Here is a 230686-nt window from a genome sequence, read left to right on the forward strand (position 1 = left end):
TTCGGCAAGGTCCGGGCTGGCGTTCACCGTCCAGATAGGCGACAGCGTAGGCCGTTGCCTGCGGCGGGGGCGGCGGCCAGCGCAAGGTGGCCCAGTGTCCCGACGTCGACCCCCAGCAGGCGGGCGAAGGTGTCCGGTGACCTTGGTGGAGTTGAGCGTGCACACCAGCGGCAGGTAGCCTCCCCGTCGCGTCCGCGACGCCGTCCACCCAGCCGGTGGAGTCGAAGACGGGGTCGGCACTCACCGACAGCACCACCCCGGAGGTGCCGAGGCTGTAGGCGACGTCGCCGGTCCTCAGGCCGAGACCGACGGCGCCGAGATGCTGGTCGCCGCCGCCCGGGCCGACCAGCACGCCGGGCCGCAGCCCGAGCTCGGCCGCGACCTCGGGCAGCACGCGGCCCGCGGGTTCGGCGGGGCCGAGCACCGGGGGAAACCCGCCGCGTCCCAGTCGACGTCCGGCGACACCAGCTCGGTGAGCAGGTCGGTGCGCCACCGATTCTCGAACGCCGCGTAGTACCGGTCCCGGAGGCGTCGGACCGGTCCGTGACACGCTCGCCGGTCAGCCGGTACGTCAGCCAGTCCGTGCGGTACCAGCACGGTGGTGAGGCGCCCGCAGGTTGCCGGGCTCGTGCTCGGCCAGCCAGGCCAGCTTGGTGACGGTCAGCGCGGCGGTCGGGGTCAGGCCGGTCGCGCGCACCCAGTTCCGGGCCCCGTAGCGCGCCACCAGGCCGGCCGCCTGCGGCTGCGGACGTCGTGTCGTTCCACAGTTTGGCAGGCCGCAGGACCTGGCCGGCGGCGTCGAGGGCGACCAGGCCGTGACACTGGGCGGTCCACGCTCACGGCTGTCGATGGAGCCCGGCCGTACGCCCGCGTCCCGGCAGGCCAGGGCGAGCGCGGTGGCCAGGGCGTGCCACCAGGCCGCGGGATCCTGCTCGCTGAGCGGCGGGTGCGTCACCGGATGCGGGGCGCGGCCGGTCCCGAGCAGCGCACCGTCATCGGCGTCGCGGAGCTCCACGGTGCAGGACTGCGTCGAACTGTCGATGCCTGCGACGAGGGGCATGGTCAGACCGTGCCCCTCGACACGCCCGCCGCCTCGGTGCCGGTGTCGAAGGTTCAGCGCGGGCAGGGGCTTCCGGGGCGTCGTCGATCTGCCCGACGGCCCCCCGACGGGTGACTGTGCAGCACCTGCTCCCATCCGTAGCCGCCGCAGCCTCATCAGGACGTACGCGAGCGCGGTCGCCCCACACCGCGGTGACGAGCGTCGAACCCATGGCGATCACCTCGCCCGGATCCACGCGCGGCGGGCTCTCCAGCTTGACCACCAGGTCCGCGCGGTTCCCCAGTTCGGACTCGGTGACCGCCGTCAGGGCGATCACCCGGGCACCGCGTTTCCCGTACGCGCTCGGTCAAGTCGTTGATCTCCCGGGACCCGCCGCCCCGCGAGATCGCGATCAGGATGTCGCCCTCCGTGACGGCTCCCATCGTGCCGTGCAGGGCGTCGGCCGCCTGGATGAACAGCGCCGGCGTGCCGCAGACGACAGCAGATGAGCCATGCGCCGGGCCACCGCCCCGGAGGTCCCGGCCCCGGTGACGAACACCTTGCCCTCGCAGTCGTAGAGGCAGGCGGGCCGCCTCCACGAAGCTGTCGTCCAGCTGGTCGGCGACGGGACAGCACGCCGTCCGCTTCCCGGCGTACGATTTCGCGGCCCTCGGACAGCACATCATTCGCAGCAGCGGCCATCACTGTTCTCTGTTGCCTTTCTTGGGGAGCGGGCCCGAGGCGGGGGATCATGCCGCCCCCCCACGCGACCTGCCGGAGTTTGACCAGCGAGAGCTCGGAGGCGAGCTGGGTGACGCCGTCGCATCGCCCGTGCGAGGAACGTCACGACGTCGTCGGACACGTCGAGGATCTCCTCCTCCTCGCTCGACACGACCACGACGGTCATGGCCCTGCCCGGAGGCGAGGCGGCGGAGCAGGCGATGGATCTCGGTCTTCACGCCGATGTCCACGCCCTTGGTGGGCTCGTCCAGAAGCAGTAGCCGGGGGCTCTTGCGCCAGCGCTCGCGCCAGGAGGACCTTCTGCTGGTTGCCGCCGGACAGGCTGACGACCGGGGCGTCCCTGTCGCCGCGCACGTGGAGCTGGTCCCATGAACCGGGTGGCGCTCCTTGCCATGGCACGGCGGTCCAGCACTCCGTACCTGGAGAACCCGTGCAGCACGGGCAGGACGATGTTCGTGGCGGAGTCGAGCCCGGGCACGATCCCGTTCGATCTTGCGTTCCTCGGTGAGGTAGACGACGCCGGCTCGCCGCGCGTGGGAGGGGTTGCGCGGCCGATAAGGCTCTCCGAACAGCTCCAGCCGCCCGGCGTCGATCCTGTCCAGCCCGACCAGCGCGCGCAGGAACTCCGTGCGCCCCGACCCGACAAGGCCGTAGACGCCGAGAACCCGTCCCGGATGGGGCGTCGAGGGACACGTCGGTGAGGCCGGGGGCCCGCAGGCCGCGCACCCGGAGGCTCGGCCGGGCCCCGGCCGGCAGCGCCGAGACGGGACGCCGTCCCTGGGGCCCGCCCTGACGCCAGGTCGCCCAGTTTCCTCCACCGGGAGCTGGTCGTACTGGCCCGGTCTCGGCCAGGTGCACGGCGGCTTCCTCACCCGCGATCGCGCGGATGACGTCCGCCCGGTCGGTCTCCTCGACCGGCCCGGCGATTCGGACCTCGCCGTCGACCAGGGCCACGACCGAGTCGGCCACGGCGTACAGCTCGTCGAGCTTGTGGTCGACGGAGCAGTACGCCGAGTCCCGACTCCCTGGTCAAGGACCTGATCAGTTCGAGCAGCCTGTCGACCTGCTCACCTCCAGGCTCGTCGTCGGCTCGTCCAGGAGCAGGAAACGGGTCTCGCGCTCGGTGGCGATCGCGATCTCCAGGAGCTGCCGGGTGGCCACCGGATAGTGGCCCAGCGGCCGGTCCACGTCGACCCGCAGGCCGAAGCGATCGACCAGGTCCCGGGCCGCCCGGCGCATGCCTTCGCCGTCGAGCGTCCGCGTGCCGCGCCGCCGCTCGCGGCCCAGGAAACACATTCTGGGTGATCGTGAGGTTCGGCAGGAGCGACAGCTCCTGGTAGACGGTGGAGATGCCGGCCTTCAGGGCGACCGCGGGGCCGGTCAGCTGCATCCGGCCGCCGTTCACGCTGATCGTCCCCTCGTCCGGCCTGATCGCCCCGGAGAGCGTCCTGAGCAGGGTGGACTTGCCCGCGCCGTTGTGCCCGACCAGTCCGACGACCTCGCCGGGCCGGACGGTGACGGTTCACGCCGGAGAGCACGGGGACACCGGCGTATCGCTTGACGATCCCCTCGGCCCGGAGACCCTCCGCCGGTCCGGGGTGCGCTCCTCCGGCCGACGTGGCCGTCGCCGTCGGCCCGGTCATTCAGCCCACCTCGCCCGGTGCGGGCGTCTGGCCCTTGGTGTAAAGCTTGAGCGGACGCAGGATCTGGGCCTCGGGCTTGGCGCCGCCCAGCCAGGCGGAGATCTGCTCGATCACGCGCTTGCCGTAGTCCTCGGGCTCCTGTGCCACGCACGCCGGGTACTGGTCGGTCAGTGGCTCGTCGGCCGCGCAGAAGCCGTAGACCTTGACCTTCTTGCCGCCGCTCTGGATGGCTTGGAGCGCTCCATAGGAGGCGGGGCCTGTGCTGGTGAACAGGACGTTCACGTCCGGGTTGCCCTGGAGTATCTCGGTGGTCGCGGCAAGGCTGTCGTCGGGCTTGACGTTGCCGTCCACCTTGGCCACGACCTTGGCCTTGGCGTCGGCGGCGATGGTGTCCTCGAAGCCCTTGTCCCGGGCGACGACCGGGCCCTCGTCGGGCTCGGTGATGAAACCGACCTTGAGGTCGGCGTCGGCGCCGAGATCCTTGAGCACCTGCTCGGCCACCTGCTTCCCGCCTGCGGCGTTGTCGGCGCCGAGGTACTGCACGATGCTCGCGCCCTGGGCCTTGAGCGCGGCGTCGTCCACGGTGACGTTCACGGTGAACACGGGCACGCCCGCGTCGTTGGCCAGTTTCACGATCGCCGCGGCGGGCTCGGACTTCACGGGGTTGAGCGCGAGCGCGCACGGCTTCTTCTGGAGCATCGCCTGGACCTGGGCGAGCTGTGCCGCGTCGTCGTCGTTGGCGATCTGGACCTCGGTCTTGAAGCCCGCCGCCTGGCCCGCCGTCTCGAAGCCCTTCTTCATGGCCACGTAGTAGGGGTTGGTCAGGTTGGGGAGCGCGACCGCCACGTACTTGGAGTCGGCGGCGCACGCCTCGGGCCGGGGAATGCCGCCCTCGGGCTTGCCGGCGCCGGCCTGGGCGCCGGTGTCGACCCCTGTGCTGCATCCGGCGAGGGTCAGCGCGGCGAGCGCCGCGCCGGTGGCCAGGGAAAAACGTCGCTTCATGGGAGCTACCTCTTGTTTTCGATGGAAACAGCGCCTTCGCCCGGCGCGAGGGAATCGAGCGGTTCACGAGCTGTCGGGCCCGGGGGACCGGAACGGCTGAACAGCCGGGAGAAGTCGGACAGTGAGAGCCTGCGGCGGTAGGTGTCGAGGCTGACGCCGAGCAGGATGATGACGCCGATGACGAGCGGCTGCCAGAAGCTGTCGACGCCGATGACGTTCATGCCGTTGGACACGGTCGCGATCAGCACCGCGCCGAGGAAGGCGCCGGGGACGGAGCCGATGCCGCCGAACAGGCTGACGCCGCCGACGACGGCCGCCGCGATGGAGAAGAACAGCTCGTTGCCCGAACCGGCGGTGGGGTAGCCGACCATGAGCCGGCTGGTGGTGATGAGCCCGCCGAACGCCGCGCACAGGCCGCTCACCGCGTAGACCAGCATGGTGGTGCGCCCGATCCCGATCCCGGCAAGGCGGCTGGTCTCGGCGTTGCCGCCGACGGCGTAGATGTGCACGCCCGTCGCGGTCCTGCGCAGGAAGAAGGCCAGGACGCAGGCGGCGACGATGACCAGGACGACCGGCATCGGGACGCCCAGCAAGGCGCCGCGGCCGATGACGGCGAACATCGGGTCGGTGACCGACACCGACTTCGCGCCGGTCATGATCTGGGGAATGCTCGCGGCGATGCCGAAGGTGGAGAAGGTCACGATGAACGGCGGAAGCTTCAGGTAATGGATGATCGCGCCGTTGAACAGGCCGACTGCGATTCCTGCGAGAATGGCCACCAGCGCGGCGATCGGCCACCCGACCCCTGCCTTCATGACGACCGCCGCCAGCATCCCCGTCAGGGCGACGTTCGACCCCGTGGACAGGTCGATGCCTCCTGTCAGGAGCACGAAGGTCTGCCCCAGGGCGAGGAAGGCGATGACCGCGCCGTTGAGCAGCAAGATCTGTAGGTTGTCGACGGTCCGGAAGTTCTCGGACAGCAGGCTCATGACGAGGGCGACCAGGATCAGAATCCCGAAGATCCCGATCTCGTCCGGCATACGGCGTGTTCTCACAACTCCCCCTCCCGAGCCTCGCTCATATGAGCGCAAAGGGTGCTCGTTTGTGTACTATAAGGTCCATCAGAGTCTGCTAACAAGACATACGGGTCGCAGTGAGGTAACGAATGAGCAATACCGGCGCTCATATGAGCGATATTGCGAAGATGACGGCCGCCGAACGAAGGCTCATGGCAACCGTCGCGAGACGCTTCTACATTGATGACGTCTCGAAAGTGGAGATCGCCAAGGAGCTCGGGCTCTCGCGATTCAAGATCGCCCGACTGCTCGAGCAGGCGAAGAGCACCGGTGTCGTGACCATCACTCTAAGGGACGCCGGGTATGTCGACGACGTCATGTCCGCCCAGCTCAGCGCGCATATGCGGCTCCGCGAGGCGATCGTTGTCGAAACGCTCGGAACCGACGCGCAGGTGCGCAGCCAGGTCGGGGCCGCCGCCGCGACCTTGCTCACCGAGACGCTCCACCCCGGCGACGTCCTCGGCCTGGCATGGGGCAGAACCCTCACCGCGATGACCGAGCACCTCACCTCCCTGCCACCCGTCTCGGTCGTGCAGCTCACCGGCGCCGTCGGCTCCGACCTTGCCGAGTCCCCCGTCGAGGTCGTGCGCAAGGCCTCGCTGAGCGCGGGAGGCAAGGCGCACGCCATCTTCGCGCCACTGGTCGTGGAGGACGCGGCGACCGCGGCAGCCCTCCGACGGCAGACCGACGTCGCCGCGGCCATGCGGCTGTTCACCCAGGTGACCGTCGCCGTCGTCGCCGTCGGCTCATGGGATCCGCCGATCTCGCAGTTCCGCGAGGTCATGTCCGACGCCGACCGCGCGGAACTCGCGGCCAGGGGGGTGCAGGCCGAGGTCGCCGGGATCCTCATCGACCGCCACGGACGCCTCGTCGGAGAGGACTTCGCCGAGCGGTGCCTGTCCATCAGCGCCCAGGAGCTCGGACGGGTGCCGCGCGTCATCGCGGTCGCCGCAGGCGCCGACAAGGCTGAGGCCGTGCTCGCCGTGGCTCGCTCCGGGCTGCTGTCCTCCCTGGTCACCGACCGAGCCCTCGCCGAGGTCGTGCTCCACGAGCCTTTCGACCACCCCGCCGGTGGCTGAGCGCATGCGGATCGCGGGCTCCCTGTGGTCGGTCCCCCCCGGCCGCGCAGGCAAGTGAGGCGCACCGGCTTCGCGACGCCGGGCTCGACGTGCTCCACTGGGACACCACCGACGGCGTCTTCGCCCGTGAGGGCGGGTTCTCGGCCGAGACGGCCGCCGTGATGACCGGGGAGAGCGGGATGCGCGCCGAGGCCCACCTCATGGTCACCGACCCGCTCGCCCGCCTCGACGCATGGACCGGCTTCTGCGAGCTCGTCGTCGTCCACGCCGAGGCCGAGGGGTGGCGGGCGGCGCTCGACCGTATCGAACGACGCGGTTCCCGGCCGGCCCTGGCCCTGTCCCGGGGCACCCCGGCGACGTTCGTGCCCTCGGACGAGCTGGCCGTTCTCACCATGTCGGTCGTCCCGGGAGAGGCCGGCGCCACGTTCGACGAGTCGGCCCTCGCGACCGTGCGGGCACTCCGGGAGGCCGCCTCCGGAGCCTCCCGCCTGCTGGGGCTCGACGGCGGCGTGACCCGCGAGATCGGCCGTCGCGCCACGGCCGGCGGCGCCGATTGGCTGGTCAGCGGCACCGACCTGTTCGGCTCGTCCACGCCCCGAGCATGGCTCTCCGACGTACGAGGCGCCCAGGCGCCGTCTCACGACTGATCCTGTCCGACGCCTGGAGTCGCCCCGGTCCGGCAGACACATCAGGGCTTGCGGCTGCGCGGCGGCATGGTCGTCTTCGCGGATGGGCTCGAGGACGCGGCGTCGGAGGAAGGCGTGGCAGGCCTCGAGTTCGGGCCGCTGGGCGTTCTTGCCGGATTTGGTGTCGGTGAAGATGCGGCGGCAGCCATAGGCGGTCAGCGCGTCGATTCGCCGTTCCAGCTTCTGGCCTTTGGTCGAGACGCGGGCGTAGCCGATGTGGATCTCGGTGCGGGCGGCGGGGAAGGCGTCGAGCAGGTGGCCGGAGGCCTCCAGGGGCGCGGGCACGCCGTCATCGTCTCGGCAAAGGGCTACGTGAGATTGTTGAACGGCTCAGGTTGTTGAAGGACTTTTTGAAGGGTTGGGGGCCTTTCCCCGACCCTGAGCGCGTGATCTTCAAGAAACGAAGGCGCGCTCAAAGGATCAATGCATCACCGCTGTTCAGGATCTCAGCGTAGATCTCTGCCGGAGTACGGTAGCCGTGGATCTTGCGGGGACGGTTGTTGAGCTCGGCAGCGATGGCGCCCGCCAGGCCGCCCTCGAAGACGTAAAGACCGATTCTCATCCGCCGCGATGAGTTCCGACCCCACCGCCGGTATGTACTCACGAGCTCGCCGGAGTACCCCGAGCGAACCGATCACAAGGGAGAATCCAATGTCGAACAGTCGTGCGGCAGACGAGGCCGCCATCCAGGCCGTGCTGGTTGACTCCTACAAGGCGTGGGAGGCAGGCGACGCCGACGGCATGGTCGCCGACTACACCGCGGACGCGACCGCCATCATGCCCGGCTCGCTCCGCGACAGCCGTGACGTGGTCCGTCAGAACATGGCCCTGGCCTTCGAGGGGCCGCTCAAGGGCAGCTCGACCTACAACAAGCAGCTCAGCATCCGCTTCGTCGGCAGGGACGGCGCGATCGTCATCAGCGAATCCGCCATCCTGTTCCCCGGCGAGACCGAGGTCCCGGACGACATGCGTAAGGTGAACGCGACCTGGGTCTTCGAGAAGCGGGACGGCCAGTGGCTGATCGCCGCCTATCACAACAGCCCGGTGCTGGCGTCTGCGCAGTGAACCCTTCCCTGCAACCAGCAGCGACCGTGTGCAGGGCCATGACGAATATCGGACCGAAAAGCCCTGCATCGCTCTGAGCTGTGGGAACCTCACTCCCCGAGGGCCAGATGCGCTCGCATGGGCGCCTCGGACCTTGCACCACATGCAACCCGGAGGACCCAAGAGACGCATTCGAACGAAAGGTCACGCCAAGGACCTGTTCCCAGACCCCTTGGCGTGATCTTCGTACCGACGCCCGTACCTACGAGCGACGTTCAGGAACAGCGCTGTTCATCCAAAATCTGGGATGTATGCCATGGCCGGCCTGTTGATGACCACGCGGGTGATCTATCGGCCCATAGCGGATGCTCACTGCAGTCGCCAAATATTGTGGCTGCGACGGCAGTGGAGATGGAGCGTGGCGTGATGACGGGCAAGGAAGGCTTCGATCGCCGGATCGAACCGTTCCGGACGGAGCTGCTGGCGTACTGCTACCGGATGCTCGGCTCGGCTCACGACGCAGAGGACTTGGTCCAGGAAACGTACCTAGGGCGTGGCGGGCACGGGAGCAGTACGACGATACCCGCAGCTCACTGCGCACCTGGCTCTACCGGATCGTAACCAACGCCTGCCTGACCGCCCTGGAGGTCCACGGTCGCCGACCGCTGCCGTCAGGGCTGGTGGCCGCGTCGGATCCGCTCGGGCCGCTCGTCCAGGGAGAGCACGCCGCCTGGCTCCAGCCCTTACCGGACTCGCTGCTGGACGCGGGCGATCCGGCTGGGGCCGTGATCGACCGCAGCAGCCTGCGCTTGGCGTTCGCCGCCGCCCTGCAGCACCTGTCGGCGCGTCAGCGCGGTGCGCTGATCCTGCGTGACGTGCTCAGCTTCTCCGCGTCCGAAACGGCGGAAATCCTCGGCACCACCGTCGTGTCGGTGAACAGTTCCCTGCAGCGGGCGCGTACCCGCGTCAAGGAGGTCGGGGTCCGGCAGGAACGGGTCAGCGAGCCGTCCGCGGCCGAGCAGCGCGCCTGGGTCGAACGCTACATGAAGGCATTCGAGCTGGCCGACGTCGAGGGCCTCAAACGGCTGCTCACGGAGGATGTGATCATGGAGATGCCGCCGATGCTCAACTGGTTCTCCGGCCGCGGCAACTACGGCCTGTTCATGGAATGGGTCTTCGGAGCGGCCGGGAAGGACTGGCTCCTCAAGGAGGTCGCGGCCAACGGCGGCCAGCCCGGATTCGCCGCCTATCAGAGCGTCGGCAACGGGTACAATTTGCACACGCTCCAGATCTTCACCGTCACCGACGAGGGCATCACCCGAAACTCGGTCTTCCAGGACCCCGGCATCTACGCGACTTTCGGCCTGGCGGCCAGGCTCGACGACCAGGGACTTGCCATGGCCGAGGCCTAGTGCGGTGGCCGCTCGCTTTCGAGTGTCATGCCGCCGGGGCTGGCCGGCCCCAGCGGTGTCCGCCTTCGCTGATGCCGAAGACCATGTCCGAAGTCGTCGAGCGCGTCTTCATGTAACCGGCCCCGGCACGCCCCCGCCAACTCCCCGAGTACAGGCTTTTCTGAATTCAGGAAATTCTGTACTTTGGGGGTATGTTGACGATCGCCTCCGAGATCGAGGTCCTGACGCGTTTCGGCCGCGCGCTGGCCGACCCGATCCGCTGCCGGATCCTGCTCGCATTGCGCGAGGCCCCCGCCCACCCGGCCGACCTGGCCGACCTCCTGGGTGTCTCCCGCACCCGGTTGAGCAACCACCTGGCCTGCCTGCGCGACTGCGGTCTGGTCGTCGCCGTCCCGGTCGGCCGCCGCACCCGTTATGAGCTGGCCGACCCCCGGCTCGGCCACGCCCTGGCCGACCTGAGCGGCGCCGTCATCGCGGTCGCGGCCGATGCCGAGCACACCTGCGCTGATGCGAAGGAGAAGGGCTGCTGCCGATGACCGCCCTCACGCTCGGTCCCACCCCGGCCCGCCGCGCCGCGCTGGCGCGCCGCATCCGGCTGCTGGTGGCCGCGACCATCACCTACAACGTCGTCGAAGCCGCCGTGGCCATCACCGCCGGCACCCTCGCCTCCTCGGCCGCCCTGATCGGGTTCGGCCTGGACTCCGTCGTCGAGGTCGCCTCCGCCGCCGCGGTCGCCTGGCAGTTCTCCGCCACCGACCACGAGACACGGGAGAAGACCGCGCTGCGCGTCATCGCCTTCTCCTTCTTCGCGCTGGCCGCCTACGTCACCGTCGACGCAGTGCGCGCGCTACTGGGCACCGGCGAGGCCGAACACTCCACCCCCGGCCTGATCCTGGCCGCCCTGAGCCTGGTCATCATGCCGTTCCTGTCGGCCGCCCAACGCCGCGCAGGCCGTGAACTCGGTTCGGCCTCCGCGGTCGCCGACTCCAAGCAGACCTTGTTGTGCACCTACCTGTCGGCCGTGCTGCTGGTCGGACTGGCACTCAACAGCGCCTTCGGCTGGTCCTGGGCCGACCCGATCGCCGCCCTGGTCATTGCCGCCGTCGCGGTCAAGGAAGGCCGCGAGGCCTGGCGCGGGGACGCCTGCTGCGCCGTCCCGGCAGCCTCACTGTCGGCCGGCACCGTCTCCGGCACTACGGCGGACGAGGCCGGCGGCTGCGCGGACGGCTGCTGCTCACCCGTCCAGGACACGCCGAAGGACACGTGATGATCGGAGAAGGCGAGACGGCCGCCATGGACGAAAGCACGCCGAGCCTGCTGCGGCACCTGCGCTCGGTCTTGTCCGGCCCCGGGATCGTGACGATCGCCATCCCGGCACTGCTGCCGGCCTGGACCGGCACGAGCCCGCTCGCCCCGTCCGGCCGGCACGCCGTGGCCGCGGAACTGGAGCTCATGGCCCAGGAGGCGGAGCAGGCGATCGCCCGCGAAGCAGAGCAGCGGCACGAAGCGCACGCAGAAGTGAACGCACCCCCTGAGCGCGCCCGGGGCCGTCGTTACCGCCCCCGGAGATGAACCCGGAGTCATCGCCCCGGGGAAAGTCGGTCAGGGGGGTGTCGAAGCCCAGGGTGCAGGCGCCCGAGCCGGCCGGCGCCGAGCGGACGGACTGATCTGGATACCGCCGACGACCGGCGAGAGATCACCTGCATGCCTGACGCAACATGTCGACTACGGAGAGTAGCGTCCGTTGTGAAGTTGATCTATGAGGGCATCCCTCACGACGGAATGAGAGTTCAGTGGTGTCATCACAACGATTCAGATCCGCGCTCACCGCGTTCACCGCGCTGGCCTGCCTGCTGTCGGCGCCGGCCGTGTCGGGGACGCCGGTGGCGGCCGATGCCGATGCGCGGGCCGCGGGCGGTGTGCGGCAGGCCGTCACGCGAGCCACCGCAGCGCCTTGTGTGCGGCAAGGCCAGGCGACCTACCCCGTGGACTACTACTGGAAGAACGCGTTCGGCATGAGGCTGGGCAGCGGCTCGATCTCGGTCACCACCTCGCCGTCCCTGTGGGGCGGGCAGATCGCACCGGGCGGCACCTTCACCCTTACGCTGGCCCACCGCACGAATCAGTGGCCGTTCCTGGTCAGGAGCTACACCACCACCTGGGACGTGTCGTCACTGCTGGCCCACGCCGACGTCGTCGGCCAGTCCGGGGCCGGCGCCATCTCCGGTAGCACCTTGACGATCCCCTCCTCGGGCAGCAAGACCGATCCGCCGGCGAAGGTCATCACCTTCCAGGTCAGGCAGGGCACCGCCGGGGGCGCCATGACCATCCGGCCGACCGGGATCAGCAGCGTCCTGGCCGCCCCGGGTCAGCTCGGGAACAACACCGCCGCCCCGCCGATCCAGATCGCCGGAGGGCAGTCCATCTCCCCCACCCGGGCCGCCGACGACAGCGCCACCACCAGGCAGGCCACGGCCGTCAGCGTGCCCGTCCTGGCCAACGACACCGCCACCGCACCGACGATCACCGGCCTCACCCAGCCCGCGAACGGCACCGCGGCGATCTCCGGCAACACCGTGATCTACACACCCGCCGCGGGTCTGGGCGGCATCGACACCTTCACCTACACCATCACCACCGCCTGCGGCACCAGTACCGCCACGGTCACCGTCGCCGTTCCGTGCGATTATGCGCCCGTCAACCTGGTCAACGGCAGCTTCGAGGGACCGCCCGTGGCCGGGGTCGACTACTCCATCTCCGACGCCTCGATCAACCCCGGCGTCGGCTGGCGAACCACCGCCACCGACAACAAGCTGGAATTCTGGCAAGGCGGCGCGAGCGGGGTCCCATCAGCCGACGGCGGGCAGTTCGCCGAGCTCAACGCCACCCAGGTCTCCACCCTCTACCAGGACGTGCCCACCGTGCCGGGCACGCCGATGACCTGGTCGCTGTATCACCGAGGCCGCCTCGGTACCGACGTGATGCACGTGCTCATCGGCGCACCCGGCGCGACCGTGGCCCAGATCCCCTCCGGAGCCTCCTCCCCGGACATCTCCGATGACGACACCGCCTGGCGTCAGTACACCGGGGTCTACGTCGTCCCGCCGGGACAGACCACCACACGATTCGCCTTCCAGTCGGTGTCAGCCGCGGGAGGCTCCCCGACGGCCGGCAACTTCCTGGACGGCGTGGTCTTCCAGACACCGCCCTGCCGGCCCATGACCAAGACCACGATGAAGACGAGCTGAACCATGGGGCCGGCCGGCATCGGTTCAGCACTGCCGGTCGGCCCGCCAGCTGCTGCGCTTCGGGGTCGGGGAGCCTGCGGACAGCCGTTGGCTCCCCACCCCCGGGCTCCCCGGGAGAAGCGCGGCCCGGTCACGGCCCGGCTGTTTCGGGAACGCCCTACCGCGGCCGGCCTGGTCCTGGCCCTGCGCGAACTCGAGTAGGCTGGCCTGGCGCGGACGTGGCATCCCTGCCCGTGGGCCGCCCGTTCCGGTACGCCGCGAGCCGGGCCCACCGGACCGCTCGGCGTGCGAGAGGAACCGTTCCGGCGGCCGGCCGGGATTCGACGACATCGGCCCGCGCCGCAAAGTGGTGATGGCCTACCCGGACGAGAGCCGGCACGGATACCGTGTCGTCCGGGTTCACGGTGAAGTGACCTGACGTGAGGTTCTAGCGTGCGTATGGCACGAACCCCCACGAAGATCGCGCGTTTCCTCAGACGCCCCCGGGTCTTCGACACGACGCTGGTGATCGTGCTCTGCGTCCCGGTGCTCCTTGGCGTGGTCTCTGTGCTCCCGGACACGGCCGCCGCGACCGTCCCGGGCGACACCCGGGTGGTGCCGGCCGCCGGGCTCCATCTGGCGAGTTCCCTGTGCCTGCTCATGAGGCGTGGCCGGCCGGTCCTCACCACCGGGCTGGTGGCCACGCTGAGCGCGGTGGGCATCGCGACGCACTCGCTGTCCTTCCTCGGCCTGCCCTCGTGCGTCGCGTACTACAGCCTGGGCCGTTACACCACCGGCCGCCCGATGCTGATCACCTCGGTGACGGTCTTCGCCGTCTACGCGGTTGATATGCGGTTGTTCCTCCCCATGCCGGGCGGTTGGCTGGCGTCCCTGCTCAGCGTCCTCGCGCCCGTGGGCATCGGCCAGTTCGTCCGGCTCAGGGCCGAGCTCAACGAGCGCAGCAGGCAGGAGGCCGCCGGCGCCGCCGTGGGCGCCGAGCGACGGCGCATCGCCAGGGAACTGCACGACGTGGTCGCCCACCACATCACCGTGATCAACGCCCTGGTCGGCGGCGCGCGAGCCACGCTCCCACCCGGGCAGGACGTCGCCAGGAACGCTCTGGAGAGCGCCGAGCGGACGGCCCGCGAGGCGATGTCGGAGATGCGGCAGCTGCTCGACGTCCTCAGGGCCGGCGGCAACGAAGGAGCGGACGCCGCGACGGGGTTGACCGCGAAGCGGCTGCCCGTACTGATCGAGGAGGCCAGATCGTCGGGACTGCCCGTCAGCCTGTCGGTGACCGGCGAGCCCGTCGAGCTGACCGCCGCCGTGGACCACGCCGTCTACCGGATCGTCCAGGAGGCGCTGACCAACACGCGCAAGCACGCCATCGGCGCCAGGGCCGACGTGCGGCTGGCCTACGAGCCGGCCGCGGTGGAGGTCGAGGTGGTCGACGACGGCCTGGCCGAAGAGGCCGGCGTAGCCGGGTTCGGGCTCAGCGGCATGGCCGAGCGGGTGGCGTTGTGCGGCGGCCGGCTGTCCACGGGCCCGCGCCCAGAAGGCGGTTTCCGGGTACACGCCCGCATACCCCTGGAGAGATCATGATCAGAGTTCTGCTGGCCGACGACCACGCGCTGGTACGCATGGGCTTCAGGCTGATGCTGAACGCCCAGCCCGACCTGAGCGTGGTCGGCGAGGCCGCCGACGGCGCGCAGGCGGTGGAGCTGAGCAGGAGGCTGCGGCCGGACGTGGTGCTCATGGACCTGCACATGCCCGGCCTGGACGGCGTGCGCGCCACCGAGCTGATCACCGCGGAGCTGCCGGGCGTCCGGGTGCTCGCGCTGAGCACGTTCGACCTGGACGAGAACGTGGTCGCGGCGCTGAGAGCGGGCGCCGACGGATTCCTGCCCAAGGACATCTCCGCCGAGGAGCTGATCGAGGGCGTACGCGTGGTGCACTGCGGCGAGTCGGCCGTCGCGCCGCGCCTGCTGACCAGGCTCATCGGCACGTTCGTCCGCGCCTCGCGCCCGAAGGCGGTGCCCGCCGAGCTGGCCGGGCTGACCAGCAGGGAGCGGGAGATCCTCGTACTGATCGCCCGTGGCCGCTCGAACCCGGAGATCGCCGTCGACCTGTCCGTCTCCCCGTCGACCGTCAAGAACCACGTGACGAGCCTGTTCGCCAAGATCGGCGTCAGGGACCGGGCACAGGCCGTGATCGTCGCCTACGAGGCGGCCCTGGTCCACCCTGGAGAGTAGGAGCAGAATCCCAGAATCCTTCCCCCAGGACCGTTCCCCGGCAGGAAGAAACCGGCCGCCCGCGACGGCACGCTGGGATCATGACCGTGATTCGTGCAATGAACCTGAGTAAGCGTTATGGCGGCACCACCGCGGTGGCGGACCTGTCGTTCGACGTCAAACCCGGTCTGGTGACCGGATTCCTGGGCCCCAACGGGGCCGGTAAGCCGACTATCAAGCTAGGGCATATCTTTGCAGCCTTATCGTTACCCATCTCCCTAGGTCAAGGCATGAACAGGTAGGGCGCGCTGACCCGCGCATACTCCGCCTAGCCTGATCATCCCGTCTGCCTCGACCCATCGCGTAGCGACAGCGGGCCGGGGACGGAGGGTCAAGGTCGTCTTTGCGTGTCCATTCGCCGGTCGCCGTTCCTCGATCATGGGATGTCATCGGTCACAGACGGGCTTGACTCGTAGGAGTCGGGCTGCTGGGCTCTGCCTGGGTCGTGGCAGGCGGGATGATCAGGCGTCTACTTCAGCCACTCCGCTACCCGCGTGCCGCGTTTCTCCTCATCCCGGAGCGGAGACCCCCGCCGGAGGCGCCTTCTTAACAGACTGCTTCCGTTCTTGGGGGACAGCCGGAATACGGCTGAAAGACACCACGCGGGCTGATGGTTGATCGTTTTGGTCAGCTCATAGACGGCTCCCTGGGGTCGGCCTTGAAGGCCAGCCGATTCACATTCCCGGCAACGTCCTGGAGGTGATGACCGGAGCCGGGACGTCGTTCTCGGTGTGTCGTGGAGCTTTCGGGGTGTTGAGCGGCAATGGCCTGGTTAAGGTGGTATTCGCTGGTGTACCGGATCAATCGGTGCCGTACGGCGATCTCCCCTCACGCTCAACGCAGCCGAGGTCGAGGAGATCATGATGTTCCGTACCTGTGCCGCCGCCGCCGTGGGATGTTGCCTGGCCATCACCGTCCTTGCCCCGATGACGGCCCCGGCCGTCGCCGCCCCTGCGGCTCAGGCGGTGCCTGCCGTTTCTGGGGTGAAGGCCGCAGGGCGGGGCCTGTCGGCTCTGTCGGCGCGCAAGCCCCCGATGGGCATGCTGGCGGCCATCCAGCGGGATCTGGGGCTCAACGCCAACCAGGCCCAAAGCCGCCTGCTCAATGAATCCCGGCTAAGCCCGATCGCGACGCAGCTGCACGAAAGGCTCGGTGATCGTTTCGCCGGCTCCTGGCTGCAGGGACCCATCGGGCAGACGCTGGTGGTGGCCACCACCAGCCGCGCCGATGCCGCCCAGATCACCGCCGCGGGCGCCGAGCCCCTCATCGTCGCCCGATCCCTGGCGAAACTGCAGGCGGTCAAGGACAAGCTCACCGCTGCCCGGCCCGCCCTCTCAGCAGTGAGCAGCACGCGCTACATCGACCTCAAGACCAACAAGGTCGTCATCTCCTCGAGCACGCCCAAGGCGACCGCGAACTCGATCAAGGCCGCCGACGTCGCCCCCGCCGCGGTGCGGGTGGCCCTTTCGGCCGAGCGGCCCCGGCTCCTGCAGGCCAGCGTGCCCGTCATCCCGCAGGGCTACCCGCCCAGTGTCCCGCCCACCGATCTGGTGGGCGGCCAGGCCTACTACGCCGGCACCGCGACCCGCTGCTCGGTCGGTTTCGCCGTGACCAAGGGAACCCAGAAAGGCTTCGTCAGCGCGGGCCACTGCGGCGCCCCGGGCACCGCCACCGTCGGCTTCAACCGGCTCACCCAAGGCAGCGTGCGAGCCTCGACCTTCCCCGGCGACGGCGACCACTCCTGGGTGGCGCTCAACGACGCCTGGACCCCTCGGCCGGAGGTGGGCAACGACAGCGGCGGCATCATGCACGTCTACGGCTCCAAAGAGGCCATCGAGGGCAGCTCGGTCTGCCTGGCCGGCTCCTCCCTGGCCGGCCTGGACTGGCACTGCGGCACCATCACCCAGCGCGAGGCCGACGTCACCTACCCCGAAGGGGTCGTCGAGGACGTGATGCGCACCAGCGCCTGCGCCCACCTCGGCAACGCGGGCGCCGCCATGCTCTCGATCGGCCAGGCCCAGGGCATCGTCTCGGGCGGCTCCAGCGACTGCGAAAACGGCGGCGTCACCTACGTCCAGCCGATCAACGACATCCTCACCGCCTACGGCCTGACCCTGGTGACCTTCACGAAGAACGAGGCGAGCACCGGTTCCTGCAACGGCTACCCCAATTCCACCACCGGCGCGCTGAAGAGCGGCCAGACCATCTACCAGCCCGCGGGCCTGTCCTACCGCACGAGTGTCACCGGCACCCACTACGGCTGCCTTGAGGCCAACATCAGCGGTGACTTCGACCTGTACCTGCAAAAACAAAACGGCCTCACCTGGAGCACCGTCGCGATCTCCCAGACTCCCAGCCCGTTCGAGGAACTGGGCTACCTGGGCCCGCCCGGCGTCTACCGCTACCTGCTGATCTCCTTCAAAGGCGCCGGCCCCTACCTGCTGGGCTACACGACACCGCAACCACCATCTGACCTGCGGGTCAGGGGGCACTGAAGCCCAGGGTGTAGGCGCCAGAACCGGCCGTGGCACTCACCTTGTAGCGGTAGCGGCCCGGTGTGCCGGTGTAGGCGATGTTCTCATCCGGGCCGGCGCCGTCGGCGGTGGCCACGGTCGTCCAGGTCGTGCCGGCCAGCTTTTGCAGGTACAGGTCGAGGTCGGCGCCCTGGGGGCCGTCCAGGCAGCCGAGATGGGAGCCCGCGACCTTCGTCGTGTAGTAGATCCCTCTCGGCTGGTAGGCGGACTCCCCGGCCTTCAGGTCGCCGTCGTAGGTGCTGGAGTAGCCGGTGCAGGTGCCGGTGCTCGCCGGTGGGGGGTTGCCCCTGGTCGTTCGCAGCTCCAGGCCGTAGGCGGACAGGACCTCCAGCAGGGGCTGGAAGTAGGTGACCCCGCCCAGGTTGCAGTCGCCCGACCCGCCCGAGGTGATGCCCTGGGCCTGGTTGGCGGAGATGAACGCCCCGCCCGAGTCGCCGCCCTCGGCGCAGACGGTGGTGCGCGTCAGCCCGAAGACGGTGCCCTGGGGGTAGGTGACGCTGGCGTCGCGCTGCTGGATCAGACCGCAGCGCCAGTCGGTGGTGGCACCGGCCCGGCAGACCGAGGAGCCCTCGATGGCGGGCTTGGCCCCGGCGACCGGGACGGTGCCGCCCTGGCCGTTGTCCACCGCGGGCGTGGCCGTCCAGGCGGGGTTGACCGCGACCCAGGCATAGTCGTCGACGGGGAATGTCGACGCCTGGAAGACCCCCTGCGGGACGCGGTTGAAGCCGGTGGTGGCCGAGCCCTTCACACCGCAGTGGCCGGCGGTGACGAACCCGGCCTGGGTGTCTTTGAGGACGGAGAAGGCGATCGAACAGCGCCGGGTCACACCGATGTAGAAGGCGTTGCCGCCGACCAGGTCGAACAGCGGCAGCGGGGCTTCGCTGGAGGGCAGCACGATCACTGCCGGGCCACTGACCCCAGCTGCTTGGATGAGGGTTTCGGCCTGGATGGGCTGTGGGGTCAGCACGACCACCCTGTTGTTCCTGACGTCGACATAGCGCACGGTGGAGACCAGCCGGTCGACCGGCAAAGAGGCCTCGATCTTCTGCTTGAAAGTGTTGAGGAGCGTCAGCGGTCTGGTGACCACGTCGGCTTGGGCGCCTGAGGCGAGGATCAGCGGGATATCGGCGGCGCTGGTGGTGGCCACCACCAGCGTGTGCGCGGTGTTCCCGCGCAGCCACGCGCCGGCGAACCGGGGACCGAGCACCTTGCCCAGCCGTTCCGCGATCGGGGTGAGGCGAGCCTCGTTGAGCAACCGGTCCTGAGCTTGGGCCGCGTTCAGGCTCAGATCGCGCTGCAGGGCCTCCAGCATGCCCGGCGGCGGCGCGACCCGCGCGGCTCGCACAGGCCGAGCGGCCGGTGTCTGGGGTGCCCCCACCCTCCGCACCGTCTTCAGCGAGATCGATGTTCTCACGGCGCCAGCCCGACCGGCCGAAGCGCTCCCTTGATGGTCGGCGACCGCCGGAACGGCGGACATGGCGAGTGCGACGATCGCCAGGACGCATCCCGCCGTGGTGGCGTGGCTGCCAGACATGGGCCTTCTCCTCGACCTCTGCGTGCGGAGTCTTCGAGGGGATACGCCCCATGCCACCGGCGGACCATATGGCACGGACACCCCCACTCTAGATCACCGGACGGGGACCGGCCGATGAATGCGGCACGCCACGCGGACGCCAGTATCAACTCTTGGTTACAAGGCGGTTTTAGCCTCGGTGAGGGTCTTGTGGACGACGCCGACCGATACCCCCACGCCGATGGCGATGGTGCGGATGGACTCGCCGCGCTCGCGGCGGGCGAGGATGGCGGCGCGCTTGTCGTCATCGACCACGGGCCTTCGGCCGCCGATGCAGTCGCGAGCGCGGAACTCCCAATCGCCTGCGCCAAGCTGCCCGTGGTGTCTTTCTTCCGTATTCCGGCCCCCCTTCTTCGATGGACGAACCCACACAACAGAGCAGGACCGGCTCCCCTTATGGAAAGCCGGTCCTGCTCTGTTGTGGAGATCTACGCGTGGCCCTTCAGACCTGCGACGAAGTCCAGCCAGACGCTACGGGTGAAAGTGAGCCTAGGTCCGTCAGGGTCTTTAGAGTCCCGGACAGCCACGGAATCGCCTATCTGTGCGACTTCAACGCAGTTTTGCTGTCCGCCGCTTAGGCTACTTTTTCGCCAAACTAGGTCCCTATTCATAGCTCCCTGCCACCTGCGAGATAAGGTCTCTTGATTCTTGCTCGTTTAGCGCAGCGCTCCAGATGCCATCAAAAGCGAGACCGTAACGCTGAACCTCGGTCTCCTTGTCCAAGTAGAGCGCTCCTGTGAAGCCTTCTACATATACGGTGGTCGGCTCCGTCTCCTTGCCATCGCCGTTGATGGGAAACCGCAGCGTGACGAATGGCCCCGACATGATGCCGGGGTGCAGCCCACGGTTGAACGACATCACCTTGATCGCGACGTTGGGCAGCTCACCAACATCTAGCAGGTGGGCAAGCTGACGCGCCATCGATTTTTCGCCTCCGATGGGGCGGCGGAGAACAGCCTCGTTCAGGACGACGCGCAGTGCTGGCGGGGCTGTAACCCTGGTAAGCAACGTCTGCCGAGCGATGCGTAGATGTACGCGACGTTCGATCTCGGCATCATCTACGCCCGGATTATCGGCGCTGATCACCGCGCTCGCATAGTCAGCAGTTTGCAGCAAGCCGGGAACTAGCTCTGACTCGTACCAAGCGATCTCGGAAGCGGCTTCTTCTAATCCGATGTATAGATCAAAGCCTTCCGGGATCACATCACCGTACGCATGCCACCATCCGCGAGCTTTGGTCTCTTTAGCTAGACCCATTAGCCCTTGCGTGAGATCGGAATCTGCGCCGTAGATCCTGCACATTGCTTCGACATCCAAGGATCGAAGCGATGTCTGACCTGTCTCAATTCGCCAGATCTTCGCCTCGCTCCACTCCAACCTGGACGCGGCGGCCTTGACCGTCAGGCGTGCTTGCGAGCGTAGATCACGGAGATACCGCCCTAACTGTCTGCGCGGCACCGTTGAGCCTGTGACGCCCTCTGGCATCGCCCACCTCCCCCTCGCTACCCCTCGCTATGAAGGCATCCGTACACCCGGAATGAAAGCACCCGAAGGTTCGTCCTGCAATGTCCGACTCTCATTTCGAAGCCTCGAAATGAAAGCTTGCATATCGGGGCCTCGTGATGCTTGACTCTAGCAACACCGAGACAGCGTCACCAAACGCTCTGTGAGTGTTGGTGCGGTAACGCTATGCGGTCATTTCGTCACCGAATTCACCATCCGGAAGGGTGAGCTATGGCAGCGCGACATCCGCAAGAGCACCGGGAAGAACAGCAGTTCATCCACCTCGTACGGCTTGCGTGGGACCTGCACGAACGTGGCATGAGGGCGTCTGTGGAGCTGCCGGTAGGAGGAGAGCCGGTGCTGCTGGTCTCTCCCTCCCTTCCCCTCTTCTCGACGCGGGTCATGGCAGTGCGGCGCGGTAGGGATTGGTGGTTCACCTGGGGGCGGGACGCTAAGCAGTCGGTACCGGCGCTCGCGCCTCACGCGGCGGACCTGATTCGTGAGGTGGCACAGTGAGCCGGGAGGACGTCTACAGCGCGGTAGAAGCGATGGTCCGGCGCTGGGACGGGTTACGCATCGTGGGGACTCGCAACTTCCGATGCGGCGACGCACAAGTGCCGGGGCAGGCGCGTCGGTGGGTGGTGGATGTGCTGTGCGTGCATGACGTCCCGGGGGAGCTGCTGGAGACGGTCGAACTGTTGGTCAGTGAGGTCGTTACGAACAGCTTCCTCTACAGCGACTCCGGCAGTGATCCCGATGGGTTGATCACGGTGGGCGTTGGTATCGGTCGCGGCATGATCTACATCGAGGTGATCGACCCTGGGTCACTGGTCAACGTTCCCGCCATGCGCCCGGCGGAGGATGAGGACCTTGGCGGGCGGGGTCTGGCCTGGGTGAATCAGCTCTCGGACGGCTGGGGTACCGACTATGACCCGGAGATAGGCCGTGCGCTCTGGTTCCATCTCGCCTGGAATCACGCTCCCCACTGATCTTTAGAGCTGGTGCGGCGGTGCGCCATCCCCGCGTGTAGGCCGTCGCACCTCGCCGGGGAGATCCGCACGATGGAGCGCACGTGTGGATCTCTCCGGCCCACCATCGGAAGCGTTCATGAGGTGGACATGAGATGTATCTGCTGATCAATGACAGCGCCAGAAAGCGCGCCATCATTGGTGGTCTCGCCTCCGGGCTGAGCTTCAAGGAAGCTTGCGCCAGGGCGGAGGTCAAAGAGCTGACGGCCTTGGTCTGCCGCCATAAGGATCAAGAGTTTGACCGTGCCGTCGTGGAGGCGGCCAGTCGGCACGGGAAGGTTCTACGGTCGCTGCATGTCGGGATGCCGCCGTACAAGGACAGGGAGTTACAGGCTCGCATCCTCCAAGACATCGCAACGACCGGGGCTCGGGCGGATGCGCTGGCGAAGGTGGCACAGAGGTACGGGTTCAGGGTGAGGCATTTTTGGATCTGGGGAAGGATGGATGATCTTTGGCGTGGCCGGATCAATCGGCTGTTAATGAGCGTCCGAGATCCGAACCTGCCCCACGGGACGTCCCCCGCGTACCGCAAGCACAAGTGCCGGTGTCCTCCGTGCCGGTCACTGACGCTTACCAAAGAGAAGCGGCGGCAGGTGCTTGCCGAGTACCAGGCGTAGGACGTAGCAAAGCCGGGCTCTCCATAGGGAGGGTCCGGCTTTGTCGTGTCATGAGCAGCGATCAAGATCAACTAGGTGAGTCCGCGGTGCCTTTCAAGATCACGGAGCGGAGCGGGCCGGCGCCAATCCAAAGGACCCCGAAGGGGCCGCGTAGCGGTTGGGGCCTGCCAGTCGAAGCGGCCTCACGTCGGGTGTTGGCATGACGGAGTCGGTACGTCTTATGGATGACGTACCGCGCGGGTGTACGTCATCGCGGAGTCCTGGGTCTGGGGCGGCTGCGCGTCCCCGGTCGGCGGGTGCGGTCGGTGCGGCGGGTGGCTGGTGCGGCGGGCGGCGGGGTCTGACCGTTCCCGCTGGGCGGGCGCGGGGCGGGACCGGCGGCCACGCCGCATGCCCGGTCCCGATGTCTGCCCGGCGGGGGCGGTCACGCCCCGCCGGGCGGCGGCGCGGAGCGCTGCCGCCCCGCTTGATACTGATAAGAACAATTCGGCAATGTAGGGGCGCATCCCCAACCAACACGTATTTCCATGTGCTGGTGTAGGTATGGAGTACATCCCCTGTCCTGTGAGAGCTAGAACTTCGTGGTGGAGTCAGTGATCGCCACTTCCCGAATCTTGTCTGGGGTTATCCCTCTGACTCTGGCCAAGTTTGCGCCGATCAGGTTCGCACCGGTCAAGTTTGCGCCGGTCAAGTTGGCATCGGTTAGGTTCGCATCGGTCAACTGCGCTCCGCGCAGGTTGGCAGCAGCCAGGTTTGCGTAGCGCAAAGACGCTTTCTTCAAGTTCGCTTCTATCAGATTAACTTTGGTCAGATTTGCGTAGTTCAGGTACGCAGAGGTTAAGTCCGCACCGGCTAGGTATGCGCCGGTAAGATTAACGTCGATCAGATCAGCGCCACTCAGGTTTGTATAGATCATGTATGCTCCGCTCAAATTCGCGCGGCGCAGGTACGCGTTAGTTAAGTTAGCCTCCGTCAAACTCACACCGGACAGATTCACGCGAGACAGGAGAGCTTTGGGTAAGCGCACTTGAGAAAAGTCGGATGGTATGTCGTAGATAGTCGTGAGCATGGGCACGCTGGCGAGGGCTGCGTAGACGTCGGTAGCTAACCGCACTGAAGACGTTCTACTAAGGTCTTCAATCAACTTTTCTTTGCACTGCTTTGGCGGTTTCTTGATTGAACAAAGGTCATGGTTTCGGACAAACGCAACAAGGACATCGCGGATGGTGACGCGGTCGCGAGGGGAGTCGATGGCGATGCGCCGAAGCGCGTAAATAGCACCAAGTCGTACATCGACGGCAGGCGAGCCGAGTTGTTCAACGGCTTTGGTGTACCGGTCAGTGATCTGTCCTTCTTGGGTCGCTCTGAGGGTTTGAGAGGTATAGCTGAATCCATAAGCGGTGAGTACGATGCTCAGTAGGACACCAGCTGAGGTAACGAATGTGGTCAGTGTTTGAAGGGGGCGTTGATGACGGGCATCTAAGAGTTCTTGGCGTTCCTTGGGGGAGAGAGCATCGAGCTCGGCCTGACTGGGCGGGGTGATAGGTGAGTGGCGGCCCAAAATGCGGTCGAACCACGGGGTTGCGGGTGGCTGGGGTGATAGCGCGGGCGGCTCGTTGCCCTTTGGGACAGAAGGGCGGCGCGACAGGTTGGTGAAGGTGCGGGTGACCCGCCGTTGAGGGTGTGAAGTGGGCACGGTTCAACGGTAGGGACCAAACGGCCAGTAGTCATAAGAACCGATTAACTGACCGTGTCTGCTTTATTCTCATATAAGTGCAGTTCAATAATGCGGTGCTCAAAACGTGGTGTTGGCATCGGTGACGGCCTGGTCCCTGATCTGATCCGCTGTGATGCCTTTGGCGCCGGTGAGGTCCGTGCCGGCCAGGATCGTTCCGCCTAGGTCTGCGCCAGTGAGGTTGGCGCCGCTGAGATGTGCGCGGTCTAGGCTTACGCCGGTCAGGTCGGCTCGGGTCAGGTTCGCGTCGATCATGCTGGACCTTAATAAAAAATTAATTCGGCAGTACACATCACTTCTGGATGTCGTGACCGATGGGTGTCAACAACAGATTTCTGCCTCGTTAATCAGGCCGGCCTGTCGCAGCGTTCAATGCGTACACCTTGCCGTTGTTACTGCCGATGTAGACGGTGTCACCAATCACCGCCGGGCTAGAGTTAACGTCGTCGCTGGCGGTGTGGGTCCAGCGTTTGGTGCCGTTGACGGTGTTCAGCGCGTATACGTTGCCGTCGCTGCTGCCGACGTAGACGGTGTTATCGACCACCGCCGGACTGGAGACGACGGCGCTGCCGGTGGTGTGGGTCCAGCGTTTGGTGCCGTCGGTGGTGTTCAGCGCGTACACCTTGCCATCGCGGCTGCCGACGTAGACGGCGTTACCGACCACTATCGGACTGGAGTCAACGGCGCTGCCGGTGGTGTGGGTCCAGCGTTTGGTGCCGTCGGTGGTGTTCAGCGCGTACACCTTGCCATCGCGGCTGCCGACGTAGACGGCGTTATCGACCACCGCCGGACTGGAGAAAACCTCGGCGCCGGTGGTGTGGGTCCAGCGTTTGGTGCCGTCGGTGGTGTTTAGCGCGTATACGTTGCCGTCGCTGCTGCCGACGTAGACGGTGTTATCGACCACCGCCGGGCTGGATTCGACGGCGCTGCCGGTGGTGTGGGTCCAGCGTTTGATGCCATTGACGGCATTTAGCGCGTACACGTTGCCATCGCGGCTGCCGACGTAGACGGTGTTATCGACCACCGCCGGACTGGAGACAACGGCGCTGCCGGTGGTGTGGGTCCAGCGTTTGGTGCCGTCAGCGGTGTTCAGCGCGTACACCTTGCCATCGCGGCTGCCGACGTAGACGGCGTTACCGACCACTATCGGACTGGAGTCAACGTCACTGCCGGTGGTGTGGGTCCAGCGTTTGGTGCCGTCGGTGGTGTTCAGCGCGTACACGTTGCCGTCGCTGCTGCCGACGTAGACGGTGTTATCGACCACCGCCGGACTGGAGAAGACCCCGGCGCGGGTGGTGTAGATCCACCCGGTGTGGCGGGATGGTGTGCTGGCTGGCTTGTGTGACTGCTCAGGGTGTTGGGAGGCGTGTGGTTGGTCTGTGCGCTGGAAGATTTGCGGCAGCAAGCTCGCGAGGAGTAAAGCACCGATGGCGACCACGGCCGCGCTGGCGATCAGCATCCTTGGTGGACGGCTTGTCGACGGCTGAGGCGGGAGGATGGTCATATCGAGTTGGTCGATGGTGACTGCGCTCTTGGCGAGGTCATCGTGGGCTCGATCTAGAGTGCTGGTCTCTTGTTGAAGCATCTGGTCGACATGGCGCAAAATCTGGTCAGCGACCCGTTGGTCAGTTTCTCCCATGAGTGGTTGGGGACCGGTGATTGGTTCGGGGCTGGTAGGAGCCATAGGTGTGGGGACTGAGATGGCTGTTAGGTTGGCGAGGCGACGGGCGAGATCTTCGGCTTGCGCACGCGCCTGTTGATGAAGCTGTTCGGCTTGGGTGCATCGGCCTTTAGCTTCCGCTAGCCGTTGCTCTACCCTGGCACGCAATCGTTCGGCTTTTTCCAAACGTTGTTGCGTGTCGGTCAGCTCGTTACGTAGTCGGGCGTTTTCAATTTTGAGTTGCTCCCGTTCGGCGGCGCCCATGCTTGCCAGCCTGGGGGGCGGCGACTGGTGGTCGGCGAGTTGCTGGCGGAGGACTTGGCGTTGACTGCCCAGTCTGCTTGCGGCTTGTGTGAGTCGGTTGCGCATCTCGGTGAGGCCGTCGGCTAGAGATCTTTGCCGGTCGATGGAGTGTTGGACACGGTCCATGGTTTCGGTGATGGTTTCCAGCAGCTCCGCCACCGTCGCCGGAGTGGTGTGCTCGACCTGTGGGCTTATGACCTGGTTCCGAGAGCGCACCCACCCGACCACGCTTGCCGTCACAGTCCCCATCAGGGATATCAGTCCGGCGATATTGGCTGCGGTCTCCAAGCCTAAGGCGCGCAGGAAAAACCACAGCCCTAGCGCCAACACGCAAAGCGCTAGTCCAGCGACTATCCATGGCTGCCTGTGCCACCATCGCCGGTTGTGTTCCTGCTGCCCACCCATGGTTCTTATTGTGGTGCCGCCTCATGGTGAGGCATACGTTGCACGTCAAGGTCGTAACCGGATCTCCACAAGCGTTGCCCGACATATACCGCCTTGAGAGCAATGTCCATTCTCTATAGCTTTGGCCGCAATTAGGTAGTATGACAAATGATTAGAACTTGGTATCGGCATCGGTGAATGCCTGGTTCCTGACCTGATCCGCCGTGATGCCTTTGACTCCAGTCAGGATCGCGCCGGTGAGATCCGCATCGGTCAGGATCGCCCCGCCTAGGTCTGCACCGGTTAGGTTGGCGCCGGTGAGATTCGCATGGTCCAGGCTTACGCCGGTCAGGTCCGCGCCGGTCAGATTCGCATCGCTGAGGTTTGTCCTGGGCAGGACTGCGCGGGTGAGGTCTGCGTCTTTCAGGTCCGCGCCGGTGAGGTCTGCGCCGGTGAGATCGGCGTGGGCTAGGTCGGCGTGGTTTAGGTCCGCGTGGATCAGTTTTGCGCCGGTGAGGGTGGCGCCGCCGAAATTCGCGTGGGCGCAGTGCGCTTTGATGAGGGTCGCATTGGTCAGATTCGCATCGATCATGCTCGCGCGCGTTAGTGTCGCCTGCCCTAGCTTCGCGTTGATCGCAGTCGCACCGAACAGGTTCGTATTGCTCAGGTCCGCATAGCTCAGGTGTGTGTTCGTCAGGTTCGCGCGGAACATGCTCGTTCCGGTCAGCTTCGCGTTTTCCATCCATGATCGGCTGAGGTTCGCGCCGCTGAGATCGGCGCCGTTGAAGTTAGCGCCGTTGAAGTTGGCGTCACTGAGGTTCGCTTCAGCCAGGATCGCGGTGGGGAACCGCACCTGGGACAAGTCAGCCGGTGCTGTGTCACCGGGCGGTTTGAGGGCTGGTGCGATGGTAAGGGCTGCGCGGACATCGGCGGCCAGTGGTGTTGTGTGCGGTGTCGCCGATAGCTTGACCGGCTTGTTGTCGCACTCTTTCGGCGGCTGCGCTGAGCAAAGGTCGTGGTTGCGGACGAACGCGGTAAGGACGTTGCGGATGGCAAGGCGGTCGCGTGGAGAGTCGTCGGCGACGCGCTGTAAGGCGTAGATGGCGCCGAGTCGAACTTCACTGACAGGTGAGCCGAGTTGTTCGACGCCCTTGGTGTAGCGGTCGGCGGTCTGCTGCTCCCGGGTGGTTTTGAGGTTGTGGACGACGCCCAACAGCACACCGGCCGAAGCAAGGACAATGACCGCTGTGCGAAACCGGCGGTGGCGGCGGGCGTCGATCAGGTCTTGGCGTTCCTTGGCGGTGAGGGCATCGAGATCATGAACAGGCGGGCGGCGGCGCAGAATGCGGTTCACCCATGGCGCTAATCGGGCGGGTGTTTTGTTGTCATGTGGGGGCGAAGTGGACATGCTCCAAAGATAGATCAAACGACCGTTTCGGATGTGGTGTGACGTGCATCACATGACAATCCCATACTAGTAGGGGATTGTGTGCGTCGCTGGTGAGGGCGACACCTTTTGTTACTGATGAGTTGCATATCGGCCATGAGGACGGCTACGGCACTTATGGGTGTCCGTAATCGTAGTCGGTACGCCGTGGGAGGAACCGGCGATAAGGCGCGGCCGTTGGATCATTCACACGTCACCGAACAAGGGAGTTGCAATTGGCACTACAGGGAGGACGTATCCCTGTACGGTTCGAAGATCTTTTCCCGTATGGCTGTTTCGCCTCGGGGGAAGTGACAGCGGTTGCGGACTTTGAGGCGTCTACGCCTACTCGGAAGGTCCAGCAACGCGACAAGGAGACGGGGCTGCCGATGTGGGCGGTCTCGGTGCTGGATGCGGACCCTGCCGCGCGGGCCGCGAACAAGTCCATGCAGTTCAAGATCGCTGCGGCGGACATGCCGGTACTGCCTGAGCTGCCTGCGGAGCTGGCGGCGGTCGGTGTCCCGTTCGTGCCCCTGGTGCTGGAGGGGCTGACGATCACGCCATGGCTTGACGGCGCCAAAATCGCACTGTCGTATCGTGCGACGGGTATCCGCCCGGTCCCGATGCCGGTAAAGGCTCCAAAGGGACGCGACCCCATTACCCCCTAAGCGGGTAAGGCGGGGGCCGCCGCGATGAATGGGCGTCCCCCGCCCTATCGGCTCTTTCGTTCTGCGGCCTGTCCGCATTTCTCAACGACGATAGGAGGGGTTGTTTTGCTGCGCCGATTACCGGGCTCGGAAGAGGTGGGGTTGGTCTCGACCACGCCTGAGACGGCGGTGGTGTTCGCGCCGACCGTGGTCCGCACTCCGGCCATTGTGACGCTGTTGATCATGCTGTGGCGTCTGGTGGTGGGGGTGGTGCATCTGGTGGTGCGTCACCCGGTGGCCTGCTCGCTGGTGGCGCTGGTCTCGGGGATGGTCTACGCACTCGGGGTGCGGCTGGCGTCGATCATCGTGGTGGCGCTGCTCTGCGCGGTCAGCACGTGGGCGGGGTTGTGGCCCGTGCCGGGCATGCGGGTGATCGGCTGGCCGCTGGTGGCCTGGTGGCGGTGGATGTGGGTGTACCGGCGCCGGTGGGGTTCGGTGCTGGCGGTGACGGGGCTGCGCCGGTCGATCAACGGACGCACCTACACGCCGGACCTGCTGCGGGTGACCTGCTCATCGTGGGCCGATGTGGTGACGGTGCGGATGCTGGCGGGCCAGTCGGATGAGGACTGGGCGGCGCGGGCGCCCAACCTCGCTCACGGCTTCGGCTCGCCCTGGTGCCGGATCTCGTCGCCTCGCCCGGGATGGCTGATGCTGACCTTCCCCCGGTATGACCCGTTGGCCAAGGTGTTGCGGGCGCGGCCGATCCCGAACCGGCCGGTGGTGGGCACGGTGAACATCGGCTTGTGTGAGGACGGCACGCCCTACCGTCTCAAGGTGCACGGCACGCACGTGTTGATCGCGGGGGCAACGGGCGCGGGTAAGGGCTCATGGCTGTGGGGCACGGTGCGGGGGCTGCTGCCCGCGATGGATGTGGGGCTGGCTCAGGTGTGGGGGCTGGACCCCAAACGCATGGAACTGTCCTTCGGCAAGGACCTGTTCAACGAGTACGCCGCAACTCCACTGGAGTGTGCGGAGCTGCTGGAGCGCGCCGTAGAGGTGATGCAGGAACGGGCGGACCGCTACGCCGGGGTGCGGCGCTCGCACGTGCCGACCATCGAAGATCCGTTCATTCTCGTCATGGTCGATGAGGTGGCGTTCCTGACCGCCTATCAGCCGGACAAGGGTCTGAAGCTGCGGATCATGGCGGCGTTGGCGACGCTGACCACGCAAGGCCGGGCGGTCGGCGTCGGGGTGATGGCCGCGTTGCAGGACCCGCGCAAAGAGGTCATGAATATCCGCAACCTGTTCCCCGACAAGATCGCGCTTCGCCTGGATGAGGCCGAACAGGTGGACATGGTGCTTGGCGACGGCGCGCGGGACCGGGGAGCACTGGCCGACCAGATCCCCCGTGATCGGGACGACCCAAGCGTCGGTGCGGGGGTGGCGTTCGTGCGGTTGGAGACCTCGCCGGAGCCGTTGCGGGTGCGGGCGGCCTACGTCAGTGACGACGACATCAAGAACATGATCATGCGGTACTCGGACGTACGGGAGGCGTGGCGCTGATGGGGCTGAGTGGATACCTGGCTGAGATGGGCTGCATGACCTGCGGGGCGGTCGGTTACATCTTCGTGGATGTGCTGCGCGGGCTGGCCGAGTGCGGGGCGTGCGGACATCAAGCGATCTTCTACCCGATGGAGGTTGAGCGTCCGACGCCGGACGGGGCGGAGATGGCGGGCGAGTACGACCCGTACGAGGGGTGGGCGCTCTGACGGAGGTCGGACAGTCCACGGGGATGGTGTCGCGGGCGCTACGGATGGCGCAGACGCTCGCGACAGAGGTCGTCGAACAGATCGCGGTTGAGAACGGGGTGTGTCTGTACCCGATCCCGATGCGGGTGACCGACACGCGCAGCAGTGCGGCAGAGATCGTGCACCTGCCGTGCGGGGCGACGCTGGAGAGCAAGTGTCCGCCCTGTGCTCGGCGGGCGCGGGCTCTGCGGGCGGTTCAGTGCCGTCAGGGCTGGCACCTGGAGTCTGAGCCGGTGCGGGATCCGGCGGCGGCCACCGACGAACAGCGGCACCTGGTGATGGTGCGGGCGCAGTGGGAGGGCTGGCGCGCTGAGGCGGCGGCGCTGGGTGAGTCAACCGATGCGATCGACCAGGCGATTGCTGACCTGGATGCGGCTATCGAAGCGACGGGGCTTCGGGGTGATGTGCGGGGGCGCGCGGGGGCGGTCTCTCGTAAGCGCTCGACGCGGCGGCGTCAGGATGCGCCGGATCTGCCTCGGCGGGTGATGCGGCGTACGACGCTGGGGCAGACCTTCACCGGGTCAGATGGGCGGGCGTTTCGACCAAGCATGTTCATCACGCTGACGCTGCCGTCCTACGGGCGGGTGCGTAACGGGGTGCCGGTCGATCCGGCGGTGTATGACTACCGGCGGGCCGCGCGGGATGCGATCCACTTCGGCCGGTTGGTCGATCGGTTCGTGCAGAACCTTCGCCGGGTCGCGGGCTTCGACGCACAGTACTTCGCGAGTGTGGAGCCGCAACGGCGCTTGGCGGTGCATCTGCACATGGCGGTGCGAGGCACGGTCTCACGGGCGGACCTACGGCAGATCGTCGCAGCGACCTACCACCAAGTGTGGTGGCCCTCATGCGATGAGGTGCGCTTCTCCGGTGATCGCCTGCCGGCGTGGGTGGCCAGTAACGGCGATGCCCTGGATGGTGATCTGGAAGGCGCCGGGGCGTATGTGGATCCCTCCACGGGTGAGGTGCTGCCTTCGTGGGGTGAGGCGTTGGATCGCCTGGATGCCGATGAGGAAGCCGTCCCGCTGCACGTGGTCCGGTTCGGTGACCAGATGGACATGCAAGGCGTCTTGGCCGGAACCTCGGATGCCGATCAGCGGATTCGCTACCTGGCCAAGTATCTGACCAAGAGTCTGGGCGGGGGTATCGGGCCGGAGGATCACGATCGGGCGGCGCATGCGGCGCGGCTGGTGGAAGCGCTGCGTTATGAGCCGTGCTCGCCTCGGTGCGCGAACTGGCTGCGCTATGGGGTGCAGCCGAAGGACGCAAAGCCGGGCATGGTCCCGGGCCGGTGTCGGGGCAAGGCGCACAAGCCCGAACACCTGGGCTATGGCGGGCGGCGGGTGCTGGCCTCGCGCAAGTGGTCGGGCAAGTCCTTGCGTGAGCACCGCCACGAGCGGCGGGCCTGGGTGCTGGAAGTGCTGGGCCTGGCCGAGAGAGGCGACGCAGAGCGGGAGGCGGGCCGCTACCTGTGGCGCCCCATCCGGGCCGGGGATACCTCGCTGCCGACACGGCGGGGGCGGTTGCTGCGGGAGGTGGCGCGGGCGCAAGCCTGGCGGGCGCATCTGGCCGACCTACAAGCGCGGGCGAAGATCGACCCGCCTCCTGAGGCTGAGGAATGCCTCTCTAAACAGGAAATGGTGATGTCCTGTTAGGCGGGTGAAATAAGCGCGCTAAAGCGATAGACAGGAACACACGGACTTCGGAAGGAAGGTTAGCGAATGGGATTCGACTTCGACGGGTTCATAGGTAGCTTTTCGTGGTTTCACTGGGGCATGTTCATCCTGTGTGGGCTGATCATGATCGTCAGCGTGATCAGGGAAGGCATAGAGCGCTGGCGTGACTGGAAGTGGCGCAAGCGGAAGGGATTGTCGAAGCTGTCGAACTCGGACGTGCGGGAGCTGCTGGAGGAACAGCAGGCCAGGCGGGCGTGGGATGACAGGCACAGTCGCTATGACCGTCCGACCAGCTACTAGAGGGGGCGGGAAGAAAAAAGGGGGGCGAGAGTAGATGGCCGGTCATGGCGTAGGGGCTGGGGTGGTCGTTATCGGCCTGGTCGTGACCTGGGTCTTTTTCCTGGCGTTCTTGTGTACGCCGGGCGCATGGAGAAGCCCTGATGAAAATCGCCGGATCGCTCAAGCCGAGAAAGAGCGGGAGCGGGCGCGGTGGTTGGAGCGTCGCAGACCGTTGGGCGGGTCGGTCCAGCGGTACACGATCGGCGTTCACTGCGTTACCGGGGTGACGTCGGAGGTGTTTCACGGGACCTGGGATGAGGTCAGTGCGCATGCGGCGCGGCGGTCGGAGCCTTCGGGGGCGGAGGTGTACGTGATCGCGCGGGGGCCAACCGGGCGGAGGTGACGTGGACCTGGCGGGGCGGCGTGCGGGTGGGCGGACCGGTGGGCGATACCCCTCGGCGTACTTACCGGCGATAGCGGCGACCCATTGCGGCGGGCGCACATCGATGTCAGGCAGAAGGGACGGGGTTCATGGCGGGTGATTGGGGTGTGGCGGTGATCATCGCAGTGTCGGCGCTGGTGGTGTGGACGCTGTTGATGTGGTGGAGGCATCGGCGTGTGCGGGATGAGCGGATCCGGCGTATGCAGCAACGGCGTCCGGGGCCGGTCTTGCCGTTGGCGGATCATCGTCTGCCGTCGCAGACCGGGACGGCGTGGCCGGTGCGGACGTACCTCGTCGGGGTGATCAACGCTGAGGAGGAACCGCAAGAGGTTCAAGAGTGGCGGGTGTCGTGGCCGCAAGCGCGTGACTGGGCGGTGGAGAAGTCCAAGCGGGCCGACGTCCGTGAAGCGTGGGTGATCTTCGATGATGAGGCCGGGCGGTCTTCGACGGTGTGGGCCTGGCAGGACGGGCGCGGGGTGAGTAGGCAGGCGTACCCGTGGCGGTGGAAGTCGCGGATCGAGTCATAGCCAACGGCAGGTATCTGATCACGACAGCGGTGGCTGCGCCTGATAGATCGGGGGGCAAGTGGTCATGCGCGCCAAGCGGGCGGGCGAAGCACCGATAACGCCTGGGTGGGTGGGCGGGTTGGCGCGGAAAGTGGGCACACCAAACTCCCCGGCTACAGAAAGTAGTCAGGGGTGCATTAGGTACATACGGCGAGTAGCGACAGGGAGGGGTCTGCGGCGGGTAGGGCGCGGTCAACGACACGCGGAGGTAAGAGGACCGACGGTGAAGACGGCGAGTACGCGGAGTTCATCAGGGCCATGGTGGATGGCTGGCCTCCGCTGACCGATAGGCAGCGTGATCGCCTGGCGCTGCTGCTGAGAACAACGCGATAGCGTAGAACGCAAGGGGCCACCCCCGCTGAGCATCAATCAGCGGGGGCGGCCTCGTCGTTCGTCACCTATTCGGAACGATCTTCACACGTTCGTGAACGGGCGGCCGGTTTCCCTTGCCGGCGGGCAGCAAGGTGATTGTCACCAACAGTCGGATGATCTCACGCTTGCGGCCTAGTGTGAGCTGCTTCCAAGTGCTTTCCGCGTCATCAGAGGTCACGAACTCCTGTAGCGGGTGCTCCGCCGTGCCGTCTTTGATCTCAGCGTTGATCTCGGTGCGCCGCTTATCGATCTCCGCCTGTGCGACTTCCGCCAGGGTAAGACTGATCTTCTTCCTCGCCAGCGACAGGCCGATCTCTTTCTCTTGAATGTCCAACAGAGTGAGTTCTTCGCGTAGGGCGGTCACATCCACGCTGATCCGCTGTGGCAACAGGCCGGCGATATCTTCACGTGACAGTCGTGCGATCATGACGCGCTCCACGTAGGCGTCCACCCCCTCCGCCGGGTGCAAACAATGCCCCTTGTCCCTGCACTGATAGATGTGCGTGCCGTAAGAGTTCTTGCGTACGGTCTCAGTGACCGGGCTACCGTCTGGGTTGCGACGCTCGGCCTTCTTGCAGCTACCGCACCGGTAGATCAGCGAACCTAGCCATTTGGGCGTGTTACCGGGGCTGGTCTTGCGCGTCGGGTCGGCGAACATCGTGATTAATGCCTGTCGCTCATCCTCGGTGATGATCGGCGGGTAGGCGTTGCGCTTCACGATCTCCCCTTGGTAGACCGAATGTCCGGCCGTACGGGGGTTGGTCACGATCTGTTGAATGGTCCGGGAACCCCATCCCTTGTGTTTGACCTCCAGGCCGTCCCTGCGCAACGTCCGTTCATCCTTCTGAGCCACCGTGAGTACCCCCCGCGCGGCAAGGTCGGCTAGGACCTGCCTCGTAGAAATCCCGGCTAGAAGATCCGTTTTCCATCGCCGGATCTCCTCGGCCTCCTCGGTGTTGTGCTGGCTCATGTCCAGTACCGGCACGTCTCGGTACTCGCGCGTCTCGGGTGAGTCCTTAGGGTTCAGGCAGACACGGCGGGTTCGGCCGGTGTCCACCCCCCATCCGTAGGGGCGTACTCCTCCGCCGTAGGCGCCGGTGCGGGCCTGCCTCTTGCGGGCGAGTACCACGCGTTCCCCCCGGTGCTCGCTCTCTTCTTGCGCGGTTACGGTGTCGCGCAACAGGTCGGCTCGCCCGGACGCTCGGGTCAACATGTACTCTCCGCCGCGCTTCACGGAGAACAAGCGGACCTTGTACTCAAGGGCAAGTTTGATGAATCGGGTGACCTCCTCGACGTTGCGGTGTAGCCGGTTGGCGTGCCAAATGATGATCACACCGACAGTGCCCGCATAGATGTCTTCGATTAGCCGTTCGTAGTCAGGGCGCGGGGCGAACGTGCCGTCAGGGCGCGCTTTGGCTGATCGGTCGTTGTCGGTGTATCTGGCCTCGATCGGAAAACCGATCTCCTCGCCGAACTCCTCGTTCTCGATGTGCTGGCTCTCGGCTCCGACTCCGGCGCCGCTCTTGTCGCTGCTGATTCGGGCATAATCGGCGTTGATCTTCAATTTTCCTGCCACTTCGGTTGATTACTGGATATATTCCCCAATCTATTAGTCGGCAAGTCCACGACCATGCGCATGATCCTCGGGCTCGACCGGCCGTCCGGCGGCTCGGCGCTCGTGGACGGGCGGCCCTACCACGAGCTGCGGCACCCGCTGCGCAAGGTCGGCGTGCTGCTGGACGCCAAGGCCGTGCAGGGTGGACGCAGCGCGCGCGACCACCTGCTGGCCATCGCCCAGAGCAACGGCATCCCCGCGACCCGGGTGAACGAGGCGCTGGAGACCACGGGCCTGCAGGAGGTGGCCAGGCGCAGGGTCGGCGGCTTCTCGCTGGGCATGTCGCAGCGGCTCGGCATCGCCGCGGCGCTGCTCGGCGACCCGGAGATCCTGATCTTCGATGAGCCGGTCAACGGCCTCGACCCCGACGGCATCCTGTGGATCCGCACGCTCATGCGCGATCTGGCCGCCGAGGGGCGCACGGTGTTCGTCTCCAGCCACCTCATGAGCGAGATGGCCCAGACCGCCGACCACCTGATCGTGATCGGCAAGGGCAGGCTCATCGCCGACACGAGCGTGGCGGAGTTCATCGGGCGCAGCTCACAGGGGTATGTACGGGTGCGCTCGCCCCGGCTGGCCGAGGTGGCCGAGCTGATCAGGGTGGGCGAACCGCACCCGGGTCACCTGCGGGTGACCGCGATGAGCCCGCTCGAGATCGGCACGCTCACCGCGAGGGCCGCCATCCCGCTGGAGGAGCTGACGTTCGTGCAGCCCTCGCTGGAATCGGCCTACATGGAGCTCACCAAGGACAGTCTGGAGTTCACGTCATGATCGACATTTTCAGGTCCGAATGGACCAAGATCCGCTCGGTCCGCTCGACGGTGTGGACCCTGCTCGTCACCGTCGTGCTGATGACGGGCCTGTCCGCCCTCATCAACGCCGCGGCCGAGAGCGCGGCCAAGGGGCCGGTCCCGGCCGACCAGGCGATCGCGATGAGCCTGGCCGGTACGATGCTCGCCTCGCTGGCCATGGCCACCCTGGGCGTTCTGGTGATCTCCAGCGAATACCGCACCGGGGGCATCCGCACCTCGCTCATCGCCGTGCCCAGGCGCATGAGGCTGCTGACCGCCAAGATCGTGGTGTTCGCCGCGATCTCGCTGGTCGTCTGCGCGGTCGCGTCGGCCGGGGCGGTCGGCGTCGGCCTGGCGATCTCCCAGCCGCCGTCGATCGAGATGGGCGAGGTGGTGCGCTCCTCGCTCGGGGCCGCTCTCTACCTGACCGCGTGCGGGCTGCTCGGGCTGGGACTGGGCACGCTGGTCAGGCACACGCCGGGCGCGATCATGTCGGCCATCGCCCTGATCCTGGTGCTGCCCACGATGGCGAACCAGCTCCCGGGCGGGTGGGGCAGGACCGTGGCCGAGTACTTCACCACGAACGCCGGCTTGCTGATCGTGTCCGGCCTCGACAACGGCTCCCTGGGCCCGTGGAGCGGGTTCGCGGTCTACCTGGTCTGGGTGGCCGTCGTCGTGATCGCGGGCGCCGTGCTGATGCAGCGCCGCGACGCGTAGCCACCAGCCGGCCCGCCGCGTCGGCCGGCCAGGCTCCTCGGCCGCGTTCGAGCGCACCCCGGTGAGCTTCTGCCAGGCTGCCGGCCGCATCGGAGCGCACCGCGTGTGTGCGCTTCGGCGCGCCTGCAGGGGGGCGAGGTGAGTTCCCGTTCGTGTCGCGGCGACGGTTTCGCCGGTCACCTCGCACCTCGGAGCGGCGCTTGCGGTGGTCGCGTGTCGTCGGCAACGCCTGCTCTCCGACAGGTCACGGCCCTCTGGCGACCACTGAGCCCCGCGTTCCGACCGTTCGCGTCCGTGTCGTTCCCGGCGTGCGGCCGCCCTTCGTATGGTCGTGCCCACGGCAACGGGAGGGCATGGGCATGCGCAAGGGCACTCGAACAACACTCTGGATCGCTGCGGGGACGGTAGCGGTGCTCGTGGCCGGAGTGGGCACGCTTGCCGTCCTCAACCGACCACTGTCCCGCGCCGAGGTCGACGAGGCGATCCAGCGGCGCCTGCAGGACGTCGTGGCCGAGCACGAGTCCGTTTCGAGCGCGCTGTTCGCGACCTACTCGGGGCGGACGGGTCGGTTGCATCGCTATGCCGCCGGCACGGTGTCGGCCGGGTCTGACGAGCCGGTGCACGTGGACAGCCGGTTCCACTCGGCGAGCGTCGGGAAGACCATGCTCGCCGCGGTCTACGGTCAGCTCGTCGACGAAGGGCGTGTCACCTTCGACGACCCCGTGAGCAGGTGGCTCGACGCGCCGGTGCTCGACGGACTCTTCGTCGCCGGTCGAAGCCCGGACGTGACCCTCGGCCGGCTTCTCAGCCACACGTCCGGCGCAGCCGACTACTTCGAAGGGCCCGTGGTCTCGGGTTCGCCGATGATCGAGCTCATCACCTCGACCCCGGACCGGCTCTTCACCCCGGCGGACCTGCTCGCCTTCTCCCGCGACCACCAAAAGCCCACCGCCGCGCCGGGCACGGCCTTCGCCTGCTCCGACACCGGCTACGTGCTGCTCGGCCTCGCACTCGAGGCGATCGAGGGACGATCGTACGCAGACATCCTCGAACGCCGGGTGTTCGAGCCGCTGGGCATGCACGACAGCGATCTGCTGACCGAGTACGGGGCGGACGCCGACATCCTGGCGGTGACCGCACGCGGCGTGGACCTGAGCACCGGCAACGCGATGTCGGTCGACTGGGCCGGCGGGGGCGTCGTGACGACGACGGCCGATCTGGTCACGTTCATGCGTGCGTTCACGTCGGCCGGGCTGGTCTCCTCGGACACGCTCGCGCGGCTGACCGCCTTCGAGCACGAATTCGAGCCGGGCATCCGGTACGGCATGGGGGTCATGCGGTTCCGCTTCAGCGAGCTGTCGCCACTGCTGTTCACCATGTCGGACGCGTACGGCGGGGTCGGCGCGACGGGCACGTACGCTCTCTACGATCCGGCCGGTGACACGTTCTTCGTCGCCAACTACGGATCGCTGGAGTTCGGCGAGAAGGCGATCGAGGAACTTGTCGATCTCCGGCTGATCATCGATCGTCTCGCGGACTGACCCGGAGGTCTGACGCGATGGTGCAGCTGGTGTGTTCGCCGGACCTGCGTGCGCGGCTGGAACGCGAGCTCGCGGCGCACGACGTCGAGCTGGGCACCGGGAACCGATGGGTGCTCGTCGAGCGCGGGTACGAGGTGCCGGTGGGATGCCCGGCGATCGTGTTCGACGCACTCGACTTCATGGACGTGGTCCGCCTGCTGGTCGCGGGTGTGCGTGAACAGCACGGCGCCGTCCGCTCCGTGGTCGGCCAGCGGGGCAGCGCTTTCGTCGTGCTCACGGCACGCGAGGTGGTGTATCTCGAGGCGGCCGCCGAGGGGATCGTCGCCCGTACCGCGTCCGGCCGGGACCGTGTGCGGGGCACCCTGCAGCACTACGAGGTGAGCTGGGCAGGGCTCGGATTCGTACGGATCAACCGGTCGCAGCTGGTCAACCTGGCGCATGTGCGGGAGATCGTGCCGTGGTTCAACTCGCGCTACGTGCTGCGCCTCGCCGGCGGCGAGGAACTCGAAGTCTCCAAGACGTACGCGAAGCGCCTGCGTAGCGCGCTGAAGATATGAGGCGGCGATCGTGACGGACACGACAGCGATACTGAAGTCTTTCGCCCTCGGATCGGCGGTCGGCGTCGCGTTGCAGGTGTCGGCTGCGGCGAACGTCCACTTCTCCGACCGCGCTCTGACTGTCCTGGCCTGTGGTGCCGTGGGCCTGGTGATCGGCGCGGTGACGGAGTGGCTGACGTCCCTGCTGCCGATCCGCATCGCGCGTACGGCGGTGTACTTCCTCATCAACAACCTGATCGCGGTCGTCGTCTCGGCTGTCGTGACGGCGGTTCTTGTCGCATCGGCCTCGGCGAATGTCCTTGACCGCAGCGGGTTGATGTCGGTCCTACTGGTCATCGCGATCATTTGCGTGGCGAATCTGGGCGACTTCCTGCTGTATCGCCGCGCTCAGCGTCGCCTGCACGCGGTGCAGGCGACGCTGGCCGTCGCGACGGCCGGCGACCCGGAGCAGAACGGAGGCCTTCCTGGTGGATGACGGCCCGATCCACCGAGGGAGCGGTCGATTCCACCCGCCAGGTGACCGTCTCGATGCGACCCTGCCGGGTGTGTTCGGCGTGACGGGAGTTGAGGCGGCGGAGCCGCTGCCGTAGGAGCCGCCGCCACCACCACCTGCACCCCAGGCCTCCACCAGCACCGTCGAGCCCTGCGGGACACCGGCCGTGGAGGTACCCGGCGTGCCGACCTCTTGCACAGTCGTCGCGACGTCCCGTTCCTGCTGTCCCTCGCCGTCTGGGCAGGCACCCCGCCCCTGTCGGAGCTCAAGAACGTTTCACCGCGCTGTCCTCCCTCTCAGCAGGCACCGCATCCACCCCCGCCGACCCGCATGTTTTCCCCTTTTGCCACTTGTGCTGGGGTGCCATTGAGAATCGTGCCAGGAGCCGCGAACCCCGATGATCTGTGCGGAGCGAGTGGAGAAGCAGCGGATCGGCGGGGGTGCGCGTTCATAGGTCATGGACGGTGAAATTTTGAGGCTGGAGGTGCCGGCTCCTTCAGCCTCCTACCCCGGCGCCGAGTTGGTCGCCTTCTACCGCGACCACCGGCTCAGCCTGGTCCGGCTCGCGGTGCTGCTCGTCGGAGATCCGGAGACGGCCGAGGACGTGGTGCAGGACGTGTTCGCCCGGCTGCACGGCACGTGGCGGCCGGGAGTCACGACGCTCGCCTATGTCAGGACCTGCGTACTCAACGGCTCCCGGTCGATTCTGCGCCGCCGGGCGGTGGCGCTGCGGTGGAGAGAGCGGGTCACCGACCTGGTCGACTCGGCGGAGACCGCCGCGCTGATCGGCGAGTCGCGGCGGGAGGTGTTGCTCGCGCTGGCCCGGCTGCCGCGCCGCCAGCGAGAGGCCCTGGTCTTGCGCTACTACCTCGACCTGCCCGACGCCGAGATCGCCGAGATCATGCGCGTCAGGCAGAGCACTGTCAGGTCCACGACCGCCCGCGCCCTGGCCAGGCTCCTTCGCGAACTGGGAGACAACGCATGAACAGCATCGAAGACCGGCTCCGTGACGCCATGACGGCCCGTGCGGACATCGTGGAAGATGATTACCGCCCCCTGCCCGCGCCGCAGTCCCGCCGCGCCTCCAGGAGCAGCCCGGTCAAGATCGCCGCCGTCGCCCTGGCCGTCGCCGTGACGACCTTCGGAGTGATACGGCTCCTCGCCCCCTCCGGGCCGCGGGGAGAGAGCACCGTCGCCATGTCCATGAGCGACATGGCGCCATCCGGGACACCCGAGGTCGCGGTCTTCCTCTGCAGGGACGACGATCCCTTTCCCGGCTGCGAGGGCGGCGCGATCACCAGGACCGAACGGGAAGACCTCCGGCGTGCGCTGGAGGCCCGGCCCGAAACAGAGAGCGTTGCCTTTCAGGACCGTCGGCAGGCTTGGGAGAACTTCCGGCGGACGAACAAGGACGACCACCGGCTCCTGCAGGCGATAGGCCCCGAAGACATGCCCGAGTCCTTTCGCGCCCGGATCAGGGCGGGCGCGGACTTCTCAGCCGTGGCCCGGGCCGCGAGCGAACTACCCGGCGTGTCCAACAGCGTCGACCAGGCCTGCCTCCTCGACGGGATGTCCCCGTGGGGGGTGGTCAAGCGTTTCCTGGGGGTGGGCGAGCGCGAGCGGTGCTCCTTCCCGGGCAAGGGGCGGTGATCCGCACCGGCTGCGGAACGGGTTTCTGCGTGGCCGGCCGGGTGGGACGCGCCTGAGGATCCCGCCATGAGGGACCACTGATCGCGGTTTCATAACGGACTGCGCACACGAGCGACCGCTCGTCAACGATCTGGTTCGTCGAGAACCCGATCACCGACGAGCGGCCGTGGGGTCGATCGTGCCGCCTTCGCCGGCGGGCGACGATGCCTGCTGCCTCTGCCGGCGTACGTCCTCGGCCCGGGCGGTGCCGCCCGGGCGATACGGACCTGCCCGACCGTGTGGCCCGGCGCCGCGGGTGGCCGGGTCAGTCGCGTGCGGAGCCGCCCCCGGCCGACGTGTTCAGCTGCGCGCTCGTGCGGCCGGTGAGCTCCTCGAGGGAGACGCCCTGCCGTGACCCGTCCTGGAGGATCACCGTGACGCTCCTGACGCCGCCGCGGGGCGAGGCGTTCTCGCGCTCCTCCGTCGTCGGCGCGTCCGGCCACCAGGCCGTGAAGTAGCCGCCGGTGACGGTCGCGGTCACGCTGCCTTTCGCCTCCGTGGAGAGCTCCAGGCCCGCCACGCCGGCACCCACCCTGCCGGTCACGATGCGCACGCTCTGCTCACTCGTGCTCATGACCGCGCCGAGGACGGCCCGCGCCGACCCCGCGGGAACCGGCGGGAGCGGTCGTGCGCCGGGTCCCGGCGTGCTGCCCTGCGATCCGACGAGGTCGCCGTCGCGGAGCAGGCAGGTGATCTCGGCCAGGTGGTCGCTGCCGTCGTTGACGTAGACGAGCGTCCAGGGCCCCCGGCCCTCGGTCACCACGGGCCGGAAGCCGAATTCGCGCCCGGTCGTGTTCTTGGCGGTGTCCCGGGCGCTGTCGAGGCACGTCTGCTGGGCGTCGGTGGCCCGGTCACCGCTCACCGCGTGCGGCGTCGCCGTCCACGCCGCCATCGCCGAGCCCCCGCCGAACACGCCGGGCAGCAGCAACGCCGCCGCGATGCCGGCGGCCACTCCTGCGCCGACAGCGGTCAGACGCCCGGGGGTGAGCAGGCGAGGGCCGCTGGTCGCCGGGGCGGGCGCCTTCGCCGGGTCGGTGGCCACCACCCGGGCCAGCAGGGCCCGGGCCCTGGGGTCGGCGCCGACCTCCAGGCCGGAGGGGGTGACGGCCGGGTCGAGGTCGCGCAGGGCCTGGTCGAGGGCGTCGTTCATCGCGCGCTCCGGGAGTTCGTGGTGGCGGTCGCCACGGGCTGGGTCGTGGTGGCGGGGGCCGCGTCGGCGTGCAGGCGCAGGGCGCGCCGGGCCCGGGTGAGCCTGAGCCGGAACGCGACGGGGGAAATGCCGAGCACCCGCGCGGCCTGCGGAGCCGTGAGGCCGTCCCACACGGCCAAGGCGAGCGTCTCCTGGTGGCGCGGGCTGAGCCGCCGCCACGCCTGGACGAGGTCGAGCCGGCGTGCCACCGATTCGGGGTCCAGCCCGGCCGCCGCGGCGCCGGTCAGCCGGTCGTCGGCGATGCGGATGGTGAGCGCCTGCCGCCGCTGGTCGGCCCGCAGTCCGTTGCGCAGGGTGCGGTGCGCCACGCCGAACAGCCAGGCCCGCGCCTCGTCCGCCGCCGGCGGCACGTCGTCCAGGCGCCGCCAGGCGACGAGGAACACGTCGGCGACCACGTCCTCGGCGTGGGAGGGGGGGACGCGACGCTCGACGAACCGCAGCAACGCGGCGTACGTCTGCTCGTAGAGCTGGGCGAAGCGCTGGGTGCGCGGCGGCCCGGTATCGGTGACGTTCATGCTCAGGTCATGTCCGGCAGGCCCGCAGGTGTATCGCGAACCGTCCGTCCTGTTCGTGTGGGGTTCCAGGGAGCGGTCGCAGTGGCGATGTTCCCGTGGTCCGTACCGATCCCCTGCGACAGCGCTGAGCCACGGCGGCGCGGACGGCCGGGTGAACCGCGCCGGGGTACATCAAAGCCTCCATCGATCCCGGCGCGGTTCAGATGTGACCGGCTCGTCCCAGACGATCTCGTAGCGCTGCGCCGGACCGATGGTCTTCGCGGAGCCATGACCGTCCTCATCATGATCGGCATCACCAGGGGCATCGCGGCCCTTCCGCCGCCGGGATGGGTGCGGTAGAGGTAGTAGCCGCGTTTGCCGAAGACGTAGACCATGGTGCCGGGATCTTCGGGCACGTCGAGGTCGGCGATGGCTTCGAAACCGAGCAGGCCGGTGGGGCGGGGGCCGGGCGCGGCCGGATCGATCAGCGTCCGGACGGTGGAGCGGATGCCGTCGGCTCCGATGAGGATGTCGGCGTCGGCCGCGGTGCCGTCGGCGAAGTGCGCGCTGACGCCGGAGGCGGACTCGCTCACGTTCACCGGGCGCTTGCCGTACTCGATGCGCACGCCGCAGGCGGCTGCGCGCTCGTGCAGCACCCGGTGCAGGTCGAAGCGCCACACCAGCTGCAGCGGCGGCAGGTCAGACAGGACGGGCATCGATCCGAGCCGCTTGCGGTCCACGGCCATGACCGCGCCCGGCATCGGCCGGGCGATGGCGCGTACCGCGCTTTCGGCGTCGATGGCGCGCAGTGCCGACAGCCCGTTCGGTGCGATGGCCAGCGAGCCGCCGACGCCGTCGGCGGTGCTGGGGTGGGCCTCGTAGACGGTGGCGGTGATGCCGGCTTTGCGCAGTGCCATCCCGGCCGCGGGTCCGGCGATGCCACCGCCGATGACCAGTGCTGTCCTTGCTCTGGTCATGTCGGTCCTTCCATGAACTGCCGCCAGGTCCGCTCGTAGTCCGGGTCGGCGAGGGAGGTGATCAGGGTGGTGACGAAACGGTGTTCGGCCTCCAGGACGGCGAGCCGGTACTCCTCCTCGGCAAGGAACACCCACAAGACGCCGTCGTCGGCGGCTCTGCCCAGCAGGGCCCGCACCTCTTGGGCCTGCGCGGCCAGGGCCGCAAGGCGCTGGGTGAGCAGCTCGGCCGCCTCGGCCGGGGACAGAACGGCCAGCAGGGACAGGGCGACCCCGAAGTGCGGGTACTCCTCGCGTGGCCGGGCGACCAGTTCGCGCATCCAGTCGTACAGCTCGGTGCGGCCGTCCCCGGTGATGGCGTAGATGGTGCGCTCCGGGCGCTGGGTGTCGCGCACGGTCTGCTGTTCGGCGACGAACCCGGCGGGATTCACCGTGACGGCGGCGTCTCCGGTTCCCCCTCGTGGCCGAGGGCGGCGACCTCACGTACGGTCTCGGCGATGGCGCGATAGTCCTTACGCAGGATCGAACCGTGGTTGCTGGCGACTTTCGCGCTGATGTGGATGTTCGGATTGCGGGCGGTCACCGCGGGGAGGCCGGCGCGTATCCGTTCGTGCCCGCCCTGACTTCCGAAGGACTCCCCGGAGGCGACCACGTAGCGCGCCGGGACGGTGATGCTGTCCAGCACGGGGCCCAGGTCACGCTCGCGGGCGATCTTGCCGACCTCGATGTTGCTGTCCGCCAGCTGGTCGCCGGTCATCCGCGGAGCCATGCCGAACGGGCGCAGCAGCTGCATGGGCCACCAGATCCGCTTCCATATCCTGCGCATCCCCGGTTCCATGGACTCGTCGAACCAGTCGTAGGGCTGCGCGCCCTCCACCAGGACCGCACCCACGGTACGGGCCGGATTCCGGCTGGCCCAGTGCGCCGCGACAAACGCTCCATAGGACCAGCCCACCACCACCGCCCGGGCCACACCCCGGGCTGCGAGAACGGCATCGACATCTCGGATGTTCGTCTCGAACGAGTAATCCGCCGAACGCTTCGACCTACCACGCCCCCGCATGTCGTAGGTGATATGCCGCCACTGCGTCCCCAGCTCGGCAAGGACCCGCCGCCATTGCCGCTGAACGGCGGCGTGGCCGTTGAGGTAGATCACGGGGACACCGTCGGTGTCGGTGTCGGTGACGGCCAGGGCCGTGTCGTCCACCGGGACCATGCCGGTCCAGGGGGATCGCTTGATGGTCATGAGCTTCCTTTCTCAGAGGTGGATCGGGAACGGTGGCCGGTGCCGGTGGCCGGGTCCCGGACGGCGCGCTCGTCGTATCCAGGTGGTCGCCGGCTGGTCACGGGCCGTCATCCTGCTGTCCCGGGACGACGCCGGCCCTGTACCGCGCTCCATCAGCCTGGTCCTGCACCTCGCCGACCGCCGGCGTGAGCAGTGGACGGCCAGGTGTGAAACGACGTCCGCAGGTCAGTCGGGGGGCTCCGCCAGCCGCTCCATCCGGTGCCAACCGGCCCAGCCGCGCTCGCGCATCAGGTCCAGCAGCCGCTCCACCCGCGGGTCGGACTCGACGGCAAGCGCGTCCAGAAGGGCAACCGGCAGGTCGTCGTGCGCGACCTCGCCGGGGTCGATCTCACCGCAGGTGTATGCCTGCTCGGCCAGGCCGGCCATGATGTCGGCGGCTTCTGCCAGACGCGGGTCGTCGTCGCCCGCGTCGTCGTCTTCGATGATCTCCGACAGGATCCGGTAGAGCCGAACGAGGTGCGGGTCATCGAGCTGCGCGAATTTCGCGGCCATGACCGCGGGGATGTCCTCGGGCCAGGAGGCGGCAACGACCAGGATCCACCCGTCCCGCTCCGCCTCCACCATCCGCTCCCCCACCCCGATCTCCCGAAGCAGATCGAGGTAGGAGACCACCTCCGGCGGGAGCGCCAGGCTGTCCCCGGCGGCGAGCTGCGCGATCTGCTTGCGGCTGGTCTCAAGCCGTTCGATCTCGTCGTGCAGGCGACCGTCGATCCGCTGGACCGCTTCGGCAAAGGCCGACGCGTCGGCGTGGAGCATCTGACCGATCTGGGACAGCGGCACGCCGGCGTCGGCGAGGGTCCGGATCTTGATGAGCGACACGACCGCCTTTGCGCTGTAGCGCCGATAACCCGAGGCGTCCCGGTCCGCTTCGGGCAGGAGCCCGATCTGGTGATAGTGCCGCACCGCCCGCACCGTGACGCCGGCGTACGCCGCCAATTGACCGATGGTCAGCATGCTCTGATCCCGCTCTCAACTTCGCCTGGACCCGGCCGGCGCCGGCTCGGGAGATCCTGCGACGGCAGGAAAGGGTGGCGAACAGGTGGGCGACGACGACCCACCCCATCGGCAGAGGTACGCCCCCTCCACACGGCGGGGCCGTACACCTGCCGTCAAGGGATCATGTCTGGCCACGTAGCTCCGGAGATTCCCGGCCGTTTTCCGCCGGAACGTATCTGCGGTCTCCTGGACCTGATCGGTTGTTGCCGGGATGCTCATGACAGCCAGCATGCAGGGTTGACGCAGCGTCAGGGTCAAGTCCCCCGGCGGATTCGTGTGTCCGGCGGCGACAACGGGCGGACACGAACCGGCGCGGACATCGTGCTGGTCTCCGAATCGCCCGGGCACGCCTCGCCGAACTCGATCCGGATCCACACCCTGCCCACCGCTGCCCACCGCTGCCCACCGCTGCCCACCGCTGCCCACCGCTGCGGCCGGGCCCGCGCCGTCGAGCTGCCGCGTACGGACCACCGACCGGCGTCGGCAAGATCGAAAATGGCGGGCCGGGTCGGCCACCCGAGCACCGGGCCGGTTCCGACCACACCATCACCTGCATCGCCATCGCCCGCCTCGCCCCCGCGGGCTGACCCGGCAGTCCGGCCTGCCGGGATGATCCGTACGGTTGCGATCAGCCCCGCCGGCGACGCAGGTCGATCAGGCACGCCTGTGCCGTGGGTGCGAACTCCGGGTGCCGTGTCGCGATGACCCGCTCGAACGCCGCCTCGGCGTCGGCGACGCGACCCGCGCTGAACCAGAGGGCGCCGAGCTGGGTCAGTGCTCCCGGGGACTCGTCGGGATGACCTGAGTCCACCGCGCGCTGCAACGCGACCATCGCCTCTTCGGTACGCCCCTGGCTGACCAGCAGGCCCCCCAGATTGAAAGCCCCCTTCGGCGCGGCCTGCTCGTGCCCCGACTCCATGGCCAGGGTCATGAGGTTGCGCGCCTGCTCGATGTCACCCGCGTAGAACAGGATGAGCCCCAGGTTCAGCGCGGCCATCGCCGCCGCGTCGGGATTGGGAGAGTCCACGGCCATCCGGTACGCGTTCCGGGCGCCGCGCACGTCACCGCGCAGTTCCAGCATCACGCCCAGGTTGAAGGCCGCCGTCCCGGCGGGCGACGGGCTGCCCGTGGTCGCGATCCGGCGCAGCGTCTCCTCCGCCGCGGCGACGTCACCCTTCTCATAGTTGATCTTCGCCATCGCGATCGCGAGGTCCTCGGCCTGGGAGGCGCTCACCCGCACGGTGGGGATGCCCCGTTCCCGTGCCGCCGCCAGCAGGGGGTCGGCGGAAGAACCGGACTCGGCCGGACGTCGCCGCCAGCGTTCGGGCCACCACCGCATTCCCTGTCACCCTTTCAGCCAAGGGCTTTGCCTCATCCTTCATTCACTCTCCTCGCCGGTCAACCGGCAAGTACGTCACCAACGGCGAGTTCATCGCCGCCGCGCTCATCGCCGGTCGCACCTTCACGTACGTTCAGCCGAACGTGTTGTTCGACATGGGCGCCCGGGACGTGCAACGACTGCGCCAGGTCCTGTTTCGTGGATCATCTGAGCCGGAGCAGCAGACAGGCGATGGTCACGGCCGATCGATGGTGGGCGGCGAGTTTGTCGTAGCGGGTGGCGATGCCTTTGAAGTGTTTGAGCCGGTTGAAGCAGCGTCCGACGACGTTGCGCCGCTTGTAGCGGATCGGGGCGAAAGTGTGACGGCGGTGTCCGCGGCGGGCTCGTGCGGCCGGTTGGCCGGCGCGCCCGGGAATGGTCGCGCCGATTCCGCGTCGGCGAAGGCAGGTGCGGACGGTGCGGGAGCTGCAGCCCTTGCCGACGATCACATGTGCGTATCCGGTCGGGTCGCTGTGACATCGCCGGCGCCTGCCCAATCCCCAGGCCGAGCACCACGCAGGCCCCGCCCCCGCGGGTATCACCGGTCCTCGCCAACGATTCCCGGGCGACCGCGACACCGCTCCCCTTCGGTGACGAGCCGCCCTTCCAGGCCGGGCGGGTGGCCGCTTCGTGAGCCTGTCCCTGCTCCGGCCAGGCGACGACCTCCGAAGCCGTTACCCGGCCGACGGCGGAGAGGTCTGTGCGTTCCGCGCCAGCCGGGCGGCCCGGCCGTGGAGGTAGCGCTGCTGCGGGATGCCGGTGCTCCGCCGGGCGGCCTCGGCGTACGCGGTCCGGGCGGCCTCGACGTCCCCGGCCATCTCCAGCAGGTGGGCCGACACGGCGTGAAACCGCGGGTGGTCGGCGATCCGCCGGTCGGCGGCGACCTCGGTCAGCCGTGCCCTGGCCACGTCGGCGCCGTCGGCCATGGCCATGGCCATGGCGACGACATGGTTCAGCGCGACCACCGGATTGTCCGACACCCGCAGCAGCGCCTCGTACAGCGCCCGGATCTGGGGCCAGTCGGTGGCCTCGGCCGTCGGGGCCTCGTCGTGCAGGGCCGCGATGGCGGCCTGGATCTGGTACGGCCCGGGGTTGTGGTGGGCCACGGCGGCGGTGAGCAGGGCGACGCCCTCGCGGATGTACGCGGCGTTCCACCGGCCGCGGTCCTGTTCGTGCATCGGCACCAGGTCGCCGTGCTCGTCGGTACGGGCCGGCCGGCGCGCGTCGGTCAGCAGCATCAGCGCCAGCAGGCCCGTGACCTCGTCGTCGTCCGGCAGGCTCCGGTGCACCGTCCGGGTCAGCCGGATGGCCTCCGCGGTCAGGTCGCCGCGCTGCAGGTTCTCCCCGGCGGTGGTCGCGTAGCCCTCGTTGAAGATCAGGTAGAGCACCTGCAGGACGACCCCCAGGCGCTGGGCGTAGGCGTCGCCACCGGGCATCGAGAAGCGCGCGCCGCTGTCCCGGACGGCCTTCTTCGCCCGGGTGATCCGGCGGGTCATCGTCGCCTCGGACACCAGGAAGGCCCGGGCGATCTCGGCGGTGGTCAGCCCGCCGACCGCTCGGAGGGTGAGGGCGATCTGGGCCGCCGGGTCCAGCGCGGGGTGGCAGCACAGGAAGAGCAGGACCAGGCTGTCGTCCTTGTCCGCCGGGACGGCCCCGTCGGCCGCGGACGTCTCCAGGGGGTAGGTCCACGCGGCCGCGGTCTCCTCCCGCCGCCGCCGGGCCAATTCGGCCCGTAGCAGGTCGGTCATCCGGCGCGAGGCGACCGTGGTCAGCCAGGCGCGCGGGTTGTCCGGTACGCCGGAGCGGCTCCACTCCGCGGCGGCCTGCACCAGCGCCTCCTGGGTGGCGTCCTCGGCCACCGCGAACTGCCCGTACCTCCGGACGAGCGTGCCGAGGACCTGCGGCGCCAGCCGGCGCCACAGGTCCTCGGTCACTTCGGTGCCGGTCATCGCCTCAGACGTCGTCGGCGACGTACTCGTCGATCGGGCGGACGTCGGCGAACGCCGCGGCCCGGACGTGCTCCGGTACCGGGCAGTTGGCGAACTCGGCCGCGATCTCGGTGGCCCGGTCGAAGCTGTCGCACTGAACGATCCAGTAGCCGGCCAGCACCTCCTGGGTCTCGGCGTACGGGCCGTCGGTGACGATCGGCGTACCGGCGGAGCCGTTCTGCACCCGGCGGGTGTGCACCGGCGCGGCCAGGGCCCGGGTCTCCACCAGTTCGCCGGACTCGGTGAGCCGCCGGTTGAGTTCGCCCATGAAGGCGCCCATGGCGGCGAAGTCCTCCGGGGTCCACGCGGGGAGGTCCGTGTCCTGGCCGGCCATGCCGTCGTAGTCCTGCTGCGAACCGTAGGTCAAGATCATGTACTTCACCGTCCGTGGTCCTCTCGTGTCGTCGCGGTGGTCAGCGGGTCGGGGTGGGGCGGCCGAGCCGCCGGGCCGCCAGCCCGACGAAGCCGAGCTGGAGCACCGACGCCACGACGATGCGGATCGGGAACGAGTCGAGATGGGGGAAAGCCACCAGGGCGATGACGATCGGCACCGCCGCCACGCAGGCCCGGGCCCAGCCCCGGTCGGCCCGGCGGGCGAACCGCGTGCGCAGCACGAAGCATAGGGCGATCCAGGCCGTGACCACCACCAGGTGGCCGGCCTCGTGCAGGACGCCGTGCCAGCTCAGCACCGGCGCCCCCTGCGGCGCCCCGGCCGGGAAGCCGGCTCCGGGGTCGGTCGTGAACACACCGGCCGCGATCAGGCCCGCGCCGATCACGGCGGTCAGCCGGGGGATCCAGCGGGCACCCGGGCCGTCGTCCATGGTGCGGTGAAGACCCGCGGCGCAGCCGATCATCAGGGCGCCGGTGACGCAGAAGCCGGCGATCTGGACCCAGCCGCCCTCGCCCAGGGCGAGCAGGCTCACAGGATGGCGGGTGAAGTCGTAGCCGTCCCTGACCAGGCCCTGAACCAGCCAGGTCAGGCCGAACACGGGCCCGGCGAGGAGGCCGGCGGTCAGCAGCCGGTCGGTTCGGGTGCCGTCCGCGGTGGACGGAGTGGTGAAAGTGGTCATGCCTCGACTCCTCGGACGATGGACGCCGGGTGCGTCCGGTCATGGAGTAGTCGAGGCCGGATCCGGGAATCGGACAGCCACGTCGTCAAAACCGGAGATCCAGGCCGGAATCGCCGAACCGGTCCTGGAGGAACCTGCCATGGTCGCGCAGGGCCTGCTCGTCGCCCCGGTGGACCGACTCGGCCACCTTGCGCATCTGGGTGTCCAGCAGGTCGAGCTGGGCGAGCAGTTCCTCGTGCGCGCTGTGCTCCCGCTCGCCGCGCCGCGTGAGCGCGTAGGAGCGGGGCAGGTTCGCGTACGCCTCCAGGCTGGAGGGCAGGTAGTCCCTGATCGTCTGCGACACGACGTGCAGGTGGTCGGGTGAGGCGGTGAGCGTGTCCGCCCGCCGCAGGATGTCGCGCACCACGTCGGCGAGCGCGCCGACCCTCGTCACCACGTCGGCGGGGAACCGGTTCCCGCCGACCTTGCCCAGCAGGGTGTCCAGGTCGGCGCTCAGCCGTCCGGACTCCACCTCCGCGTGCGAGATCGTGAGCCTCACCCGGTCCGCAGGGGCCAGCAGCGCCCCGACGCCGTACAGCCCGGCGACCACGACGGGCCAGTACGTCCCGGCGACGCCGAGGAAGACCAGGACCACCCCGGCGAGGGCCAGGACGCACCCGGCGATGTTCCTGGTCGACCCGGCGTAGGCGAGGATCCGCCCTTTCGGGCTACTGGTAGCCACGGATCTCCTTGAAGGCCGTGACCAGAGACCCTTGGCGGGCGTCGAAGGCCGCCCCGCCGGTGAGTTCGGCGATCCGCCTCATCTCCTCGGCGTCGCTGTCGCCGAAGAGCACGACGAACGTCCTGAACTTCACGGGCAGCGACGCGTAGTAGGCGGCGAAGTCGTCGTAGGAACTGCCGTCGGTGTTCTCGCCGTCCGTCATCAGCACGATGGAGGTGAAGTCCTTCGCAGACGCGGACGCGGACGACGCCTGCCCGTAGGCGGCCCGCAGGCTGTCGAAGATCGCGGTGCCGCCCTTGGCCTGCAGTCCCTCGCTGTAGGAGCGGATCCGCTGGAGCACCGGCCCTGGATCGCGTTCGGGCAGCGTGAAGGTCTGCGGGGTGCCGGGGGCGGTGTTGAACGGGATCATCGTGACCGTCTCGCGGTCACGGAAGCGCGAGAACGATCCGCTGACGGAGGTGTCGGCGCCGGACAGGGCGGTCAGCGCCTGTCTGAGCGCGGCGATCCGCCCCCCGGTCATCGAACCGGAGGTGTCCAGCACGAACAGGGTCCGTGACGGCCTGCGCACCTGGTTGAGGTAGACGCCGATCAGCTCGTCGGCCGCGCCGCGCCGGTTGGGGAAGGGCAGTTCCACCAGCGGCACGGTCCCGAAACGCGGGTCCGGCCCGACCTCGGGGACGATGGGCCTGCGATGGGTGGTGGTCATGATCTCCCGCTGGATCTCCGGCGTGCGCAGCCAGGCGGCGAGCTTTCCGTACAGTTCCTTCTTGCGCGGGGGCGCGGAGCTCAGAAGCGTCAGCGGATAGTCGGCCGTCACCACCCCGTCGCCCGGGTAGACCAGTGTGAGCTTCTCGGCGAGTTTCCCCGAGGCGTTGAGGCCGAGCAGCACGGACTCGTAGTTCACGAGCCCGTCCACCGCGCCCTCCTTGGCGTACGCGTCCGCGAGCCAGCCGGAGGAGCCGGAGGTGAGCGTCTGCGCCGAGAAGAACTCCTTCAGCCTGGGGGTCGCCGAGGTGATCTGGGCCTCCTCCAGTGCCTCGCCGGCGTCGGAGAGTGCCGCCGTCACGCCGACCAGCGCCGAGAATCCGGAGTTGGACGCCGCGGGACTGGTCATGCCGAAGGTGAACCTGCGGGCGCTCGCGGCCGAGGCGATGTCGTTCCAGGTGACGGTCCTGGCGTCCCAGCCGAGTTCGCGGGCCTTGGAGGCCTTCAGCCCGAGCACCACGGGCGAGACCATGACCTTGGTCTGGGTCGAGAGCCGCGCGGCCGCCCCGTCGATCAGTGACAGGTAGCGGTTGGAGGAGAACCACGTCGCGTCGTGGCGTCCGTCGGCGCCGCCGCTCGCCACCTGGTCGGCCCCGTCCAGCGTTCCGGCGTACGACAGCGCGACCCGCACGCCGACGGCGTCCTGGGCCCGTCTGAGCAGCGGTTCCAGGTCGCCGACCTCGCTTCCCGCCAGGACGCGGAGCACGTCGGGGCCGTCAGGAACGCCGCCGGTGACGCCGCCGGGGGTGGTGGGCGTGTCGGCGCCGCCGCACGCGGCCGACGCCACCAGCAGGGCCAGCACGGCGAGCGCCCGCCGGACAGGACGGGCGCCCGAGCCCGCGGCGGGCGCCCGCCCGGCCCGGGGCGCACCCGCTTTCGCGCCGGGCACCGGCCCGCTCATCGGGTGCTCCCCTGCTCGTCGCCCCGCTGTGAGCGCTCCAGGTACGTGCGCGCGTGGTCCAGCTCGACGGTGAGGCTGTCCACGGTGATCGCCATGTTCTCGACGGCCTTGGCCTTGAACGTGTCGATCATGTCCATGGTGGAGTAGATGTTGTCGAACGCCTTGCGCAGCGCGTCCATGCCGACCGTGGTCGACGCCGCCTGGGTCTGGATGTCGGCGGCCTGTGTGCGCAGCATCTCGCTGGTCGCCACGATCAGGTCGGAGGTGGTGCTGTTCAGCGCCGTTATCTGGTCGAGCACGAGTTTCTGGTCGGCGAGGGCCTGGGCCACGGTCACGGCCGTGCGCAATGCCGCGATCGTCGTCGTGGTGGCCCGGTCCACGCCTTTGATCAGTTCGAGGTTGTTCCTGCGGATCAGGTCCAGCGCGAGATATCCCTGGGCGGACACCGCGAGCTGGGTCAGCAGGTCCTGGTGTTTCTGCCGGATGCCGAACAACGCGTCCGAGCGCAGGGCGGTGGCCTTCTCCGGCTCGCCCGCCTCGACGTAGGTGATCTTCTCCTCCACCGCCGCGTCGAGGGCTGCGGCGAGCAGGGCGTATTCCTGCAGGCGCTTCATCGACTCCCACAGGTTGGTCTTCTCCCCCTCGATGGCCGCGTTGTCCTTGCGCAGCTCGTCCTGCCCGGACGTGAGGGCGCGGATGATGTCGTCGAGGTGTTTCTGTGCTGATCGGTACTTCGCGAAATAGTCGCGCAGCCTGTCGCCGAACGGGATGATCCCCAGCAGTCTCCTGGCCGGGCCGGACGTCTGCCTGGGGTCGAGGTCGACGATCGTGCGGCGCAGCGCGACCAGTTGCCCCGCCACGGCCGCCTGCGCGTCCTTGCCCTCGCCCCTCGCGGAGGCCAGCGCGGCCACCGGGCGCCTCAGCATGCGGTTCGCCACCTGGGAGGAGGCCCGGATCTCGGTGTCGCCCATGGAGGTGATGTCGTTCACCTTCCGGGTGAACTCCGGCGACCTCGGGTCCAGGCCGCTCAGCTCCTCGGCGAAGCCTTCGGCCTTGCGCGCCAGTTCCTCGGCCCGCCCTTCGGGGAGCGGCAGCATGGTGGCGGCCTTCTCCGCGGGCACCTTGGCCACGGGTTCCGGTGGGCTGAGCATGAGATCGCTCACGGTGGTCTCTCCTCGAAGCGCTGGAAAGGTGAGGTCAGGGGGTGGGTGAGGGGACCGCTCCGGACCGGTAGAGCGTCTCGACAGCGGAGATCATGCCCTCCAGCCGGTCGTGGTCGGGAGGCTCCACCACGTCGACCAGGCCGGGCGGCAACGGGGCCCCGGCCTTCGCCACGAGGTCGTCGAACGCCCTGGCGTCGGCGGTGCGGAAGCCGTACAGGGCCGCCAGGCGCCCGAGTTCGGGGTCCTCCTGCAGGAGACGGCCGACCTCGCCGCCCTGTGCGCTCAGTGGTACGAGCGTGTGCTTGCTCAAGACCGTGGGCGAGGGATAGAGCAGCCGCATGCCGGGACGGATCGAGCCGTCCCCGGCGAACAGGCGCGAGGCGTACTGCGCCTCGTAGATCACGACCATGGGCGTCTTGCCCATCCCGAGGGACAGGTAGTCCTCGAACGGCGCCTCGGTGGAGGTCTCGGAGTAGCCCTGGTCGAGGAAGAGGGGCGCGACGGTTCCGGCCACCTTGGCACCCTGCTCGGCGGAGGTGACCACGTCGTCGCCGTTGGCCACGTAACCGGCGATCGAGAGGTACATCGCCGCCGAGTTGGAGGTGCGGATGTCGGTGGTGGTGAGCAGCACGCGTTTACGCGCCGGGTACGCGGTATTTCCCGGCAATTTATCCCATCGGATACCTTTCGCCACCATATCCAGATATTTCTGGATATCGAGTACGTGATAACCCTGACCGGAGTCCCGTACGACACCCGCCCCGGTGAGCACGTCCACGATGGGGGTGAACGTGGCGATCGCCATGGGCGAGGAGAACGGCGCGAACGTGCGGGCGGCGCCCCGGTCACGCCTGATCTTCTCGGCCGCCGGAGCGCTGGAGGGGAACGCGAAGCCGTACTTCCCCAGATCCACCGTGGTCGCGATCTGCCGCGATCCGGCGGTGTCGACCTCCACCCGCAGGCCGCGCCCGGCGAAGACCTTCCGCACCCTCGGGTCGTCGAAGAACGGCTTCTTCTCCGAGCCGATCACCCCGCGGACCAGGGTGAGCTCCCGCGTCTCCGCGCCGTCACGGTTGCCCGCCACGACCGCCGCCACCACGGCGGCACCGAGGAGGAGCGCCAGCCCGACACCGATCCAACGCCTCATGTGTTTCCTCGAAACCTCGCCCCGTACCGCTACGAAATAGCGGATGTAATTGAATTATGTGATTAACAGCGACAGTGCGGAGCGAGGTAGTCACAACGTATTGATAATTCACTTTCCGTTCACCGGTGGGCTGCCCGCAGGACCGTCTGCGCCGCCACGGCGGGACGTGGTGATCAAGGCTGCCGACCGTGTCCGCGCCTCCCTCGCCCACCGGGCGCACGCGTGCCCGGTTCTCGGTCGTCCGTCAGCGTCTCTGCTCCGGGGTCAGGACGTGCCGGGTCCGGTCCCCGGCCCAGGCCGCTTCGAGGATCGCGGTCAGGCTGGCGGTGTCGGTCGGGCCCGGATGGTTCTGGATCAGGCGGGTGACGCCGGCGGCCATCTCCGCGAAGCGCGGGAGGTCGGCGCGTGCCACGCCGATGTCCGCCAGGGTGGCGGGGATGCCGATGTCGGCGAGGAGCCCGTCGAGCCAGGTGAGGAACACCTCCGCGGCCTCGGCGTCCGAGGCGCCGGTCACGTCGAGCCCGCACACCCTGGCCAGGACGGCCAGCCGGTCGCCGATGGCGTCCCTGGCCGCGTCCAGCGCATAAGGCAGCAGCAGCCCGACGCCCAGGCCGTGCGGCGTGTGGGTGGCCGCGCCGATGGGGTACTGGAGGGCGTGCGGGGCCGCGTTGCCCGCGTGGGAGAACGCGAGCCCGGCCAGCATGGACCCGTAGGACATGTCCGCGCGCGCGTCCTTGTCGCCTCCGTCCCTGACGACACGGGGCAGGCTGCGGGCGATCCGCTCCGCGGCCAGGAGCGCGTAGTGGTCGGTGATCGGGTTGCGGCCGAGGAAGACCTGCTCCACCGGGTCGCGCGGCCCGTGGGCCCGGGGTCGCGCGGTGTAGCTCTCCACCGCGTGACAGAACGCGTCGATGCCGGAGTGGGCGGTGACGGTCGCGGGGCAGGTGTAGGTGAGCTCGGGGTCGACGATGGCGAAGTCGGGCACGATGTGGACGCTGGAGACCCCCACCTTCAGCGCGCGGTCCGGGTCGGTCAGCACCGAGACGGGCGTGAGCTCGGAGCCGGTGCCCGACGTCGTCGGGACCGCGACGAGAGGAATCGTCGGCCCCGGCACCTTCGACTCGCCGTAGAAGTCACGCGGCGTCCCGCCGTGGCGCCGGATGACGCCGACGATCTTGGCGAGGTCGATCACCGTGCCGCCCCCGACGGCGAGGATCACGTCGGCGTCCACCTCCGCGGCGACCGAGACGGCCAGGGCGACGTCGGCGAGCGGCACGTCCGGGGTCGCGTCGGCGAACACCCCGACGACGCCGGCCCTCTCCCGCACGGTGGCCACGATCTCGGCCACGCCCGGCTGCCCCAGCAGGACCCGGTCGGTCACGATGAGGACGCGCGAGCCGCACTCGGCCACCACTCGCGGGATGTTCTGCGCGACCCCTTCGCCCACGATCAGCTGGCGTGGTCCGCGGACGGTCTCAAGCATGTCGGTGCCTTTCTGGAACGTCGGCGACGTCGGCGGTGGTGTGCCGGGCGGACGTCCGGGTCACCTGCGGGACCGGGACGGCGTCGGCGAGGTCGGCTGCCGGGTGACGCGGGCGCGCGCCGGGCTCCCGGAGCGGCGGGCCGGTCACGGGAGGTCGATCGCCGCGTAGGTGACGTCGAGGTACTCGAGGATGCCCTCGTGCGACCCCTCCTTGCCGATCCCGGACTGCTTCACGCCTCCGAACGGAGCCGACGGGTCGGAGATCAGGCCACGGTTGACGCCGACCATGCCCGTCTGGAGCCCCTCGGTGAACCGAAGCGCCCGCTGGAGGTCACGGGTGAAGACGTATCCGACCAGGCCGTGCTCGGTGTCGTTGGCCTTCGCCATCACCTCGTCGTCGGACGTGAACGAGATGATCGGCGCCACCGGGCCGAAGATCTCCGCCTGCAGTATCCGCGCGTCCTCGGGCACGTCGGCGAGGACCGTGGGCGGGTAGAAGTGGCCCGGCCCGTCCGGCCGCTCGCCGCCCACCAGGACGCGGGCGCCGCGATCGACCGCGTCGGCGACGAGCTCGCCGATCTTGGTGACCGCGGCCTCGTCGATCAGCGCCCCGACGTCCACGCCGTCGTCGAGACCGTGGCCCACCGAGAGCGCGCCCATCCGCTCGGCGAAGCGCGCCGTGAACTCCTCGCGCACCGGCTCCTCGACGTAGATCCGGTTGGCCGCGATGCAGGACTCCCCGATGTTGCGCATCTTGGCCACCATGGCACCGTCGAGCGCGACGTCCAGGTCCGCGTCGGCACACACGATCAGGGCCGCGTTGCCGCCCAGTTCCATGGAGGTGCGCAGCACGTTGCCGGCCGCCTGCCGTAGCAGCACGCGTCCGACCTCGGTCGACCCGGTGAACGAGAGCTTGCGGGTCCGGCGGTCGGCCAGCAGCGCCGAGACCACCTCGCCGGCACGCTGGGTCGTCACGACGTTGACGACACCCGGGGGAACGCCGGCCTCCTCCATGATGCGGGCCAGGAGCAGCATGGTGAGCGGCGTCTGGGCGGCCGGCTTGGTGATCGTCGTGCAGCCCGCCGCCAGCGCAGGAGCGATCTTGCGGGCGCCCATGGCCAGCGGGAAGTTCCAGGGCGTCACGAAGACGCACGGCCCGACCGGCTTCGGCACGGTGAGGATGCGATACCCACCGGCGGGAGCGGTGTTGTAGCGCCCCTCGACGCGCACCGCCTCCTCGGCGAACCAGCGGAAGAACTCGGCGCCGTAGGCCACCTCTCCCCTGGCCTCGGCGAGCGGCTTGCCCATCTCGAGCGTTATCAGCCGGGCGACCTCCTCGGACCGCTCGGTCAGTGCCCGGTACGTCGTGGTCAGCAACTCCGACCGTTTTCGCGGCGGGGTCGCCGCCCACTGCGCCATCGCCCCGCTCGCCGCGTCCAGAGCGGCGAGCCCGTCGGCGACGCCGGCGTCCGCCACCTCGGCGATGGTCGTGCCGGTGGCCGGGTCCTCGACGGCGAAGGTGGCTCCGTCGGCGGCGTCGCGCCAGGCGTCGCCGATCCGGAGCCGCCGGTGCTCGGGGGCCAGGACGTTCATCGGGTCACTCATTGCGTCGCCTCCTGTGATGTCCTTGGTGATGTCCGGTGTGACCTGGGCGATCGCGCCACGCGGGTCGGCGAACGGGTCACCCGGTCTCGCCGGGGCCGAGGGTGCCGGGCGGGCCGAGCGGGTCGGACGTGGCCCCGGCCCCGGGGCGACGCCCCGCGCGGTTATCTCCCGGCCTCGGACAGCGCCAGCCCGGTGCCCGCGTCGAACAGGTGCGCACGATCCAGGTCGACCGTGACGAGCAGCCGCTCGCCCGGCGTGCCGGTGACGGTGGGCCGTGCCTTGACCTTGAGGATCTCCGTCCCCACCTGGACGTCGACCACCGTCCGGTCACCGAGCGGCTCGAGGCCGTAGAGCTCACCCGGCAGCGACGCGTCCCCGCGCCGCTCGACGGACAGGTCCTCCGCGCGCAGGCCCAGCAGCAGCGGGCGACCGTCCTCGGCCGTGGTCCAGCGGGGCCGCGGCAGCGTCCAGCCTTCGGCCCCGACCAGGCGATCTCCCTCGGCGTGGCAGGCGAGCAGGCTGATCGGCGGGCTCCCGACGAAGCCCGCGACCCACTGGTTGGCCGGGCGCTCGTACACCTCGGCCGGTGTCCCGACCTGCTGGACCTTTCCTTCCTTGAGGACCGCGACCCGGTCGGCCATGGACAGGGCCTCGACCTGGTCGTTGGTCACGTAGACGAAGGTCGCCCCGAGGCTGCGGTGGATGCGGGTGAGCTCGGTGCGCATCTCGACGCGGAGCTTGAGGTCGAGGTTCGTCAGCGGCTCGTCCATGAGGAACGCGCGCGGGCGGCGGACCAGTGCCCGCGCCAGGGCGACCCGCTGCATCTCACCGCCCGACAACTGCGCGGGGCGACGCTGCAGCAGACGTTCGATGTGCAGCAGGTTCGACATCTGCTCGACGGCGGCGGCGATCTCGCTCGAGGAACGGCGGCGTGCCCGCAGCGGTGAGGCGATGTTCTCGTAGACGGTGCGCCGCGGGTAGAGGGCGTAGCTCTGGAAGACCATGGCCAGGTCGCGTTCGGCCGGGGTGTCACCGGTCGCGTCCCTTCCGTCCAGACGCACCGACCCGGCGTCGAGCTTCTCCAGGCCGGCGATCGCGCGCAGGGTCGTCGTCTTGCCCGCCCCGGAGGGCCCGAGCACGACGAAGAACAAGCCGTCCGGCACGTCCAGCGTCACCCCGTCCAGGGCCTGGACCTTGCCGAAGGACTTGCGCAATCCGTGCACCGCCACGGTTCCCATCAGGCCACCAGCTCTTCCGTGCTCACGTCGTAGACCGGCGGGGGCCCGCCGGTGTGCCGCAGCCCCACCGGTGCGTCGGCGGCGAAACGGACGGTCGGTGGCATCCGGACCCGTACGTCGCGCCGGCCGTCGTGGTCGACCACGTAGATGATCTCGTCGCCCAGCCACTCGGCCGAGACCACGCGGGCCGGGACCGAACGTTCCGCCCCCGGTTCCGTGACCTCCAGCGCCTCCGGCCGGACGCCCGCGACCAGGGAACGGCCGCGCGGCAGGTCCGGCGGCGGGGTGAGGGCCAGCCCGCTCTGACCGCGCAGCTTCCCGTCGGCCACCTCCACCTCGATCAGGTTCATCGGCGGGGAACCGATGAACGCGGCGCAGAAGAGACTCGCCGGACGGTCGTAGACCTCCAGCGGCGTGCCGATCTGCTCGACGCGGCCCTTGTTGAGGATGGCGATCCTGTGACCGAGCGACATCGCCTCGACCTGGTCGTGGGTGACGTAGACCATCGTCGTCCCCAGCTGCCCCTGCAGGTGCTTGATCTCCGTGCGCATGTCGGCCCTCAGCTCCGCGTCCAGATTGGTGAGGGGTTCGTCCATGAGGAACGCGCGCGGTCGCCGCACCAGGGCACGGGCGAGCGCGACGCGCTGCTGCTCCCCGCCGGACAGCCGGTGCGGCCGCCGGTCCAGGAGCGGGCCGAGCCGCATCAGCCGGGCGGCCTCGTCGACCCGCTCGTGCACCTCCTGCTTGGGCAGCCCCTCGGCCCGCAGCGGGAACGCCAGGTTGTCGCGGGTCCTCAGGTGCGGGTACAGAGCGTAGAACTGGAACACCATGGCGATGTCGCGCTCGGCGGGCGGCAGGTCGTTGACCAGCGTGTCGCCGATGCGGATGTCGCCCGTGGTCTGCCTCTCCAGGCCGGCGATGGCCCGCAGCGTGGTCGTCTTGCCGCACCCCGAGGGGCCGAGCATCACGAACAGCTCGCCGTCGCCGATGGACAGGTCCACGTGTTCGACCGCGACCGTCCCGTCCGGGTAGCGCTTGTGCAGGGCGGTCACCTCGATGCCCGCCATCAGCGTCGCACCGCCCCAAGGGTCACGCCGGCGACGAGGTGCTTGCGCACCAGGTAGGCGAAGACGAGCACCGGCAGGGCGAACACCACGGAGGCGGCGGCCACCAGACCCCAGTCCACGGTGGTCCCGCCGATGAGGCCGGCGATGGCCGGCGGGGCCGTCCGCACGCTGTCGCTGGAGGTGAGGAAGATGGCGAACACGAACTCGTTCCAGGAGAAGATGAGCGCGAAGACCGCCGTGGCGGCGATGCCGGGCAGGAGCAGGGGGAGGGTGAACTTCCAGAACGCCTGCAGCCGGGTGTAGCCGTCGAGCATGGCGGCGTCCTCGTACTCCGCGGGCACCTCGTCGACGAACCCCTTCATCATCCAGATGGTGAACGGGACGTTGAACGCGGTGTAGATGAGGATCAGGCCGAGCTTGGTGTCGATGAGCCCGGCCTGGCGGTACATGAGGAAGATCGGGATCACGACCACCACGGGCGGCATGAAGCGGGTGGACAGGATGAAGAACAGCTGGTCCTTCTTGGCCTTCACGGCGAAGCGCGAGTAGGCCCAGGCCGCCGGGACGCCCAGCACGGTGGCCAGCGCCGTGGAGACCCCGGCGACCACGACGGAGTTGAGGAACGAGACCGACAGGGACGAACGGCCGCCGCCGGAGGCGAAGAACACGTCCCTGAAGTGGTCCATGGTGACCGTGAAGTCGAAGAACTTGGCCGGGATGGCGTAGACGTCCCGGTTCTCCTTGATGGACGTCTCGATCATCCACAGCACCGGGAAGAGCATCACGACGGCCAGCACGGCCAGCAGCGCGACCTCCAGCACCGAGCGGCCCCGGCCGCCGCGGCGGCGCGCGGGGGGCGTGCGGTCCCGGGCAGCACCTGCGGACACGGCCTCGTCGACGGAGAGGGCCATCAGTCCTCCTTGAGCTTGTTCAGGTAGCGCAGGTAGAGCTGCGTGAGGACGATGACGATGACGACCATGAGGATCCCGTACGCCGAGGCGGTCCCGGTGTTGAAGCCCAGGAAGGCGACCTTGTAGACGTGGAACGACAACGTCTCGGTGGAGACCCCCGGGCCTCCGCTGGTGAGGATGTAGACGAGGTCGAACAGCCGGAAGGCCTCGATGGCCCGGAACAGCACGGCGATGAGGAGCAGCGGCCACACCAGCGGAAGGGTGATGGTGCGGAACCGGAACCACTCCGACGCCCGGTCGATCGAGGCGGCCTCGTAGAGGTACTTGGGGACCGCGGTGAGGCCCGCGAGGGCGATGAGCATGATGAACGGCGTCCACTGCCAGGTGTCGACCACGATCAGGGAGATCAACGCCGTCCGCTGCCGGGTGAGCCACTCCACCTGCCCCAGGCCGAGCGAGCCGAGCATGCTGTTGATCACGCCGAACTGCGCGTCGAGCATGAATCGCCAGAACAGCCCGACCACGACCTGCGACAGCATCATCGGGACCAGGAACAGGGTGGTCAGCAGTCCCCGCCCGTGCGTGCGCCGTGAGATCAGGTAGGCGATGGTGAAACCGAGCACGGTCTGCAGGGTGACCGCGCCGACCACGTAGATCAACGTCGTCAGGGCCCTCAGGTGGACCTGCGGCGACGTCAGGATCGCGGTGTAGTTCTCGAACCAGACGAAGGTGGCGGACCCCCCGCGGGTGGCCGAGTAGTCGGTGAAGGACAGGTACAACGCCCACAGCAACGGGAACACCGACATGGCGAGCAACAGCAGCAGCGCCGGGGAGATGAAGGCCACGGCGAGCCGGCGGTCGCTCAGGCGGCGGGACCGGCCCGGGGCGGGCGGCGTCGCGGACGCCACCTGCCCGGGGTCGCCGGTCGTCGGCGGGGCGGGGTCACTCACAGTCCGCCGCCGCCCTTGCGGTTGCCGGAGTCGAGCACGGCCTGCTGCTCCTTGGCGATGTCGTCCAGTGCCTCCTTCGGCGTCTTGGCGCCGTTGAGGGCCGCGTTCACGTTGGTGTTCTCGATGTCGACCAGGCGTGCGTACTCGGGGACGTTCCACATGTCCCGCATCCGCGAGACCGAGTCGGTGTACACCTGGTTGAACGGCCCGGCGTTGAGGAACTCGGGCGACTCCAGGGCGTCCGTGCGCGAGGGCACGCCACCGGCCGCGGCCCACTTCTTCTGGACGTCGGCCTGCTCGAACCACTTCATGAAGTTCAGGGCCTCCGCCTGCTTCTCCGCGGACGAGTAGGCCGACACGTGCATCCCCATGCCGCCGAGGGGCACCAGGTTCGTCTTCTGGCTCGGCAGGGTGGCGAACCCCAGCTTCTCGAGGATCTCGTCCCGCGTGGTGCCGAGCGTCGACTGCTTGGGGTCGAGCAGGCCGCCGCTCGCGGCGATCCAGTTGAACGCGATGCACGCCTTGCCCTGGGCGACCGCCGCGTTCACCTCGTCGATGAACCAGTTGCCCGAGCCCTTGGCGGTCAGCGGCTTCATCTTGTTGACCAGGACGTCCATCGCCTGCTGGCCCGCGGTGTCGTTGATGACGCCGTCGATCTTGCGTGTCTTGGGGTTCCAGAGGTTGCCGCCGTAGACGCCGTTGACCGTGTTGTAGGTCACGGCCGCGGCGTCGGAGCCGTTGGCCTGGTGGAAGGCCAGCCCGCTGACGCCGGGGTTGTCGGCCTGGCACTTCTCGGCGGTCGAGATCATCTCGTCCCAGGTCTGCGGCGGCTTGTCGCCGATCAGGTCCTTGCGGTAGATCATCGTCCAGGTGTCGCCGAGCAGCGGCAGCCCGTACAGGCTGGCGTTCTCGTCGCGCTTGCCGGTCTCCGCCTGGGGGTACTGGCCGTAGGCCGCCAGCAGGTACGGGTTGTAGGCCTTGACGTCGATGTTCTGCTTGACGAAGTCGGTGAGGTCGAGGATGTTGCCGTTCGTCACGGCCTCGCCGATGTGCTGCGAGTCCAGGATCGGGATGTCGAAGTCGGTCTTGTGCGCCGCGAACTGGGTGAACATCGCGTCGTGCCAGTTCGCGTTCGGCACGGTGTTGACCTTGATGGTCACGTTCGACCGCTGCTTGGTGTACTCCGCGTTCGCGAAGTCCTCCAGGGCGTGGGCGGGGGGCCAGTCGAACCAGATGAAGCTGAGGGTCAGCGGGTCCTTGGTGAGCTCCGGGACGGCCGCCGGCGCCTTGGGGGCGCCGGTCTTGGCGCCGTCGTCCTGGCCGCAGGCCGCCATGGTCGTGGCCACCAGTACGGCCGCCGTCGCCAGCTGCACCTTCCGGCCGGGGACGGACAGTCGTCCTGTTCGCGGATACCGCATCTTCTTGCCTGCTTTCTGGGGGGACCTCTGGGGCCTTGCTGCGTGCTTCGCCGAGCGGTTGCCGGGTCGTTCAGGCGTGTCGTCGGCGGTCGCAGGGGCTGACCCGCAGACCGGCGTCACGAGTACGCCGCGATGTAATGGGGCTTCAGGCGGTCGAGAAGCCCTTCAGGTCCTCGTGCGGCCCGGTGGCGGATCGAGGAGGACGTCGAGCATGCTCACGAGAGCTCCGACTGATCGAATCGGAGCGATGGGGGCGGTTCCGCGATGGGTGAAGGATGGGTGGCATCCGCCACCTTTCCTATACGATTCGGGTGGGAGCGTCAACATCCAGCAGCATTGCGATCGATGTCGACACATTCCCGAAGACGCAGGAAAGGACCTCACGTCACGATGGACGACGAAGCGATGATCGCGCGGCGCCGTGGGGCCACGACGGGCGGGACGCCGCCGGGAAGATCGCGCGGCCGGCTCGCCGACGAGGTGTACGACACGCTGCTCGGACAGCTGATGTCGCTGCGGATCGAGCCCGGCTCCCGCGTCACCATCGACGTCCTGGCCCGGGAGCTGGGGGTCTCGCAGACGCCGATCCGGGACGCCCTGAACCGCATGGAGGCCGAGGGCCTGGTCGTGCGCGTGCCCCACGCCGGCTATCGCATTCCCCCCCAGATCACCCGTGACCGGTTCGAGGACATGCTGGAGATCCGCCTGCTCCTGGAGCCGGCATCGGCGCGCAGATCCGCCGAACGCGCCTCGTCGACGCAGGTGGCCGGCCTGCGGCGGATGCTGGAGGAGATGGCAGAGCTGGAGGGGGGCGACGGGCCCATGGCCTACGGCGCCTTCGGGCTGCGCGACGCCGCCTTTCACGATCTCGTCGCCCTGAGCGCGGGCAACCAGGTCATCCGCGAGGCGCTCGCCCGCCTGCACACGCACGTGCACCTGTTCCGGCTTCTGCACGACACCCAGGTCACCCACCTGGCCATGGCCGAGCACGAGGAGGTCCTGGCCGCGATCGCCCGGCGTGACCCCGACGCCGCCGCCTACGCCATGCGCCGGCACATCCTGCTGTCCGGCGAGCGGTTCCGGCGGCTGTTCGACCAGGCCGAGGGCGCGGACGCAATGGCGGCAAAGGCTTGACGGGAGGACCGGGCCGGGGAATGCTGACTCAACCAGATCCGATCGGATCGGATCGGATCCACCTCACCCGCTCCAGATGCGAGGAGAAGTAGGTGCCCAGAGCGCTGCTCCTGACCGGCGACGCCGCCGAGGAGCTCGACACCATGTATCCCTACTACCGCGTGCAGGAGGGCGGCTGGGACGTCGACGTCTCGTCACGGACGATGCGTGACGTTCAGCTGGTCATCCACGAGTTCGACCCCAACTCCGACGCCTACGTGGAGAAGAACGGCCGCAAGCTGCCGGTCGACGTGCCCTGGGCCGAGGTCGACGTCGAGCGCTACGACGCCCTCATCATCCCCGGGGGACGTGCCCCCGAGTGGATCCGGGTCGACGCCGACGTCAGGCGCATCACCGAGCACTTCTTCGCGCGCAACCTCCCGATCGCGCTGGTGTGCCACGGCGCGCAGGTGCCGGCCGTGTACGGGCTGCTGAAGGGGCGCAAGACGGCGTGCTTCCCCCCCATCACCGGTGACATGGAGAACGCGGGCGCGACGGTCGTCGACGCCCCCGACGTCGTGGACGGCAACCTCGTCTCCTGCCGGGGCTGGCCCGACATGCCGCAGTTCGGCAGGGCGATGATGGAGGTCTTCTCGAAGTCCGTCGGCTCCGCGTCGTCATGAGCGCACCGGGCCCGTCCCGGTGACGGCACTTCGGACCGTCACGGTCGGCGGCTCCCCCGTCCACGTCCTGGAGAGCGGCGCCGGGCCCGCGGTGCTGATGCTGCACGGCTCCGGACCCGGTACGACCGGATCCGGAGCCTGGGCGACGACGGCACAGGCGCTGGGCACCTCCTGGCACCTGGTGGCCCCCGACCAGGCGGGGTTCGGCCGCACACCGGTCCCGGCGGGCTCCAGGGGCGGGCTCCGGCTGTGGACGGAGCAGGCCGCGGGCCTGATGGACGCCCTCGGCGCCGAGCACTACGCCGTGGTGGGCCACTCCATGGGCGGTGCCGTCGCGCTGGCGCTGGCGGCCGCGCGTCCCCGGCAGGTCACCCGTGTCGTGGCCGTCTCGACGATGGGCGCCCCCGGGGCGCCGCTGTCCGCCGACCTCGACGCGGTCTGGGCCGCCCCCGCCGGCCCGCCCGGGGCACGGGACATGCTGAGCCGCCTCGTCCTCGACCAGGCCCTCGTGACCGAGTCGGCCGTCGCCGCCCGTGCGGCCGCGATGCAGGCGGGAGCGGCCGCGTACGCGGCGTTGTTCCCTCCCCCCAGGGCACGCTGGGCCGACGATCTCACCCTCTCGGCGCAGACGCTGGCGGGGATCCGGGCGCCCGTGCTGCTCGTCCACGGCGCCGAGGACCGGGTCACCCCGCTCGGCACGGCGGCCCTGCCCCTGCTCGGGCACCTGGCCGATGTCCGTCTGCACGTGCTCGGCCGGTGCGGGCACGTGCCGGCGCTGGAGCACCCGCACGACTTCACGCGACTCCTGTCGTGCTTCCTCGGCCGGGACCGTACGGACAACGGCGCACCTCCTGATCAAGGAGACGCCTGTGACGACCACCGCGATCCAGGCATCCGAGGCGATGGACCCGCAGCAGCCCGCGGTGACGCGGGACGGTGAGACCTCGGGCCGCGAGCCGGTGACCGAATCGGCCGGCCAGGCCCGCGCCGGAGGACCGGATCCGATCGGTGAGAACAGGCTGCCGGCCGGCCGGCCGAACCGGTGCCGAACCGGTGCCGGCACCGGAAGGCGAGATCACCTCTCTCCTCGGCTCCTCGGCTCCTCGACGTCGAAGCGCCGGAAAGTCGCCCATCCCGCCGTTCCCGCGGCGAACAGGCCCAGGACGGCGCCCACCCACTGTCCCGGTACGGCGTCGAAGATCCCTCCGGTGCCGAAACGGCATCGTCCTGCGGTGTCCACCTCGACGCTGAGCTCGGCTTCGGGCTGTCGCAGGGGCTCGGGGGGGGACCAGGTCGTGTTCGGGTTCTCCCGGGGCGGCCGTGCGGCAGACCAGCACGGGTCCGTCGGCGGTGAGTTCCACTCCGAGCCAGGCGTAGGCGTTTCCGCAGATCACCAGCCCGGCCCGCGAGCCGAGCTTGGCCCGCAGCGTCAGTCGCGTGCGTGCCGTGAACGGCGCGGCGGGCAACCGCTGTGCCAGCACCGTGCCGCGTTCGCGCAGGTCGCCGGGGCCGGGCAGGCAGGCCAGCGCCAGCGTCCCGCCCCCGGCGCGCCACCAGCCGGGGCCGGGGTTGACCGGCCAGTGCCACTGCGGCCGCAACCGGAGGCTCTGGAAGGAGTCACTCGTGTCCGGCACGGCCGCCGGGAACCCGCCGACGGGCTTGCTCCCGCCGGGCAGGTTCGCCGTCGGCGCCCAGGACCGGCCAGCCGTCCTCGGCCCAGCGCATGGGCTGCAGGTGCACCCAAAGCCGCACAGCTCCTGCCGGCTTCCCTCCTGGAGCAAGGAAGTCACTCCCCCGAGAAACGATCACGATGATCCCAGGATGCAACCTTCCCAGCCCTTGCTCCCTCTCAGGTCGCTGAGCAGGCCCCGGGCACGGTACCGGGATCGCTCCCGGTCCGTTTCCCCGGACCTCTCGCCGAACCCGCCGTGCCGGTCTCCCGGCAACGCGCTCTTCACGGGATGGGCTCGATACATCTGGGCACCGCCGACCACGGCGGCGATCACGCCGTCTTGGACCAAGCCCGCGACCGGCATGTCCAGCACCGATGCGGACAACTCGTCCGGTGGCGGGGAGGTGGCGCGGGCGTCTTGGTCTGCGTCATCGCACTCGGTCTCACCCCTGCCGCGATAACGGGGCGAGGGCTTCAGAATCGAATCCGCGGCGTGCTTCCGCCCCGGTCCCTGCGGGTTCCCGTGTGGGATGCGTGACCGTTACGATGATCCGCACCGCAGAGCATCGCACCGATCCCGAGGGGCCGGCACGGACACGACCCGAGGACCCCGACAGCGTGGTGGCCGCCTGTTGACGACCACATCGGCGCTGCTGTTCGGCATCCTCGGATGGTTGGCGGCACACGGTGCGACGGGGTGGCTGGCGGGCCATGCCGGGCACGGCCTCGGTCGCGACGTCATCCCGCACCAGCATGCTCATCTACCGACCACCGTGTTGCTGGTCGCCTGCCTGGCCGGTGGGTCGCTGCTCGCGATCTTCGTGGCCGCGCTGTCCGGCTCGACGCGTCTGCACCCTGATTCCCGCTGGGATTCCCACCGGGTGCGCCTTGCCGCCGCTCGCCGGTCGGGTCTGCTGAGCACCGGGGCCTTCGTGGCGGCGGAGTTCGCCGAACACGCCGCCACCGGTCAGCACGACATCCCGCCCGCAGGCGTGCTGCTCATGGGCTGCACCGTGCACGCCGTGCTGGGGGCCGTCTTCTCGCTGCTGTGGGGCTGCTTCGTCCGCGGCGTGGTGCGGCGGGCCGGCCGGCTGCGCAGCGACACCACGGTCAACCTCGATCCGCGGATCCGTCTCGTATCCGAGCACCGGATCGCCGCCCGCCGTACCTGGCAGGCATTGGCCCAGGCCGGCCGCGCGCCGCCGGCCGCCCCCGTCCTCTGACCTCCCGGTTCGCCGCGACCACCGCGCGATCGGCGTTTCCTGCTTGCCCGGATCAGCGTCCGGGCGAAGCCTCCATGCGTGCTTCAAGGAGTCCTGCACAGTGAAAACCTCCATCCGTCTCCTGTCGGTCGCGCTGCTCGGTGCCGCCCTGGCGGCCGGTTGCAGCAGCGAGCCGGCCCCATCGGCCGCCCCGACGTCGGCCGCTCCGGCCGCTCCGGCCACCGAGCCGACCGACCAGGCACCCACCGCTGACGTCGTCGGACTGTTGAAGTCCGTCGACGAGAAACACCTCGTCCTCACCATGCCGGACGGCAAGGACCGCACCTTCCTCATCCGGGCCGAGGAGGCTCCCCGCCTCGGGATCCGGCACCTGGCCTCACACGCCGGACTCACCGACATCGGCTTCCGGATCACCTACATCACGGTCGGCGGCAACGAATATGTCGTCGCCGCCGAGGAGACGGGGCTGCCCCAGTGACCGCCGGAACATCGATGTGGCCGCGCCGCCGACGGCTGGCGGCGGCGATGCTGCTCGGTGTGGCCGGGGTGATCGCCACGCCCGGCACGGCGTGGGCCCACGGGATCAAGGGCTCCGCCGTGGACCTGGACGCCTGGGAATTCATCCCGCTCGGCATCGAGCACATGCTTTTGGGCTGGGACCATCTGCTCTTCATCGCCGGCGTTGTCCTGCTGGCCGGGGAGATGCGCCGGGCAGCCCAGATGATCTCGGTGTTCGTCGCCGGGCACAGCACCACCCTGATCATCGCGACGGCGGTCGGCTGGCACGTCAGCGCCGCAGCGGTCGACGTCGTCATCGCGCTGAGCCTGGTCTTCGTCGGCATCGTCGGCATCGTCGGCTGGTTCGGCCACCGCGACCGCTGGCGGCTGTTCGGGTTCGCCGTACTGGGCTTCGGGCTGATCCACGGCCTCGGGCTGTCGGCCCGCTTGCAGGATCTCGGCCTGCCGGAGGACGGCCTGCTGGCTCGGGTGATCCTCTTCAACATCGGGATCGAGATCGGGCAACTGCTCGGCATCGCCGTGCTGCTGGTCATCGGCAGGCTCATCGCCCGCTTCGTCAGGTCGCCGAAGGCGCCACGGGTCGCCTACGCCGGCCTCGTGGTCGTCGGGCTGGTCGCCGCCGTCGCGCTGTCGGTGATCGCCGCGACCGAAGAAGACCCGATCACGGCGATCGGCCAATGCACGGTGGGCCCGCGCACGCAGCCCTTCCCCAGAGAAGGGGGCCACCCGGCCAAGGACTTCTTCGAACCCGCAGAAGCCTCACCACGCGACGACTTCGGGCACGTCCTCGGTGACGGATACGTCATCGTGCAGTACCAGCCGACACTGGCCCCGACCGTGCTCGACCAGCTTCGCAAGTACGTCACGAGCCCGGAAGGCACCCGGGTCGTCGGCGGACCGGCACCGGACCAGAAGCAACCGATCAGGGCGATCAACGCCTTCGAAATGCTGACCTGCCCGGCATTCGACCTGGCCGCACTGCGGCAGTTCACCAACACCTGGTACGCCGACCCCCGCTCACAGTGATCGACGCCCGTCCGTGACGAACCATCGAACGCGGCCGGCCCTGTCCTTACGGCTGGGCCGGCCGCGACCCCGGCCACGCCGGGCCGTGTGCCGCTCATCCCTCTTGCGCCCGCATGGCCTTCCTGTGATCGCGGAGCGGTTCCGTGCGTCGGCCGACCTCTTGAACGACCCACATCGTTCACCCGGAAGAACCTCGGGCGGAACTAACCGGGCGCACCTTCCGGAACGGTGTCCGCGGACATCGCCCCTTCTCCCGGAGCACTCGTCAGGTAGACATGCTGGTGGCCGTTGCCGGCGCTGACATTGATCTGGTCGAGTTGTGTCGCCGCGACGGACCACGTCGCGACGGCGGCGGACCGCTGTCGGGCCGCCAGATCGAGGAAGTCCCGGCGAAGATCTGCGGGAAGCCGCTGTCCGGCCGCGTACGCATCGACCGCGATCACCACGGCGTTCACCGCGTTGCGAAACCCCATGCGAGCCACGTTGGTCGCGGTCGTCCCGGAGGGAGTCTCCGCATGCCTGTCGACAGCCTGCCGCAGGACACGCCGCCACTCGTCGATCTCCGCCGACCGCGCCGGTTGCGCGGTGAGGGTCCTGTCCTGGGGAAGCGCCTTGGCGAGGCCGGACAGCACCCCGTTCAGATCACCGGCGGTCACACGCGCCGTGGTGGTCAGCTCACTGATCTGCCGGACATCCCGTTTCGCCTCCGCCTCCTGCATGTCGGCGACGGCGGCCTGGCCGGCATCGGGGAGAGCGAAAAGGTAACCCAGTGATCCGGCTATCGCGACGGCGACAAGGATGGTCACGATGTAGCGCATCCTGTCGGACGAACGAGTGTCCGGCCGAGCCGGCGGGCGGGATGGCCTGGCCTTTTTCGAGGACATCCAGCGGCTCCCGTTCACCCTCACAACCCCGAGTACGGTCGTGTCACCGACGTTACCGTTTTCAACGATCTACGTCCATGCGCTTCGTTTCAGCTCGGCGTGCCCTTCTGTTCTCATGAATTGTCCTGTACGACAACGGCGCTTCTTCAAAGCGAAGTGACGGCGAGGAGCGCGAGGGTGAGCAGACGGGTGCCAAGCCGGTGATGGGTCACTGACGGGCCACGACGAGCTCCCTGACAAACCAGGGGGCCGGCACTCCTGTCCGGTCAGCGGTGGGAGGTCAGGGGGGCGTGGTGGTCGGCGCCGTCGAGATGATCGGGGTCGGCGTGCACGGTGGCGGCGCCCAGGCGGGGCAGATGGTGGATCAGCCGGTGCTCGGCCTCCACCGCCACGGCGTGCGCCCGCAGCAGCGACAGGCCGGGATCGACCACGATGTCGACCTCGGCGCGCAGTGTGTGACCGACCCAGCGCAGCCGCATCGATCCGACCCGCCGTACGCCCGGAGTGGTGGTGAGGATCTGCTCGCCCTGGTCGAGAAGGGCCGGATCGACCGCGTCCATCAGCCGGTGGTAGATCTCCCGGGCCGCCTGGCGCAGCACGAAGCAGATGGCCACCGTGATGGCCAGGCCGACGATCGGGTCGGCGATCGGATAGCCCAGCGCCGCGCCGCCGGCGCTCAGCAGCACGGCCAGCGAGGTGAACCCGTCGGTGCGGGCGTGCAGGCCATCGGCGACCAGGGCGGCCGAGCCGATCTTCCTGCCGACCCTGATCCGGTAACGGGCCACCCACTCGTTGCCGAGGAACCCGATCAGCCCGGCACCGGCCACCCAGCCCAGTGCCCGCACCTGCTGGGGGTCGATCAAACGCTGCAGAGCCTCATACCCGGCGAACGCGGCGGAGGCGGCGATGATCATCACGATGGCGATGCCCGCCAGGTCCTCGGCCCTGCCGTATCCGTAGGTGAAACGGCGGGTGGCCGCCCGGCGCCCGAGGGAGAACGCGATCGCCAGCGGGATCGCGGTCAGCGCGTCGGCGACGTTGTGCAGGGTGTCGCCCAGCAGCGCGACCGAGCCGGAGAAGGCCACGACGACCATCTGGATGACGGCGGTCACCATGAGGACGGCGAAAGAGATCGCCACCACCCGCATCCCCTGGTCGCTGGACTCCAGCGCCGCGTCGCTCTTGCCGGCGCTGTCATGGCTGTGCGGGGTGAAGGCATGACCGGCGCGCCCGATCAGGCGCCCGAGCCGGCCACGCGCGGATCCTCCCCCGTGCCCGTGCTCGTGCCCGTGCCCGTGGTCGTTGCCGTGGTCGTGCCGGTGGCCGTGGCCGTCGGGCCCTTGGGGAGGCAAAGAACCGGCGTCGCGCTGATCGGACATCGCTACCTCGCTTGCGTGCGGGGACCTTGTCACGCACTATATGTATTCATGTACGCACGCGACAACGTCTCAGATACCAACCTCTCGCAGGAGCAACCGACCGGCGCCCAGGTGGAGGCCGCCGTCGAGGCCTTCCGGATGCTCAGCGACGCCACCCGGCTGCGCCTGATGTGGCTGCTGGCCTCCGGCGAGTACGACGTCGGCTCCCTGGCCGAGGCCGTCGCGGTCGCACGCCCCTCGGTCTCTCAGCACCTGGCCAAACTGCGCCTGGCCGGCCTGGTCAGCACCCGCCGAGACGGCCGCCGGGTGCTGTACCGGGCTCGCGACGTCCATGTCCGCACCCTCATCGGCGAGGCTCTCTTCCACGCCGACCACGAGATTTCCGGCATCCCCCGCCACCCCGACTGACCGAAGGAAGGCGGTGCCCGTCAGCCGGTCCTCACCGGGCCTGTGCGTCGCCGGGGAGCTCCTCGGGCAGGTCGCGCACGCCCAGGTGCAGGTGTTCGATGTGGTAGATCGCCTCGTCCAGCAGCTGGGCGACGTGGTTGTCGTACAGGCTGTAGAGGATGCGTCGCCCCGCGCGGCGGCCGGTGACCAGGCCCAGGGCGCGCAGCAGCCGCAGCTGGTGGGAGACGGCCGACTGTTCCATGCCGACGGCGTCGGCCAGCTCGGTGACGGGCAGGGCTCCGTGCCGCAGGCGGGTGAGGATCATCAGCCGGGACGGGGTGGCCAGAGCCTGCAGGGTGGCGGCGATGGTGGCCGCGGAATCGACGTCCAGATACGCGGTCGGCCTCACCTGCTCGTCAGGTCCATGTCCCATGATGTGATCCTATCGAACATCAACACATGAAGACGTCTACATATGTTCTGATAACGTGGAGGCATTCCTTCCCTCACCTCTTCGGGGACCTCCCATGTCGCACACCGCGCTCACCGATCCGCCGACCACGGCGCCACCCGCCGACCGCGCGCGACCGCGCTCGCGCCGGACGCGACTGCTGACCCTGCCCGAGGTCCGCTGGGCCTCGGCCTCCCTGGCCGCCTTCGCCGTGGCCGTGCCCCTGCACCTGGGCGGGGCACCCGCGTGGACCTGGGGGACGGTGTACGCGATCTGCTACCTCACCGGTGGCTGGGAGCCGGCCCTGGCAGGAGTGAAGGCCCTGCGGGACAGGACGCTGGACGTGGACCTGCTGATGATCGTCGCCGCGGTCGGGGCGGCCGCGATCGGGCAGGTGATGGACGGCGGCCTGCTGATCGTCATCTTCGCCACCTCCGGCGCGCTGGAGGCGCTGGCCACCGCCCGCACCGCCGACTCGGTGCGCGGCCTGCTGGACCTGGCCCCGGCCACCGCCACCCTGCTGCACGCCGACGGCCGCGAGGAGAACATCGCCGCCGAGGACCTGCGCCCCGGTGATGTGATGCTGATCCGCCCCGGCGAGCGCATCGGCGCCGACGGGCGGATCCTGGAAGGCGCCGGCGACGTCGATCAGGCGACCATCACCGGCGAACCGCTTCCGGCGGCCAAACAGGTGGGAGACGAGGTCTTCGCCGGCACGCTGAACGGCACCGGCGCGCTGCGGGTCCGGGTGGAACGCGACCCCGCGGACACGGTCGTCGCACGAATCGTCGCCATGGTGGCAGAGGCGTCGGCCACCAAGGCGCCCACCCAGCTGTTCATCGAGAAGATCGAGCAGCGCTACTCGGTGGGCGTCGTGGTCGCCACGCTGGCCGTCTTCACGATCCCGCTCGCCATGGGCGCCGAGATGACCGAGTCGCTGCTGCGCGCGATGACCTTCATGATCGTCGCCTCGCCGTGCGCGGTGGTACTGGCCACCATGCCGCCACTGCTGTCGGCGATGGCCAATGCCGGACGTCACGGCGTGCTGGTCAAATCCGCCGTGGTGATGGAACGCCTGGGCAAGGTCGACGCCGTGGCGATGGACAAGACCGGCACCCTGACCCAGGGCACCCCGCAGGTCACCGGCCTACGCCCACTGGACGGCTGCGGCCTTGATGACCGGACGTTGCTGGCGCTGGCCGCCGCGGCCGAACACCCCAGCGAACACCCGCTCGGACGCGCCGTGCTGGACGCCGCCCGCACCCGCGGCCTGACCGTCGCAGCGGTGACGGACTTCGCCTCCCGTCCCGGCATCGGGGTGAGCGCCACCGTCGGGGGCGTCACCGTCGCCGTCGGCAGCCCCGCCCGCCTGCTGAACGACCGCGCCGACGCCCTGGCCGTGCGGGCCCGCGCGATAGCGGCCGAACTGGAACGGCAAGGCCACACCGCCGTGCTGGTCACCCGTGACGACCGGCCCGTCGGCCTGCTGGGCATCGCCGACCGGGTACGCCCCGAGGCCGCCGCCACAGTCGCCGCCCTGACCACCCTGACCGCTTCCAGGCCGATACTGATCACCGGCGACAACCCCCGGGCCGCCCGGCGGATCGCCCACCAGGTGGGCATCACCGACATCCGCGCCGGCCTGCTCCCTCAGGACAAGGTCGGCGCCGTGCGCGAGCTGAGCGAAGCCGGGCGCAAGGTGCTGATGGTCGGCGACGGCGTCAACGACGCCCCCGCCCTGGCCGCCGCCCACACCGCCATCGCGATGGGCCGGGCCGGTTCCGATCTCGCACTGGAAAGCGCCGATGCGGTCATCGTCCGCGACGAACTCACCACCATCCCCGCCGTGATCGCCCTGTCACGGCGCGCCCGCCGCCTGGTCGTGCAGAACCTCCTCATCGCGGCGACCTTCATCACCGTCCTGGCCCTCTGGGACCTGATCGGGCACCTGCCCCTGCCGCTGGGCGTGGCCGGGCACGAGGGATCCACCGTCATCGTCGGCCTCAACGGCCTGCGCCTGCTGCGCGAGGACGCCTGGCGCCGGGCCACAAGCGTCCGATGAACCGCCCGCACCGCACGGTGCCGCACGTTTCCACACGATGCGGTGGCCCGCCCCGCGGCCCGGCACACCATGACGGTGTGCCGCGGGCACCGCAGGCGGATCCTCCAGCAGAGAGGTTCCTTTGCACCGCGGCGCCCGTCTCGTGGGGTGTGCAGGAAAAAGATCAGCGGTCGGCTCCCCCCGCCGACCCGGCCGGCCCGGCTGGCCCGGCTGGCCCGGTCGGTTCGATGAGGCCGTCGTCGCGCCGATGAGCAGGCGATGGCCGGCACGGCTGGCCGGGTGCGGTCCGCGGTTGCCGTTGGCGGCGGTTCAACGCCCGCACGGCCAGCGCGCACGCCAGTCCCAGCGACGACAGCGCCAGCCAGACAACGACGCGGGGGGCGCTGTCGAGCAGGAGACCGATGAGCAGGTTGCCCGCGGCGACGGCGATCCCGGCGATCGTGTTGTAGAACCCGTAGTGGGTGGCGACCAGGCGGCCACCCGACAGCGCGACGACCCGGTCCATCTCGAAGGGGTAGGCCAGCGCCGTTCCCACGCTCAGCACGAGTACGCAGATCACCGTGGCGGCCGTTTGCGCCGGCGCCGAAGCGGGCCACAGCGCGCCGCAGAGCACCAGTGGCGTGAAGGCCAGCGCCATCAGGGCCAGCCCGGCGACGATGGCCTGCGGACCGCTGAAGCGCCGGCGTGCCCAGTCGGTGATGCGGAGCTGACCGGCGATGGCGACGATCGCCGAGAGCACGAACAACAGGCCGACCGCGCCGGTGTCGCCCAGCGCCAGCGGCAGCGCCAGGTAGATCTGGAACGACAGCACATAGGAGCCGGCCATCGCCAGGGCGAACAGCAGGAACGGCCGGTTGGCCACTGCCGTCCGCCAGCCTGCCGGCGCCACGCCGGCCGGTGCCGCGCTGGCACGACACGGCGGCAGGGCGAGGAACTGCAGCGCGCTGAGCAGCGCGAAGACGCTCGCCGCGACCAGGCAGACCAGCCGGAAGTTCACCGCCACCAGCGCCAGCCCGATCACCGGCCCGATGAGGATGCCGGCCTGGTAGAAGACGTTGAACACCGCGAACGCCTCCACCCTGCGCGTGCCCGCGTCGTGGGCGAGATAGGCGCGCACCGCCGGATTGAACAGCGCTCCGGCCATTCCGGTGGCCGCCGAGGCGACCAGCAGCGCGGGCAGGCTGTCGGCGAAGGCCAAAAGAGCGAACCCGGCGGTGCGCAGCAGGCACCCGGCCAGGATGAGCGGCCGGTAACCGAGCCGGTCGGCGAGGATACCGCCCAGCACGAACAGGCCCTGCTGACTGAGGTTGCGCATGCCCAGCACCAGCCCCACGCTCCAGGCCGCCATGCCGAGCCCGTCCGACAGGTGCCCGGCCAGGTAGGGCATCAGCATGTAGAAGCCGATGTTGATGGTCAGCTGGTTGAGCATGAGCAGCTGAACGCTGCGCTCGAAACCGCGCAGCCGCCGCCACATCAGCGCCTCCCCATCGCAGCGCAGCGGGTCCAGCCTGTGGCCTCGGCCTGGCCGGGATGGGTGATCTCCTGCGGTTCATCGGCCGGTGGCCGCCGCAGCAGGTCGTGTGAGGCGCAGTAGGCGTCGTCGAAAACGGTGCCGTGGTAGCGGGCGGGCCCGTCGGGGAAGATCGCCGCGATCCGGGTACGCGGCGCCATGGTGCGGGCACACCAGGCCGCGACGGTGGCGACCGCGCCGACGCTCCAGCCGCCGGTGGTGTAATGGGTGGCGGCCAGACGCCGGCACGCCCACACCGCCTCGTGCGGGGCGATCCAGTGCACCTCGTCGAACAAGGCGTGGGCGACGTTGCGCGGGTGAATGCTGCTGCCCAGGCCGCGCATCAGCCGGGGCCGGGCGGGCTGGCCGAAGATGACCGAGCCGATGGCGTCCACCCCGACCAGCCGCAGCCCCGGACAGGAGCGGCGCAACACCTGGGTGATGCCGGCCGAATGACCGCCGGTGCCCACGCTGCACACCAGCACGTCGATCCGGCCCAGTTGATCGAGCAATTCGTCGGCCAGACCGGCGTAGGCCTCGACGTTGTCGGGATTGTCGTACTGGTTGGGGCAGTAGGCGCCCGGGTGCTCCTTCAGCAGCTGCGCCACACGCTCCAACCGGGCCTGCTGCCAGCCGCCGACCGGATGCGGCCTGGTGACGGTGTCCACCCGGGCGCCATAAGCGCTCAGCAGGCGCCGCACGATCGGTTCCATGCCCGGATCGGACACCACGGTGACGGGGTGGCCATAAGCGATCGCGGCCAGGGCCAGCCCCAGGCCGAAGGTACCGGAGGTGGACTCGACGATCATCGCCCCAGGCGGCAGATCACCGCGGGCGCGGGCGCACCGCACGATGTGCAGCGCGGCACGGTCCTTGATGCCGCCGGGGTTGGCGCCTTCCAGTTTGGCCCAGAAACCCTGAGCACAAGCGGTGAAGGGCTCCCCGATCCAGCACAGCGGTGTTCGCCCGACCAGCTGCGACAGCAAGGGCACGGCGGGCTCGGTGGTGGTACGTGAAAACATGATCGGCTCTTTTCGGCGCATGCTCGCGCCCGGTCGCTGATGGGTACGGGAAAAACCTCCTGCCGCCAGGCCTCAGGTGAGACGGCCGGCTGCCTCCGTACCGATCAGGGCCGATAGACCTCAAGGGTGTGGGTGCGTACCGCGCGGGCCCGATGACCTCGCGGTGGTGCCCGGGCCGAGCGTCCGCGCACGCCGGGCGGGGGCGGCGCGCTCACGGCGCCGGTGAGCCGGGCGAGCACCGCCGTGCTCCTGACCGGCGCACCGGCGGCGGCCACCGGCACGACGAAGGCGTCGGGGTGGGCCACCTGGTCGTGGTGCTCATGGGAGCACGGCGCGCAACAGGCCCACACCTGCGCGGATGCGTGCGGAGCGTGGTGGTCCTCGTGCGGGGCGGTGGCATGGGCCCACAGATGGGCCAGGGTGAAGATCGCGATCACCACGGCAAGCCACGCCGCCCGGCGTGGCCTGTACGAAGCGTTCCCCCCGGCACCCATGATGAGTCACTCATCGTATGTCATTGATGACTCTCGGTGAGAGCGGAGACGGTTCACGCCCCTCCGGCAAGACTTCACCCTGTCGAGGCAGACCACGCGGCCCGTCGCGAGGGATTCCCCGGGACGCTCGCCCCACTCCCCCGGCAGCCGTCGTTGGCATGGCGCCGACGGGCTGCCGCCGGTCGCATTCGAGCTCTGGCTCACCGGCCTGCGCAGTCACTGGCGCGACGGCCGCTACGACACCGAAGCCAACCGGTACGTACTCAGCGAAACTCCCGAACACGTCGACACCCACCTCGACCGGCCACCAATGGCCCAGCCGCACCATCGACCACCGATGAGCCGAGCCGGCTCACGGCTGCCGCGCCGGCTTCCCGAGCACCTCCGTGAACGCCGAGATGCCGTGGTCGCCATGGCCCGCCTCGGCCGCCCGCCCCACCAGGTCATGGAACGGGGCGAGCCAGGCCGTGTCGACGTTCGCCTCCCCGGCCAGGTCGTCGCCCGGTGGCAACCACCTCCGGCTCCCCCGCCGTCCAGGTTCAGCAGAGTGTCCAAGATGAACAGCGAGTCGCACGGCGTTCCGGTTGGCGGCCGGCGCCACCCGGGCCGCCCTTCGCAGCTGCCGCGAGCTCGAACATGTCGCTTGTGGCGTGCGCGTACACCGCACCGGGAGAAACTACGATCCGCGATTGACAACTACTCTCAGTAGTCGATCGGAAAGGGTTCCCATGTCTCTCATCACCCGTCCGGCGCTCGCCGTCGTCGGCCTTACCGCTTGCGCACTCACCCTGCTCGCTCCCGGAACGGCCCACGCGACGCCCGCCCCACCCATCGCGACAGAACACCAGGGGCACGCAACGGACGTCCTGACGTACGGCGACAAGATCCATCCCCAGAACGGCTACAACAGCTGGAACGGCGGTTATCTCGACACCAACGGCCACGCCACCGGCAACAAGTACGGGGTGTCGACCGCCTCCACGCCCGCCCGGGCCCCGGGCACCGGCACCTGGGAGATCCTGTCGGCGACCGGCAAACCAGCCGGTGCCGATGTCATCAGCGGCGACACCGTCCACCTGCACAACCTCTACGGCGGCGACGGCGGCTACCTCGACACCAACGGCCACGCCACCGCACCCAACAAGTACGAGGTGACCACCTCGTCGGTGAAGGACCGCGCCACCGGAACCGGCAGGTGGCGCGTGTTCGCCGAAAGCTCCACCCCCAACGACTCCAAGGTGCGCGAGGGCGATGTCCTGCGCTTCCTCAACGGCTATGACGACTGGAAGGGCGGCTTCCTCGACACCGCCCACGCCGGGCCGGCCGGCGGCCTGTACGAGGTGTCCACCAGCGACTACAGCGATCGCAGCAGCGGCCAAGGCGTCCCGGGCACCGGCACGTGGAAGGCGACCAAGACCACGCTCTAGCACGACGGCGTTGAACCGGGACGGCGCTTGCCGGCGCGTCCCACCTCATGATCGCTTCTGATGGCCCCGAGCCTCGGAAGCGATCATGAGCGAAGTGGCCGTTCCGATGCCGGTAGACGGCGGACCAGATCCGGCCCGGCCACGCCCCCGCCAACGGTGACACCCTTGACCCACTCGCCCTCGACAGCAGTCCGCGGCCCTGCCGACCGGCCAGGCAGTGGATACCGGTCCCCGTAGACGAAGCGGCTCCAGGCGTCGCGGTTTCAACCGGTCACCTCACGGCCAGTCACCGCCACGACGGCGGCGACCGCACTTATCATCACTGAATGATTACTTGGAGTGATATCGCTCTGCCGGGACATCGGCGGACGCACGGAATCGCAACAGCCATGGCAGCCCTGACGATTGTCGCTGCTGCGACCGTCCCCACGCCGGCCACGGCATCGGCACCCGCGGCAACACATGAACGAGCGCTGACCAGCACATGCGCCCCGAGCAGCGGCACGAAGACCTTCCACTCCTACGACGAAAGATCGAAGGGCAACGTACGGATGTGCGTGGGCGGGGAAGGGCGCCCCGACGGTACCAGGGCCATCAGAGCCCACCTCTCCGGCGACTTCTTCTACCAATGGGTAGGACTCTGGTACGACGACTGTCCATCCGAGTGCAACCTGAACGGCCACTTCACCCTGACCGACACATCGACCGGAGCGACCAGCCAATCCCCCTACCTCAGCAAGATATGGGGCGGCAACCGCAACGGCAGCCTCACGCACACCTTCGAGGTGAGCAGCGGGATCTACAAGATCTCTTTCAGCGGAAGGAAGTACGGCGGATACTGGCGTGACGGACGCTTCCAGAGCAGCGACACCGATGACGAGATGTCCATCAGCGGCCTGGAGGTCACGGTCGACATTTCCTGACCGACGTCCGGCCTGGCCTCACACGGCACAGGACCCGGTGCGCGGCCTGGCGGCAGGGGACGCCGAGTAACGGGTCACGGTGATCGCGCCGAAGCAGACAGAGCGCCGGGGAGCATCACCGGTCACCTTCCCGCCGAACCGCGAACCTCAGTGGCCGACCGGGGCTCCACAGGCCCCACCCCGGCGACCCCACCGCATCAGCACGGCCAGTGACGGCAACCCGAGCTCTGACGGCTCGCCGACGTCACCGGCCGTGCCTTCGAGTTCGGTCACTGGCTCGATCGTCACACCCGCCCCGGCCGCGACCCCGCCGCCCTCCCCCGAGCACGACGATGAGTTCACCACCTTGCGTGGCGCGCGGCCGTGGTCGTCGGCCGGCCGCTGGTGCTCAGTCCTGCGTGGAGATGCAGAAGGGGTGGCCCGCGGGGTCCAGCAGGACCCTGCGCTCATCGGGGTGCGGCTGGACAGGGGGTTCCACGGCTCCCAGTGCCAGCATCCGCGCATGGGCGGCGTCCAGATCGTCGACGCCCAGCTCCATGTGAGCCTGCTTGCCCTGGGACGGGTCCGGCCAGGTCGGACGCCGGTAGTCGGCCACCCGGATGAAGCCCAGCCCAGATGAACCCTCCCGGCCGAGCAGGACGAAATCGTCGCTGGAGTAGACGACGGGCAAACCCAGCGCCTCACCGTAGAAGCGGGCCAGCTCGGCGGGGTCCGGGCAGTCGAAATCGACGGACAGCAAACGGATCGCAGGCCCGGACGTGGGTTCGGTACTCATGAACAGGACGCTACGACGCGACCAGGACAGTTACGGTCCTGGTCATGGGGAACACTTCGAAGTGTGATCAGCACCTCAGCCCGCCTGCTGCGACTGGTCTCGCTGCTGTCCACCCGACCGGCGTGGACCTGCCGCGAGCTGGCCGGGCAAATGACGGTCACCGACCGCACGGTCCGGCGAGACATCGCCCGGCTGAGAGAACTCGGCTACGGCATCGAGTCCGACCCCGGACCCTGGGGCGGCTACCGCCTCAGCGGTGGCACCCGGATGCCACCACTGATCCTCGACGACCAGGAAGCACTCGCCGTGGCCGTCGCACTACGAGAGGCCGCGCTCAGCGGCGTCCTGGGCACAGACCAGGCCGCACTGTCGGCGCTGCTGAAACTACAACAGGTCCTGCCGCCCCGGATCGCAGACCGGCTGGCGGAGATGGACGCCACCTTCGTCCACACCCCCAGACCCGAGGAACCTCAGATCTCGCCCGGCATGCTGCTGGAACTGGCCGCCGCCTGCCGCCATGGCGAGCGCACCCGGCTTTCGTACCGCGACCATGCGGGAAAGACCACCGTCCGAGACATCGACCCCTACCGCCTGGTGCACACAGGCAGCCGCTGGTACTTCGTCGCCCGAGACGTGGCCCGGGACCAATGGCGCACATTCCGAGCCGACCGGGTGGTACGGGCACAACCGACCGGACATGTCGCCGAACTCATCGACCCGCCCGACCCGGCACTCCTCGTCTCTCGATCCATCGCAGGCGTCGTGTACCCGCTGTATGTCACCGTCCGGCTGGCACACCCCATGGACCAGGCACTACGACTCATCCCGCCCACGATCGGCACTCACCGCCCGGACGGCCCCGACGCCACCGTCGTCGAGATCGGCGGCAACGACGCCGACCAGCTCACCACATACCTCCTCAGCCTGGGCACCACGCTACGGATCCTGTCACCAGACCACGTACGCGAGACACTCCTGCGCCGCACCCGAGACCTGCTCAAGGACAACGGGGGCGGCCGGCCCCGGTAACGGGCGCCGGGCCGCGTACGAGACCTCAGCCGCAACCGGTGTCAGAAGCGGTCGAAGGCCGTCTGAACCCGGCCTCCCGACAGAAGCAATCAAGGTCTGGACCGTTGACCGGGCCGCGACCCAGGAAGCATCGAGCTGACCTCGGTGAGGGCGGCCACGACGCGGCGCCCAGGCGATGTCCGCACGTCGACCCCGGTGAGGTGGAAGCGGGGTTCGACCTCTTGGGCGCCGGACAGGGTGGTCCGGGAGACCACGTCGCCGGCGGCGACGTAACCGGTCTGCAGGGCGAACGGGTGGTAGGTGGCGGGTCCGCACGGTGTCGCGTGGTAGGTGCTGATCACCAGGTCGGTCTCGGTGGTCGTGGCGAGGCCGACCGGGTCGCTCACGGCCTCGTGCCCGGCTTCGATTCCTGGTCGCGCAGCAGGTGGCGGGTGAGGGCGTCGGGGCGGGCGGCGTCGCCGGGGGCGAAGGAGGGCTCGTTCACGGCGATCGGGTCGAAGCGCATGAAGGCGCTGAGCGGTTCGGCGGGTGGGGCGTCGATGCGGGCGATGATCGGTTCGATGCCTTCCCCGACGGGGGCACCGTGCCTCTGGAGCGCCGTGACGTGGGCGGCGGTGGCCGGATCGTAGTCGCCGGCAAAGCCGGTCGAGACGGGGCCGGGGTTGATCAGCACGTAGCGGGTGGGACCGGCGGAACGGCGGGCGGCGAAGGCGACCGCGAGCAGATCGTTGGCCCGTCCGGCCTGCATCTGGGCCGTCACCCCGTCATAGCGCCGTTCGAGCATCAGGTCGTCCCAATGAATGCGGCCGGTGGGGACGCCGGGTGCGGGCCCGGAGACGTTGACGATGACGCGTGGCCGGTCCAGACCGTGGCTGAGCAGGAACCGGCTCAGGTACGGTAGGTGGCGGCCAGGGCCCGGCCCATGCCGTCGGTGCCGCCGCTGATCACGATGGTCTTCGCGGTGCCGGTCATCAGGACCCCTCTGCTCTGGTGGTGGCGGGTTCGGAGTGGGTGGCCGGGGTGTGGGTGCGGCCGGGTAGCAGCGGGGTCGCGGCGAGCACGGCCGCGATGAGCACGGTGACGAGCCAGAAGGCACTGTGGAGGCCGGTGATCACGTCCGCGGACGTCTGCAGGATGAGGGTCACCAGGGCGATGCCGAGTGCGGCGCCGAGCTGGTTGAGCATGTAGAGGACCGAACTTCCCTGCGCGACCAGCGGGCCGGGCAGGCTCCGGTAGAGCGAGCCCATCGTCGGCGCGCTGAAGCAGCCCATGCCCAAGCCGATGGTCAGCGCCGCCAGCACCGGCCACGCCTGGCTGGTGTCGGCGGCGATCCGGGTGAAGGCCAGGGCGCTGAGCCCGGCCACGAGCGCGCCGCCGGCGGCCAGGCCGCGGGCGCCGATCCTGTCGGACAGTCGTCCGGCCAGCGGCATGGCGACGGCGCCGCCCAGGCCCGCCGGGGCCATCAGCAGCCCAGCGGTGAGCACTCCGTGGCCATGTGCTTGCTGGTAGTACAGCGGGAGCGCGAACAGGGTCGCGAAGTTGGCCAGTCCACCCAGGCCCATGATGGTGACACCGGCGGTGAACCCTCGGCCGGCGAACAGCCGCACGTCGATCAGCGGTGGCGTGCGGCGGGAGCCGAGCGCGCGCAGGACGTAGCCGGTGAGCAGTACGATGCCCGCGGCCAGCGGCAGCAGCGCCTGCCAGGCGGTTGACGCTCCGTGCTCGGCCGTCTGCGACAGGGCCAGGACCATCGCGGAGAATCCTGGCGCGAGCAGGGCCAGTCCCAGGACGTCGAGCCGGACCGCCGGCTGTCGTCCGGCCGGGGGGTCCGTGGGCAGCACGCGTGCGGCCAGCAGGTACGCGATCAGGCCGATGGGCACGCTGAGCAGGAACATCCACCGCCACGACAGGCTGCCCAGGACGGCGCCGCCCGCGATCGGTCCCAGGACCGGGCCGAGGGACAGCACTACGCCCATCAGGCCCATGACGCGGCCCGCGCGTGCCGGTCCGGCCGCGCGGGCCAGCAGGATCAGCACGAGCGGGTCGAGCAGCCCGGCGCCGAAGCCCTGCAGGGTGCGGAAGGCGATCAGGCTGCCGGCGTTCCAGGCCAGGCCGGCGGCCAGCGATCCGGCGATGAACACCGCCAAGCCGGCCAGCCACAGCCGCCGTCCCCCGTACCTGTCGACGGCCCAGGTGGTGAAGGGGATGGTGGCGGTGACGGCGAGCAGGAAGCCGGTGGAGGCCCAGCCGACCGTGCTGAGCGAGGCGTCCAGGGCGCTCGCCAGTGTCGTGGTGGCGACCACGCTCCCGGATGGGCACCCGCCGCCTCGACGACACCGAACTGCAGGGGATCGCCCGAGCCGCCACCCACACCTTCCTCCAGGCCTTCGGCGCTGAGAACGCAGGCGGGGTGGCGAGCACCGGCGATGGAGAAGCCGGTCAGTGTTGATGTCGGGCCGACAGGTTCCGGCAGGCGGACGATGCGAACAGCGGCCATCAGCGTCCCGGTGACCCTGTGCTCAGCGTCCCTGTCTCGTCTGCGAGCCGGCCGCTACGAGCCCAGGAACTCCACCACCTCGGCCTGACCGGCGAACCGTGCCCACTCCGACGGCGTGGCATCGTAGTCGGAATCCCGTAGTGACCGATCGGCTCCATGCTCCAGCAGCGCTCGCACCATCGGCAGGTCGCCCGCCCGCGCCGCCTTGTGCAACGCCGTCGACCGGAGGCGTGTGTTCACGTCGAAGCCCAGCGCACAGGCCAGCCGTACGGCCGGTACGCGGCCGTACTCCGCGGCCTTGATGACCAGATCGGGCCGCCTCAGGAGTCGTCCGGCCAGTCCGGGATCGGCGCTCAGCAGCTGCTCGACCTGCTCCCGTTCGCCGCGCATGATCGCCGCTTCCACGGCGTCGAGCCCGCGGAGCGTGCTGGACGCCCCCGCGTCGGCCAGGAGCCGCGCGACCTCCGTATGCCCGCCGAGCAGCGCCAGCTCCGCCGCTGTGTGCCCGCCGAAGAACGGGTGCCCGTCGCCCTTGGCGTCGGCGGGTGCGCCGTGCCCCAGCAGGCACCGCATCCGGCGTGCCTGGCCACGCAACGCGGCCGTCAGCACGGCGGTCGCCAGCATGCGGGTCGGCGCGTCCTGCACCTGGCCCAGCCTGGCGCGCCACGGCCCACCGTCCCCGCGGCCGAGTCCGGACTTCAGCAGCAACTCCAGGTAGCCGATGTCGTCACCTCCGACCCCGCGGTTGTACAGTGCCCGGCCGTCGTTGGCGTCCGCCCCGGCCTCCAGGAGTACGTGGGCCAGCTCCAGGTCCTGCGGGTGCGGCGGTTGCCTCAGCTCGCCCCCGCCCAGCGCCCCGGTCAACGCGGTGACCGGTGGCCCCTGCCCCTCAGGCAGGTAGCCGGCGTTCGGATCGGCGCCCGCCGCCAGCAGGACCCGCGCCGTCCCCACGGCGTCGACCTGCGCCACCCGTGAACAGGTCAGGTACAGCAGTGGTTCCCAGCCGAAAGGGCCGCCGTACGCCTGGGCCGACGCGGGATCGACCGCGACCGCGCGTGCTGTCCCGGCGGCGTCACCGACCGCCGCCATCGTCCACACCGACGCATCGGCTGTCCGGGGATGGGCGAGCAGCAACCGCGTCGCAGCCTCGGCGGCCACGGGCCCGTGGTCCTTCAGGCAGGCCAGCCGCAGGAACTCCGTTGCGGAGTCGGCCGATGGGCCCACCTCGTACGGCCGGCGCGCGAACGTCTCCACCATCGCCAGGTGTGCCCGCAGCTGCGACCAGCTGGTGAAACCGTATCTGCGGGCCACCGCCAGTTGCGCGCCGGCCAACTGCAGTCCCGACAGCTCTCGATCGCCGGCGGTGCGGAGCCACCCGCCCGCCGTCGCGATCGCGCGGATCTCGCCCGCACGTACGCCGCGCAGCAGTTGCTTGGCCTCGTTCTTCAGATGGTCCAGGCTGGGGTTTTCGGGCAGACGGTTGGCCACGGAGACCTCCCTTTCGGATATGCCCGACGTCCGCATCTTCGGGCCGAAAAGGAGGAATGCCACCATGAACACGCTGGGGCTCGGGTGGGTCTGAGCCCTTTCCGCGGACCGGCTGCGTCCCGAAACGCCAACCGGAAGCGTACCCCATCGCCTCGTTCCGGGGTATCCGCCATGACACCTCGCGGGGCTGGACATTCACACCGTACCGACCCGCCGAGCGGTGTCCGGTTTGTCATTGATCGTCCCGTGACACCAGGGCCGATGCATGACCCTTCGTCCCTATATAAGTAGATTGCACTCTCTTCTATATCTTGCACAGTTTCATCGTGGAAATTCTGTGATCTACAGGCAAGACGGCTCGTCACCCGAGGCCGCGTCGAAGCCGGCTGCCCCTCTCCCCGCGCCGCCCGGCCCGGCAATCTCACGGGCGAGCAACGACGCCTGCTTGACGACCTCGACAGGCCCCACGGCGCGGTCCCCGGCCGGCGCCTGACAGGATCGAGCTCAAGGCCGCCGGACGCCACGGGGGTACGACTTCGCCATCGGGCCGCGCCTTCGAGCCCCTCGCCGAGCGGCAGCCCTGCTCTTCGCGCGAAGGGATCGCTCACCATGAGTCACGACCACGCGGGGCCGGGCCCCGGATTCGATGACGACGCCACCGCGCGCCCCGCGCCGACGGAGCCGGACCCCGCCCTGAAGCACGCGCTGGAGACCGCTGTCACCATGGCTCACGCCGAACTGGTGCGTGCCGGGGAGAGCAAGTCGGGGCTGCTGCTGTCCTGGGCGGGCGCCGCATTCGGCCTGCTGGGCACCCTGCTGGTCACGAGCCCGGACCACTTCCCCGGGATCGCGCGGTTCGGGGTCATCGTGGCGGTCATGATGCTCTCCGTGGCGGTCGTGCTGATCCTGCTCACCATCCGCCCCACACTGCCCAGGCACGGCAGGACCGCGACCGCCCTCTACTCCGCGACGACCACGCCGCAGGATGTACTGGACCGCATACGCGCGCAGCTGGCCGACGGCGAGCTGTCCCTGGCGCGGCAGACGCTCCTGCTGTCCCGGCTGGCGCTCGTCAAGCACCGCTACCTGCAGTGGGCGATCGATTTGATCATCGCCGCCATCGTGATCCTCACGATCACCGTCGCCCTGACGCGCCTGTTCTGAGCGCCGCCCCCCTCAGGTTCCCGAAAATCGGCGTGACCGCCCGTACGGGGATGCTCCTGTGACCGGTCAGGCGACAGAAACGAGACCTTCTCGTGCGGCCCCGGGGTCGGGGAGCGCGTAGACCCCTCGGGCGATGTGGCGCTTCGAGCCACCGAGCCGGCCGCGCGATCTCCTCAGTCGTCGCCGAGGTCGAGTCTGGTGCCGAGCTGGAGCAACAGGTCAAGCTGATCAAAGTAGATGCGGCTGCTGAGGACGAGACCGTTCTCCATTGCATGGACACTGCATACGCGGGTGACGACCGTCCGCCCTGTCGGCCGCAGGGTTCCCCCTCCGGGTGCCAGGAAGGGGCCCGTGTGAGTGGCGGAGAGCGACCATTCGTAGACCCGGTCACCCTTGTCTTCGATCATGGCCCAGAGCGTCACCCGCAGATCTGGGAACGCCTTCAAAAAGTGCTCGAAATACGAATGGATTTGGTCGTGCCCCTCCGCGACCCCTCCCGGAGCGACGAAAACGGCATTTTGGCTGTAATATCGCATCAACGCTTTCAGGTCATGGTTGTTGACCGCGTCCACCAGCGCATTGCCGATCTCTTCGGGATTTGACATCAAACCATCTTTCTCCGCACGAGAAGGTGATTATTCTTGAATGCAGAGTTTGATGTTTTTCGTACCCGGGCACGAGAGGCCGACGAGCATCCACGCGAAAAGTCTCGGTGACAGGTCCATGGCGTGTGGTTGACGAGGCGAGGAGCGGCCGCCGGCTTCTACCGCCCTGTCACAGTGTTCATCGCCCCTTGGGCATGTGGTCGAGTACGGTCGCTCCCGGGCGGCGATCGGGTTCGCAGCGGCCGTTCGGCCGGGACGCCGTCAGGGCTGGAACAACGCGGCGGGCGCGTCGCGCACGCGGGCGGCCAGCGGTCCGGCGACGTGTTCGGCGTCGCGGGTGACGCCGCGCAGGGTGTTGGAGGCGAACGAGCGCTGGAACTCCAGCCCGACGTACACCAGGCCCGGATGGGTGGTGGAGATTCCCCCGGCGTGCCGGGGAGCGCCGTCGGCGTCCAGGGCGCCCAGGGGACGCAGGTAGTCCAGGGCGGGCCGGTACCCGGTGGCGAAGACGACCGCGTCGGCGCGCTCGCGCGTACCGTCGGCCCGGACGACGCCCTCGGGGGTGAAGGCGGTGAACATCGGACGGCGCCGCATCCTCCCCGAGCCGAGCGCCTCCCGGTAGCGGCCCTCGTCCAGCACCAGGGTGGGTCCGCCCATCGCGGCCAGCCATTCGGGTGGCAGGTCGTCGAACCCGGTCGCGGCCAGCCAGTGGTGGATGTCGTGGCCGCGTACGCGCTGGTCGAGGAACGCCACCGGGGCGCGGGTGGCCAGGGTGACCGTGGCGACCCCCGCCAGCTCGTGGCCGACCTGGACGGCGGAGTTGCCGGCGCCCACCACGATGACGCGCGACCCGGCGTACGGGGCGGGGTCGCGGTAGCCGGCCACGTGCGTCAGGTGTCCGGTGAAGTCCTCCTGGCCGGGAAGCCGGGGCAGGTACGGGTTGGCGAAGGAGCCGCTGGCGGCCACCACGCCCCGGGTGCGCAGCGGCCGCCCGTCGCCGGTGCGCACGACGAAGCCCCCGCTTCCGTCGCGCTCCACCGCCTCGACCGGGGTGTTGACGCGGATGTCGGCCCCGTCGGCCCGCAGCCGGTCGGCGTGGTGGAGCAGGTACTCCACCACCTCGTCACGATGCGGATATCGGTCGCCGTCACCGCCGTCGGGGAACGGCAGGGCGCCCAGGGTGCTGTGGCGGGCGGGTGAGAACAGGGTGAGGCTGTCGTAGTAGGACGGCCAGGAACCGGCCGTCCGCTCGCCGGCCTCCAGGACGACCGGGGTCAGGCCGGCGTCCAGCAGGGCACGGGCGGCGGCCAGCCCGGACTGGCCGCCGCCGATGACGACGGCGTCGAGAACGTCGGTGACGTCGGGGAAATCGGTGCTCATGACCCCGGATCATATCCTCGAATCCAGAAATGACAATATGACAAAATGGGGTGATGCTATGACCATGAGCACCGACGGGATCGAGTTGAGCGATGCGGCACGCGCCTTCCTCAAGGCGATGGCCAGCGAGACCCGCCAGCAGATCCTCGTGCTGTTCGCCGGCGGGGCGGAGCTGACCGTGTCCGAGGTGGCCGAGCGCCTCTCGCTGGCCCAGTCGGCCACCTCCACCCACCTGGCCACCCTGCGCGACGGCGGCGTGCTGGCCTCCCGCCGGGAGTGGAAGACCGTCTACTACCGGGCGGACGCGGGACGGATCGGCCGGGCCCTGAGCGACCTGCAGGCGAGCCTGCGGGCGTGCTGCCCCCCGGGCGACCGCTCACCGGACGCCCCCTGCGGATGAGCCCGGTAACCGGCGGCGAGGGCGGGGCGGCGACGACCGGCCCGGCGGGAGAGGCTCTCCGGGGCCGGCACCTCACAACTTAGGTACGTGTCTATATTGACAACCCTCAAATCAATGGGCATTCTGGTTTTACTTAGACAGGCTTCTAAACAGTCGAGGCCGGAAGCCGGTCCTGCGGGCCGGAACCGACGCCCTCGGCGCCCCTGACGATCAGCGCACGACGCACAGGAGACGACCATGAGTGATGGATGCTGCGGTCCGGCGGCCGTCGAGATCGAGCCGTTCACGTCCGCGAGTTCCACGGGGAACGGCGGTGAGCGCTCCGCGCCGCCCGTGGTGGTGATCGGCGCGGGCCCGGTAGGCCTGGCAGCGGCCGCCCACCTGGCCGAACGCGGCCTGGGCTTCCTCATCCTGGAGGCCGGGCGGCACGCCGGCGCCTCGATCGCCCAGTGGGGACACGTGCGCACCTTCAGCCCGTGGCGCTACAACGTCGACGCCGCCGCCCGCCGCCTGCTCACCGCCGAGGGATGGACCGAGCCCGATCCCGACTGGCTGCCCACCGGCGCCGAACTGATCGAGGACTACCTCACCCCGCTGGCCACCCACCCCGCGATCGCCCCCCACCTGCGGTTCGGCGCCACGGTGAGCGCGATCAGCCGCCAGAGCCACGACCGCGTCCGCTCCACCGGCCGACAGGACGACCCCTTCGTGATCCGCCTGGCCGACGGCGAAGAGATCCACGCCCGCGCGATCATCGACGCCTCGGGCACCTGGAACACCCCCAACGTGCTGGGCGCCAACGGCCTGCCCGCCCACGGTGAGAGTGACGCCGCACGATTCGTCGACCACGCCCTGCCCGACGTGCTGGGCACCGACCGCGCCACCTACGAGGGCCGCCACACCCTCGTGATCGGCGCCGGGCACTCGGCCGCCACCACCCTGCTGGCCCTGGCACAACTGCAGGACACCCCCGTCACCTGGGCCATCCGCGCGGGCGGCGCGGAGCGCACCTACGGTGGCGGCGCGGCCGACGCGCTCCCCGAGCGCGGCGCCCTGGGCACCCGCCTGCGCACCCTGGTCGAGGACGGACGCATCACCCTGCTGACCAGCTTCTTCACCCACACCGTCACCACCACCGACGCGGGCGTGACCGTGACCGGCCGCACCCCCGGCGGCGAACAGAGCATCACCGCCGACCGGATCGTGGCCGCCACCGGCTACCGCCCCGACCACTCCATCGCGAGCGAACTGCGCCTCGACCTCGACCCGGTCCTCGGCTCCACCCGCGCGCTGGCGCCGCTGATCGACCCCAACCACCACTCCTGCGGCACCGTCCCCGCCCACGGCGAGGCCGAACTGGCCCACCCCGAGGCCGGCTACTACGCCGTCGGCGTCAAGAGCTACGGCCGCGCCCCCACCTTCCTGATGGCCACCGGCTACGAACAGGTCCGCTCGGTGGTCGCCGCCCTGGCCGGGGATCTCGACGCCGCCCGCGAGGTGCACCTGGAACTGCCCGAGACGGGCGTGTGCTCCTCCGGCCTGGCCGAGGCCCAAGAGGCGAAGGAGGCGAGGGTGGGCCTGGCCATCGGTATCGGCGGCGGGCTGCTCGCCACCCCGCTCCCGCTGGTCACCGTCGGCGGTGACGACGGCGGCTGCTGCGGCTGAACGCACCGACCACCGACGCGGACAAGCAGGGAGTGTCAGATGTCCGAGGGATACCCCACCGCGGTCCAGAAGGAGGCCCTGCGCCTGATCTGCGAGCACGAGCCGATCGGCACCCGCCGCCTGGGTGAGCACCTGGTCGCCGCCCGGGAGCCGAGCACCAATCCGGGCTTCGCCCCGGCGATCGCCCGGACGGCGCGGACCCTGGCCTGGCGGCTGCAGGCCCAGGGGTTCGTCATCGCGGACCCGGCCGGCGAGCTCCGGACGAGCGCGGACGGGCGCCGGCTGATCGGCTGCGCCGGTGACCTCGGGTGAGTTCCACCGCCGAAGCCGCCCTCGTCCCCGGGAACGGCGGCCGGTGGCGTCCGGCGCAGGGGTGGCGCATCGTCGCCGCCCTGGCCGTGACGCAGACCATCGGCTACGGCGTGCTCTACTACTCCTTCTCGGTCTTCCTCACCCCCATGGCGGCCGACCTGCACACCGACGGCCCCCGGATCACGGCCGCGCTGACCGGCTCGATCCTGATCGCCGCGCTGTGCGCCCCGCTGGTCGGCCGCCTGCTCGACGCCCACGGCGGGCGGGGCCTGATGACCACCGGGTCGATCATCGGCACGCTCGCCGTCCTGGCCTGGTCACGGGTCGAGACCCTGCCCCAGCTGTACGCGGTCTTCGCCGCGATCGGCATCGCGTGCGCCATGGCGCTCTACGAAAGCGCCTTCGCCGTCATCGTCAGCTGGTTCGACACCCCCGCCCGCGGTGACGACCCCGCTCCCGCCCACAACTCCCCCGCCGACGACCCCGTCCGCGCTCACGACCACGACCCCGGCCTCGCCCGCGACCCCGCCCCCGGTCACGGTCACGGTCACGGTCACGGCCGCGACCCCGCCCCCGGTCACGGTCACGGCCGGGCCAACGCCCTGCTCGCGCTCACCGTCGTCGCCGGGTTCGCCTCCACCGTCTTCCTCCCGCTGAGCGGGCTGCTGGTCGACGCCCACGGCTGGCGCACCGCCCTGGTGATCCTGGCCGCACTCTACGGGGCGACGGCGATCCCGTTGCACGCGCTCGTCGTGCGCCGCCCCGCCCGCACCGGACCTCGACCGGCCACGACCCGCGAGCGGGCCCGGATCGTCAAGGACGCCACCCGGACGCGGCCGTTCCGGCTGCTGGTGATCGCCTTCACCGCCAACGGCGGCGCGGCGGCGGTGATGTCGGTCCTGCTCATCACCTATCTCCTCCACCTGGGCCACTCCCCCGTCCTGGCCGCCACCCTGGCCGGGCTGCTGGGGGTGCTGTCGGTGACCGGCCGCCTGCTCACCACCGGCCTGCAACGCCGCCTGCCCGCCGCCCTCATCGCCGCCGCGATCTTCACCCTGCAGGGCGTCGCCGCCGCGCTGCTCCCCCTGGCCGGGCGTACGGTACCGGGCGCCGTCGGCTGCGTCGTCGGCTTCGGGCTCGGCTTCGGCATCGCCTCCGTCACCCTGCCGCACCTGCTGCTGCAGCGGTACGGCAGCAGCGCCTACGCCTCACTGTCGGGCCGCGTCGCCGCCTTCTCCGTCGCCGACAAGGCCCTGGCCCCGCTGGGTGCGATCACGCTGGCCCAGGCGGCCGGGTACACGTGGGTGATGGCGGCCGTCGCGCTGGCCTGCGCCGTCGCCGCGCTCGCATTGATCGCCTACCACCGCGTATGATTTAGATAAATGTCGAATTAGGGGGAGCCGTCGCATGACCGCCGCCACCGTCGCCTGCTGCGCGCCGATCGCGCGCGAGCCCATCTCCCCGGCCGACGCGGCCGAACCCGCGAACGCGTGAACCCGGCCGGGACGGCGGCCCCGTCGCCCGCGCCGGGACGGGTGGACGTGCTGGTGGTCGGCGGCGGGCAGGCCGGTCTGGCCGCGGGTTACCACCTGCGCCGGGCGAAGGCCGATTTCGTCGTCCTCGACGCTCAGGACGGGCCGGGCGGTGCCTGGCGACACGCCTGGCCCTCGCTTCGCCTGTTCTCCCCCGCCCGGTACAGCTCCCTGCCGGGCCGGATGATGCCCGCACCTCCGGGCGGAGGCCCTCCGAGCGCCGCCGACACCGTCGCCTATCTGGCCGACTACGAGCGGCACTACGGGTTGCCGATCATTCGCCCCGTGCACGTGCAGGGGATACGGCGGGACGAGGATCGCCTGGCGGTCCTGACCGACACCGGCGCCTGGCGGGCACGAATCGTGATCAGCGCGACCGGCACCTGGTGGCGGCCGTTCGTCCCGCACTACCCGGGCATGGACGACTTCCGGGGCCGGCAACTGCACACCGCCGGCTACACCGGGCCCGAGTCCCTGCGCGGTGAGCGGGTGGTGATCGTGGGCGGCGGCAACTCCGCCGCGCAGATCCTCGCCGAGGTCTCCACCGTCGCGAGCACGACCTGGATCACCCTTCGCCCACCCCGGTTGCTGCCCGACGAGGTGGACGGCAAGGCGTTGTTCGACCTGGCCACCCGTCGTGCCCGCTCGGCCGATGTGGCCGATACCGGTGACCCGGCGGACCTGGGTGACATCGTCGCCGTGCCACCCGTCCGTGAGGCCCGCGACCGTGGCGCGCTGAAGGCCGAGCCCATGTTCACCCGGCTCACCGCGACCGGGGTGGCCTGGGCCGACGGCACCGAGCTGGCGTGCGACACGATCATCTGGTGCACCGGGTTCCGTCCCGCGCTCGGCCATCTGGCTCCGCTGAGACTTCGCGGTCCCGACGGCCTGATCCCTGTCGAGGGCACCCGTGCGCTCGGGGAAGCCCGCCTGCACCTGCTGGGCTACGGTGACTGGACCGGCCCGGCCTCGGCCACCCTGATCGGCGCCGCCCGTACCGCCAAGACCTGTGTCGCCGACGTCCTGCGGCAGCTCGCGTCCTGATGTCCGCTCGTCGTAGCGGAACGGGAGAGACGGGAAGGGGTGGGGAGGTGATCGTGCACGGTGAGCGGCGCCCGGGCGAGGAGGGAAACGTCGCCTGAGCTGCGAGTGCGCCTCGCCATTTTAATTAGACGCTCCTCTAACTTGACACTCTTCTAATCACAGTGAAACGCTGACCTTACTTAGATGTACGTCAAAGCCGGATGAGGTCACTACCGCGCGAGAGCGCGCCGTTCCCTCGAAAGGGGCACACCATGGCAAACGAGAACACCGGTGGATTCATCGGGGACCTGCAGGAGGCCTTCACCCCGCCCGCCGCCGGAGGATGCTGCGGGGGTCCCGCCCCCAGCGCGTCCCAGGACGCCGCCGCCGTGGCCACGTCGTGTTGCGGAGAGACGTCCGAGGCCGAGCAGACCCCCCAGGACGAGGACCGCGCTCAGGCGCCGGCCGGTCCGGCCGCCGCCGGTGGAGCCTCCGGCGGATGCTGCGGATGAGCTCCCCGCCCTCCGCCTCGGCCGCGCCACCGGAGGCGGCCGAGGTCCCCGGCCTGATGGCCGCCCTGGAGCAGGTGAGCGCGGGGCGGATGCTCGACTGCGTCACCGAGCTGGCCGCCGACCGCTACGCTGGCCGCCGGGTGGGCACCCCTGGCGGTCGCGCCGCCGCCTCCTGGCTCGCCGGCCGGTTACGCGCGCTGGGCGCCGAGGTCCGGCTCGACCCGTTCGACGTCGCCGAGGTGCGCGAGCTGTACCGCACACCGGTGCTGCGCTGGAGCGACGGCCGGCAGACCCGGCCGCTGGAGCATCGACGCGACTTCGTCGAGCACCTGACCTCGGCCGAGCTGCCCGACCCGCGCTCGGCACCGCTGGTGGACGCGGGTACGGCGGATCTCGGCGGGTGCTGGGTGCTGGCTCCGGCCGGTGAATGGGAGCAGGCCTGCCGGCGCGCCGAAGCCGGCGGTGCCCTCGGCGTGCTGACGGCGCGCGGCACCGACGACGGCGGGTGGATGCCCAAGATGATCGCCGGGCCCGCCCGGCATGCGGTGGCGGTCATCGGCGTACGCGCCGACCTGCACCGGCGGCTGGCCGACGCCCTCGCCGCGAACGAGGTGACCGTGACCGCGTCGGTACCGCTGCGCGCGGTCGCCGCCGGCGCCGTCAACGTTCACGGTCATCTGCCGCTCGGACAGGGGGTGCGGCGCGAGGGGGTGGAACAGGAAGCGGCGGGCGGGCCCCGGGTGCTGCTGACGGCGCACTTCGACGGGGTGGGCGACGACCCCGAGCGCCGCCTGCCCGCGGCGGCCGACAACGCCTCCGGGGTGGCCGCGGTCCTGGAGGCCGCCCGCGTCCTGGCCGCCACCCTGACCGTGCCGGTGGACCTGAGGGTGTCCTTTCTGGACGCCGAGGAGGCCGGGGCGCGGGGTTCGGCCCACCACGCCCCTGCCGTGGCGCCGGACACCCAGGTCGTCAACCTGGACGGGGCCGCACGGCTGCATCAGGCGGCCGCGGTCGAGGCGGGCGGCCCGGCCCATGCCCTGCTGGCCGTCCTGGACCGGGCCGGGCGCCGCACCGGGGTGGCGTTGCGGGCCGGGGCGATGGCCTCCGACAACCGCCGCTACGCCGCGGCGGGACTGGCCGCGATCGGCGTCGGCATGGGGATGCCCGGCTACCAGACCCCCGCCGAGACCCCCGACCGCGTGGAGGCGGCCACCCTGGTGACCGCCGCCCGCCTGCTCGTCGCCACCGTCTGGCTGCTGGCCGGCACGCGCCCCTGAGCGGTGCCGCCGGGTCCGGCTCGCCGGCGTGCGGCTCCGCGACCGGGATGCTCGGGGCCGTTCAGGAGCGGGACCCGGTCCGGACCGCCCGGCCGCTCACCCGTCGAGGTCGGCGATCAGGTTCTCGACGCGGGCGCGGATCTCGTCGCGGATGGCGCGGACGGTGTCGATGCCCTGGCCGGAGGGGTCGTCGAGCTTCCAGTCCTCGTAGCGTTTGCCGGGGAAGAACGGGCAGGTGTCGCCGCAGCCCATGGTGATGACCACGTCGGAGTCCTGGACGGCCTCGACGGTGAGGATCTTGGGGTGTCCGGCGGTGATGTCGATGCCGACCTCTGCCATCGCGGCCACCGCGACCGGGTTGATCTGCTCGGCGGGCTCGGATCCGGCCGAGCGGACCTCGATCCGCTCCCCCGCCAGGTGGGTGAGCCAGCCGGCGGCCATCTGGGAGCGGCCTGCGTTGTGCACGCAGACGAACAGCACGCTGGGCGTGTCAGGCATGGGCCGATCCTTGTGACGCGGGGGGAACAGGGACGGTGGGGAACAGGCGGCGGGCGGCCAGGCTGACGTAGACCAGGGCGACCAGGACGGGCACCTCGATCAGCGGGCCGACCACCCCGGCCAGGGCCTGGCCGGAGGTGACGCCGAAGACGCCGACCGCGACCGCGATGGCCAGCTCGAAGTTGTTGCCGGCCGCGGTGAAGGCCAGCGTGGTGGTGCGCTCGTAGGTCAGGCCGATCGCCCGGCCGGCCAGGAAGGAACCGCCCCACATGAGGGCGAAGTAGGCCAGCAGCGGCAGTGCGATCCGGGCCACGTCCCCGGGCCGGGAGGTGATCGTCTGTCCCTGCAGGGCGAACAGGATGACGATGGTGAACAGCAACCCGTACAGGGCGACGGGTCCGATCCTGGGCAGGAAGCGCTCCTCGTACCAGGTGCGGCCGCGGGTGCGTTCGCCCAGCCGGCGCGACAGGTAGCCCGCCGCCAGGGGGATGCCGAGGAAGATCAGCACGTATCGGGCGATGTCCCAGGCCGAGACCCGCAGCGCGCTGCCCTGGCCCAGGCCGAGCCAGGTGGGCAGCAGGTCGAGGTAGAACCAGCCCAGCAGGCCGAAGGCGACGACCTGGAAGATCGAGTTGATCGCGACCAGCACGGCCGCGGCCTCACGGTCGCCGCACGCGAGATCGTTCCAGATCAGCACCATGGCGATGCAGCGGGCCAGGCCGACGATGATCAGGCCGGTGCGGTACTCGGGCAGGTCGGGCAGCAGCAGCCAAGCCAGCGCGAACATCAGTGCCGGGCCGAGGATCCAGTTGAGCACCAGGGAGGCGATCAGCAGGCGCCGGTCGCCGGTGACGGTGCCCAGGCGGTCGTAGCGGACCTTGGCCAGCACCGGGTACATCATCAGCAGCAGGCCCAGGGCGATCGGCAGCGAGATCTCACCGATCTTGACCGCCTCCAGCGCGGAGTTCAGGCCGGGCACCAGGCGCCCGAGCAGCAGCCCGGCGGCCATCGCCAGGCCGATCCACACCGGCAGGAAACGGTCCAGGGTGGACAGGGCGCCGACCACGCCGCCCTTCGCCGTGGAGGCGGGGGCGGGGGCGGCGGTAGGTGAGGACATCACGCTTCCTTCGTGGTCCGCGCTCAGGCCGAGGCGGGAACGTCGATCAGGGCTGACAGGTCGGCCAGGGTCTCGGGGACCAGGCGGTAGTACACCCACGAGGCCCGGCGCTCGGAGACCAGCAGCCCGACCTCCTTGAGAACCTTCAGGTGGTGGCTGATGGTCGGCTGCGACAGCTCGAAGGCACCGGTCAGGTCGCACACGCACACCTCGCCGCCCGCGTGGCTGGCCACGATCGACACGATGCGCAGCCGTACCGGATCTCCCAGCGCCTTGAACACGCGCGCCACCGCGGCGCTCCGCTCGGCGCTGAGCGGCTCGCGCGTCAGCGGCGGGCTGCACCCTGACAGCTCCGGTGGCTCCATCGGACACCCCTCATATAGACGCTGGTCGAAGTCAATCAGTATCTATATTGACACATGTCTATCAGGGCACGGTGCAGCGGTCCCCTTCCCGGCCACCGGGTACGGCGGATCGGCCGGCAGGGCACGCCCGCGCCCGGCCTCCCGGCGGGTCGGCCGCATGCGGGCGCGGTGGCCGGGCGGTGTGCTGGCACCAAGGTGCCGGGCAACTTGCTGCCTGGCCCGATCACTTTCCCGGCGGGAAGACGGTCATGAGAGTGGTTGTGTACGACACGCGATCTCGTGAACGGGACGTCGCGGCAACGACCTCGTCCGCACGCCGAATCCGATCGGCTCACAGGGAACACGCGAGCCCTTCGCGGCTCACGGGCGTGGCCGATCCATCAGTGTCCCGATCGCTCACGCGAGAGGCCACGGCGCCCGCCCACCCCGCGAACGTCTCATTGCGACGGGAGATCTTCCTCAGTGGAGCAGGACAACACACTTCCCGCAGATCATCAAGGTGTCACACGGCGCGGGGTACTGCGGGGCGCGATGCTCGCCGGTGCCGGAACCGCCACCGGAGGCATCCCGGGCCTCGTTCCCCATACCGGGCAGGCCGCGTTCGCCGCGGCCGCGCCGCCTCTTCCCGGGCCGGGGTCCGCCGTGCCGGACTTCACGGCCGGGTCGGCGGCGCTGACCCCCGACCGCGTGGTCGACAGCGCATGCCAGTTCTGCAACAGCAACTGCCGGATCAAGGTCTCCCTGAAGCTCGGCCGGGTGCTGGAGATCCGCGGTGAGCAGGCCGATCCGGTGCAGGACGGGAACCTGTGCGTCAAGGCCCCCATGATGACCGAGTTGACCTACAACCCGCTGCGCCTGACCACGCCGCTGCGCCGCGTCTCCGGCCGCAAGGGCGACCCCGACAGCCGTTTCGCCCCCGTCTCCTGGGACGAGGCGCTGGACGTCATCGCACGCCGCTGGCTCGCCCTGCGCGACGCCGGACAGGCCCGCGCCATCGCCAACCGCACCACCGGCCGCCTGCCCCGAGGCACCGGGTCGCTCGTCTCGCGGGTCTTCACCCTGCTGGGCAGCCCCAACGACACCGACGTCGGCCCGGTGTGCAACGACGCCGGCGGCAACGCCCTGGCCACCACGTTCGGGCTGGGGAACTTCACCAACGGCTACGGCGTCGACGGCGCGACCGGCAGGGAGGATCTCGGCTCGGCGAAGTTCTTCCTGTTCCTGGGCACCAACCAGGGTGAGACGCACCCTGTGACGTTCGCCCACCTGCTGCGCGAACGCGCGCGCACCGGGGCGCGCCTGGTGGTCGTGGACCCGCGCGCCACCCCCACCACCGAACTGGCCGACCAGTGGGTGGCCCCCAAGCCGCACACCGACTTCGCCCTCGTCCTGGGCATGCTGCATCACATCGTCACCACCGGCCGCCACGACAGGGCCTTCGTCGAGCGGTGGGTGCTCGGCTTCGACGAGCTGCGCGCGCACCTGGTCGAGCACGGTTACACCCCCGAGTGGGCGGCCGGCGTCAGCGGCGTTCCCGCCGGGACGATCCGGGGACTGGCGGCCGACTACGCCGGCACCCGACCCGCCGCGATCTTCTGCAACGCCGGCATATCCCACCAGCTGGGCGCGTTCGACACCTACCGCACCCTGACGATGCTCGCCGCGGTGACCGGCAACATCGGTGTGCCCGGCGGCGGCTGCAACTTCATGCACAACACCTGGCCCGGCGGGCTGAACCTTCCCCCGCTGAAGGTCACACCCCCCACCCGGGGCCCGGCGCTGCCCGTCGGCCCCGACTCCTTCGCCGAGTCGATCCTGAACGGCCGCCCCTACCGCCTCAAGGCGGTCATGACGGAGGGCAACCCCCTCATCAGCTCGGCCAACACCGGCAAGGTGCGCGAGGCCTTCGCCGAGCTCGACTTCTACGTCTACACGGGCCTGTTCATGGAGGAGGCCGCCTACTACGCCGACATCATCCTTCCCGTCTGCAGCGGCCTGGAGTTCGAGGGCGTCTACATGCGCCGCGACGACCGTGCCGTCCGCTGGCAGGACGCCGCGGTGGAACGGGTCGGCCAGACGCGCTCCGACACCGAGATCTGGATCGACCTGGCCCACGCGCTCGGCCGCAACGACCGCCGCCGTCCCCGCTCGTACTGGACGGACGCCTTCCCCCAGGAGTGGAAGGACTACGGCACGCTGTGGGACACCTTCGTCGCCCACACCCCCGGGATGGCGGGCATGACCCGCCGGCGACTGCGCGCGCGGGCCGAACCGCTGCGCTGGCCGTGCCCGGACACCGATCATCCGGGGGTCAGCACGCTGTATCTCGACCACCCCAGCTGGTACAGGGCGGCCGAGTCGCTCGACCCGGCCAACCGTGGTAAGCGGTTCCTGACGGCGAGCGGCAAGGCCGAGATCTACACGCCCGAGCTGGAGAGCAGGCTCGCCCCGAGCGGGCACCATGCGCTGCCGGTCTTCTACACCCACCCCGAGGTGACGGGCGCGCACCCGACCATCGCCTACGAGGACCGCTACATCACCAACCCGATCAACCCCGGTGCGCTCACCCGGCCGGTGCGCCTGGGCGTCGCCGGCTCCGACGCGGTGCACCGCAGGTACCCGCTGATGGGAATGACCGGCCGGCCCAGCGTGGTGCACTTCGCCTCCGTCACCCACTGGACGCCGACCGGCAAGCGGCTCAACGGCGTCCGCCTGGTGCAGATCCACCCGGCCACCGCCCGCGGGCTCGGCATCGCCGACGGCGATCAGGTCCTGGTGGAGAGCCCGCGTGGTGCGGTGAGCGGCACCGCCCAGCTGGACGAGGGCATCCGCGCCGACACCGTCTACCTCCCCAACACCTTCGGCCCGGCCCAGCGGGCCGGTGACCTCTACGGCGCTCCTCGCTACGAGGCGGCCAACACCCTGATCGACGACCTGCTCTACGACAACCTCTCGGGACAGCAGGCGTACAAGTGCTTCGCCTGCCGCGTCCGCAAGAAGTGACCCGGTGAGTGCGGAAAGGCCGGTGGGTGGGCCCCGCCGGCCTTTCCGCGTGCCGGAGGCCGGGGCGCGTCCCGCACCCCGTCGTCCGGGGCGGCGGGCAGGAGGTCCCAGCCGGCGCCGGGACGCAGGGCCGGAAGGCGCAGGGTGTCCCAGCCGGCCCCCCGCACGAGTTCGCCGGTGAGCGTGTCGAGGTCGGGAAGTGCCGGGGTGAGCGGATCGGGCATGGACGTCTCCGTCAAGGATGGGCCTGTCGGGCGGGGGTGTCGAGGCAGGGGCGGCGAAGGTGGTGCAGCCGTACGCCGGCGAGGTGGGCCGGGCTGTAGGGACGCAGGTCGAGGTCTTCGGTGAAGCTGAACATCTCCAGCCGCAGCGCCGGTCCGCGCTCGGGCCGTCCATCGGGTCCGGGGGCGTAGGCCAGCACGAAGGAGGGGTCGCCGAGAGCGGCGAGGTTGACGATCCGGTCGGCCTGGTCGGATCCGGATCCGGGGTCGACCAGGTGGGAGGGCAGGGGAACGAACCCGAGACGGCTCTTGAAGCCGAACAGGCCCGGCTTGGCCAGGTGGCCGTAGAGGTTGGGGTCGCTGCCCAGGCTCACCCAGGTGAATCCGCGGCGGCGGGCCTCGCCGATGAGTTCCATGTAGAGCAGGCGCGTCAGCCCGGTCGCGTGGTGGCGGGCCGCCACCGCGCCGAAACGTCCCCGTACCTCGTCCTTGTCCGGTGACTGCAGGCTGATGCACGCCCCGGCCAGATCCGCCCCCTCCCAGGCGCACACGGCGAAGTAGTGTTCGCTTTCGGCCAGGATCCGTTCCCGGTGGCGGGCGGCGACGGGCCATCCGTGCCGCATCTCGGTGATCTGACTCTCGTACAGGGGCAGGAACGCCTCCAGCAGCGCCGGGGACACCGGCCGGACGTCGAGACGCAGTCCGGCGGCCAGGCCGCGGCGGCGCGCCACGAAGACGTTGCGCCTGTCCCTGGTGGTCAGGCGTTCGAGGAAGGCCTCATCGCTCGCGGCGGTGGCGGCGCGCCACACGACGACCTGGGGTTTGGGTGCGAAACCCGCCGCGGCCAGCTCCGCCCAGCACTCGGGCGGGGGGTTCTGCACGCGTACGACGTCGACCTCGTGCCGGTGGCGTCTCCAGTCGCCCTCCAGCGCCTCGTGGACGTCGACCACGGCCAGGGGCAGACCGGCGGCGGTCTTGAGGATCATCGGCCCTCACCGTCCGTCCCGGTGGGCGTCGCCCACGACGCCGTCGGCACCGTCGGCGCCGTCTCGTGGGCCCGCAGCAGCCGGGACAGGTCGTTCAGCGTCGCCGGCACGGCGCGGTAGTAGACCCAGGTGCCCCGCCGCTCGGCGGTGATGAGCCCGGCCGCTCGCAGCACCTTCAGGTGGTAGGAGATCGTCGGGGACGACAGGTCGACGTCGCCGGACATGTCGCACACGCATACCTCGCGGTCGGGGTGGGAGGCGACCAGGGAGAGCAGTCGCAGGCGCACGGGATCGCCCAGCGCCTTGAACGCCTGGGCCAGGTCCCCCGCGGGGGACGGGCCCAGTGGCTCACGCGCCAGCGGCGCGCATCGGCCGAACACGACCGGATCCATGTGATGCTCCTGGCTCGCAGGGGTGTGCCGGACCACGGGCGACGGCCGCCGGGCGCCGCTACCTGTCTCCCCTCCCGCCGGTCGCCTGGAGCGTCCTGTCCGGGGCGGGCGTGCCGGTGGCCAGCGGCCGGGTGGCCGGGTCAGGCGCGGAGGCATGCGCCTGGAAGCGGCGCAGCCGGAGGCTGTTGCTCAGCACGAACACGCTGGAGACCGCCATCGCGGCTCCGGCGATCATCGGGTTCAGCATGCCCATCACGGCCAGTGGAACGGCGGCGACGTTGTAGGCGAACGCCCAGAACAGGTTGCCCTTGATGGTCGTCAGGGTGCGCCTGGACAGCCGTACCGCGTCCGCCGCCGCGCGCAGGTCCCCGCGCACGAGGGTGATGTCGCCGGCCTCGATGGCCGCGTCCGTGCCGGTGCCCATGGCGATGCCCAGGTCGGCCTGGGCCAGGGCGGCGGCGTCGTTGACCCCGTCGCCGACCATCGCCACGACCCGCCCGTCGCGTTGCAGCCGCTGGATCACGGCGACCTTGTCGGCGGGCATCACGTCGGCCTCGACGTCGGTGATCGCGACCTGCGCGGCGACCGCCCGCGCGGCCCGCGCGTTGTCGCCGGTCAGCAGGATCGGCGCGAGCCCGAGCGCGCGCAGCTGCGCCACGGCCTCGGCGCTGGTCTCCTTGACGGTGTCGGTGACGGCCAGCATGCCGCGCACCTGTCCCCGCCATCCGGCGAAGACCACCGTCATGCCGGACTCCTCGGCCTTGCGGCGGCTTTCGTCCAGATCGGCGGGCATCGACAGTTCCGCGCCCAGCCAGCCGGCCCGGCCGACGAGCACGGTCGTCCCGTCGACCTCGCCGCGCACGCCCAGGCCGGTGCTGTTCTCGAACGCGGTGACGGGGGGCAGCGGGCCGACGCGGTCGCGCGCGGCGGCCGCGACGGCCTTGGCGATCGGATGTTCCGAGGCGTCCTCCAGCGCGCCGGCGAGCCTGAGCACCTCGTCGGCGTCCTGGCCGGGGGCCGCGACCACGTCGGCCAGCCGCATGGAGCCGGTGGTGACCGTTCCGGTCTTGTCCAGGACGACGGTGTCGATCCGGCGCGTGGATTCGAGGATCTCCGGGCCGCGGATGAGGATGCCGAGCTGGGCGCCGCGTCCGGTGCCGACGAGCAGCGCGGTGGGTGTCGCCAGGCCGAGCGCGCACGGGCAGGCGACGACGAGGACGGAGACGGCGGCGGTCAGCGCTCCGGCGGCGTCCAGGCCGTTGCCGAGCCAGAAGCCGAACGCCGCGACGGCGATCGTCACGACCACGGGTACGAACACCGCGGCGACGCGGTCGGCCAGGCGCTGCACGGGCGCCTTGCCGGCCTGCGCCTGCGTCACCAGCCGGGTGATCTGGGCGAGCCGGGTGTCGGCGCCGATCCGGGTGGCCCGGACGATCAGCCGCCCGCTGGCGTTGACGGTGGCGCCCGCGACGGCGTCGTGCGGCCCCACCTCGACCGGTACGCTCTCGCCGGTCAGCATGGAGGCGTCCACCGCGGAGGTGCCCTCGACGACGACGCCGTCGGTGGCGATCTTCTCCCCCGGCCGGACGACGAACAGGTCGCCGACGGCCAGGCGGTCGACGGGCACGCGGATCTCGCGGCCCTCGCTGAGTACCGCCACGTCCTTCGCGCCGAGTTCCAGCAGTGCCCGCAGGGCCGATCCGGCGCGGCGTTTGGAGCGGTGCTCGGCGTAGCGGCCGGCGAGGATGAACACGGTGAGGCCGGCCGCGACCTCCAGGTAGATGTGGTGCAGGCCCTCTCCGGCGACGGGTCGCATCACGAAGGGCATCCGCATTCCCGGCAGCCCCGCGTACCCGAAGAACAGGGCGTACAGCGACCAGCCGAACGCCGCGCTGACCCCCAGCGAGATGAGGGTGTCCATGGTGGCCGCGCCGTGACGCAGGTTCTTGAAGGCCGCCACGTGGAAGGGCCAGGCCCCCCAGGTCGCCACCGGGGCGGCGAGCGTCAGCGACAGCCACTGCCAGGAGGTGAACTGCAGCGGGGTGATCATCGCCATGGCGACGACCGGGACGCTGAGGGCCGCCGAGATCGTCAGCCGCCGGCGCAGGGCGGCCAGGGTCTCGTCGTCCGCGTGCTCGGCGGAGTCCTCCTCGGTGGCGACGGGTTCGGGGGCCGGCACGGTGGCGCTGTAGCCGAGGGCCTCCACCACGGCTATCAGATCGTCCACCGAGACGTCGGCGTCGTGTTCGACGCGGGCCTGCTCGACGGCGAAGTTGACCTCGGCGCGCACGCCGTCCATGCGGTTGAGCTTGCGTTCGATGCGGGCCGAACACGAGCCGCAGGTCATGCCGCCGATCAGCAGCGTGACCTCCGACCGGGTCGCGAGTCCCGGCGCCGATACGGACACCGCTCTCATCTCCTTTCCACGGGCCTACAGCTCCACCGGCGGCACGTAGGTTCCCAGGGCGTAGGCGAGCGCGAAGACCGCCGCCAGCAGCAGCAGGAATCCCGCGACCTTGACGCCGCTTCTCATGACAGGACCCCGGCGAAGCGGTATCCGGTCGTCTCCACCGCGGCCTGGACGGCTTCGGCGGAGACCGGGGCCGGTGCGCTGATCCGCACCTGGCCGGCCTTGGGATCGACCTCGATGTCCTCGAGGCCGGGGATCGCGGTGTCGAGGGCGGTTCGCACTCGCTTGGCGCATCCGCCGCACGTCATGCCCTGCACCGCGTAGGTGGTGACGACGCTCATGGGTGTTGCCTTTCAGCCGGTGTCCGGAGGTCCGGGCGGGGAGTCGAACGCGGAATGGTCGGGGTGGCGGGATGTCATCGCCCGGGCGAGGTGATCGTGCCGCCGAGGGTGGCCAGGACGTCGTGGATGCGCTTCAGCGCCTCGCGCAGCGTGTCGGGGTCGGCGACGTAGGAGATCCGCACATGGTGCGGGGCGCCGAAGTCGGCGCCGGGGACGACGGCGACGCGGGCGGTGCGCAGGAGGTGTTCGGCGAAGGCCGCGGCGCTGTCGATCATCTGACCGTTCGCGCCGGGCCCGTAGGCGCCCGAGACCTCGACGAAGGCGAAGAACGCCCCTCGGGGTTCGACGGCGAGCCGTAGTCCGGGCAGGGCGGCCAGGCCGTCCCGCAGGACGCGCCGGCGTTCGTCAAGTGCGACGGTGCGCCGCCGCAGTTCGCCGGCCGGTTCCTCGCGCAGTACCGCCAGCGCGGCGTGCTGGGAGATCGAGGAGGCGGCCGAGGTGGTGTGCCCCTGCAGGGCGGTCATCGCGGCGATCACGGGGGGCGGGGCGGCGGCGAACCCGACGCGCCATCCCGTCATCGCGAAGGTCTTCGACCATCCGCCGACCGTGACGGTCCGTTCCCGGACCTCGGGGCTCAGGGAGGCGACGGCGGTGAAGGCGGTGCCGTCGTAGACGAGGTCACCGTAGATCTCGTCGCTGACGATGGTCAGGCCGGCCTCCAGCGCCACCTCGGCCAGTGCCGCCAGCTCGGCCCGGTCGTAGACGACGCCGGTGGGGTTGGAGGGGCTGTTGATCAGCAGTGCCCGGGTGCGCGGTGTGATCCGTTCGGCGACGGCTCGCGGTGTCAGCTTGAAACCGGTGCCGGCTCCGGTGGGGACGACGACCGGCCTCCCTCCGGCGAGGGTGACCATGTGCGGGAAGCTCACCCAGTACGGGGCCTGGATGATCACTTCGTCGCCCGGGTCCAGCAGGGTCGCGAAGGCGTTCGCGAGGGCCTGCTTGGCGCCGTTGGTGATGATGATCTCCTCGGCGGCGCAGGGGGCGTTCCACGTGCGGGCCAGGCGCGCGGCGACGGCCTGGCGCAGCGGCATGATGCCGGCCACCGCCGTGTAGCGGGTGAATCCCCGGGTGATCGCCTCGATGCCGCCTTCGCGCGCCTGGCGCGGTGTGGGGAAGTCGACCTCGCCGCCGGTGAGGTTGATGACATCGACGCCGTCCTCGGCGAGCTGTTTGGCGCGGGCGTCGAGCGCCGCCGTGCTCGACGGCGGCAGCTGTGCCGCGCGGCGACTCAGCATGGGCTTCCTCCTACCTGGCCTTGACGTCGAACCGGACCGCGGCCGGTGGCCCCGAGGGTCGGCTGATCTGGACGGTGACCGCCCAGTGGCCGGACATGCCCAGCACGAGCGTGGACTCATAGGCGTCGCCCTTGCGGGTGGCCGTCTGCGGGGCGCCGCGCATGTCCATGCTGGGCATGTCGTAGTCGACCTTCACCGTGGCGTCGGGGACGACCGCTCCGGCGGAGTCCTTGACGGTGAACCGCGCGGTGGTGGCCGTTCCGCCCTTGGCCGGGCAGGGGACGGTGGTGAACTGCACGGTGAGCCCGGCGTTCTGCTGCTGGGTCTGGCAGTCGGCCGACGACGTGGTGCCGGTGGTGCCGGTGGTGCCGGCGGCCCTGCTCTGTGCGCAGCCCGCCGTGGTGACGATCGCGATGGCCCCGGCCGCCACGGCCGCCACGGCCCGACGTGAGCGCCTGCTCATCTCCTGCCTCCTGTCGTGGATCTCCTGATCGGCCGGGCGGTACGCCGTTCGCGGGGTGTTATCCGCAACACGAACTCTTCGCCGCCGGAGCCTTCCCGCTCTCGGTGACGGCGGCGGGTTCGGTGGCGGGTTCGGTGGTCGCGGCGGGCTTGGGGCCGCAGCACGAGGTCTTCGCGGCCGGAGCCTTCCCGGTCGCCGCGGCGGCCGCGGTGGTCTCCGTGGCGGCGGGCTTGGGACCGCAGCAGGAGCTCTTGGCTCCGGGCTCGGGCTGGGCCTTGGGCTCGGGCTTGGCGGTGGCCGTCGGCTCGTTGCGGGCGGCCGACCAGAACAGCTGGCCGAGGTTCTGCTCGGTGACGGACATGGGGTCACTTCCTTCCGGTGGGCTGGGCGGTGCTCTGTCCGGTCTGGACCTTGCACAGTTCGGCGAGGCGGCTGTCGCGGGTGAGGAGTTCCACCGGCGTGCCGGACTCGGTGATGCGTCCCTCCTCGAGGACGAACACACGGTCGAGGTCTTCGACGAGGGTCAGCCAGTGGGCCACGACGATCGCGGTGCGTCCTTCCAGCAGCCGCCGGATCGCGGCCAGGACGGTCCGTTGCCGGGCCGGGTCGACGCTGGAGACCGCCTCGTCGAGGATGATCACCTTGGGGTCGGCGAGCATGGCGCGTGTCAGGGCGACCAGTTGCCGCTCCCCGGTGGACAGCCGCGATCCCCGCTCGCCCACCCGGGTCCGGTATCCCTCGCCGAGTCCGGCGATCACCTCGTGCGCGCCCAGAGCGCGGGCGGCCTCGGCGATCTCCTCCTCGGTCGCCTCGGGGCGGCCGAAGCGGATGTTCTCCGCGACGGTCCCGTCGAACAGCTGGGCCTCCTGGGTCACCAGCAGGACCTGCTCGCGTACCGAGGACCTGCTCACCTGCGACAGGTCGTGGCCGTCGATGTGGATCGTGCCGGAGGTGGGGGTGTAGAAGCGCACCAGCAGTTGCATCAGGGTGCTCTTGCCGGCGCCGCTGGCGCCGACGACGCCGACGTGCTCGCCGGGGTGGGCCTCCAGCGACACGTCGTGCAGGACCCGGGGTCCGTCGTCGTAGCCGAATCCCACGTGGTCGATGCGCAGGTGGCCGCGGATCTCGCCCAGCGGGCGACCGCTGTCGTCCTCGGCGGGCAGGTCCAGCACCTCCAGGACGCGCTGGGCCGAGACCGCCATGTCGGAGGCCTGGCCCAGCTGGTTGGCCACGTCGCGGACCGGGTTGAGCATCCGCTTGGAGAACAGCGCGAACGCGGCCAGGGTGCCCGCGGCCAGGGCGGCGCCCTGGGCCATGCCCATGGAGGCCATCATCGTGTCGGTGCCCAGCAGCATCCAGGTCATCGGCATCATGCCGGCGGCCAGGTCGAAGAAGAAGCCCGATCCGAGCGGGTGGCCGTTGATGATCTGCAGGCCGCCGAAGAAGATCAGCAGTGCCAGGGCGATGTGGACGGTGAAGCCGAGGTAGGAGGTCAGCCACAGCCGTTTGGTGGAGAGCCTGTTGTGGATGACGGTGTAGCGGGCCGACCGCTGTTCCAGGTCGGCCATCACGCTGTCCTCGCGGCCGAAGGCGCGGATGTCGGCCAGGCCGTCGATGCGCTGGTCGAGGTAGCCGACCATGCCGTCCCACGCCTCGCGCTGGTGGCCGGTGTCGGCCTTGAGGTGGCGGGTCCAGCGCAACGCGATGATCATCATGATGGGGATGACCACGAGGGTCGGCAGGGCCACGCCGGGGCTGAGGGCGAGCAGGAACACCGCGAAGGCGATGAACCACACCGCGCTCTGCACCAGCTCCATGCCGGTCTTGGTGATGTAGCCGCGAAAACGCTCGGCCTCGAACAACACCCGGGTGACCCATGTCCCGCTGGCCTGGGAGACGTGACGGGAGAGTTGCACGCCGTGCAGGCGGGCCACCAGGTCGTTGCGCAGGGTGACGGTGATGCGCTCGTTGACCCGGATCATCGCGGTGTTGTAGGTGATGCGGATGATGTTGTCCAGGACCGCGAGGATGACCAGGTTGATCGCCGTGCCGGCGACGGCCTGCATGTCGCCGGTGACGATGTGGCCCACGCCGAGCATCACGGCGTACATCTGGGCGATCGTCATGACGGAGCTGAGGATGGTCACCAGCGTCGCCAGGGCGATCCATCCGATGTGGGGTCTGAGGTAGGGAAGGAAGCGCCGTACCGCCCGGCGGAGCGTCCGGTTGACCTCGCCCGGGTCGAGGGCGGCCGGTGGGGAGGCGATGTCAGCCATTGCCCTGGGCTCCTTCCTGTACGCCGGCGGGCGTCAGCGGCCGGTCCGCCGCGTCGCCGCCGGTGGTGGGGCCCGTCGTGTCGCCGGTGGAGACGGTCGTGCCGGTCGTGCCGGTCGGGCCGTCGCCGGTCGCGGTGTCGGTCGCGTCGCCGACGAGGGACTCGGGTGCGACCAGGGCGCCGTTCTCGATTGCGACGACGCGGTCGACGTAGCGGGTGACGGCCGGTTGCTGGGTGGCGATGACGAGCGTGCGCCCGCGCCGGACCCGCACGATGGTGTCGAGCAGCTCGGCCTCGGTCTCAGCGTCGAGGTTGGCGGTGGGGTTGTCCAGCAGCAGCACGGCGGGGTCCACCAGCAGGGCACGGGCCAGGCCCACCCGCTGGCGCTCTCCGGCCGACAGGTCCACGGCGTCGGCGGCCAGGACGCGGTCCAGCGGGAGGTCGTTCAGGCCCGCGGCGTGCGCGGCGTCGGCGATCTGCCGCGTCGTCGCGCCGGGCCGGGCGAAGCCGATGTTGTCGGCGAGCGTCCCCTCGAAGATCCACTGCCGTTGCGGCAGGCAGACGACCTGTCGCCGTACCGACTCCAGGTCGTAGTCGCGCACGTCGACGCCGTCGTAGGCCACGACGCCGGCCTGGGTGTCGCGCAGCCGGGCCAGCACGTGCAGCAGGGTCGTCTTGCCGCCGCCGGTCGGGCCGATCAGCGCGACCGCCTCGCCGGCGCGCACGGTCAGGTCGACGTCGTCCAGGACGCGTCGTCCGCCGATCTCGACGACGACGCCGGTGGCCGACAGTGCGCCGTCGGGTGCCGGCATGGACCGGGTCCGCGGTTCGACGGTCAGCACGGGCCTGGCGTCGACGATGCGCAGCAGCCGCTGTGCGACGACCACCGAGCGGAAGATCCCGTTGGCGTGCATGGTCACCATGTGCATGCTCATCTGGACCATCATGATCAGCGCGGTGAGCGCGACGAGGCTGCCCACGGTGATCTGACCGGCGACGACCGCGGTGCCGCCCAGCCACAGGGCGATCGGGGTGGGCAGCGCGCCGACGACGTTGAGGACGGCCTCCCAGCGGCTGTAGGTGGTCTTCATGCTGCCCCTGCGGGCCGAGAGCTCCTCGTTGATCTTCTGCAGGCGGCCGGAGGCGGCGTCCTCGCGGCCGAAGGACTTCACCACGCCGATGTTGGACAGCGACTCCCCCACGCCGGAGAGCAGGTTGGTGAACTGTCCCTTGACCTCGCCGAACACGCGCGACAGGCGTCCCTGGACGGTCAGGTTGCCGATGATCACGATCACCAGCGGGAGGGAGGCGACCAGCGTGGTGCGCACGTCGATCAGCAGTGCGACCAGGTACATCACCGAGGTGACGAGGATCTGGTTGAGCAGTTCCAGGATCCCGCCGTTGGTCAGGCCGCGCACGAAGACCGCGTCGGAGACCAGGCGGGTCAGCGCCCGTCCTCCGGAGGCCTCGGCCGTGTCGGCGGGCCCCAGGCGCAGGAGCGTGCGGAAGAGGTCGTGGCGCAGGTCGTTGACGGCCCGGCTGGCGACGTTGAAGCGCAGCTGCTTGCCCAGGTGCAGCAGGGCCGCGGAGATCGCGCCGATGGCGAGGATCCCCAGGGCGATCCCGAGCAGCAGGCCGGGGTCGCCGCCCAGCACCCCGGCGTCGATCGCGACGCGGATGATCAGGGGGATGACGATGGTGCTCAGCAGCCCGGCCAGCATGGTGACCGTGGCCACGATCATCGCGCCGCGGTAGCGCAGCGGGTAGCCGTAGATGAAACGTAGCGCGTGAAGTGACTCTTTCACGTTCCTCTTCCTTCTGGCCGGGCCGGCCGGACCTGCGGTGTGCGACGCGGTCCACGCCTTCGCGGGCGCGGACCGCGCCTGTTCACACGTGGTGGCCGTGGCCTAGTCGCAGCACGCACAGGCGCAGCTGCATTCGGCGCCGTCTTCCGCGGCGTCCTCGATGCCGCTGGTCTCGCAGCAGCCCGAGCCGATCATGTCTTCTGCCATGGCGTCCTCCTCTTGATTTGATAATTCCAAGATTATCGAATCAGAAGGTTCGTGTCCCGTCAAGGGATCGTCGTGACCGCTGCCGGGCGGTGGGCCTCAGCAGCAGGAGGTGTGCGGCTTGTCGACCTGCGCCTCGGCGTTCTCCAGCGGCTCGACCCGCAGGTCGAGGTGCCTCATGATTCGTTCGTGGTCGCGGACGACCTCCTCGCGGCCGGTGCCGGCCACCACGATGCGGCCGAAGGTGCCCCCGCGCGGATGGTTGATCGCCAGGACCGCCTCTCCGGGGGCGACGTCGATCTCGATCACCGGCGGCACCGGCGACTCCAGCCCTTCGATCCCGCGCAGGGCCTCGGGCCGGTACCACAGCGTCCCCTCCTGGTCGAAGACGATGCTGTGGTACATCCCGATGGCGGCCTTGGGCGGGTCGGGCCGGACGTGCCGGCCCAGGGCGGCCTCCACCGCCGCGAGCGTCATCTCGTAACCGGTGGTGGCCGCGATCAGCGCGACGCCCTGGCCTCCGGAGACGCGCGGGTTGACCTCGACGACCTTGGGTCCGTCGTCGGTGAGGATGAACTGCACCAGCGCCACCCAGTCGTCGAGCCCGAGGGCGGCCAGGACCCGTCCGGTGAGCTCGCCGAGCCGGGCCCGCTCCCCCTCGTCCAGGGCGCTGGGGAACCAGCCTCCCAGTTTGACGAACTTCGGCGGCGGGCCGACCTCCCCGGTGAACACGTACAGGATCTGCGTGCGCCCGCCCGCGCGGGCGGCGAACACGCCGATCTCGGGGCCGACGAGGTACTCCTCGACGAGCGCGCTGTCGCGGCCGCCGTCCAGGATGTCGCTCACGGCCGCGGAGACCTCCTCAAGGCTCGCGCAGTGCATGAGCCCGGCGGCGCTGGAGGCGTCACGGGGTTTGACGATGACGGGCAGACCGATCTCCTTGGCGGCGACCACCCCCTCCTGGCCGTCGTGGACGACGCGGTGGCGGGTCACGGCGATGTCGGCCTCGGACAGGCAGCGGTGAGTGGCCGCCTTGTCGTTGCAGTTCCGGGCGGCCTGTGCGGTGATGCCGGTGGTCAGCCCCAGCCGCTCACGCAGCAGGCCGGCCAGCGGGACCAGGCGGTCGACCTGGCTGACCACCGCGGTGAAGGGCCGCAGGGCGTGCACCCGCCGTACGGCCTCGACCACCTCCTCCCAGTCGTCGAAGTCGACCTCGATCGGGATGTCGGCGGCCGCGAGGAGGTCGAAGGGGATGGCCTCGTCGGCGAAGCCCACCTCGTAGGTGGTGCGTTCCTTGAGCATCATGACGGTACGCCGGCCGCCCAGGACGAGTACGCGCGTCCTGTCGCCGGGCGTGTGCGGTCCTGCGTTGTCTGGCACGTGGGGGTCACCGTTCCGGTAGGGGTCTGTTCACGGGGTGTGGGTCGTGGCCCGCTCGACGCGGGGCCGCAAGGCGTCCAGGACGCGCCGGTAGGCGGGGTCCAGGCCGTCCTCGGTGTCGGCGTAGACGACGATGCGCCCGTAGGTGCCGCCGCCGGGGTCGTCCAGGGCCGAGACCGCCTCCCCGGGGTCGACGTCCATGCCGACCACCGGCGAGGGGGCCCGCAGGCGCGCGCCGGTCAGGGCCCGCGGGTCGTAGGCGACGGTTCCGGAGACGTCGAAGGTGACGCAGCGGTAGCGGGCGTGGCGGGCCACCGGCGCCCGGCGGGTGACGGGCCGGCCGAGTGCCACCTGCGCCGCGGCCCGGACCATGTCCACGCCGCGGACGGCCTCGGTGACCGCGCACAGCAGCCCGCCGGGAGGGCGGGCGCCGACGTTGACGACCACCGGGCCGGCGGGGCCCAGCCGGACCTGGGTGTGGGCGATGCCGTCGTCGAAGCCGAGCGCGCGCAGCGCCTCGGCGACGAAGCGGCCCAGGTCGTGCTCGCCGCGCTCGCCCAGCCCGCTGGGGAAGTCGTAGCCGACCTCCAGCGGCCGCGGCCCGGGGGCGGTGTGCTGGGCGAGGATGCTGATCACCTCGGTGACGCCGCCGGAGGTGACGCTCTGGATCGCGTACTCGGGCCCGTCGACGTACTCCTCGACGAGGAGGTTGGGGGCCTGCTCCTCGCGCAGGGTCGCGACCGCCTCGGCGACCTCGCCGGGGTCGCGGCACAGCAGGGTGCCCCGGCCCGCCGCCGCGGTGATCTTCTTGACCAGTACCGGGTGGCCGATCCACCGGGCGGCGGCCTGGGCCTCGCCCTCGTCGGCGACGACGGCGTAGGCCGGCCCCTGCAGGCCCGCGGCCTGCAGGGCCAGGCGCATGCGGAGCTTGTCGTGGCAGTTCAGCGCCGCGGCCAGGGCCAGCCCGGTCACGTCCAGGCGCGCGGCCAGGAAGCTGGCCAGGGGAAGGTGGGCGTCGTAGACGCTCAGCACGGCCCGGACGGGGTGGGTCGCGTGCAACCGCCGCAGCGCGGCCTCGGCCGCCGTCCAGTCGTCGAGGTCGAGGTCCATCGGCACGTCGGCGGCGCAGGCCAGGTCGAGGGGGGTGGGGTCGCCGAGCAGCACCGTGCGCGCGCCCAGCTGCGCCAGCACCTGCACGACGCGGCGGCCCGACACGCACACGACGCTCGGCCGATCGTCACCGGCCCGCCCGGACGCCGGCGTCGGGACCGTCTCCGAAACCGCTTCCGGGATCGGCCGTGGGATCGCTTCCGGCATCAGCAGCACCTCCTGCTCGCCACGCCGAGACCGTGCGCCGAGGTCTGGCTGCGGGCCTGCACCTGCCGGCACCAGGCGTGCAGGAGCGCGTCACGGCCGCGATCGGCCGCCTTCAGGGCCAGGAAGAGCGGGGTGCCCGTCGCGCCGTAGCGGCGTTTGACCACCCCGTTGCCCCGGCCGAGGTCGAGCACGCGGGTGTCGGTGGTGATCGCCGCCTCGACGCTGTGGGCGATCATCGCGTGGTAGGGCTCGAAGACGGAGTAGCGGCCGGTCTGCAGGCCCGCGATCCACAGTGCCCACTCCCCGCCGAACTGCCAGCCGCCGAACATGGCCACCACCTCGCCGCGTTCGTCGGCGGCGGTGATCGTCCTCTCGTAGGGCCGCAGGTGGCGGGCCAGGGATCGCAGGTAGGGCTCGGGGAGCACGTCGACGGGGGTGTCGTGCTCGCGCAGGACGGCGTGCGCGAGCCGGACCATCGTGGTGGCGTCCGGCCGGGACTCACCGATGACCAGGCCTTCCGCGCCCTGGCGCTGTTCGCGCCGCAGCCGGCGCCGGCGGCGTCCGGGCAGGCCGTCCCAGTACCGTTCGGGGGTGGTGGCGACGGTGTCGAGCCGGTAGGCGGTGGTCAGGTGCGCGGCGGCGTACCCCTGTCCCAGCAGCCGGCCGGCCAGGTCGCCGGCCGGGGCGTTGGCGATGCCCCACGCCCACGCCCCCAGCGCGCCGGCCGCGCGTTCCAGGCCGGTGACCAGGGCGTGCGCGGCGGACCGGTGGCCGGGCAGTGCCAGCGGGCCGCCGCGCAGTGCGGCCAGGCTGTGCGCGAGCAACACGGGGCCGTCGCGGCGCAGGTCGATCGGCGCGCCGAGGGTGAGGGCGTACTCCAGGCGCGGGCAGTGGTGGACCAGGTAGGCCGGGCACACCCCCACCAGGTCCTCGCCGTCGTAGGCGAGCAGGTGAGCCGGTTCGAAGACGCCCGGGGGCGACTCCTCGAAGGCGGCCAGCCACTCCCAGGCGTAGAAGATCGCGCCTGCGCAGCGGTTCACCACGTCGTTCCAGGCGTCCCGGTCGACGGCGGCCACGCCCCGGGCGAGTTCCACCCGGTAGCGGCCGGCCGGCTCGCCGGGAACGCGGGGGTTCGTCAGGGTCGTCGTGGACCCCTCCACGCTCATCCCGGCGACACGACTCTCAGCAACACGACTTGAATTCACGGCTGTCCGACTCCTCCTGCCAGGCCAGGCCCTCAAGGCGGCTCACGCGCAGTCCGAGCGCCTTCCTGATTCGGCCGACGCCGTCGGCGACCTCGCCGGCCGAGTGCCCGAAGGCCACGATCCGGCCGTAGACCCCGCCTTCGGGATGGTCGGCCGGCAGTACCGGCTCTCCCGGGGCGACCTCGATCTCGACGATGGGCGGCAGCGCGTGGTCGGAGACGTCGATTCCGGTGTGGTACGTCACGAAGCCGGGCTCGTCGAAGACGACGCTGCTGTACAGGGCGTGCGTGGCGCTCGGCCGGTCGGCGGTGACCTCCAGGCCCAGGGCGATCTGGGAGACCGCCCTGGTCATGTCGACGCCGCAGACGGCGGCCGTCATCTCCACCAGCCGGCCGCCCGGACGGCGGGCGTTGACCTCCACGACGCGAAATCCGTCCGCTCCGTGGCGGACCTGGGTGTGGCTGATCCAGTCGGTCACCCCCAGGGCGGCCAGCGACGAGGTGACGAGGTCGCCCAGTGCCGCCTCGTCGTCCCGATCGAGCCCGCTGGGGTGTTCGTAGCCGATCTCGACGAACACCGGCGGTTCGGTCATGTGCTGGCGAAAGACGCTCAGCAGCCGGGTGCGGCCGTCCCTGGTGAGGGTCTGCACGGCGTACTCGGGGCCCTCGACGTACTCCTCGACCAGGACTCCGGCCCGGGTTCCCGGTCCGGGGTCGGCCAGGACGGCCGAGGCGGCCCGGTGGACCTCCTGTGCGCTCAGGCAGCGCCGGACACCGAAGGCGCCGGCTCCGTCGCGGGGTTTGACGACCACCGGCAGGCCGATGTCGCGGGCGATCCGTACCGCCTCGTCGGCGTCACCGGCCAGGCCGAAGGCGGGGACGGCGATGCCGGCCTCGCGCAGCCGGGTGCGGCTGCGCCATTTGTCGTGGCAGTTCCACGCCGCCTGCAGGCTCAGTCCCGGCCGGTCGGCGAGCAGCCGTCCTGCCAGGTGGGCCATCAGCGGGATCCGTGGCTCCACGTGCGTCAGGACGGCCGCGGGGGCGGATCCGCCGAGGTGGTCGCGGACCACGTCGAGCACCAGGTCCCAGTCGTCGACGTCCACGTCGACCGGCATGTCGGCCCACGGCATGCAGTGCAGCGGCACGCGCCGGTCCAGGTGCAGGATGCGGTAGCCGAGCCGGTGCAGGAGGGTGAACTCCCGCTGGGCCCGGCCGCCGATGAGGACGACGGTGCCTGCCGGGAGGGTGCCGTCGGGAATCGTGCCGTCGCCTGTCATCGGCGCTCCGTTCTGTGACGGTGCGACGCGGCCGAACTCGGCCCGCCGGTCAGCAGCAGGTGTTGGCCTTCTTGACGGGGGCGGCCGCGGCCTGGGCGGGGCGCTGCAGGGCGTCCAGCCTGAGCACCTCGACGATGCCGGCGACCTGGCCGATCTCCTCGTTCCCCAGGCCGATCTGCTTGGCGGCGGCCAGGAAGGAGCGCACCGTCTCCTCCCGGCCCAGCAGCAGGGCGGAGGCCAGTGCCACCGCGGCCCGCGCCTTGGGGTCGAGGGCTCCGCCGTTGAAGACGGCGTTGAAGAAGCTCTGGTAGCTGTCGGAGAAGCCGGCGTGGCTGTCTCTGACGTCGGGGGCCAGCTGGATGAGCTGGCTGGTGATGCTGGGCGCCGCGGTCGCCATCGGTACTCCTTGGTGTCGGTGTCAGGTGGTGTCGGCGTCGTGTCCCGGCCCTGGGGGTGTCGCCCTGGGGCGTGTCAGGGCCCTCGTGAGCGGTCCGGTGGCCCGATCGCCTGCCGGGGTGGTTCCGGGCCGGGCGAATGCGACGGGCCCGCGCCGGCAGGGACGCTACCCCCCGCAGCAGCCGCTGGCGGTGTCGTCCAGGTCCAGCTCGGTGAGGTCCGGCTCGACCGGGCCCGAGACGGGGTCGCCGCAGCATCCCGATGTCACCGCGGCCGTCTGCTGGGCGGGGTCGGTGACGGGTCCGCCGGTGGCGGGGGTGTCCTCGTCCGATCGCGTCGTCATGACCGGTCCTCTCGATCGACTTGCTTTGAAGAATTCTTAATTAGGAGATCATCGAATCATAGGTGCTGTCAATGCGTCGGCAGCGGGCGGTCCTCGTCCGCGGGGCCGCCGGGTCGCCCCGGCGGCCCCGGTCGTCAGGCCAGCAGCAGGTAGGCGCCGGCGGCGACGGCCGCGCCGACCGGCGGAGTACACAGCCAGGCGATCAGCAGGTCGCGGACGGTCTTCTTGTTGAGCCGGGACGGGTCGTCGGCGGCGATACCGGAGATGGCTCCGGCCGAGACCTGGGTGGTGGACATGGGCAGGCCCAGGGTGGCGCCCAGCCCGACGAGGCTCGCGGTGGTCAGGTTCGCGGTGAACCCCTCCACGTGCGGGATCTTGATGACGGAGTACGCCAGGCGGTCGGCGATGCGCGAGCCGGCCACGAGACCGCCCAGGGCCATGGCGACGGTGACGGCCAGCAGCAGGGTGGTGGTCGTCATCCCGCCGATCATCGCGAAGGAGCCGATCGCCACGATCTTGGGGGCGTCGTTGAGGCCGCGCGCGAAGCTGGCCAGGCCGCTGGTGATCCAGTGGCCGATCCCGATCGCCTTCTGCGCCCTGGTGGGCTCCACGTCCACCGGTGCGGTGGCGGTGGCGGTCAGGGTCGCCGAGAGGCCGGCGGGCGGTGGCTCGGCGGCGGCCCTTCTCCTGGCGGACCTGGCGACGATCCTGCGGGTGACGACGCCGAGCACCGCCGAGACCGCGTAGGCCACCAGGATGCTGAGCAGCAACGGCTGCACGACCTTGGCCAGCAGCCCGTTCCACTGCACGGCGTCGGCCGCGAACAGGCTGCCGGCCCCCAGCAGCGACCCGACCAGGGCATGGGTGGTCGACACCGGCAGCTTCAGGACGGTGGCCAGCGTGACCCAGGACACGGTGCCGATCAGTACCGCGGCGGCGAACGCCGCGCTCGGGGCGGCCGAGACGATGCCCCTGGAGAACAGGGCGGTCATCTTCGAGGCGAGGCTGAGCGACACCAGGCAGCCCAGGGCCGTGGTGACGGTGCCCCACATGATGGCGGTGCGGATCTTGGTGACGCCCGCGCCGGCGAGCGTGGCGACGCCCTTGGGGACGTCGTTGGCGCCGTTCGCCGCGGCGAGGGCCACGACGAGGATCAGGACGAGGATCTCCATGGGGCAACGGCCTCCAGCGGGGGGGTGAGGGGGGAGGTGAGGTTCGTGACGTGCCGGATCGCGGCATCGACGAAGGCCTCGATGAGGGGGTGGATCGAGGCGGGCGTCGAGGACAGCTCGGGCTGGAAGAGGGTGCCGACGAAGAAGGGGTGATCGGCCAGCTCGATGGCCCGGGGCGCCCTTTCGGCGTCCCAGCCGCTGATCACCAGGGAACTGCGTTCGATCAGGCCGACGTAGTCGGGGTTGAGGCCGTACTTGCAGTGGAAGGTCTCCACCGTCTGGTCGGCGTGGGCGTAGACCGACGCCAGGCGGCTGCCGTCGCCCAGCAGGAGCGGAGCCTGCTCCCCCGCCAGCGAGCAGCACAGCGCGGTGATCAGCGGGGTGGCGGCGTCAGGGTCGTACTGCACGTCGTCGGCGTGCGGCAGGTCCAGCACGTTGCGCGCGTACTCGATCAGGGCGTGCTGGAACCCGCCGCACGTGCCCAGGTACGGGATGCCGCTCTCCCGGGCCAGCCGGATCGCCGACAGCACCCCTTCCTTGGAGGCGTACGGCGAGCCGGGGATCACCCAGATGCCCGCGTAGCCGGCCAGGACCTCGGGACCGGTGACGGCCGGGGTGGGGATCCAGTCGACCTCGACCCCCAGGTGCGGGATGAGGGCCTGCAGGCGCGGGTGGGCCGGCACCGTGGAGCTGCGGTCCCCGATCACTGCGATCCGCGGACGCTCGGTCATTGCGTGTTCTCCTCGTGAATGCCGGCGAAACAGCCGGTCCGGACGAAACCGTGCGGCCGCAGGCGACGGACCGGCTCGTTCACGGCTCTTGCCCGCCGCGCCCGGCCGTCGCGATCCAGGGCGGGAGCGCTCACAGCAGCGCCCTGCCCGTCATGACCGCGCCGGGCGGCCGGCCCAGCAGGGCCAGCACGGTGGGTGCGACGTCGGCGAGCGTGCCACCTGCGCGTACCTGTCCCACCGGCCTGCCGGGGGCCGGCACCACGACGAACGGCACCGGGTTGACGGTGTGCCCTCCGTAGGGGCGCGCGACGCCGTCGGCGCCGGGTTTCGACATCTGCTCGGCGTTGCCGTGATCTCCCACCAGCAGCACCCAGCGCCCGCTCCGGCGGGCGGTGGCGCAGACGGCCTCGACCGCCTCGTCGGTGTACCGGGCGGCGGCCACGGTGGCCTCGGCGTCGCCGGTGTGCCCGACCACGTCGATGTTGGCGAGGTTGGCCACGACCAGCGCGACGTCGGCGCGACCGGCGGCCTTCGCCACCGCCGCCACCACCCGCGGCAGGTTCATCCGCGGGGCCGCCCGGTGGTCCGGCGAGCCGTCGGCGGTGATCCTGACGTGCTCCTCGACCTCGCGGACGCGGGCGTCACGGCCGTTGAGGTAGTAGGTGACGTGCTCGAACTTCTCGCTCTCGGCGATGCGCACCGAGCGCAGCCCGTGACGCTCCAGCTCGTCGGCGAGCCCGCCGGAGGCGTCCGCGCGATCCACCAGTGGCGTGATCGCGGCCCGGGTGTCGTAGCGGGCCAGGCTCAGCACCGTGACGTCGCGTGGCGGCAGATGGCTCACCAGGTGGTCGGCGAGCTGCTGAATGCGGTCGCTGCGGAAGTTGGTGAACAGCACCGCGTCACCGTCCCCCATCGCGCCCACCGGCTCCCCTGCGGCGCCGGTGACCACGCTCGGCCGGACCCACACATCGCTGCCGCCGGGGCCTTCCAGCGCGTCACGCGGGTGCGCCACGCCGGTTCCGGCCCCGTCGGCCATCGCGAGCGCGGCCACCCGGGTGAGTTCCAGGTCCCCGCTCTTGTCCAGCGCGTAGCCGCGCCCGACCACGCTCGCCACCCGGCCGACGCCCGCCTCGGCGGCGAGCTTCTCGACCCGCTCCAGGTAGGCGGCCGCGGTGCCGTCGGCCACATCGCGGCCGTCGGTGATCGCGTGGATCCACACCGCGCGCACCCCTTCGGCGGCCGCGATCCTCAGCAGTTCGCGCAGATGGTCGACATGGGCGTGGATCTGCCCGTCGGAACACAGGCCGATCAGGTGCAGGGCCCGCCCGCCCGCCGACAGCCGCGCGCAGGTCCGCCTCAGCACCGCGTTGGCCGCCAGCGCACCGGTTTCGATCTCCTGTTGCACCAGCAGGCTGTCGTAGGGCAGCGGCCGCCCGGCGCCGATCACCATGTGCCCGATCTCGGAGTTGCCGACCGTTCCCGCCGGCAGCCCGACCGCCTCGCCGGAGGCCTGGACCAGCGTCGCCCCCGCGGTCGAGGTCAGCGCGTCCAGGGTCGGCGTCGAGGCCAGGCTGAGCGCGTTGCCCGGCCCTGGCGGCGCGTGCCCCCAGCCGTCCAGCACCAGCACGATGCCCCCGGCGCCCCCGGCGCCCCCGCCGCCCCCGGCGCCTTCGGTGTCTCCCGTGGCCGTGCTCATCGGGTGGACACCCCGTCGGGGTAGAGCGTGTCGAGGGTCTGCCAGAACGTCGGGAAGGACTTGGCGACGCAACCGGGGTCGCGGATCACCACCCCTTCGGTGCGCAGGCCCGCGACGGCGAAGCACATCGCGATCCGGTGGTCGTCATAGGTGTCGATGACCGCACCGGCCGGCGTGCCGCCGGTGATGGTCATCGCGTCCGGGTACTCCTGGACGGAGATGCCCATCTTGCGCAGCTCGGTGGTCACCGCCGCGATCCGGTCGCACTCCTTGACCCGCAGGCTGGCGATGTTGCTGATGTGTGTGTCGCCTTCGGCGAAGGCGGCCACGACCGCCAGCGTGGGCACCACGTCGGGCATGTTGTCCATGTCGACCTCGACGCCGCGCAGCCGGCCGCCCTTGAGCGTGATCGCGCCGTCGTCGAAGGAAGCGCTGCAGCCCATCCGCGTCAGCACCTCGACCAGGCCGACGTCACCCTGGTGGGAGTCCGGGCCGATGCCCGGGATCGTGACGCGCCCGCCGAGCACCGCCGCCGCGGCCAGGAGGTAGGACATGCCGGAGGCGTCCGGCTCCACGGTGACCGGGCCACCGCGGAAGCTCTGCCCGGCGGTGACGGTGAAGCGGGTGTAGCCGTCCCGTTTGACCTGCACGCCCATCTCCGCCAGCGCGGCGACGGTCATGTCGACGTAGGGCTTGGAGATCAGGTCGCCGACGACGGTGATCTCCACGTCGTTCTCGGCCGCCACCCCGTTGATCAGCAGGCTGGAGGTGAACTGGCTGCTCACCGCCCCGCTGATCTGGGTGGCGCCGCCCCGGAACGACCCTCCGGCGACCCTGATCGGCGGAGAGCCGTTCCCGCGGACGCTGACCGCCTCGACCCCGAGCGCGGGCAGCGCGGCCAGCAGGTCGCCCATGGGACGCTCCTGCATCCGCGCGTTGCCGGTGATCGTGGTCACCCCGGAGGCGTGACCGGCCATGGAGATCAGGAACCGCAGGGGGGTGCCCGCGCCTCCCATGAAGATCTCCTCCTGCGGGGCCCGCATCGGCTCCCCGGTGGGCGTGACGTGGATGCGCCCCCGCTGCTCGTCGATCTCGACGCGCACGTGGCCCAGGGCCTCGATACCGCGGGAGAAGTACACGGTGTCGTCGGAGACCAGGGCGTTGTCCAGGGTCGTCTCCTGCCCCGACAGCGACGCGATCGCCAGATAGCGGTTGGTGTAGCTCTTGGAGCCGAGCACTCGCACCTCGGCGTCGACGGCGGCCAGGGGCCGCACGGTCACTTCGGCCGCCCGGCGGCGGGGATCGGGAACGGATGAGGTCATCGCGTGTCTCCTGGAGGGGAAGTGCCGGTGCGTCCTGACACCGGTCAGCGGCATGACGAACGAGCGACCGGGCGAGAAGAACCCGCCCCGGCCACGGCTACCTGTGCAGCACCCAGCCGCGAAGAGCCGGGGAGGTGTCCAGCGCCCGGCGGCAGATGCGCACGGCGGCGGCGTCGGCCCGCTCCGGATCCGGGCTTCGATGGAAGAAGGTCAGGTCGATCCGCTCCGGTACGGCCCGGGAGTGGAGGTGTTCCAGGTCGTCGGCCGGAACGGCCGCGGCCCACAGGATGTCGGTCACCAGCGGTGAGGCGATCTGGCGTCGGGCGGCCGCGTCGGTCGCGGTCAACGTCACCGTGGCCACGTACACGATGTGCTCTTCGATGTACCGGTGACCGATCTCAACCGGTGCCGGGTTCCGAAGCGGGAGTGAACGGTTCCTCATCACCGAGGCGCCGAGATGATGCGATCGAATCTCCGCGAGCACCGGCGACGGGGGGCGTCGCATTTCCCGTGCCGGTTTCGCGGCACACCCGGCCGAATGCACCGAACGGAAAAGCGGGAAACACCAGGTTCACCACCCGCGCACGGATCATTGCCTCCCCCTGATCTGGCCGACGATCGAACCGAGGTAAGGCCGGCGACTTCGGATCCGTTCCATTTCCAGAACCTTCATCGCCGCCCGCCACCACTGTCGTGTTCACCGTGCTGTCATAAAAGTGGTCAGGCAAGGCAGCAAGATGCCCGGCAACATGGTGCCAGCGACAGGGAGATCGTTCTCGTCGCGCCACCGGAACGCTTCCGGCCGCCACCAGCTCGATGTGCGTGACGACGTCGACACGCCTCGTGGCCGATGCGGACCACCGCACTCCGGTCGGCCGGAGCGGAGGAACGGCTTGCCGGGCGCGAAGTGATCACCGTGTCAGAATTCTTGTCAAGGCATTTCGAGGTGACATGTACGAACCATGATCGCCATTTCTGAGAATCGATTCGGCCACCGCTTCTTCCGGTAAGGAGGCCTACCGGCGCCTTGGCGTCACCTTGCATGTTCATACCGTCAGCGATGCCGCCATGCCCCGATGAATTCCCTGCCAGGGCCGCTGCGGCAGGAAGTCGCCATCGGCGATGTCGGAACGTGACAACCGGTCGTACCGATTATTTGACATGGACAGTCGAAGTTTTGTGCTATTTAATAATCCCGACCGCCACCGGGGGCTTGGGGGACGACCGTGCTTCAGGAATGGGGCCTGGACAACCATGCGGATTCCATCTACCGCCTGGTGCTGACTCAGAAGCAGTGGGGCATCTCGGAGATCGCCGAGAAACTGGGGATCCCCGAGACGCACGTACGAAGCACCATCGACAGGCTGGTGGACCTTTCCCTGCTGCACCGCTCCTCGGGAGCGTTGCGGCCGGGCAGCCCCAGCGTCGCCCTGCACTCGCTGCTTCAGCGCCAGCGAACGGAACTTCTGCGCCGCCAGGAGGAGTTCATCGCGGCCGAGCACGCGGTCGACCGCCTGATCAGCGAGTACGGCGAACTGTGCGCGGTCGGGGCCCGCAGCGAGTGCGACTGCCTGGAGAGCATCGAGGCCGTCCGGGCCCGCATCGAGACCCTGGCGCGCTGGGCACGCTCGGAGTGCCTGTCGTTCATGCCCGGCGGCGCCCAGTCACCCGAAAGCCTGGAGGCCAGCAGGCCGCTGGACGACATGCTGATGGAGCGGGGAGCGAACGTCCGCACGGTCTACCTCGACAGCGCCTGCAACGACACCCCGACGCTCGCCTACGCGCGCTGGCTGACCGAACTGGGGGGAAAGGTCCGCACCACGCCGACCCTGCCGCTGCGACTGGTCATCTTCGACCGGGAGGTGGCGCTGGTCCCGCTCGACCCCCGAAACAGCGGCAAAGGTGCCGTGGAGGTCTGCGGCGAAGGAATCATCACGGCGCTCGTCGCGCTGTTCGAGCAGGTCTGGGCCTCGGCCACCCCGTTCGGGGCCGTGCGGCGCTCCGGCGGGGACGACGTCACCAAACAAGAACAGGAACTGCTCCGGCTTCTGGCCCAGGGGCTCACCGACGAGGCCGTGAGCAAGAAGCTGGGCATCGGGCTGCGCACCCACCGCCGCATGGTCGCCGACCTGATGGACCGGCTCGGCGCGCGGAGCCGATTCGAGGCCGGCGCGAAGGCCGCCGAGAAGGGCTGGTTCGCCTGATGACCCAGATTCCCACCCCGCAGCCCCCCGTCCGCTCCCCCGGCCCGCGTCCGCACCGCGAGGTTCTCGCGATCGCGGGCCTGCCCGTGACGTGATCCGTACCGCGCCGTCCATCGCGACCTGTACGGATATGTCAACACATCGTCATTGCCATCCGTATAGAGCCCTGTCAATATAGGCGTATGTCGAAACAGGCGTGCCCGCGGATGGACATCTGCTGCTCGCCTCTGGCGGCGGCACCCATAGACGTCGGCCAGGCAGCCGAGGTCGCGACCGCCTTCAAGGCCCTGTCGGATCCGGTACGGGTGCGGCTGCTGTCGCTGATCGCCTCCCACCCCGGCGGCGAGGCCCACGTCAACACCCTCATCGCGGCGTTCGACCTGACCGGCCCCACGATCTCTCACCATCTGAGGGTGCTGAGGCAGGCAGGCCTCATCGAGTGCGAACGGCGCGGGACCTGGGTCTTCTACTGGGTGGTGCCGGCCGCCCTGGAACGACTGAGCGAGGTGCTCACCGTACCGGCCAAGACGGCCCCCTGATCCGCGCCGTCCTCCGGCCCTACGCCTGGCCGCCGGCACGCGGGTGCCGTGCCCGTTCAGCGGACGGGCAGCGCCATGTCCGAGGCGGCCAGCAGCGCCGAGAGCTGGTACATGCGCTCACGCATCGGCCGGTAGTACACCCAGGTGCCGCGCCGTTCGTGATCCACCAGACCTGCCTCGCGCAGCAGTTTCAGATGGTAGGAGATCGTCGGGGCCGCCACGTCGAACAGGTCGGTCAGGTCGCACACGCACACCTCGCCGTCGGGGTGGGCGGAGATCAGCGACAGCAGCCGCAGCCGCACCGGGTCCCCCAGCGCCTTGAACATCTTGGCCATGTCGGCGGCGTGCGCGGGGTCCAGCGGCACGGCCTCCAGCGGAGCACAGCACCCCTGCGACGAGACACCCGCCGGTTCTGACGCCACCGCGACCTTAGACATACCTCTATATTGACACCTGTCTAACTTTCGGGCAAGCCGTCACCCCGCCCACCGTGCGCCCGCCCCGGATCGACGGCACGCTCCTTGGCCTCTCCACCGGCCGACGCGGTCGTAGCCGGCCTCGTCGATCCGACGCCGAGGCCAGCCCCCGGGCTCTCTTCGCAAGATTCCGCCCTCGCCCCGCGGGCTTCGCCGGCGATCGTTGACACCCCACATTAATTCGATGATCATATAAATAAGATTCTCTCGAATCAAGAACCCTGTGCGCCTTCGCTGCAGACCGCGCCCGCCACGAAAGGGATCACACCGTGACGACCGAGGCATACGTCGACCTGCACGCCAAGATCTACGACGAGTTCTGGAGCTTCTACCCCGCCAGGATCGCCAGGGCCCTGCTGCGGCTGCACCAGACCGTCATGCCGGACACCGAGCGCCGCGTACTGGACGTGGGCTGCGGCACCGGCATCGTGGCCGGGCGCTTCCTTGCGGAGGGATACCGGATCACCGGCCTGGACCTGTCGAAGGCCATGCTGGAGCGGGCCCGCGAGCGCTTCACCGACGCCGGGGACCGGGTCACCCTGATCCACGCCGACGCCACCGACTTCACCGTGCCCGTACCGGTCCCCTTCGCCTTCTCCACCTACGACATCCCCAACCATCTCAGGAACCTCGACCAGGTCGGCTCCTACCTGCGAGCCGTTCACCGCGCGGTGGAACCCGGCGGCATGTTCGCCTTCGACCTGACCACCGCCAAGGGCCTGGAGGCGATGAACCGCATCTGGATCAAGGATGAGAAGTCCGCGATGTTCCTGTTCCGTGGCGCCATGAACCAAGAGGAAGGACGCGGGTTCTTCCGCATCTCCGGGGTCGTGCGCGCCGACGACGGCCGCTACGACCGGTTCGAGTCCACGATCGTCAACACCGCTCACCCGGTCGGCGACGTCGTCGACCTCATGAGGGACGCCGGCTGGAACGACTGCCGCGTCGGCACACCCGACCGGCCGCTCACCTCGCCCGAACACCCCGAGGAAGAGGACCGGGTGCTGTTCGTGGCCCGCAAGGACCCGGCCTGACAACGACCCACGAGACGGCAAAAAGGCGACGGTGTCCTGGCGGATCAGCGGGCGGGCCGTACTCGAGGCCGAAGGTGCCGCACAGGTGATGGCCGGATGAGGCCATGTGCCGGGGATGTTTACGGCGGTCGTACGCGTGACACGTGGGGCGGAAGTGTCTCAGTAGGCGCGAGGTGCCCCGTGGCCGCCGAAGCGAGCTCGTCGATTCGGGCCGCTTGGGCGTGGACCTGCGGCTTTGCGCTGTTCAGAGACGGTGCGGAGGGGCCGTCCAGGTCTTGCGTGGGGATAGCCGATAAGTATCGGGGGATCCGTAATAAAATGAGAACTTCATTCGGTTTGTTTCGGCCTGGCCCGACTTAATGTGGTTATTGTGTGTATTCGCGTGATTGCCTAACGTCATCGGCGTGGGCCCTCCGGGCCTGGCCGGGAGGCGTGCGATGGGGTTTTTGCGCAGCAAGACCACAGGATTCTCCGCGATCGTCACGACGACGCTGAATCAGCCGTGGACGATGTGGTCCCTGCGCGGGGATGAGGCCGCACTGGTCGACACGAAGGCTCTGCAGTGGCACAAGCCGCTGGCACAGGCGTTCGACGGGGCGTTCGCCACCCTGCCCGAGCCGTTCGCCGGCTGCAGCGACGGCGTCATACGCCTGAGCCAGGGCTCCACGCTCTTCCTCGCCGGCGACCAGTGCCTGGAGCAGGACTGGAACAAAAAAGTCCTCCACCAGGGGCCGATCATCGACTACCCGGGCCTCGGGCCTCACATCCCGGCCGCGTTCCGCAGCGACCTCGACGTCGCGGTGCAGTTACCCGCCGAATACAGCACACGCCGCACCCTGCTGATCAAGGGTGATCAGTGCGCGGTCATCAGGTGGGGCGAGGGCGTGGGCTATCAGGGGCCTCTGTCGGGGATGGAAGGCGCCGGGTGGAAGATGCTGCCCGCGGACATGAGCGGCGACTTCGATCACGCCGTCATGTGCTTCCCGAACGGGGTGTATCGAACCTTGTTCATCAAGGGCGACAAGGCGATGGACCTCGACTGGGGCAGGGGCCCCACAGCCGTGGGCACCTGGGGCGAGGTGGTGGCCGGACTGGCCGCCCTGCCCGCCGACTTCCAGAAGCCCCGCCTGCCGGCCGCCGGACGGTTCTCCGGCGTCGCCGACGGTGTGCGGGTCGATCTGCGCGTCGACCTGGAGGGCGAACTCCCGGTGGTCTCCGGTGACCTGTTCACCGTCTCCAACGGCGCGTACTACAACTCCTTCATCCTGGACGGCGGCCAGGCCGTCGAGCTGCCCGCCACCATCACCGGCACCGCGAAGTACGCCACCGAGACCGGCAGGACGCGGGTGTCGGTGAGGGTGGACAAGCTCGCTCCCGGCGGCACCGCCACCCTGACCCGCAGCACGCCCGACGGATCGGACCCCACCGTCTTCACCTGCTCGTATGTCTCCCGGTTCCTGCGGACCATCGACTGGGAGATCGACTACGTGGCGGGAAGCACGCCGGTCGGCCAGTACGCCACCACCGACCACCCCCGACCGCCCGGACTGGACAAGAGGATCATGACCGTCCAGGCGGCCTTCGCCGACGCCGGAGTCGAACTACGCACCGCGGGCGCCGCCAACGAGGTGGCTCTGTCCGAGGCGGACAAGGACAAGATGTGGTCGGTGGCCGAACTGGACGCCGCGATGCGCCGCCACTTCAGCCTGCACCGCGACGCCCTGCAGTGGAAGCTGTGGACCTTCATCGCCACTCGCAAGGCCTACGACGACGGTACGGCCAGCCCCGCCGACGGCACCATGTTCGACGGCGACGGCACCTTCCAGCGACAGGGCATGGCCACCTTCTACGACGTCATGAAGGAGGTCGAGATAGTCGGCACGCGCGATGAACTGTTCACCTTCATCCACGAGATCGGCCACGCCCTCAACCTGGCCCACACCTTCGGCAAGCAGGACGCCATCCCCAAGCAGCCGCTGGGCCTGCGCAACGGTTACGGCGACAAGTCGTTCATGAACTACCAAGGCGAATACCTGGGAGACCCGGCGACAGGGGAAGGAAACGGTGATGCCGCCTTCTGGGAGGCGTTCGCCTGGCAGTTCACCCCCGGCGAGCTGCGGCACATGCGCCACGGCTTCTACGAGCACGTCGTCATGGGCGGCAAACCCTTCCTGACCAACGCCGCCCACCTGCCCGCCCTGGCCCCGCCCGCCCCCAGCCGGTCCGGGCTGCGCGTGCGGCTGTCGGGCAGCGAGTCCTTCTCCCACGGCGAACCCGTCACCGTCGAGATCAAGCTGTCCCTGGACGGCAGCCGCCCGGCGGCCGAGGCCGTCGACGATCTGAAGCCGGGAGGCAGCCACCTCACCGTTCTGATCACCGATCCGGCCGGTAAGGTCCGCCCCTTCCAGCCGATCGCCCGCGACTGCGGCAACCACGATCGCATCACCCTCGACGAGGGCACCCCGGCCCTGTACACCGGCGCCTACCTCGGCTACGGCGCCGGCGGCTTCACCTTCCCCGAGCCCGGCACCTACCGCCTCCAGGCCCGCTACCGGGCACCCGACGGCTCCACCGTCGTCTCACCCGACCACCTCATCGCCGTCAAGGCGCCCGCCGACGACACCGACCGTGCCGTCGGCGACCTGCTGCTGGGCTCCCAGCAAGGCATCCTGCTGGCCCTGCGCGGCTCGGACGCCCCGCAGCTCGCCGAGGGCAACGCCGCCCTGGACACCCTCATCGCCGACCACCCCGACCACCCGCTGGCCGTGCACGCGCGGATGGCCAAGGGCGCCAACGCCGGACGCAACTTCCTGACCCTCACCGAGACCGGCGTCGAAGTGCGGCCCGCCGACACCGACACCAGCATCGAACAGCTCGCCGCGGTCGTGGAGACCACCCTGGACCCCACCACCGACGCCGGCGTCGACAACATCACCCTGAACGAGAGCATGCGCCGCCTGGCCCGCGCGCACGCCCGCGCCGGAGACCTCGAACAGGCCGACACCGTCCTGGACCAGCTCGTGGAGACCTTCCGCGACAAGGACGTCCCAGAACCGGTGCTGGCCACCATCGTCGAGCAGGCCGAGACCGCCCGCACCGAGTTGCACGAGCAGGCCTGACAGCTCCCCGGCCCTGATGTCCACGGGCCTGCGCCGTCCCCGCGGGCGGCGCATGGCCCCGATGACCTCACCACCCTCGATGTCCCCTTCCCGTAAGGCGCCGGCCTGCGAAGGGGTGAGAAACGCTCCCCAGAGGTGCCCGCAGACCGTCCGATGGTGGACAAGAGCGGCACCTGACGACTTCACACCGGCGGCGGCCGCAGAGCCGCCCGCCACCCGCGTGAAGCCGTCATGGGGAGTGAGCACGATCGACCGGCGTCGCCCGTCCCCCGTTCGAAGGATGTCCGATGACAGGAACCCGCCCCGCCCTGCCCGACGCCACCACCCCGGAGTTCCAGGCCGAAGCGCTCGCCGAGGCCAACGCCTACCGCGCCAAGCACCACGCGCCGCCTCTGGTCCTGGACGCCGAACTCAACGCCTACGCGTTGGAGCGGGCCCGGTCCCGTTCCGAGCAGGAAAGGCTCGCGGCCGGTCACACCGGCCTGCGCGCGCAGACGGGAGAGAACATCTTCTGGGGCGGCGACGCCGAGGCCCTTCCCGGATCCAGAGCGGTCAAGAAGTGGTACGACGAGATCTCCGCCTACGACTTCGCCGCCGCCCAGTTCTCCTCCGCCGCCGGCCACTTCACCCAGCTGGTCTGGAAGGCCAGCACCAAGGTCGGCATCGCGCGCGTCGCCGGGCAGCCCGGTGAGTACTTCGAGACCTACATCGTGTTCGTCTTCGAGGAGCGCGGCAACATGGAAGGCGCCTTCGCCGACAACGTGCTGCCCGCCTGACCGGATTCCCGGGGACGCCGGGATGTGCGGCACGCTCGACGTGCCGCACCTGCCCGGCATGTGACCAGGTGAGCTTGCTCCGCTTTGACGGACACCATCGTTGTGGTGGTCAGGCTGCGCGGGCGGCCTCGTAATCGGCAGGGCTACGGTAGCTCAGGCTGCTGTGCAGCCGGTGCAGGTTGTACCAGCCCTCGATGAATTCGAAGATCGCGCTTCGGGCGGCGGAGCGGGTGGGCCAGGGCTGGACGTCGAGAAGTTCGCCCTTGAGCGTGGCGAAGAACGACTCGGCCAGCGCGTTGTCCCAGCACTGACCGGTACGACCGACCGACAGTCGCACTCCGAGCCGTTCAGCCAGGGCGGTGTAGTCAGCGCTGGTGTACTGGCAGCCCTTGTCCGAGTGAAAGATCACCGGTCGGGTGGGGCGGCGGCGTGCCCAGGCCTGGAGCAGCGCGTCGGTGACCAGGTCGGTGCGCAGATGATCCGCCGTCGCCCAGCCGACCACCCGGCGCGAGGCGATGTCGATGACGGTGGCCAGATACAGCCAGCCCTCCTCGGTGGCGATGTAGGTGATATCGCCACACCAGCGGGCATCGAGCCCGGCCGCATCTGGTGTGAAGTCGCGGCCGATCAAATCCGGCCGGGTGCCGGCGCCCGGGCCGGGGACGGTGGTCCGCCGCCGGCGCCGCCGATACCGTCCGGCCAGGCCGAGCACGCGCATCAGTCGGGCCACCCGCCGCCGGCCGCACTGCTCACCGTCTCGCTGCAGTTGCGCGTGCACCCGCGGCGCGCCGTAGCTGCCCCGCGAGCGTGCGTGCACCTCGGCGATGTGCTCGGCCAGCTCCGCATCACGCACGGCACGCGGACCGGGCAGCGCGCTGCGGCGCGAGTAGAAGGCGGCACGGGAGACTCCCAGCAGCTCACACGCCCGTTTGACGCTGTGGCCGCCCTGCTTCTCCGCCTCGATGAACGGGTGCACGCTCACCGGGTCTCCCTCACGAAGAAAGCCGTCGCTCGCTTGAGCACGTCGACGTCTTGGCGAAGCCGCTGGTTCTCCCGCCGCAACGCCTGCAGCTCCTGCCGCTCACTGCTGGTCAGCCCGTTCCTGTCGCCGGCATCGACCTCGGCCTGGCGCACCCATTGCCGCACCGCGGTCTCGGTCAGATCGAAGTCCTTGGCCACCTGCCCGACCGGGCGGTCACCGCGCCGGCACAGCTCGACGATCTCGGCTTTGAACTCGGGCGTGAACGAGCGGCGAGGACGCGGCTTCTTCTTCCCCATGCTCTCCATCATGGACATCCTCTCGGGGGCGAGCCCCTGATCTCGGATGTCCGTCAAACCGGATCAAGCCCAAGGAGGGGAAACCTCCGACTCACCTCACCTGACACGCCGTCCTCGACCTGCCACCCGCGGCGCCCGATGCACCCGCACGGGCGCCGCCAGGCGACATGCAGGCATCCTCCGAGAAGTGCCGTCGCCGAATCCGGGACCGTAGGCTCCTGCTCGGGCCGCGGTTGCGGTGATGGATCGTCGAGCCTGTCCGGTGAACGACGCAACCCGATCTTGATTGCTTCCATCGGGAGTCCGGGTTCAGACGGCCTTCGAAGGTGATCGCGAAGGCGTTGAGGGCGATCTTCCACCGTGTGATCCGGCGCCGGCGGTCACCGACGTGCGCCAGGCGCACATCGGTGTCATCCCGCTCCCCGGCGGGCCGCGCTGTGCCGATGGGCCATGGGGTCTGTCGAGCCACATCATCATGTTCCCGGCAGGAAGGCGCGCGCCGACGGGCATCCGGTCCCCGACGACAGCCGGGAACCGGATGCCCGCATCGATCGTGCCTCAGCAGTGCTTGCCCAGCGACATGCGCCGGACAAGGTGGAACGTGCGAGCGTCGAACCGGCCGGAGGCGAACCACCGGTATCGCTGGGTCTCGCTGGGCAGGTTCTTGACGAACTTGCCCCGGTCGGCGCGGTCCTGGACACGGTCGTTGGTCACCACACCGATGACGGCGTTGCCGGAGTCCTTGAGATATGCCCACATCAGCCAGGCGTCGTTGTCGTCGCCGCTGGTGACCGTACCGTCGAACGTCGCCGTACCGTCCGAGTACAGGGTCCATCGCGCACCCTCGAACATCGTACAGTCGCCCGCTGTCATCACCTTGTTCCAGGTGAAGGTCTTGGAGGCGAGCGCGTGGGCCGTCCCCGTGGCCGGGAGCACCGGTCCGGCGGCCAGAGCCAAAGTGGCTGCGGCCGCGCCCACCATCCTGCGGATATCGCGCATGAGACTTTCCCTTTCTTTTCGCCGAACGTCCTTCCACGAAATTGTTGGCGCGCGGCGCATATCGCGGTATACGCGGAAGTACGTAGAGCCACAGGAGGCCCGATGCTCTCCAGGAACAGATACGACCGGGTTCTCGACCTGGCAGTGGAGTTGGTGACCATGAATCCCGCCGAGATCGATTACGGCTGGATCGCCGAATTGCTCCAGCAGGTGCTCGAGTGCCCCACGGCCACCTTCTCCGAAGTCGGCCGGGAGGGGGTCACAGGGCTGGGGTGGCCCAAGAGCCGCCTGCCGGCCGCCACGATGACCGACGTCACCCGCCGCAACATGGAACGTCACCCGCTGATCCAGCACTACACGCGGACCGCCGATCGCAGGCCGCTGGCCATCACCGATCTGATGAGTCTCAAACGCTGGCGCTCCTCGGCGACCGGTTCCGACATTCATCTCGTCACCGGTTTCTACGATCATCTGGCACTCCCCCTGCTGTCCCCTCCGGGCACCATGAGGGCGTTCGCGCTGGGCAGGGAGAGGGAGACGTTCACGAAACAGGAACGCGAGTTCGTCGAAAGGCTCCATCCCCTGCTGATCGCGATGGATCACAAAGCGCGCCTGTCACGATCCCCGGCCACGCGAAGCCGCCTGACACCACGTGAGGAACAGGTTCTCGAGCTCGTCGCCGCGGGCCTCACCCGCCAGGTCGCGGCACGACGACTGAAGATCTCCATCAGGACCCTGGACAAGCACCTCGAGGTGATCTATCGCAAGCTGGGGGTGAACAGCCATATCCAGGCGGCCCTCTGGCTGAACGCCTCCCGGGCGGGAAAGACCCCACCACAGGCGAGACCGTCCCCCTGACCCGCGACCTCGCCGGGTTCCCCCGCCCTCCTCAGGATCGCGTTCCCCACCTCGCCGCGTTCGGCCCCTTCAAGGTACCCACCACCTGGGCCGGCAAGGCTCCCGGCAAGACGGCAGTCGACCAGGATCCGATGCCCCGACCGGGAGCCTCGTTGCCGTCTTACCGCGCCTCGATACCGCTGTCCGACCACATCGTGATCCGCTTCTGGCCGATTCACCTCTTCGTGCTGGTCTCTTGACGGTTTCGTCGAGAGACGAGTTCGAGGAGAACTGACGGCTGCTAGCTCGGCAGGGGGAATTCGGGGCGGCGGCTGATCCGTTCGCGGACGGCGGCAGAGCCGAAGTGCCGGTCGATGAGGCGTGCCGCCTCGGCCCACTGCTTCATGGTCGTGGCCGGGCCCAGGACGTTCGTGACGAAGGGGTCGCTCCATCGCGCCTTCGCGCGCTTCCACAGCACGTCGGGGGGATCGGTGAGAATGTTCCCCACCGTTCCCTCGTAGATGGGCATCGCCCGCACCTCTCCGTCCGGCTCGATCTGCAGGGCATTGAAGACGAAGCCACGGGCGATCAGTTCGGGGTGCATCTGCAGGATGCGGTTGTCGGTCGTGCCCACCATCACCGAGGCGGGTGCGAGGGATCGCAGCCGCCGGGCGTGGTCCGGGTCGTTCAGCCGGTTGATCTGTTCCTCGGTGAGCAGCTCGTGCTCGTCGAACCGCGGGCGGCTCGCCAGTCCTCCCGGTACGGCCGCCCCGAAGGCGATGAACCGAAGATGGCCGAACCGGGACGCGATGGCCTCGCAGAACAGCTCCATGTGCTGGAAATTGCTCTGCAGCAGGACGCAGTCGATGCCGAAGTCGAGGGGCGGTCGTCCGCCGGACTTTCGCTCCGCGCCGACCTCGTCGAGAATCGTCAGCGCCCGCATCGCGCGGGAGAACGAGCCTTGCCTGCCGCGGATGCGGTCATGCACCTCGGGGGTCGCGCCGTCCACGCTGACCACGACCTTGTCGCAGACGTCGGCCAGCTTCCGGGCGGTGTCGTGATCCATCAGCCAGCCGCTGGTGTAGACGGCGACTTTCAGTCCGGCGTCGGCCATGCGTTCGATGACCTGGATCAGGTTCGGGATCAGCAGCGGCTCGCCTCCGGCGATCGAGACCCCTTCCGGCCGCATGGCGGCGATGGCCTCGGCGACGCGCAGCATGCCGTCCTCGCTCAGTCGGCGTGCGGGCCGCCTGCCCGACTCCGAGTAGCAGTGAACGCACCGGAGCGGGCATGCGTAGGTGATGTCCCAGATCACCTCGTCCGGTCCCTCGTGACGTGCCATTTCGTATCTCCTTTGAGCCGCGGTTGTTCTGGTCGCCGAGCGTGCGTGTCATCGAGGCGCCTTGGCCCTGGGGCTCTCCCGATGGCCGGCCGGGTCGGCGTGGAGCGGGGAACTCCTCACCGGTTCGCCGTGCGTGCCGATCCTCGTGCCGGTCAGGAAGTCCACGACCTCGTCGAGCAGCGCCCCGCCGCCCCGGCCGTTCAGCGGGTAGTGCTTCCCGCCCGTTATCTCCCGGTAGACGAACCTGCGGTGCGCCGCCAGCCTCCGGGCCAGCGCGCGCGAGTGCTCCACCGGGACGACATCGTCCTGCTCGCCGTGGATGACCATCAGAGGCGCCTGGATCCGGGGGCACAGGCGGAGCAGGTCTCGTGGGCCGAGGTCGTCGTCGAGGTCGTCGTCGAGGTCGGTACGGCCGCCCAGCCGGTCGAGGAGCGACCGCACCGCGGGCGAGCCGTCGGCGTACAGGCGGGAGCCGGACAGGAAGGGGCCGACCACCACGCAACTCGACCACATCGGCGGGTCCGCCGCGGCTGCCAGCAGGGCCAGGAACGCGCCGTACGACGCGCCGAACAGCATGGGCGCCGGGTGCCGCGGGTAGTGGCGCGCCGTGTCGACGGTGGCGAGGAGGTGGCGGACGTCGGCCAGATCGGGGCCGCCCCACCGGTCCACGATGGCGGCTCGATGCGCGGCCCCGTAACCGGTGCTCCCGCGTTGGTTGGGCGCGATCACGCTGATCCCCGCCCGGGCGAAACGCTGGAGGGTGGGGTCGAAGCTCAGTTCCCAGGCGGCTTCGGGGCCGCCGTGCAACGCGATGAGCACATGTTCGCTCTGCCGCCAGTCTGGACCGTAGACGACGGCCTCCATCGTCCCGGCGGGCCCGTCGAAGCGCTCAAGCCGGGCGTCGCCCCAGGGCAGGGTGCCCGGCGTGTCGTGTCCGTCCGCCCACTCCGCGGCGGTGCCGGGCGGGTCGACGGCGAGCACGCCGGAAGGATGCGTCGGGGTGGAGTAGCCGAAGCGCAGCGCGTCCTCGGTCCAGGCGCTCGCGAACCCGATCACTCCTGGCGGGATCGGCTGCTCACGTACCCTGCCGGTGCGCCGCTCGTGGATCAGCAGGCGGGAACGCGCTCCGTCGGTGACCTTCAGCGCGAGCCGGTCCCCGGCCGGGTCGACGGCCAGCGGCAGCACGACACCCTCGATGTCGTTCAGCTCGCCCGGCAGGCGAGCATGCGCGTCACCGGGGGTGAGCCAGCCCAGTTTCACGCCGTCCGGGGTGTCGACCGCGACCAGCACCTCCCCCGTCGCGGGGGACGACAGCAGGACCGTGCCTGCGTCGTGGGCGAACGGTGTCACGACGCCGTTCGTCAGATCCAGTGCGACGGCTCGGCGTTCGCCGTCCACGATGTGATTGGCCGCGAGCAGGCGACCGTCGGGCGTGAGGCGGCACTCCTTCGTGATCGTCCCCGGCAGGCCCACGATCGGTTCGAGGCCCTGGTCGGTGAGCCGCCGGATGACCGTGCGGCCGTCCGCGCAGGACACCAGCATGGCCGGCACGGCAGGATCGGGGCTCGGAAAGGCGCGCACCCCCTCGGCTCGTACCGTGGCCACCCGATGCTCGATGTGGCCGCCGGAATCGGACGGGGTCATGACGGTGACCTCATGGGTGCCGGATCCAGGCCGTAGCAGGACGATCCTTCCGTCCTCCGCAGGGATCACCTGGGCCGGCACCACGACGGCGGTCGCCGTGTCGACCCGCCGGACGTCCGCGTGCCCCCGCTCGAACGACCATGCCTCGACGGTGATCCGGCCGTCGCCGTCGATGGCCAGGCAGGCGGCACGTTCCCCCCGCGCGGAGAACCGGAGGCCGACTCGATGAACCATGTCGTCCGGCGCCACGTTCACTGCGATCCCTCCGATCCGGCTTTCGTCAACGGATGAGCCTGGTGAGCAAACGCCGTCCCGCTCCGTCCAGGCGGCCCGGCGGGGTTACCGGCCCCTCCCGGGCAGAGCCGTGGGAGGGGCCGGCACGTGTCATTCATCGGGAATCCGTCAGACGATCGAACGGATTTCAGAGAAATGTCGGCCTCGACTAGATCGTCGAGCCCTGGTATTCGCAGGTAATGATGAGACACGTCGCGAAACACGGGTAAAGGCCCACGACCGCGGGGTCTTCGGCGGGCAGCGTGTTCAACGCCATGATGTCGATCTCCATAGGAATCACCTCCCTCCATGCTGGGTCTGGTCTCCGTGCCACGGAAGCGTGCACGGGAGCTGAGGAAAAGCCGATGTTCACGACCCCGGGGAGAACGCCTCGGGCAGCCATTGCCGCGGACCACCGTGCCGCAGTCGAATGAGGAAGGCGAGGATTCCGGACAGGCCATTCGCGAAGTACGCGAAGCTATCGGTGCCGGACACATCGGGAATCACCTGGCGGCCATCCCGGTGAAAACGCCGCAGATAAGCGGCTCGGACGAGTTCCTGCGCCCATTCGCGATAGCGCGGGGTCCCGGTGGCCTCGGCCATGTCGATCAGGAGCTCACCACCGCCGGCCAGGCCGCAGCATTGGCCGGGCATCGTGGACCATTGGGATCGGCGGATCGCGGTGGCGGCCTGATCGAGCAGCGGACAGAGGCTTTCGTCGCCGGTCTGGCGCCACATCTGGAGCAGGAAGGCTCCAACTCCGCTCGATCCGCTGCACCAGCGGGTGTGCAGGGTCTCGTCGCCGGGCCCGGCGCCCCAGTAGGCGGCGTCGTCCTTCGTCCGCGCGGCCGACACGAGCGTGCCGGCCGCCTCCCCCGCGAGGTCGACGTAGGAGCTGTCGCCGAGTGCCCGTCCGGCGGCGAGCAGGAAGGCTCCGATCCCCGCCACCCCGTGGGCGAAGCCGTAGTGGACGACGCCGGCCAGGGAGGAGGTGAAATCCCGCGGGATCGGCCACAGGATCTGTCCGTCCCGATGTTCGGCCGCCGCCAGCAGAGCGTCGGCCGCCGTCCGCGTCCGGGCGAGGAACTCCTCGTTCCCGGTCTTCTCCCAGAATCGCAGCTGGGCGAGACCGGCCCCTGCGGTGCCGTGGCAGACGTCGGGGTTGGGCCAGGAGAGGGGCACGCGCAGCGCGAGGTCGGTCGCGACGTCGACCAATCGCCGGTCGTCGAGCAGCCGGCCCGCTTCCAGGAGCGCCCATGCCGTGCCCGACCGGCCGAACTGCAGGCCGGGGAGCAGGCGGGGCTCGCGCGGCACGGCACGGCGGATCCAGTTCGCCGCGATGGCGACGGCCTCTTCCAGCGCCGTGCCCGGCCGGACCTCATGGGCACGGGTGAGCACGCCCAGCACCCCGGCGGCGCCGTGCTGCACGTTGAGCGGATCGGTCGTCCGGTCCCTGGGCGTGGCCGGCCACAGTCGTGCCTCGTTCTCCGGCTCCATGGTCGCGATCAGATGATCGATCCCGTCGGCGATCAGCCCATCGACGGCCGCGTCGCCGATCTGCTCGGGTTCCGCAGAGACGCCGAACGGAACGGCGTGGGCTTCCTTCATGAGGTCGCGTGCGGCCGCCAGGCCGGGACGCCGCGCGGGGTCCTCGTCCATGAGCCCGAGGACGACGGCTGCCAGGCGGCGCACGGCCGGATTGCCGATCGACATGTGCGCCAGCCAGGCCCGCAGGCGCTCGTGCGTCGTACGCACCTGCGGCCGCTCGGGCGCGAGCAACGGGTCGACCCCGGTGGCCAGGTGGAACAGCGTCGCGCCCAGGCCGTACAGGTCGACCCTCTGGTCGGGGGCGGGGCCCAGACCTGTCACCGGTACCTGCTCGGGAGCGCCGTAGGCGGGAGTGAACGCCCGCACCGTGGTCTCGCCGGGGTGGGCGGCGACCTCCACGTCGATCAGGCGCAGGTCGCCCTCGGGTGTGACCATCACATTGTCGGGGGTGAAATCCTGAAAGACCAGCCCGAGCCCGTGCACCGCCTCCAGCAGGCCGATCAGCTGCGAGGCCAGCCTGACCGCCTCACCGGCCGGAGGTCCCCAGGCGACGTCGCCGGCGAACCGCAGCCGGGTCCGCACCGATTCCCGCAGGGTGACACCGGCGACCGCCTCCTGCACCAGGAACAGGTCCCCTTGCTGGTCGAACAGGCCGACCAGGCGGGGCGTCACCGCCGACGTGCCCAGCCTCTCCAGCAAGGACGCCTCACGCCTGAGCGCGTCGCGGGCGTCCCTCCCGGTCAGGTCGCCGTTCACGTGGGCTCTGGCCTGCTTGACGATCACCTGCTCGCCGGTCACCTGATCCGTGGCCCGGTAGACGCCGCCCCTGAAGGCGTGCCTGACCGCGACGCCGACCGCGTACCGTCCGTCCAGCAGGACCGTCGCGGGTGCGGCGGCCTGGCCGGTCGCGCCGGCCGGCGCGGGCCGGAAGGGATCGCGTGGCGCCCAGGCCGGCGGGGTGAACCACGCCTCGCGCCGGTCGAGGACCGGCTCACCCTCGGGGTCGACCAGCATCGCCTCGTACGACCCGTCGTTGCCGAGCATCGGCAGCCCGCGGAACGCGCCGAACCGGTAGTGCACCAGGCTGCCCTCACGGTAACGCCGGTCGGACAGGATCCCGGGGCCCGGCAACCCCGCCGTCGACTCGTGCAGCTCGTCGGCCAGCAGGCGCAGCCGCTCCTCGTCGCCCCGCGGGTATGCGGTGATGAACTTGCCGCCGCCGCCTCGGTCGTAGCGCGCCGACGTCAGCTGCCGCACGGCGTCGAGGGTGTGCGCGAACTTGAATTCGCATCCGTGCCGGACCAGCACGTCGGCGGCCCGGGCCAGTACGTGAGGAGCGGACAGGACCGTCGCCGACAGGTGCAGTTTCCATCCCTGGACGATCTGCCGTCCCGGCTGCCGACCGGGACGCACGGTGCACCAGAAGTCGCCCGGCTCCACCCGCCAATCGACGGCTTCGTGGCGGCCGATAACGGCACGTACGCAATCCTCCAAAATCGTATCTTCGACTGCCATGCTCTGTGCGCGCGGTGTGGTCATACGTGTTCTTCCGCCGGTGATGACAATGATCCGACCGATGTGATCCGCTTTTGCCGGCGGCTCGTTCTCGCCGGTGTCACACCGATGGCCGCGGTCGCCGATGAGCCGAGCGGTGGCGTTGACGCACATGACGGCTCCCTTCGAGGCTGGTTGTGATCAGGCTGCGCGGGCCGGAAAAGGAAAGCCGCGGCGGCGTGATGAGCTGCTGGAGCAATAGTTGTAATCGGCCGTTCATGGCGTGGTCTGCGTTGTTCTGCACACTGGGCACTTTTCATCCTGAGCAGCGAGCGGACTCGATGGCTTCCAGGGTGAGGATCGCCTGCACGATCGCGGTGACCCGGTGCGGGCAGCGGCGGAGTCCGGCCAGGGCTTCCCAGGTCTTCGGAGTCGCGACCGCACGCCCATGGCCCGGAGTGGTGACGAGCATCACATTGACCCGTTTGGCTAATGCCACTAGCTTTTAGCTACTGAAGTTAGCTAATCCATGGGGAGCATCGTGACCGAACACCTGAGCATCGACGGCAACACCATCGCCTACGACGTGACCGGAGAAGGGCCCCTGGTCGTCCTCGCGCACGGCATGGGCGACAGCCGGCACTCTTACCGTTTCGTCGTTCCGGCCCTGGTGGCGGCCGGGTACCGGGTGGCGAACGTGGACATCCGCGGCTGTGGTGACTCCGGTCTCGGCTGGGACGGCTACAGCCGCACCGACATCGCCGGCGACCTGGTCGCGCTCGTGCGCCACCTCGGGGGGCCGGCAGTGATCATGGGGCAGTCGATCAGCGGCGGTGCGGCGACCATCGCGGCCGCCACGGCGCCCGACGTGATCACCGGCATCATCGAGCTGGCCCCCTTCACCCGCAAGCAGTCGGTCTCCGTGGGTGCTCTGCTGCGAGTCAAGCGCTACCGGGCCGGCTCCACCCAGCTTGGGATGACCATGCTCCTGGGAAGCCTGCCGGCCTGGAAGAAGTACCTCGACCTGGCCTACCCCACCAAGCCCGCCGACTGGGACGCCGAGCTGGGCCGGATCAGCACCACGATGAGCGAGCCCGGCCGGATGAAGGCCCTGCAGGCCATGTGCAAGAGCGCACCGACCGACGCCGGCGCCCAGCTGCCCAACGTCACCTGCCCGGTCCTGATCATCCAGGGCAGCCTCGACCCCGACTGGGCCGACCCGCGAGCCGAGGGCGAGAAGATCATCGCCGACCTGCCCGCCGGCCTCGGGGAACTGGTCGTCATCGAGGGCGCCGGTCACTACCCGCACGCCCAGACACCCGACAAGGTCCTCGCCCTGGCCCTGCCGTTCCTGGCCAAGACGCTCACCGATGCCTAGGGCCGGACTGAGCCCGGCGTCGGTCACCGAGGCCGCGGCCGCCCTGATCGACGAGATCGGGTTCGAGAACCTCAGCATGGGCCTGCTGGCCGAACGGCTCGGGGTCAAGACCCCCTCGCTCTACAAGCACGTCGCCGGCCAGGCCGACCTCGCCCACCGGATCGCCGTCATGGCCATGATCGAACTCGCCGACGCCATCCGCGACGCCACCCAGGGACGTTCCGGCAAAGAGGCCCTTGTCGCCGGGGCGCACGCGATGCGGACGTACGTGCTGGAGCACCCCGGCCGGTATGCCGCCGGCAACGCCGCCATCGTCACCGGGCCCGACGACCCCCTGGTCCCGGCCATCGGCCGCGTCCTCGCCTCCTGGACGGCCATGCTGCACGGGTACCGGCTGGACCGCGACCAGGAGATCCACGCGCTGCGGATGCTGCGCAGCATCCTGCACGGATTCTCGGCCCTCGAAGCGGCCGGCGGTTTTCAGATCGACACCGACGTCGACGACAGCTTCACCTGGATGCTCGGTTTCATCGACCAGGGCCTGAAGGCCAAATGGCCCGACCTGATTCCGGCCCACTGACCGGCCGGTCCCGCCCGATGAACCGTCCCGCGTCCTCCAGGAAGGCGCGGATCTCCTCGGCCTCCGGGACGCCGAGTTCCCCGTAGAGGCCGAGGGCCAGCCGCCCGTGCTCACACGCCCGTTCCGGACGGCCGAGCGCGAGGTGGGCGCGCGCCAGCCCGGCGTGGGCACGGGCCCGCTCCGGCCGGTTGCGCGCCAGGTCGGCGAGCGCGAGCGCGGCCTCGTGCTCCTCGGCCGCCCGGGCCGGGTCGCCCGCCGCCTCGGCCAGCCCGTTGAGCGCGACCGCCTCGTCACCGGTGTTGCCGAGCCTGCGATAGAGGGCCGCGGCCTGCTCGTGGCGGACGCGCGCCTGGGCGAGCTCCCCCTGGTGACGCAGGACGACGCCGAGATGGTCGAGGGTCACCGCCTCCCCCGCCGGGTTGCCGACCTTGCGGTGGAGCGCCAGGGCCAGGTCGAGGTGACGCCGGGCCTCCTCCGGACGGCCGTCCCGGTCCAGGACGAGGGCGAGGATGCCGAGCACGTGCGCCTCACCCCAGGTGTCGGCGCCGATCCGGGTCAGGTCGAGTGCCTGCCCGAGGTAGCGCCTCGCCTGCGTGTCCTGCCGCCGGCGCAGGGCCACGTTGCCCAGCGTGAGCAGTGCCCGCGCCCGTTCGGAGGCCTCCTCGCACACGTCGAGGGCCTGGTGGGCGTGCTCCTCGGCCCGCTCGTACTCGCCGAGCCGCCAGTAGGTCCACGCCAGGTCGGCCAGGGCGCGCGCCTGGACCTCGCGGTCGCCGAGCATGCGGCTGCGCTGCAGCGTCAGGGTGTGGAGCGTGAGCGCGTCGTCGTGGTGCGCCTGCCGGTCGAGGAAGGGGCGCATCGCCAGGGCCAGGAGGCCGAGGCAGATCTCGGGCCCGTGGACCGCGGTCGCGATGATGTTGGAGCGCTCGGCGTCGAGCCAGGCGCTCGCCTCCGCGGCGTCGCGGACGGGCGCGACCGGGGCGGCCGGCCGGGGGATGCCCTCCCGCTGGGCGACGCTGTCGGGGAAGAGCCGGTCCATCGCCGCGCGGGAGCGGTGCAGGTAGTAGGCGAGCAGCCGCATGACGGCGCCGTCGTCCTCGGCGATCGAGCGGGCGTGCTCGCGCAGCAGGTCGTGGAAGGTGTACCGGCCGGGTTCGAGCTGCAGCAGCATGTGGGCGTCCAGCAGTCCTTCGAGGAGCTCCTCCGCCTCCTCCTCGCAGACGCCCGCCAGCGCCGCCGCGCCACCGGTGTCGATGTCGCGGCCGGGCACCAGCCCGAGCAGGCGGAACATGCGCCGCTCGGCCTCGCACAGGTGCTCGTAGGACAGGGCGAAGGCCGCCGACACCCCGTCCAGGAGCCGGCGATGGTCCCGCAACCGGCCCGCCAGGTAGGCCACGGTCCAGCGCGGCCGGTGCTGCAGGCGGGCGGCCGAGATCCGGATGGCGAGCGGAAGGTGCCCGCACAGCCGCAGCACCTCGCGTACCGCGTCGGGTTCGCGGCCGGCCCGTTCACCCACGATCCGCTCGAACAGCTCGGCGGCGTCCTCCTCCCCCGGCGGGTCGACCGAGAGCGCGTGGGCGCCGTCCAGGGCGACGAGCCGCCGCCTGCTGGTGATCAGCATGAGGGTGTCGGAGTGTCCCGGCAGCAGGGGACGTACGTGCTCGGCGTCGAGGGCGTTGTCGAGCACGACGAGCACGCGGCGGCCGGCCAGCTCGGCACGCCAGAGGGCGCCCCGCTCGGCCGGTGGGACCGGGATGCGGTCGGCGGGCACCCCGAGCTGGCGCAGCAGGGCCTCCAGCGCGGCGGCGGCGTCGACCGGCTCGCGCCCCGCGGTGTGGGCCAGCAGGTCGATGAAGAGTCGGCCGTCCGGGTAGCGGGCGGCCAGCCGGTGGGCCGCGTGCACGGCGAGCGTGGTCTTGCCGACCCCCGCCATGCCGTCGATCGCGACGACAGCCGCCCCGTGACCCTCACCCATGAGCCGTTCCAGCTCGGCGGTCCGTCCGGAGAAATCGGGAATGTCATAGGGCAGGAAGGTGGAGCGGCGCGGCGGATCCGGGACCGCCGGTGCCGCGCCGGCCGGACGCAGGGCCGGATCGTCCGCCAGGACCGCCCGTTCCAGCTCGACGAAGGCCCGCCCGGGGTCGAGGCCCTGCTCGTCCGCGAGAGCCGCACGGTAGGAACGCGCCGCCGCCAGGGCGTCGGCCTGCCGTCCCGCCCGGTGCAGCGCCAGGACGAGGTGGCCGCTGAGCCTCTCGCGGAGCGGGGCCGCGGCCACCTGGGCGGCGAGCCGGTCGAGCAGCTCCTCGTGCCGCCCGGCCGCGAGCTCGGCCTCCACCAGGCGCTCGTACGCCGACAGCCGCCGGTCGTTCCACAGCTCCCGGGCGCCGCCGACGTAGTGCGCGTGCACGTCCTCCAGCGCCTCGCCGCTCCACAGGTCCAGGGCCTCGCGCAGCGCACCGGCGGCCACCAGCTCGGTGAAGTTCCGCGCGTCGAGCTGCCCGGCCCCGGGTCGCACGACGTAGCCGCCCGCACGGGTCTCGAGAAGCTCAGCGGCCCCCGCCGCGCGCAGCACCTTGCGGATCGCGGTGATCGAGGCATGGATCTGCGACCGGGCGGTCTCGGGCCGGTCGTGACCCCACATCGCCTCGATCAGCCGCTCCATGCCGACCACCCGGCCGGCGTTCAGCAGGAGGTAGGCCAGAACGGCCCGGTGACGAGGAGCGATGCCGGTCAGGGGCGCCCCGTCGACGATCACCTGGACGGGACCGAGCAGGGTGAGGCGCAACATCGTTCCCCCATCACGTCGCATCGCGGGCGCATAGCGAATGTATCAATCCGGGCGGCCAATCTGATCTCACACGAACCGAGACGAAGGAAACACCATGGAAGCCCGGATGAAGAACCCCGCCACGATCATCCCCGCCGCGATGCAGCCGATCCAGGCGCTGATCGGGGCCGCCCGGTCGCAGGGGCTCCCCGAGGAGCTCATGGAGATGATCCACCTGCGGGTCAGCCAGATCAACGGGTGCGGCTTCTGCGTCGACGCCGGCCTGAAGAGCCTGCGCAAGCTCGGCGAGAGCGAGGAGCGCCTCGGCATGGTCGTCGCCTGGCGCGAGGCCCCGTACTACACCGACGCCGAGCGGGCCGCGCTGGAGCTGGCGGAGGCCTCGACCCGGCTGGCCGACCGCGCCGACGCCGTTCCCGACGAGGTCTGGAACAACGCCGCCGACCACTTCGACGAGCGGCAGCTCGCCTCGATCCTGCTGATGATCGCCGTCACCAACCTCTTCAACCGCCTGAACGCCCCGATCCGGCAGATCGCCGGCACGTGGTGACCGTCGGACCGCACGCAAAGGAGACACCGGCATGCCCGCCGTCCGCTCGCACCGCTACTCCGTCCCCGACGCCGACCTCGAGGAGTTCCTGGCCCGCCGGAGCTCGCTGATCGCGACCGTACGGGAGGGGCACCCCGGCCTCACCCGCGCCGTGCTGATCCGGCTCGAGGACGGCACCTACACCGACACCTGGCACTGGGAGACCCCCGGGCAGATGGGTGCCGCGTTCGACGCCATGCCCACCTTCCCGGAGGCGCCGCTGACCATGGCCCTCACCAGGGACGGCACCGCGCTGAACGGCCTCGTCGTCGACGAACGCTGAGAGCCGGAGGGAGCGCACCGGCAGCGATGAGGTGGCTCGACATCAAGACAATGCGTCGAGCCACCTCGCCGAGCCGGCTCCGGCGGAGTCACCGCCGTCCGCCGCTCCGATGCGCGTCGGGGGTGGCGGCCCAGCTCGCGAGCAGGCGCAGGGCGTCGTGGGAGGGGGTGTCGGGGGCGGCGGTGTAGACGGTCAGGTTCAGGCCGAGGTCGGCGTGCAGGTCGATCGACTCGTAGTCGAGGGTGAGGTCGCCGATCGCGGGGTGGTGGAAGGTCTTGGTGCCGGCGTGGTGCAGGCGGACGTTGTGGGCGGCCCAGCGGGTGCGGAAGTCGTCGCTGCGGGTGGACAGCTCCCCGATCAGGTCGGTGAGGTCCTTGTTGTAGGGGTCGCGGCCGGCCTCGGTGCGCAGCAGGGCGACGGTGATGTCGGCGGCGGTGTCCCAATCGGGGAAGAAGCCGGGCCCGGCGGGGTCGAGGAACTGAAAGCGCGCGATGTTGGCCGGGCGGGTACCAGGGCCGGTGCCGGCCTGCCCGGCGGGTTTGGGTGCGCCGTCGTAGACCGGCCGGTACATGGCGCGGCCGAGCCGGTTGGCGGCCAGGATGTCCATGCGGCCGTTGCGGATGATCGCCGGGGCGTCGCTCATGGCGTCCAGCATCCGCTGGAGCCCCGGACGGACCGTGGCGGCCGGGCGGCGGACCGGGCGGGTGCGGGGGCCGGTGCCCGCGGCACGGGCCAGGTCGAACAGGTGAGCGCATTCGGCCTCGTCTAGTTGCAAGGCTCGGGCGACGGCGTTCAGGACGTCCTCGGAGACGCCACTGATATGGCCTTTTTCCAGACGGATGTACCAGTCGGTGCTCACCCCGGCCAGCACGGCGACCTCCTCGCGACGCAGACCGGGCACCCGGCGGCGGCTGCCGGGAGCCAGCCCTGCCTGCTGCGGGGTGATCCTGGCACGCCGGCTGATCAGGAAGTCGCGGATCTCGTCTCGGTTGTCGTGCATCTCCTCACTGTAGGCAGGGGCCGCGGGCGGATGGGGGGTAGAGGTCGTCCCCCCGATGAACGCGACCTCCCGCGCGTGGGACGGAGCCTGTTTCCTGGGTGGTGTCCATGACGGCGCGACGGCCTGCCACCGGCACCACCCGCGGGTGAGGGTCACCGTCCCCACCTTCCGCAAAGGAGATCCACATGCGCGGAGTAGTTCTGCACGCCCCCGGTGACGTCCGTGTCGAGGAGCGACCGGATCCAGTGATCATCGAACCCACCGACGCGATCATCCGCGTGACGGCGGCCTGCGTGTGCGGATCGGACCTGTGGCCCTACCGTGGCGTGGAAAAGCTCGACGGACCGGCCCCGATGGGTCACGAGTACGTCGGGATCGTCGAAGAGGTCGGCAGCCAGGTCACCACGATCAAGCCCGGCCAGTTCGTGGTCGGCTCGTTCTGGGCCTCGGACAACACCTGCGAGATCTGCGCCTCGGGATATCAGAGCGGATGCGTCCACCGGGTACTGATGGGCACGATCGGCACACAGGCCGAACGGGCGCGGATCCCGCTGGCCGACGGCACACTCGTCGCCACCCCCACCATGCCGGACGCGGACCTGATCCCGAGCCTGCTGGCCGCCTCCGACGTGCTCGGCACCGGATGGTTCGCCGCCGTGGCCGCCCAGACCGGACCGGGCAAGACGGTCGCCGTCGTCGGTGACGGCGCGGTCGGACTGTGCGCGGTGCTGGCGGCCAGGCAACTCGGCGCCGAACGCATCATCGCGATGAGCCGCCACGCCCCCCGCCAGGAACTCGCCCGCGCCTTCGGCGCCACCGACATCGTCACCGAGCGCGGCGACGAGGGCGTCGCGGCGATCAAGGAGCTGACCGCAGGACTCGGCGCGCACAGCGTCGTGGAGGCGGTCGGCACCCAGGAGTCGATGACCCAGGCCCTCCGCTCCACCCGCCCCGGCGGGCACGTGGGATTCGTCGGCGTCTCCCACGACGTCTCGCTGCCGGGTGACGAGCTGTTCATGTCCCTGGTGCACCTGCACGGCGGCCCCGCGCCGGTACGCCAGTACCTGCCGAAACTGATCGAGCTGATCTGCGACCGCACCATCGACCCGGGCAAGGTCTTCGACCTCACCCTGCCCCTGGACCAGGCGGCCGAGGGATACCGGGCCATGGACGAGCGACGCGCCGTCAAAGTCCTCCTCACCCCGTAAGACGGCGCCGGCGACCAAACCGTCTGAGCAGCCGCAGCAGGCCGCACCCAGGTGATCAGACCCGCGCCCGGACCGTGGCCGGGGAGGCACAGAAACGATCTCCTGTGCTTTTTTTGTATTTTTTAACAATCGACCGCCTTTACAAAGTAGATTCCTAATGTCCGATCTCTGCTCGTCGACCGTCCTCGTCCACGCAGACGAGGGAGGACGACCGCGACGGAAGCCACGACTGGAACGTGACGACATTCCTTCAGGTTCGTCCTGGTCCCCGGCGTCAATTCCGATGACGACGAGAAGAAAACAACGGCAGCCGAGATCGGGCATTCCCGGCCGGCCGTACGCGGTCGAGCGGCGAATCCATCGCGGCGTCCGTCCCCGTCCGGCGGCACGGGGCCGAGCCCTGCGATTCCCGACCCGCACGACTCCGAGTCGGCCGATTCCGACCGAAACTATCGGAACTACATCGAAAACTATAGGCATACCCCGACGAAGATGACGACGGCTTTCCATGATCATGTTGATGATCATCGACCTCCGAACGACGCGTGATCACCAGTTCGTCACGAAAGTTTCATCCCGCGCGCCGAGAGCGAGGCGCGAACCTTCCCTGGCCAGCCGCGCACAGGGGCGCCCCCCGAGGGTCCGGCACCCGGGGCCGCGAAGCACGTTACTTGACACGCACAGTCAGTTCATATTTGCTCCCTTGCATCGCACCCCATAGGGCCCGCAAGCGGCATACCGATGGCGCCGATTCATGTTAGCGCTCACACCTCGACTTCGATTTTCATGGCTCCGGGAATTCGTTCCACTGATGGAAAGGAACACCGAACATGCCTTTATCGTCGGCCCGGCTCCTGCGACCAGAGGGAATCGCAAATGTTGAAGCATAGGTCCGTCCTCGGGGCCGTGGCGCTCGCGGCGGCCGTCGTCCTGCTGACAGGACACGCGGCGATGAGCAGCGGCAGCACAGGGGCGTCGGCGTCCACCGCCTCCGCGCTCGCGGGAACCGCGGGATGCGGAAAGAACCCGACGCTGAGCAGCGGGACACACACCATTCAGTCCAGCGGGAAGAATCGCAGCTTCATCCTGCGGATTCCCGCGAACTACAACAACACCACCCCCTATCGCCTGATCTTCGGCATCCATTGGCTGAACGGCACCATGAACGACGTCGACTCCGGTGGAAGCAGCGGGGCCTCATGGTCCTACTACGGGCAGCGGCAGCTGGCGAACAACACCGCGATCTTCATCGCGCCGCAGGGCCTCAACAACGGCTGGGCCAACTCCAACGGCGAGGACGTCACCCTCTTCGACGACATCATGCGGCGGGTGGAGGCGGATCTCTGCGTCGATCCCTCGCTACGTTTCGCCATGGGGTTCAGCTACGGCGGCGGCATGAGCTTCTCCCTCGCGTGCAGCCGCGCGACGGTCTTCCGCGCGGTCGCGGTGTTCGCCGGCGCACAGCTCAGCGGATGCAGCGGCGGCACCCAGCCCATCGCCTACATGGGACTGCACGGCATCACCGACAGCGTCCTCAACATCTCGCAAGGACGGGCACTGCGGGACAGGTTCGTCCGCAACAACGGCTGTACCGCCCAGAACCCGCCCGAACCGGCCTCGGGCAGCCGGACGCACGTCGTCACCGCCTACTCGGGGTGCCGCGCCGGATACCCCGTCGTCTGGGCCGCGTACGACAACGGTCACACGCCCGCCCCGGTGGACGGGACCTACACCGAGAACGGCGCGCAGACCTGGACCAAGGGAGAGGTGTGGAAGTTCATCTCCCAGTTCCAGAGCACCTCCACGCCCACTCCGACGCCCACCCCGACCGTCACGCCGACCGTCACCCCGACCCCCACGACCAGCTTCCGGCTGCGCAACGAGGGTGCCGGGCGCTGTGTCGACTCCCCCAACAGCGCCAGCGCCAACGGCACCCAGCTGCAGGTCTACGACTGCCACACCAACGCCAACCAGCTCTTCACCTACGACTCCGGCAGACTCCAGCTGCTCGGCAAATGCCTGGACTCCCCCACGAACGCCGGCTCCGGCACCCGCGTCCAGCTGTGGGACTGTCACACCAACGCCAACCAGCAGTGGACCTTCGCCTCCAACGGCACCGTGACCAGTGGCGCCGGCAATCTCTGCCTCAGCGTCACCGGCACCGGCAACACCTCCGCCGTGACCGTCGCCACGTGCAACGGCCAGGCCACCCAGAGGTGGACCAGGGCATGACCAGCTGCTAGCCGGCGGGTCGGGTCCGGGCGACGTCGTCCGGACCCGACCCGTCGGCAGTGTGCGACCACGCCCACGCGCTCTCAGTGAACCGCGCCGGCCGTGCTGGCACGAGCGACGAGCCGCGGGGTGAGGCTCATCGCGTTCAGGTGCGCGTGCTCACCGTTGATGAGCTGGGTCAGGAGGCCCATCGCCGCGCGTCCGGATTCCTCGAACGGCTGCCACACGGTCGTCAGTTCGAGCGCGGCGGCGAGCTCGCTGCCGTCGTAGCCGACGAGCGCCGTCGGCCGCGCGGCGATCGCCGGGAGAGCGCCGTGCAGACAGGCGGCGAGCCGGTCGTGGTTGGCGACGACCGCCGTGATCTCCTCGTCCTCCATGGCCGAGCTCAGTTCCGGCCACGGGGCGGCGGGATCGTCCACGGGGACGTCCACGCAGGTGAGGTGGTCGGCGAGCCCCTGCGCCCGGAGCATCCCGGCGGAGAGGTAGTCGGTGGAGCGCTGGGTCTCGTGCACGAACGCGACCTTGCGGTGTCCCCGGCCGGCGAGGTGCTCGCCGATCAGGGCGCCGCCTCGGCGGTCGTCGATGAGGACGCTCGGGGCGTCGGGGTGATGTCGCGCGCTGTCCGGCACGTCGACGAGCACGACCGGCGGCCCCGGCAGTGACGCCGTCCTCGTCGCCTGCCTGGACAGCGGGGCGCCCATCACGATGATGCCGTCGATGTTCGCCTTCACCGGGAGGGCGTCGAGCACCGGCGCGTCCTCCGCCGCGGTCGACGGGAGGTCGTGGACGATGACCTCGATCCCGGCCGTCGCGCTCACGGTGAGGATGCCCGTGAGTCGCGTGTAGTACGAGGGGTAGGCCGAGAACGGGGCCGCGACCGCGACCCTTCTGCCGGCCGACGCGGGGGTGGACCCCCGGTACCCGAGCCGGACCGCGGTGTCGATGACCGCGCGCCGGGTGGCCTCGTTCACCCGCTGCGGATGGTTGATCGCCAGCGACACGGTCGAGATGCTCACCCCCGCCTCGCTCGCGACATCGTAGATCGTGACCCGTTTCGGCATGCCCGTCCTTTTCCCTGTCGTACATGATCACGATAAAAAACTTGTATCGAAGTTCTTCGATTGTACATAGTGAGGATCGGAAAGGCTATTGATCATGTGGAAGCGCTCAAGCGTGGACCCGTTCGTCGTCGCCGTCGATCGCCGTCTCGGTGCCGGCGCCGAACGTGTGCCCACCGATCCCGTCGCCCGTCGCGAGCACGTGAAGGCGATGGACACGGCCGCCGCGGAACTGCTGGGAATCGTTCCCGTCCCGGTCGCGACGGAGGATCACCTCGTCGACGTGGCGGATCACCCACGGGTGCGGTTGCGGGTGTTCTGGCCCGGTGAGCGGCGCAGTGAGCCCGTGCGGGCCGCGGGTGTCCCGATCCTGGTGTACTTCTTCGGCGGGTCGTTCACGATGGGCGGTCTGGACTGGCGCGGGTGGGACGCGGTGTTCCGGGCGCGCGCGGCCGACGCGGGGATCATCGTGGTCGCCGGTGAGTACTCGCTGGCCCCGGAGGTGCGGTACCCGGCCCAGCCCGAACAGTGCTGGAGCGTGTTCGAGTGGGCGGCCGGGCACGCCGCCGAACTGGGCGGGGACGCCTCCCGCCTCGCCGTCGGAGGAGCCTCCGCGGGCGGCAACCTCGCCGCGGCCGTCACGCTGATGAACCGGGATCGCGGCGATCGGCCCGTCCGCCTGCAGATCCTGGAGGCGCCCGTCCTGGATCTGACGTTCGGGCACCTCGACCCGTGGGCGAGCTCCCCGGCGCTGCCACGTTTCGTCCTCCGGCGCTCGGCGGCACCGGTCGTGCGCGACTATCTCGGCCCCCGGCGGGCGAGAAGGCGCGAGGCGTACGCGTCACCGCTGCTGGCGAAGACCCACGCGGGGCTTCCTCCCGCGCTGATCTTCACCGCGGAGAAGGACGTGCTGCGCGGCGACGGCGAGGCGTACGCGAGGGCACTCGCGGCCGCGGGTGTGCCCACGAGCTGCGTGCGGTACGTCGGGCAGACCCACGGCTCGGGCGGCTACCGGCACCACACCGCCGCGGCCGACCACCTGCACCGCGACATCGTCGCCGGCCTCCGCACCCTGCACGAGCCCGCCACCGGCTACCCGGCACCTTCCCGCCCCGCCGGGGACCGCCGATGAACGCCGTCCTGGCGAGCCTGTCACCGGCCGTTCACGCCTGGGCGGCACGGATCGCGTCCCTCTCCGCGGAGCTCCCCGGCCTGACCGGCACCGACCTCCCCTCGCGCCGGGCGGCCGAACGGCTTCTCTCCGACGCCCTCGCACGCGAGTTCACCGCGGAGGCCCCCACCCGCGTGCGCATCGCGACGGAGGACATCGACACCCCGATCGGCCCGCGACGGGTACGCCGGTACCGGCCGGACGCCATGGACGGGACGGCACCGGCACAGCTGTTCCTGCACGGGGGCGGGTTCGTCTCCGGATCGGCCGACGAGCTCGTCAACGACCGGCTCCTCGCCGCGCGCGCCGCCGACGCCGGCATCCAGGTGATCTCCCTCGACTACCGGCTGGCGCCGGAACACCCCTACCCCGCCGCGGTCGAGGACGCGATCGCGGTGCTCGACGCGTTGCGCGCGCGACCTGACCGGTACGGGGTGGACGTGTCGCGGATCGGGATCGGCGGCGCGTCGGCCGGCGGTGGCATCGCCGCCAGCACCGCCCTGCACCTGCGCGAGCGCGGCGATCACGTGCTCGTCCATCAGGCCCTCGAGGTGCCGGCGCTCGCCATGACCCCGTTCGGCGCGTCCGCCGCCGAGTACGCGCGCGGGTTCGGTCTCGACGGGTACGAACGGCTCGCCGCGCTGTATCTGGGACCGGACGGGACGACCGCGCCGTTCGCGGCTCCGCTGGACGCCGCGGACCTCACCGGGCTCCCGCCCACGCTGATCCGGGTCGCCGAGCACGACCCGCTCCGCGACGCCGCTCTCGCGTACGGCGCCCGCCTGGCCGCCGCGGGCGTGCCGACGATCACCGAGATCGGCCACGGGCACGTGCACGGCTCCCCCGGCCTGACCGCGACCTTCGAACCCGCCCGCACCTGGCAGCACCGCGTCGCGGCGGCACTGCGCGACGTCTACCACGCCCCTGGCGCCCCGGGCGTTACGCCCGCCTGATCTGACACCACGACGTGCCCGGAGGCATGATGTTCTCTTCCACCCCCCTCACCCCCGCCACCGTGCCCGGCGCCGATCGGGACCCGATGTCCGTCGCGACAAAGGAGATCCCCGGAGGCCGGCAGCCGCGCGGGTTCCTGCCGCTGTACGTGCTGGCGTGGTTCGGCGTCACCCTCGCGCTGGGAACGATCAGTGGCGCGTCCATCCCGAAAGCGCTGGCGTTCCTCGACGACGCGTCGAAGACGACGAACCTGTCGATCATCGCCGGGGTGGGCGGGGTGGTGATCATCGTCATCACCCCGCTGTTCGGACGGCTCTCGGACCGGACGATGTCCCGGTTCGGGATGCGCCGGCCGTGGCTGATCGGCGGTGCGGGCCTCGGCCTGGTGGGCGTCGCGATCCTCGCCACCACGCAGGGGCTCGGGTGGACGCTCGCCGGATGGGCGATCACGCAGACCGGGTTCGGTGCGACGAACATGGCCGTCCACGCGCTCCTGGCCGAGCAGATCCCCGCCCGCATCCGCGCCCGCGTCGCCGCCGCCACCGGGGTGGCCACCGGGCTGGGGCTCATCGTGGGCGCCCAGGTGATGGCGATCCTGCCCGACGACGCACGGTGGGCGTGGTTCGTGGTCCCCGGTGTCGCGGGGGCCGTGCTCAGCACCGCGCTGGTGTTCCGCTTCCACGACATCGTCCGTCACACCCCGGCCCCCCGGTTCCGCCTGGCGGACGTCGTGTCGACGTACTGGCTGAACCCGCTGCGCTACCGCGACTTCTTCTGGGCGTTCACCTGCCGGTTCCTGGTCACCATGTCGATCACCGCCATCTCGACCTACCTGCTGTTCATCATCCTGGACCGCCTCCACATCCCCCTCGCGGACGCGTCCGGTGTCCAGGCGCTCGCGTTGCTGATCTTCACGGTCGGCAACATCGTCACCGCCGTGGTGTTCGGGTGGATCTCCGATCGCACCGGACGCCGCAAGACGATCGTCCTGACCGCCGGCCTGCTCAGCGCCGCCGGCCTCGTGATCGCGATGGCCGCCCCCGACGTCGGCGTCTTCCTCGCCGGGATCGGAATCGTCGGCGCCGCGCAGGGAGCGTACGTGTCGGTCGACGTCGCGCTCATGACCGAGGTCCTGCCCACCTTCGACGAGGCGGGCAAGGACCTCGGCATCGTCGCCCTGTCCTACCAGGTCCCGCAACTGCTCGTCCCGATCCTCGCCGTGCCGCTGCTGGCCGCGGGAGGCGGCGGCTACGACATGTTCTTCGTCGCCGCGATCGTCTTCGCCGTCCTCGGCGGGCTCGCCGTCCTCCCCATCCGCAGCGTCCGCTGACCCCCCGTAAAGGACAGACGATGCCCACCCAGCGCCGGGCGTTCCCGGAGGACTTCGTGTTCGGGGCGGCGACCGCCGCCTACCAGATCGAGGGCGCGACCACCGCCGACGGGCGAGGAGCCTCCATCTGGGACACCTTCGTCCGCACCCCCGGCGTCGTGCTCGACGGGGACACCGGCGACATCGCCTGCGACCACTATCACCGCTACGCCGAGGACATCGCCCTCATGGGACGTCTCGGGCTGCAGAGCTACCGGTTCTCGACCTCCTGGGCCCGCGTCGTACCCGACGGATCGAACGTCAACGCCCGCGGCCTGGACTTCTACCGGCGGCTCGTCGACGAACTGCTCGCGCACGACATCACCCCGTGGCTGACGCTGTACCACTGGGACCTTCCGCAGGCGGTCCAGGACACCGGCGGGTGGCCGCACCGTGACACCGTCCACCGGTTCACCGAGTACGCACTGGCCGTGCACGACGCGCTCGGGGACCGGGTGCCCGTCTGGACCACACTGAACGAACCGCAGTGCTCCGCGTTCGTCGGGCACATCGCCGGTCGGCACGCCCCCGGGCACACCTCTGCCACGGAGGGCCTCCTCGCCGCCCATCACCTCCTCCTTGCGCACGGCCGGGCGATGCGGGAGCTGCGCGCCCGCGACGGCGGCCTCACCCTCGGGATCACCCTCAACCTCGCGCCCGTCGACCCGGTCGACCCCGGCGACGACCGGGACCGGGACGCGGCACGCCGCCTCGACGGGCAGTTCAACCGCTGGTTCCTCGACCCCCTCTTCCGCGGCGCCTACCCCGCCGACATCCTGCGGGACCTCGCCTCGGCCGTGCCCGACGCGGCGAACGCCCTCACCGCCGCGATCCACGCCGACGACCTGCGCACCATCGCCGCACCCGTCGACGCGCTGGGCATCAACTACTACCAGGGCGCCTGCATCGGCGCGACACCCGCGGCGACACCACCGCCCAGCGGCGACGCCCCCACCGCCCGCGGCGGCCGGTCCTCCTGGCCTCTGCCCCACGACCTGCACGGACACGACCGGGGACTGCCCCGCACCGCGATGAACTGGGAGGTGGACCCCGCCGCCCTCACCCGGCTCCTGCACCGCGTCACGCAGGAGTACACCGGCGCCACCCGCACGCGGCTGTTCGTCACCGAGAACGGTGCCGCCTACGACGACCACCCCGTCACCGAACACGGGCGGACACGGATCCCCGACACCGCCCGCGCCGATTTCCTCATCGCCCACCTGGCCGCGATCCTCGACGCCGTCGACGCCGGGGTCGATGTCGGCGGCTACTTCGCCTGGTCACTGCTGGACAACTTCGAATGGGCATGGGGCTACACCCGGCGATTCGGGCTCGTCCACGTGGACTACGCCACCCAGCGACGCACCCTCAAGGACAGCGCGCACGCCTACCGGGACATCATCCGCACCCGCTCGATCCCCGCATGACCGGGCACCCCGCCATCGCGTGAGCCGACGTCCTCCGCCAGGCACGACGGCCGGGTGCCGTCATGCGCACCTGTCGAGGGTGTCCTCCTGGTCCAGGAGCCTGAGCAGGCGGTCGATGCGGGCCGGCACGCCGGTCAGGCGGGCCTCGCCGTCGCGGCACAGACCGGTCAGCATGCGCAGGCCGCCCAGGTCGACGAACGTGAGCCGGCTGACGTCGACGACGAGGGTGTCCCCTGCCGTGCGGGCCTCGGTCAGGGTCCGGGCCGCCGCGCGGGTGTTGGTGGCGTCGAGCTCGCCGATCAGCCGGGCCAGTCCTCCGGGTGCGGCGGGGCTGTAGGTGATGCGCAGCGCGCGGTCGAGGTGGAGCACGGCCTCGAACCAGTGCTCACCGCAGCCTGCCTGCTCCCGGGCGGTAACGGTCACGGCTTCGCCCTCAGGCATTCGTCGCGGGCCGACGGACGGCACGGCCGGTGGCCGGTGGTGCCGGGCACGACGAGGCGGCCGGTGAGGGCCGGTGCTGCACGACGGCCATGTGATCCATCCCCTCGCTTGCCTCGATGTACGCCGGCGAACCCGGCGCGTCCACTTTACGCCGGAAAGAGGATACACGAAAGACCTTTCCGGTATGCTTCTTCCTGTGCCGATGCCCGTAGCCGTCCGTTCCACGGCGACCCGCTCCGGCGACGCGGAAAGGATGTGACGTGACCGACAACAGTCCCGATCAGCCTTCGTCCTCGTGGACCTTCCTGACCCACCACGCCCGGGTCCTGCTGGAGATCGCCCGTGATCCGCAGGCGCGGCTGCGCGACATCGCGGCCGTCATCGGCATCACCGAACGCGCGGCCCAGGGCATCGTGACCGACCTGCACCAGGCCGGTTACCTGACCCGCTCCAAGGTGGGCCGCCGCAACCACTACACGATCGACCCCGACCGGCACTTCCGCTACCCCACCGAGGCGGATGTGCCCATCGGCGAGCTGCTGGACATCTTCACCCGCCACGACCAGGCCCACCGGGACCTGCCCGCAGATCTGAGGTCACCGGCTTCGAGCGGCACCGGCAGCTGACCGCGGTCAGGAGGCCGAGCCGGCCGGGTCGAGCAGGATGATGACGGTCAGCAGGACGATCCAGGCGACGACCGCGGCGAGCAGGAGCGTGCCACCGGAGAGCCCGGGGAGGAGTCGGGGCGCTTTCTTCACAGCCATCCGCTCCTGCGCAGCAGCCGGTGGACGATGAGGACGGCGACGACCATGACGCTCAGGCTGAGCGGGTAGCCCAGCAGCCAGTGCAGCTCGGGCATGTAGTCGAAGTTCATGCCGTAGATGCCCGCGATCATGGTGGGAACGGCGATGAGGGCCGCCCATGAGGAGATCTTGCGCATGTCGGCGTTCTGCTGCATCGCCACCATGTTCTGCTCACGGCCCATCAGGGCCAGGTGCGCGCTCAGGGCACTGGTGAGCAGCTCGTTGTGCTCGTCGACCTGGGCGTCGACGCGCAGCAGGTGGTCGAGGACGTCACGGAACTGCTCCCGGTTCGCCGTGCACAGCTCCACGCGGCCTTTGACGATCTCCTCCAGCACCGGGATCAGCGGATCCTGGGCGGTACGGAACTCCAGCACCTCGCGCTTGAGGGAGTAGATGTCGGCGGTGACGTCGGCCTGCTCGCCGCTGAAGACGCGGTGCTCCAGCGCGATGAGGTCTGCTTCGACCTCGTGGGAGACGCGCGAGTAGGTGTCGACGACCTCGTCGCAGATCGCGTACAGCACACCGGCCGGGCCTGCGGCCAGCAGCTCGGGGTCGGACTCGATGCGGTCGCGTACCCCGTTGAGGGGGTTGGCCCGGCCGTGACGGACGCTGATGACGAAGTCGCGGCCCAGGAACAGGTTGATCTCGCCGACCTCGATGTCGGAGGTCTCCTCCAGGTACACCAGCGGCTTGAGCACGATGAACAAGGTGTCGTCATAGCGTTCGAGCTTGGCCCGCTGGTGGGCGTGGATGGCGTCCTCCACGGCCAGCGGATGCAGTTTCACCTCGCTGGTGATCAGATCGAACTCCTGCCGGGTGGGCTCGTGCAGGCCGATCCACAAGAAGCACTCCCCCCGCTCCCGCGCGGCGGTGACCGCGTCGCTGATGTCACCGCTGATGGTCTCGCGTACGCCGCCGCAGTAGATGGCCTTGTCTACGATCACATCGGGCATTCTCCCGCATCCGAAAACCCGAAAAAGCCTCATCTGTCCTGACGGCCGCTGTGCAAGGCTCACAAAGCCCGCAAACGCTGATTTCGCAGATCACCTGTCCGGGTGACCCCGGGATCCGTTCTCCGGGAAGCGTCGGAGACGGGAGACGTCCTCTTCGTCGTCCTGACGATCGCGCTGTTCGCGATCTTCGGGCTCGTCGTCAAGGCGGTGGAGCGGCTGTGAGCGCCGTGGGGCGGGAGAGGAGCGAGTGGGTGCCGATGCCCCGCTCCCGCGCGGCGGCGACCGCATCGCTGATGTCATCGCCGAGGATCTCCCGCATGGCCGGTGGAGGCCTGGCGGTGGTCGTTGTGGACTGTGTCGCCGCGGCGGCGGCAGGAGCAGGTGCGTGGTTCCCCGCTGGATCAGGGTGTGGGTGCGGGGGAGGCCGCTGGGCGGGGGCGGGTGTTGGCCATGGTCTTCAGGGTCAGGCTGTAGGCGGTGAGGATCTCGCCGATGGGTTCGAAGTAGGAGGTGCCGCCCTGGCCGCAGTCGCCCGAGCCGCTGGAGGCGATGCCCTGGGCCTGGTCGCTGGAGATGAAGGGGGCACCGGAGTCGCCGGCCTCGGCGCAGACACTGGTGCGGGTCAGTCCGAAGACGTTGCCCTGGGCGTAGGTGACGCTGGCGTCGCGCTGCTGGATGAGACCGCAGCGGAAGCCGCTGGCGGCGCCGGAGCGGCAGACCGAGGCTCCTTCGAGGGCGATCCGGGCTCCGGCGACGGGTATGGCGCGGCCCTCGCCGTCGTCCAGCACCGGGGTGGTCTGCCAGCCGTTGTCGACCTGCACCCAGGAGTGGTCGCCGCCGGGGAAGAGCGACCCGCGAAAGACCCCCTGAACGGTCCGGTTGAAGCCGGTGGTCCTGGCGCCGGTCCTGCCGCAGTGCCCGGCGCTGACGAAACCGTCCTGGTTCCCCTTGAACACCGCGAACCCCACCGAGCACCGGCTGGTGAGGCCGACGTGGAAGGCGTGGCCGCCCCGTACGTCCTGCGCCGCCGGGTCGTGCAACGGCTCGGGAACCTCGGTGGAGGGCAGGACGACCACCGCGGCCTTGTCCACCCCGACGGCATCGATGACGTGCTGGGTCTCGTCGGTCTTCTGGGCCAGCAGCACCACCCTGTTGCGCTTGGCGTCGACGTAGCGCACGCTGGCCACCAGCGGCTCCACCGGCAGCGCCTTGTCGAGCATGCTCTTGATCGTGGTCAGTTCGCTCAGCGAGCGGGTGACGATCTCCGCGTGAGCGCCGGCGGCCAGGATCGTGGCGGTGTCGGCGGCGCTGGTGGTGGCCACCACCAGCCGGTGAGCGCTGGGTCCCCGCAGCCAGGCGCCGGCGAAACGCGCCCCGAGCCGTTGGCGCAGCTGCGCCGCGATCGGGCTCAGGCGGGCCTCATTCAGCAGCCGGGTCCGGGCTTGTTCCGGTGTCAGGCCCAGATCGCGTTGCATCGCCCTCAGCATGGCCGGTGGTGGGTCCGGCTCCGCGACGGCGGCCGTGGCCACCGGGGTCATCATGGCCACCGGGGTCATCATGGCCACCGGGGTCACCGGGGTCGTCGCCGTGGTGGCCGACCGGTCGGCCCGGCGGGCGGCGACGGCCGGGACCGCGGCCAGCGCGACGGCGACGACGGCCACGACGCACCCTCTGCTCACGGCATGGTTGGCAGACATATGCCCCTCCTCGACCTCGGTTCTCAAAGCGCGAGGGGAGGGCCGCCCCGCATCACGGGATGATCATGCGATGTGGGCAATGCGATCCTAGGTCAGCCGTCGGCCGCCCACGGCCACGCCACGCGGACGGCCGGCGGACAAGGAGCCGGACGGCGAGGTGCGTCGCCGTCTCGCGCATCCCGCCTTCACCCCGGCGACGTGGATCGGGCATGTCCGGCCAGGGCGGAAAGAGCCGGGTGCCGCAGGGACCGGGCCAGGCTGGAGACGATCGCGCGGATGTCCCCGGAAGACGGCCGGGCGGTTGCCGGGTCAGTCGGTGCGCAGGCGCGCGGTCTGTGCGGTGCCGACGTCGGTGGTGCGCCGAAGGTATCGCTCGATCACGATGAGCTCGTCGTCGGTGAAGTCCTCCAGCGCCTGGCCGAAGGCCCTGCCGGGGGCGTCCCAGGCGGCTTCGATCTCGGGGGCGCGGCCAGGGGTGAGGGTGACGAGCATCTTGCGCCGGTCGTGGGGGTCGGGGTGGCGTTCGGCGAGGCCTGCCTTCTGGAGGCGGTCGACCAGGCGGGTGGCCGATCCGGAGGTCAGTCCTGTCAGCTCCGCGATCTCTCCCGTGGTGCAGGGCCCGGGTTCCAGGGCGAGCAGGCCGACGCACTGGAGGTCGGTGGGGTGCAGGCCGAGGCGTTCGGCCATGGCCTGGTTGAACAGGGTGTAGGCGGCGTGGTGGCGCCGGGCCGTCGCGGTGACCGCCTCGACCAGCTCCTTGCGGGTTTGGTTTGACATGCAATCGCCCTCGTGTCCTACTTATATCTGTGTCACGCAGATAATGTGTGGTGCAGATCCTTTGTAGCACAACTTTTCAGGAGAGCCCATGACCACCCACGCGCCCGAGCAGCTGCGCGTCCTTTACGGCCGCTGGAGCGAGATGTGGCGCGGCGACTTCAGCCACGCCGAGGAGATCCTCGACCCCGGCTTCGTCGTCCACCAGGCCCGCCCGGACGGCAGTGACTCCGAGGCCGTCACCGGCCCCGAGCGCCTGCTGCCCGAGATCGAGCAGACCATGGCCGCCTTCGGCGGCATCAGTGTCACCGTCGACCTCGGCCCGATCGTCGACGGCGACCTGATCTCCGCCCGCTGGACCATGCGCGCCACCTACACCGGTGGCATCCCCCAGGCCACCGCCCCGGTCGGCACGAAGATCTCCTTCAGCGGCAACGACATCCTGCGCGTCCGCGACGGCCGGTTCGTCGAGTACTGGACCTGCACCGACATCCTCGACGGCCTGTCCCAGCTCGGCGCGATCTCCGGTCCCAACGGTCCTGCCCAGCACTGACGGACACCACCGAACGCGCTCGCGGTCCCTGCCCTCCCGCCCTTCCCGTCCTCTTCGAAGTCGCCGGCAAGGCGGAGGCCCGGTCCCCCGGCACTGAAAATCTGCAGTGGCCGACGTAGACATTCATGGTGGGTGGGGATAGAATTTCTGGCATCGCAAGGAACGGATCCACGAGGGCAGAGCAGGGCGTAGGCATCACGACGAGCTGCCCGGACGAGCGTGGACGGCTGGATCACCAAAGACGATGCGGTGAAGAGGGGCAGAAGGTCGGACGTGCCAGGACCGGCAGTGGTCGAAAGGGTCCCGGCCGTGGACGCGCTGCCACAGCAGAAGCAGTGAACGCACGACGAGTACCGCCGTCGGACGTGCCAGGACCGAGCAGGTGCAAGACGAAGGGTCCCGGCCGTGGACGGCGCGGTTGTGACGAGCAAGTGGTGCACGACGTCAAGGAAGTACCGCCGGTAAAGAGCGAAGGGAGTGTTGAACGCCATCAGGATCGCCCGTTGCCGGCTGATGTTCGCCGCACGGGTACCGCAGTTCCCCGGATTGGACGGTGGTCTACGGTCACGCATTCGCGATCCCCGCATCCCCGCCCGCACCGGGCGGCCACATGCGAAAGCAGGTACGTCGGCCTCAGGGCCGGCAGATGGTGTTGAACCTCGGGGGCCCCGGCGCATCATGGCGCCGGGGTCCCGTTGTCGTCTCCGGGAAGGTCGTTGGGAAGGTTGTATGGATCAAGTACCGATGGTGTCGGCCGTGCGCGCACAACCCAGAATGCGCGCCGGCGCCGATACGGCTGAAACGGCCCACCGGGCCGGCAGGACCGATGGATTCCTCACCGCTCCGGGTCACACGCCCGGTTGCCGGTTGGACGACGAGGACTACCCCGCCTACAGCATGGGCCGCGCCGCCGAGATGCTCGGCGTCACCCCTGCCTTCCTGCGCAACCTCGGCGCCGCCAGACTCATCGAGCCTCAGCGCTCCAAAGGCGGCCACCGCCGCTACTCCCGCTACCAGCTACGCCTGGCCGCCCGCGCCCGCGAACTCCTCGACCAGGGCACTCCCCTGGAAGCCGCCTGCCGCATCATCATCCTGGAAGACCAGCTGGCCGAGGCCCTGCGCATCAACACAGAACTCCAGCAGCGGCCCGACCGCCACCGGACCGACGACGCCGGCCGCATCTCGGCCTGAGGGCATGCCCCCGTCCGTGATCACCTCTGGCCGCCCGCCTCCTCCGGGCATCCTCACCCGAGGTTCCGGTGGTGTCACCCGCCCGCCTCGCGTTCCTCGACGATCTCGGCGAGCCGGCTCCAGGCGGGTGACGAGGCGCCGACCGACATGGCGACCAGCCGGGCGACGACCGAGTCCTGGGCCGGTTCCCGCGTGCTCCCGGACCCGCCGTACCGGTCGGCGAGCCAGCGATGCGTGCGATCGGCCAGCGCGTGAAGGCGCGGGTCCTCCGGGGACCAGTCGAACGCCGCGTCATGATCGAGATAGATGGCGCAGAAGCCCGGATCGTCGATCGCCGCGCGCTTGTCGGCGATCCAGGCGGCCGCCTCGTCCGGTGAGAGCGAGTGCGCCAGGATCCAGCCGTCGCGCTCCATCTGCACCATGCGCCGGCTCATGCCGAGCTCGCGCAACCGGTCGAGATAGCCGGCGACCTCCGCGGAGACGAACAGCCGGTCACCGGCATTGAGCTGGGCGATCCGCTCGCGGGCGCGCAGGAGTTCCTCGGCCCGTTCCCGCAGGCCGCGGTCGATGTCGGTGACCGCCGCGGCGAACCGGTCGGGGTCGGCGTCGAGCAACTCCTTGACACGGGCGAGCGGCACGCCCGCCCCGGCGAGTGTCTTGATCTTGATCAGGTCGATGGCGTGCTGGACGCTGTAGCGCCGGTAACCCGACGCGTCACGCGGCGGCTCGGCGAGCAGGCCGCGCTGGTGGTAGTGACGGACGGCCTTGACGGTCACGCCCGCGTAGTCGGCGAGCCGGCCGATGGTGATCATGTGTTTCGGTCTCCTTGGTGCGACCCGCCGTCCGGGCGTTCATCATGTCAGCGGCCACCGCGCCGTGGCACGGCCTCGAAGCCCATCGGTGGCCCGGGTGCGCCGCCGGCGCGGGTTCGCCCGCGCGAGCGGCGGCGGGCCTCAGTCGCGGATCGGCGCGACCCGGGCGGCCAACCGGCCGGCGAGGTCGACCCCCACGACCGCGCCGTCCGCGTCACGGGTGAAGAAGCCGCGCTGTCCCTCCAGGCCGCCGCCGGTGACGATGTACTCGTCGCCGGGCAGCAGGCCGATCGCGGCCGGGGGGAGGTCCGGGGGCAGTTCGGTGTCCATCGCCGCACGGACCTGCGGCTTGATCCCGCATTCGATCGTCAGCCCGGCTCCGTCGGTGGCGATGGTGAGCGCCATCATGTCGTTCTCGTACCTTCCGGCGACCTCCCGGGCCCGTACCGGGTCGTGGGGCAGCGGCTCCGGGTCCCGGTCGACCACCCCGAGATGGTGCGCGAGCGCCCAGCGCACGGCGGCCCGGTTGAAGGCGAGCCCCTCGTCCGGGCCGGCGTTGGACACCGCGACGACGGCGAAACCGCGTTCGGGCACGGTGAGGAACTCGGCGAACTGGCCGTTGGCCGATCCGCCGTGCCCGACGGTACGCACGCCGTCCACCTCGCGCAGGAACCAACCGATGCCCAGGGCGTCACCGAGCGAGCTGGCGCGCAGCGCGACCGTCGGCTCCTTCATCCTCCGCAACAGCTCGGCGGGCAGGACGCGCGCGCCGCTTTCCGCACGGCCGTCACCGAGGTGGAACCGGGCCCACCGCAGTTGTTCGGCCACCGAGGACACCAGTCCCCCGCCGGGGTTGTCGCCGCGCCAGTGCTTCCACGGCCGCGCGACCGACAGCGTGCCGTCCTCGCCGCGCTCGTGCCCCACGGCGAATCGCCGGGTCATCACCTCTCCCGGCGCGAAGAAACTGTTCGACAATCCCAGCGGCTCGAACAGGAGCGTGGCGACGGCCCGCTCGTAGGGCAGGCCCGTGACCTTCTCGACGACCCGCCCGGCCAGGTTGTACCCCGACTGGCTGTAGGAGGCCCGGGTGCCGGGCGGGGCGATCAGCTGCAGTCCGGCCATCTTCGCCACATGGCCGGCCAGCGCGTCGTCCCCCTCACCGGTGTCGACCAGGATGCCCCAGTCCAGGCCCGCGGTGTGGTTGAGCAGGTTCGACACGGTGATCTGCGCCGCGGCCCGCTCGTCGGCGAGCACCAGGTCGGGAACGTACCGGCGCACCGGCGCGTCCAGGTCGACCCGCCCCTGCGCGACCAGGCGCATCAGCGCGGTCGCCGTGTAGGTCTTGGTGACCGAGCCCAGCACGAACAGCGTGTCCCGGTCGACCGGCAGCGGGTCCTGCACGCTCGTCACCCCGTGACACGCGTAGACCTCCCGGCCGTCCATCCACACCCCGACCGCGACACCGGGGACGCCCAGCGTCGTGGCCGTCGCCTCGACGAACTCGGCCGCCGTCTCATGTGACATCTCATCTCCAGGGTTCGAGCCCGTGTCCATGAACACATGCTCGAACCCTGCCCCTGGGGCAGGGTCAACCCCCTCACCGCGGCTTCCCGGCGACAGACGAGCCCCGGCGTACGGAGACGTTCAGTCCACCAGGCCGGCGCGGTGGGCGGCGATGGCCACCTGTACCCGGTTGGTCACGGCGAGCTTGTCGAACAGGTGGGACATGTGGCTTTTGACCGTCGCCTCGCTCATGTGCAGGCCGGCCGCGATCTCGGTGTTGGAGCGGCCGAGCCCGACCTCGACGAGCACCTCCCGCTCGCGGCCGGTGAGGGTCTCCAGCCGGGCGAGCGCGTCACGGCGACGCCGGACGGGCACGTCGGTGACGACCCGGTGGATCAGCCGCCGGGTCACCTGCGGGGACAGTATCGCGTCACCGCTGTGCGCGAGGCGTACGGCACGGATCAGGTCGTGCGGCGAGGTGTCCTTGAGGAGGAACCCACAGGCCCCGGCCTCCAGGGCGGTGAAGACGTGCTCGTCGCTGTCGAACGTGGTGAGGATCACGACCGCGGGCGCCCGGGGAAGCCGGCGGACGGCCTCGGTGGCGGCCAGGCCGTCGGTCCGCGGCATCCTGATGTCCATCAGGACGACGTCCGGCCCCAGGCGGTGCACGGCGTCGACCGCCTCGCCCCCGTCCGCGGCCTCCCCCACGACCTCCACGTCGGGCGCGGATTCGAGGATGAACCGCAGCCCGGCGCGGATCAGCAGCTCGTCGTCAACCAGCAGCGTCCTGATCATGTGTGCCCCTCGCGGACGCGTCCCACGGCAACCACCCCTCGAGACGCCAGCCTCCCGCATCGCCGGGCGCGCCGCGCACCGTTCCGCCGATCAACCGGAAACGTTCCGCCAGGCCCACGAGACCGGCCCGGGCGCCGGAAGGGCCCGTGGCGGGCCGGGGCGACCGCTCGTTGACGACCGTGATCGTGACGCCGTCCTGCGGGCTCCCGGTCACGCGGACGGTGACCGGCGCTCCGGCGGCGTGCCTGTGCGCGTTGGTCAGCCCTTCCTGCACGAGCCGGTAGGCGGCCCGGGCGGTCGCCACCGGCACCGCGCCGAGGTCGCCGTGCAGCGTGACGGCGTCACCGGCCGACGTCCAGGACTCCACCAGGCGCCGCAGGTCGGGAAAGGCGTCGTCATGTCCGGCCCGCAGCACGCCCACGATCGTCCGCAGCTCTTCGAGGGCCTCCTGCGCGGTGACCCGGATCAGCGCCGCCTCCCGCTCGACGCGTGCCGGTTCCGCGCCGGGGTTGACCTCCAGCCCGCCGGCGTGCAGCGAGATCAGGGTGACCTTGTGCGCGAGCACGTCGTGCATCTCCCGCGCGATCCGGCCGCGTTCGGCGGCCTTCGCCTGTTCGTCGCGCAGGTGCCGTTCGGTCTCGGCGCGCTCCGCGCGTTCCCGCAGTGACCTGGTGAGCTCGCGGCGGGTGGCGGTGTACCCGCCGGCCACCAGCACGGCCGCGGTGGCGGCCGTCGCGGAGAGCAGCGTGTCCGTGCCGAACCCGCCGTCGTCGACCCACTGCTGCGCCAGGAATCCCGCCACGCCGATCGCCGCCAGCGCCGCGAACCGCGGGCCCGGCCGCACCCCCGCGCCGCGGAACAGGCCGATCAGCAGCGGCCCGGGGTTGCCCGACAGCGCGTACGCGCCCGCCCCGACGGCGGTGACCGCGACCGGCCACCGGTCGCGGAACCACAGCGCACCCGTGGCGGCCAGCCCGGCGGCCGCGATGACCACGCGCGGCAGCGGCGCCCACGGCACCTTGACCGCCACGACGGCCAGCACCAGGCAGAACGCCACGGAGGCCACGCTGATCGCGTGCGGGCCGGGCGTGACGACCCGCCGCAACGTGTCCCGGTACGTCACCATCGGCCCAGCGTAACCAGGACGGCGGCGCGTCACCTCCGACGAACGTCGATGCCGTCCACCCGGAAATCTCCGACTTCAGTGTGATACGACCATGGCCGCGACGGCGATGCGGCCCCGCCCCCGCCGGCGGCACCGTTGATGACCCCGACCACGTCAGGAGTCACGCCGTGCGGACACTCACCCTTCCACGCCTGCTGCTCATCGTCGCGCTGTCGCTGTCGCTGCCGGCCGTCCGCCCGCCCGCCGCGGCGGCCTCGGCGCACGTCCCGGACACCCGCCGGCTGGCGGGCTTCTTCGACACCGCCGTGCCGGCGGCACTGGAGGCCCACCACGTGCCGGGCGCGGTGGTCTCGGTGGTGGGCGCCGGGAAGACCCTCTTCAGCAAGGGGTACGGCCTGGCCGACCGCGAGAACGGGACGCCCTTCGACCCCGGCACCTCGCTGGTGCGGATCGCCTCGATCACCAAGCTGTTCACCTGGACCGCGGTGATGCAGCAGGTGCAGCGGGGCAGGCTCGACCTGCACGCGGACGTGAACCGCTACCTCACATCGTTCCGCGTCCCCGCGACGTACCCCCGGCCGATCACGCTGGCGCAGCTGATGGACCACACCGCCGGGTTCGAGGACAGCGCCATCGGCGTGGGCGCGCGGACCAAGGCCGACGTGCCGCCTCTGGACAGGTATCTCGCCGAGCGCATGCCGGCGCGGATCCGCCCGCCCGGAGAGGTGTCGGCCTACTCGAACCACGGCGCGGCGCTGGCCGGGCACATCGTGTCGCAGGTGAGCGGTAAGCCCTACGACCGGTACGTCCAGGACCACATCCTGGACCCGCTCGGCATGCGGCACAGCACGGCCTCCGAGCCGGTCCCCGCCCACCTGGCCGCGGGCCAGGCACGCAGCTACGACCACGAGGACGGGACGTACCGGCGCAAGCCCTTCGTCTTCGACACCCTCCCGCCCGACGGATCGATCAGCGCCACCGCGGACGACATGGCCCGCTTCATGATCGCCCATCTGGAGAACGGGCCGCCCGTCCTCGACGAGCCCACCACCCGTCTCATGCACCGGCGCTCCTTCGCCGCCGACCCCCGCATCGACGGGTACGCCCACGGGTTCAAGGAGCAGACCGTCAACGGGCATCGCGTGATCATGCACGACGGCAGCTGGGAGGGCTTCCAGAGCGCACTGCTGCTGGTGCCCGGCGCCGGCATCGGCCTGTTCGTCTCCACCAACGGCACGGGCGGCGTCGACGCCGTCTCCGAGCTCGTACCCGCCTTCTTCGACCGGTTCCTCCCCGGCGACCGCGCCGCGCCCTCCGCCCCACCCGGCAGGACGGCCGCGCCGGTGGCGGGCTTCTACAGGCCGGCCCGTACCGTCGAGTCGACCATCGAGAAGGTGCTCACCCTCACCGGCTCCTCCCGGCTGCGGATCACCGACGGCGGGAGACTCGCCTTCAAGGGCATGACGTGGAGCCCGCTGGCGCCGGGGCTCTATCAGCAGGACGGCGGTTCCCAGCGGCTGGCGTTCGTCACGAACGACGCCGGCGTCACCTACGCGGCCACCGACGGGCCCGCCTACGAACTCATCCCCTGGTGGGAGACCCCTCCGGCCAACCTCGTCGTCGTCCTGGTGTTCGCCGTCACGGCCCTGACGGCCGTGCTCGGCCTGCCGTCGGCCGCCGCGCTCCGGCGCCTGCGGGGACGTCCCGCCGCAGCGCCTCGCGCCTGGCGCGCCGCCCGCCTCCTCGCCGGTCTGGCCGGCATCACCGGGCTGGTGTTCGTCGTGGTGTTCGCGCTGATGCTGACCGGCGAAACGAGCATCCTGTACGGCGTACCGGTGAGCCTGCGCATCCTGTTGCTTCTCCCCCCGCTGTTCCTCGCCCTCACCGTCGCCGCGATCGCGACCACCGTGATCGCCTGGAGGCACCGGCCCGTCGGCGTCCTGGCCCGCGCTCACCAGGTGACCCTGCTGGCCGGGATGTCGGCCCTCGTCTGGTTCTGCCTGTACTGGAACCTGCTCGGCTGGCGGTTCGGCTGACCACCGCCCGCCGCCCGTCGGGGGTCAGCGGACGGCGGTCGGCCCGCGTACGGAGTCGGTTCGCTCCCTTCAGTCGCTTTCCCGGACGTCGAGGACGGCCTTCCCGGGGACCTGCCGGCTCAGCAGCCGGTCGGCGGCTTCCTCGTAGGACTGCCAGCCGGCCCGCAGGCCGACGGGGATCTCCAACCGGCCCTGCTCGGCGAGGCGGACGAGGTACCGCAGGTCGCCGCCGAGCGGTACGGAGATGTTGAACGTCTCGATGCGCCCGCGATCGTGGGCGATCCGGGCCTGCTCGAAGTCGATCGTGGTCGGCTCCTTGGACGCCATGCCCACCGCCACGACGACACCGCCGGACGAGAGCCGCTGGTACGCCTCCGCCAGCTGCCGGCCGCCGACGTTGTCCACCACGCCGTCGACCCGTCCCCTCATGGTGTGCGGGCCGACGACGACCTCCGTCGCGCCGAGGGCGAGCAGGCCCTCGCCGCGTTCGGGCGAACCGACGGACGCGACGACCTCCGCCCCGGCCAGGTGCGCGAGCTGCACGGCGTACCTGCCGACGCCGCCGGACGCCCCGGTGACCAGCACGCGGCCGCCCAGGATGGGGCCGAGCCGCCGGACGGCCTGCAGCGCGGTGACACCGGCGACCGGCAGCGCCGCCGTGGATCCGAGGTCCACCCCGTCCGGAACGACCGCGAGCTCATCGGTGTCGACCGCGCGGAACTCCGCCCACGCGCCTGCCCAGCCGAAGGTGACCACGCGTGCTCCGCTCACCGGGCCTGAGCCGTCGGCGGCCGGAGTGACCACGACGCCCGCCGCGTCCCATCCGGGGATCGTGCCGTCCGGAAGTTCCGGCGTCCGGAAGGCGACCTCCCCGAAGTTGAAGGAGAACGCGACGACCTGGACGAGCGCCTGTGACGGGCCGGGCTCCGGGACCGGCACGTCGTCCATGCGCAGCATGTGCCTGCCGGCCCGGTGGTGAACGAGTGCTCTCATCCGCTGTCCGATCTGCGTGTGCGCCGGGCCCTCCGGGCCCATCTCAGCCGCGCCACAGGTCGGCGTGCTCGGCGATGAACTTCTCGATCGTGCGCGGCGAGCGTCCCGTGACCTTCTCGACGGTGTCGCCGACCGTGGCGAACGTCCCGTCGTGCACCCGGCCGAACATGTCGCTCACGACGTCGGCGAGCCACGGGTCGGCTCCGGCGACGGCCGCCGACAGCGGCGGGACCGAGGCCGTGACCTCGGCGCCGATCACGGCCGAGATGTTCGCCGCGATGTGGGTGGTGGTGACCGCCTCCGGGCCGGTCACGGTGTAGGCCTCGGCGTGGTGGGTGACGGGGTCCGCGATCGCCTGCACGGCGACGGCGGCGATGTCGCGGGTGTCGACCCAGGCGATCGGCGAGCCGCCGGTGGGCAGGCTGATCACCCGCTCGCGACGGATCGCGTCGAGGAAGTAGCGCGGGTCGGTCAGCACCTGCTGGAACCACGACGGGCGGAGGATCGTCCAGCGGCTCGCGTTGCCGGTGACGGCGTCCTCGACCTGCCGCACCCACCCGCCGGCCGCGACCCGCTCCGCGCCCTGCTCGGAGACGAGGACGATGTGCGCGCGCGGCGCGGCGGCGATGAGCCGCGTGACGAGCTCGGCGGAGTCCTGGACGTCCGGGCGTGCGAGGTAGATCGCGTCCACCCCGTCCACCGCCTCCGGCCAGGTCGACCGGTCCCGCCAGTCGAAGGGGATCGTCGTCGGCTCCCGCGGGCTCCGCGGGCTCCGCGGGCTTTGCGAGCTCCGCGGGCTTTGCGAGCTCCGCGGGCTTTGCGAGCTCCGCGGGCTTTGCGAGCTCCGCGGGCTTTGCGAGCTCCGCGGGCTTTGCGGGCTTTGCGAGGACCCGCCGCGGACCACGGTGTCGCCGCGTTCGGCGAGTTGCGCCACCACTTCGCGGCCGGTCTTCCCGCGCGCTCCGGTGACAAGGACGGTTCTGGTCATGTTCAACGGTCCTTCGGCCTACGTGGCGTTCGCCAGCGACGGATAGTCGGTGTAACCGGTGTGGTCGCCGCCGTAGAACGTCGCCTGGTCCGGGGTGTTGAACGGGCCGCCGGCCTTGATGCGCGCATCGAGGTCGGGGTTGGCCAGCCACAGGACGCCCAGGGAGACCGCGTCCGCGATACCGGCCTCCATCGCCTGCCGCGCCGCGTCGACGGTGGCCGGGAAGACCTCCATGGTCTCGTGCGGGTTGAGGATGAGCGTGCCCGGCCACGCGGCCCGAAGCTGCTTGGTCAGGTCGCGCGTGCCCATCTCGACGACGTGGAGGTAGGCGATGCCGAGCGCCGCGAGCTCGTCGAGCAGCGCGGTGTAGACCGGAACCGGGTCCGCCTCGACCATGTTGTTGTACGGGCTGCCCGGTGAGACCCGGATGCCGACGCGGTCGGCTCCGGCCACCTCGGCGACCGCGCGTACGACCTCGACGGCGAAACGGATGCGGCCGGCGACGGAGCCGCCGTACTCGTCGGTGCGCAGGTTGGTGTTGTCGGCGAGGAACTGGTGCACCAGGAAGCCGTTCCCGCCGTGCACCTCCACCCCGTCGAAGCCGGCCTCCAGGGCGTTGCGGGCGGCCTGGGCGAACTCCTCGACGGTGCCTGCGATGTCCGCAGTCGTCATCTCCCGCGGCGTCGGGTGGTCCACCGGTCCTTCGAAGCCGATCATCTGCTCACCGGAGGCCACCGGGGACGGCGCGATGGGCAGCTCGCCGTCCGGGTACAGCGACGGGTGCCCGATCCGGCCGCAGTGGGTGAGCTGCGCCACGATGCGGCCGCCCTTCGCGTGCACGGCCTCGGTGACCGTGCGCCAGGCCGCCACCTGTCCGGCATCGTGCAGGCCGGGGGTCAGGATGTAGCCCTGGCCCAGCACGCTCGGCTGGATGCTCTCGGAGACGACCAGGCCGGCCCCGGCCCGCTGGGCGTAGTACTCGGCGGTCATCGGGGCGGGGACGCCCTCCGGGGTCGCCCTGTTCCGTGTCATCGGGGCCATCACCAGGCGGGACGGCAGCTGCAGGCTGCCCACGGTCACCGGGTCGAACAGAGTGCTCATGACTTCTCCTCGCTGAGGAACGACGGACGCGGCCGACCGCGAATTACTTGATCGGCTCATGGATATCCTGGCACGAGTCCTTGAGTCAATCAAGCAATCTCGGATTCTTGAGTGACTCAAATTCCTGGACTACAATCGCTCCATGGCAGTGCCCTCTGTGCCCGCGAGCGCCGCGACCGACGTCGAACAGGCGATGTTCGAGTTCGTCGACGCCTACAACCAGGCATGGGAGGCCGCGGCGAACGAGCACGGGCTCAGCACCGCCCACGCCTGCGTGCTCGGACGCGTCGAGACCCGCCGCAGCATGGGGGAGCTCGCCGAGGAACTGCGCTGCGACGCCTCCAACATCACCCAGATCGTCGTCCGCCTCGAGGCACGCGAGCTGGTCCGCCGCGAGCCCAACCCGGACGACAGGCGCTCCCGGCAGATCGTGCGCACGCCGGACGGCGACGACCTCTACGGCGCGTTCGAGGAGACCTTCGCGTTCCCGAGGGCGGCAGCGGCGAACCTCACGGCCGCGGAACGCGAGCAGTTGACGGCGCTGCTGCGCAAGGCGATGCGAGGCTGACACGGTGACGGCCGGGCCCGCGGAACCGGGCCCGGCCGTCCGGTCCGGCCACCGGCTCGCGGGACGAGGTCTCCTCGTCCCGCGTCACCGCGGGTCCCTCCGGGCCGGTCGCCCCGGATGCCCGGATCGCGGTGGTCGTCGCCGGTGTCTTCTCTGCTCGTACGGTCCCACCGCAGGCGTGAGAACCGTGCCGCGGGCCCGCGGGCCCGCGGTCACGTCGGGACGATCGTCAGACGGCGGTGCGCGACCACTGCTGGTTGGTACCGGTGTTGCACGGATACTGCTTGAGGATCACTCCGTCCGCGGTCGACGCGGACGGCACGTCCACGCATTTGCCGCTGTGTCGTGCCCGGAGCTGGAAGTAGCCGCCGTTGGCGACCATCTGGAACTGCTGGTTGGTGCCGATGCCACAGGTGTACTGGACGAGCTCGGCACCGTCGGCGGTCGAGCCGCTCACCACGTCGAGACACTTTCCGCTGTGGCGGTTGATGATGCGCAAGTAGCCATCGCCGATGTCCACGAACTGCCACTGCTGCCACGCGTTACCGCCGTAGGTGTACTGGCCGACGCGCGCGCCGTTGGCGGTGTTCGGCTGCTGGACGTCCATGGCCTTGCCGCTGTGGCGCGCGTTGATCCTGTACGCCTGCGGAGGAGGGGAGTCGTTCACGGCGTCGCCCCAGCCGTACCGGACCCGGTTGGAGCCGTGGCCGTTGCGGGTGGTCAGGGTGAGATTGGTGCCGCTGCCACCCAGGGAGAACATCGAGTACCAGTCGTAGCCGATGGTGCCCGTCTTGCCACCGACGGCGGGCCAGTAGGTGCCGCCCATCTGGTTGTCCCGCATGACCTGGGCCACGGCGCGAAGGTAGCGCACGAAGTTGTCGGTGCTGTTCGGGTCGCCGTAGTTGAGGCCGGTGGACATCGGCGCGCCGTACTCGGTCGCGATCGCGCGGGAGGCGCAGTTGCCCAGACGCGTCTGGATGTGGCTCCGGAAGGCGTCGTAGGTCATGGCGCCGTAGAAGAAGGCGTAGTAGTGGAAGGACAGCAGCGTCGCGTTGAAGCGGCTGTCGTTGCAGATGTCCCGCAGGTCCTGGCTGAAGCCTGTGCCGCCGATGAGCACCCGGCCGGGCACCGCCGAGGTGTGATAGCCGAGCCAGTTCGCCGCGACGTTGCGCCACTCCGCCGACGAGTAGCCGTGCGGCTCGTTCATCGGCTCGAAGTAGACGTGGCTGTTCGAACCGTAGGTGTTGGTCACGCTGGACCACATGGTGTTCCACGCGGCGAGGTTCGTGATCCTGCCGCCGGAGGCGGCGCCGTCCTCCCAGTAGGCCAGGATGACCTTGAATCCGCGCTCGGTGGCGGCGTCGATGGCGCCGCGGTAGGCGTTCCACCAGGTCGTGTTGGCCACGGTGTGCGTGTTGATGGGCAACCGGACGGTGTTGACCCCCATCAGGTATTCCATGTTGTCGTAGAGCGAGTTGGCCTTGGCCCGAACCGTCGCGTTGCTGTCGGACTGGCTCAAGCCCTGCACGACGAGCGTGCCGGTGCTGAAGTTGTCACCCAGCACCGCCCAGTTCATGCCTCGGAATTGCCTGGTGTCGGCGTCGGCCGGTGTCGCGGAGACGACGAGGCTCGTCACCGCGACGAGCGCGGTCACCACAAGGGCGATGAGCGACCGGCGCGGCGTCCGGATGCTCCGTGACGATCCTGATGAGTGACCATCAGACGCCATGATCAGTGCCATGAAGTGTCCAATCACTAGATCTGAATTCCCGGGTCGAACCCCCGGCCGGTGTGACGGCCGGGTCGTTCTGGTTCAGGGGCGTCCGGTCGGGACCGTCGGAGCTCACCGCCGGGTGGAGGGCGTGGTCGGCACCGGAGAAGAACCGAGACGCATCGGCGCGCGAAAAATTGTTAACGTTAACATCTCCGCGCACATCTTTTCCCGCTAGCTCGGCAATGGGGGCATCGGTTCCCGGTCAGGGGTCGGCGATCAGGTCACATTCGTGTTTCTGCTGCATTTCCGCAAAGTGTTTAGGGTTCGCGGGCGGGATGTCAACATCCCCCTACAAGAAATTCGTCTCCGCGCAGTCAACATCCCAAGGCGGCGGCGATGATGTGCGGACCGTCTCCGACCGCGGAGGGTCGTATCGCCTGTTCAGCCCTCCGCGACGCCCGGCGGTCGGCGGCCCGGGTCTTCGAGGCATCCCGGTGAGCCCGAGGGCCGTGCCGCAGGCCCGGGGCGACCTCGCCCATGCCCCGGGTCAGCGCGACCCCCCCGGCCGGGGACGCGGAGGCACGCATGCCGGGCCACGGGGAAGCGGGGCACGCATCTCTGAGCCACGGGGACGCGGGGGCACGCGTGCCGGGCCGCGGGGAAGCGGTCGCGCCGGGATTTCGCGGACCGGGCGGAAACTTTCGTGAAAGTTACAGAAGCATTCGGCGGGGGCAGCCCCGTGAGCTGCGCGAAACACTTTCCCCGATGGCGGTGGCTATCTCTCACCCGGCCCGCGCTTCCAAGATGTGAAGCCCGCACAGCACAGGTCGAGAGGACTCCGCGTGAACATGTCAGGCCGGATGCGGCTATCGGCGGTGGCTCTGGCCGCCGCCCTGGCCGCGGCGTCGATCACCGCGGTCACCGCCGCAGGAACCGCCCACGCCGTCGTACGACCGGCGCTCGGCCAGAACATCAAGGTCAACCAGGTCGCCTACGTGCCCGGCGCGGCCAAGCAGGCGACCGTGATCAGCAACTCCGGATCGCCGCTGGCCTGGAGCCTGCTGGACGGTTCCGACCAGGTGGTGGCAGGCGGCACCACGACCGTCTTCGGCGCCGACTCCCGTTCCGGCGACTCCGTCCACAAGATCGACTTCTCGTCCTACACCGGGACCGGCACCAACTACGTGCTCACCGTGAACAACGAGTCCAGCCACCCGTTCGACATCGGCACCGCCGCCTGGAAGAAACTGCCCTACGACGCGCTGGCGTTCTTCTACCACCAGCGCAGCGGCATCGCGATCACCGCCCAGTACGCCGGCGGCAGCCAGTACGCCCGGGCCGCCGGCCACCTGAACGTCTCCCCCAACCAGGGCGACAACAACGTGCCGTGCCGCAGCGACTGCGGCTACCGGCTGGACGTGCGCGGCGGCTGGTACGACGCCGGCGACCACGGCAAGTACGTGGTCAACGGCGGCATGTCCGTCTGGCAGCTGGTCAACGCCTACGAGCGGGCCAGGAACGTCCCCGGCGCCGACACCGGCGCCTTCGCCGACGGCACCATGTCCATCCCCGAGCGCGCCAACGGCGTGCCCGACATCCTGGACGAGGCCCGCTGGGAGATCGACTTCCTGCTGAAGATGCAGGTCCCCGACGGCCGCCCGCTGGCCGGCATGGCCCACCACAAGATCCACGACGCCGAATGGACCGGGCTGCCGCTGCTGCCCGCCCAGGACCCCCAGGCCCGGGTGCTGTCGCCACCCAGCACCGCCGCCACCCTGAACCTGGCCGCCGCGGCCGCCCAGTGCGCCCGGGTGTGGGCGTCCATCGACTCCGCGTTCTCCGCCCGTTGCCTGACCGCGGCCGAGAAGGCCTACACCGCGGCCAAGGCCAACCCCTCGCGGTTCGCCCCGGCCTCCGACGGCACCGGCGGCGGCTCCTACGCCGACGGCAAGGTGACCGACGAGTTCTACTGGGCCGCCGCCGAGCTGTTCGCCACCACCGGCAAGCAGGCCTACCGCACCGACCTGACCTCCTCCTCGCTGTACTACGGGCGCAGTTTCACGAACGAGGGCGCCCAGTGGGGAGAGGTCGGCAGCCTGGGCGACATCACCCTGGCCCTGGTGCCCAACGGCCTGACCTCCTCCATCGGCCAGCAGCTGCGGGCCTCCTTCGTCTCGGCCGCCGACGGCCTGCTGAACGTGATGCGCGGCCAGGGCTACCCGGTGCCCTTCCAGCCGACCGGCGGCTACATCTGGGGGTCCAACAACCTGATCCTCAACAACACCGTCCTGCTGGCCCTGGCTCACGACTTCACCGGCGCCGAACGGTTCCGCACCGGGGTGTTCGAGACGATGGCGTACGAGTTCGGCCGCAACCCGACGGGCTACTCCTACGTCACCGGCTACGGCGACAAGCCCTCCCGCAACGTCCACCACCGCTTCTGGGCCAACCAGATCAACTCCTCCCTGCCCATCGCACCGCCCGGCGCCCTGGCCGGCGGCCCGAACAGCGGCCTGGAGGACCCGGTCGCCCAGCAGCGCCTCAGCGGCTGCCGGCCGCAGAAGTGCTACCTGGACGACATCGACGCCTGGTCGGTGAACGAGGTCGCCGTCAACTGGAACGCGGTGCTGGCCTGGGTCGGCGCCTGGACCGCGGAGAAGGCGGGTGGCACCGACCCGTCTCCTTCGCCGACCCCCACCCCCACTCCCACCCCGACTCCCACGCCGACTCCCACGCCGACGCCGACCCCGACTCCCACGCCGACGCCGACGCCGACGCCGAACGGTAAGGCGTGCGCCGCGACCTACACCGTCACCAACCAGTGGAACGGCGGCTTCGGGGCCAACGTCGAGGTGAAGAACACCGGCACCACCGCGCTCACCGGCTGGACCGTCGCGTGGACCTTCCCCGGTGGCCAGACCATCAGCCAGCTGTGGAGCGGCTCGCACACCGTGAACGGCCCGGCCGTCACCGTGACCAACCTGGCCTGGAACGGCGCGCTGTCCTCGGGCGGCACCACCTCCTTCGGCTTCAACGGCGCCGGGTCCGGCGCCACCCCTGCCACGGTGACCTGCACCGCCCGGTAACCGGAACAGCGGGAAACGCGCCGGTGCGCGACGGAGCCGAGTCCGCTCCGCACCGGCGCGGCCCCACCTCGTGAGGTCGTCCCGGGCTCGATCCTCGGGCCGGCAACAGGGCGAGCACCCGGCGACGTGACGCCGGGTGCTCGCCCTTCGGCTGGAACACGGCCCTGTTCGGGGTCGGTGTCGCAGGCCCGATCGGCTGACCGACAAGGGTCCGTTCAGTACGACTCCGGCCGGGACCGAATGGCCGCACCGGAGGAATCGAACTGCTGAAACAGCCCACAGTAATAGTCCTGCTACAGGATCAGGTGTCTCGGCGTCGAATTCCGCCCCGTCCATTAACGTGAGATTTCGCTCACACCCGCTGGACGGGACTCCAATACATGGCCGAGTGAGATCGTTCCGGCCCGAGGCCGGGCGCGCGGAGAATTGCGAGCGGTGATCTACGCTCCGATTTCAATTTTCGACAAGCCTTAAAAGCTCTATTTTTTGGCCCGATATCACCATGTTGACAAGTTCTCCCCGAGAACTTCTTGCTGGCCAAAAGGAAACAGCCTGGGACGATTGTCCCACCCACCGACCATAGGGTTGACACCCCTCATGTCTTCAGCTTCACTCCTAAAAGCTGGCCGAAGCACGGGGGGAATGTGGTCGCATTCAGGCATTTCTGCCAAGCGTTGACCGTGAGGATCGGTCATGTGGCGACGCCGGTTCGTTGCCCTCCGGGCCACCGGTCAGGTCGCCGCACCGAAGAGGACGTCATGGCCCACACCCAGTTCACGCGTCTTCTCGCCGTGCATCGCCCCCCGGCCGACCGGCATCGAGGAGATGCCGACGATCGCCCGCCCGAACTTTTCTTTCATACTTCTTCCCCCGATCTCAGAGGGCGTTCCGGCCATCATGGCGTCCATTGTCGCGATTCGCTTCGCCTCCGCGCCGGTGCCATGCCGCGTGGCATCGGATAACCGATTCCTGCCCCTGATATCAGACGGGGAATACCCCTGGAAGTGACGGAATTATTCCAGAAAAGGGTAGTTCGCAGCCGACAGGGCGACACCTATGGTTGTTCCGGGCGAGATGACATCAAGAACTCCGAGTGAAAGCGTCTGCAGTGCATTTCGCGCACCGCTGCCCGAACGGGAATCCGGCACATGGATTCTCCCTTTACGCGGTGCCCGCCGATCTGTTGCCGGAACACCGGTCGATCCCGGCCTTTGACAGTACCGATCGCCACTTTCTCTCTTCTTCCGGACCGGCCAAGGAGCACGCACGACGTGAAACTTCACCGTGACGAACTGACCCCGCAGATGCAGGAGTACACGCGGTTCGACGACCGCGGCGAGACCCGCTATCTGCCCTATCTCATGTACTTCCACCGGGCCGACTACAGGTCCTCCGTCATCAACACCGACCGTGCGGGATTTCGCATCTCCCACGGCCCGGACGGAGAGACCGCCTCGGCAGCCGGGACCGTGCCCGCCGGTCCGGTACGCCTGATCTCCGGCAGCTCCACCGTGCTCGGGATCGGGGCCACCAGTGACGCCACCACCCTCGCCTCCCAGTTGTGGCGCAAGCACGCACCCTCCGCTCCGTGGCTCAATTTCGGCGGGCGCTGCTACAACTCGACGCAGGAGCTGTTGCTCTTCACTCTCTACCGTCATCTGCTGCCCGAGATCGACGAGATCGTCGTCTTCTCGGGGCTCAACGACCTGACCGTCGGACGGCTCCCCGAATGGCAGCAGGGCGACCACGGTGCTTTCTGGTTCTGCGGTGAGTACTTCGAGAAAATGGAGGAACTTCGCGAGAGCAACCGCAAGGGTTCCGGCCGGATTCTCGGTCGCCGCTCCGAACGCCGCCGTACCATCTCCACGCACGACGACGTGCGCCGGGACATCTCCGCCGTCATCGACTCCGCGGCCGGCCTGACGCTCCGTCACCTCGACAGCTGGCAGCGGCTGGCCGGTCCGACGACGCGGCTGATGTACGTGCTCCAGCCGATGGCGCTGTGGATGCGCGACCGGCATGCCCCGCAGGAGCGGCTGCTCTTCGACGAGATCGACCAGATCTCCAAGCTGGGCACCTGGGAAGCGCTGTACGGCGACATCTCCAGGAAGGAGGTCGCCCACGCCTTCTCCGAGAAGCTGCGCGCCGGCTGCGAGAAGATCGGTGTCGGCTACGTCGACCTCAACCCGATCGTCGCCGAGGCCGTCACCGAGAAGGACTGGGTCTTCGTGGACCGGGCGCACTACACCGACTACGGCTACGACCTCGTCGCCCGCATCATGGCCGAGACCCTCGACCTCTCCTGAGCTCCCGGCCCCGCTCCCTCCCGGATCCCGACGTCAGAAGGAACCGGTGGCGGCACAGGACCCGGGTCCGGCGGGGTGGTGCCGCCCGCCCCGTCCGGGCTCGGCTCCGGTGTCGTCGCCGAGCGCGCCGGGCGTCGTCGCGACGACGTGCCCGGATCCCGGACGCGTCGGCGACCGCCGGCCGTGGAGGCGGGTGGAGGCGGCCGGACGGCTCACGCGGAGACTGTGAGATCCGTGATCCCGTGCCGCGCGCCTCGGAGGGAGACGGTCCGATGTCGAGCACGAACGGCGATGTCGGTGACCGCCGTATCGGCGTACCCTCCGATCATGACGCACCCGGACACCGCTGTCGTGATCGGCGCGAGCATCGGCGGCCTGCTGGCCGCGCGGGCTCTGACCGAACGGTACGCGAAGGTCGTTCTCGTCGATCGTGACCTGCTGCCGGACGAGGTCACCGCCCGCCGCGGTGTGCCGCAGGGGCGTCAGCTGCACATCCTGCTGGCCCGTGGCAGGGAGGCGTTCGAGGAGTTGCTGCCCGGCCTGTCGCAGGAGCTGACCCGCCTCGGGGTTCCGCTGATCGATCTTCACGACCAGGTCCACTGGTACAACGACGGGTACCGGATGCGCCGGGCGCCGTCGGAGCTGAGAGCCTTCGGGATCAGCCGGCCGCTGCTGGAGCACGCGGTCCGGACCCGGGTCGCGGCACTGCCCGGGGTGAGCATCCTGTCCGGGTACGAGGTGTCCGGACTCACCGTGGCGCCCGGCTCACGGCGGGTCGACGGGGTGCGGGTCCGGCCCCGCACCACCGGGACCGGCGCACCGGCCACAGAGCCGGTCACAGAGCCGGTCACAGAGCCGGTCACAGAGCGGGTTACAGCACCGGTCATCGACTCGGTCATCGAGCCGGACGGTGAATCGGGCGGTGAGACGGTCATCGGCGCCGACCTGGTCGTGGACGCCGCCGGACGGGGCTCACGGACACCGGTCTGGTTGCGCGAGCTGGGATACGAGTGCGCACCGGAGGAGCAGGTACGCGTCGACATCACCTACGTCACCCGCAACTACCGGCGCGAGGCCCACCACCTCGACGGGCTGTCGGGGGTCCTGACCAACGCCGTCCCGGCCCTGCCGCGCACCGGGATCGTGGCCGCCCAGGAGGAGGGCCGCTTCGCCGTGGTCCTGGCCGGCATGCTGGGCGAGGAGCCGCCCACCGACGACGAGGGGCTGGCGCGCTACGCCACCAGCCTGGCCGCGCCGCAGGTCGGCGAGGTCGTGCGGTCGGCGGTGCCGCTGGACGCGCCGGTGAAGATGCGCTTCCCGGCCAGCACGCGGCGCCGCTACGAGCGGCTGCGGAGCTTTCCCGACGGCTACCTCGTGGTGGGCGACGCGTTGTGCAGCTTCAACCCCCTCTACGGCCAGGGCATGACGGTCGCCGCGCTGGAGGCGCTGCTGCTGGCCGACCTGCTCACCCGCAAGGACGACCGGAAGGGCGAGGGACTGGCGCGACGCTTCTTCCGCGACGCTGCCAGGATCATCGACGCCCCCTGGGCGATCTCGGTGGGGACCGACCTGCGCTTCCCGCAGGTGAAGGGGCGGCGCACGCCGAAGGTGCGTTTCGTCAACGCCTACGTCCACAGGCTGCACGCCGCCGCCACCTCCGACCCCGTGCTCGGCGCCGCCTTCCTGCGGGTCCTCAACCTGATCGACGCCCCCACCCGCCTCCTGGCGCCGAGAATCATGCTCCGGGTCCTGCGCGGCGCGTCGGCCCGCCCACCGGCGAAGACCTCCCCCACGGCACGCGAGGCCGGGACCGGCGGCCGGGACGTGCACTCCCCGGCCGGGTGACCGGCCTTCTCAGCGCGGTCGCGCCAGCGTCGCGGGGCGGACGGCGTCCGCGCCGAAGCGGGCACGTGCCCGGTCCGCGGCCTGCTCGATGCGGCGGCGCCTGTCGTCGCCCGGATCGAGGACGAGCTGTCGTACGGCGTGCTCCTCGTCCATGAGCTGCTCGGCGCGCACCGCGACGGCGCGGACACGGGCACGCTGGAGGCCGAGCCGGGCGTGCAGGTCGTAGGCGCAGGCGGCGAGGGCGGGGGTGTGCGCGGTGGGCTCGTCCAGGGTGCGCGAGCGGTGGGTGCTCGTGCCGTCGGCGTAGGTGACGCTCAGCGCGAGCCGCGTGGCGACTTGCCGGGTCGTGCGCAGCCGCAGGCCGAGCCGTTCGACGAGGTCCAGCAGGGCCCGCCGGTGCGCGCGCGGATCGAGCTCGTCATGGGGGAAGCCGTGCGCGCAGCCCGTCGACGTGGGCGGGGCCGCGGGACGAACGGGCCGGGGGTCATGGCCCCGGGCGCGCTCGGACAGCGTCAGCGCGGCGGCCCTGCCGAGGATGCGCCGCAGGGTGTGCGGGGGCACCCGGAGGAGGTCGCCGATGCGGTGGATGCCGTAGCCCGCCAGGGTGCCGGCCGTCGCGGGGCCCACGCCGGGCAGGTCGGCCACCGGCCGTGGGCCGAGGAAGGCGGCGACGGCCTCGGGCTCGGGCGCGATGACGGTGACGTCGCCGGGGGCGGTGGCGGCGGCCGCCATGGCGGCGATCATGGGGGTGCATCCCGCGCCTATCGTGGCCCGCAGGCCGGCATGGGCGGCCAGGCGCAGGCGTACGAGGTGGGCCAGGTCCGAACGCCCGGCCTCGGCGTCGAAGTACCTGTGGGCACCCGTGACGTCGAGGTCGGCGGCATCGGGAGGCAGGGCCTGGACGAGCGGGGTGACGTCGCCGAGCAGCGTGAGCGCCATCTCGTAGAGGTGCCGATCACCGGGGCCGATGCCGTGCAGGTGGACGCGAAGGATGCTCCGGGGCGCGGGCACGGCGCTCACCCCGCGGACCCGGCACCGCGGTGCGCGAGGCGTCGCAGGTCCGCCGAGCGGCTCCCCGCGACCTGGAGATCACTCCACGGGTGAAGGCGGGCACCGGCCGTCCCGTCGGGCAGGGTCCGCTCGGCGGGTGCCGCGGTGCCGTCGTGCGCGGGGGTGGGTGCGGGCTCGGTGCGGCCGAGGAGTTCCAGGGCGGCCTGCGGGCCCGCGTCCCGGCGGGCCGCCGCCACTTCCTCGAGGTCCCAGGCCACCTGGCCGACCACCGTGCGGCGGTCGCCGCGGCGCGCGACCGTGCCGCGGACCAGCAGCAGCCCGGAATGGAAGATCGTCCGCGCGCATGCCGGGTGGCTGTCGTCGAAGAAGACCACGTCGACCATGCCCGAGTCGTCCTCCAGCGTCACGAAGATCACGCGTTTTCCCGACGGGACGGGCGGGGTCTGGGTGGCGGCGCGCACGCCGGCGACGAGCACCGGCCGGCCGGCGTGCATCGTCCGCAGGTGCCGGGCGTCGGTGGCGCCGAGTTCGGCGAGCAGGCAGTGATGGTGGGTGAGCAGATGACGGCCGACGTCGGCGGACAACACGTCCAGTTCGGCGCCCAGGCTCTCGCGGCCGGTCATCTCCGCCAATCCGCTCGCCCGGGCACCGGCGAGCTCGTCGCCGAGCGGCAACTGACCGTCCGTACCGGTGCTCGTGCCGGTGCTCGTGCCGGTGCGGTGGCGGCGGTGGCGGCGGTGGCGGTGCAGTTCGGCGGCCTGGAGCAGCAGGTCGCGTCTGCTCGCCTCGCCGCACAGGGCGTCGAGGGCGCCGATCCGGATGAGGCGCTGGGCCAGCGGCAGGGACGGGCGGGCCCGCAGCCACAGGTCCCGCAGCGAGCCGAAAGGCCGCCCTTCGGCGATGCGGGCGCTCTCGGGGCCGGTGATGCCGCGCACCATGGACAGGGCCAGCCGTACGCCCCAGCCGCCGTCCGTCCTCTCCACGCTGTGGGACGGGCGGGAGGCGTTGACGTCGACCGGCAGGATCCGGACGCCGTGGCGCCGGGCGTCGTGGATCAGGACGCGGGGCGCCCACATCCCGGGGTCGTGCTCGAACAGGCCCGCGTAGAAGGCCGCCGGGTGGTGTGTCTTGAGCCAGGCCGACTGCACCGCGGGCACCGCGAACGCGACCGCGTGGGCCCGGCAGAAGCCGTAGGCGCCGAACTCGCGGACGATCGCCCAGACCTCCTCGGCGACGGCCCGGCCGTACCCGCGCTCGGCCGCGCGGGCGCGGAACCAGGTCCCGACCCCGGCCAGACGCCCGGGGTCGGCGAGGGCACGGCGGGCGACATCGGCGGCCGCGCGGTCGCAGCCGGTCATCACGGCCAGGATCGCGATGATCTGCTCGTGCCAGATGACCACCCCGTAGGTGTCGTCCACGATCGGCCTCAGGTCGGGGTGGGGACAGCGCGGCGGCTCGTGACCGTGGCGTGCGGCGATGAAGCGGGCGGGCATCCCACCGGCGACCGGGCCCGGCCGGAACAGCGAGATGTCGGCGATGACGTCCCGCATGGTCCGCGGCTGCAGCCGGGCGATCAGATCCTGCTGTCCCGGGCTTTCGAGCTGGAAGCAGCCCAGCACCGATCCGCGGCGGATCAGCTCGAAGGTCGCCGCGTCACCGAGGTCGACGTGGCCGGGGTCGTCCAGGTCGACGTGCCGGCCGGTGGTGCGGCGGATCTCGGCGACGGCGTGCGCCATCGCCGACTGCATCCGCACCCCCAGTACGTCCAGCTTCAGCAGGCCCAGGTCCTCGACGTCGTGCTTGTCGGCCTGGACGGTCGGGTACGCGCCGCCCGGGGCGGGCTGCACCGCCAGCCGGTCCAGCAGGCCGGCGCCGGAGAGGATCACCCCGCACGGGTGCATGGCGAACCCGCGCGGCAGCGCGTCCAGGCCCTCCGCGAGCCTCCACAGCGGCCCGAACCGGTTCGCCTCGGCGGCGAGGTGGCGCAGCTCGGGCAGCTCGGCGAGGCAGGCGCGGATGTCACCGGCGCGGATGCGGGGGAACGACGTGGCGATCCGGTCGATCGTCCGCGGGCCGATCCCGAGGGCCAGGCCGGTGTCACGCAGGGCGTGGCGGGCCCGGTAGGTCTCGACCGTCCCGGTGACCGCCACCCGCTCGGGCCCGAACCGCTCGAAGATCGTGTCGTAGACGTCCAGGCGGCGCGCGGACTCCACGTCGAGGTCGATGTCCGGCAGCGTGGTGCGCCGCTCGGACAGGAACCGCTCGAACAACAGCCCGTGCTCCAGCGGGTTGGCGGTCGCGACGAACAGCGCGTGGTTGACCATGGATCCGGCCCCCGAGCCGCGGGCCGCGACCCGCACGCCGATGGCTCGCGTGTCGGCCACCACCTGCGCGACGGCCAGGAAGTACGCCTCGTGGCGCAGCGTGGCGATGACCCCCAGCTCGTCCTCCAGCCGCTTCACGGCCCGCGGGTCGCCGTCGAGACCGCGGGCGGCCATGCCCGCCGCGCACCGCTGCCGCAGCAGCCGCATCCCGTCTCCCGCGCCGGTGCCTGCGCCGACGACGTGAGGCTCGGGAAGGTGCGGGCGTCCCAGGCCGAGATCGCGTACCGGGTCCACGGCGCACTGCCGGGCGGCCCGCAGCGTCTCCTCGATCAACCGGCGTCCCCGGCCGGCGGCGGCGCTCGCGCAGGCGGCCACCCGCTCGGCGGCCTCGGCCATCTCCGCTCCGGACTTCAGGTACCGCTCCCCCGGGTCCAGCCGGCCCGCCTGGAACGGGATGGGCCGTAGCAGCCGGGCGGCGTCCAGCACGTCGGCGAGCCGGTGCTGTTCGCGCCGCTCGTAGCGGACCGCGTTCGTCGCCACGACCGGTATGCCGAGCCGGTCGCCGAGCGTGAGCGTGTGCGCCGCCAGTCGCAACGAGCCCGCTCCCAGGCCCGGCAGCCCGTACGTGACCACCTCCAGCCACAGGCCCTCGCCGGCGACCTCCCGCCACGACGCCAGGAGCCTCTCGGCGATGTCGGGCCGTCCCGCCGTGAGCGCGCGCACCGGCTCCGAGGCCGGGCCGAGCAGCACCGACAGGTCCTTGCCCAGGTACGCGCGCAGAGCGTCCCAGGAGGCGAGGGGGAAGCCGCCGGCCGGGTTCGCGTGCGCGGCGGAGACCAGGCGGCACAGCCGTCCCCACCCGGTGGCGGAGCGGGCCAGCACGGTGATCCGCAACGGCGGCTCCGTCACCCGGGCGCCGCCGCGGACCGGTGTACGGGCCGTACGGGCCGCGGGCGCGGGGATCTGCGCGGCGACGGCGAGATCCACGCCGAGGATCGGGCGTACCCCGGCCCTCATGCACGCCTTCGCGTGACGGACGGCTCCGGTCACCGTGTCCCGGTCGGTCAGCGCGAGCGCCTCCATGCCGAGGTCCGCCGCGGCGCGTACCAGGTCCTGCGGGTGGGAGGCCCCATAGCGGGCGGAGAACCCGGACGCGACGTGGAGATGCACGAACCCACCCCCCGGCATGAGCCCTCCCGGTGTGACGGCGGGCCCGGGGAGCACATCCCGCATCGAATACGTGTTCGATCAGTATGTGCCGCCCTTCACCGGAACACGCCGTCCGACACGCCGCGAAAGTCCGGGTTTCCGCCACGCGCTCGTCGTGGACCGGGGCCGGGACCCGTCACCTTCCCGGCGGGAGGGGGGCCCGTCGCCCTCCGATTCCGACGCGGAGACTTCGGCCCTCCGTAACTCCCCCGGCATCTCGTTCCTCCCGATATCACGCACCCTCGCCGTCGTCCCGAGCGGCCCCCTCTCAGCTCGCACGGATTTCCGTGACGACCGCCCCGACCTGGTCGTTCACCTTTTTCATGGCAGGATCGCCCACGTCACGGAAACCTCTCGAAAAATCACTTTCACCTCTTAACCCTGCTTTTCACCTCCATACAGGGCATAAAACTCCTGACGTGTCGAAAATAAATAAATTCATATTTATATAGTACGAATTTAATAATTAACTCTAAAGAACGTCATATATCGCGATTAATCTCCTTGTCGTATTAGTCGCCTACACAAGGAGCTCTTTTGCCGTCGAAGCTGAACCGTTTCGGTACAGCCATGGTCGTGGCGGGTGTCGTCGCGTTGGCGACGGTCACTCCCGCACGCGCCGACTTCAACCCCATCGGCACGGAACCGGCCGCGCCCTACGCCCAGCCGGCCGACGCGAACGTTCCCCGGAGGGGGTGCACCACGACGCTGCCGGATCCCGCGAACGCCGCCGGCAGCGTCCCGGCGGTCCAGGTGATCTACGCCTGGCACGAGGGCAACGGGAACAACTACGAGGCCTACGCCGAGCGGATCGCCAAGATCGTCGACAGGATGGACTGGCTGCTCGACGAGTCGACCGACCATGACCAGCACATCAAGCTGAGCTGCCGGACCGGGCACGACACCGGCACCTACCCCGGTTACGCCCGCGCGCTGGTGGTGCCCGAGAAGATCGAGGCCGCCGACGTCCCGGGCGAGACCGGTCCCGGCATCGTCGCCGACGACCTGGAGGCGGCGGGGTACGACAACGCCGGCCGCACGTACGTGGTGTTCGAGGACTTCGACGGGACGGCGACCGCGCACTGCGGCGGCGTCTGCGTGGCGACCTCCGACGAGTGGGACAGCGGCACCATGATGCACGAGCTGATCCACCTGTACGACGTCGACCACGCCAAGGTCAGCGAGGTGGCGGACACCCTCTCGATCAACGACGTGATGACCAGCCAGTACAACGACTGGCAGGTCGACCAGGAGTTCAACACCTACTACGACCCGAGCGAGCTCCCGGCGCTGTTCCACACCTCCAGCCACCCCGACCCGCGCCGGCTCAACCTCGCGGCCTGGTCACGCTTCACCGTGCCGACATGTTGCGACGTGGGCTACAGCAACGATCTGCTGACCGCCCAGGAGCGCACGATCGAGTCGCAGGCACCGTACGGGAACCCTTCGGGTTTCACCGTCTCCGGGGGCGGCTGGACGCAGGTCACCCCGCCGGGCCCCGACGGGGCGACCTCGGCCCGTTACTACGACGGCCGGCGCTCGCTGACGATGAACGTCCAGTCCTACGCCGACGGGTTCGTGTCGGTCACCCGCAGGCCCGCGGTGACGGCCGGGCAGCGCTACAGGTTCTTCGCCCGGCTGACCACCCCGACCTCCGGCAACGTCAAGCTGCGCCTGTCCTGGTACACCTTCTCCAACACCCTGATATCGACCGGTGACAGCTCCCCCTACGCGTTGTCGTCGAGCTGGCAGGAGTACTCGGTGTCCGCGGTCGCACCCGGCGGGGCGGCCACCGTGCAGCTGTCGGTGGTCAGCCCGTCCGGCCAGAACTTCGCCTACCTGCTCGACAGCCTCCAGCTCAACCGGTGCGACAACGGTCGCACCGGCGACGGGTGCCGCCTCGACGGCTGACCCCTGACGGGAGCCCGGTGCGCGGCGCCGCGCGGCCCCTTCGAACGCACTCGCCGCAGCGTGACCGAAGCCCCGGACGACGGAGATCCGGTGGACTTCCCCGGTGATGTCGCGGCGGCCGATGCCGTCGCGACATCACCCCGCACCGGCATCCCGGCGGGCAGGGAACCGGCAGAGCGCCGCACCCGATCAGGGCCACGTCACTCGATGAGTAAGACTCATATGAAGGATTCATTCGAGGTCGGTCGGCACGGACATACGCGATGATCCGAATCATCCCTGTTCACACAGCAAAATGGCTGACCATGGCCGGATCTCCGGTGTGCGGATGATGAAATAAGCGGGCTTAAGGTCTTGACGAACACCGGAATTTCGAACGTAATGAGAAGCGAGGCCCGGAGCCGGAGCACGGCCGACCACCGTCGCGTCCCTCCCTGCCCGACGACGGCCTCCCCCTCAGGAGGGCGTCACCTGCCTGAGGGGGAGGCATCATCCGACCACGCCCCCGAAGAGGAATCACCGCGCAGCCCGTCACGGCGCCGGGAACGGCACCGGGGCCGTCCCGCGACCTGCCGCGGACGCACCGGCCGGAAGTGGACCCGGGCCTGAGCGTCATCGCCGGAACGGCGCGGAGAACCCCGTCCGCGGCACCGGCCGGCCGCCGTTCCACGGTCGATGTCCCACGATCACGGAAGGTGACGCCCGGTGCGGCCCTGCCACCGCGCCGGGCCTGGGACAGGACGGAAAGCGCTCGAAACCACACGTTCACCCCCCTGACACACGTCATTGACATCACTGACGGCGAGTTCTAGGCTGCGGTCGAATCGGTTCGACCCGGCGTCGGACATCCTGGTTCTCGCGCCGTTCGCGCCCCTCGCACCCCCACGAAGCCGTTCCACTCACGTGCACGCAGCACCCATGAGTGAGGAGAGTCCACGATGAACATCGGCGACATCATCCGCCGGATCCGGCCGCGGCGTCCTGCTGCACCACCACCGGCCCGTCCACCCCGCCCCCGCGCGCCCGGGGACACGGGTGCGGACGTCACGCCCGGCAGGCGGCACCGAGGCCGTCGCGGGATCGCCGCCTTTCTCGCCGTCGGCGCCCTCGTCGTGGGCCCGGTCGTGACGTCCGCGACCCCGGCCCAGGCCGCCGACCAGTCCATCGCCGTCGACTTCTCCGCCGGTGGCGGCACTCCCACCCACCGGGCCTCCGGCTGGATCTACGGCATGACCGAGAACGCGTCGGGCCCGCCCGACCACTTCTTCACCGACGTGAAGTTCCGGTACATGCGGGCCGGTGGGGCACAGCTCGACGCCCCGGGGGGCTGGGTGTCGGGCAGGTACGACCGCCGGTGGAACGCCACCCGCGCCCAGCTGCTGCGCACCCGGTCCCTGGGCGGGGAGTTCATCCTGCTCGTCCACGACCTGTGGGGTGCCGACGGCTACCCGATCTCGCGCTTCCCCGGCGACAACGGCAACTGGACGGACTACGACGCCTTCCTCACCCGCCTGATCGACGACGTGCGGGCCACCGGCGTCCCGGTGCAGTGGGACCTGTGGAACGAGCCCAACATCACGCTGTTCTGGAACCGTCCCCAGTCCCAGTACCTGGAGCTGTGGCGGCGCACCTACCAGCGCGTCCGGGCCGCGTTCCCGGCGCATCTCATCGTCGGGCCGAGCTGCGCGTGCGTGCCGTCCACCGGCCACGCCTTCTGGAACCAGTACCTGGACTACGTCAAGGCCAACAACGTGGTGCCCGACATCATCAGCTGGCACTCGCTGCCGGGCGACCCGGTGGCCAACGTGGCGGCGGCCGACACCACGCTGAACTCCCGTGGCATCGCCCACCCGCGGCCCTACCAGATCAACGAGTACGGGGCCTCCAACGAGCAGAACCCCGCCGACGGGGCCTGGTACATCGCCCGCCTGGAGCGGGCCGGCGCCGACGGCCTGCGCGCCAACTGGGCGGGCGGCGGCAACCTGCACAACGACCTCGGCAACCTGCTCGTGCGCAACTCGGCGGGCCAGTACCAGCCGAAGGGCGAATGGTGGGCCTACCGCTTCTACGGCTCGCAGACCGGCCAGATCGTGTCCGTCACCCCCAGCGCCTCCTACGACGCGTTCGCCACCAAGGCCGCCGGATCGGCCAGGATACTGGTCGGCGGCGGCACCACGACCGGCAACATCGCCGTCGGCCTGCGGCGCCTGGACGCCACGAGCGGCATCGTGGAGAACAACCGGGTGCGGGTCGTCGCCGAGCGCATCCCCTACAACGGCGGCGGCGCCGTCGCGGCTCCGGTCACCGTCCAGGACTCCGTGGTGACCCTGTCCGGCAACGGCACGACGGTCAACCTGCCGCACACCGCCGTCGACGACTCCTACACCGTCACGCTGCTGCCCCCCTCCTCCGGCCCCGGCGGGCCGACGTCGGTGCTGCGCAACGTCAACGCCGGCCGGTGCCTGGACGTGCCCGGCGCGACCACCGCCAACGGCACCCAGCTCCAGCTGTGGGACTGCGGGAGCGGCACCAACCAGCAGTGGACCCTCACCCCCTCCAAGCAGTTGCAGGTGTACGGCGGCAAGTGCCTGGACGCCTACGGCCAGGGCACCGCCAACGGCACCCGGGTGATCATCTGGGACTGCAACGGCGGCACCAACCAGCAGTGGAACGTCAACGCCGACGGCACGATCACCGGCGTGCAGTCCGGCCTGTGCCTGGAGGCGAGCAACTTCGGGACCGCCAACGGCACCAAGGCGCAGCTGTGGTCCTGCACCGGCACCAGCAGCCAGAGATGGACCAGGAGCTGACCCGCCCGGCACGCGGGAGCGGCGCGGTGCCCGGGGATCAGGCGGCGGGGCCGACGCGGGGACGCGCCGGCCCGGTCGACTCGCGCAGCGAGATCGGCGGGGCGGTGAGCAGCTGGCGGTGCGGCAGGCCGGGGTCGGCGATGCGCTGGATGAGCAGCTCGACGGCCTGCGCGCCCAGCTCGTCGGCCAGGATGTCGGCCGCGGTGAGCGGTGGGTGCAGGTTCTCCGCCCAGTGCCGGGCGGCGACCCCGGTGAGCGAGAAGTCGCCGGGCACCGCGAGATGGGCGTCCGCCAGCGCGCGGTGCATGCCGGGCATGGCGGCCTCGTTGAGGGTGGCGATGGCGGTCAGCTCGGGGTGGGTCACCAGGAGCTTCTCGACGCAGGCCCGTCCCGCCTGGGCGTCGTCGGCGCAGCAGACCTGCACGCCCTGCAGGCCGCGCTCGGCGACGGCGCGGCTGAAGCCGAGCTGCGCCCGGTGGCCGGGGCCGTACCCGGCGGCGACCAGCTCGGCCGAGCGGTTGACCAGGGCGATGTGACGATGGCCCAGGTCCGCCAGATGGCCTACACAGCGGGCTATCAACGTCTCGTAGTCGATGTCCACCCAGGTCATCTCCTCGGGCCGGCTGGTGTGGCCGATGCCGACGAACGGCAGCCCGACCTCTGTCAGGCGGGTGACCCGGGCGTCCTCCAGCCGGATCTCCATGAGGACGACCCCGTCGACGCGGGCTCCGGTGACCACGCGCTCGAACGAGCGGTCGTGCTCCCCCCCGGACGGCGAGAGCAGCACGTCGAGGTCGGCGCGCGCGGCGGCGTCGACCACGCTGGCCACGAAGCCCAGCTGGACGTCGGTGAGGCGCTGGGCGGCCGGGGGGATGACCAGCCCGATGGTGCGTGTCCTGCCCTCCTTGAGCGCTCTGGCCGCGGCGTTGGGGCGGTAGCCGAGCTCGTCGATGACCGTCTGGATCCGCCGCCGGGTCGCCTCCGCCACCGGTCGTTTGCCGCTCAACGCGTACGACACCGTGCTGCGGGACACACCCGACCGCTTGGCGATCTCCCCGATGTTCACCGGCACTCCTCAGCGGACGTGGCTACGACGCTTTCCCATGGTAGGGGGAACCGGTTCGCCTGGAGCATCACGGTCCGACCGGTAAGAACGGTCCCGCGGGTGAGGAGATCCCGGATGACCCATTGACGCGCCCGCCACATCGCTCTAGGTTCAGTCGAACCGATTCGATAAACGGGTCCGGCATCGAGCGGAAACAGGCGCGTGACGCCGGTCGGCAAAGGCCGGAACGACACCGACGACGCGAACGACGAACGTCCCCCCATCCCCTGCCCCCCGAAAGGACGGCCGGAGCCATGTCGGCACCGAGATCAGCGGGATCAGCGAGACCGGGCAGGCGCACCCTCGGCGCGGGTCTGGCCCTCCTGGCCCTCCCTGCCGCCGGCTGCCTGGCCGGCTGTTCGGCCACCTCCCCCACCGGCGCCACGGGAACCCCCGGCCGGGCGGGCGGCGGAACGTACACCGTCTGGGACCCCTACCCGCAGTACGACGGGACCTCCGGCTGGGTGAAGCTGCTGGACACCTGCGGCACCCAGGCCGGCGTGACGATCGAACGCACGGGCTACGACACCACCGACCTGACCAACAAGGCGCTGCTCGCCGCGCAGCAGGGAAACGCCCCCGACGTGCTCGTCGTCGACAACCCGGTGGTGTCGACGCTCGCCGAGGCCGGCGTGCTCACCACCACCGCGGAGAACAGGCTCGACGTCTCCGCGATCTCGCCCAACCTCCTCGCGGCCGGGCAGAGCGGCGGCGACATCTACGGCGTCCCGATCGGCGCCAACACCCTGGCGCTCTACTACAACAAGGCGGTGCTCGACAAGGCGGGGGTGGACATCGCCTCCGTCACGGACTGGGCCTCGCTGACCGCGGCCCTGGAGAAGGTCAAGGCGGCGGGCAAGAAGGGCATCACGTTCTCCGCCATCGGCACCGAAGAGGGCAGCTTCCAGTTCCTGCCCTGGTTCTGGGGTTCGGGCGCGCAGCTGTCCAGGCTCGACTCGCCGCAGGGCGTGTCGGCGGTGGCGCTGTGGACCGGCTGGCTGAAGAAGGGACTCGCCCCGAACTCGGTCATCGACAACACGCAGACCACCAGCTGGCAGGAGTTCGCCACCGGCGAGTACGCCTTCGCCGAGAACGGCACCTGGCAACTGGCCAACGCCAAGGAGACCGGCTTCGCGTACGGCGTCATCCCGGTGCCGGCCAAGGACGGCGGAACCGCCGCGGCGCCCACGGGCGGTGAGTTCGTCAGCGTCCCCGTCCAGCAGGACACGGCGCGCTACGCCACCTCGCAGAAGCTGGTGACGTGCCTGACCGGTCCCGGCAACTCCTTCGCCACGGCGACGGCGCTGTCGTACATCGCGCCCACCGAGCAGGTCCAGACCCGGCAGAGCAGGGAGAACCCCGAGCTCGCGGTCTGGGTCAAGGCCGTCAAGGCGGCCAAGGGCCGTACCGGCGACGACCTCGGCACCAGGTATCCGAAGATCTCCGAGCCGATGTGGGGCGCGGTGCAGGCGGCGCTGAGCGGGGCCAAGACCCCCGAGCGGGCGATGGCCGACGCGCAGGCCGCGGCCGCGGCCGCGATCCGGTAGGCCCGCACCGTGAGCCGAATCGCCCAGGCGCCCGTCCCGCGCCCGGCCCCCGCCGGCGCCGGTCTCGCCCCGGACGGGCCGGGCCACCGGAAGGCGGTTCCACGGAGGCCGGACCGGTGGGCGGCCTGGGGCTTCCTGGCACCGATCGTCGTCTACCTCCTGGTGTTCTACGCCTATCCCCTGTTCCGCAACGTGGAGCTGAGCCTGCGCGACTACACGGTGCGCTCGTTCGTCCGGGGGGACGCACCCTTCATCGGGTTCGCCAACTACCTCGAAGTGATCGGGGACGCCATGTTCGGGCCCGCGCTGTGGCAGACCGTGGTGTTCACCGTGGTGTCGCTGGCCTTCCAGTTCACCGTCGGACTCGCCCTGGCCCTGTTCTTCGTCACGAGCTTCCCGCTGTCGGCGACGTTGCGCGCCCTGTTCCTGGTGCCGTGGCTGCTGCCGCTGATCGTGTCGTCCTCGACCTGGGCCTGGATGCTCAACAGCGACTCCGGCGTGGTCAACGCGCTGCTCGGCGCGTTCGGGGCGGGCCCGGTCAACTGGCTGACCTCGCCGGACTGGTCGCTGTGGTCGGTGATCGCCGCCAACGTCTGGATCGGTGTCCCGTTCAACCTGGTGATCCTCTACTCCGGTCTCCAGTCGATCGACCCCTCCGTGTACGAGGCCGCCGCCCTGGACGGCGCGTCGGCCCACCGGCGGTTCTGGAGCGTGACCCTCCCCCTGCTGCGACCGGTCTCGGCGATCACGCTGCTGCTCGGGCTGGTCTACACGCTGAAGGTGTTCGACATCATCTGGATCATGACCAAGGGCGGGCCGAGCGGCTCCTCCACGACCCTGTCCACCTGGTCCTACCGGCTGGGTTTCGGGAACCCGGTGCCGGCCTTCGGCCCCGGAGCCGCGGTCGGCAACATCCTGATCGCGACGGCACTGGTCTTCGGGTTGCTCTACGTCCGCCTCCAGCGAAGGCAGGACCTGTCATGAGATCCCCGCGCCGCCGGTGGAAGACCGTGGCCGGGCTCGCGCTGACCGGCGTGATGCTGTTCCCGGTCTACTGGATGATCAACGTGTCGCTCACCCGGGACCGCGACATGCGCAGGAGCCCGCCGTCGTGGTTCCCCGTGGACGCCACCCTGGACGGCTACCGCGCGGTCCTCGACCAGCAGCTCCCCTACCTGGGCGTCAGCCTGGTGGTCGGGCTGGGGACGGTGCTGCTGACCCTGGCGGTCGCGGCCCCGGCGGCGTACTCGCTGGCCAGGCTGCGCCCGCGCGGCGGTGGCGCGCTGAGCTTCGTGCTGCTGATCGCCCAGATGATCCCCGGGATCATCATGGCGATGGGCTTCTACGCCGTGTACCTCAACCTCGGCGTGCTCAACACGCTCCCCGGGCTGATCGTGGCCGACTCCACCCTCGCGGTCCCCTTCGCCGTCCTCGTCCTCACCACGTTCATGTCCGGCATCCCGCACGAACTCCTCCAGGCCGCCCGGGTCGACGGCGCCGGAGTCGCGCGCACCTTCTGGTCGATCGTCCTGCCGGTCAGCCGCAACGCGATCATCACGGTGTCGCTGTTCGCGTTCCTGTGGGCGTGGTCGGACTTCGTCTTCGCCGGCACGCTGGACGGCGGAGGAGACCATCAGCCGATCACCCTGGGCATCTACCGCTACATCGGCAACAACAACCAGCAGTGGAACGCGATCATGGCCACCGCCGTCGTCGCGTCGATACCCGCGGTCGCGCTCCTCGTCGTCGCACAGCGCTACGTCACCGCCGGCGTGACCGCGGGCGCCGTCAAGAACTGACCGGGCTCCACCGCACGAAAGGACCGTCCCTTCATGACCGCCGCCGTCACCGGCCCGGTGTTCTCCCTGCGGGAGATCCCGTTCAGCTTCCGCGGCTCCTGGTTCGGCTTCTCGCCGGTCATCGGCGAGAACACCTACGCCCGGGACGTCCACCTGGTCTCCCACCAGACCGGCATGCACCCCGTCCTGCGGCTGGTCCCCAGCGCCGACGGCATCGTCACCGCCACCCCGCACCGGCTCATCTGGGACTGCGCGCCGGGACGGATCGACCTCGCCTACGAGGACACCGACACCGTGCGGGTGCGCGGGCACGGGGTCGACCTGCGGCTGCTGGCCGCCGACCCGACCCTGACGCCGTTCAGCGGCCCCTACTTCTTCCGGGACCCCCGGGACGGGTCCGCGGTCTTCACCGTCTACCAGACCGGGCGCCGCTACCGCGTCACGCTCCTGGCCGGGCGGTTCACCGAACACCTGGGCGCGCAGGAACTCGGCACCGCCGAGCGGGGTGTCGTGGTCACCGGGGACCGGGACACGTGGGAGATCGCCATCGAGGAGTTCGAGACCGCCCGCGTCCCGTACACCGGCGGGCACGACTTCGAGCAGGTGGCCGCCGCGGCCCGGCGCGACTTCGAGGACCACCTCGACACCGTGGCCCCCTGGCGCGACGACCGCACCCCCGCGGCCGAACTGGCCGTCTACGTGCTGTGGTCGGCCACCGTACGCCCCGCGGGGTTCGTCACCCGCACCGCGGTGCTGATGTCCAAGCACTGGATGGACAAGGTGTGGAGCTGGGACCACTGCTTCAACGCCATCGCCCTCGCCGAGGGCCTGCCCGCCTTGGCCTGGGACCAGTTCCACCTGCCCTTCGACCACCAGGAGGCCGGCGGCGCACTGCCCGACTCGGTCACCCACTCGGAGATCCTGTACAACTTCGTCAAGCCCCCCATCCACGGCTGGGTCCTGCGCCACCTCCCGCCGCTGCCGGGACCGGAACGAGCCCGCGTCTACCGCCTGCTCGAACGGTGGACCGTCTTCTGGCTCGTCGCGCGGCGCGTGCCCGGCCACGAACTGGCCCACTACCAGCACGGCAACGACAGCGGATGGGACAACGCGACCACGTTCGCGCCCGAACGCGTCGTCGAGACGGCCGACCTGGCGTCGTTCCTGATCCTCCAGATGCGCACGCTCGCCCGCCTGGCAGGCGGCCTCTCCCTGCCCGCGGAGGCGGCCCGCTGGTCGCAGGCGGCCGACCGGATGGGTACGGCGATGCTCGACCGGCTGTGGCGCGACGACCGCTTCGTCACCCGGAGCGCGAGTTCGCACCGGACCTGGACCAGCGACAGCCTGCTCGACCTGATGCCGATCGTGCTGGGCGAGGAGTTGCCCCAGCACGTCCGGACGGCCCTGGCCGACAGGATCACAACCCACCTGACCGAGTACGGGCTCGCCACCGAGCTGCCGGCCTCACCGCACTACCGGGACGACGGCTACTGGCGAGGCCCGATCTGGGCCCCCTCGACGGTCCTCATCGAGGACGGCCTGCGCCGGGCCGGCCAGACCGTCCTCGCCGACGAGATCAGCGCCCGGTTCCGCGCCCTGTGCGAGAAGTCGGGATTCGCGGAGAACTTCGACGCCCGCACCGGGACGGGGCTGCGTGATCGCGCCTACACCTGGACGGCCAGCGCGTATCTCATCCTGGCCGCAGCCCACCTGCGCCGCACGTCATGACCCGCGGGCGGGCCGGCCGGGTCCTCGTCCCGGTGCCGTACCGGGCAGGTCCCTCCTCGCGGGACGATCGGGGGGCGATTTCCCGGTATGTTCACGCCGTGGCGAACGCCACGGGCCGGCGACCGCCGGCCCCCGACCCCGGGGAGAGGCCGAGGCGATGTTCGAAGGCTTCACGCAAGAGCTCGTCCAGGTCGAGGACGCGTCCGTCTTCGTCCGCCACGGCGGGGAGGGGCCACCGGTGCTGCTGCTGCACGGTCACCCCCGCACCTCCGCGACATGGCATCGCGTCGCCCCCCGGCTGGTCGAGCGCGGCTTCACGGTCGTCTGCCCCGACCTGCGCGGATACGGCCGCTCGCGCGGCCCGGCACCGGCCGCCGACCACTCCGCGCACTCCAAGCGCGCCGTCGCGAACGACCTGGCGGCGGTGATGCGCTCCCTGGGACACACCCGCTTCGCCCTCGCCGGACACGACCGGGGCGGCGCCGTGGCGCTCCGCCTCGCCCTGGACCACCCCGGCGCGGTCTCCCGGGCGGCGTTCATCGACTGCCTGCCCCTCAGCGAGCACCTGTCCCGCATCACCGTGACGTTCGCGACGCAGTGGTGGCACTGGTTCTTCTTCGCGCAGCCGGACATCCCGGAACGCGTCATCAACGCCGACCCCGTCGCCTGGTACCACGGCGACCCGGAGAGCATGGGCCGGGAGAACCACGACGAGTTCCGCGCGGCCACCGGGAATCCCGACGTGGTACGGGCCATGCTGGAGGACTACCGGGCCGGCCTCACCGTCGACCTGCGCCACGAGGAGGCCGACCGGGCCGCCGGCGTGCGGCTGCGGTGCCCCGTCCTGGCCCTGTGGTCCCTGCGCGACGACCTGGAGGACCTCTACGGCGACCCGCTGGAGATCTGGCGGGACTGGGCCGCCGACCTCCGTGGCCACGGGATCGACTCCGGCCACCACGTGGCCGAGGAGGCCCCGGACGCGCTCGCCGCGGCCCTGGGAGACTTCTTCGACGGCTGACCCGGCCGGCGGGCCCGATCCCCTCGTCCGGCGCCTCCTCGATCGTCGGATCGGCCGCGCGTGAGGCGCTCCCGCTCGCGTAGAGTGCGTTTTCATGACCCCCACGCGGCCGCGCAAGCTCCGGAAGGACGCGGCGGAGAACGCCGAGCGGCTGATCGCCGCGGCCGTGCGCGCGGGGCTGGCCGAGGGCAGGTTCGTTCCGCTGGAGCAGATCGCGGCCGAGGCGGGAGTCGGGATCGGGACGCTCTACCGCCGCTACCCGAACCGGGAGGCGCTGCTGGAGGCGATGGCGGTCCGCGCCTACCGCCTGATCCTGGCCGAGGCCGAGGACGCGCTGAGGTCAGGTGACACCGGCCACGACTCGATCGGCCGGTTCCTGCGTCAGACCTTCGCCCATCGCGACGAACTGGTGCTCCCGCTCCACGGGGCGCCCATGACCGAGGGTACCGAGTCCGCCGAGCTGCGCGCGCGCATGCAGCAGACCATGGGCGCCATCCTCGAACGCGGCCATCGGGACGGCTCGGTCCGCGCGGACGTGAACGCGGGCACCGTGGTGCGTTTCGGGGCGATGCTCGCCCAGCCGATGTCGAACGTGCCCGGCTGGGCCGAGGCCGCCGCCGAGCTGCGCGCGGTGTTCCTGCGCGGCATCGCACCCGATCGTGCCTAGCCCCTGTTGCGAAGTTGGCATCGGTAGCGGTCGTGGTCATGGGCGCGGTCGGCGTACAGCCTGCTGGGCTTTCGGCGGGGACGGCCGACCTTGCCGCGGACCGGTGGGATCGCCTCGATCAGTGGGATGAGCTGCAGAATGTCGTTACGGTTGCCACCGCCGAGGCCGACCACGAGCGGGATGCCGTTCCCGTCGCAGATCACGTGGTGCTTGGAGCCGGCCCTGCCTCGATCAACCGGGCTCGGACCGTTTTTGGACCGCCCTTCATTGCTCCGATCTGAGAGTTGTCGATCACCGCCTTGGACCAGTTCAGCTGGTCGGCAGCATGCAGCTCGGCCAGCAGCATCTGGTGCAGGCGGTCCCAGACGCCGGCTTGGTGCCGGTCGCGCAGACGTCGCCAGCAGGTCATGCCTGATCCGAACCCCAGTTCCTGGGGCAGGAACTCCCACGGGATCGCGGTGTAGAGCACGAACAAGATCCCGCACAACGCTTTGCGGTCGTCGATCCGTTTGCGACCAGGATGTCGATAGCGACGCTCGACCTTGGGAAGCAACGACTCGATCCGCTGCCAAAAACTCATCCGACACGATCCAGGGAAGCTGCTGCCCCTTCCTCACACCCTGTCCAACGACCGATCATGCACGCAGAAGCGGTCAACCTCATTCTGTTGGGAGTTCCTATGACAACCCCTCTTGTTTCAATCCGTATTCCTGGCCCGCGGCCTCGATTGAGCGCCAGTCGGATGCCCCGGTGACCATGCAACGTACCCCTTGCATAATGCATGATTAATCTATGCCAAGATGTGTTCAGAGATGGTCGCTCCTTCTGAAGTGGGTGGGCGGCATCACGTTCGCCGCAGCCGCAGCCACGCTGGCCGTCTACTTCACACGTGTAGGCCTGGAGAAAGCCGACAAGCTGAGCAGCGCCATCGGGGTGTTCATCGCCCTGACCGGTCTTGCGATTGCGTTATATCAGGTGGTCACCTCCCGCCGTACGGCGGTGATTCAAGCATCCGATGAGACCGTTGCCTCACCTGCCTCGGGCGCAGTGCTCAACACGATCGCCGGCGAAGTCGACGACAGCTCCGTCTTTCAGGCCCGGTACATCGACTTCGATCCTTCGCGGTCTATCCCCATGGCATCGCCTGCCCCATCGGAAGCCCCCTACTCGTCCGGCGAGGTTCGCAACGAGATCAGCCGTCGCGTCTCCCGCAGTTTCGTCGTCCAGGGCCGTGACATCAACGGCGCCGACTTCGCCGCCTTGCCAAGGGACCCGCCCGTCTCCCCCGACGGTCAGGAATCCCGATGACGAATGACAGCTCCAACTGGATCGATGCCGAGATCTCCTTCTCCACAGTCATCCAAGGCCGCAATGTCACCGTGTGCCTGCCATCACGGATCGCTCCGGCGCTGTCGGGTCTACCATCGGTTTCTCCGGCATTCGTCGGCCGCGCCGATGATCTGCGGGCATTGCTGGATTGCGTGAAATCAGTTGCACCTGAGCACCGGCCTCCCACCGCCGACCAATCCGCCGCGTCTGTGCTGCCAGCAGTGATGGTCGCCTCGGTCGACGGTATGGGCGGCATCGGCAAGACTGAACTGGCACTCCAGGCTGCCCGCACCGCCCTACAGCGAGGCTGGTTTCCCGGTGGGGTGCTGTTCGTCAATCTGTTCGGCTACGACACCATCCGGCGTCTTGACCCCGGCGGGGCACTGAATGGGTGGCTACGCGCTTTGGGCATCCCCAGCGAGCACATTCCCTTGGACACCCAGGATCGGGCCCGCCTATTCGCCTCCGTGCTGACCGCCTACGCCGAGAAAGGTCGACGGATCCTGCTCGTAATCGACAATGCCTCCACACATGAGCAGGTCAAACCATTACTGCCGACCGACGGCACCAATGCGGCGATCATCACCTCTCGTCACAAGCTGAGTATGCTGGATGCACGCCGTTTGGAGTTGAAGTCTCTGACACTTCAGGACGGAATAACGCTCATCCAGCGCTCTGTGGAGATGATCTGCCCGGGTGACACCCGCATCGGCGACCACCCTGATTATGCGAAAAAAATCGTTGAATTGTGCGGCCGGCTTCCGCTGGCGCTGAGGATAATCGCCGCCCTGCTGGCCGATACGCCGACCCGATCGCCAGCGGAGATGGTCGCCGATCTGATCAGAACTGATTCACGTCTGGAGGAGATGTGTTACTTCGACGCTGAGAACGAAATCGCGGTACGGGCGACGTTCAACCTTTCTTATCAGCATCTCCCCTCTGATCAGGCCCGGTTGTTCCGGTTTCTGGCCCTCGTTCCAGGAAATGAATTCGGGATCGAATCTGCGGCGGTACTCACCCGGTTCGAGCTGCCGCATGCGCGCAGGGGACTGGCTAGGCTGCGTAGCGCGCATCTGATCGAGGACAGTTCGACGACCGGAAGGTATCGATTCCATGATCTTATGCGAGACTACGCCCGGGAACGACTGGCCGCTGAGGACGGTGAATCCGAGCGAGATGTCTCGACAGAGCGGCTCCTGCAGCACTATCAGCAGGTCACCGCTTCGGCGGCGCAGTGGCTGAACGAGATCCAAGGAGAACGATTCTCCTCTCTAGAACAGGCCCTGTCCTGGCTGGACACCGAGTACCCCAATCTTTTCGCCGCCGTTGTCGCTGCCCACGACTCCGGCCGATGGCTTGAAGCGTATTCACTGGCCACCGGTCTGGCCGGGTACATCGAGTTCCGTTACCTCGTAAAGGATGGGATCGCCGCTCAGACGCGAGCCCTGGACGCCGCGACCAGACTCGGGCCCCTGCAGCAGGCCACCGCCGCAGCGAATCTAGGCAACGCCCACCGAGTCGCGCGCGACTACGTAGCATCGATAAAGTATTTGGAGCAGGCGCTCGCTATCACCAAGGCCGACTCGAACCTCGCCATGAAAGGGAAAATCAAGCACAATCTCGGCCTCACCTATTTTCGCATGGGCAGGTATGCCAGCGCCGAGTCCTGTCACCGGATCGACTTGTCCATCTGTGAGGTCACTCACGACCTCCGAGGCCGGGCTCAGGCTCTCACCGCCCTGGGTAATGCTCAACGCATGCAGAAACATTATTCTGAAGCGGCGGGGAACTTGAAGGAGGCCATCAGCCTCTTCGAGAGGCTGAAGGAGCCCACCGAAATCATTTCCGTCCGCATCATCTTCGCTCTGACATTACTCGACTGGCGTCCTATGAGCGATAACTCCTACATCATCTGGCAGCTATGTTCGGCCCTCAAGGCGGCCGAGGAAATCGAAGCCCGCATCTACAGGGCGATGATCTTCCTGAACCTTGGTGTGGCTTACATGAAACGCTGCCGCATTTGCCATCATGATGCGGCCATCCACTGGAGCAAGGAGGCAGCGGCTTTGTTCGCCGCACTCCGCGACCCCTATCAGGAGGCCATAGCCCTGCGAAACATCGGTATCGTGTACCGCGAAGCCGGTGAAACATCTGAGGCCCACCGCCACCTCCAGAAAGCGCTCACGCTGTTTCAGGAATTGGGCCTGGTCGAGGAGATCAGGACCACGCGAGTGCTGTTGAGCAAGGATATACCGCCTGTGATCCCGTACTGCGGGCATTCGCAAGAGGATCCTGGTCGTTTTCTCACGTCATGGTGCGACGACTTGCCGCATGCCGTGCTACGCGGAGAAAACGCCAAACTGGAGGAGATCGCCTTCCTGTTCCGCTAAATCTATGAACGTGAGCCTCCGCTATTTTATCCGCGATGATTGGCGATGGTGTGATCATGGCGGATCCCGTCGGCATGTCCAGTTCATATGGTGTACGCAAGGTGGCGGGCCGGCTCCTGCGCCGCCGTGGGCACCGTCGCGTTCATGGCGCTTCAGCCGCGACTCGTGCCTCTGCGGACAGGTTCTGCGCTTGCCTTCCAACGTTCGTTCCTCGCATTCATCCTGCTCGGCGCCGGTGGTGATCTATCGCGCATGGTCGAGGGCCCGCGATGGGATCCACCATGGTCGGCATCCCGTACTCGATCTTGATCGGTGTCGCCGGGGCGACTATCAGCAGGGGCAGGCCGGGGGCGCCGTCGGAGAAGTTGGCGGCGGTGACCATGACCGCGATCAGCAGGCCGAGGGTGTCAGTAACGATGTTGCGTTTGCGGCCGGCGATTTTCTTGCCCGCGTCGTAGCCCTGGCCGGTGGCGGGCACGTTGGCCGAGGTTTTGACGCTTTGGGCGTCGATGACATAGGCGGTCGGTTCGGGATCGCGGCCTTGCGCGGCCCGGGCCAGGCACCGCAGCAGGCCCCTGAGCTGGCTGAAGACGCCGTCGCTCTGCCAGTGGGCGAAGTAGCCGTAGACGCTCTGCCAGGGCGGGTACTCGTGCGGCAGGCAGCGCCAGGGGATGCCGTGCGGTCGATGTAGACGATGGCGTTCATGATGGCGCGCAGATCGTGCTCGCGGGGGCGGCCGATGTCCAGACCTCTGCCTCTGCGATCGGCGCGCCAGGCACTCAACACGGGTTCGATGAGCGTCCAGCGGGCGTCGGACAGGTCGCTGGGGTAGGGTCGCAGCTCGGCCATGTCTCCGGCGTACCGTGCGGCACATCAGCCGCCCAGACCTCAATGGGTATCCCTCACCAGCAGGTAAGAACAGGGCGCCGCGTTTTGGGATGAGACAGGATTTTCCTGGACGAGATCGACCCTCGGTGGCCTGTTCCTCGAAGACTTCCGTTTCGGAATCCATCGAAAGCGCACAAGTCAGGCGTGCGGGCTATCGAATGGATCGGGCGATTCACCGTCTCCTTGGATCAAACACTCACTAAGGCTGCTGTGACTGTTGCCGAGTGCTGCGGAGGGAAGGTGGAATGGAGCGGTCGACCGCTTGGCCCCAAGGAGCGTGGGCTCGTGACGGAGGAACCATCGCAGGATGCCGAGATACACCAGCTATTGAGCGAGATCTTTCAGGACGGGAGCGGGGAGGCGCTCGATGTGCTGCTGCAAAGCGTCGAGGATCCCGAACTGGCGGCGCAGCAACTACGCGAGATCTCTGAGCATGAGGGGCACGTCTTCGGGTTGGCGGTCGCATGGCGGCAGCGATACCAGATGACGGCGGACACGAATTCACTCGACCAGGCGATCGCCGAATTCGAGAGGTCCGCACAGATGATCTCGCCTGAGCATTTCAAGTACGCGCAGGTGATGACCGAGATCGGGCTGACTGTGCAACTTCGGTTTGAGCTGACCGGGGCGCGCGCCGATGCCGAGCGGGCTGTCGAGGCTCTGGCTGCTGCGTACGACATACCGGTGGAGGAGCCGACGGAGCGGGCCATCAGGGCGAGCAATCTGGGCATCGCCCTTCAGAACCGCTACCACCTCACTGATCAGGGTGATGATCTCGATGCGGCCGTCGAACTGTTTCAGGCCACCATCCGTGACCTGCCCTCGAACTCCTCGGCGTACGGCACCGTCGGCAATGCGCTGCGTGTGCGGTACCTGCGCACCCGGGACCGGGCGGACCTAGATCGGGCGATCGCGGCGGAGGAGCAAGCCGTCGCTCTCGACGCCGAGGGCGGCGCACCGCGGGTGCTGAACCATTTCGGGCTGGCGATGGAGCTCCTCTTTGATGTCACTGAGGACCCCGCCGATCTCGATCGGGCCATTGAGCTGTTCACGACCGCGGCGTCCCGGGTGCGCGAGAACGACTACGACCAGGTAATTTTCTCGGCCAACCTGGGCCGGCTCCTGTGGACGCGCTACCACCTTTCAGCGGATCGCGCCGATCTGGAAGCAGCCACGGCGGCCTACGAGCTCGTGTTGAAATCGAATTATCAACCCTATGGGCAGCGACCGCCGCAGGTGGTTTTCTCCTACCCGTTCATGTTGCTCGAGCTGCTCGGCCCGGGCGACACCCTCGTTCCCGCGCCGGAGGCAGTGGCCGTGGTGCGCGCTTTCGACGACGCACTGGAAACCTTCCCCGCCGGGGACGAGAGGCATGATCGTCTGCTGAGCGGGCGTCGGGCAGCGCGGGCCCGCCTGCTCGTCCCAGGGCGGAGCGAAGAGGTACGGCTCGGCGGGAGAAGCGCGTCCGTGCTGACCGGCGACCATCGTGGGTCGGTTCGCCGGGTCGTGACGATCCTTCCAGAGGGAGGGGAGGTGCTCATCGGCGTCGGCGCACACCCGCTGACTGTCCGCTTCGCCGACACCATGTCCTACGTCGACAGGGCTTATCCGGACGGGGACACGTACACGACCTGGCTGGCCGTCCGGCTGTCGGCCGAACGTCGTGAACCTACCCGAGAGATAGTCCTGCGCTACCACGCCGACGCGTCGGTCAGCGATAGGGATCTGGCGTTGGACGCGCTGCGCTGTACGGCCGGGCCGCCCGTTGCGTATGGGCCCTACACCCCGCGTGGGATGCGGCTGCCAGCCCTGGTGCTGAGCGGCTTCTTTTCTGGGGCCGAACGCCATCTGGTGCTCATCGGAGAGGATGTCGAGGCCTGGGAGGGAATCGCGACCGATCCGGTCGAGGCGATGGCCTACTTCATCACCGCGCTGAGCGCTGCGGTCACAGCAGTCTCCCACGCCCAGGTCGTGGGGGTGCAGGGTGGCGTCGTTCAGTACTACGGCGACCTGGGCGAGCCACGGCCACCGTCCGAGATCGCCGAGGAGGTCCTCGACAAGGTGTACGCCGTGGATCCGGACAAGGACGGGCCGTGGGCGCCCGCCGGGTACGACAACGCGGGGCGGGAGGCGTTGACCTGGAACGCGTCGGGCTCTCGCGTCATGGAGACCTTCGAGCAGACAGGCGATCCCGATCTGCTCCCCAGGGCGGTCGGGATGTTCCGCACCGCAGTTGAGGTACTGCCTCAGACGCATCCGCACCGGACGAACCACCTGATCAATCTTGCGGTCATGTACGACTGGCTGTTCGAGGCGCGCGATGACATCGCGGCACTGCGCGAGTCGACCCGGCTATGGCGCGAGATCGCCAACGCTCCTGACGCCCCGTGGCGGCACCGCTTTCAGCTCGGCCTCATGTTGACCATCCAGGGCGAGCAACTCCACGATCCGGACCTGCTGGCCGAGGCGGTCATCGAGTTGCGATCGGCCGCCGGGTCAGCCGAGATGGGGAGCCTTGACGAAGTGGACGTCCTGGCCACCCTGTCCTCGGCGCACCGTCTCCTCTCTTGGCTGACCGGCGACGCGACGGCGGCCGACGAAGCGGTCGCGGTAGGCAGGCGGGCGGTCTCCACCCGAGACGATCATCCTGAGCGGCTGGACCACCTTGACGTTCTGGCCGAGGCGCTGAGGGCCCACGCGGAGCTGACCGGAGATCAGCATGCCCTGGCCGAGGCAGTCGAGCTGCATCGCCGGGTGCTCGAAGAGACCGATCCGGGCGACCCGAAGCTCAGCGCCCGCCTGCACAACCTGGGCCTCACGCTGGCCTCCCGGTCAGCGGAGGGCGATTTCGAGGAGGCCCTGCGAGTGCTGCGCCAAGCGGTCCATCAGCAGTCGACGACCGAGGCCGATCAGCGGCGAGCTACCTATCTGGCCACCTTGGCCGCTGCCCTGGTGGAGCAGTACCAGAAGAACCATGACCGCGAACTGCTGGACGAGGCGCTGACCGCCCAGCGGGAAGCTGTCGAACTGACGCCGCTGGGCGCAGGCGTTCACCTCGGACGCCTGCTGAAGCTGACCACCCTCCTCGACCTACGATACGAACGATCCGGCTCGGACGCGGCCCTTGAGGAGCGCGTCGCGATCATCCGCGATCTTGTCACGCGACACCCCGACTACCCGGACGGGCCTCGCCTGCTCGGCCAGGTCCTCACCGCCCGCTACCGACGCCACGGCGAGCTGGGCGACCTGGCCGACGCCATCGAGACTCTGCGCACCGCCACCGCCCGGCCGGACCCCGATGCTCTGACGCTCAACGATCTCGCGCTCGCGCTCCACCGCCGCCACAGTGCGGTTGGCGACCTGGCCGCGCTGGCGGAGTCCGCAGAGCTGACTCGGCGTGCCGTCGCTCTCACCCCGGATGATTCACCCCACCTCCCGGGTCTGCTGTCCAATCTGGCCGACAGCTGCCGCATGCTCTTCGAGCGTTCGGAGGATCTCGCCCTGCTGAACGAGGCGATCGACACTGGGCGGCGGGCCTTCGCCGCCCTGGCTACGGGAGCGGTGATGGACCGGGTCGGTGTCCTGACCAATCTTGGGCTGGCCCTGATGGGCCGGGCGCACGCGGTCGGTGATGAGGCGGCCGGGGCGGAGGCAGTCAACCTGCTGCGCCAGGCGGTGGAGCTCCTCCCGCCCGACCACCCCGACCGGGGGCTCTACCTGTCCAACCTCAGCGTCGCCCTCGCCGCTCACGACCCGGAGCGGGCGCTCGACGCCGCCCGCCGGGCCGTTGAGACAACACCGTACGGAGCAGCGCGCGCCGAGCGGTTGATGAACCTGCTCGTCCGCCTCGCCGAACGGTCACCGGATTCCCTCGGGGAGATCATTCAGACCGCCCGCGGCATCGTCGATATCGACCTCGCCCCACCGCTCATGCGTATCTCAGCCGCCGGGATGCTCGGCGGTCTGCTGGCGGGCCGCGCCGACTGGGCCGAGGCGGCACAGATATACACGCTCGCCGTCGAACTGCTGCCCGCAGTCGCGCCGCGCGACCTGGCCAGGGCCGACCAAGAACACGGCTTGGGCAGGCTCGGCCCGCTGGCCGAAGACGGCGCGGCCTGCGCGATCCGCTCCGGCGACCCGGAACTCGCTCTGCGGCTGCTGGAACAGGGCCGCGGTGTCCTGCTCGGGCAGGCGCTCGACGACCGGAGCGACATATCTGCGCTAAGACATCGCTCCGTGGATCTGGCCGAGCGGTTCGAACGCCTCCGCGATCGCCTCAGCGACCCGGGGACGGGAACCGGCACGGACCGAGTCCGGCTCGCCCACGAGTGGCGGGAGGTCCTGGAGGAGATCCGATCGGCGCCAGACTGGTCGGACTTCCTGCGGCCACCACCGGTGTCAGAACTGCTCCCGCAGGCCGGGCACGGCCCCATCGTCGTCATCAACCCGAGCTCGATCGGCAGCGACGCACTGATCGTCCAACCCTCGGGAGTCCGGGTGGTCCCCCTGCCACACCTGAGGCCCGAGGCGCTCCTTGCCCAAATAGCAGTGTTCCGGGAACGGCAGCGGACGACCGGTGACATCAACGAGGTACTGCGCTGGCTCTGGGACACGATCGCCGACCCCGTTCTGACCGCACTCGGACTCACCCAGGTTCCGAAGGGAGCGCGCTGGCCGCGACTGTGGTGGTGCCCCGCCGGGCCGCTCGCCCTGCTCCCGCTGCACGCCGCAGGCCACCACGATGACGGCCGAGCCGTGCTGGACCGGACCATCAGTTCCTACACGCCGACCATCAGGGCCCTACGCCACGCCAGGAGCCGCGCCGTCCGGGGTGGCGCCGACGCCCGAGACATCGTGGTGGTGTCCGTCCCGGCGGCACCCGGCACGGTGCCGTTGCCGGGCGTCCGTCTCGAGACCGAGAACCTCGTCCGGCGCTTCCCCAGCAGCACAGTGCTCGCAGGCGAGGATGCCACCCGCGACCGGGTCCTTGCCACGCTCGCCACGCACCGCGTCGCGCATTTCGCCTGTCACGCCGCGGCCGACCCCATCCAGCCGTCGCACGGCCATCTCGTGCTGTGGGACCACGAGGAGCACCCGCTCACCGTTCTGGAGCTGAGCCGCCGGGATCTCGGGCGAGCCCAGCTGGCATACCTGTCTGCTTGCGAGACCGCGGGCGGCTCCCCCACCCTGGCGAACGAGGCGCTGCACATCACAGCTGCCTGCCAACTCGCCGGATTCCCGCACGTCATCGGCACTCTCTGGCCCATCTCAGACCGGTTCGCCGCACGGACGGCCGACGAGGTATACGCGGCGCTGACTCGCCGCGGCCGGGTCTCCGTCGCCAAGGCCCCGGCGGCGCTGCACGAGGTCGTGCGGCGGGCACGACAACGACATCCCAACCGTGCCGGGCTCTGGGCGGCTTTCCTCCACTATGGCCCCTGACGGAATGTACGATCTGCGCATGCCCGACCCCCGCACTATCGTGGCCGAGCTGACCGAGCTCCTCACCTGGCGGCTCCCGCCGGCTTCCTGGCCCCGTGTTGCGACAGCGCTGGATAACCTGGTACGCACCTTGCCCGACGGCCCGGTCGAACCGGCGCTGGACGACCTGACTTATTTGGGACCGGAACGGCTCCGCGTCCGGCTCGGCGACGATCCTTCCGTGCCGCCACCCGAAGAGGTGCGCGAGCGGATCAATCGGCTCATTCGGGACCTGGAGCCGGACATTGACCGCGCCGCTGACTGACCCCGCGTTCGTCGTCCACGTCTTCGGCCCGGCCACCGGCTACGACGACTTGCGCCCAGTGTGGACCGCATGCGCCGACGCCCTGGGAATGACCGCACCGATCCCCTCCCTTGGCCTGCCGGTCGACCTGCCCGCGAACCTTCCCCGCTCCGAGGCCGTGGCCGCGCGGCAAGCCCCGGATCAGGCAGTCCAGGCGATCGTCCGCCGCAACCATGACACGCTGATTCTGTCGGTGGCATTGTTCGGCGACTGGGACACGATGCAAACGCGCTGGACCTCGGCAGCCGACAACGGCTGGTCCTTCGGCGAGGCCTGGATCTACACAGCGGCTGGCAGCGACCCGGGCGATGCCGTCGTCGGTCCGTCCGCCAACGTAGAGGGACACACCCTGGTGTGGGAGGCCTCCGGCGCACCTGATGATCGTCGGCTTCGCCGCTTCATCGCGCTCAGCCAGGACGACCACCTCATCGAGTCCGACGCCTGGCTGTGGAGCCGCGGTGACGAACGCCTGCCACCATTCGCCCGATACCTCCTTCACACCGCCAAGATTCGTTACCAGCTCCGCGTCCGCGATGACTACGACGAAGAGATCCACCTCCGCACGGTGACCCGCGACACCGACGCTCTCCTGGCCGAAGCCCGTAACGCTCTCCTCGTCGATTCCCGGTCGCTACCAGGTCTGCTCACTATCCGGGCTCGCCTCGCCGCTCACACTGTCCAGTCGACCGGCCTGACCGGCGTCCGAACCCGCCTCACCGAGATGAGCCGCACCGTCGAGATCGCCGCCGCCAATGCCCGGCCCCCTTCCCGTCACGGTCTGTTCGCTGATGACCTGTCGCTCGCTGAGTGGTTCTCCCACCGCCTCGCTGACGACACCCATTACCTGACGGCCGCCTCGGAACGCGTCCACGACATCATGTCCGCACTCTCCATGGCTGTCGAGGCGGCCTTAGACCAACGCCGCGAACAGCTACACGCCGAAGAATCCGCCGCCGTCCAACGCAAAGAGCGCCTCAACCTCCTCCAGACCGCGATCATCGGCTCGACTCTCATGATCCTGGCCGCTGTCCAAGCCTTCCAGTACCGGCTCCCGCTGCCGCCGTCCCTGCAAGCACCCCTCATCGCCGTCCTGGGCACCCTCGCCCTCCTCCTTGCGACGATCACCCTCTGGACCCGATCCCCCGGTCCCGCCCAGATCTGGACCGGCCGCCTCACCACCGCCCTCGCCTCCGCCACCGTGGCCTGGCTCGTCACCACCGTCGTCGCTCATCTGATCACTGGGCACCCCTCTCCCGTTCACGCCACCCTCCTCATCAGCTCCACCGTCTTCTGCGCCGCCTTTCTCGCCACCCTGAAATTCTTCCGCTACCCGAAGGCCTGAGCGAAGGCTCTGATAGCTGAAGTGCGTGGCACTGCCGTCGACAGGTCAGATCATCGGCTGGGGTCGCTCGTCCTGCTGCGGCTCGCGGCGCTGGCGTCGGTCCCCTAGATCGCGGCGTCTGCTGAAGCCCGCCACCCCCGGCGCTCTGGCCATGATCGAATCCGGAGCATCATCCCGATTAGGTCTCTGCTGGAAAGGAGCGCTGCTGGGCCCTTGGTGCGAGCAACAGCACGCCGCCCATCGAGAAAATCGGCTATAGGCCGCGCGAGCCCTACGCCGGCGGTCAGGACCAGCGACAACAGTTTCTGGCCCTGCTCGCACGCCAGGTGCAGCTTGGTCGACAGGCCACCGCGAGAGCGGCCCAAAGCGTGATCGGCGGGTTCGGCATCCACCCCGCCGGGCGGTTCGGCCTGTCGTTCTGCTTTCGTCGAGGCCCCGGCCGCGTGCTGGTGGGCTCGGCAGCTCGTGGAATCGACTCCTACCTCCCAGCCGATCAGCCCTTGGGCATCCCCGGTGATCTGCAAGCCGTACACGATTTGCCGCCAGATCCCTGAGCGCCGCCACCTGCGAAACAAGGAGTACACCGCCTGCCAGGAGCCATAGCATTCGGGCACGTCCCGCCATGGTGCCCCGACCCGTACCCGCCACCGGATCCCGTCGATCAACTGCCGCTTGGTCCACTGCGACGGTCGTCCTGGCTTCTTGGCCACGGGCAGCAGCGGCTGCAGGGCCGCCCACTGCTCATCGGTCAGGTCGAACCGTCTCGTCACCGCCAGGGTGGTTACGAGATCTCCGGTATGCAGGTTCTTCTTGGTCGTTGAACCCTCCACCGGAGGTCTCTTTGTTTAGCGACCTCGACACATCGCTACATACCGCACTTCGAAACAGGCCCCAGCCCGGCGCGTCAGCTCCGGCGCGCGGGACCCCGGCCGGACAGCCACGCCGCGAAGTCGCGCACGTCGGGGACGAGGTGGCGCGTGACGGCGAAGTCGGCCCGGTAGGCGGGGACGGTGGCGAACCACCGGAACATCGCCCGCATGTCCTCGTCGTCACCGAGCACGTCGACCGGCAGCCCTTCGTACCGCGCCGGCCGGCCGAGCCCGGACGCGACCCGTTCGGCCACCTGATCCATGGTGAGCTCGTCACCGGCGAGTTCGACCGCATCGCCGTCGATCGCGTCAGGGGCGATCAGGAGACGCGCGGCGGCGGCGCCGATGTCGCGAACCCCGATCATCTGGAGCGGGACGTCACCCGGGAGCGGCAGGCGGAGCACCAGCTCCCCGCCCCCGCCGCCGGCAAGCTGGGGCTCCAGGTTCTCCATGAAGAACGTCGGGCGGACGAATGTCACCGGCACGACCTCGCCGAGGCGCCGCTCGACCCGGCGCTTGCTCTCGAAGTGCGGGATGCCCGTCGCCCGCTCCGCCCCGCCGACCGACGAGTACACCACGTGCGGCACGCCCGCGTGCGCCGCGGCGTCCGCGACGGTCACACCGCGGCGCACCTCGCCCTCCACGCCGTCCGCTCCCTCGAACGTCGTCATGAGGAACAGCGCCGCGACCCCGGTCAGTGCTCGCCGGAGCGAGTCGCCGTTCTCCTGGTCGGCGGCGACGACCTCCACGCCGCGGGCTCGCAGGGCACGTGCGCGCGTGGCGTCGGCGTCGCGGACCAGGGCGCGGACCGCCTGCTTCCGCGCGAGCAGGGCGTCCACCACGCCGCCGCCCTGCTGTCCGGTCGCGCCGATCACGGCGATGGGCTGCTGAAGATCAGTCATGGGTCGTCCAATCCGAGAAGGTGATACCTTAACCGGAGGAAATCCTCCGTTATTCCTCTACGCTGAGCCCATGCCCGTCGACGCGGACGCGGACGGCCGCGCCGCCGCCCCTCGGGCCCGCTCGGATGATCCCACCCCGCACAGGCCGCTGACCTGGATCAACGCGCGGTACGCGCCGAGTCCGGGGGGTCGAAGCGAGGGGGACGTCCCCCCGGTCCCGTCGCCCTCATATTTGCTTCGAGTTCGAAGCAGTGCTAGCGTCGCCTCGACAAAGTGCTTCGAATCCGAAGCATAACCGTTCTCCCGAAGAAAGAAGCCCGCCATGAAGGCAGTGCGATTCCACGAGTACGGCGATGCCGGCGTCCTGCGCTACGAGGACGTGCCGCTGCCCGTCCCCGGCACCGGCGAGGTCCGCATCCGGGTCGCGGCCACGTCGTTCAACCCGGTCGACGCCGGTATCCGCAGCGGCGGCCTCCAGGGCCCCTTCCCGGTGACATTTCCCCACACCCCCGGCATCGACGTCGCCGGAACGGTCGACGCCCTCGGTGACGGCGTCGACACGGTGGCCGTCGGCGACGCGGTCGTCGGATTCCTCCCGATGACCGGCGACGGCGCGGCCGCCGAGTACGTCGTCGCACCCGCCGGGATCCTGGCGGCCGCACCCTCGAACGTGCCGCTCGCCGACGCGGCCGCCCTGCCGCTGGTGGGCCTGACCGCATGGCAGGCGCTGTTCGAACTCGGCCGGCTCACCACCGGGCAACGCGTCCTCATCACCGGCGCCGGAGGCGCCGTCGGCGCCTACGCGGTACAGCTGGCGAAGAACGCCGGCGCGTACGTCATCGCCACGGCCAGCCCGCGCAGCGCCGACCGGGTCCGGGCCGCCGGCGCCGACGAGATCCTCGACCACACCGCGACCGCCGTGACGGACGCGGTGACCCGGCCGGTCGACCTCCTGCTCAACCTCGCACCGATCGAGCCCTCACAGCTCGCCGACCAGGCCGCTCTCGTGCGGTCCGGCGGGACCGTGGTCAACACCACGGTGTGGATGCAGGCCCCGAGCGACGAAGCACGCCAGGTACGCGGGCTCAACCTCTACGTCCGCAGTGACGCCGAGCAGCTCGCCGGCCTCGTGGCGGCGGTCGACCGGGGCGAGCTTCACATCGACGTCAGCCGCCGGGTCCGGCTCGAGGACCTGCCGGCCTTCCACGCGGAAGCCGCGGCCGGTGCCGTGTCCGGCAAGGTCGTCGTCCTTGCGCCGGCCGCCTGACCGTTCGTGGCCGCCGCCTCCCGGCGCCGGTACGGCGAGGAACCGGAGGGTCCGGCACCCACGACACCGGGCGGGGCTACCGGACCAGTGCCAGGGCGAAGCCGTCCCACCCCTTCGACCCGACGGTCTGCAGGGCCGTGGCGTCCAGCCGCGGGTCGGCGGCGACCTGTTCGAGGAAGCGGCGCACCCCCCGGACGCGCTCGTCGGTGCTGCCGGGATCGGTGACCGCTCCGTCGCGGACGACGTTGTCCGCGACGATCACGCTGCCGGGACGGGTCAGGCGCAACGAGGCCTCGAGGTAGCGCGGGTTGTTCGGCTTGTCGGCGTCGATGAACACCAGGTCGTACGGTTCGGCCCGGCGGGCGATCAGCTCGTCGAGGCTGTCCGTCGCCGCGCCGACGATCACGTCCACCCGATCGGCGACGCCGGCGTGTTCGAGGTTGCGCCGGGCGAGCTTCGCGTACCCGGGGTCGACCTCCAGCGTGGTCACGTGCTCGGCGGCACGAGCGAACCAGATGGTCGAGTAACCGCCCAGGGTGCCGATCTCCAGGATGCGGCGTGCCCGGCACATGCGGGCCAGCAGCGACAGCAGGGCACCCTGGTTGGGTGCCACCTCGTGGTCGGGCAGACCGGCGTCACGGCTGGACCGCCGCGCCTGCGCCAGAGCGGCGTCCTCGCCGACCAGCGTGGCGACGAAGTAGTCGTCGACCGCTCGCCACTGCTCCGTCGACTCGTACATCGCCCGATGTCTCCCCCGGTCGGTCCTGACGCCGACCTTACCCAACAGGGTCGGACTCGGGAGCCCGCACGTGGGTGCCTCCCCGGTGGCCGGGCGCCCCGGCGATCTCTGCCGGCTCAGTCAAGGTCGGACATGTCAAGCACGAAGCGGTAGCGGACGTCGTTGCGCCCGAGGCGGTCGAGTGCCGTGTGCACCTGCGAGGAGGGGAGCACCTCGACGTCGGCGGCGATGCCGTTGCCGGCGCAGAACCGGAGCATCTCGGCGGTCGAGGGGCGGCCTCCGCTGCCCGCGGAGCTGAGCCTCTTGCGGCCCACGAGCAGGTCCATGGCCTCGACGGTGACCGGGCCGAGGTATCCCAGGAGGCTGAGGGTGCCGTCCATCGCCACCGACCTCAGGTAGGGGGCGAGGTCGTGGGGTGCGGAGACGGTGTCGACGACGACGTCGAAGGTGTCGCGTGCCGCGGCCATCCGCCCGGTGTCGGTGGAGGCGATGAGGTCGTGGGCGCCGAGCCGGTGGGCGTCCTCGCGCTTGTCCGGCGTACGGCTGATGACGGTCACGGTGGCGCCGAGCGCCACGGCCATCTTGACCGCCAGGTGGCCCAGGCCGCCGAGCCCGGCCACGGCGACGTGGCTGCCGGGACCCACGCCGAGGGAGCGCAGGGGTTCCCACACGGTGACGCCGGCGCACAGCAGCGGGGCGGCCGCGGCCGGGTCGAGGCCGGAGGGGAGCGGGTAGGCGAACGCCTCGCGCACGACGTACTCGCGGGAGTAGCCGCCCAGGGTGGTCGACCCGTCCCTGCGGTCGGTGCCGCCGTAGGTCAGGGTCGGGAAGGAGTGGCAGAAGTTCTCCTGCCCGGCCTCGCACATGGCGCACACGCCGCAGGAGTCGACGATGTTGCCCACCCCGACGCGGTCGCCGGCCGAGAGGGCGGTGACCTCGGGGCCGGTCTCGGTCACCACGCCGGTGAACTCGTGACCGGGCACCAGGGGCGCCCGCGCGTCCGGGGTGTGGCCGCGCAGGGTGTGCAGATCGGTGTGGCAGATGCCGCAGTGGTCGATCCGTACCGCGATGTCGTCCGGGCGCAGGTCGCGGCGCTCCAGCGTGGTGCGCCGCAGCTGTGCCGGGCCGGTCGCCCGCCATCCGGTGGTGGTCCGCACGATGGATCTCCTTAAACAGACTGTTCGGTCTGTTCAGACTACGTGCGGTCGTACGACAAAGCAAACCAACCGTTCTGTTTGATAGGCTGGGCCCATGCCGGAGCACCCCCAGACCTCGCGAGGCGCCGCGACCTACCGCCGCATCCTGGAGGCCGCCACCGAGGAGTTCGCCCGGCACGGCATCGCCGGGGCGCGCATCGAACGCATCGTGACCGCGGCGCGCACCAACAAGGCGCAGCTGTACGCCTACTTCGGCGACAAGGAACGGCTCTTCGACGCGATCTTCCTCAGCTCGCTGGAGCGCATCACCAACGTCGTCCCCGTCGACGCCGACGACCTCGCGGACTGGGCCGTGCGCCTCTACGACGAGTACCTGCGCCGCCCCGACCTCATCCGGCTGGCGACCTGGAACCGGCTGGAGCGCCGCACCGCCGGGCACCTCGTCGCCGACCACCGGCACTACGACGACCGCAAGCTCACGGCCATCGCCGAGGCCCAGGCCGCCGGGCGCATCCGCGCGGGCGACCCGTTCGACATCATGGCCATGGTCATCGCCATGTCCATGGCCTGGTCCCCGGTCAGCAACGTGTACGCGGCCGACGACCGGGAACCCGAGGACGTGCACGAGCGGCGCCGCGCCCTGCTCCGCGACTGCGTCCGCAGGGCCGTCACGACCGGCGGCGGCACCTCCCCCTCGTGACGGCCGCGGGCGCCCCCGGCGACCGGCTCCTGCCCGGCCGGCCGGGGTGGGGCGCGGGCCCGGTCAGCGCAGGGACAGCCCGAGCAGCAGGTCCTTGACCTCGGTGGCGGCGATCCGGTCCCTGGCCGCGGACGGGTCGGAGCAGAGCAGCACCGGCCCGTCGAGGGGGTCGTCGGGCAGGCGGCCGTGCGAGCCCCGCACGGCGCGGGCGCCCGCGTCGAGGCCGACCACGTTCATCGTGTAGCGCATGCCGGTCTTCTTGCGCAGCAGCGCCACGGCGGCGCGGCGCTTGGCGGCTCCGGGGGCCGCGGGGTCGAAGAACAGCTCGGCGGGGTCGTAGCCGGGCTTGCGGTGGATCTCGACCAGGTTGGCGAAGTCGGGGGCGCGGGTGTCGTCGAGCCAGTAGTAGTAGGTGAACCAGGCGTCGGGCTCGGAGACGAGGACCAGCTCTCCGGCGCGGGGGTGCGCCAGGCCGCTTCCGGCCTTGCCCTCCTCGTCGAGCACCTCGGCCACCCCGGGCAGGGCCGCGCAGAGCTTGGCGACGGCCGGGACGTCGGCGGGGTCGGCGACGTAGACGTGGGCCACCTGGTGGTCGGCGACGGCGAACGCGCGGGAGGTCCAGGGGTCGAGATACTCCATGCCGTCCTGGGTGTAGACCTTCAGCAGTCCTTCGGTGCGCAGCAGCCGGTTGACGTCGACCGGCCGGGAGACGTCGGTGATGCCGTACTCCGATAGGGCCACCACGGTGGTCCCGCGCGCGGCGGCGGCGTCCAGCAGGGGGGCCAGCACGGTGTCGAGCTCGGAGGCCGCGGCGGCCGAGCGCGGGTCGGACGGGCCGAACCGCTGCAGGTCGTAGTCCAGGTGCGGCACGTACGCCAGGGTCAGGTCGGGGTCGTGGTCCTTCATGATCTGCTCGGTGGCGCGGCAGATCCAGGTGGACGAGGCGATGCCCGCCCCCGGGCCCCAGTAGGTGAACAGGGGGAAGGGGCCCAGCGTGGCGGTGAGCTCCTCGTGCAGCCCCGGCGGGTAGGTGTAGCAGTCGGGGTCCTTGCGCCCGTCGGCGCGGTAGATGGGCCGGGGGGTGACCGTCCAGTCCACGTCGGCCCCCATGGCGTACCACCAGCAGACGTTGGCCACGGTGAAACCGGGCCGCTCGCGACGGGCGGCGTGCCACAGCTTGTCCCCGCCGACCAGCGCGTTGTGCTGGCGCCACAGGAGGACCTCGCCGAGCTCGCGGAAGTACCAGCCGTTGCCGACGATGCCGTGCCCGGAGGGTGCGACGCCGGTGAGGAAGGTCGACTGGGCCGGGCAGGTCACGGCGGGCAGCACGGTGCCGAGCTCGGCCTGGAAGCCGCCGTCGGCGACGGCGCGCAGCCTCGGCATGTGCGCCAGCAGCCTCGGGGTCAGGCCCACCACGTCCAGGACCAGCAACGATGTCATGCTCTCACTCCCAGGTCGCGCATCTCGGCACGGGCGAAGTCCAGCTCGTCGGCGATGCCCTCGGCGAGCCGGCCGGGCGTCTGCGGGCGCAGCGCCGGTGGCAGCACGCCCCAGGTGTAGGTCTCCACGTCGAAGTGGTCGCAGAGCGGCTCGGGGCCGCCGACCAGCTCCGCGAGGGCCTCGCGCAGCACCGGCACGGTGGTGGCGAGCGGCGCCTGCGGTGCGACGTGCAGCGGTACGTGGTAGTGGACCCGCCAGGGTCCGGGCAGTTTCCGCTCGAACGCCTCGTCGAGGTCGTCGGCGTCGTCGCCGGCCGCGTTGCGGGTCTGGTGCAGGAAGCGCGGCTCGGCGTACTCGCGCAGGGCTTCGGGGTCGTCGCTCTCCAGGGCGGCGGAGACCTGCACCTTGACGACGGGCAGGCCCGCCTCGGCGTACCGGCGCAGCGCGTCGGCGGGCTTCTCCCAGGCGCACGCCAGGTGGGCGAGGTCCAGGCAGACGCCGAGCCTGCCGGTGTCGGCGCCGGACAAGGCGCGCACGGCCTGGTCGGTGGTCTCCACCACGCAGCCGGGCTCGGGTTCGAACGCCACCCGGATCAGGCGGCCGGTGTCGGACTCGACGGCGGCGAGCCCGGTGGCGAGCTCGTCGAGCCTGCGCCGGGCGAGGCCGGCCATGTCCTGGTCCCAGGGGGTGCGCCAGGCGAGCGGGAGCGTGGAGATCGATCCCCTGTCGGCGTCGCCGGGCAGCAGGGCGGCCAGGACGCGCGCCAGGTCGAGGGTGTAGGCGAGCCGTTCGGGGGTCGTCCAGTCGGGATGGTAGACCGCGTGCTTGACCACCGGGTCCTGGAACGCGCGGTAGGGGAAGCCGTTGAGCGTCACGACCTCCAGTTCCCGCGCGTCCAGCTCGCGGCGGAACCCGGCCAGCAGCGCGGGGTCGGCGGCGAGCGCGGCGGCGACGGGCGCGGCCAGCCAGAGCCCCAGTCCCAGCGTCTGGGTGCCCAGGCGGGCGCGGATCGGCACCGCGTACGTGTCGAGCTGCCCGACGATGCCGCCGAGGTCCTCGGCCGGGTGCACGTTGGTGCAGTAGCTCAGGTGCAGCGTCCGCCCGCCGGGGTGACGCAGCCGCATCACGACCCTCCGCGCTTGATGGAGCTGCCCTCGAACGTGGGCTCCTTCGCCCCGGCGACCTCGGACAGGTCCAGGCGCCCGGACTGGCCGTAGAACTCCACGGGGTTGCGCCACAGCACCCGGTCGACGTCGTCCTCGCCGAACCCGGCCTCCAGCATCGCCTTCCCGGTCTCCAGGGTGAGCAGCGGGTCGGACACGCCCCAGTCGGCGGCGGAGTTGACCAGCACCCGCTCCAGGCCGTGCTCGCGCAGGATCTCCACCATGCGGGGCGGCGACATCTTGGTCTCGGGGTAGATGGAGAAGCCCATCCAGCAGCCCGAGTCGTGCACGAGAGCGGCGGTGACCTCGTTGAGGTGGTCGACGGCGACCCGTCCGGGATCGATGCCGGACGCGGCGACGACGTCGAGGGTGCGCCGGGTGCCGGCGGCCTTGTCGCGGTGCGGGGTGTGCACGAGCGCGGGCAGGCCGTGGTCGACGGCCATCGCGAGCTGGCGTTCGAAGGCGTCGTCCTCCTCGGGGGTCATCGAGTCGTAGCCGATCTCGCCGACCGCGACGACGCGGTCCTTGTCCAGGTAGCGGGGCAGCAGGTCGAGCACGGGCCGGCAGCGCGGGTCCCCGGCCTCCTTGGGGTTGAGCGCGATGGTGGCGTGGTGCAGGATGCCGAACTGCCCGGCGCGGTAGGGCTCCCAGCCGATCAGCGAGTCGAAGTAGTCGGTGAACGAGCCGGGGTTGGTGCGCGGCTGGCCCAGCCAGAAGGCGGGTTCCACGACGGCGAGCACCCCGGCCGCGGCCATCCTGGCGTAGTCGTCGGTGGTACGCGACGTCATGTGGATGTGCGGGTCGAAGATCCGCATCAGGCCTCCTTCTTCTCGTCGGCCGGACCGCCGGTCGGATCACCGGTCGGATCACCGGCCGGGCGGCCGGGCGTCCCGCCGGTCAGGTGGTCGAGCAGCGCGGTCGCGTCGCCGGGAGTGGGCCGGCCGGCCGCGGCGCGTTCCTCGGCGAACGCGGCCAGCATCCCGGCCAGCTCGGCGTCGGCGCGTTCCTCCAGCCGGTCCACGGCGGCCAGCGGCACGCCCATGAACACGCACTTGAGCACCGCCTGCCGCCAGGCGGCCTGGTCGAGGTGACGGGCGTACGGGCCGAGCGCCGCGGCCACCAGGCGGGTGTCGTTGGTGCGGATCGCGTCGTGCAGGAGCGGCACCGCCTCGGTGCCGACGGGCAGCAGCGGCAGCGCCTTGAGCACGGCGCGTTTCTCGTCGGCGTCGCCGTACCGGTACAGGTCGGTGACCTGCCCGGCCGCCGCGTCCGGCGGGAGCGCGGCGAGCAGGACGGCCCTGGCGGCCTCGTCGGCGCTCCAGCCGGGCACGCCCGGCAGCGGTGCGCGTCCGGCGCGGCGCCCGGCGGAGGCGAAGTGCCGCGCGAGGGTCCCGGGCTCGGCGGTGACGCCGCGCCGGGCCTCGGCCAGCCATTCCTGGCCGAGCGCCGCCAGCAGGTCGTCCGTCCCGGGAGCGGGTCGCGGGGTCATGTGTTCGTCCCTTCGGCGGCGCGCAGGAAGTCCAGGGACCGGGCGGCCACCTGCGGCGCGGCGTGCGAGTGGCGGGGCAGTTCGACCGCGACCAGGCCCCGGTAGCCGCATCCGGCCAGGGCACGCAGCACGGGAGGGAAGTCGATCTCCCCCTCGCCGAACTCCAGGTGTTCGTGCACGCCGCGGCGCATGTCGTCGATCTGCACGTTGACCAGGTGGGGGGCGACGGCCCTGACGCAGTCGGGGATCGGGTCGGGTTCGAGGCAGCGGCAGTGGCCGATGTCCAGCGTGATGCCGAACCCGGCCGGTTCGCCGAGGTCGGCGTGGAGCCTGCGCCAGTCGGCGATCGTCTCGACGAGCATGCCGGGCTCGGGCTCGAAGCCCAGCGGCACACCGGCGGCCGCGGCCCTGTCGGTGACGCGGGCGCAGCCGTCGACGAGCCGGTCCCAGGCCGTGGCCTCGCCGACCGTCTCCGGGCGCACGCCCGCCCAGAACGACACCGCCTCGGCCCCCAGGTCGGCGCCGACGGCCACCGCCCGGCTCAGGAAGTCCACGCGCGTCTCCCGCTCGTCGTGCAGCAGCGTGGGGGCGTGCTTGTGCCAGGGGTCCAGCAGGTAGCGGGCGCCGGTCTCGACGACCACGCCGAGGCCGAGGTCGCGCAGCAGGTCGGAGACGGCCGCGACCCTTCGGGCCAGCCCCTGCTCGTACGGGTCCAGGTGGTCGTGGTCGAGGGTGAGGGCGACCCCCTGGTAGCCGAGGTCGGCGATGACCCGCAGCGCGTCGGCCAGCCGGTGGTTGGCGAAGCCGTTGGTGCCGTAGCCGAACCTCGTCCCCCCGCAGGTCCCGCCCGGGTCCTCATCCGGACCGCCACCCGGACCACCGCCCGGACCCGCGGCCGGGACGGCGCTCGTGCCGCCGGGGCTCACGTGGGTGACACCTTCCTGGCCAGGGCCCGGCCCAGCGGGACGGCCGCCGCGACCGCGATGCCCTCGCGGGTGGCGCCGCCGCGGGCGACGAGCGCGCCCTGCAGGGCGGGCAGCGCGACGATGCCGGTGCCGACGGCGGTCCTCAGCCGGGAGGCCGACGGCTCGGCGACCGCGCGGGCCTGGGACAGGCCGAACCCGGCGGCGTACCAGCCGGTGAGCCCGGCCCGCACGGCCCGCACCACCCGCGCGGTCCGCGGCTCGTGCGCGACCTCGCCCCGTCCCAGGGCGGTGGCCACGGCGAGCGCGGCGGTGCCCGCGAGGGTCGCCGCGGGCAGGCCGCGGCCGGAGCCGGAGACCTCGGCGCGCGACAGCGCGGTGAGCAGGTAGGTGTGGGCGGCGACGGTGAGGGCCGGAGGCAGCGCCTTGGCGACGCTCCGCCCCGGGGTGGCGCCCAGCAGCACGTCGAGGCCGCGGCAGAGCGCCATCGCCGGTGGTCCCGCCGCCGTGTTCTTGGCCATCAGGTCGTAGGACCAGACGGCGGCGGCGAGCGGGACGGCGACCGCCAGGGCCCGGCGTCCTCCGGAGAGCCCGGCCACCGCCAGACCGGCGGCGGTGAGTCCCACGGCGATCCCGAGCGCGGTGCCGGGCGACACGCGTCCGGAGGGGATCGGCCGCTCCGGGCGTTCCACCGCGTCCAGGTGGCGGTCGGCCCAGTCGTTGGCGGCCATCCCCGCCCAGTACAGGCAGACCGAGGAGCAGGCCAGGCCGAGGGTGCGGCCGCCGAGGACCTGCCCGGCCGCGGCCCCGGCGGCGACGTCACCGGGGACGGACAGGGCGGCCGGGGCACGCACGAGTTCCGCGAGGTCACGCACCGACGGCATCAGGCCGGTCCCCGTCCGCCGAGGGTGGCGGCGAACGCGCGCAGCGTCCCCCACTGGTCGGCCAGCGCGTGCGGCACCTGTCCGAGCGGGTCCTTGAAGAAGAAGGCCAGCTCGCCCAGCGGCCCGGTGCGGCCGTGGCGGTGCGCCGCCGCCGTGAGCCTGGCCAGGTCCAGCACCAGGGGCGCGGCCAGGGCGGAGTCGCAGCCGTGCCAGGTGAACTCCATGCGCATGGGCGTGCCCAGGAAGCCCTCGAAGGTGACGAGGTCCCAGGCGGTCTTGAAGTCGCCGATGTCCTCCACGTACTCGATGCGGGTCTCGCCCTGCGGGGTGTAGCCGAGCGTCTCGCCCAGCACCCGCTGCTTGCTGGCGGCCTTGGCGGCGTTGGCTGCGGGGTCGGCGAGGTTGGCGCCGTCCCCCCCCGCCCAGGAGGTTCATCCCCGACCAGGTGCGGACCCTCAGGTTGCGCTGGGCGAACATCGGGGCGAGCACCGACTTGACGAGCGTCTCGCCGGTCTTGCCGTCGTGGCCCGCGTACGGCAGCCCCTGCAGGCAGGCGAGCCGGTCCAGGGCGGGCAGCCTGGCGCCCGTCGAGGGGGTGAAGTCCACGTACGGGCAGCCCGCGCGGAAGGCGGCGTACGCGGTCAGGGCACTGGGCGGCAGCAGGTCGCGCGAGTTCGCCAGCCCGGCCTCCAGCAGCTCCAGGTCGGCGTGGGCCGGGTGGGGCGCGGGGGCCGGCTCGGTGGTCGAGACGTTGACGACGACGACCCGTTCCAGGCCGTGCCGCAGCCGGAACTCGGTGATGTCGGCGGCGATCAGCTGCGCGGTCGCGGCCTGGTCCCCGGCGACCGGCACCTGCCGGAGGTCCTCCTCGACCCGCGCGAGCTCGTCGTGCAGCGCCTGCACCAGCCTGACCGGTACGATCCCGGCCCCGGCCAGCGCGGCCGCCTTCTTCTCCAGCGGGGTCGCGACGATGTCGTGCCCGCCGAAGACCAGGTCTCCCAGACCCGGCAGCCCGGCGCCGCGGAACTCGGGAAGTTCCGTGACGCAGCCCGTCGGCGGGGCGAGGCCGGCGCGTACCGCCAGCGCTCCGATCACGCTCGTGACGGCGACGGAGCCTCGGGCTCCTACCAGCCACACTCCCGTGCGCATCTGACCTCCTGTGGTGAGTCGGCTCCTGGGGATGACGGTTCTCGTCCGCCCGGCCGGGGCCGGGCGGTGCCGTCGGCATCACCGTTCCGGCCGTCCGGCCCGGGGATGTCACGGCGGGCATACGTGGTCGCTGGGCGGAGGAGACGACTCCGCGGCGGGCCGGGCCGGGAGGCTCGACCCGCCTGTACATGAATCGTACTTTGCGCGGATATTACGGATATATGTTTCAGGAACATATTTTTTCCGTCAGGGTGAGGTGACGTCAGGGGGCCCGGTCGGGAGGTCCGGCCGGAAACCCCGTCCCGGGACGTCCGGCCCGTCCGGCCCGGGGGATCCGGCCCTCGCACCCGCCCCGGGCTCGTCGGAGGAGAGGGGCGGGGGTCCGTCCGCCACCCGCTCCGGGCGGCGGACGGACCCTCATGTTTCGGACACGACCTACGGCGCGCGGACGAGGGTGAAGTCGTCCACGTCGAAGTCCGCCCCGGTGAAGACCAGGTAGAGCCGGGCGGTGCCGGAGGGGACCCCGCTGAGCGCGGTGGAGACGTCGGTGTAGGTCTCCCAGCCGGCGGTCGCCGGCACGGTGACGCTGCCGAGCAGCGGGCCGGTGGGCGAGCCGGTACGGATCTGGAAACCTCCGGTCGGGGTGGGTGAGGCGACCCTGGCCCGGAAGCCGGTGACGCCGGTCAGGTTCACCCCGTCGTAGGCGGCCCAGTCACCGGGGTTGACGTAGCCGAGCACGGTGCCGCCGTGCGCCGGGGTGTGCGGATAGGTCTGCACGCCGCTGGCCTGTGACCAGCTCTCCGCCTGGACGGTCGTGTCACCCCCGGCCGCGCCGAGCTCCTTGATCCTGATGTTGCGGAAGGACACGTCGTCCCCGGCGCCGTGGTTCTGGATGCCCACGTGCCCCTGCTGGAGCGAGCGGGCCGGATCGGTGTTGGTGAAATCGTTGATCTTCACGCCGTTGAGGAAGATCTGCAGCCTCTCCCCCTCGACCAGCAGCTCGTAGGTGTTCCACCGCCCCGGCGGGTTGAGCGCGGCGTCCCTGGCCGCCACGTCGGCGGACTTGAAGCCGTAGACCGAGCCGGTGGTCTTGTCGGCGGTGTCGGTGGCGTCGATCTGGATCTCGTAGCCGTTCGCGACCGCCGAGTTGGGGTCGGTGGAGGCGGGGAAGCCGATGAAGACGCCGGAGTTGTCGTCCCCGGCCATCCTCCAGTCCAGCTTCAGCGAGTAGGAGCGGTACTCCTTCGCCCTGTACCAGAACAGGCCCATGCCGCCCTGCGAGGTCAGCGTGCCGTCCGTGTTGGCGAAGCCCCCCGGCCCGGCCTGCTCCCAGCCGGTGACCGAGCCGTCGTAGATCGGCGTGTAGCCGTTCTCCGCGCGGCAGTCGGCCTTGGCCTTGCCGGTGGCGTACTCGATCCCGCCCAGCAGGTGCTGCCGGAACGCGGGCTCGGCGAAGGCGGCGGCGGTGTGCCCGCCGCCGGTGTAGAAGGACCGTCCCCCGTCGAACGCCTTGCACCAGGCGATGGGGTGGTCGGCTCCCATGCCGCCGCCCGAGTAGGTGGACTCGTCCAGGACGGCGAGCACGCGGGCCCCGGTGCGGGCGTTGGTGCGGTAGTCGTACCACTCGTCGGTACGGCTCCAGGTGGGGCCGAGGTGGGCGGTGGACGGGTGGGCCCGGTCCTGCACCTTGACGGTGGCCTGCTGGACCGCGGGGTGGGAGGCGAACCAGGCGCCGACCAGGTTGCCGTACCAGGGCCAGTCGTACTCGGTGTCGGAAGCCGCGTGGATGCCGGCGTAGCCGCCGCCCGCCCTGATGTAGGACTCGAAGGCGGTCTGCTGGGTGGCGTCGAGCACGTCACCGGTGGTGCTGAGGAAGACGACGGCCTTGTACTTGGCCAGGTTGGCCGTGGTGAAGGCCGCCGGGTCCTCGGTGGCGGTGACGGTGAAGCCGAGATCCTTGATGGCCTGGATGCCCGCGGGGATCGAGTCGTGCCTGAAGCCCGCCGTACGGGAGAAGACGAGGACGTCCCCGCTGCCCGTCCCGGGATCGGGGTTCGGGCCGGGGCCCGTCCCGCCGGGCAGCGTCCAGTTCTGCGCGGCGCTTGCGTTGCAGGTCCTGATGACGAGCTGCGCGGCGTCGGTGCCGTCGAGGCACTTGCCGAGCGCCCTGAGGGTGGAGCCCTCCCTGGCCCAGTTCTGCGCGCCCGTGCCGTTGCAGGTGTAGATCTGCACCCTGGTGCCGTCGGTGGCGACGCCGCCCGCGACGTCCATGCACTTGCCGAGCGCCCTGAGGGTGGAACCCTCCCTGGCCCAGTTCTGCGCAGCGGTGTCGTTGCAGGTGTACAGCTGCACCTTGGTGCCGTCGGTGCTCAGGCCGCCCGCGACGTCGGCGCACCTGCCGTCGGCGCCGGTGATCCGGCCTGCGGCCGGTCCGCCGGTCCCCCCTCCGGTGAGGGTGAAGTCGTCCACGTCGAACAGCGCGCCCGCGCCGCCGGTGAAGACCAGCGTGAGGTCGGTCGTCCCGGCCGGTGCCCCGGCCAGCGGTGCCGAGACGTCCGCGAAGGTCTCCCAGCCGCCGGTCGGTGCCACGGTCACCGTACCCAGCAGGGTGCCGGTCGCCGAGCCCGCGCGGACCTGGACGGAGCCTCCGGCGCCCGCCGAGGAGACCCTCGCGTCGATCCTCGTGGTCCCGGCCAGGTCGTAGCCCTTGAAGGAGATCCAGTCGCCGTTGTGGACGTCGCCCACGGTCCTGCCGCCGTGCGCGGCCGTCTTGGTGATGGGCGAGACGCCGGACATGGTCGCGTAGTGCTCGGCCTGGCGCTTCCTGGGCTGCAGGATGTGCTGGGTGTGGGTGGTCAGGCCGCCCTGGTCGGTGTACTCGGCGTCGAAGACCGCGAAGATGTTGGCCGCGTCGTCGTGCTCCCCGTCGGCCGGGATGGTCAGTTCACCCGAGCAGCCGTTCTTGGAGGTGATCTGGTGGCCGTGGGTGTCGTGGCCCAGCACGTAGGTCATCTTGACCTTCGCGCAGTCGACGGTGCCGTCCTCGGGGTCGGTCACCCTGACGGTGAACGGCACGGTGTCGCCCCACTGGAACAGCTGGCCCTGGCGTGGCCGCTCGATGACGACGGTGGGCGCGGTGTTGCCGACCGTGATGGGCACGCTCGCGGTGCCGGTGGCGCCCAGGGGGTCGCGCACGGTGAGCGTGGCGGTGTAGTCGCCGTTGGCCGTGTACGTCTTGACGGGGTTGGCGGCGGTGGAGGTGGTGCCGTCGCCGAAGGCCCAGGAGTAGGTGACGGCCTGCCCGTCGGGGTCGGCGGAACCGGCCGAGGAGAAGGTGACGGTCAGCGGGCTCTTGCCCGAGCTCTTGTCGGCCTTGGCCACCGCGACGGGCGCGCGGTTCACGCCCTTGATGTACTCGACGCGGTAGAGCGCGGAGTTGGCGTCGCCGCCGAAGTAGCCGGAGCCGTAGTCGAGCACGTAGAGCGCGCCGTCGGGGCCGAAGGCCAGGTCCATCACCTGGGTGCCGGTCCACGGGAAGCCCGCGATGGCGCCGCGTGAGCCGTCGGCGCCCACCTCGATCGCCTTGATCCACCTGCGGCCGAACTCACCGGCGAAGAAGTGGCCGTCGAGCTCCCGGGGGAACTTGACGGTGGAGTTCAGCGCGGCGTCGTAGCGGTAGACGGGGCCGCCCATGGGCGACTCGGAGCCGCCGCCGAACTCCGGCGGGGAACCGGCGTCGCCGCCGTACCTGATCCAGGCGGGCTTGGCGGGCGGCAGCTTCGACAGGCCGGTGTTGCGGAAGGAGTTGTTGACCGGGCCACCCGCGGCACAGTCGTACTTCGCACCCGCGGGGCCCGAGGGGAAGGTGTACTCGCCGTAGGTCTCGGCCAGGGTGTTGGTCCCGGTGCAGTACGGCCACCCGTAGTTGCCCGGCCCGGTCACCCGGTTGAACTCGACCTGGCCGCTGGGCCCGCGGGCGGCGTCGGTGCTGCCCGCGTCGGGGCCGTAGTCGCCGACGTAGACGACACCGGTGGCCTTGTCGACGCTGAGCCGGAACGGGTTGCGGAAGCCCATCGCGTAGATCTCGGGCCGGGTGCCCGCCGTGCCGGACGCGAACAGGTTGCCCGAGGGGACGGTGTAGGCGCCGGTGGCCGGGTTCACCTTGATGCGCAGGATCTTGCCGCGCAGGTCGTTGGTGTTGGCGGCGGTGCGCTGGGCGTCGTAGACGGGGTTGCGGCCGGTGCGCTCGTCGATGGGCGCGTACCCGGCCGAGTCGAAGGGGTTGGTGTCGTCGCCGGTGGACAGGTAGAGGTTGCCCTGGGCGTCGAAGTCCATGTCGCCGCCGACGTGGCAGCACATGCCGCGGTCGGCCGCCACCTCCAGCACCGTTCTCTCGCTCGCGGCGTCGAGCGTCCAGTCGGCCTTGACGGTGAAGCGCGACAGCCGGTTGACGCCCTTCCACGCCGTCCAGTCGGTGCCGGTGGCCGGGGCGTCACCCGCCGGGGTGCTCAGCTTCGGCGCGTAGTACAGGTAGATCGTCCTGTTCGTGGCGAACCCGGGATCGGCGGCGACGCCCTGCAGACCCTCCTCGTCGTGGGTGTAGACGGGCAGCGTGCCGACGACGGCCGTCGCTCCGGTCGCGGTGGTACGGCGCAGGTTGCCGTCACGCGCCGTGTGCAGCACCGAGCGGTCGGGCAGCACGGCCATGGTCATGGGCTCGCCCATCTCGGCGGCGCCCTTGGCCAGTTCCACCCGCTGGTAGTCGGCCGGGTCGATCACGGCGACCGCCTGCGCGGGCAGGGGCGCGCTGAGCACGGCCGCTCCGGTGAACGCCAGAAGCATCGCGCAGAACTGCGCGACCCTCCGGCGTGGGTGTGTTGATCTCCGCCTGGGGGGCATGGCGGGTATCCCTTCGGTTGGTGGAGCAACACGTCCCGGCACGGAACGGGACGTATGTCGCTTATGTTTCGCGACGGTAGATCGGACTTATGTCGACTGTCAATAAAAGTCCCGTCATTACATGCATAGCTAGCCAGACAGAAACCCTCAGATGTCATGCAAAGCATAGAAAACACCTGACAGGGGGCGTAATGACCGGCCGGGCCACCGTTCCGGTCGTCGGCGACGATACGACGCGTCCCGAAAGGAACAGGCGATCAGAAGGTTGATCGGGGCGTAACAAAAAACCGACGAATGGGACGAGCCATGCGAAAGAGGCGAATCGATGCGTCGAGTGACTCCTCGCGCGGGACATCGGCGTCGGCGGCTCCGGGAGACTTGAATCCCCCTAGACCACGACATATCACCCTTTTGTAGTGCTAAGTGGGATGATTCGGTGGTCAGGCAGGTTCGCCCTGTTTCCCCTCTGACCTGGTGAAACCTCTGACCTGGTGAAAGGGGAACAGGCATGGACATCACGCCCCGGGCGGTCGTCATCCCCAAGGACACCGACCGGCTCGAACAGGGCAGGTACGGCCCCGTCTTCCCCAGGACTCCGGCATGTTACGGGTTCACCATCGTCGCCGACGTCAAGCCGGGGCGGGCCGAGGCGATCAGGAACCACGGAAACACGCTGGCCAAGGCGCTGGAGGGCGATCCGCACCTCCTGGCGCCGCTGAAGCTGCACTACCTGCGCTGGGTGCTGTTCGACGACGACAGGCGCTTCATGTACCAGGGGATCTTCGACACCGACTTCGACAAGTACACCGAGGACGCCGTCGCGCTGTTCACCAAGGCGGGGGTGAGCACGACGTTCGAGAACCTCGAAGGCTTCCCCGAGGACTGGAGGACCAATCCCGAGGCGTTCGTCAGGTTCGTCCGCGAGCGCCACTGCCCGAGCTTCGTCGAGTACGGGGAGTACCCGTACGTCACCGCCGACGAGATCAAGAAGGCGCTGCGGATCAAGAACGCCCTGTCGGAGATGCTCGACCAGTTGCAGTGAGAGCCGGGCGGGAACGGCCCCGGCCGTGGTGAGGACGTTCCGCCACCCCTGGCCCCGCCGTCGATCGGAGACGAGATGAGCGAGCCGAAGACCGCACGCACCTACAACCAGGACCACGTCCCGCGTCCCTACACGCCCGGCCGGCGGCGGTTGAGCATCTACGTCGCCTGGAGCTATCCGGCCGAGGCGGGCAGGGACGAGGCCGGGCTCGACGACCGCTTCTCCACGATGACCGAGGTCCGGCGGGTGACCTGGCCGGCGTACGAGGATCCGGAATGGTCTGATCCGATGCGCTTCCAGCAGGGCATCGCGGGCGGGCTGGAACTGTTCTTCCGGGGCTGGCTGCCCTTCCAGCGGTTCGTCCAGGAGAGCACCGGGCACCCGGTGCCCGTCTACCAGCGCGTCGACCAGGCCGGGTTCTTCACCCCGCTGGACGAGCGGGTGCTGGCCGACACCGACACCCTGTTCGTGTGGGGACTGGACCACATGATCACCGGTCAGGACGCCACCCCCGGTGAGATCGAGGCGGTGCGCGACTTCCTGACCCGGGAGGGAACCTGCCTGGCCCTGGGACCGCACCACGACGTCGGCAGCTCGGACGACCTGACCGTGCGCCAGGCGGAGTACGACCACCACGGGGACGCGCTGGTGCCCCGCCGGCAGCGCTTCGGCAGGTACACCCGATCGCTGATGACGGGCCTGGGGATACCGGTGGAGAACCGCTACGGCCTGCGTCCCGCGGTGGCGGCCGGGAACAGGAGCGCCCCGCTGACCATCGCCAGGGACCTGGACACCAAGGGGTGGCTCAAAGGCGTGACCAGCCTCAACTTCCACATGCACCTGCCGCACTACGCCGTGACCACCGACGAGGCCGACGTCGTCCACGCGCTCGGCCGGCAGCCGATCGACCTGTCCCGGCCGCCGCACCCCTTCACCGAGGCCGGCAACACCGAGTTCAACATGTTCCTGTGGATGCCCCCCGCCGGGGACCGGGCAGGGGACGTGATCTTCGCCGACACCACGATCTTCAGTACGCTGTTCGGCGTCGACGACAGCCTGCGCACCTTCTGGAACAACATCGTCTCGGCGACGTGACGCGCCAGGAGGTGAGCGCTCATGACCGGACGGCCACGGACCGCACTGGAGCTCGACGACATCCAGCGCGGGGTGCTCAGCCCCCGGCCGAGCCCGTACGCGGCGACCTACATCCTGTTCCGCATCGACGACCGCGACCAGGGCCGCGAGCTGATGCGGCGTCTCGGCGCGGTGGTCACCTCGGCCGCCGACACCGTCAGCCCGCTGGGCGAGACCTGGGTCAGCGTCGCGCTCACCTGTCCCGGCCTGGCGGCGCTGGGGGTGCCACAGGAGTCGCTGCAGACCTTCGCCTGGGAGTTCCGCCAAGGCATGGCCGCACGGGCCGGGGCGCTGGGCGACGTCGGCGACAGCGCCCCGGAAAACTGGGAGGCGCCACTGGGCACGCCCGGCGTCCACGTGGTGCTGGTGGCCCTGGCGCCCGACACCGCCCGGCTGGAGGCGGCCGTCGACCGTGCCCGCCCGGCCTACCACGCGCTGCCCGGCGTGCGGGCGATCTGGCGGCAGGACTGCCACGCGCTGCCCACCGAGACCGAGCCCTTCGGCTACCGCGACGGCATCAGCCACCCGGCCGTCGAGGGCAGTGGAATCGCCGGATCCA

The 230686-nt window shown here is 70.2% G+C and carries 203 protein-coding genes and 10 pseudogenes (1 of these 213 cut by a window edge); 91 read left to right on the forward strand and 122 right to left on the reverse strand.

Translation table 11 applies throughout. The annotated features are described in order from the left end of the window. The 6 genes and pseudogenes from ABD832_RS22155 to ABD832_RS22175 all read right to left on the reverse strand — a co-directional run. Positions 1-424 (reverse strand): annotated as a pseudogene (locus ABD832_RS22155) (hypothetical protein); the annotation flags it as partial. 147 nt (positions 425-571) lie between these two features. Further along, positions 572-1060 carry a hypothetical protein gene (locus ABD832_RS22160; protein WP_344898470.1) on the reverse strand — a complete coding sequence of 163 codons (489 nt, stop codon included), beginning with the start codon at positions 1058-1060 and terminating at the stop codon, positions 572-574. Between the two features lie 1761 nt (positions 1061-2821). After that, positions 2822-3076 carry a hypothetical protein gene (locus tag ABD832_RS22165; protein WP_344898472.1) on the reverse strand — a complete coding sequence of 85 codons (255 nt, stop codon included), beginning with the start codon at positions 3074-3076 and terminating at the stop codon, positions 2822-2824. Positions 3077-3098: 22 nt separating this feature from the next. After that, positions 3099-3269, reverse strand: a pseudogene (locus tag ABD832_RS42255) (ATP-binding cassette domain-containing protein); the annotation flags it as partial. Positions 3270-3423: 154 nt separating this feature from the next. Further along, a complete protein-coding gene (locus ABD832_RS22170; protein WP_344898474.1) occupies positions 3424-4425 on the reverse strand; it encodes a substrate-binding domain-containing protein in 1002 nt (333 codons plus the stop codon). A 5-nt stretch (positions 4426-4430) separates the two neighbouring features. Next, entirely contained in the window at positions 4431-5465 is a 1035-nt protein-coding gene (locus ABD832_RS22175) for an ABC transporter permease (protein ID WP_344898476.1), read from the reverse strand. A gap of 188 nt (positions 5466-5653) precedes the next feature. On the opposite strand from ABD832_RS22175, the gene ABD832_RS22180 reads away from it, so the two are divergent. Both ABD832_RS22180 and ABD832_RS22185 read left to right on the forward strand, forming a co-directional pair. Next, positions 5654-6580 carry a sugar-binding transcriptional regulator gene (locus tag ABD832_RS22180; RefSeq protein ID WP_344898478.1) on the forward strand — a complete coding sequence of 309 codons (927 nt, stop codon included), beginning with the start codon at positions 5654-5656 and terminating at the stop codon, positions 6578-6580. Then, positions 6577-7227: a hypothetical protein gene (locus tag ABD832_RS22185; protein WP_344898928.1), complete on the forward strand. Its 651-nt coding sequence runs from the start codon at positions 6577-6579 to the stop codon at positions 7225-7227. The genes ABD832_RS22180 and ABD832_RS22185 overlap by 4 nt, the downstream gene beginning before the upstream one ends. 159 nt (positions 7228-7386) lie before the next feature. Here the strand turns inward: ABD832_RS22185 and ABD832_RS22190 are convergent. Next, positions 7387-7551, reverse strand: a pseudogene (locus tag ABD832_RS22190) (recombinase family protein); the annotation flags it as partial. A 127-nt stretch (positions 7552-7678) separates the two neighbouring features. Continuing rightward, positions 7679-7828 carry a hypothetical protein gene (locus tag ABD832_RS22195; protein ID WP_344898940.1) on the reverse strand — a complete coding sequence of 50 codons (150 nt, stop codon included), beginning with the start codon at positions 7826-7828 and terminating at the stop codon, positions 7679-7681. Between the two features lie 89 nt (positions 7829-7917). Here ABD832_RS22195 and ABD832_RS22200 point away from each other — a divergent pair, with 89 nt between their 5' ends. The 10 genes and pseudogenes from ABD832_RS22200 to ABD832_RS22245 all read left to right on the forward strand — a co-directional run bounded on the left by ABD832_RS22200 (position 7918) and on the right by ABD832_RS22245 (position 17735). Beyond that, positions 7918-8331 (forward strand): SgcJ/EcaC family oxidoreductase, encoded by a 414-nt coding sequence (locus tag ABD832_RS22200; RefSeq protein ID WP_344898480.1) that lies wholly within the window; start codon positions 7918-7920, stop codon positions 8329-8331. Positions 8332-8736: 405 nt separating this feature from the next. Continuing rightward, positions 8737-9722 (forward strand): annotated as a pseudogene (locus tag ABD832_RS22205) (sigma-70 family RNA polymerase sigma factor). A 191-nt stretch (positions 9723-9913) separates the two neighbouring features. After that, positions 9914-10258: an ArsR/SmtB family transcription factor gene (locus ABD832_RS22210; RefSeq protein ID WP_344898481.1), complete on the forward strand. Its 345-nt coding sequence runs from the start codon at positions 9914-9916 to the stop codon at positions 10256-10258. Next, the gene (locus ABD832_RS22215; RefSeq protein ID WP_344898483.1) at positions 10255-10989 is read left to right on the forward strand and encodes a cation efflux transmembrane domain-containing protein; all 735 of its coding nucleotides are present in this window, start codon (positions 10255-10257) and stop codon (positions 10987-10989) included. Before ABD832_RS22210 ends, ABD832_RS22215 begins: the two co-directional genes overlap by 4 nt. Continuing rightward, positions 10989-11294: a hypothetical protein gene (locus ABD832_RS22220; RefSeq protein WP_344898485.1), complete on the forward strand. Its 306-nt coding sequence runs from the start codon at positions 10989-10991 to the stop codon at positions 11292-11294. The genes ABD832_RS22215 and ABD832_RS22220 overlap by 1 nt, the downstream gene beginning before the upstream one ends. 224 nt (positions 11295-11518) lie before the next feature. Continuing rightward, positions 11519-12970 (forward strand): Ig-like domain-containing protein, encoded by a 1452-nt coding sequence (locus ABD832_RS22225; RefSeq protein WP_344898487.1) that lies wholly within the window; start codon positions 11519-11521, stop codon positions 12968-12970. Between the two features lie 438 nt (positions 12971-13408). Beyond that, the gene (locus ABD832_RS22230) at positions 13409-14551 is read left to right on the forward strand and encodes a sensor histidine kinase (RefSeq protein ID WP_344898489.1); all 1143 of its coding nucleotides are present in this window, start codon (positions 13409-13411) and stop codon (positions 14549-14551) included. Beyond that, positions 14548-15201, forward strand: coding sequence for a response regulator (locus ABD832_RS22235; protein WP_344898491.1), 654 nt, complete (start codon positions 14548-14550; stop codon positions 15199-15201). The genes ABD832_RS22230 and ABD832_RS22235 overlap by 4 nt, the downstream gene beginning before the upstream one ends. Positions 15202-15281: 80 nt before the next feature. Continuing rightward, positions 15282-15413 (forward strand): annotated as a pseudogene (locus ABD832_RS22240) (ABC transporter ATP-binding protein); the annotation flags it as partial. 687 nt (positions 15414-16100) lie between these two features. Further along, entirely contained in the window at positions 16101-17735 is a 1635-nt protein-coding gene (locus ABD832_RS22245) for a S1 family peptidase (protein ID WP_344898493.1), read from the forward strand. Here the strand turns inward: ABD832_RS22245 and ABD832_RS22250 are convergent. The 4 genes from ABD832_RS22250 to ABD832_RS22265 all read right to left on the reverse strand — a co-directional run bounded on the left by ABD832_RS22250 (position 17722) and on the right by ABD832_RS22265 (position 20832). Then, the gene (locus tag ABD832_RS22250; protein ID WP_344898495.1) at positions 17722-19119 is read right to left on the reverse strand and encodes a S1 family peptidase; all 1398 of its coding nucleotides are present in this window, start codon (positions 19117-19119) and stop codon (positions 17722-17724) included. The two genes, ABD832_RS22245 and ABD832_RS22250, sit on opposite strands and share 14 nt — an antisense overlap. Before the next feature lie 345 nt (positions 19120-19464). Continuing rightward, positions 19465-19602, reverse strand: a complete 138-nt coding sequence (locus ABD832_RS22255; RefSeq protein ID WP_344898497.1) for a helix-turn-helix domain-containing protein — start codon at positions 19600-19602, stop codon at positions 19465-19467. Positions 19603-19775: 173 nt separating this feature from the next. Then, the gene (locus tag ABD832_RS22260) at positions 19776-19958 is read right to left on the reverse strand and encodes a DUF397 domain-containing protein (protein ID WP_344898499.1); all 183 of its coding nucleotides are present in this window, start codon (positions 19956-19958) and stop codon (positions 19776-19778) included. Further along, on the reverse strand, positions 19951-20832 hold the full coding sequence (locus ABD832_RS22265) for a helix-turn-helix domain-containing protein (protein ID WP_344898501.1): 882 nt from the start codon (positions 20830-20832) through the stop codon (positions 19951-19953). The genes ABD832_RS22260 and ABD832_RS22265 overlap by 8 nt, the downstream gene beginning before the upstream one ends. Positions 20833-21362: 530 nt before the next feature. Here ABD832_RS22265 and ABD832_RS22270 point away from each other — a divergent pair. Further along, on the forward strand, positions 21363-21839 hold the full coding sequence (locus ABD832_RS22270) for an ATP-binding protein (RefSeq protein WP_344898503.1): 477 nt from the start codon (positions 21363-21365) through the stop codon (positions 21837-21839). 134 nt (positions 21840-21973) lie between these two features. Further along, positions 21974-22495: a hypothetical protein gene (locus ABD832_RS22275; protein WP_344898504.1), complete on the forward strand. Its 522-nt coding sequence runs from the start codon at positions 21974-21976 to the stop codon at positions 22493-22495. 571 nt (positions 22496-23066) lie between these two features. Here the strand turns inward: ABD832_RS22275 and ABD832_RS22280 are convergent. The 4 genes from ABD832_RS22280 to ABD832_RS22295 all read right to left on the reverse strand — a co-directional run bounded on the left by ABD832_RS22280 (position 23067) and on the right by ABD832_RS22295 (position 27985). Next, positions 23067-24191 carry a pentapeptide repeat-containing protein gene (locus tag ABD832_RS22280; RefSeq protein WP_344898506.1) on the reverse strand — a complete coding sequence of 375 codons (1125 nt, stop codon included), beginning with the start codon at positions 24189-24191 and terminating at the stop codon, positions 23067-23069. 99 nt (positions 24192-24290) lie between these two features. Beyond that, a complete protein-coding gene (locus ABD832_RS22285) occupies positions 24291-24485 on the reverse strand; it encodes a pentapeptide repeat-containing protein (protein ID WP_344898507.1) in 195 nt (64 codons plus the stop codon). Positions 24486-24573: 88 nt separating this feature from the next. Further along, positions 24574-26598: an outer membrane protein assembly factor BamB family protein gene (locus ABD832_RS22290; protein WP_344898508.1), complete on the reverse strand. Its 2025-nt coding sequence runs from the start codon at positions 26596-26598 to the stop codon at positions 24574-24576. Between the two features lie 151 nt (positions 26599-26749). Beyond that, the gene (locus ABD832_RS22295; protein ID WP_344898509.1) at positions 26750-27985 is read right to left on the reverse strand and encodes a pentapeptide repeat-containing protein; all 1236 of its coding nucleotides are present in this window, start codon (positions 27983-27985) and stop codon (positions 26750-26752) included. 407 nt (positions 27986-28392) lie between these two features. Here ABD832_RS22295 and ABD832_RS22300 point away from each other — a divergent pair, with 407 nt between their 5' ends. The 6 genes from ABD832_RS22300 to ABD832_RS22325 all read left to right on the forward strand — a co-directional run bounded on the left by ABD832_RS22300 (position 28393) and on the right by ABD832_RS22325 (position 33379). Then, entirely contained in the window at positions 28393-28671 is a 279-nt protein-coding gene (locus ABD832_RS22300; RefSeq protein ID WP_344898511.1) for a hypothetical protein, read from the forward strand. A 135-nt stretch (positions 28672-28806) separates the two neighbouring features. Next, positions 28807-30213, forward strand: coding sequence for an FtsK/SpoIIIE domain-containing protein (locus ABD832_RS22305; RefSeq protein WP_344898930.1), 1407 nt, complete (start codon positions 28807-28809; stop codon positions 30211-30213). Beyond that, entirely contained in the window at positions 30213-30419 is a 207-nt protein-coding gene (locus tag ABD832_RS22310; protein WP_344898513.1) for a hypothetical protein, read from the forward strand. Before ABD832_RS22305 ends, ABD832_RS22310 begins: the two co-directional genes overlap by 1 nt. A gap of 44 nt (positions 30420-30463) precedes the next feature. Then, positions 30464-32110: a replication initiator gene (locus ABD832_RS22315; protein WP_344898514.1), complete on the forward strand. Its 1647-nt coding sequence runs from the start codon at positions 30464-30466 to the stop codon at positions 32108-32110. Positions 32111-32176: 66 nt separating this feature from the next. Beyond that, positions 32177-32431, forward strand: a complete 255-nt coding sequence (locus tag ABD832_RS22320) for a hypothetical protein (protein ID WP_344898516.1) — start codon at positions 32177-32179, stop codon at positions 32429-32431. A gap of 534 nt (positions 32432-32965) precedes the next feature. Further along, positions 32966-33379 carry a hypothetical protein gene (locus tag ABD832_RS22325; RefSeq protein ID WP_344898518.1) on the forward strand — a complete coding sequence of 138 codons (414 nt, stop codon included), beginning with the start codon at positions 32966-32968 and terminating at the stop codon, positions 33377-33379. Positions 33380-33812: 433 nt separating this feature from the next. On the opposite strand, the gene ABD832_RS22330 is transcribed toward ABD832_RS22325, so the two are convergent. Beyond that, positions 33813-35354 (reverse strand): recombinase family protein, encoded by a 1542-nt coding sequence (locus ABD832_RS22330; protein ID WP_344898520.1) that lies wholly within the window; start codon positions 35352-35354, stop codon positions 33813-33815. 51 nt (positions 35355-35405) lie between these two features. Between ABD832_RS22330 and ABD832_RS22335 the strand changes: the two are divergent. The 7 genes and pseudogenes from ABD832_RS22335 to ABD832_RS22365 form a co-directional block, all read left to right on the forward strand. Then, positions 35406-36176: pseudogene (locus ABD832_RS22335) on the forward strand (ATP-binding cassette domain-containing protein); the annotation flags it as partial. Further along, positions 36173-36913, forward strand: a complete 741-nt coding sequence (locus ABD832_RS22340) for an ABC transporter permease (protein ID WP_344898522.1) — start codon at positions 36173-36175, stop codon at positions 36911-36913. The pseudogene ABD832_RS22335 and the gene ABD832_RS22340, both read left to right, overlap by 4 nt. 308 nt (positions 36914-37221) lie before the next feature. Further along, the gene (locus tag ABD832_RS22345; protein WP_344898524.1) at positions 37222-38454 is read left to right on the forward strand and encodes a serine hydrolase domain-containing protein; all 1233 of its coding nucleotides are present in this window, start codon (positions 37222-37224) and stop codon (positions 38452-38454) included. Between the two features lie 17 nt (positions 38455-38471). Further along, positions 38472-39011, forward strand: coding sequence for a LytTR family DNA-binding domain-containing protein (locus ABD832_RS22350; protein ID WP_344898526.1), 540 nt, complete (start codon positions 38472-38474; stop codon positions 39009-39011). Positions 39012-39021: 10 nt separating this feature from the next. Continuing rightward, positions 39022-39486, forward strand: a complete 465-nt coding sequence (locus tag ABD832_RS22355; protein WP_344898528.1) for a hypothetical protein — start codon at positions 39022-39024, stop codon at positions 39484-39486. 475 nt (positions 39487-39961) lie between these two features. Next, positions 39962-40489: a sigma-70 family RNA polymerase sigma factor gene (locus tag ABD832_RS22360; RefSeq protein WP_344898530.1), complete on the forward strand. Its 528-nt coding sequence runs from the start codon at positions 39962-39964 to the stop codon at positions 40487-40489. After that, positions 40486-41154 (forward strand): permease-like cell division protein FtsX, encoded by a 669-nt coding sequence (locus tag ABD832_RS22365; protein ID WP_344898532.1) that lies wholly within the window; start codon positions 40486-40488, stop codon positions 41152-41154. Before ABD832_RS22360 ends, ABD832_RS22365 begins: the two co-directional genes overlap by 4 nt. 304 nt (positions 41155-41458) lie before the next feature. On the opposite strand, the gene ABD832_RS22370 is transcribed toward ABD832_RS22365, so the two are convergent. The 16 genes from ABD832_RS22370 to ABD832_RS22445 form a co-directional block, all read right to left on the reverse strand. After that, positions 41459-42343, reverse strand: coding sequence for a hypothetical protein (locus ABD832_RS22370; protein ID WP_344898534.1), 885 nt, complete (start codon positions 42341-42343; stop codon positions 41459-41461). Then, the gene (locus tag ABD832_RS22375) at positions 42340-42918 is read right to left on the reverse strand and encodes an RNA polymerase sigma factor (RefSeq protein WP_344898536.1); all 579 of its coding nucleotides are present in this window, start codon (positions 42916-42918) and stop codon (positions 42340-42342) included. The genes ABD832_RS22370 and ABD832_RS22375 overlap by 4 nt, the downstream gene beginning before the upstream one ends. A 2-nt stretch (positions 42919-42920) precedes the next feature. Continuing rightward, complete coding sequence (locus ABD832_RS22380; RefSeq protein WP_344898538.1) at positions 42921-43874, reverse strand: FAD-dependent monooxygenase; 954 nt, start codon at positions 43872-43874, stop codon at positions 42921-42923. Beyond that, complete coding sequence (locus ABD832_RS22385) at positions 43871-44302, reverse strand: PadR family transcriptional regulator (protein ID WP_344898540.1); 432 nt, start codon at positions 44300-44302, stop codon at positions 43871-43873. Before ABD832_RS22385 ends, ABD832_RS22380 begins: the two co-directional genes overlap by 4 nt. Next, the gene (locus ABD832_RS22390) at positions 44299-45117 is read right to left on the reverse strand and encodes an alpha/beta fold hydrolase (RefSeq protein ID WP_344898542.1); all 819 of its coding nucleotides are present in this window, start codon (positions 45115-45117) and stop codon (positions 44299-44301) included. Before ABD832_RS22390 ends, ABD832_RS22385 begins: the two co-directional genes overlap by 4 nt. A 225-nt stretch (positions 45118-45342) precedes the next feature. Continuing rightward, positions 45343-46131 carry a MerR family transcriptional regulator gene (locus ABD832_RS22395; RefSeq protein WP_344898544.1) on the reverse strand — a complete coding sequence of 263 codons (789 nt, stop codon included), beginning with the start codon at positions 46129-46131 and terminating at the stop codon, positions 45343-45345. A gap of 670 nt (positions 46132-46801) precedes the next feature. Then, the gene (locus ABD832_RS22400; protein WP_344898546.1) at positions 46802-47512 is read right to left on the reverse strand and encodes a tetratricopeptide repeat protein; all 711 of its coding nucleotides are present in this window, start codon (positions 47510-47512) and stop codon (positions 46802-46804) included. 203 nt (positions 47513-47715) lie between these two features. Next, on the reverse strand, positions 47716-48000 hold the full coding sequence (locus ABD832_RS22405) for a transposase (RefSeq protein WP_344898548.1): 285 nt from the start codon (positions 47998-48000) through the stop codon (positions 47716-47718). A gap of 225 nt (positions 48001-48225) precedes the next feature. Beyond that, positions 48226-49500 carry an RNA polymerase sigma factor gene (locus tag ABD832_RS22410; protein ID WP_344898550.1) on the reverse strand — a complete coding sequence of 425 codons (1275 nt, stop codon included), beginning with the start codon at positions 49498-49500 and terminating at the stop codon, positions 48226-48228. Between the two features lie 4 nt (positions 49501-49504). Then, positions 49505-49912, reverse strand: a complete 408-nt coding sequence (locus tag ABD832_RS22415) for a YciI family protein (protein WP_344898552.1) — start codon at positions 49910-49912, stop codon at positions 49505-49507. Positions 49913-49952: 40 nt separating this feature from the next. Continuing rightward, a complete protein-coding gene (locus ABD832_RS22420) occupies positions 49953-50609 on the reverse strand; it encodes a DUF998 domain-containing protein (RefSeq protein ID WP_344898554.1) in 657 nt (218 codons plus the stop codon). An 85-nt stretch (positions 50610-50694) separates the two neighbouring features. Continuing rightward, positions 50695-51330, reverse strand: coding sequence for a hypothetical protein (locus tag ABD832_RS22425; protein WP_344898556.1), 636 nt, complete (start codon positions 51328-51330; stop codon positions 50695-50697). After that, positions 51317-52996 (reverse strand): VWA domain-containing protein, encoded by a 1680-nt coding sequence (locus tag ABD832_RS22430; RefSeq protein WP_344898558.1) that lies wholly within the window; start codon positions 52994-52996, stop codon positions 51317-51319. Before ABD832_RS22430 ends, ABD832_RS22425 begins: the two co-directional genes overlap by 14 nt. Further along, positions 52993-54159 carry a toxic anion resistance protein gene (locus ABD832_RS22435; RefSeq protein ID WP_344898560.1) on the reverse strand — a complete coding sequence of 389 codons (1167 nt, stop codon included), beginning with the start codon at positions 54157-54159 and terminating at the stop codon, positions 52993-52995. The genes ABD832_RS22430 and ABD832_RS22435 overlap by 4 nt, the downstream gene beginning before the upstream one ends. Before the next feature lie 34 nt (positions 54160-54193). Further along, a complete protein-coding gene (locus ABD832_RS22440; RefSeq protein WP_344898562.1) occupies positions 54194-55306 on the reverse strand; it encodes a hypothetical protein in 1113 nt (370 codons plus the stop codon). Between the two features lie 244 nt (positions 55307-55550). Further along, on the reverse strand, positions 55551-56789 hold the full coding sequence (locus ABD832_RS22445) for an iron-containing alcohol dehydrogenase (protein WP_344898564.1): 1239 nt from the start codon (positions 56787-56789) through the stop codon (positions 55551-55553). Here ABD832_RS22445 and ABD832_RS22450 point away from each other — a divergent pair. Then, positions 56788-56958: a hypothetical protein gene (locus ABD832_RS22450; RefSeq protein ID WP_344898566.1), complete on the forward strand. Its 171-nt coding sequence runs from the start codon at positions 56788-56790 to the stop codon at positions 56956-56958. The genes ABD832_RS22445 and ABD832_RS22450 overlap by 2 nt on opposite strands. Here ABD832_RS22450 and ABD832_RS22455 read toward each other — a convergent pair. The 6 genes from ABD832_RS22455 to ABD832_RS22480 all read right to left on the reverse strand — a co-directional run bounded on the left by ABD832_RS22455 (position 56934) and on the right by ABD832_RS22480 (position 63978). Continuing rightward, positions 56934-58394, reverse strand: a complete 1461-nt coding sequence (locus ABD832_RS22455) for an NAD-dependent succinate-semialdehyde dehydrogenase (RefSeq protein ID WP_344898568.1) — start codon at positions 58392-58394, stop codon at positions 56934-56936. The genes ABD832_RS22450 and ABD832_RS22455 overlap by 25 nt on opposite strands. A 161-nt stretch (positions 58395-58555) precedes the next feature. After that, a complete protein-coding gene (locus ABD832_RS22460; RefSeq protein ID WP_344898570.1) occupies positions 58556-59632 on the reverse strand; it encodes an ABC transporter ATP-binding protein in 1077 nt (358 codons plus the stop codon). Beyond that, the gene (locus tag ABD832_RS22465) at positions 59632-60699 is read right to left on the reverse strand and encodes an ABC transporter ATP-binding protein (protein ID WP_344898572.1); all 1068 of its coding nucleotides are present in this window, start codon (positions 60697-60699) and stop codon (positions 59632-59634) included. Before ABD832_RS22465 ends, ABD832_RS22460 begins: the two co-directional genes overlap by 1 nt. Further along, positions 60699-61610 (reverse strand): carbohydrate ABC transporter permease, encoded by a 912-nt coding sequence (locus ABD832_RS22470; protein WP_344898574.1) that lies wholly within the window; start codon positions 61608-61610, stop codon positions 60699-60701. The genes ABD832_RS22465 and ABD832_RS22470 overlap by 1 nt, the downstream gene beginning before the upstream one ends. After that, entirely contained in the window at positions 61610-62560 is a 951-nt protein-coding gene (locus ABD832_RS22475; RefSeq protein ID WP_344898576.1) for a carbohydrate ABC transporter permease, read from the reverse strand. The genes ABD832_RS22470 and ABD832_RS22475 overlap by 1 nt, the downstream gene beginning before the upstream one ends. Continuing rightward, entirely contained in the window at positions 62557-63978 is a 1422-nt protein-coding gene (locus ABD832_RS22480; protein WP_344898578.1) for an extracellular solute-binding protein, read from the reverse strand. Before ABD832_RS22480 ends, ABD832_RS22475 begins: the two co-directional genes overlap by 4 nt. A gap of 390 nt (positions 63979-64368) precedes the next feature. On the opposite strand from ABD832_RS22480, the gene ABD832_RS22485 reads away from it, so the two are divergent. From ABD832_RS22485 to ABD832_RS22495, 3 genes are all read left to right on the forward strand, one after another. Next, positions 64369-65112 carry a GntR family transcriptional regulator gene (locus tag ABD832_RS22485; RefSeq protein ID WP_344898580.1) on the forward strand — a complete coding sequence of 248 codons (744 nt, stop codon included), beginning with the start codon at positions 64369-64371 and terminating at the stop codon, positions 65110-65112. A 92-nt stretch (positions 65113-65204) separates the two neighbouring features. Next, positions 65205-65774 carry a DJ-1/PfpI family protein gene (locus ABD832_RS22490; RefSeq protein ID WP_344898582.1) on the forward strand — a complete coding sequence of 190 codons (570 nt, stop codon included), beginning with the start codon at positions 65205-65207 and terminating at the stop codon, positions 65772-65774. A 19-nt stretch (positions 65775-65793) separates the two neighbouring features. After that, positions 65794-66714, forward strand: a complete 921-nt coding sequence (locus ABD832_RS22495) for an alpha/beta fold hydrolase (protein WP_344898584.1) — start codon at positions 65794-65796, stop codon at positions 66712-66714. Between the two features lie 337 nt (positions 66715-67051). Here ABD832_RS22495 and ABD832_RS42260 read toward each other — a convergent pair. Continuing rightward, positions 67052-67564, reverse strand: a pseudogene (locus tag ABD832_RS42260) (beta-xylosidase family glycoside hydrolase); the annotation flags it as partial. A 514-nt stretch (positions 67565-68078) separates the two neighbouring features. Between ABD832_RS42260 and ABD832_RS22500 the strand changes: the two are divergent. The 3 genes from ABD832_RS22500 (at position 68079) to ABD832_RS22510 (ending at position 70214) form a co-directional block, all read left to right on the forward strand. After that, positions 68079-68669 carry a hypothetical protein gene (locus ABD832_RS22500; protein WP_344898586.1) on the forward strand — a complete coding sequence of 197 codons (591 nt, stop codon included), beginning with the start codon at positions 68079-68081 and terminating at the stop codon, positions 68667-68669. Positions 68670-68769: 100 nt separating this feature from the next. Further along, positions 68770-69147 (forward strand): hypothetical protein, encoded by a 378-nt coding sequence (locus ABD832_RS22505; protein WP_344898588.1) that lies wholly within the window; start codon positions 68770-68772, stop codon positions 69145-69147. Continuing rightward, positions 69144-70214, forward strand: coding sequence for a HupE/UreJ family protein (locus ABD832_RS22510; protein ID WP_344898590.1), 1071 nt, complete (start codon positions 69144-69146; stop codon positions 70212-70214). The genes ABD832_RS22505 and ABD832_RS22510 overlap by 4 nt, the downstream gene beginning before the upstream one ends. A 203-nt stretch (positions 70215-70417) precedes the next feature. Here ABD832_RS22510 and ABD832_RS22515 read toward each other — a convergent pair whose 3' ends face one another. Both ABD832_RS22515 and ABD832_RS22520 read right to left on the reverse strand, forming a co-directional pair. Next, complete coding sequence (locus ABD832_RS22515; RefSeq protein ID WP_344898592.1) at positions 70418-71032, reverse strand: hypothetical protein; 615 nt, start codon at positions 71030-71032, stop codon at positions 70418-70420. Between the two features lie 332 nt (positions 71033-71364). Then, positions 71365-72477, reverse strand: coding sequence for a cation diffusion facilitator family transporter (locus tag ABD832_RS22520; RefSeq protein WP_344898594.1), 1113 nt, complete (start codon positions 72475-72477; stop codon positions 71365-71367). A 48-nt stretch (positions 72478-72525) separates the two neighbouring features. Between ABD832_RS22520 and ABD832_RS22525 the strand changes: the two genes are divergently transcribed. Beyond that, entirely contained in the window at positions 72526-72885 is a 360-nt protein-coding gene (locus tag ABD832_RS22525) for an ArsR/SmtB family transcription factor (protein WP_344898596.1), read from the forward strand. Between the two features lie 31 nt (positions 72886-72916). Here the strand turns inward: ABD832_RS22525 and ABD832_RS22530 are convergent, their stop codons facing one another. Further along, positions 72917-73297, reverse strand: a complete 381-nt coding sequence (locus ABD832_RS22530; RefSeq protein WP_344898598.1) for an ArsR/SmtB family transcription factor — start codon at positions 73295-73297, stop codon at positions 72917-72919. A 94-nt stretch (positions 73298-73391) separates the two neighbouring features. Between ABD832_RS22530 and ABD832_RS22535 the strand changes: the two genes are divergently transcribed. Continuing rightward, on the forward strand, positions 73392-75377 hold the full coding sequence (locus tag ABD832_RS22535; RefSeq protein WP_344898600.1) for a heavy metal translocating P-type ATPase: 1986 nt from the start codon (positions 73392-73394) through the stop codon (positions 75375-75377). A gap of 163 nt (positions 75378-75540) precedes the next feature. Here ABD832_RS22535 and ABD832_RS22540 read toward each other — a convergent pair whose 3' ends face one another. The 4 genes from ABD832_RS22540 to ABD832_RS22555 all read right to left on the reverse strand — a co-directional run bounded on the left by ABD832_RS22540 (position 75541) and on the right by ABD832_RS22555 (position 78914). Next, positions 75541-76851, reverse strand: coding sequence for an MDR family MFS transporter (locus ABD832_RS22540; protein ID WP_344898602.1), 1311 nt, complete (start codon positions 76849-76851; stop codon positions 75541-75543). Then, entirely contained in the window at positions 76851-77909 is a 1059-nt protein-coding gene (locus tag ABD832_RS22545; RefSeq protein WP_344898604.1) for a PLP-dependent cysteine synthase family protein, read from the reverse strand. Before ABD832_RS22545 ends, ABD832_RS22540 begins: the two co-directional genes overlap by 1 nt. A 104-nt stretch (positions 77910-78013) precedes the next feature. Further along, positions 78014-78346 (reverse strand): hypothetical protein, encoded by a 333-nt coding sequence (locus ABD832_RS22550; protein ID WP_344898606.1) that lies wholly within the window; start codon positions 78344-78346, stop codon positions 78014-78016. 409 nt (positions 78347-78755) lie between these two features. After that, on the reverse strand, positions 78756-78914 hold the full coding sequence (locus ABD832_RS22555) for a hypothetical protein (protein WP_344898608.1): 159 nt from the start codon (positions 78912-78914) through the stop codon (positions 78756-78758). A 217-nt stretch (positions 78915-79131) separates the two neighbouring features. Between ABD832_RS22555 and ABD832_RS22560 the strand changes: the two genes are divergently transcribed. Together ABD832_RS22560 and ABD832_RS22565 are read left to right on the forward strand one after the other, a co-directional pair. Further along, entirely contained in the window at positions 79132-79830 is a 699-nt protein-coding gene (locus tag ABD832_RS22560) for a hypothetical protein (RefSeq protein WP_344898610.1), read from the forward strand. A gap of 389 nt (positions 79831-80219) precedes the next feature. After that, positions 80220-80753, forward strand: a complete 534-nt coding sequence (locus ABD832_RS22565; protein ID WP_344898612.1) for a hypothetical protein — start codon at positions 80220-80222, stop codon at positions 80751-80753. Positions 80754-81141: 388 nt separating this feature from the next. On the opposite strand, the gene ABD832_RS22570 is transcribed toward ABD832_RS22565, so the two are convergent. Beyond that, positions 81142-81528 (reverse strand): VOC family protein, encoded by a 387-nt coding sequence (locus tag ABD832_RS22570; RefSeq protein WP_344887086.1) that lies wholly within the window; start codon positions 81526-81528, stop codon positions 81142-81144. Positions 81529-81591: 63 nt separating this feature from the next. Between ABD832_RS22570 and ABD832_RS22575 the strand changes: the two genes are divergently transcribed. Then, positions 81592-82557 (forward strand): helix-turn-helix transcriptional regulator, encoded by a 966-nt coding sequence (locus ABD832_RS22575; protein WP_344898613.1) that lies wholly within the window; start codon positions 81592-81594, stop codon positions 82555-82557. Positions 82558-82646: 89 nt separating this feature from the next. On the opposite strand, the gene ABD832_RS22580 is transcribed toward ABD832_RS22575, so the two are convergent. The 4 genes from ABD832_RS22580 to ABD832_RS22595 all read right to left on the reverse strand — a co-directional run bounded on the left by ABD832_RS22580 (position 82647) and on the right by ABD832_RS22595 (position 86542). Further along, positions 82647-82943 (reverse strand): hypothetical protein, encoded by a 297-nt coding sequence (locus ABD832_RS22580; protein WP_344898615.1) that lies wholly within the window; start codon positions 82941-82943, stop codon positions 82647-82649. Beyond that, positions 82940-83341: a hypothetical protein gene (locus ABD832_RS22585; protein ID WP_344898617.1), complete on the reverse strand. Its 402-nt coding sequence runs from the start codon at positions 83339-83341 to the stop codon at positions 82940-82942. Before ABD832_RS22585 ends, ABD832_RS22580 begins: the two co-directional genes overlap by 4 nt. Positions 83342-83528: 187 nt before the next feature. Then, a complete protein-coding gene (locus ABD832_RS22590) occupies positions 83529-84860 on the reverse strand; it encodes a DHA2 family efflux MFS transporter permease subunit (RefSeq protein ID WP_344898619.1) in 1332 nt (443 codons plus the stop codon). 248 nt (positions 84861-85108) lie between these two features. Further along, on the reverse strand, positions 85109-86542 hold the full coding sequence (locus ABD832_RS22595) for an ankyrin repeat domain-containing protein (RefSeq protein WP_344898621.1): 1434 nt from the start codon (positions 86540-86542) through the stop codon (positions 85109-85111). A gap of 609 nt (positions 86543-87151) precedes the next feature. Between ABD832_RS22595 and ABD832_RS22600 the strand changes: the two genes are divergently transcribed. Further along, positions 87152-87706, forward strand: coding sequence for a Pycsar system effector family protein (locus ABD832_RS22600; protein ID WP_344898622.1), 555 nt, complete (start codon positions 87152-87154; stop codon positions 87704-87706). 173 nt (positions 87707-87879) lie between these two features. On the opposite strand, the gene ABD832_RS22605 is transcribed toward ABD832_RS22600, so the two are convergent. Both ABD832_RS22605 and ABD832_RS22610 read right to left on the reverse strand, forming a co-directional pair. Continuing rightward, complete coding sequence (locus ABD832_RS22605; protein ID WP_344898623.1) at positions 87880-88311, reverse strand: nuclear transport factor 2 family protein; 432 nt, start codon at positions 88309-88311, stop codon at positions 87880-87882. 261 nt (positions 88312-88572) lie between these two features. Next, on the reverse strand, positions 88573-89691 hold the full coding sequence (locus ABD832_RS22610) for a flavin-containing monooxygenase (RefSeq protein WP_344898624.1): 1119 nt from the start codon (positions 89689-89691) through the stop codon (positions 88573-88575). A gap of 64 nt (positions 89692-89755) precedes the next feature. Here ABD832_RS22610 and ABD832_RS22615 point away from each other — a divergent pair, with 64 nt between their 5' ends. The 7 genes from ABD832_RS22615 to ABD832_RS22645 all read left to right on the forward strand — a co-directional run bounded on the left by ABD832_RS22615 (position 89756) and on the right by ABD832_RS22645 (position 96412). After that, entirely contained in the window at positions 89756-90091 is a 336-nt protein-coding gene (locus ABD832_RS22615; RefSeq protein WP_344898625.1) for an ArsR/SmtB family transcription factor, read from the forward strand. Positions 90092-90328: 237 nt separating this feature from the next. Beyond that, complete coding sequence (locus tag ABD832_RS22620; RefSeq protein ID WP_344898626.1) at positions 90329-91756, forward strand: FAD-dependent oxidoreductase; 1428 nt, start codon at positions 90329-90331, stop codon at positions 91754-91756. Between the two features lie 39 nt (positions 91757-91795). Continuing rightward, positions 91796-92068 carry a hypothetical protein gene (locus ABD832_RS22625; protein WP_344898627.1) on the forward strand — a complete coding sequence of 91 codons (273 nt, stop codon included), beginning with the start codon at positions 91796-91798 and terminating at the stop codon, positions 92066-92068. Further along, a complete protein-coding gene (locus ABD832_RS22630; RefSeq protein WP_344898629.1) occupies positions 92065-93441 on the forward strand; it encodes an MFS transporter in 1377 nt (458 codons plus the stop codon). The genes ABD832_RS22625 and ABD832_RS22630 overlap by 4 nt, the downstream gene beginning before the upstream one ends. Before the next feature lie 117 nt (positions 93442-93558). Continuing rightward, positions 93559-94644, forward strand: a complete 1086-nt coding sequence (locus ABD832_RS22635) for an ArsO family NAD(P)H-dependent flavin-containing monooxygenase (protein WP_344898631.1) — start codon at positions 93559-93561, stop codon at positions 94642-94644. 251 nt (positions 94645-94895) lie between these two features. Continuing rightward, the gene (locus tag ABD832_RS22640; protein ID WP_344898633.1) at positions 94896-95135 is read left to right on the forward strand and encodes a hypothetical protein; all 240 of its coding nucleotides are present in this window, start codon (positions 94896-94898) and stop codon (positions 95133-95135) included. Next, entirely contained in the window at positions 95123-96412 is a 1290-nt protein-coding gene (locus tag ABD832_RS22645) for a M28 family metallopeptidase (RefSeq protein WP_344898635.1), read from the forward strand. Before ABD832_RS22640 ends, ABD832_RS22645 begins: the two co-directional genes overlap by 13 nt. A gap of 96 nt (positions 96413-96508) precedes the next feature. Here the strand turns inward: ABD832_RS22645 and ABD832_RS22650 are convergent, their stop codons facing one another. Genes ABD832_RS22650 through ABD832_RS22660 form a run of 3 tightly spaced genes read right to left on the reverse strand, consistent with a single transcriptional unit; the run spans position 96509 to position 98392 of the window. Next, complete coding sequence (locus tag ABD832_RS22650) at positions 96509-96910, reverse strand: arsenate reductase ArsC (RefSeq protein WP_344898637.1); 402 nt, start codon at positions 96908-96910, stop codon at positions 96509-96511. Beyond that, on the reverse strand, positions 96903-98027 hold the full coding sequence (gene arsB / locus ABD832_RS22655) for an ACR3 family arsenite efflux transporter (protein WP_344898639.1): 1125 nt from the start codon (positions 98025-98027) through the stop codon (positions 96903-96905). The genes ABD832_RS22650 and arsB overlap by 8 nt, the downstream gene beginning before the upstream one ends. Positions 98028-98050: 23 nt before the next feature. Next, positions 98051-98392, reverse strand: a complete 342-nt coding sequence (locus ABD832_RS22660) for an ArsR/SmtB family transcription factor (RefSeq protein WP_344898641.1) — start codon at positions 98390-98392, stop codon at positions 98051-98053. Between the two features lie 642 nt (positions 98393-99034). On the opposite strand from ABD832_RS22660, the gene ABD832_RS22665 reads away from it, so the two are divergent. After that, positions 99035-101395 carry a molybdopterin-containing oxidoreductase family protein gene (locus ABD832_RS22665; RefSeq protein ID WP_344898643.1) on the forward strand — a complete coding sequence of 787 codons (2361 nt, stop codon included), beginning with the start codon at positions 99035-99037 and terminating at the stop codon, positions 101393-101395. A 235-nt stretch (positions 101396-101630) separates the two neighbouring features. Here the strand turns inward: ABD832_RS22665 and ABD832_RS22670 are convergent, their stop codons facing one another. The 20 genes from ABD832_RS22670 to ABD832_RS22765 all read right to left on the reverse strand — a co-directional run bounded on the left by ABD832_RS22670 (position 101631) and on the right by ABD832_RS22765 (position 122992). Next, complete coding sequence (locus tag ABD832_RS22670; protein ID WP_344898645.1) at positions 101631-102602, reverse strand: hypothetical protein; 972 nt, start codon at positions 102600-102602, stop codon at positions 101631-101633. Next, positions 102599-102994, reverse strand: coding sequence for an ArsR/SmtB family transcription factor (locus tag ABD832_RS22675; RefSeq protein ID WP_344898647.1), 396 nt, complete (start codon positions 102992-102994; stop codon positions 102599-102601). The genes ABD832_RS22670 and ABD832_RS22675 overlap by 4 nt, the downstream gene beginning before the upstream one ends. Before the next feature lie 58 nt (positions 102995-103052). Next, complete coding sequence (locus ABD832_RS22680) at positions 103053-105401, reverse strand: heavy metal translocating P-type ATPase (RefSeq protein ID WP_344898649.1); 2349 nt, start codon at positions 105399-105401, stop codon at positions 103053-103055. Positions 105402-105523: 122 nt separating this feature from the next. Continuing rightward, positions 105524-105745, reverse strand: a complete 222-nt coding sequence (locus ABD832_RS22685; protein WP_344898651.1) for a heavy-metal-associated domain-containing protein — start codon at positions 105743-105745, stop codon at positions 105524-105526. A gap of 74 nt (positions 105746-105819) precedes the next feature. Next, a complete protein-coding gene (locus tag ABD832_RS22690; protein WP_344898653.1) occupies positions 105820-107040 on the reverse strand; it encodes a pyridoxal phosphate-dependent aminotransferase in 1221 nt (406 codons plus the stop codon). 10 nt (positions 107041-107050) lie between these two features. Continuing rightward, the gene (locus tag ABD832_RS22695; RefSeq protein WP_344898655.1) at positions 107051-107503 is read right to left on the reverse strand and encodes a FixH family protein; all 453 of its coding nucleotides are present in this window, start codon (positions 107501-107503) and stop codon (positions 107051-107053) included. A gap of 58 nt (positions 107504-107561) precedes the next feature. Beyond that, complete coding sequence (locus ABD832_RS22700; RefSeq protein WP_344898657.1) at positions 107562-107864, reverse strand: hypothetical protein; 303 nt, start codon at positions 107862-107864, stop codon at positions 107562-107564. A 4-nt stretch (positions 107865-107868) separates the two neighbouring features. Beyond that, positions 107869-109779, reverse strand: coding sequence for an ABC transporter ATP-binding protein (locus ABD832_RS22705; RefSeq protein ID WP_344898659.1), 1911 nt, complete (start codon positions 109777-109779; stop codon positions 107869-107871). Next, positions 109772-111583, reverse strand: a complete 1812-nt coding sequence (locus ABD832_RS22710; RefSeq protein WP_344898661.1) for an ABC transporter ATP-binding protein — start codon at positions 111581-111583, stop codon at positions 109772-109774. The genes ABD832_RS22705 and ABD832_RS22710 overlap by 8 nt, the downstream gene beginning before the upstream one ends. A gap of 303 nt (positions 111584-111886) precedes the next feature. After that, positions 111887-113167, reverse strand: a complete 1281-nt coding sequence (locus ABD832_RS22715; protein ID WP_344898663.1) for an ATP-grasp domain-containing protein — start codon at positions 113165-113167, stop codon at positions 111887-111889. 30 nt (positions 113168-113197) lie between these two features. After that, positions 113198-114382, reverse strand: a complete 1185-nt coding sequence (locus ABD832_RS22720) for an ATP-grasp domain-containing protein (RefSeq protein WP_344898665.1) — start codon at positions 114380-114382, stop codon at positions 113198-113200. Between the two features lie 101 nt (positions 114383-114483). After that, positions 114484-115650, reverse strand: a complete 1167-nt coding sequence (locus tag ABD832_RS22725; protein ID WP_344898667.1) for a GNAT family N-acetyltransferase — start codon at positions 115648-115650, stop codon at positions 114484-114486. A gap of 16 nt (positions 115651-115666) precedes the next feature. Beyond that, positions 115667-116965, reverse strand: coding sequence for an ATP-grasp domain-containing protein (locus ABD832_RS22730; RefSeq protein ID WP_344898669.1), 1299 nt, complete (start codon positions 116963-116965; stop codon positions 115667-115669). 49 nt (positions 116966-117014) lie between these two features. Next, on the reverse strand, positions 117015-117362 hold the full coding sequence (locus ABD832_RS22735; protein ID WP_344898671.1) for a carboxymuconolactone decarboxylase family protein: 348 nt from the start codon (positions 117360-117362) through the stop codon (positions 117015-117017). A 165-nt stretch (positions 117363-117527) separates the two neighbouring features. Next, positions 117528-117704, reverse strand: coding sequence for a hypothetical protein (locus tag ABD832_RS22740; protein WP_344898673.1), 177 nt, complete (start codon positions 117702-117704; stop codon positions 117528-117530). Between the two features lie 134 nt (positions 117705-117838). Then, the gene (locus ABD832_RS22745) at positions 117839-118876 is read right to left on the reverse strand and encodes an inorganic phosphate transporter (protein WP_344898675.1); all 1038 of its coding nucleotides are present in this window, start codon (positions 118874-118876) and stop codon (positions 117839-117841) included. Then, on the reverse strand, positions 118858-119607 hold the full coding sequence (locus tag ABD832_RS22750) for a CTP synthase C-terminal region-related (seleno)protein (RefSeq protein ID WP_344898677.1): 750 nt from the start codon (positions 119605-119607) through the stop codon (positions 118858-118860). The genes ABD832_RS22745 and ABD832_RS22750 overlap by 19 nt, the downstream gene beginning before the upstream one ends. A gap of 130 nt (positions 119608-119737) precedes the next feature. After that, positions 119738-121303 carry a 2,3-bisphosphoglycerate-independent phosphoglycerate mutase gene (gene gpmI / locus ABD832_RS22755; RefSeq protein WP_344898678.1) on the reverse strand — a complete coding sequence of 522 codons (1566 nt, stop codon included), beginning with the start codon at positions 121301-121303 and terminating at the stop codon, positions 119738-119740. Further along, positions 121300-122625, reverse strand: a complete 1326-nt coding sequence (aroA, locus tag ABD832_RS22760; protein WP_344898680.1) for a 3-phosphoshikimate 1-carboxyvinyltransferase — start codon at positions 122623-122625, stop codon at positions 121300-121302. The genes gpmI and aroA overlap by 4 nt, the downstream gene beginning before the upstream one ends. 97 nt (positions 122626-122722) lie before the next feature. Next, entirely contained in the window at positions 122723-122992 is a 270-nt protein-coding gene (locus ABD832_RS22765) for a hypothetical protein (protein ID WP_344898682.1), read from the reverse strand. A gap of 859 nt (positions 122993-123851) precedes the next feature. On the opposite strand from ABD832_RS22765, the gene ABD832_RS22770 reads away from it, so the two are divergent. Next, complete coding sequence (locus tag ABD832_RS22770) at positions 123852-124829, forward strand: LuxR C-terminal-related transcriptional regulator (protein WP_344898684.1); 978 nt, start codon at positions 123852-123854, stop codon at positions 124827-124829. 182 nt (positions 124830-125011) lie between these two features. Continuing rightward, positions 125012-125368: an ArsR/SmtB family transcription factor gene (locus ABD832_RS22775; protein ID WP_344898686.1), complete on the forward strand. Its 357-nt coding sequence runs from the start codon at positions 125012-125014 to the stop codon at positions 125366-125368. 56 nt (positions 125369-125424) lie between these two features. On the opposite strand, the gene ABD832_RS22780 is transcribed toward ABD832_RS22775, so the two are convergent. Further along, a complete protein-coding gene (locus ABD832_RS22780) occupies positions 125425-125805 on the reverse strand; it encodes an ArsR/SmtB family transcription factor (RefSeq protein WP_344898688.1) in 381 nt (126 codons plus the stop codon). 308 nt (positions 125806-126113) lie between these two features. On the opposite strand from ABD832_RS22780, the gene ABD832_RS22785 reads away from it, so the two are divergent. From ABD832_RS22785 to ABD832_RS22795, 3 genes are all read left to right on the forward strand, one after another. Beyond that, a complete protein-coding gene (locus ABD832_RS22785; RefSeq protein ID WP_344898690.1) occupies positions 126114-126878 on the forward strand; it encodes a class I SAM-dependent DNA methyltransferase in 765 nt (254 codons plus the stop codon). A gap of 437 nt (positions 126879-127315) precedes the next feature. Beyond that, positions 127316-129997, forward strand: a complete 2682-nt coding sequence (locus tag ABD832_RS22790) for a zinc metalloprotease (RefSeq protein WP_344898692.1) — start codon at positions 127316-127318, stop codon at positions 129995-129997. A gap of 287 nt (positions 129998-130284) precedes the next feature. After that, the gene (locus ABD832_RS22795; RefSeq protein WP_344898694.1) at positions 130285-130773 is read left to right on the forward strand and encodes a CAP domain-containing protein; all 489 of its coding nucleotides are present in this window, start codon (positions 130285-130287) and stop codon (positions 130771-130773) included. A gap of 109 nt (positions 130774-130882) precedes the next feature. Here ABD832_RS22795 and ABD832_RS22800 read toward each other — a convergent pair whose 3' ends face one another. The 3 genes from ABD832_RS22800 to ABD832_RS22805 all read right to left on the reverse strand — a co-directional run bounded on the left by ABD832_RS22800 (position 130883) and on the right by ABD832_RS22805 (position 133050). Then, positions 130883-131755: an IS3 family transposase gene (locus ABD832_RS22800; protein ID WP_425582572.1), complete on the reverse strand. Its 873-nt coding sequence runs from the start codon at positions 131753-131755 to the stop codon at positions 130883-130885. Then, positions 131752-132051 (reverse strand): transposase, encoded by a 300-nt coding sequence (locus ABD832_RS42265; RefSeq protein ID WP_425582571.1) that lies wholly within the window; start codon positions 132049-132051, stop codon positions 131752-131754. The genes ABD832_RS22800 and ABD832_RS42265 overlap by 4 nt, the downstream gene beginning before the upstream one ends. Positions 132052-132609: 558 nt before the next feature. Continuing rightward, the gene (locus ABD832_RS22805; RefSeq protein ID WP_344898696.1) at positions 132610-133050 is read right to left on the reverse strand and encodes a DUF6294 family protein; all 441 of its coding nucleotides are present in this window, start codon (positions 133048-133050) and stop codon (positions 132610-132612) included. A 102-nt stretch (positions 133051-133152) separates the two neighbouring features. Between ABD832_RS22805 and ABD832_RS22810 the strand changes: the two genes are divergently transcribed. Beyond that, a complete protein-coding gene (locus tag ABD832_RS22810) occupies positions 133153-133908 on the forward strand; it encodes a response regulator transcription factor (RefSeq protein WP_344898698.1) in 756 nt (251 codons plus the stop codon). Positions 133909-134188: 280 nt separating this feature from the next. Here the strand turns inward: ABD832_RS22810 and ABD832_RS22815 are convergent, their stop codons facing one another. The 5 genes from ABD832_RS22815 to ABD832_RS22835 form a co-directional block, all read right to left on the reverse strand. Then, on the reverse strand, positions 134189-135229 hold the full coding sequence (locus ABD832_RS22815; RefSeq protein ID WP_344898700.1) for a radical SAM protein: 1041 nt from the start codon (positions 135227-135229) through the stop codon (positions 134189-134191). A gap of 48 nt (positions 135230-135277) precedes the next feature. Then, positions 135278-137107 (reverse strand): alpha/beta hydrolase family protein, encoded by a 1830-nt coding sequence (locus ABD832_RS22820; RefSeq protein WP_344898702.1) that lies wholly within the window; start codon positions 137105-137107, stop codon positions 135278-135280. A 208-nt stretch (positions 137108-137315) separates the two neighbouring features. After that, positions 137316-137438, reverse strand: coding sequence for an ALQxL family class IV lanthipeptide (locus ABD832_RS22825; protein WP_344898704.1), 123 nt, complete (start codon positions 137436-137438; stop codon positions 137316-137318). A gap of 77 nt (positions 137439-137515) precedes the next feature. Next, entirely contained in the window at positions 137516-140362 is a 2847-nt protein-coding gene (lanL, locus tag ABD832_RS22830; RefSeq protein ID WP_459565395.1) for a class IV lanthionine synthetase LanL, read from the reverse strand. Positions 140363-140504: 142 nt separating this feature from the next. Then, positions 140505-140687, reverse strand: coding sequence for a hypothetical protein (locus ABD832_RS22835; RefSeq protein WP_344898708.1), 183 nt, complete (start codon positions 140685-140687; stop codon positions 140505-140507). A 42-nt stretch (positions 140688-140729) separates the two neighbouring features. On the opposite strand from ABD832_RS22835, the gene ABD832_RS22840 reads away from it, so the two are divergent. Continuing rightward, a complete protein-coding gene (locus ABD832_RS22840) occupies positions 140730-141566 on the forward strand; it encodes an alpha/beta fold hydrolase (protein ID WP_344898710.1) in 837 nt (278 codons plus the stop codon). Next, positions 141559-142146, forward strand: a complete 588-nt coding sequence (locus tag ABD832_RS22845; RefSeq protein ID WP_344898712.1) for a TetR/AcrR family transcriptional regulator — start codon at positions 141559-141561, stop codon at positions 142144-142146. The genes ABD832_RS22840 and ABD832_RS22845 overlap by 8 nt, the downstream gene beginning before the upstream one ends. On the opposite strand, the gene ABD832_RS22850 is transcribed toward ABD832_RS22845, so the two are convergent. Then, positions 142094-144934: an AfsR/SARP family transcriptional regulator gene (locus ABD832_RS22850; RefSeq protein ID WP_344898714.1), complete on the reverse strand. Its 2841-nt coding sequence runs from the start codon at positions 144932-144934 to the stop codon at positions 142094-142096. The two genes, ABD832_RS22845 and ABD832_RS22850, sit on opposite strands and share 53 nt — an antisense overlap. Positions 144935-145028: 94 nt before the next feature. On the opposite strand from ABD832_RS22850, the gene ABD832_RS22855 reads away from it, so the two are divergent. Further along, entirely contained in the window at positions 145029-145481 is a 453-nt protein-coding gene (locus ABD832_RS22855) for a carboxymuconolactone decarboxylase family protein (protein WP_344898716.1), read from the forward strand. A gap of 31 nt (positions 145482-145512) precedes the next feature. After that, entirely contained in the window at positions 145513-145803 is a 291-nt protein-coding gene (locus ABD832_RS22860) for a hypothetical protein (protein ID WP_344898718.1), read from the forward strand. An 88-nt stretch (positions 145804-145891) separates the two neighbouring features. On the opposite strand, the gene ABD832_RS22865 is transcribed toward ABD832_RS22860, so the two are convergent. Then, on the reverse strand, positions 145892-146803 hold the full coding sequence (locus tag ABD832_RS22865) for a helix-turn-helix transcriptional regulator (RefSeq protein ID WP_344898720.1): 912 nt from the start codon (positions 146801-146803) through the stop codon (positions 145892-145894). Between the two features lie 185 nt (positions 146804-146988). On the opposite strand from ABD832_RS22865, the gene ABD832_RS22870 reads away from it, so the two are divergent. Both ABD832_RS22870 and ABD832_RS22875 read left to right on the forward strand, forming a co-directional pair. Continuing rightward, positions 146989-148011 (forward strand): zinc-dependent alcohol dehydrogenase family protein, encoded by a 1023-nt coding sequence (locus ABD832_RS22870; RefSeq protein ID WP_344898722.1) that lies wholly within the window; start codon positions 146989-146991, stop codon positions 148009-148011. An 876-nt stretch (positions 148012-148887) separates the two neighbouring features. Beyond that, complete coding sequence (locus ABD832_RS22875; protein ID WP_344898724.1) at positions 148888-150243, forward strand: ricin-type beta-trefoil lectin domain protein; 1356 nt, start codon at positions 148888-148890, stop codon at positions 150241-150243. Positions 150244-150326: 83 nt separating this feature from the next. On the opposite strand, the gene ABD832_RS22880 is transcribed toward ABD832_RS22875, so the two are convergent. After that, a complete protein-coding gene (locus tag ABD832_RS22880) occupies positions 150327-151304 on the reverse strand; it encodes a LacI family DNA-binding transcriptional regulator (RefSeq protein ID WP_344898726.1) in 978 nt (325 codons plus the stop codon). A gap of 94 nt (positions 151305-151398) precedes the next feature. Here ABD832_RS22880 and ABD832_RS22885 point away from each other — a divergent pair, with 94 nt between their 5' ends. From ABD832_RS22885 to ABD832_RS22900, 4 genes are all read left to right on the forward strand, one after another. Beyond that, positions 151399-152433, forward strand: a complete 1035-nt coding sequence (locus tag ABD832_RS22885; protein ID WP_344898728.1) for an alpha/beta hydrolase — start codon at positions 151399-151401, stop codon at positions 152431-152433. Continuing rightward, on the forward strand, positions 152430-153425 hold the full coding sequence (locus ABD832_RS22890) for an alpha/beta hydrolase fold domain-containing protein (RefSeq protein WP_344898730.1): 996 nt from the start codon (positions 152430-152432) through the stop codon (positions 153423-153425). Before ABD832_RS22885 ends, ABD832_RS22890 begins: the two co-directional genes overlap by 4 nt. A gap of 86 nt (positions 153426-153511) precedes the next feature. Then, entirely contained in the window at positions 153512-154756 is a 1245-nt protein-coding gene (locus ABD832_RS22895; RefSeq protein ID WP_344898732.1) for an MFS transporter, read from the forward strand. 20 nt (positions 154757-154776) lie between these two features. Beyond that, positions 154777-156222: a GH1 family beta-glucosidase gene (locus tag ABD832_RS22900; protein WP_344898734.1), complete on the forward strand. Its 1446-nt coding sequence runs from the start codon at positions 154777-154779 to the stop codon at positions 156220-156222. A 60-nt stretch (positions 156223-156282) separates the two neighbouring features. Here ABD832_RS22900 and ABD832_RS22905 read toward each other — a convergent pair whose 3' ends face one another. After that, positions 156283-156645, reverse strand: a complete 363-nt coding sequence (locus tag ABD832_RS22905) for an STAS domain-containing protein (protein ID WP_344898736.1) — start codon at positions 156643-156645, stop codon at positions 156283-156285. A 278-nt stretch (positions 156646-156923) separates the two neighbouring features. Here ABD832_RS22905 and ABD832_RS22910 point away from each other — a divergent pair, with 278 nt between their 5' ends. Then, positions 156924-157289, forward strand: coding sequence for a helix-turn-helix transcriptional regulator (locus tag ABD832_RS22910; protein ID WP_344898738.1), 366 nt, complete (start codon positions 156924-156926; stop codon positions 157287-157289). A gap of 6 nt (positions 157290-157295) precedes the next feature. On the opposite strand, the gene ABD832_RS22915 is transcribed toward ABD832_RS22910, so the two are convergent. From ABD832_RS22915 to ABD832_RS22930, 4 genes are all read right to left on the reverse strand, one after another. Next, positions 157296-157427 (reverse strand): hypothetical protein, encoded by a 132-nt coding sequence (locus tag ABD832_RS22915; RefSeq protein WP_344898740.1) that lies wholly within the window; start codon positions 157425-157427, stop codon positions 157296-157298. After that, positions 157418-158410 (reverse strand): magnesium and cobalt transport protein CorA, encoded by a 993-nt coding sequence (locus tag ABD832_RS22920; RefSeq protein WP_344898742.1) that lies wholly within the window; start codon positions 158408-158410, stop codon positions 157418-157420. Before ABD832_RS22920 ends, ABD832_RS22915 begins: the two co-directional genes overlap by 10 nt. A 410-nt stretch (positions 158411-158820) precedes the next feature. Then, positions 158821-160116, reverse strand: a complete 1296-nt coding sequence (locus ABD832_RS22925; protein WP_344898744.1) for a S1 family peptidase — start codon at positions 160114-160116, stop codon at positions 158821-158823. 309 nt (positions 160117-160425) lie between these two features. Beyond that, complete coding sequence (locus tag ABD832_RS22930; RefSeq protein WP_344898746.1) at positions 160426-160893, reverse strand: MarR family winged helix-turn-helix transcriptional regulator; 468 nt, start codon at positions 160891-160893, stop codon at positions 160426-160428. Between the two features lie 88 nt (positions 160894-160981). Here ABD832_RS22930 and ABD832_RS22935 point away from each other — a divergent pair, with 88 nt between their 5' ends. Both ABD832_RS22935 and ABD832_RS22940 read left to right on the forward strand, forming a co-directional pair. Further along, a complete protein-coding gene (locus tag ABD832_RS22935) occupies positions 160982-161443 on the forward strand; it encodes an ester cyclase (protein WP_344898748.1) in 462 nt (153 codons plus the stop codon). A gap of 897 nt (positions 161444-162340) precedes the next feature. Then, positions 162341-162634: a helix-turn-helix domain-containing protein gene (locus tag ABD832_RS22940; protein ID WP_344898932.1), complete on the forward strand. Its 294-nt coding sequence runs from the start codon at positions 162341-162343 to the stop codon at positions 162632-162634. A gap of 74 nt (positions 162635-162708) precedes the next feature. Here ABD832_RS22940 and ABD832_RS22945 read toward each other — a convergent pair whose 3' ends face one another. From ABD832_RS22945 to ABD832_RS22960, 4 genes are all read right to left on the reverse strand, one after another. Further along, positions 162709-163446 (reverse strand): MerR family transcriptional regulator, encoded by a 738-nt coding sequence (locus tag ABD832_RS22945; protein WP_344898750.1) that lies wholly within the window; start codon positions 163444-163446, stop codon positions 162709-162711. 141 nt (positions 163447-163587) lie between these two features. Further along, on the reverse strand, positions 163588-164970 hold the full coding sequence (locus ABD832_RS22950) for a serine hydrolase domain-containing protein (protein ID WP_344898752.1): 1383 nt from the start codon (positions 164968-164970) through the stop codon (positions 163588-163590). A gap of 120 nt (positions 164971-165090) precedes the next feature. After that, complete coding sequence (locus ABD832_RS22955; protein WP_344898754.1) at positions 165091-165744, reverse strand: response regulator transcription factor; 654 nt, start codon at positions 165742-165744, stop codon at positions 165091-165093. Next, positions 165722-166870: a sensor histidine kinase gene (locus tag ABD832_RS22960; protein ID WP_344898756.1), complete on the reverse strand. Its 1149-nt coding sequence runs from the start codon at positions 166868-166870 to the stop codon at positions 165722-165724. Before ABD832_RS22960 ends, ABD832_RS22955 begins: the two co-directional genes overlap by 23 nt. Positions 166871-167037: 167 nt before the next feature. Between ABD832_RS22960 and ABD832_RS22965 the strand changes: the two genes are divergently transcribed. Next, positions 167038-168906, forward strand: a complete 1869-nt coding sequence (locus ABD832_RS22965; RefSeq protein WP_344898758.1) for a serine hydrolase domain-containing protein — start codon at positions 167038-167040, stop codon at positions 168904-168906. A gap of 69 nt (positions 168907-168975) precedes the next feature. On the opposite strand, the gene ABD832_RS22970 is transcribed toward ABD832_RS22965, so the two are convergent. From ABD832_RS22970 to ABD832_RS22980, 3 genes are all read right to left on the reverse strand, one after another. Continuing rightward, positions 168976-169899 carry a zinc-binding dehydrogenase gene (locus ABD832_RS22970; RefSeq protein WP_344898760.1) on the reverse strand — a complete coding sequence of 308 codons (924 nt, stop codon included), beginning with the start codon at positions 169897-169899 and terminating at the stop codon, positions 168976-168978. Positions 169900-169942: 43 nt separating this feature from the next. Next, a complete protein-coding gene (locus tag ABD832_RS22975) occupies positions 169943-170590 on the reverse strand; it encodes a Rossmann-fold NAD(P)-binding domain-containing protein (RefSeq protein WP_344898762.1) in 648 nt (215 codons plus the stop codon). 315 nt (positions 170591-170905) lie between these two features. Beyond that, entirely contained in the window at positions 170906-171988 is a 1083-nt protein-coding gene (locus ABD832_RS22980) for an alkene reductase (RefSeq protein ID WP_344898764.1), read from the reverse strand. A 142-nt stretch (positions 171989-172130) separates the two neighbouring features. Here ABD832_RS22980 and ABD832_RS22985 point away from each other — a divergent pair, with 142 nt between their 5' ends. Beyond that, on the forward strand, positions 172131-172556 hold the full coding sequence (locus tag ABD832_RS22985) for a MarR family winged helix-turn-helix transcriptional regulator (RefSeq protein WP_344898766.1): 426 nt from the start codon (positions 172131-172133) through the stop codon (positions 172554-172556). Positions 172557-172785: 229 nt separating this feature from the next. On the opposite strand, the gene ABD832_RS22990 is transcribed toward ABD832_RS22985, so the two are convergent. After that, positions 172786-174210, reverse strand: a complete 1425-nt coding sequence (locus tag ABD832_RS22990; protein WP_344898768.1) for an RICIN domain-containing protein — start codon at positions 174208-174210, stop codon at positions 172786-172788. Between the two features lie 908 nt (positions 174211-175118). On the opposite strand from ABD832_RS22990, the gene ABD832_RS22995 reads away from it, so the two are divergent. Continuing rightward, positions 175119-177356: a glycoside hydrolase family 9 protein gene (locus ABD832_RS22995; protein WP_344898934.1), complete on the forward strand. Its 2238-nt coding sequence runs from the start codon at positions 175119-175121 to the stop codon at positions 177354-177356. A gap of 731 nt (positions 177357-178087) precedes the next feature. Here the strand turns inward: ABD832_RS22995 and ABD832_RS23000 are convergent. Then, positions 178088-178264 carry a hypothetical protein gene (locus ABD832_RS23000; RefSeq protein WP_344898770.1) on the reverse strand — a complete coding sequence of 59 codons (177 nt, stop codon included), beginning with the start codon at positions 178262-178264 and terminating at the stop codon, positions 178088-178090. Positions 178265-178627: 363 nt separating this feature from the next. Here ABD832_RS23000 and ABD832_RS23005 point away from each other — a divergent pair, with 363 nt between their 5' ends. Together ABD832_RS23005 and ABD832_RS23010 are read left to right on the forward strand one after the other, a co-directional pair. After that, on the forward strand, positions 178628-179662 hold the full coding sequence (locus tag ABD832_RS23005) for a hypothetical protein (protein WP_344898772.1): 1035 nt from the start codon (positions 178628-178630) through the stop codon (positions 179660-179662). 327 nt (positions 179663-179989) lie between these two features. Then, positions 179990-181507 carry an FAD-binding monooxygenase gene (locus ABD832_RS23010; protein ID WP_344898774.1) on the forward strand — a complete coding sequence of 506 codons (1518 nt, stop codon included), beginning with the start codon at positions 179990-179992 and terminating at the stop codon, positions 181505-181507. A 9-nt stretch (positions 181508-181516) separates the two neighbouring features. On the opposite strand, the gene ABD832_RS23015 is transcribed toward ABD832_RS23010, so the two are convergent. Next, positions 181517-182518: a DNA polymerase Y family protein gene (locus ABD832_RS23015; protein WP_344898776.1), complete on the reverse strand. Its 1002-nt coding sequence runs from the start codon at positions 182516-182518 to the stop codon at positions 181517-181519. 5 nt (positions 182519-182523) lie between these two features. After that, positions 182524-186012, reverse strand: coding sequence for a DNA polymerase III subunit alpha (locus tag ABD832_RS23020; RefSeq protein ID WP_344898778.1), 3489 nt, complete (start codon positions 186010-186012; stop codon positions 182524-182526). Between the two features lie 576 nt (positions 186013-186588). Here ABD832_RS23020 and ABD832_RS23025 point away from each other — a divergent pair. Together ABD832_RS23025 and ABD832_RS23030 are read left to right on the forward strand one after the other, a co-directional pair. Next, entirely contained in the window at positions 186589-187962 is a 1374-nt protein-coding gene (locus tag ABD832_RS23025; protein WP_344898780.1) for a hypothetical protein, read from the forward strand. Positions 187963-188900: 938 nt separating this feature from the next. Further along, positions 188901-190772 carry an RICIN domain-containing protein gene (locus ABD832_RS23030; protein ID WP_344898782.1) on the forward strand — a complete coding sequence of 624 codons (1872 nt, stop codon included), beginning with the start codon at positions 188901-188903 and terminating at the stop codon, positions 190770-190772. A 37-nt stretch (positions 190773-190809) separates the two neighbouring features. On the opposite strand, the gene ABD832_RS23035 is transcribed toward ABD832_RS23030, so the two are convergent. After that, the gene (locus ABD832_RS23035) at positions 190810-191838 is read right to left on the reverse strand and encodes a LacI family DNA-binding transcriptional regulator (protein ID WP_344898784.1); all 1029 of its coding nucleotides are present in this window, start codon (positions 191836-191838) and stop codon (positions 190810-190812) included. Positions 191839-192131: 293 nt separating this feature from the next. On the opposite strand from ABD832_RS23035, the gene ABD832_RS23040 reads away from it, so the two are divergent. The 6 genes from ABD832_RS23040 (at position 192132) to ABD832_RS23065 (ending at position 198636) form a co-directional block, all read left to right on the forward strand. After that, positions 192132-193424 carry a sugar ABC transporter substrate-binding protein gene (locus ABD832_RS23040; protein ID WP_344898786.1) on the forward strand — a complete coding sequence of 431 codons (1293 nt, stop codon included), beginning with the start codon at positions 192132-192134 and terminating at the stop codon, positions 193422-193424. Positions 193425-193433: 9 nt separating this feature from the next. Next, the gene (locus ABD832_RS23045) at positions 193434-194408 is read left to right on the forward strand and encodes a carbohydrate ABC transporter permease (protein ID WP_344898788.1); all 975 of its coding nucleotides are present in this window, start codon (positions 193434-193436) and stop codon (positions 194406-194408) included. Then, positions 194405-195223, forward strand: coding sequence for a carbohydrate ABC transporter permease (locus tag ABD832_RS23050; protein ID WP_344898790.1), 819 nt, complete (start codon positions 194405-194407; stop codon positions 195221-195223). Before ABD832_RS23045 ends, ABD832_RS23050 begins: the two co-directional genes overlap by 4 nt. A 33-nt stretch (positions 195224-195256) precedes the next feature. After that, on the forward strand, positions 195257-196951 hold the full coding sequence (locus ABD832_RS23055; protein ID WP_344898792.1) for an amylo-alpha-1,6-glucosidase: 1695 nt from the start codon (positions 195257-195259) through the stop codon (positions 196949-196951). Between the two features lie 157 nt (positions 196952-197108). Beyond that, the gene (locus tag ABD832_RS23060) at positions 197109-197969 is read left to right on the forward strand and encodes an alpha/beta fold hydrolase (RefSeq protein ID WP_344898794.1); all 861 of its coding nucleotides are present in this window, start codon (positions 197109-197111) and stop codon (positions 197967-197969) included. Between the two features lie 94 nt (positions 197970-198063). After that, entirely contained in the window at positions 198064-198636 is a 573-nt protein-coding gene (locus ABD832_RS23065; protein WP_344898796.1) for a TetR/AcrR family transcriptional regulator, read from the forward strand. Here ABD832_RS23065 and ABD832_RS23070 read toward each other — a convergent pair. Next, a pseudogene (locus ABD832_RS23070) lies at positions 198636-199216 on the reverse strand (IS5 family transposase); the annotation flags it as partial. The gene ABD832_RS23065 and the pseudogene ABD832_RS23070 overlap by 1 nt on opposite strands. A 254-nt stretch (positions 199217-199470) precedes the next feature. Here ABD832_RS23070 and ABD832_RS23075 point away from each other — a divergent pair. Both ABD832_RS23075 and ABD832_RS23080 read left to right on the forward strand, forming a co-directional pair. Beyond that, positions 199471-199944: a hypothetical protein gene (locus ABD832_RS23075; protein WP_344898798.1), complete on the forward strand. Its 474-nt coding sequence runs from the start codon at positions 199471-199473 to the stop codon at positions 199942-199944. Continuing rightward, complete coding sequence (locus ABD832_RS23080) at positions 199941-202355, forward strand: ATP-binding protein (RefSeq protein ID WP_344898800.1); 2415 nt, start codon at positions 199941-199943, stop codon at positions 202353-202355. Before ABD832_RS23075 ends, ABD832_RS23080 begins: the two co-directional genes overlap by 4 nt. A 217-nt stretch (positions 202356-202572) precedes the next feature. Here ABD832_RS23080 and ABD832_RS42270 read toward each other — a convergent pair whose 3' ends face one another. After that, a complete protein-coding gene (locus ABD832_RS42270; RefSeq protein ID WP_413224816.1) occupies positions 202573-202926 on the reverse strand; it encodes a transposase in 354 nt (117 codons plus the stop codon). Between the two features lie 18 nt (positions 202927-202944). Continuing rightward, a pseudogene (locus tag ABD832_RS42275) lies at positions 202945-203204 on the reverse strand (transposase); the annotation flags it as partial. A gap of 324 nt (positions 203205-203528) precedes the next feature. Between ABD832_RS42275 and ABD832_RS23090 the strand changes: the two are divergent. The 3 genes from ABD832_RS23090 to ABD832_RS23100 are packed head-to-tail and all read left to right on the forward strand — an operon-like array spanning position 203529 to position 210370. Then, a complete protein-coding gene (locus ABD832_RS23090) occupies positions 203529-208685 on the forward strand; it encodes a CHAT domain-containing protein (protein WP_344898804.1) in 5157 nt (1718 codons plus the stop codon). Between the two features lie 4 nt (positions 208686-208689). Beyond that, a complete protein-coding gene (locus ABD832_RS23095) occupies positions 208690-208989 on the forward strand; it encodes a CATRA system-associated protein (RefSeq protein WP_344898806.1) in 300 nt (99 codons plus the stop codon). Continuing rightward, entirely contained in the window at positions 208970-210370 is a 1401-nt protein-coding gene (locus ABD832_RS23100; RefSeq protein WP_344898808.1) for a CATRA conflict system CASPASE/TPR repeat-associated protein, read from the forward strand. Before ABD832_RS23095 ends, ABD832_RS23100 begins: the two co-directional genes overlap by 20 nt. Positions 210371-210474: 104 nt before the next feature. Here ABD832_RS23100 and ABD832_RS23105 read toward each other — a convergent pair whose 3' ends face one another. Next, positions 210475-211200: an IS5 family transposase gene (locus ABD832_RS23105; RefSeq protein ID WP_344898810.1), complete on the reverse strand. Its 726-nt coding sequence runs from the start codon at positions 211198-211200 to the stop codon at positions 210475-210477. A gap of 74 nt (positions 211201-211274) precedes the next feature. Beyond that, positions 211275-212141 carry an NmrA/HSCARG family protein gene (locus ABD832_RS23110; RefSeq protein ID WP_344898812.1) on the reverse strand — a complete coding sequence of 289 codons (867 nt, stop codon included), beginning with the start codon at positions 212139-212141 and terminating at the stop codon, positions 211275-211277. 322 nt (positions 212142-212463) lie between these two features. Between ABD832_RS23110 and ABD832_RS23115 the strand changes: the two genes are divergently transcribed. Next, the gene (locus tag ABD832_RS23115; RefSeq protein ID WP_344898814.1) at positions 212464-213408 is read left to right on the forward strand and encodes an NADP-dependent oxidoreductase; all 945 of its coding nucleotides are present in this window, start codon (positions 212464-212466) and stop codon (positions 213406-213408) included. A 76-nt stretch (positions 213409-213484) separates the two neighbouring features. Here the strand turns inward: ABD832_RS23115 and ABD832_RS23120 are convergent, their stop codons facing one another. Beyond that, positions 213485-214147 (reverse strand): O-methyltransferase, encoded by a 663-nt coding sequence (locus ABD832_RS23120; RefSeq protein WP_344898816.1) that lies wholly within the window; start codon positions 214145-214147, stop codon positions 213485-213487. 116 nt (positions 214148-214263) lie between these two features. Then, complete coding sequence (locus ABD832_RS23125) at positions 214264-215304, reverse strand: NAD(P)-dependent alcohol dehydrogenase (protein WP_344898818.1); 1041 nt, start codon at positions 215302-215304, stop codon at positions 214264-214266. 94 nt (positions 215305-215398) lie between these two features. Here ABD832_RS23125 and ABD832_RS23130 point away from each other — a divergent pair, with 94 nt between their 5' ends. Beyond that, positions 215399-216004, forward strand: coding sequence for a TetR/AcrR family transcriptional regulator (locus tag ABD832_RS23130; protein ID WP_344898820.1), 606 nt, complete (start codon positions 215399-215401; stop codon positions 216002-216004). 63 nt (positions 216005-216067) lie between these two features. On the opposite strand, the gene ABD832_RS23135 is transcribed toward ABD832_RS23130, so the two are convergent. From ABD832_RS23135 to ABD832_RS42550, 8 genes and pseudogenes are all read right to left on the reverse strand, one after another. Next, on the reverse strand, positions 216068-217444 hold the full coding sequence (locus ABD832_RS23135) for an alkaline phosphatase family protein (RefSeq protein ID WP_344898822.1): 1377 nt from the start codon (positions 217442-217444) through the stop codon (positions 216068-216070). Then, the gene (gene eboE / locus ABD832_RS23140; protein WP_344898824.1) at positions 217441-218568 is read right to left on the reverse strand and encodes a metabolite traffic protein EboE; all 1128 of its coding nucleotides are present in this window, start codon (positions 218566-218568) and stop codon (positions 217441-217443) included. Before eboE ends, ABD832_RS23135 begins: the two co-directional genes overlap by 4 nt. Next, positions 218568-219422 carry a TatD family hydrolase gene (locus ABD832_RS23145; RefSeq protein WP_344898826.1) on the reverse strand — a complete coding sequence of 285 codons (855 nt, stop codon included), beginning with the start codon at positions 219420-219422 and terminating at the stop codon, positions 218568-218570. Before ABD832_RS23145 ends, eboE begins: the two co-directional genes overlap by 1 nt. Next, on the reverse strand, positions 219422-220096 hold the full coding sequence (locus ABD832_RS23150; RefSeq protein ID WP_344898828.1) for an EboA domain-containing protein: 675 nt from the start codon (positions 220094-220096) through the stop codon (positions 219422-219424). The genes ABD832_RS23145 and ABD832_RS23150 overlap by 1 nt, the downstream gene beginning before the upstream one ends. Then, positions 220093-221022 carry a sugar phosphate isomerase/epimerase family protein gene (locus ABD832_RS23155; protein ID WP_344898830.1) on the reverse strand — a complete coding sequence of 310 codons (930 nt, stop codon included), beginning with the start codon at positions 221020-221022 and terminating at the stop codon, positions 220093-220095. Before ABD832_RS23155 ends, ABD832_RS23150 begins: the two co-directional genes overlap by 4 nt. Next, positions 221019-221903: an SCO3242 family prenyltransferase gene (locus ABD832_RS23160; protein WP_344898832.1), complete on the reverse strand. Its 885-nt coding sequence runs from the start codon at positions 221901-221903 to the stop codon at positions 221019-221021. Before ABD832_RS23160 ends, ABD832_RS23155 begins: the two co-directional genes overlap by 4 nt. Continuing rightward, a complete protein-coding gene (locus tag ABD832_RS42545; RefSeq protein WP_344898936.1) occupies positions 221903-222133 on the reverse strand; it encodes an inositol-3-phosphate synthase in 231 nt (76 codons plus the stop codon). Before ABD832_RS42545 ends, ABD832_RS23160 begins: the two co-directional genes overlap by 1 nt. Before the next feature lie 24 nt (positions 222134-222157). Beyond that, positions 222158-222259: pseudogene (locus tag ABD832_RS42550) on the reverse strand (hypothetical protein); the annotation flags it as partial. Positions 222260-222348: 89 nt separating this feature from the next. Here ABD832_RS42550 and ABD832_RS23175 point away from each other — a divergent pair. Further along, entirely contained in the window at positions 222349-223056 is a 708-nt protein-coding gene (locus ABD832_RS23175; RefSeq protein WP_344898834.1) for a hypothetical protein, read from the forward strand. Positions 223057-223487: 431 nt separating this feature from the next. On the opposite strand, the gene ABD832_RS23180 is transcribed toward ABD832_RS23175, so the two are convergent. Further along, positions 223488-227894, reverse strand: coding sequence for a ThuA domain-containing protein (locus ABD832_RS23180; RefSeq protein ID WP_344898836.1), 4407 nt, complete (start codon positions 227892-227894; stop codon positions 223488-223490). A gap of 565 nt (positions 227895-228459) precedes the next feature. Here ABD832_RS23180 and ABD832_RS23185 point away from each other — a divergent pair. From ABD832_RS23185 to ABD832_RS23195, 3 genes are all read left to right on the forward strand, one after another. Beyond that, a complete protein-coding gene (locus tag ABD832_RS23185; RefSeq protein WP_344898838.1) occupies positions 228460-228993 on the forward strand; it encodes a hypothetical protein in 534 nt (177 codons plus the stop codon). A gap of 75 nt (positions 228994-229068) precedes the next feature. Further along, entirely contained in the window at positions 229069-230088 is a 1020-nt protein-coding gene (locus tag ABD832_RS23190) for a hypothetical protein (RefSeq protein WP_344898840.1), read from the forward strand. 21 nt (positions 230089-230109) lie between these two features. Then, positions 230110-230686 carry the 5' end (the start) of a Dyp-type peroxidase gene (locus tag ABD832_RS23195; protein ID WP_344898842.1) on the forward strand. It continues 755 nt past the right edge of the window, so the window shows 577 of its 1332 coding nt (coding positions 1-577); its start codon is at positions 230110-230112; its stop codon lies off the right edge, out of view.

The organism is Streptosporangium longisporum (assembly GCF_039534895.1).
In the GTDB taxonomy this organism is placed as follows: domain Bacteria; phylum Actinomycetota; class Actinomycetes; order Streptosporangiales; family Streptosporangiaceae; genus Streptosporangium; species Streptosporangium longisporum.

Excerpts from the sequence above, each read along its gene's own strand:
- ABD832_RS22375 (WP_344898536.1), bottom strand. The coding sequence starts at position 42,918 with ATGAACGTCACCGATACCGGGCCGCCGCGCACCCAGCGCTTCGCCCAG.
- lanL (WP_459565395.1), bottom strand. The coding sequence starts at position 140,362 with ATGTGCGTCAACGCCACCGCTCGGCTCATCGGCGACCGCGGCCATCGG.
- ABD832_RS23110 (WP_344898812.1), bottom strand. The coding sequence starts at position 212,141 with ATGACTGATCTTCAGCAGCCCATCGCCGTGATCGGCGCGACCGGACAG.
- ABD832_RS22660 (WP_344898641.1), bottom strand. The coding sequence starts at position 98,392 with ATGGAGCCACCGGAGCTGTCAGGGTGCAGCCCGCCGCTGACGCGCGAG.
- ABD832_RS22340 (WP_344898522.1), top strand. The coding sequence starts at position 36,173 with ATGATCGACATTTTCAGGTCCGAATGGACCAAGATCCGCTCGGTCCGC.
- ABD832_RS23145 (WP_344898826.1), bottom strand. The coding sequence starts at position 219,422 with ATGCGGATCTTCGACCCGCACATCCACATGACGTCGCGTACCACCGAC.
- ABD832_RS23160 (WP_344898832.1), bottom strand. The coding sequence starts at position 221,903 with ATGCCGTCGGTGCGTGACCTCGCGGAACTCGTGCGTGCCCCGGCCGCC.
- ABD832_RS22275 (WP_344898504.1), top strand. The coding sequence starts at position 21,974 with ATGTATCTGCTGATCAATGACAGCGCCAGAAAGCGCGCCATCATTGGT.
- ABD832_RS22245 (WP_344898493.1), top strand. The coding sequence starts at position 16,101 with ATGATGTTCCGTACCTGTGCCGCCGCCGCCGTGGGATGTTGCCTGGCC.
- ABD832_RS22875 (WP_344898724.1), top strand. The coding sequence starts at position 148,888 with ATGTTGAAGCATAGGTCCGTCCTCGGGGCCGTGGCGCTCGCGGCGGCC.
- ABD832_RS23065 (WP_344898796.1), top strand. The coding sequence starts at position 198,064 with ATGACCCCCACGCGGCCGCGCAAGCTCCGGAAGGACGCGGCGGAGAAC.
- ABD832_RS22915 (WP_344898740.1), bottom strand. The coding sequence starts at position 157,427 with ATGGCTGTGAAGAAAGCGCCCCGACTCCTCCCCGGGCTCTCCGGTGGC.
- ABD832_RS22900 (WP_344898734.1), top strand. The coding sequence starts at position 154,777 with ATGCCCACCCAGCGCCGGGCGTTCCCGGAGGACTTCGTGTTCGGGGCG.
- ABD832_RS23030 (WP_344898782.1), top strand. The coding sequence starts at position 188,901 with ATGAACATCGGCGACATCATCCGCCGGATCCGGCCGCGGCGTCCTGCT.
- ABD832_RS22480 (WP_344898578.1), bottom strand. The coding sequence starts at position 63,978 with ATGCGGTATCCGCGAACAGGACGACTGTCCGTCCCCGGCCGGAAGGTG.
- ABD832_RS22440 (WP_344898562.1), bottom strand. The coding sequence starts at position 55,306 with ATGAGGCGTTGGATCGGTGTCGGGCTGGCGCTCCTCCTCGGTGCCGCC.
- ABD832_RS22545 (WP_344898604.1), bottom strand. The coding sequence starts at position 77,909 with ATGTTTTCACGTACCACCACCGAGCCCGCCGTGCCCTTGCTGTCGCAG.
- ABD832_RS22170 (WP_344898474.1), bottom strand. The coding sequence starts at position 4,425 with ATGAAGCGACGTTTTTCCCTGGCCACCGGCGCGGCGCTCGCCGCGCTG.
- ABD832_RS22640 (WP_344898633.1), top strand. The coding sequence starts at position 94,896 with ATGGCAAACGAGAACACCGGTGGATTCATCGGGGACCTGCAGGAGGCC.
- ABD832_RS22380 (WP_344898538.1), bottom strand. The coding sequence starts at position 43,874 with ATGACCAGAGCAAGGACAGCACTGGTCATCGGCGGTGGCATCGCCGGA.
- ABD832_RS22460 (WP_344898570.1), bottom strand. The coding sequence starts at position 59,632 with ATGGGAACCGTGGCGGTGCACGGATTGCGCAAGTCCTTCGGCAAGGTC.
- ABD832_RS23130 (WP_344898820.1), top strand. The coding sequence starts at position 215,399 with ATGCCGGAGCACCCCCAGACCTCGCGAGGCGCCGCGACCTACCGCCGC.
- arsB (WP_344898639.1), bottom strand. The coding sequence starts at position 98,027 with ATGTCCTCACCTACCGCCGCCCCCGCCCCCGCCTCCACGGCGAAGGGC.
- gpmI (WP_344898678.1), bottom strand. The coding sequence starts at position 121,303 with ATGAGCACGGCCACGGGAGACACCGAAGGCGCCGGGGGCGGCGGGGGC.
- ABD832_RS23010 (WP_344898774.1), top strand. The coding sequence starts at position 179,990 with ATGACGCACCCGGACACCGCTGTCGTGATCGGCGCGAGCATCGGCGGC.
- ABD832_RS23135 (WP_344898822.1), bottom strand. The coding sequence starts at position 217,444 with ATGACATCGTTGCTGGTCCTGGACGTGGTGGGCCTGACCCCGAGGCTG.
- ABD832_RS22215 (WP_344898483.1), top strand. The coding sequence starts at position 10,255 with ATGACCGCCCTCACGCTCGGTCCCACCCCGGCCCGCCGCGCCGCGCTG.
- ABD832_RS22560 (WP_344898610.1), top strand. The coding sequence starts at position 79,132 with ATGTCTCTCATCACCCGTCCGGCGCTCGCCGTCGTCGGCCTTACCGCT.
- ABD832_RS22390 (WP_344898542.1), bottom strand. The coding sequence starts at position 45,117 with ATGACCATCAAGCGATCCCCCTGGACCGGCATGGTCCCGGTGGACGAC.
- ABD832_RS22315 (WP_344898514.1), top strand. The coding sequence starts at position 30,464 with ATGGCGCAGACGCTCGCGACAGAGGTCGTCGAACAGATCGCGGTTGAG.
- ABD832_RS22890 (WP_344898730.1), top strand. The coding sequence starts at position 152,430 with ATGAACGCCGTCCTGGCGAGCCTGTCACCGGCCGTTCACGCCTGGGCG.
- ABD832_RS22525 (WP_344898596.1), top strand. The coding sequence starts at position 72,526 with ATGTACGCACGCGACAACGTCTCAGATACCAACCTCTCGCAGGAGCAA.
- ABD832_RS22530 (WP_344898598.1), bottom strand. The coding sequence starts at position 73,297 with ATGGGACATGGACCTGACGAGCAGGTGAGGCCGACCGCGTATCTGGAC.
- ABD832_RS22870 (WP_344898722.1), top strand. The coding sequence starts at position 146,989 with ATGCGCGGAGTAGTTCTGCACGCCCCCGGTGACGTCCGTGTCGAGGAG.
- ABD832_RS22465 (WP_344898572.1), bottom strand. The coding sequence starts at position 60,699 with ATGGCGGGCATCGAGGTGACCGCCCTGCACAAGCGCTACCCGGACGGG.
- ABD832_RS22485 (WP_344898580.1), top strand. The coding sequence starts at position 64,369 with ATGGACGACGAAGCGATGATCGCGCGGCGCCGTGGGGCCACGACGGGC.
- ABD832_RS22685 (WP_344898651.1), bottom strand. The coding sequence starts at position 105,745 with ATGAGCGTCGTCACCACCTACGCGGTGCAGGGCATGACGTGCGGCGGA.
- ABD832_RS22620 (WP_344898626.1), top strand. The coding sequence starts at position 90,329 with ATGAGTGATGGATGCTGCGGTCCGGCGGCCGTCGAGATCGAGCCGTTC.
- ABD832_RS22535 (WP_344898600.1), top strand. The coding sequence starts at position 73,392 with ATGTCGCACACCGCGCTCACCGATCCGCCGACCACGGCGCCACCCGCC.
- ABD832_RS22650 (WP_344898637.1), bottom strand. The coding sequence starts at position 96,910 with ATGCCTGACACGCCCAGCGTGCTGTTCGTCTGCGTGCACAACGCAGGC.
- ABD832_RS23180 (WP_344898836.1), bottom strand. The coding sequence starts at position 227,894 with ATGCTTCTGGCGTTCACCGGAGCGGCCGTGCTCAGCGCGCCCCTGCCC.
- ABD832_RS22625 (WP_344898627.1), top strand. The coding sequence starts at position 91,796 with ATGTCCGAGGGATACCCCACCGCGGTCCAGAAGGAGGCCCTGCGCCTG.
- ABD832_RS22745 (WP_344898675.1), bottom strand. The coding sequence starts at position 118,876 with ATGGAGATCCTCGTCCTGATCCTCGTCGTGGCCCTCGCCGCGGCGAAC.
- ABD832_RS22395 (WP_344898544.1), bottom strand. The coding sequence starts at position 46,131 with ATGCTGACCATCGGTCAATTGGCGGCGTACGCCGGCGTCACGGTGCGG.
- ABD832_RS22780 (WP_344898688.1), bottom strand. The coding sequence starts at position 125,805 with ATGTCTAAGGTCGCGGTGGCGTCAGAACCGGCGGGTGTCTCGTCGCAG.
- ABD832_RS22600 (WP_344898622.1), top strand. The coding sequence starts at position 87,152 with ATGAGTCACGACCACGCGGGGCCGGGCCCCGGATTCGATGACGACGCC.
- ABD832_RS23000 (WP_344898770.1), bottom strand. The coding sequence starts at position 178,264 with ATGGACGCCATGATGGCCGGAACGCCCTCTGAGATCGGGGGAAGAAGT.
- ABD832_RS22775 (WP_344898686.1), top strand. The coding sequence starts at position 125,012 with ATGTCGAAACAGGCGTGCCCGCGGATGGACATCTGCTGCTCGCCTCTG.
- ABD832_RS22805 (WP_344898696.1), bottom strand. The coding sequence starts at position 133,050 with ATGCGCGATATCCGCAGGATGGTGGGCGCGGCCGCAGCCACTTTGGCT.
- ABD832_RS22735 (WP_344898671.1), bottom strand. The coding sequence starts at position 117,362 with ATGGCGACCGCGGCGCCCAGCATCACCAGCCAGCTCATCCAGCTGGCC.
- ABD832_RS22365 (WP_344898532.1), top strand. The coding sequence starts at position 40,486 with ATGAACAGCATCGAAGACCGGCTCCGTGACGCCATGACGGCCCGTGCG.
- ABD832_RS22970 (WP_344898760.1), bottom strand. The coding sequence starts at position 169,899 with ATGAGAGCACTCGTTCACCACCGGGCCGGCAGGCACATGCTGCGCATG.
- ABD832_RS22950 (WP_344898752.1), bottom strand. The coding sequence starts at position 164,970 with ATGTCACATGAGACGGCGGCCGAGTTCGTCGAGGCGACGGCCACGACG.
- ABD832_RS22470 (WP_344898574.1), bottom strand. The coding sequence starts at position 61,610 with ATGGCCCTCTCCGTCGACGAGGCCGTGTCCGCAGGTGCTGCCCGGGAC.
- ABD832_RS22230 (WP_344898489.1), top strand. The coding sequence starts at position 13,409 with ATGGCACGAACCCCCACGAAGATCGCGCGTTTCCTCAGACGCCCCCGG.
- ABD832_RS22415 (WP_344898552.1), bottom strand. The coding sequence starts at position 49,912 with ATGATCTTGACCTACGGTTCGCAGCAGGACTACGACGGCATGGCCGGC.
- ABD832_RS22260 (WP_344898499.1), bottom strand. The coding sequence starts at position 19,958 with ATGAATAGGGACCTAGTTTGGCGAAAAAGTAGCCTAAGCGGCGGACAG.
- ABD832_RS22285 (WP_344898507.1), bottom strand. The coding sequence starts at position 24,485 with ATGATCGACGCGAACCTGACCCGAGCCGACCTGACCGGCGTAAGCCTA.
- ABD832_RS42545 (WP_344898936.1), bottom strand. The coding sequence starts at position 222,133 with ATGCGCATGGAGTTCACCTGGCACGGCTGCGACTCCGCCCTGGCCGCG.
- ABD832_RS22585 (WP_344898617.1), bottom strand. The coding sequence starts at position 83,341 with ATGCTCGAACGGCGCTATGACGGGGTGACGGCCCAGATGCAGGCCGGA.
- ABD832_RS22850 (WP_344898714.1), bottom strand. The coding sequence starts at position 144,934 with ATGTTGCGCCTCACCCTGCTCGGTCCCGTCCAGGTGATCGTCGACGGG.
- ABD832_RS22320 (WP_344898516.1), top strand. The coding sequence starts at position 32,177 with ATGGGATTCGACTTCGACGGGTTCATAGGTAGCTTTTCGTGGTTTCAC.
- ABD832_RS23050 (WP_344898790.1), top strand. The coding sequence starts at position 194,405 with ATGAGATCCCCGCGCCGCCGGTGGAAGACCGTGGCCGGGCTCGCGCTG.
- ABD832_RS22410 (WP_344898550.1), bottom strand. The coding sequence starts at position 49,500 with ATGACCGGCACCGAAGTGACCGAGGACCTGTGGCGCCGGCTGGCGCCG.
- ABD832_RS22450 (WP_344898566.1), top strand. The coding sequence starts at position 56,788 with ATGTCGGTGCCTTTCTGGAACGTCGGCGACGTCGGCGGTGGTGTGCCG.
- ABD832_RS22160 (WP_344898470.1), bottom strand. The coding sequence starts at position 1,060 with ATGCCCCTCGTCGCAGGCATCGACAGTTCGACGCAGTCCTGCACCGTG.
- ABD832_RS22880 (WP_344898726.1), bottom strand. The coding sequence starts at position 151,304 with ATGCCGAAACGGGTCACGATCTACGATGTCGCGAGCGAGGCGGGGGTG.
- ABD832_RS22300 (WP_344898511.1), top strand. The coding sequence starts at position 28,393 with ATGTGGGCGGTCTCGGTGCTGGATGCGGACCCTGCCGCGCGGGCCGCG.
- ABD832_RS22540 (WP_344898602.1), bottom strand. The coding sequence starts at position 76,851 with ATGTGGCGGCGGCTGCGCGGTTTCGAGCGCAGCGTTCAGCTGCTCATG.
- ABD832_RS22445 (WP_344898564.1), bottom strand. The coding sequence starts at position 56,789 with ATGCTTGAGACCGTCCGCGGACCACGCCAGCTGATCGTGGGCGAAGGG.
- ABD832_RS22370 (WP_344898534.1), bottom strand. The coding sequence starts at position 42,343 with ATGAACGACGCCCTCGACCAGGCCCTGCGCGACCTCGACCCGGCCGTC.
- ABD832_RS22290 (WP_344898508.1), bottom strand. The coding sequence starts at position 26,598 with ATGGGTGGGCAGCAGGAACACAACCGGCGATGGTGGCACAGGCAGCCA.
- ABD832_RS22690 (WP_344898653.1), bottom strand. The coding sequence starts at position 107,040 with ATGCTGAGTCGCCGCGCGGCACAGCTGCCGCCGTCGAGCACGGCGGCG.
- ABD832_RS22860 (WP_344898718.1), top strand. The coding sequence starts at position 145,513 with ATGCCCGCCGTCCGCTCGCACCGCTACTCCGTCCCCGACGCCGACCTC.
- ABD832_RS22670 (WP_344898645.1), bottom strand. The coding sequence starts at position 102,602 with ATGATCCTCAAGACCGCCGCCGGTCTGCCCCTGGCCGTGGTCGACGTC.
- ABD832_RS22995 (WP_344898934.1), top strand. The coding sequence starts at position 175,119 with ATGTCAGGCCGGATGCGGCTATCGGCGGTGGCTCTGGCCGCCGCCCTG.
- ABD832_RS22960 (WP_344898756.1), bottom strand. The coding sequence starts at position 166,870 with ATGGTGACGTACCGGGACACGTTGCGGCGGGTCGTCACGCCCGGCCCG.
- ABD832_RS22235 (WP_344898491.1), top strand. The coding sequence starts at position 14,548 with ATGATCAGAGTTCTGCTGGCCGACGACCACGCGCTGGTACGCATGGGC.
- ABD832_RS22820 (WP_344898702.1), bottom strand. The coding sequence starts at position 137,107 with ATGGTTCATCGAGTCGGCCTCCGGTTCTCCGCGCGGGGGGAACGTGCC.
- ABD832_RS22700 (WP_344898657.1), bottom strand. The coding sequence starts at position 107,864 with ATGTCCGTCACCGAGCAGAACCTCGGCCAGCTGTTCTGGTCGGCCGCC.
- ABD832_RS22310 (WP_344898513.1), top strand. The coding sequence starts at position 30,213 with ATGGGGCTGAGTGGATACCTGGCTGAGATGGGCTGCATGACCTGCGGG.
- ABD832_RS23040 (WP_344898786.1), top strand. The coding sequence starts at position 192,132 with ATGTCGGCACCGAGATCAGCGGGATCAGCGAGACCGGGCAGGCGCACC.
- ABD832_RS23095 (WP_344898806.1), top strand. The coding sequence starts at position 208,690 with ATGTACGATCTGCGCATGCCCGACCCCCGCACTATCGTGGCCGAGCTG.
- ABD832_RS22810 (WP_344898698.1), top strand. The coding sequence starts at position 133,153 with ATGCTCTCCAGGAACAGATACGACCGGGTTCTCGACCTGGCAGTGGAG.
- ABD832_RS22725 (WP_344898667.1), bottom strand. The coding sequence starts at position 115,650 with ATGAGCGTGGAGGGGTCCACGACGACCCTGACGAACCCCCGCGTTCCC.
- ABD832_RS22570 (WP_344887086.1), bottom strand. The coding sequence starts at position 81,528 with ATGAGTACCGAACCCACGTCCGGGCCTGCGATCCGTTTGCTGTCCGTC.
- ABD832_RS22940 (WP_344898932.1), top strand. The coding sequence starts at position 162,341 with ATGGGCCGCGCCGCCGAGATGCTCGGCGTCACCCCTGCCTTCCTGCGC.
- ABD832_RS22605 (WP_344898623.1), bottom strand. The coding sequence starts at position 88,311 with ATGTCAAATCCCGAAGAGATCGGCAATGCGCTGGTGGACGCGGTCAAC.
- ABD832_RS22945 (WP_344898750.1), bottom strand. The coding sequence starts at position 163,446 with ATGATCACCATCGGCCGGCTCGCCGACTACGCGGGCGTGACCGTCAAG.
- eboE (WP_344898824.1), bottom strand. The coding sequence starts at position 218,568 with ATGCGGCTGCGTCACCCCGGCGGGCGGACGCTGCACCTGAGCTACTGC.
- ABD832_RS22675 (WP_344898647.1), bottom strand. The coding sequence starts at position 102,994 with ATGGATCCGGTCGTGTTCGGCCGATGCGCGCCGCTGGCGCGTGAGCCA.
- ABD832_RS23055 (WP_344898792.1), top strand. The coding sequence starts at position 195,257 with ATGACCGCCGCCGTCACCGGCCCGGTGTTCTCCCTGCGGGAGATCCCG.
- ABD832_RS22265 (WP_344898501.1), bottom strand. The coding sequence starts at position 20,832 with ATGCCAGAGGGCGTCACAGGCTCAACGGTGCCGCGCAGACAGTTAGGG.
- ABD832_RS23185 (WP_344898838.1), top strand. The coding sequence starts at position 228,460 with ATGGACATCACGCCCCGGGCGGTCGTCATCCCCAAGGACACCGACCGG.
- ABD832_RS22740 (WP_344898673.1), bottom strand. The coding sequence starts at position 117,704 with ATGACGACGCGATCGGACGAGGACACCCCCGCCACCGGCGGACCCGTC.
- ABD832_RS22610 (WP_344898624.1), bottom strand. The coding sequence starts at position 89,691 with ATGAGCACCGATTTCCCCGACGTCACCGACGTTCTCGACGCCGTCGTC.
- ABD832_RS22695 (WP_344898655.1), bottom strand. The coding sequence starts at position 107,503 with ATGAGCAGGCGCTCACGTCGGGCCGTGGCGGCCGTGGCGGCCGGGGCC.
- ABD832_RS22165 (WP_344898472.1), bottom strand. The coding sequence starts at position 3,076 with ATGTGTTTCCTGGGCCGCGAGCGGCGGCGCGGCACGCGGACGCTCGAC.
- ABD832_RS22200 (WP_344898480.1), top strand. The coding sequence starts at position 7,918 with ATGTCGAACAGTCGTGCGGCAGACGAGGCCGCCATCCAGGCCGTGCTG.
- ABD832_RS22220 (WP_344898485.1), top strand. The coding sequence starts at position 10,989 with ATGATCGGAGAAGGCGAGACGGCCGCCATGGACGAAAGCACGCCGAGC.
- ABD832_RS22815 (WP_344898700.1), bottom strand. The coding sequence starts at position 135,229 with ATGGCACGTCACGAGGGACCGGACGAGGTGATCTGGGACATCACCTAC.
- ABD832_RS22360 (WP_344898530.1), top strand. The coding sequence starts at position 39,962 with ATGGACGGTGAAATTTTGAGGCTGGAGGTGCCGGCTCCTTCAGCCTCC.
- ABD832_RS22645 (WP_344898635.1), top strand. The coding sequence starts at position 95,123 with ATGCTGCGGATGAGCTCCCCGCCCTCCGCCTCGGCCGCGCCACCGGAG.
- ABD832_RS42265 (WP_425582571.1), bottom strand. The coding sequence starts at position 132,051 with ATGGGGAAGAAGAAGCCGCGTCCTCGCCGCTCGTTCACGCCCGAGTTC.
- ABD832_RS22980 (WP_344898764.1), bottom strand. The coding sequence starts at position 171,988 with ATGAGCACTCTGTTCGACCCGGTGACCGTGGGCAGCCTGCAGCTGCCG.
- ABD832_RS22985 (WP_344898766.1), top strand. The coding sequence starts at position 172,131 with ATGGCAGTGCCCTCTGTGCCCGCGAGCGCCGCGACCGACGTCGAACAG.
- ABD832_RS22430 (WP_344898558.1), bottom strand. The coding sequence starts at position 52,996 with ATGAGCGGGCCGGTGCCCGGCGCGAAAGCGGGTGCGCCCCGGGCCGGG.
- ABD832_RS22955 (WP_344898754.1), bottom strand. The coding sequence starts at position 165,744 with ATGATCAGGACGCTGCTGGTTGACGACGAGCTGCTGATCCGCGCCGGG.
- ABD832_RS23120 (WP_344898816.1), bottom strand. The coding sequence starts at position 214,147 with ATGTACGAGTCGACGGAGCAGTGGCGAGCGGTCGACGACTACTTCGTC.
- ABD832_RS22420 (WP_344898554.1), bottom strand. The coding sequence starts at position 50,609 with ATGACCACTTTCACCACTCCGTCCACCGCGGACGGCACCCGAACCGAC.
- ABD832_RS23060 (WP_344898794.1), top strand. The coding sequence starts at position 197,109 with ATGTTCGAAGGCTTCACGCAAGAGCTCGTCCAGGTCGAGGACGCGTCC.
- ABD832_RS22930 (WP_344898746.1), bottom strand. The coding sequence starts at position 160,893 with ATGTCAAACCAAACCCGCAAGGAGCTGGTCGAGGCGGTCACCGCGACG.
- ABD832_RS22845 (WP_344898712.1), top strand. The coding sequence starts at position 141,559 with ATGCCTAGGGCCGGACTGAGCCCGGCGTCGGTCACCGAGGCCGCGGCC.
- ABD832_RS22295 (WP_344898509.1), bottom strand. The coding sequence starts at position 27,985 with ATGTCCACTTCGCCCCCACATGACAACAAAACACCCGCCCGATTAGCG.
- ABD832_RS22455 (WP_344898568.1), bottom strand. The coding sequence starts at position 58,394 with ATGAGTGACCCGATGAACGTCCTGGCCCCCGAGCACCGGCGGCTCCGG.
- ABD832_RS22865 (WP_344898720.1), bottom strand. The coding sequence starts at position 146,803 with ATGCACGACAACCGAGACGAGATCCGCGACTTCCTGATCAGCCGGCGT.
- ABD832_RS23115 (WP_344898814.1), top strand. The coding sequence starts at position 212,464 with ATGAAGGCAGTGCGATTCCACGAGTACGGCGATGCCGGCGTCCTGCGC.
- ABD832_RS22705 (WP_344898659.1), bottom strand. The coding sequence starts at position 109,779 with ATGGCTGACATCGCCTCCCCACCGGCCGCCCTCGACCCGGGCGAGGTC.
- ABD832_RS22210 (WP_344898481.1), top strand. The coding sequence starts at position 9,914 with ATGTTGACGATCGCCTCCGAGATCGAGGTCCTGACGCGTTTCGGCCGC.
- ABD832_RS22565 (WP_344898612.1), top strand. The coding sequence starts at position 80,220 with ATGGCAGCCCTGACGATTGTCGCTGCTGCGACCGTCCCCACGCCGGCC.
- aroA (WP_344898680.1), bottom strand. The coding sequence starts at position 122,625 with ATGACCTCATCCGTTCCCGATCCCCGCCGCCGGGCGGCCGAAGTGACC.
- ABD832_RS22925 (WP_344898744.1), bottom strand. The coding sequence starts at position 160,116 with ATGTCTGCCAACCATGCCGTGAGCAGAGGGTGCGTCGTGGCCGTCGTC.
- ABD832_RS22400 (WP_344898546.1), bottom strand. The coding sequence starts at position 47,512 with ATGCGGTGGTGGCCCGAACGCTGGCGGCGACGTCCGGCCGAGTCCGGT.
- ABD832_RS22855 (WP_344898716.1), top strand. The coding sequence starts at position 145,029 with ATGGAAGCCCGGATGAAGAACCCCGCCACGATCATCCCCGCCGCGATG.
- ABD832_RS22825 (WP_344898704.1), bottom strand. The coding sequence starts at position 137,438 with ATGGAGATCGACATCATGGCGTTGAACACGCTGCCCGCCGAAGACCCC.
- ABD832_RS22895 (WP_344898732.1), top strand. The coding sequence starts at position 153,512 with ATGTCCGTCGCGACAAAGGAGATCCCCGGAGGCCGGCAGCCGCGCGGG.
- ABD832_RS22180 (WP_344898478.1), top strand. The coding sequence starts at position 5,654 with ATGGCAACCGTCGCGAGACGCTTCTACATTGATGACGTCTCGAAAGTG.
- ABD832_RS22350 (WP_344898526.1), top strand. The coding sequence starts at position 38,472 with ATGGTGCAGCTGGTGTGTTCGCCGGACCTGCGTGCGCGGCTGGAACGC.
- ABD832_RS22175 (WP_344898476.1), bottom strand. The coding sequence starts at position 5,465 with ATGCCGGACGAGATCGGGATCTTCGGGATTCTGATCCTGGTCGCCCTC.
- ABD832_RS22520 (WP_344898594.1), bottom strand. The coding sequence starts at position 72,477 with ATGTCCGATCAGCGCGACGCCGGTTCTTTGCCTCCCCAAGGGCCCGAC.
- ABD832_RS23150 (WP_344898828.1), bottom strand. The coding sequence starts at position 220,096 with ATGACCCCGCGACCCGCTCCCGGGACGGACGACCTGCTGGCGGCGCTC.
- ABD832_RS22790 (WP_344898692.1), top strand. The coding sequence starts at position 127,316 with ATGGGGTTTTTGCGCAGCAAGACCACAGGATTCTCCGCGATCGTCACG.
- ABD832_RS23080 (WP_344898800.1), top strand. The coding sequence starts at position 199,941 with ATGACGAATGACAGCTCCAACTGGATCGATGCCGAGATCTCCTTCTCC.
- ABD832_RS22615 (WP_344898625.1), top strand. The coding sequence starts at position 89,756 with ATGAGCACCGACGGGATCGAGTTGAGCGATGCGGCACGCGCCTTCCTC.
- ABD832_RS22515 (WP_344898592.1), bottom strand. The coding sequence starts at position 71,032 with ATGCGCTACATCGTGACCATCCTTGTCGCCGTCGCGATAGCCGGATCA.
- ABD832_RS22885 (WP_344898728.1), top strand. The coding sequence starts at position 151,399 with ATGTGGAAGCGCTCAAGCGTGGACCCGTTCGTCGTCGCCGTCGATCGC.
- ABD832_RS22750 (WP_344898677.1), bottom strand. The coding sequence starts at position 119,607 with ATGACCGAGCGTCCGCGGATCGCAGTGATCGGGGACCGCAGCTCCACG.
- ABD832_RS22730 (WP_344898669.1), bottom strand. The coding sequence starts at position 116,965 with ATGACAGGCGACGGCACGATTCCCGACGGCACCCTCCCGGCAGGCACC.
- ABD832_RS22195 (WP_344898940.1), bottom strand. The coding sequence starts at position 7,828 with ATGAGAATCGGTCTTTACGTCTTCGAGGGCGGCCTGGCGGGCGCCATC.
- ABD832_RS22795 (WP_344898694.1), top strand. The coding sequence starts at position 130,285 with ATGACAGGAACCCGCCCCGCCCTGCCCGACGCCACCACCCCGGAGTTC.
- ABD832_RS22935 (WP_344898748.1), top strand. The coding sequence starts at position 160,982 with ATGACCACCCACGCGCCCGAGCAGCTGCGCGTCCTTTACGGCCGCTGG.
- ABD832_RS23190 (WP_344898840.1), top strand. The coding sequence starts at position 229,069 with ATGAGCGAGCCGAAGACCGCACGCACCTACAACCAGGACCACGTCCCG.